Raw genomic sequence first — 227309 nt, 5'->3', positions numbered from 1 at the left:
CGCGCTGACACCGGTCGACCGCGAGCACGAGGAAGAGGGCAAGGACATGGGACGCCACCGACGCTCCGCCGCCGGCCGCGCCGCCACCGGTCACGCCACGGAGGCCGCCACCCCCGGTCAGGCCACGGAGGCCACGGACCCGCACGGCTCCGCCACGGCCGGCGACGGTCCGCACGCCTCGTCCGCGGGCCGAACGGTGCCCATGGGCATCGCGCCCTACTTGAATCCGGAGGCCTACGCCGAGGCCGACGCCAAGGCCCGGGCGTACCTCTTCGCGGAGGGCGACGGCCCGGCCGCTTCCGCCGCCGGCGGGTCCGCGCCGGCCGGCGGCCCGTCCTCCGGTCACCGGCACCGCAGGCGGGTGGGACGACCGGTGCGCGCGGGTCTGCTCGGGGTGTCCGCGGCCGTCGCCCTCGGCACGGTCGCGGTGGCCACGGGCGTGATGCCCGGCCTGGAGCACCACCGGCTCGGCGGCAGCACGAACACCACCGGCGCCGACCGCGTGCAGGCCGCGGGCTCTCCCAGCAACACGGCCAGCGAGCAGGGCGGCACTTCGGGCAGCGCCGACGCCGGCCCCGGCTCGCCCGCCGACGCCCCCGCGCGCTCGCAGTCCCCGAGCCGGCCCGCTTCCAAGTCCCCTTCCGCCTCCACGTCCCCCTCCCCATCGACCTCCGCCTCCGCGTCCGCCTCCGCCTCCGCCTCGAAGCCGGTCTCCCCCGCCCCCGCCTCGAAGCCGGCCTCCGCCGCCCCCACCCCGTCGAGGACCGCGAGCGGGAAGACGGCGCCAGGGGCGACGCCGTCCAGGCCGAAGACCACCCCGCCGCGCAGGACGAGCGAGCCGGCCACACCGACCAAGGCGCCGGCGGCGACCTCGGCGCCGGGGACGGTGACGACCGAGGCGACCGCCGAGGCGGAGGTGCTCCAGCTCGTCAACGCGGAGCGGGCCAAGGTCGGCTGCAGCGCGCTCGCGGCGAACTCCTCCCTGACCGGGCTGGCCGAGGCGTTCAGCGACGACATGGCCGCGCGGGGCTTCTTCGGCCACACCGACCCGGACGGCGCCACGCCCTGGGACCGGGCCGCGAAGGCCTCCATAACCGACCTCGGCGGCGAGAACATAGCCCGCGGCCAGGCCACGGCGGCAGCCGTGATGGAGGCCTGGATGAACAGCCCCGGCCATCGCGCCAACATCCTGAACTGCGACTTCAAGACCCTCGGCGTCGGCGTCCACTTCGGCCCGGGCGGCCCTTGGTGGACACAGGACTTCGGCTACTGAGACAACCACAGGCCGGACGGCCAGGCACTCCCGGGCCGTGTCCGGGCGGTCGACCGTGCGTTCCGCGTCCACGAAGAGGCGATCCACGGCGGCCCGGTTCCGGGCCCCGCGCGACGGCATCAGGTGCGTGTACGTCCGCAGCGCGCAGCCGGGGTCACGGAAACTCCGGCCCGAAGCCCTGACGCCGACCGCGTCGTCGACGAGCCGCGGGGGTAGCCACAACTGGACGACTCGTAGACGTCCGGGGGGCTCGATGGCCGACGATGTCGAAGTGCTGCTTCAGATGTACCGAGAGCAACATGATCAGGCTCGGCAACTCGAAACCCAGCGGGCCACCCTCAGCAACTTGATCATTGTCATCGCCTCTGCCGCCCTGGGGTTCACTGCTCAGCACGGCCTCGAAACGATCATGCTGGTCGTGACGCTGCCCATGGTCGGCCTAGGGGTCTATGGAGTGCTCGCCTGCCTCAAGTACCACGAACGCTCGGTCCTGCATCACAGAGCGGCTCGCCTGTTCAGCTGTCGCATCGAGGAACGCTTGCCGTCACTCCTCATCAGCGACGACTGGGCGGAGCTGCACGCACGACAGCGTCTTCGCTTCCCGAAGATCTTCAAGGTGCGTCTCTACGCTCTGTGGATCGCGCTGCATGCCGGCATCGCGGCAAGTGGAGCCACCCTCTCGGCGGTCGTCTTCGCGCATGGGCTGTGACTTCGGCCCATCCGGGGCCGTGTTGGGGGGCCGCCGAAGGGTGCCCAGCGACGACCGGCGCTACCACCCACGACGGCCGGGGCGCGGGCAGCGGCGCTGGTCGAGGACAGGGCCGCAGGCCACAGACGTGACCCTCTTCGAGGCGTGGTCACCCGGACAGGCGCGGCACCGCACATTCCGCCCCTGACGGTGGCCGGGGGTGGAATCATCGCCGGCATGAATGAAGGAACGGCGGCGCTGGTCGCCGGGCTCGCCGGGACGGCGGGTGCGCTGGGAGGCGCGCTGATCGGTGCGGTGGCCGCTGTTCGCGGGGCGCGGATCGGGGCGGAGAGGGCCGCGCAGGCCACGCGACGACAGGTCCAGGACCAGGCGTCGGCCGAACACGTCCACTGGCTGCGACAGCAGCGGCTGGAAGCCTACGCAACGCTCCTCGCGGCCTACGACGCACATGTGTCGTCGGCGTTCCGGACCCGCCGGAGGCTCAGCCCGTCGCCCACGCGGACTGCGATACCCGACGAGGAACTGGACGAGCTGCTCACGACGGCGAGAGCGATCCGCCGGGAGCGGCAGCGCGTCAAGCTGGTGGGTCCCGAACCGGTTCACTCGAAGGCCGTCGAGCTGGAGGACGCGGTGTGGAGCCACTGGTCCTCTCTCACCGATCTCGCCGACGCGGTGCGGGACTGCTGCGCGGAGGACGATCTGTTTCACGAGGAGAGCGACGGACAGCGCACCATGGCAGCGGCTCACAACGCCTTCGTCCGAGCGGTCGGCTCACTCCTGGAGGCTCCCGTCGTCACCGGTGACGAGCCGGCCGGCCCGTCGCCGGACCGTCGAAGGCGGCTCGGCGACGACCGACGCTGAGCGCCCCGGCGACCGACGCCGAGCGCCCCGACGGCCGGGGCGCAGGCAGCGGCGTCGGCCGGCGGCGCGGCCGCGCAGGTCAGGGGCCCGAGCCGGCGCTTGTCCGGTCGCCGGGGCCCGGCCCGGTCACGCGGCGGTGCGGCCGCGGGCGAAGAGGCGCGCCGTCTCGGTCACCCGGCGGCCCAGGTGCTCGGCGGTGGCCAGGTCGGCCTTGTGCACGTCCTCGGGGCCCTGGTCGTTGTTGCTCTGGGCGGCGGCGCCGGCGAAGAAGCCGAGGCGGTTCAGGTCGTTCTCCGATGCGGTGCTGCTGTTCCAGCCGGGGAGCAGGCCGAGGTTGACCCAGTGCATGCCGTGCTGGGCGGCGAGCGTCTGGAAGAACTGCAGGGTGTGCAGCTTGTCGCCGCTCTTCGAGGCCGAGTTCGTGAAACCGGCGGCCAGCTTGTCCTTCCAGTCCTGGCCGAACCAGCGCTTCGAGGTCGCCTCGGCGAAGACGTGGAAGGCGCCGGAGGCGGTGCCCATGTAGGTGGGCGAGCCGAAGACGATCGCGTCGGAGTGGTCCAGCGTCTCCCACTGCTCGTCGGTGATCTCGTCGACCCTGATCAGGTGCACGTCCGCTCCCGCGTCTGCCGCACCGGCGCGGACGGCGTCGGCGAGGACGGCGGTGTGGCCGTAGCCGGAGTGGAAGGCGATGGATATGACGGGGCGGACGGTGGGGGTCATGACACTCCTTGGAAAGGGCACCTCAAAAGCAGTACCGAAAGGAAAGCACTAACCAGAAGTTAGTGCAACCTGGTGGTGAGCGCTGTGTGTGCGTACCCTTGGGGTATGACCCTCACCAGTCAGGATCACGACGACCTCGCCTACGACGTCTTCGCGAAGGCGTGCCCCTCGCGCGGCACCCTGGAGCACGTCACGGGCCGCTGGGGCGGGCTGACGCTCGGCGCGCTGCACGAGGGCTCGCTGCGCTTCAACGAGCTGCGCCGCCGCGTCGACGGGGTGAGCGAGAAGATGCTGTCCCAGACCCTGCACGCGCTGGAGCGCGACGGACTGGTGCACCGCGAGGCCCAGCCGACGAACCCGCCCCGCGTGGACTACGAACTCACCCCACTGGGCCGGCGGGTCGCCGAGCGGCTGCTGGCCCTCATCCACTGCGTGGAGGGCGCGATGGACGACGTCCTCGCCTCCCGCGCGCGTTACGACGACACGCGCGGAGCCCTCTGACACTTCGGGCAGAAGTAGCTGGAGCGGTTCATCCAGGGGCGGCGCCGCATGGGGGTGCCGCACCGCCTGCAGGGCAGGCCCTCGCGGCCGTACGCGTCCAGGGACCGGTCGAAGTAGCCCGACTCGCCGTTGACGTTGACGTAGAGGCTGTCGAAGCTGGTGCCGCCGACGGCCAGCGCCGCGTTCATCACGTCCCGTACGTGGCCGAGGAGTTCCGTCGTGACCGGGCGGGTGAGGTTCGCCGTCGGGCGCTCGTAGTGGAGGCGGGCGCGCCAAAGGGCCTCGTCCGCATAGATGTTGCCGACTCCGCTGATCAACGACTGGTCCAGCAGGGCCCGTTTGACCGTCGTGCGCTTGCGGCGCAGGGCGTCATGGAAGGCGTCGTCGTCGAACAGCCCGTCGAGGGGGTCCCGGGCGATGTGCGCGATGACGTCGGGCAGGCCGTCGGTGGTGTTGTCGTGCAACGACAGCCCGCCGAAGGTGCGCTGGTCGACGAACCGCAGCTCCGTGCCGAGGGAGTCGGCGAACCGGACCCGGATGCGCAGATGCTTCTCGTCCGGCGTCTCGTGCGGCTGTACCAGCAGCTGACCGCTCATCCCGAGGTGGGCGAGGACGGACTGGTTGGTCTCCTCCAGCGGCAGCCACAGGTACTTGCCGCGCCGGCTGGGGGTGCCGATGTGGTGGCCCTTGAGCCGGTGCGCGAAGTCGTCGGCGCCCGCGATGTGCCGGCGGACGGCACGCGGGTGCAGCACCTCGACGTCGGCGACGGTGCGATGGGCGACCCACCGCTCCAGGCCGCGCCGGACGACCTCGACCTCGGGCAACTCGGGCATCGGAACCCCCACGGTGGGTGGATGAGCGGAGCGCCCGCCCCGTCGTGAACGGTGGGGCGGGCGCTCGGTGCTGCTGTCGTCAGGCGGTGGCGGACGACGGGTCGCCGTCCTTGACGGCGGCCTCCTCGGCCGCCTTGGCGCGCTCGTCCGCGGCGGCCCGGATGGACCGCCAGGCGGATTCCGCGGCCTGCTGCTCCGCCTCCTTCTTGCTGCGGCCGGTGCCGGTGCCGTACGAGACGCCTCCGACGCGGGCGGCAGCAGTGAAGGTCTTCTCGTGGTCGGGGCCGGTCTCCGTGACCAGGTACTCGGGCACGCCGAGCCCCTCGATCGCGGTCAGCTCCTGGAGACTGGTCTTCCAGTCCAGGCCGGCTCCGAGGTTCGAGGACTTCTCGATCAGCGGGTCGAAGAGCCGGTGCACCAGCTCGGACGCCGCGTCGAGGCCCTGATCGAGATAGACCGCACCGATCACCGCTTCAAGGGTGTCGGCGAGGATGGACGCCTTGTCCCGGCCGCCCGTGCCCTCTTCACCACGGCCGAGCCGGATGAAGGAGCCCAGGTCGAGGCCGCGCCCGACCTCCGCCAGCGCACGCGAGTTGACCACCGCGGCCCGCAACTTGGCCAGCTGGCCTTCGGGCAGGTCGGGGTGGGTGCGATACAGCGTGTCCGTGACGACGAGGCCGAGCACGGAGTCCCCGAGGAACTCCAGCCGCTCGTTCGTCGGCAGACCGCCGTTCTCGTATGCGTAGGAACGGTGGGTCAGCGCGCGCACCAGAAGGGCGGACTCGAGCCGGTAGCCGAGCCGCCCTTCCAGAAGCGTGTGGGACGAGGCCTGGTTGTCCAATTTCTTCTTGGCGGGTGCGTCCGCCGTGGCGTCTTCCGCCTTCTTGGGACTGGACACAGTGCCTCTCACCAGCCGCTCAGACTTCGAGGACCTGGCGCTTGTTGTAGGTGCCGCAAGACGGGCACGCGATGTGCTGCTGCTTGGGCTCGTGGCAGCGCTCGCACGCAACCAGGGTGGGGACCGCAGCCTTCCACTGCGACCGGCGGTGGCGCGTGTTGCTGCGCGACATCTTCCGCTTCGGAACAGCCACGGCTACTTCTCCTGCTTCTCGTCGGCGTGCGCTGATGGAAGCGCGCCGCCGCTCATCTCGTCCTTCTCGCCGTCTTCGAGTGAACCGGCGAGTCCCTGCAAAGCCGCCCAACGGATGTCGACGGCGTCGTGATGGTGGTCCGGGTCGTCCGTGAGCCGCGCTCCGCACTCGGAGCACAGGCCCGCACAGTCTTCCCGGCACACCGGCTGCATCGGCAGTGCGAGCACCACCGCATCGCGCAGCAGAGGCTCGAGGTCGAAAAGTCCGTCCTCGAGGTAGAACCTGTCCTCGTCGTCCTCGGCGTCGTCGCCCGGTTCCGCGATCACACGGCCCCGGTCATCGGCGTCAGGGTACGAGAACAGCTCCTGGAAGTCCGCTTCGAGCTGCTGCTCGACCGGCTCCAGACACCTTACGCACTCCCCCTCGACCCGTGCACGGGCGGTGCCCGTGACGAGCACCCCTTCCATGACCGACTCGAGCCGGAGGTCGAGCTCGACCGGGGCGCCGACCGGCACCCCGATGACTCCCTGGATACCGAGGTCCCGAGGGGCGTCGATCGTGCGGGTCAGGCGCTGCAGCGCGCCAGGCCGCCGACCCAGCTCGTGTGTGTCGAACACGAGGGGGTTGCGGTGGTCGAGGCGGGCGTTGGAGGCCATTCCTGCTTTCGATCTACGAGCTAGAGGGGACGCCGCCCGCTGGTGTTCCGGGCAGCGCTGATCGCGGGCATACGCGCGACCGAACAACCAGGATACTGGACCTTCCGCTCAGGGCCCAATCCGGGTCGGCCGCGGTGCGCGGCTACAGGCCCCGGCCCTGCTCGTACGCCCGCAGCTGCTCCGCGCTGATCATGCCGGTGTCGAAGAGACTGGTCTCGTCGAGCGCGTAACCCTGCTGCGCCGGCTGCTGGCCCTGCTGCGCCTGCTGGGCCTGCTGGGCCTGCTGGGCCTGCTGGGCCTGCTGGGCGTCGTAGGCGGTCTGCTGCTGGGCGTCGTAAGCGCCCTGCTGCTGGTCGTAGCCCTGGTAGCCGTAGGGGTCGGCCTGCTGGTAGCCGTACGGGTCCTGCTGCTGGGCGTAGTCGGGCTGCTGCGGGAAGCCGCCGTAGGGGTCGGGCTGCTGGTAGCCGTAGGCGGGCTGCGGCTCGTACGACGGCTGCGGCGGCGGGGACTGCGCGGGGCGCTGCGGCGGCACCGGGCGCTCGGCCGGGGTGTCGGCGAGGCCCGCGAGGTCGGCGAGGTAGTCGGCGTCGCTGGAGTGCTGGTAGGTGGTGGTGTCGTCGGCGAGGGCGCCGAGGTCGTCGGTGGCGATCCGGCCGTGCAGCTTCTGCCGGCCGCGGCCGACCGCCTCCAGCGTCTTGGCGAGGACCGCCTCGAAGGCGCCGAGCTTGACGTCGACGTACGCGTCGGCGTTGTGGCGCAGGGTCTCCGGGTCCTGGCTGCGCTCGGGGGCGTCCTCGTCCTCGTAGCCGTTCTCGTCCAGGCCGGGCCCGGTGCCGAGGAGCTTCTCGCGGCCACGGCCGACCGAGCCGAGGGTCTTGGTGAGGACGACCTCGAAGTTGGCGAGCTTGGAGTCGACGTAGTCGTCGGCCTCGGCGCGGATCTCCTCGGCCTCCTGACGGGCCTCGGCGAGGATGCGGTCGGCCTCGGCCTGGGAGCGGCGGGCGATCTCGGTGTCGGAGATCAGCGAGCCGCGCTGGTTGTGTGCGTCGGTGATGATCCGCTCGGCCTCCAGGCGGGCCTGCTCGACCATCTGCTCACGGTCGCCGATCAATTCCTGCGCCTGCGCGAGGGAGCCGGGCAGCGCCTGGCGCAACTCGTCCAGCAGCGCGAGCAGCTCGGCGCGATTGATCACGCAGGACGCCGACATGGGCATGGCCCGGGCGCCGGCGACCGTGGAGACGATGTCGTCGAGCTTCTTCTGCACGTCCACCTGTGCTCGCCACTCTCTACAGCCGGGTTGGAGACGGACGGGACGACTGTAGTCCCATCAGTCCTTGCGCAGACGCGTGTTCAGGGCCGCCAGGACCGGAGCGGGCACCAGGTGGGAGACGTCCCCGCCCCATGCCGCGACCTCCTTGACCAGGGAGGAGGAGAGGAAGCTGTAGGTGGGGTTGGTGGGCACGAACAGCGTCTCCACGCCGGTGAGGCCGATGTTCATCTGGGCCATCTGGAGTTCGTAGTCGAAGTCGCTGACCGCGCGCAGGCCCCTGACGATGGCGGGGATGTCGCGCTGCTTGCAGAAGTCGACGAGCAGGCCGTGGAAGGCCTCTACGCGGACGTTGGCGTACTCACGGGTGACCTCGCGGATCAGCTCGATCCGCTCGTCGATCTCGAACAGGCCCTTCTTCGACTTGTTGATCATCACCGCGATGTAGACCTCGTCATACAGACGGGAGGCACGGGCGATGATGTCGAGGTGTCCGTTGGTGATCGGGTCGAACGACCCGGGACAGACGGCGCGGCGCACTTGTGATCCCTCGCTCTCCGGTCCGGTCATCGTGCGTCATCGCACGTTGAGGCGGCGCGACCGTACCAAAACGTTCCCTCGCCGTAGCGACGGGACCGGATCGCCTCGAAGCCGTCCGGCCAGTGGAATTCGCCGCCCCTGGTGCTGCGCTCCACGGTGACGAGGGCTTCTCCGGCGAGCCAGCCCTCCGAGCGGAGTGTGAGCAGGATCTCCCGAAGATCGTCGTCGGTGACGGCGTACGGGGGGTCCAGGAAGACCAGGTCGTACGGCTCCGTGGGGGGCGCGGTGCGGATGACTTGTTCGGCTTTGCCCGCTCTCACCTCGGCGCCGGGCAGGCCCAGGTTCCGCACGTTGTCCCGGACGACTCTCGCCGCGCGCGCGTCCGCCTCGACCAGGAGGGTGTGGCCCGCGCCCCGGGAGAGGGCTTCCAGGCCGACGGCGCCGGAGCCGGCGTAGAGGTCCAGGACGCGCTCGCCGTCCAGGGGGCCGCCGAGGAGGGACTGCCAGGTGGAGAAGAGGGCCTCGCGTGCGCGGTCGGAGGTCGGACGGGTTCCGGTGCCGGGCGGTACCGACAGACGCCGGCCACCTGCCGTGCCGGCGATCACGCGGGTCATCTCTGGGTCCTTCTTCGGGAGCGGCGTTACGGGATCAGTCTGGCAGGCGGCCGCCCGGGGCGCTTGACGCCCCGGTCCGGCCCGGCCCGGGGAGGCGGCCCCCCCGGGCAGGACGGGGTCGCCCCCCGCGCTTCCCGGACGGCTCCCAGGACGTGCACTCCCGCCTCGACGGGCTGCCGCCCGACATCCTCGTGGCCCGTCTCCGGATCCACTGCCGGCCTCGGCCTCAGCCCTTGTCCAGGTACTGCTCGCGCTCCTCGTCCAGCAGAGCGTCCAGGGCGGTGCGCAGGCCCGGAAGGTGCTGCAGCTCCGGGTCGGCCGCGACGAGCGCCGCCGCCTCCTGCCTCGCCTCCGCGATGACCTCCTCGTCCTCGATGACCGCGAGGACCCGCAGGCTGGAGCGGGCGCCGGACTGGGCCTGGCCGAGGACGTCGCCCTCGCGGCGCTGTTCGAGGTCGATGCGGGAGAGCTCGAAGCCGTCGAGGGTGGCGGCGACCGCGTTCAGCCGTTGGCGGGCGGCGCTCGCCTCGGGCATCTCGGTGACCAGCAGGCACAGGCCGGGGGCCGAGCCGCGGCCGACACGGCCGCGCAGCTGGTGGAGCTGGGAGACGCCGAAGCGGTCGGCGTCCATGATCACCATGGCCGTGGCGTTCGGGACGTTGACGCCGACCTCGATCACGGTGGTGGCGACCAGGACGTCCGTGTCGCCGGCCGCGAAGCGGCGCATCACGGCGTCCTTGTCGTCCGGGTGCATCCGGCCGTGCAGAACCTCGACGCGCAGGCCCTGCAAAGGGCCCTCGCCCAGGTGGGCGGCCACGTCGAGGACCGCGAGCGGGGGCCGCTTCTCGGCCTCGTCCTCGGGGGACTTCTGCTTGCCGGCCTTCTTCGGGTCGTCCTCCTCGTCACCGATCCTCGGGCAGACCACGTACGCCTGGTGGCCGTTCTCGACCTCCTCGCGGACCCGCTCCCAGGCGCGGGCGAGGAAGTGGGGTTTGTCGGCGGCGGGGACGACGTGGCTGGCGATCGGGGAGCGGCCGGCGGGCAGTTGGTCGAGGACCGAGTTCTCCAGATCGCCGAAGACCGTCATGGCCACCGTGCGCGGGATCGGGGTGGCCGTCATGACGAGCAGATGAGGGGGCTGCCTGCCCTTGCCGCGCAGGGCGTCACGCTGTTCGACGCCGAAGCGGTGCTGTTCGTCGACCACGACGAGGCCCAGGTCGTGGAACTGGACCTTGTCCTCGATCAGGGCGTGCGTGCCGATGACGACGCCGGCCTCGCCGGTGGCCAGGTCCAGCAGGGCGTGCCGCCGGGCGGCAGCGCCCATGGAACCGGTGAGCAGGGTCACCTTGGTGGCGTGCTCGGCGCCGCCCAGCATGCCGCCCTCGGCCAGCTCCCCCATCATCTCGGTGATCGAGCGGTGGTGCTGCTGGGCCAGGACCTCCGTGGGGGCGAGCATCGCGGCCTGACCGCCCGCGTCGACCACGGCGAGCATGGCGCGCAGGGCCACGAGCGTCTTCCCGGAGCCGACCTCGCCCTGCAGCAGGCGGTGCATGGGATGGTCGGTGGCCAGATCGTCGAAGATCTCCTTCGACACCTTTCGCTGGCCCTCGGTGAGGGTGAAGGGGAGACGGTCGTCGAAGGCCGCGAGGATGCCGTCCGGCCGGGGCGTGCGGGGTACGGCGGGGAGTTGGCTGTCGGCGTGGCGGCGGCGGGCCAGGGCGACCTGGAGCACGAAGGCCTCGTCCCACTTCAGCCGGGCGCGGGCGTCGGCGATGTCCGCCTTGGTGTGCGGGCGGTGGATCTTGAGCAGGGCCTCGGGCAGCGGGAGCAGGCCGCGGCCCTCGCGCAGGGATTCCGGAAGGGGGTCCAGGGCCTCACGGGCGCTGGGCAGCACCGTCTGGACCGCCTTGCCGATCTTCCAGGACTCGAGTTTGGCGGTGGCGGGGTAGATCGGGATGAGGGCGCCGGCCCAGGTCTCCACCGTCTCCTCGCCGTCTCCGCGCAGCAACTCATATGCGGGGTGCGCGAGTTGGAGGCGGCGATTGAAGACGGAGACCTTCCCGGCGAACATGGCACGGGTGCCCGGCAGCAGCTCCTTGTGGGGCTTGTGCACGCCGGCCCCGAAGAAGACCAGCTGGAGCCGGCCGCTGCCGTCGGTGATCGTGACCTCGAGACGCTGGCCCTTGCCCCGGGGGGCCTTGGCCGAGGCGAAGGTGTGCAGACGGGCGTCGGCGACCTGGGCGACCACCGTGACGTGCTCGTCCATGGGGAGGTCGGCGAGGTGGGTGAGCTGGCCGCGCTCCTCGTACCTGCGCGGGTAGTGGTGCAGCAGGTCGCCGGCGGTGTGCAGGCCGAGGTGCTCGGCCATCACCTTCGCGGTGGCGGGGCCGAGCACTGACTTCAGCGGCTGTTTCAGTGATTCTTCCAGTGCGGGCACGAGATCCATTGCACACCACCGCACCGACAATGCCGTAGACGCTGCCCCGCGGATCCGCCGCACGCCGCACCGCGTTTTCCCCCGCGGCGCCGGAGAGATCCGTGAAACCCCTGGTCAGGTGCGCAGATCCGGCTCTAGGATGACGCGCTCCGGCCATCCTTTCCGCGGTCACCTCCCCAACCGGTACCGCCCGACCCCGCGCCGCACTCCCTCCCCCCGCCGGCGCAGTGACGATGGACTCCCAGACCCCACAGTCATCCCAGGCATCCCGGTCACCCCACCAACCTCATACGTTTCAGGTCGACCTGCGTGGTCTGGTGGACCTGCTCTCCCATCACCTCTACTCCGGTCCCAAGGTCTATCTGCGGGAGCTGCTGCAGAACGCCGTGGACGCCGTCACCGCCCGGCAGGCCCTGGAGCCGGGCACGCCGGCACTGGTCCGGCTGCACGCCGCGGACGGCGGTCTGCGGGTGGAGGACAGCGGCATCGGACTCACCGAGGCGGACGTGCACGAGCTGCTGGCGACCATCGGCCGCAGCTCCAAGCGGGCCGAGGGGCTGCAGGAGGCCCGGTCCGGCTTCCTCGGCCAGTTCGGCATCGGGCTGCTCGCCTGCTTCGTGGTCGCCGAGCGGATCCGCGTGGTCAGCCGCAGCGCCCGTACGCCCGGTGCCCCGCCGGTGGAGTGGACGGCCCGGGACGACGGCTCGTACACCGTGCGCACGCTGCCCGAGGCCGAGCGGCCCGAGCCGGGCACCACCGTGTACCTGACCGCGCGCGCCGGGGCCGCCGAGTGGCTGGCGCCCGAGCGCGTGCGCACGCTCGCCCGGGACTTCGGCTCGCTGCTGCCGTACGACGTCCGGGTGGGCGGGGAGCGGATCACCGATCTGCCGGCGCCCTGGGACCGCCCGTATCCGGGTCCCGCCGCGAGACGGGAGGCGCTGGCCCGGCACTGCCGGGAGCTGTTCGGGTTCACCCCGCTGGACTCCATCGACCTGGACGTGGCGGTGGCCGGGATCCGCGGGGTGGCGTACGTGCTGCCGTCGGCGGTCAGTCCGGCCCAGCGCGCCACGCACCGCGTGCACCTGAAGGGCATGCTGCTGACCGAGCGGGCCGAACAGCTGCTGCCGGACTGGGCGTTCTTCGTGCGCTGCGTGCTGGACACCGACAGCCTGCGGCCGACCGCCTCGCGCGAGTCGCTGTACGAGGACGAGACCCTCGCCGCCGTGCGGGACGCGCTCGGCGAAAGGATCCGGTCCTGGCTGACCGCCCTCGCGGCCGGGGACCCGGAGCGGCTCACGGCCTTCGTCGCCGTGCACCACCTCGGGGTGAAGTCGCTCGCCCGGCACGACACCGGCATGCTGCGCACGATGCTGCCGTGGCTGCCGTTCGAGACGACCGACGGGCAGCTGTCCCTGGAGGAGTTCGCGCAGCGGCACCCGGTGGTGCACTTCACGCGGACCGTCGAGGAGTACCGGCAGGTCGCCCCGATCGCCTCCGCGCAGGGCGTCGGGGTCGTCAACGGCGGCTACACCTACGACGGCGAGCTGATCGAGGCCCTGCCGCGGGCCCGGCCGGGGACGGTGGTCGCCGAGCTGGACGCGGACACCGTGACCGCGCACCTGGACGGCGTGGACGCGGCCGAGGAACTGGCCCTGTCGGGCTTCCTGGCCGCCGCGCGCGCCAGGCTCGACCCGCTGGGCTGCGACGTCGTGCTGCGCGCCTTCCACCCGCTGTCCGTGCCCGCGCTGCACCTGGACGACCGGGGCGCGCGGCACGAGCAGGCGCGGGCCGCGGCCGAGGAGCGGTCCGACGACCTGTGGGCGGGCATCCTGGGCTCGCTGCGCGGCAGCGCCCCCCGCGCGCGTCTGGTACTCAACCATCTCAACCCGCTGATCCGGCGGATCGGTTCGCTGCGGGACCCGGAGCTGATCGGCACCGCCACCGAGTCGCTGTACGGGCAGGCGCTGCTGATGGCGCAGCGTCCGCTCAGGCCGGCCGACTCGGCGCTGCTCAACCGGGCGTTCATCGGCCTGCTGGAGTGGGCCACGCATGGGGAGAACGGTCGCTGATGGATGAGATCGCCGACTTCGACGGGCTGCGCCGGGCGCTCGCGGAGAACGCCGGGGAGCCGGAGGGCCCGGCCCGCAACGCGCGCGCGGAACGGCTGCTCGCCGAGGCGGAGCGGCTGGACACCCCGCTCGCCGTGATCGAGGCGCTCGGACACCAGCTGAAGGTCTACAACTACAGCTCCGAGAAGGACAGGATGTCCGTCCCGTTCGCGCGGCTGCTGCGCATGTGGGACGAGCGGCCCGAGGACTTCGACGCGTACGAGACGCACTCGCTGCACTGGGTCTTCAAGTGGATGTCGGCGGGCATGCTGGACCAGCCGCACGTCCCGCTCGCCTCGATCGAGAAGTGGCTCGGCGAGATGGAGCACCGCTACCGGCTCGCCGGGTACTCCGAACGTGCCGTGCGCGGCGCCGAGTTCAGCGTGGCCGCGCACATCGGCGACCTGGCGCGGGCCGAGCGGGCCTATGCCGCGTGGCTGGCCGCCGACCGGGACGCGATGGCCGACTGCCACGCCTGCGAGCTGCACGGGCAGGGCACCTGGCAGGTCGAGCGCGGCCGGGACGCGGCGGCGCTGCGGCTGTGGGAGCCGGTACTGGAGGGCGAGTACAGCTGCGCGCACGAGCCGCACACCGTCCTCGCCTCCTCGCTGGTCCCGCTCCTGCGCCTCGGCCGGGTGGAGGAGGCCCGCGCGAACCATCTGCGCGGCTTCCGGCTCGTGCGGGCCATGGAGAGCATGCGCGGCGCCTACGCCGACCACGTGGAGTTCTGCGCGCTGACCGGCAACGAGGCCCGTGCTCTGGAGCTGCTGGCCGAGCGGCCCGCGTACTTCACCGACACCGGGCACCCGCGCAGCCGGCTCGACTTCATGGCCGTCGTGACGCTGCTGATGGACCGGCTGACCGCGCTGGGACTCGGCGGGCAGCGGGTGCCGGGGCCCGCCGGGCGGACGTGGACCGCGCGGGAACTCGCCGCCCACGCGCGCGTGGAGGCGACGGAACTGGCCGAGCGCTTCGACGACCGCAACGGCACCTCCTGCACCGGCGACGGGATACGTGCGCGCATGGCACGGGAGCCGCTGGTGGAGCGGCTGCCGCTGGGCGTGCGCACGGTGCGTCCCGCACCCGTGCCGGCGCCTGCGGCGGCCCCGCCCGCGCCACCGGAGGCGGCGGACGAGCCCGGCCTCACGGCGCTGCTCGCCGAGGCCCGGCGGATGTCGGACACCTTGCGGCCGCACGCGCTGGAGGCCTGGGCGGCGGTGGCACGGGCGGCGCGGGGCGCCGACCTGGAGCCGCGCGACCGGGCGGAGATCGCCGACCACGAGGCGATGGCCCGCGGTCCGGAGGGCGTCGAGCTGTTCGAGCGGGCGGCCGTGCTGTACGCGCAGGCGGGCGACCCGGGCGAGGCGCTGGCGGCCCGCGCGCGTGGGGCGTACGTCCGCGCCCTGGGCGGCGAGGTGGACGCGGCCCTGGCCACGGTCACGGGACTGTACGACGAGGTGCTCGCGCTGTACGCCGACGAGGCCACCGGGGTACGGCAGACGGCGTCGGTGGTGATGAGCCGGGCCCGGATTCTGATGCGGCGGGTCCACCGCGACGTGCCCGAGGACCTGCCCGCGGACCGGCGGGACCTGCACGAGGACCTGCCCGCGGACCGGCGGGACCTGCACGAGGACCTGCCCCCGGACCGACAGGAAGACCTGCACGAAGGCCGGCCCGAAGGCCTGCGCGAGAACCCTCGCGAGGAGGGGACCGGGGGCGCTCGCGAGGAGGGGCCCGGGGGCACCGAGGGCCCGGGCGGCCGGCCTGCGCTCGCGGAGGCCGAGCAGGCGGTCCGCGAGGTGCTGGCGCTGGTCGACGGGCGGTCCGGGGACGAGGTGCGGCTGGCGGCGCGGGCCGCCGAGGCCCGGGCCATGCTCGCCGAGCTGGCCGGGCACGCCGGGGACCCCGGGCGGGCCGCTCGGCTGTTCCGGCGGGCCGCCGCCGACTACGTGGCCGCCGGGCTCCCGTGGTTCGCGGTCGAGTACGAGGTGCAGGTGGCCGCCCTGGCCCATCAGACCGGTGACCTGGCCGGGGCCGAACGGGCCCTGCGCGCCGCCCTGGAACACGGCGGGGCGTACGTGGAGCCGGTCGGGCGGGCGCAGCTGCATCTGCAGCTCGCCGAGGTGACCGGCGGCCGGGGTGAGGCCGTGGAGGCGGCCGAGCACGCTCTGCAGGCCGCGCACTGGGCCGACGAGGCCGGTGAGAGCGGCACCCTGGGCGCCTGGGCGCGACAGCAGCTGGGCGGCTTCCTGCTCCGCCTCGGTCGGTACGCGGAGGGCGCGGAGGTGCTGGAGTCGGCGCTGGCCGACCTGAGCGCCGGGACACACGGCGACGGAGCGGTCGTACAGGCCCACTGGTGGCTCGGGGACTGCCTGGGCGAGCTGGGTGAGCACCGGGCGGCCGCCGAACACCGGCTGCGGGCCGCCGACATCGCCCGGCACTGGCCCGAGCAGCAGGACCATGCCACGCTGGCGCACCTCGCCGCCGAGTCGCTGAGCAACGCCGGGCTGGCGGAGGAGGCCGACCGGGCCTACCTGCGCGCGGGCGCACTGTGGCGCACGATCGGCAACCCGCAGTTCCTGGTCCGCTCGCTGCGCGCCCGGGGCTGGCTGGCGCTGCGCGGGGAGTCCGGCGCCGAGGGCGCGCGGGATCTGATGACGGACGCGGTGCGCGAGTGCGAGCAGGCGCTGCGGGCCGCGGCCGATCCGGTGACCCGGGAGCAGCTGACGGCCGAACTGGGCAACACCCGTCGTCAGTTCGGGGACCTGCTGGCCCGGTCGGCGGCCGAGGAGGCCGAGGACGACGTGATCCAGGCCGCGTTCGAGGCGGCGCTGGTCCAGATGGACCGGGCCTCCGCGCTGTTCGGCACGCTCGGCGCCGACGGGCTGCACGGCCGTACCGGCGCCGAACTCGCCGCGGGCTGGCTGGAGGCCGATCTCGGGCGGCCCGCCGAGGCGGCGGCACGCGCACGTGGCGTACTCGCGGCCTACGGGGGCGCCGAGCACGCCGACGAGACGGTCGAGGCCCGGCGGGCGGAGGCCACGCAGATGCTCCAGGCGGTGCGGGCCGAGGAATGAGCGGGCGCTCGGCCCACTCCCCTCCGACCGGACACTCGGCTCACTCCACGCCGACCGGACACCCGGCCCACTCCACGCCGACCGGACGCCCGGCCCACTCCACGCCGACCGCGCGCTCGGCTCACTCCACGCCGATCAGGAGCAGCGCGCCCTGCCGGCCGCCCCGGTACACCACCGTGTCGACGGCGAGGTAGGTCTCGCGCACCCGGTCCTGGAGGTGCTCGGCGACGGACTGCGGTGCCTCGTCGCCGACGACCAGCGTCACCAGCTCGCCGCCGGCCCGGAGCATGCGGTCCAGGACGGTCTCGGCGGTGGCGGTGACGTCGGGGCCGATCACCGCCACATCGCCGTCGATCAGGCCCAGGAAGTCCCCGGCCTGGCAGATGCCGGCCGTCGTCCAGGACTGGTGTTCGGCGACGACGACCTCGGCGTACCGGGTGGCGCCCGCCGCCGAGGTCATCTGGACGACGTCCTCGTCGAACCGGCGCTCCGGCTCGTGCACCGCCAGTGCGGCGATGCCCTGGACCGCCGAGCGGGTCGGGATCAGGGCCACCCGGATGCCCTCGGTACGGGCCTGCTCCGCCGCCGCCGCGGCGGTGTGGCGCAGCTCGGCGTCGTTGGGCAGCAGGACGACCTCGCGCGCGTGGGCGCGCCGTACGGCCTGTACCAGCTCGCCACTGGCGGGCGGCTCCCCGGGGCGCGCGAGGACGGTGGTCGCGCCGGCCTCGGCGTACAGGCCCGCCAGGCCCTCGCCCGGCACGACGGCGACCACGGCCCGCTGGGCGCGCTCGCGCGGCGGCCGTTCGCCGTGGGTGTGCACGTCGCCCAGGTCGAAGTGCGTGATCCGGATCCGGTACGGCCGCCCGGCCTCCACGCCGGCCTCCACGGCGGCGCCCGCGTCGTCCACGTGCACGTGGACGTTCCACAGCCCGTCGCCGCCGACGACGACCAGGCAGTCCCCCAGGGCGTCGAGCCGGGCGCGCAGCCGGGCCACGGCCGCGTCGCCGGCCTCCAGGAGGTAGATGACCTCGAAGGCGGGTCCGCCCGTGTCGGCGCCCTCGGCGCACCCAGCGGAACCGGCGTCGCCCACGGGTGCCTGCGCGTCGGCGCCGCCGCCCCCGGCCACGTGCGCGGCGGACACGCCGGCCGCCGGCCCGTGCGCGGCGGCCTCGGAGGCGGCACCCGTGTCCCCGTACAGGCCGGAGGCGGCGACCGCCGGACCATCGGCCGTACGCGCGTGCGGACCGTTGACAGGCACCTCGCGCAGGTGCGAGTCGGGAACGGGCACCTCGCGCACGCCCGGGTCGGAGACGGTCACCTCGCGCGCGTGCCGGTCGGAAGCCGGTCCCCCGCGCTCGTACCGGTCGGAAGCCGGCACCCCGCGCTCGTACGGGTCGGAAGCCGGCACGGCCGCCCCGCCGGAGGGCCCCGCGGGAGCCCGGCGGCCCGGCACCGCCGCCGGTGTCTCCCCCGTGAACGCCTCCACCAGGGCGCCCAGCACCGCGACCAGCCCCCGGCCGCCCGCGTCGACCACCCCGGCCCGCGCCAGCACGGACAGCTGGCCCGGAGTCGCCGCCAGGGCCGCCCGCGCCCCGTCGTAGGCCGCCCGCGCGACGGTCCCGCAGTCGCCCTCCGCCCCCTCCGCGGCGTCCGCGGCGGCGGAGGCGACCGTCAGCACGGTGCCCTCGACGGGGTGGGCCACGGCCTGCCGGGCGGAGTCGGCGGCCCGGCGCAGGGCCAGCCGCAGACTCGTACCGTCGCCGTGCGGGGCCGCGGGGCCCCCCTCGTGACCCGGTTCACCGGCGAGCACCTGGGCCATGCCCCGCAGCAGCTGGGCGAGGATGGTCCCGGAGTTGCCCCGGGCCCCGATGAGCGCACCGTGGGCCATGGCCCGTACCGCGTCCGGCAGGGACGGCTCCTCGGAGCCCGTCCCGTACCCGGCGAAGACGGCCTCCACGGCGGTGGCCGCCGACTCCACCGTCAGATAGAGGTTGGTCCCGGTGTCACCGTCCGCCACCGGATAGACGTTGATCGCGTCGATCTCCTCGCGGGCCCGCCCCAGTGCCCGGAGCGCCAGACCGCACCAGGTGCGCACCGCGAGAGCATCGAAGAATGTCTGCGGCACCTGCGCCACCTGCGCCTCCCTGAGCTGGCTGGACGTGGACGCAGCGTAGACCCCGAGCCGCTCTGCGCCGGAAGAGGGCTGGGAGCGGGGCCCTGAGCTGCCATGGTAGTTTCGTTGCACGGGCGCAGTCGTTGTATGCTGCTCCGGTTGCCCGATCTGATCGGGCCATTCCCCCTGGCAACGCCACTCAAGGTCAAAGATCTTAGGATCTCGATCCCGGCATGCCGGGATCAACCGTAAGTGCATCTGAAGTCTTTGGAGTGACCCGTGGCTGCCAACTGCGACGTCTGCGGCAAGGGGCCGGGCTTCGGCAACAACATCTCGTTTTCGCACCGCCGTACGTCCCGCCGCTGGAACCCGAACATCCAGCGTGTGCGTACCGTGGTCGGCGGGACGCCGAAGCGCGTGAACGCTTGCACCTCGTGCATCAAGGCCGGCAAGGTCTCGCGCTGACGCTACAGCTGAGCGCGCGGCCACTGCCTGGTTCGCTGCACGAAGCCGGTCCACCTCAGGGTGGGCCGGCTTTTTGCCGTGCCCGGCGCCGTGCGCCCCTGCGTACCTTGCGCCGAGCGCCTCGCCACTCCCCGTGCCTTCCCTGTCACCGGTCTCGTCGTGCCGCCGCCCCCGGGCAGGGCGCGCGGTGCACCCTGCCCGGGGGACGCGCGGTGGGCCCTGCCCGGGGGAATGTTCAGGGTGACCTGAACCGCCAGCCGTGGTCCACCGGGCCGATTCCCGCCCCGAGCGCGAACCCGGCCGCGATCGCCCCCGTGACGTACTCCTTGGCCTGCGTGACCGCCTCCGGCACGGCCAGCCCCTTGGCCAGCCCCGACGCGATGGCCGAGGCCAGCGTGCAGCCGGTGCCGTGCGTGTGCCGGTTGTCGTGACGCGGGGCGCGCAGCCAGTGCTCCGCCGAACCGTCCGTGAGCAGGTCCACCGCGTCCCCGGACAGGTGGCCGCCCTTGATCAGCACCCAGCGCGGCCCGTACTCCAGCACGGCCTCCGCGGCCCGTCGCAGATCGTCACCCGACTCGACCCGCACCCCCGTGAGTTGGATCACCTCGTCAAGGTTCGGGGTCGCCACGGTCGCCGCCGGCAGCAGCCTGGCGCGGACCGAGTCCAGAGCGGAGGCGGCGAGCAGCGGGTCGCCGTGCTTGGAGACGCCCACCGGGTCGACCACGGCCGGCACGTCCGTGCCGGAGATCAACTCGGCGACCGCCTCGACCAGTTCGGCCGAGGCCAGCATGCCGGTCTTCACGGCCTGTACGCCGATGTCGTCCACGACGCTGCGGTACTGGGCCCGTACCGCCTCCACGGGCAGCTCCCAGGCGCCCTGCACGCCCACGGAATTCTGCGCGGTCACCGCCGTGATCACGCTCATCCCGTGCACGCCGAGCGCCAGCATCGTCTTCAGGTCGGCCTGGATGCCCGCGCCGCCCCCGGAGTCCGAGCCCGCCACCGTGAGCACCCGAGGAGGCGCTCCCTGCACGCTCATGACTCGATGTCCCCGAAGTGGTCCCAGCCGCCCTTGCTGGTCCAGGGCGCCCCGTCGACCGTCACCTGGGGCAGCGCGGAGGGGTTGAGGACCTCGCCGATGACCTTCCAGCGGGCCGGCAGCTTGGCGTCCGGCGGGAAGGTCGCCACGATCGCGTGGTCCTCTCCACCGCTCAGCACCCACTGGAGCGGGTCCACGCCGACGGCCTGACCGATGTCGTTCATCTGCGTGGGGACGTCGATCGCGCCGGAGCGGATGTCGATGCGCACCTTGCTGGCCTCGGCGATGTGCCCGAGGTCGGCGATGAGGCCGTCGCTCACGTCGCACATGGCGGTGGCGCCGAGCGCAGCGGCGGCCGGGCCCGCGTGATAGGGCGGCTCGGGACGCCGGTGGGCCTCGACGAAGGCGCGCGGCGAGCGGAAGCCCCGGGAGAGCACCGCGAAGCCGGCCGCTGACCAGCCGAGCCAGCCTGTGACGGCCACGACGTCGCCGGGCTGGGCACCGCCCCGGGTCACCGGCTCCTGGTTGCGCAGATCGCCGAGCGCGGTGATCGACACCATGATCGTGTCGCCGCGTACGACGTCTCCGCCGACCACCGAGGCGCCCGCCACCTGGCACTCGTCCCGCAGGCCGTCCATCAGCTCGCTGGGCCAGGTGACCGGGAGTTCGGCCGGGACGACCAGGCCGAGCAGCAGCGCGGTCGGTACGGCGCCCATGGCGGCGATGTCCGCGAGGTTCTGTGCCGCCGCCTTGCGTCCGACGTCGTAGGCGGTGGACCAGTCGCGGCGGAAGTGCCGCCCCTCCAGCAGGATGTCGGTGCTCGCCACCACCCGGCGATCGGGCGCGGCGACCACCGCGGCGTCGTCGCCGGGGCCGACGCGGACCGCCGGAGTGGTGGTGAGGCGGGAGGTGAGCTCCCTGATGAGCCCGAACTCCCCGAGCTCACCAACAGTGCCCTTCATTTCCCTTGCTCCCCTTCTCTGCGTTGCCGTTCCCGGTCGCGCCTCATCAGTGTCCCCGATACCGTCGAGGTGACCGCCGTCGCGGTCCGGATGACCGCCGTCGCGATCGAGGTGACCGTCAACTTCCGTCGTGCCTGCACCCTGGCGCGCAAGCCCGGTTCCCGCAGGTCTCGCCCCGGGGAGCGGCAACGCGATACCGTGGCGTTCCTTTTCCCCACATGATCCTCGTGGCCGCCCTGGAGGTTCCGTGGTACAGGCGTACATCCTGATCCAGACGGAGGTCGGCAAGGCGTCGACCGTCGCCGAGACGATCAGCAAGATCCCTGGCGTGATGCAGGCCGAGGACGTGACGGGTCCGTACGACGTCATCGTGCGCGCCCAGGCCGACACCGTCGACGACCTCGGCCGCATGGTGGTCGCGAAGGTCCAGCAAGTGGACGGCATCACCCGCACCCTGACCTGTCCGGTCGTTCATCTGTAGCCCCCGTCTACCCTTGGCCGGTGAACATCTTCCGTCACCGGCCCCTCGGCCTGCTCGCGCCCGCGCTGCTGGTCGCGGTCGCGGGCTGTGCCACGGCAGACGACAGCGCCACGGTGGCGGTTCCCAGCCCCGACGCCAAGACGGCGAAGGTGTGCCGGGAGCTGCACCGGGCGCTGCCGCGGAAGCTGGACGGACGCGACCGAAACGACCCCCGGCCCCGGTCCGCCTACACGGCGGGCTGGGGAAACCCGGCGATCATACTGCGCTGCGGTGTCGTACGGCCGCCGAAGATGGTCGATCCCGGGGTGGCCCAGGGGGACGATCCGGACGCCGTCGCGGGCGGGGTGAACGGCGTCGACTGGCTGATGGAGAAGCAGAGCGACGGCACCTGGCGGTTCACCACGGCGAGCCGCGTGGCGTATGTGCAGGTGAGCCTGGTGAAGGGGATGTCCCCGCAGGACGAGGGCGCCTCGGTGCTCACGGATCTCGCGGCCGCGGTCAAGAAGGCGATCCCCCGGGGGATCGCCTCCATGCGGTGACGCGGTGCGGGGTCAGCGCAGCCCGGTCGGGCGGCGCAGCGCCGCCTGCACCAGCCGGTCGATCAGCTCCGGGTAGCCGACGCCGGTGGCCTGCCACATCTGCGGGTACATCGAGATCGGCGTGAAGCCGGGCATGGTGTTGATCTCGTTGATCACGAACTCGCCGTCCTCGTCGAGGAAGAAGTCGGCGCGCACCAGGCCCTCGCAGGAGGCCGCCTCGAACGCCTCGACCGCGAGCCGGCGCACCTCGGCGGTCTGCTCCTCGGTGAGCGGCGCCGGGACGATGCCGGGCGTGGAATCGATGTACTTGGCCTCGAAGTCGTAGTACGCGTGCGCGTCCGGCGGCGGGATCTCGGCCGGGACGGAGGCCCGCGGGCCGTCCTCGAACTCCAGGACGCCGCACTCGATCTCACGGCCCCGTACCGCCGCCTCGACCAGGATCTTCGGGTCGTGCGACTGGGCCTCGGCGATCGCCTCGTCCAAGCCGGAGAGGTCGTCGACCTTGGTGATGCCGATGGAGGAGCCCGCGCGCGCGGGCTTCACGAACAGCGGCCAGCCGTGCTCGCCGGCGAAGTCGACGATCTTCTTGCGGGCCGCGGACTCGTCCCGCTCCCACTCGCGGGGCCGGATCACCACGTACGGGCCGACCTTGAGCCCGAAGGAGGTGAACACCCGCTTCATGTACTCCTTGTCCTGGCCGACGGCCGAGGCGAGCACACCGGCACCCACGTACGGCACCCCGGACAGCTCCAGCAGACCCTGCAGGGTGCCGTCCTCGCCGTAGGGGCCGTGCAGCACCGGGAAGACCACGTCGACCTCGCCGAGCGCCTTGGGCACCGAGCCGGGCTCGCTGTAGACGACCTCGCGGTTGCCGGGGTCGACGGGGAGCACCACTCCGCCCTCGACCGACTCGGCCAGCTCTGCCACCTCGGGGGTGCGGCGGTCGGTGATGGCCATCCGCTCCGGCTCGTCGGCCGTGAGCACCCAGCGGCCCTCGCGGGTGATGCCGATCGGCAGGACGTCGTACTTCGTCCGGTCGATGGCGCTCAGGACGGCGCCTGCGGTGACCGCGGAGATGCCGTGTTCGGAACTGCGTCCGCCGAACACGACGGCCACGCGCGCCTTGCGCGACGGCTGCTCAGGGCTCTGGGGGAGGTTCTCGGTGCTCATATCGCGTTGAGAGTACCCGGTGGTAGGGCCCCAAGACAGCGTCGGCGCCGGGGGTCGCTCAGCGTCGTTCCGGCTTCGCGCTGCGCGACATCAGCTCCTTCAGGGCGACCACCGGAGGCTTGCCCTCGTGCACGATGTCCACCACCGTCTCCGTGATCGGCATGTCGACGCCGTGCCGGCGTGCCAGATCCGCCACCGACTCGCAGGACTTGACGCCCTCGGCGGTCTGCCTGGTCACCGCGATGGTCTCCGCCAGCGTCATGCCCTTGCCGAGGTTGGTGCCGAAGGTGTGGTTGCGGGACAGCGGCGAGGAGCAGGTGGCCACCAGGTCGCCCAGGCCCGCGAGTCCGGAGAAGGTGAGCGGGTCCGCGCCGAGCGCCATCCCGAGGCGGGTGGTCTCGGCGAGGCCGCGCGTGATGAGCGAGCCCTTGGCGTTGTCGCCGAGGCCCATGCCGTCGGCGATGCCGACCGCGAGGCCGATGACGTTCTTGACCGCGCCGCCGAGTTCGCAGCCGACCACGTCGGTGTTGGTGTACGGCCGGAAGTAGGGCGTGTGGCAGGCGGCCTGGAGGCGCCGGGCGACCGCCTCGTCGGTGCAGGCCACCACGGCGGCGGCGGGCATCCGGGCGGCGATCTCCCGGGCCAGGTTCGGCCCGGTGACGACGGCGATCCGGTCGGCGCCGACCTCGGCGACGTCGTCGATCACCTCGCTCATCCGCATGGTGGAGCCCAGTTCCACGCCCTTCATCAGGGAGACGAGGACGGTGCCCGGGGCGAGCAGCGGCCGCCAGGCGGCGAGATTGGCGCGCAGGGTCTGGGAGGGGACGGCCAGGACCGTGAAGTCGGCGTCCCGCAGGGCCTCGCCGGCGTCCGCGGTGGCGCGCAGGTTCTCCGGGAGTTCGACACCGGGGAGGTAGTCGGGGTTGGTCCGCGTGGAGTTGACCGCCTCGACCGGCTCGGGCCGGCGGGCCCACAGGGTCACCTCGCAGCCCGCGTCGGCGAGGACCATGCCGAAGGCGGTGCCCCATGAGCCGGTGCCCATGACAGCCGCCCGGACAGGCTTGCTCACGTGCCGGTCTCCTGTTCCTTGCCGGTCTGCGCCTGGGTGCGGCGCCGCTGTTCGATCCGCTCCCGGCGCGGGTCGTAGGGCGTCTCGGGGGCCTTCTCACCCCGGACCACCTCGAGCTGGCGGGTGATGGCCGCCATGATGACCTCGGTGGCCTCCTTGAGCAGGTCCGGGGTCATGTCCTTGCCGTAGAACCGCGCGAGGTCCACGGGCGGGCCGGCCAGCACCCGGTGGGTCTTGCGCGGGAGGAGGCTGGGCTTCCTGGCGTACGGCGGCAGCAGTTCGTTGGCGCCCCACTGGGCGACCGGGATGACCGGGCACTTGGTCTCCAGGGCCACTCGCGCGGCGCCGGTCTTGCCCGTCATCGGCCAGCCGTCCGGGTCGCGGGTGAGGGTGCCTTCGGGGTAGAAGGCGACGCACTCGCCGCGTTCCACGGCGTCGATCGCGGCCCGGAAGGCGCTGAGCGCGTCCGTGCTCTCGCGGTAGACGGGAATCTGTCCGGTACCGCGCATGGCGGCCCCGACGAAGCCCTTCTTGAAAAGTCCGCTCTTCGCCAGGAATCGCGGAACCCGTCCGGTGTTGTACTGGTAATGCGCGTAGGCGAAGGGGTCCACGTGGGAATTGTGGTTCACCACCGTGATAAATCCGCCCTCGGCCGGAATGTGCTCCATTCCACGCCAGTCCCGCTTGATCAGAACCACCAATGGCGGTTTGCAGATCACCGCGGCGAAGCGGTACCAGAAGCCGATTCTGCGGCGGGGCACAAGGACACCTTCCTCTAGGACTGCCACCCCGGCGGGGGCCGCACAAGTGTGGCTCCGGGGCGCCGGTCTGTCGAGAACACCGTACGCCCGCCCGCGAGCCGGCCATCGGATGCCCCGGGTGACAATGAGCGCGACGAGAGAGGGACGGTACGCCGGTGCAGTGGACCTTGGTCATCCCCCTGAAGCCCCTGACACGGGCCAAGAGCAGGCTCGCGGACACCGCGGCGAACGGGGTGCGCCCGGGGCTGGCCCTGGCGTTCGCCCAGGACACGGTGGTCGCGGCGCTGGCCTGCACGGCCGTTGCGGATGTGGTGGTCGTCACGGACGACGAACTGGCCTCCCGCGAGCTGGCGGCACTGGGCGCGCGGATCGTCGCGGACACCCCGCAGGGCGGCCTGAACGCGGCTCTGGCCCACGGCGCGGCCGTCGTACGGGAAATGCGCCCGGCCGCGCCGGTCGCGACCCTGAACGCCGATCTGCCGGCCCTGCGGTCACCGGAACTGGCCCGGGTGCTGGAGGCGGCGGCGGAATTCCCGCGGGCTTTTCTCGCGGATGCGGCGGCACTGGGGACGACGCTGCTGGCGGCGGGACCGGAGCGGGAACTGCGGCCGGAGTTCGGTGTCGATTCCCGTACCCGGCACCGGGCCTCCGGGGCCGCCGAACTGGGGCTCGCCGGGGTGGATTCCGTACGGCAGGACGTGGACACCGGCGAGGATCTGCGCGCCGCGCTGGCGCTGGGGGTGGGACCGTACACGGCGGCCGTGTCGGCGGGGTTGCTGATTCCACGGTCCTGAGCGTCCGGCCGCGGCCCGCGCGAAGACGCCCGGAACCCCGAAAGACACTACGCTGGCTGCCATGCAGGCCACCGCGTACACCTACGACGAAGAGACCCGCAGCGGACAGGTGCTGCTCGACGACGGCACCCCGGTGCCCTTCGGCGCCGACGCGTTCGACGCCGGCGGCCTGCGGCTGCTGCGGCCCGGACAGCGGGTGCGGATCGAGACCGAGGGTGCCGGGGACGGCCTGCGCATCACCCTGGTAACCCTTCAAACCCTCTAACTGCCCTTACAAACGCCGCGGGCCGGGCTCCCCAGGGGAGTCCGGCCCGGCGCGTGAGTGCCCAGGTGGCCTTACGACGCCTTGCGGGCGGTGGCCTTCTTCGCGGTGGTCTTGCGGGCCGTCGACTTCTTGGCCGGGGCCTTCTTGGCGGTGACCTTCTTCGCCGGGGCCTTCTTGGCCGTCGCCTTCTTGGCGGTGGTCTTCTTCGCCGCGGTGGACTTGGCGGTCGCCGTGGTCTTCTTGGCGGGCGTGGTCTTCTTCGCCGTGGTCTTCTTGGCGGTGGCCGTGGTCTTCTTCGCCGGCGTGGCCTTCTTGGCGGTGGTCTTCTTCGCGGCGGCCTTGGTGGTCTTCTTGGCCGCGGCCTTCTTGACCGTGGCGGAAGCGGCGCCGGTCAGGCTGCCCTTGGGCGCCTTCTTGACGGAGACCTCGCCGCCGCGAGGCAGCTTCTTCGAGCCGCTCACCAGGTCCTTGAAGCCCTGGCCTGCGCGGAAGCGCGGCACGGAGGTCTTCTTGACCCGAACCCGCTCGCCCGTCTGGGGGTTGCGGGCGTAGCGGGCGGGGCGGTCCACCTTCTCGAAGGACCCGAAGCCGGTGACCGAGACCCGGTCCCCGCCGACAACCGCGCGGACGACCGCGTCCAGGACCGCGTCGACAGCATCGGCGGCCTGCTGGCGGCCGCCCATCTTGTCGGCAATCGCTTCTACGAGCTGCGCCTTGTTCACGTCTTCCCCTTCGGAGACATCGCCAGAACGAAAGTGTTCAAGCTTTTTCGCACGTTAGGCAGATATATACCGCAAATCAAACACGAAACGGGCTTATCACCCTTGTGCCGCAACGGACTCGGTTGTCCCGGGCTGTTCAGCGGTCCTCGTCGGGGATCCGACCCTCGTCGAGGTCCGTGGTGAACCGCTCGAGCCGCCTTGCCGCATCGGCGAGATCGTGCTTGGCCGCGGCCGTAATGACCAGCAGCTTCCGGGTCAGCGCCATCCGTACGCCCTCCGGGACTTGCAGTGCGCGCACTCTTGCGTGCGCTTCCTTGAGCTGGTTCGCGACCGCCGTATAGAGCTGGAGTTGGCCGTCGTGTCCCATGCACAGATTGTGCCATCTGGGGCGAGTTGTCGCCTGCGCAGGGTGCAACTGCCGCCCCGAACGGCCTTCCAGGCACGCGCGAAGACCGCGAACACGGCACTCACCTACCCTTACAACCACCGCCGTAACGTGGGAAGTTGAGCGAGCGGGGGCGCGGCGGCAGGGCCGTTCGGGTGCAGACATGGCCGTACCCCCGATCGTGGCGATCGGGGGTACGGAGAAGGTGTTGGGGTGGCCGAAACCCGACCCGTCCGGGCCGGGTGGGTCAGGCCTGGAGGGTCTGCGGCTTGTAGCCGGGCCGCCCGGCCTCGTAGGTGGCGATGTCGGCCTCGTTCCGGAGCGTGATCGAGATGTCGTCCAGGCCGTTCAGCAGCCGCCAGCGGGAGTTCTCGTCCAGCTCGAAGGCGGCGGTGAGGCCCGCCGCCCGCACCTCGCGAGTCTCGAGGTCCACCGTGACCTCGGCCGTGGGGTCGGCCTCGGTCAGCTCCCACAGCGCGTCCACGATCTTCTGGTCCAGCACCACCGTGAGCAGGCCGTTCTTCAGCGAGTTGCCCCGGAAGATGTCGGCGAAGCGCGAGGAGATCACGGCCTTGAAGCCGTAGTTCTGCAGCGCCCAGACGGCGTGCTCGCGGGAGGAGCCGGTGCCGAAGTCGGGGCCGGCGACCAGGACCGTGGCGCCCTGCCGCTCGGGGCGGTTGAGCACGAACTCCGGGTCCTTGCGCCAGGCCTCGAAGAGGCCGTCCTCGAACCCGTCCCGGGTGACCTTCTTGAGCCAGTGAGCAGGGATGATCTGGTCGGTGTCGACGTTGCTGCGGCGCAGCGGCACGGCCCGGCCGGTGTGAGTGGTGAAGGCTTCCATGGTTATCGGGCTCCAGCGGGCGCGGGGACGTCGGTCAGGTCGGCCGGGGAGGCCAGGTGGCCCAGGACGGCGGTGGCGGCGGCGACCTGCGGTGACACCAGGTGCGTACGGCCGCCCTTGCCCTGCCGGCCCTCGAAGTTGCGGTTCGAGGTGGAGGCGGAGCGCTCGCCCGGGGCCAGCTGGTCGGGATTCATGCCCAGGCACATCGAGCAGCCCGCGTGCCGCCATTCGGCACCGGCCTCCTTGAAGACAACGTCCAGGCCCTCGGAGACGGCCTGCAGACCGACCCGCGCGGAGCCGGGGACGACCAGCATCCGTACGCCGTCGGCGACTTTGCGGCTCCGCAGGATCTCGGCGGCGGCGCGCAGGTCCTCGATGCGGCCGTTGGTGCAGGAACCTACGAAGACGGTGTCCACGTCGATGGAACGCAGCGGCTGGCCGGCCGCCAACCCCATGTATTCCAGGGCCTTTTCGGCGGCGAAGCGCTCCGACGCGTCTTCGTACGAAGCCGGGTCGGGGACGGACGCCGAAAGCGGCGCACCCTGGCCGGGGTTGGTGCCCCAGGTGACGAACGGCGACAGCGCGGTGGCGTCGATGACGACCTCGGCGTCGAAGACCGCGTCCTCGTCCGTCCGGAGCGTCTTCCAGTACGCGACGGCCTCGTCCCAGTCGGCGCCCTCGGGGGCGTGCGGGCGGCCTTCGAGGTACGCGAAGGTGGTCTCGTCGGGGGCGATCATGCCCGCGCGGGCGCCGGCCTCGATCGACATGTTGCAGATGGTCATCCGGGCCTCCATCGAGAGCTTCTCGATGGCCGGGCCGCGGTACTCCAGGACGTAGCCCTGGCCGCCGCCGGTGCCGATCCGGGCGATGATCGCGAGGATCAGGTCCTTCGCGGTGACGCCGTCGGGCAGCTCGCCCTCGACGGTGATGGCCATGGTCTTCGGGCGGGCCATCGGCAGCGTCTGGGTGGCCAGCACGTGCTCGACCTGGGAGGTGCCGATGCCGAACGCCAGCGCGCCGAAGGCACCGTGCGTGGAGGTGTGCGAGTCGCCGCAGACGACGGTGGTGCCGGGCTGGGTCAGGCCCAGCTGCGGGCCCACGACGTGCACGACGCCCTGCTCGACGTCGCCCAGCGGGTGCAGGCGCACCCCGAAGTCGGCGCAGTTCTTGCGCAGCGTCTCCAGCTGGGCGCGGGAGACCGGGTCGGCGATGGGCTTGTCGATGTCGAGGGTCGGGGTGTTGTGGTCCTCGGTCGCGATGGTGAGGTCGAGGCGGCGGACCTGGCGGCCGTTCTTGCGCAGACCGTCGAAGGCCTGGGGGCTGGTCACCTCGTGCAGCAGGTGCAGATCGATGTAGAGGAGGTCGGGCTCGCCCTCGGCGCGCCGGACGACATGGTCGTCCCAGACCTTCTCCGCGAGTGTCCTACCCATCGCTTTCCCTCCGGCCGGCAGACGTGCACCGGCCCAACTAGAGATCTTGAGGAAGCGGCGGCTGCCCGTGAGGGCCCCTGAAAGTCGTGATTCCGGGCGTCCGCCGCCGGGCCCTCGTGGTACTCGGGCCGCTGTTCTGATTCCAGGGTGGCGCGTTCCACGGAAAATTGAACTTGCGTTTCACAGAGTGAGACGTGAGTATCGTTGCATGGACAACAGTAGCGGCGTCGGCGTTCTGGACAAGGCGGCCCTCGTCCTGAGCGCTCTGGAGTCCGGTCCGGCCACCCTCGCGGGTCTGGTCGGGGCCACCGGACTGGCACGACCCACGGCCCACCGCCTGGCCGTGGCCCTGGAACACCACCGCATGGTGGCACGCGACATGCAGGGCCGGTTCATCCTCGGACCGCGCCTCGCCGAGCTGGCCGCGGCGGCCGGTGAGGACCGCCTGCTGGCGACGGCCGGCCCGGTGCTCACCCACCTCCGCGACGTCACCGGCGAGAGTGCACAGCTCTACCGGCGCCAGGGTGACATGCGGATCTGCGTGGCCGCGGCGGAACGCCTGTCCGGCCTGCGGGACACCGTCCCGGTCGGCTCCACGCTGACGATGAAGGCGGGCTCCTCGGCGCAGATCCTGATGGCCTGGGAGGAGCCGGAGCGGCTGCACCGCGGCCTCCAGGGCGCCCGCTTCACGGCCACGGCCCTGTCGGGCGTACGGCGGCGCGGCTGGGCCCAGTCGATCGGCGAGCGCGAGCCGGGCGTCGCCTCGGTCTCGGCGCCCGTGCGCGGCCCCTCCAACCGCGTGGTGGCCGCCGTGTCGGTCTCCGGCCCCATCGAGCGCCTGACGCGCCACCCGGGCCGTATGCACGCCCAGGCGGTCATCGACGCCGCCGGCCGCCTGTCGGAGGCCCTGCGCCGCTCGGGCTGAGCGCCCCCGCGACACACCGAGGAGGGCCTGCCCCGACGCCGCGGCAGGCCCTCTCGCACATCTCCGCACGGGAAGAACCGGCGCGGGACCCGCACCGGTACCGGCCCACGGCCACGGCTCGCCGGACACCCCGGCCGCACCGCCGTACGGGATGCCGGTGACCGCGATCAGCGCGCCGCCCGACTCGGACACCCGTGCACCGCGGCCGATTTGGAGCCCTGCGCCCGCGCCGTGGAGCAGCTCGCCGCCGACGACCTGGACCTGGCCGAGCGCCACGCGCCGGAGGAGCAGGTGGAGGCGGCCGTGGCGCTGACCGTCCTGTACGAGCCGGTACCGACGGCTCTGCGCCGGCTGACCCAGGCCGATGAGTCGCGCCGGCGGCTCGGGGACGGCTGACCCCCGGACACGCGAAAGGCCCCCCACCGAAGTGGAGGGCCTTCCTGTGCGTACCCCCGACCGGATTCGAACCGGCGCTACCGCCTTGAGAGGGCGGCGTGCTAGGCCGCTACACAACGGGGGCCTGGACACTGCGTTTCCGCAGGTCCGAGCTGGTCTACCTGGACTCGAACCAAGACTAACTGAACCAGAATCAGTCGTGCTGCCAATTACACCATAGACCAATGATGGTTTAGACCAGTCAGTACCCCCGACCGGATTCGAACCGGCGCTACCGCCTTGAGAGGGCGGCGTGCTAGGCCGCTACACAACGGGGGCCCTAGCGATCCCGAGAAGATCAGGACCAGTACCCCCGACCGGATTCGAACCGGCGCTACCGCCTTGAGAGGGCGGCGTGCTAGGCCGCTACACAACGGGGGCTTTGCAGATAAGCTCTGCGAGCTGGCCTACCTGGACTCGAACCAAGACTAACTGAACCAGAATCAGTCGTGCTGCCAATTACACCATAGGCCACTGGAACTCAAGCCCCTGCGGGGATCTCGTTCTAGTTTGCGCCTCGGGCTTCCGGCCTTCCGGCCCGCTTCCCTCGGCGCAGGAAGAACATTACCCGAAGGTGGACGGGGCTCCAAAACGGGTATCCGCGCGGACGAGCGCCGGGAGTTCGGCGAGGGTCGAGATCCGGTGCGCGACCACCTCGCCGACGGCTCGCGCGTAGGCCGCGCCCCGGTCGATCCACACGGACAGCAGTCCGGCCTCGGCGGCGCCCCGCCCGTCGATCTCCGGATGGTCGCCGACGTACGCCACCTCGTGCGGGGGCAGGCCCAGCGCCTCGCAGGCGGCGAGGAAGGCGCCGGCCTCGGGCTTGGAGACGCCCAGCTCCGCGGCGCACAGCACGGTCTCGAAGCGGTCGAACAGGCCGAGGGTGCGCAGCTTGCGGTCCTGGACGGTGAGGCTGGAGTTGGACAGCACCGCGTGCCGATGGCTGGCGGCGAGTGCCTCCAGGGCGGGCAGCACGTCCGGGAAGAGGCTCCAGGCGGCCTCGTAGTGACCGACGTACCGCTGGAACCAGGCGTCCGCCTCCGCGTCGGACAGCTCCTCCCCCAGGAACGTCCGCACCCGGTCCCGCCGCTGCCCCTCGAACGAGACCTCCCCCGCCGAGAACCGCGCCCACTGCCGGTGGGTGATCTCACGCCACCGCACGAGGGCCTCCTCGGCGCCGGCGTAGCCGGCGAGCAGCCCCTCGATCGCGAGGTGGGCCCGCATGCCCTCCCGGTCGGCGGTCGTGTAGTCGAAGAGGGTGTCGTCCACGTCCCACACGACGGCTCTGATCGTCATGCGCCCGACAATACCGCCGCACGGCCGGGGATCCGGGGGCTCTCCGCCGACCGGGCGGACGACGAGGGGGCGGCACCCGGACACCCGGATGCCGCCCCCTCGGTGTGGAGCTCGTAGCCCGTTACGCGGCGAGCTTCGCCAGCGCCGCGTCGATCCGCGCCAGCGTCCTCTCCCTGCCCAGGACCTCCAGGGACTCGAAGAGGGGCAGGCCGACCGTGCGGCCGGTGACGGCGACCCGGACCGGGGCCTGGGCCTTGCCGAGCTTGAGGCCGTGGGCCTCGCCGGCCGCCAGGACGGCCTCCTTGAGGGACTCGGCGGAGGTCCAGTCGGCGGCCTCCAGCTTCTCGCGGGCCGTGCGCAGGAGGGCGTCGCTGCCTTCCTTCATCGCCTTCTGCCAGCTCGCCTCGTCGGCCACCGGCTCCGGCAGGAACAGGAAGTCGACGCTGTCGGTGATCTCCGACAGGACCTTCAGGCGGGTCTGGGCGTGCGGGGCGATCGCCTGCCACCTGGCCTCGTCGAAGTCCTCCGGCGCCCAGGGGGCGAAGGGGGGCTTCAGCCAGGGGCGGCAGCGCTCGGTGAAGTCCTTCACCTCCAGCATGCGGATGTGGTCGGCGTTGATGGCCTCGCACTTCTTCAGGTCGAAGCGCGCCGGGTTGGGGTTCACGTCGGAGACGTCGAAGGCCGCGACCATCTCGTCGATCGTGAAGATGTCCTGGTCCGCCGAGAGCGACCAGCCCAGGAGGGAGAGATAGTTCAGCAGGCCCTCGGGCAGGAAGCCGCGCTCGCGGTAGAGGTTCAGGGAGGCCTGGGGGTCGCGCTTGGAGAGCTTCTTGTTGCCCTCGCCCATCACGTACGGCAGGTGGCCGAAGGCGGGGGTCCGCTCGGCGATGCCCAGCTCGGTCAGCGCCTTGTACAGGGCGATCTGGCGCGGGGTGGAGGACAGCAGGTCCTCGCCGCGCAGCACGTGGGTGATGTCCATCAGCGCGTCGTCGACCGGATTGACCAGCGTGTACAGCGGGGCGCCGTTCGCCCGGACGATGCCGTAGTCGGGCACGTTCTCCGGGGTGAAGGTCAGCTCTCCGCGCACCAGGTCGGTGAAGGTGATCGCCTCGTCCGGCATGCGGAAGCGGACGATCGGGGTGCGGCCCTGGGCCTTGTACTCCTCGACCTGTTCGGCGGTCAGCTCGCGGCAGTGGCCGTCGTAGCCGGAGGGCAGGCCGGCGGCGCGGGCGGCCTCGCGGCGGCCGTCCAGCTCCTCCTGGGAGCAGTAGCAGTGGTAGGCGTGGCCGGCGTCCAGGAGCTTGCGGGCGACGTCGGCGTAGACGTCCATGCGCTGCGACTGGCGGTACGGCGCGTGCGGGCCGCCGACCTCGGGGCCCTCGTCCCAGTCGAAGCCGAGCCAGCGCATCGCGTCGAGCAACTGCTGGTACGACTCCTCCGAGTCGCGCGCCGCGTCGGTGTCCTCGATACGGAAGACCAGGGTGCCCTGGTGGTGGCGGGCGAACGCCCAGTTGAACAGGGCGGTGCGGACCAGGCCCACGTGGGGGTTACCGGTGGGCGAGGGGCAGAAACGGACGCGTACGGGGGAGCCGGGTGCGCTAGCCACGCTTGACAACCTTGTTGGTGAGAGTGCCGATGCCTTCGATGGTGACGGCGACCTCGTCGCCGACGTGCAGGGGGCCGACCCCCGCGGGGGTGCCGGTGAGGATGACGTCGCCGGGCAGCAGGGTCATGGCCTCGGAGATGTTGACGACCAGGTCCTCGATGGAGTGGATCATCTCGCTCGTGCGGCCCAGCTGGCGCTGTTCGCCGTTCACGGTGAGCTGGACCGTCAGGTCGTTCGCCCGGTCGAGGTCCAGGTCCGTCTCCACCCAGGGGCCGAGCGGGCAGGACGTGTCGAAGCCCTTGGCCCGGGCCCACTGCTTCTCGCGGCGCTGGACGTCGCGGGCGGTGACGTCGTTGGCGCAGGTGTAGCCGAGGATCACGTCCTTGACGCGCTCGCGCGGCACCTCGCGGCACATGCGGCCGATCACCACGGCCAGCTCGGCCTCGTGGTGCAGTTCCTCGGTGAACGGCGGGTACTGGATGTCGTCGCCGGGGCCGATCACCGAGGTGGAGGGCTTGAAGAAGGCGAACGGCGCGTCGGGCGTCTCGTTGCCCAGCTCGCGCGCGTGCTCGGCGTAGTTCCGGCCGAAGGCCACGACCTTGTTCGGGAGGACCGGCGGGAGCAGTCTGACCTTGCCGAGCGGCACCTTGGTGCCGGACAGCTCGTGGTCCGCGAACGGGATGCCCTTGATGATGTCGAGGACGAGTTCGTCCTGCTTGTCGCCCTCGACCGCGCCGAAGGCTACGTTCCCGTCGATGGAGAACCTGGCGATGCGCACGGGATCCTTGCGCCCCTCCCTGAGAACCGGCGTACTGACGCCCCAGGTTAACCGGTCCCCTCGCCCGGCGCCGGGCCGGTACGGCCGCCGGTCAGGTGTTTCGTGGTGCGCGCCGGCGGCGTACCGCGCGGTCGCTACTCGCCGGCCGCGGCGCCCACCGGCAGGTCCATCAGGACGGTGCGCCTGGGATTGGCCGTCTGGGCGGGGAGGTCGGCGGACTGCTCCGGCAGCTCCGGCGTCTGCAGGGCGCCGGCGTCGTCGAGGTGCGCCAGGGTCGTGCGTCGCGGATTGGCTATGTTGCGGAACATCATCGTCGTCTTCACCGTTGTCGTCCTGTGCCCTCTGGGTCGGGTGGTTGGCAGAGTCGCCGCTCCTGTAAAGCGTCAGGCTAAACATCCGGATCCCCGCCGAAGACGCCAACTGACCCCGGCGTTCATGTGAGTTTGCTCACGACGTCCCCGGCAAACCGGTCAATTCCGGCCCGCACATCGCGCCACCGAAACGGACATTGGGCCCCTGAAGCCATCATTCCGCTCCTGATCATGGCGACTGGGACACGTGCCACCCGGCGCCGACTCGCTGGAAAACGCCCGGTTCGCCCCGGATCGACTTCCACGACAGGTGATGTGACACTCACAGCCCGTCACGGAGGTCACAGCTCGGGCCACGGCCCTTGTTGGAGATCCGGCACTGTGCTGGAATTCCACGGACCGCCGCGGGATCGAGTCCGGCGCACAGGGCGCGACGCAGCGCCGAGTGGCGGCGAGATGGGGGGAACCAGCGCCGGTCACTCAAGACCACCGGGGGGCGTATTCAGGACGCCCTCCAGAACGCCGACACCGTGTCCCTCCGTTCGCGCGGAGGGGTGCCTGGTCCAGAGGTTGCGACGCTAGTGCAGGGACGTTTCAAGAGGGATGGCAGCGCTTCGGCGGAGCCGGAGTCGCACGACGGGACTGGCCCCATGAAGGGCAGCTCCTCGCCCCAGCACGCCCAGAACCCGGGCCCGGCCCCGTCCGGAGACGGCGGTGAGCGCGCCGGCCGCCCCGGCGCGTCGGCCTCGTCGGCCGGCGCCACGAAGGCGGCGAGCGCCGGCACCCCCAAGCCGGCCGCGAAGTCCTCCCCGGGACCGACGGGCCCCGGTTCGCGCCTGGCCCTGCGCAACTGGCGCATCTCCACGCGCCTGGTGTCGCTGCTGGCGCTCCCCGTGGTCGCGGCGACCTCGCTGGGCGCGCTGCGCATCAACTCGTCCATGGACGACATCCAGCAGCTCGACAACATGAAGCTGCTGACGGACATGACCAAGCAGGCCACCGAGCTGGCGGCCGCGCTCCAGGAGGAGCGCGACCAGTCCGCGGGCCCGCTGGCGCACGGCGGCGCGAACGACTACACGGTCAAGGGCTACCAGCAGAAGACCGACCGGGCCCGCGACAACTTCCTCGACGCCTCCGAGCAGATCGACGCGGCCAGCAAGGACGGCAACCTGCAGGGCGTCCGCGACGCGCTCGTCGGTCTCGCCAACCAGCTGGACGACCTGGCCAAGATCCGCCGGTCCGCCTACAAGTCGAAGGACAACTCGACCCAGACGGTCGAGTCCTACCACCGGCTCATCACCCAGCTGATCGGTCTGTCGCAGGACATGGCCGAGGCGTCCAGCAACCCGGAGATGATCTCGCGCACCCGCGCCCTGGCGGCCTTCTCCACCGCCAAGGAGTACGCCTCCGTGCAGCGCGCCATGATCGCCGCCGCACTGCCCGCGACCACCTCCACCAAGGGCCACCTCGCCGAGAACGACCGCCTCTACGGCCAGTCGGCGTACGAGAGCGAGGGTTCCGAACTCGCGATCTTCCGGAAGATCTACGCGGACGAGAACGCCGAGGAACTCCTCAAGCCGATCGACGAGGGCAACCCGACGATCGAGACGGCCGACACCTACGCCAAGCGCTCGTTCGAGTCGCGCAACGGCATCGAGGGGCTGCCGGCGCGTTCGTACCGCGACTGGGTGGACACCAGCTCGACCAAGATCGAGCAGATGAAGAAGATCGAGCACACGCTGCTCGAGGACATGGAGCAGAAGGCCCGCGAGCTGCGCAGCGCCTCCGAGCGCGAGGCGATCATCTCCGGTGCGCTGATCCTGCTCGTGCTCGGCGTGTCGCTGGTCGGCGCGTTCGTCGTGGCCCGCTCCATGATCCGCTCGCTGCGCCGGCTGCAGGAGACGGCCACCAAGGTCGCCCAGGACCGGCTCCCCGAGCTGGTCAAGCAGCTGTCGGAGGCCGACCCGCAGGACGTCGACACGTCCGTGGAGTCGGTCGGTGTGCACTCCCGGGACGAGATCGGCCAGGTGGCCGCGGCCTTCGACGACGTGCACCGCGAGGCGGTCCGGCTCGCCGCCGAGCAGGCCCTGCTGCGGGGCAACGTCAACGCGATGTTCACCAACCTCTCGCGCCGCTCCCAGGGCCTGATCCAGCGCCAGCTGTCTCTGATCTCCGAGCTGGAGTCCCGCGAGGCCGACCCGGACCAGCTGTCCTCGCTGTTCAAGCTGGACCACCTCGCCACCCGTATGCGCCGTAACGGCGAGAACCTCCTCGTCCTCGCGGGTGAGGAGCCCGGCCGCCGCTGGACCCGACCGGTCCCGCTGGTCGACGTGCTCCGCGCCGCCGCGTCCGAGGTGGAGCAGTACGAGCGCATCGAGCTGGCCTCGGTCCCGACCACCGAGGTCGCCGGCCGGGTCGTCAACGACCTCGTGCACCTGCTGGCCGAGCTGCTGGAGAACGCGACCTCCTTCTCCTCCCCGCAGACCAAGGTCAAGGTCACCGGTCACGCGCTGCCCGACGGCCGCGTGCTGATCGAGATCCACGACACCGGTATCGGCCTCTCCCCCGAGGACCTTGCCGCGATCAACGAGCGGCTCGCCTCGCCGCCCACCGTGGACGTCTCCGTCTCCCGCCGCATGGGCCTCTTCGTGGTCGGCCGGCTGTCCCAGCGGCACGGCATCCGCATCCAGCTGCGCCCCTCCGACTCCGGTGGCACGACCGCGCTGGTCATGCTGCCCGTGGACGTCGCCCAGGGCGGCAAGAAGCCCGCTCCGGGCAAGCCGGGCCCCGGCTCCACCGGCGGCCCCGCCGCCGCGCAGGCGGCCGCCGGTGCCGCCGCGGCCCGCCGTGCCAACGGCAACAACGGCCAGAGCGGTGCCCTCGGCGGCGCCCCGGCCGGTGGCGGTCTGCTCGGCTCCGGTCCCGGCCCGCGCGGCCAGGTCGGCTCCGGCCAGGGGCCCCGGGCCGCGCTGCCCGGCACGGGCCACGGCGGCCGGCCCGGTGCGCCGGGCGGAGCACGCGGTCCGCAGGGCGGTCCGGGTGCCCAGCAGGGCGGTCCCGGTGCCCAGCAGGGCCGGCCGGCGCCCGCCGGTGCCGGCGCGGGTGGCTTCGGCGGCCAGGCGCCGGGTGCCCGGCAGGGCCTGCAGGCCGCGAACCCGGGCGGACCGCAGCAGGACGCCTTCGGCGGCCGTGGCCCGCAGCGGCCCGCCGCCCCCGGCGACCGGAGCCGGCAGCCCCAGCTGCCGCCGCGCGGCGGCCCGCGGGCCGAGCTGCCCGGCGGTGACCCGCAGCAGCGCACCCCGGACTGGGCGGACACCCAGGCCCCGCTGTCGCGCGCCTCGCTGGACGCCCCGCGCGGTCACGACGAGCAGGACCCCTCGCAGACCTCGCGCATGCCGCGCGTCGACGACCGGCACGGTCCGGGCGCGACCGCCGAGATACCCCGCATCGACGCACAGGGCCCCGCCGCAACGGGCGAGTTCCCGCGCGCCGAGCTGAGCGGCCCGGGCGGTGCCCAGGGCGCCGGCCGGGGCCGTCGTGCGGAGAACCCCCAGCAGACGGGCCAGTTCGCCCGCCCCGGCACCTCGCAGCAGACGGGCGGCTACGCGCGCCCCGACGCCTCGCAGCAGGACCAGTACGGGCGTCCCGAAGCCCCGCAGCAGGACCGGTTCGCGTCGCAGCCCGGCCACCAGCAGGACTCCGGCCCGTTCGTCCGCTCCGACGTCTTCGGCACCCCGGCACCCGGCCGGCCGGACGACGGCGCCCAGAACACGGCCCAGAACACGGGCCAGTTCGCGGCACCGCAGGCGTACGACGGAGGCTCCACCGGTCAGCACGCCCTGCCCGGCCGCCAGGACCCGGCGCAGAACGGCCAGTTCGAGCGTCCGCAGCCGGGCGGCCGGGACGCCTACGCGCCCCAGGACGGCCGTGCCGACTTCGGCGCCCCGCGCCCGCCGGCCCCCCAGCAGCAGCGTCCGCCGCGCCGCGAGCCCGACAACCGGGGAGCCACGCAGCGACCCGACGAGGGACGCGGGGCGAGCGACGCGTGGGCGCTGCCGCCGGCCAGCGGTCCGGGCGACGGCCGTACCCCGCTGTACGACACGCTGGAGACCAACTGGTTCCACGGCACTCAGCAGCAGGACGGCGCCCCCGCCCCCCAGCAGCAGCCGCAGGCCCCGGCTCAGCCCGAGGCCCCGGCTCCACAGCGTTCCGTCCCGAACACCGGCTCCTGGCGCACCTCGCCGAACGACGAACTCGTACGGCAGGCAGAACGCGTCCGGCAGCCCGCCGCCGGCGGTGTCACCACCTCCGGCCTGCCGCGCCGGGTGCCCCGGGCGAACCTCGTCCCGGGCACGGCACAGCAGCAACAGCACCAAGCCGGTCCGCAGGTCTCGCGTGCGCCTGACGACGTACGCGGACGGCTGACCAATCTTCGTCGGGGTATCGCTCAGGGCCGTCAGGCCGGCAGCGGCCAGACCGGCAGCTTCCCGAGCCCCACTCACCAGCAGGAGCGTTAGTTGAGTCCGATGAGCCAGGCGGCACAGAACCTGAACTGGTTGATCACCAACTTCGTGGACAACACCCCCGGGGTGTCCCACACAGTGGTGGTCTCCGCCGACGGCCTTCTGCTGGCGATGTCCGAAGGTTTCCCGCGGGACCGCGCCGACCAGCTGGCGGCCGTCGCGTCCGGGCTGACCTCCCTCACGGCCGGGGCGTCCCGGATCTTCGAGGGTGGCAGCGTGGCCCAGACGGTCGTCGAGATGGAACGCGGGTTCCTTTTCCTCATGTCCATCTCGGACGGGTCGTCCCTCGCGGTCCTGGCCCATCCCGATGCGGACATCGGCCTCGTCGGCTATGAGATGGCACTGCTCGTCGACCGCGCGGGTGCGGTACTCACCCCGGATCTGCGCGCCGAACTCCAGGGCAGTCTGCTTCACTGACCGCCCCCGGCACCACCCACCTCACGAAAACACCGTCCGGCCGCCACAATCCCCCCACCGGCCCTGTCAGACGGCTTGACTGACCGACTTGCTGTCCCGCCCGGAGGATTCATGACCCCGCCCACCGCCCATCATGATCCGTACGCGGAGCCGTACGGGGACGAGGGCGACCAGCCGCTGGTTCGGCCGTACGCGATGACCGGCGGCCGCACCCGGCCGCGCTACCAGCTCGCGATCGAGGCGCTGATCAGCACCACGGCCGATCCGGCAGCGCTCATGGGACTGCTCCCGGAGCACCAGCGGATCTGCCATCTGTGCCGGGAGGTCAAGTCGGTCGCGGAGGTGTCCGCCCTGCTGGCCATGCCGCTGGGTGTGGCCCGGATCCTGGTGGCCGACCTCGCCGAGGCCGGCCTGGTCGCCATCCACCAGCCGGGTGGCGACGAGAACAACGGCGGCGCTCCGGATGTGACGCTGCTCGAAAGGGTGCTCAGTGGACTTCGCAAGCTCTGACGCGGGCCGGGCCACCACCTCGGCGAAGATCGTGGTGGCGGGCGGCTTCGGCGTGGGCAAGACCACGTTCGTCGGCGCCGTCTCGGAGATCAACCCGCTGCGCACAGAGGCCGTCATGACGTCCGCTTCGGCCGGCATCGACGACCTCACCCACACCGGGGACAAGACCACCACCACGGTGGCCATGGACTTCGGCCGCATCACCCTGGACCAGGACCTGATCCTCTACCTGTTCGGCACCCCCGGACAGGACCGCTTCTGGTTCATGTGGGACGACCTGGTACGCGGCGCCATCGGCGCCATCGTCCTCGTCGACACCCGCCGCCTCGCCGACTGCTTCCCCGCCGTCGACTACTTCGAGAACTCCGGCCTCCCCTTCGTCATCGCCCTCAACGGCTTCGACGGCAGCCAGCCGTACAACCCCGACGAGGTGCGCGAGGCACTGCAGATCGGCCCCGACACCCCCATCATCACCACCGACGCCCGCCACCGCGCGGACGCCAAGAGTGCCCTGATCACCCTCGTGGAACACGCCCTCATGGCCCGCCTGAGGTAGCACTCAAGTGCGACGTGCCGCATGGCAGTTGCCGTAAGCGATCCGGAGCCGACTGTGGCCTTTGACACGGTCGGCTCCGGTGTTCATAACAGTTCGGCAGAGGAATCGCCTGCCGTCACCACGCGACGCGGTCGTGCGGTGCCGCTGTGCGCACGAACGCCCCGCCTTTTGGCGGGGCTCGCTCTGTATGACCGTTTTATCTGGGGTTTACAACAGTGACGTCACAACGTTTCCACTGTTTGGAAGTGCGCTGGTCCACGTGCTGGAATGCCTGAACTGCCCAATGGTCGAAGACGTACCCCACAGTGGACTGTGGCGAACCGGGCTCTGAGAGACTGCGGCACGACGTAGGTGCCGACCGCCGAGAGGTTGTTGGTCGAGTGAGGCGAAGCAAGAACGGTCCCGAGCCGTCGGCACGGGGCAACTTCACCCCGCCGCCGCGCGCTGTGGCGCCCAGTCCCGTGCCCGGTGCGGAACCTGCGGCCACCCCCGCGTCGAGCGGCGGCCGATTCTCCCCGCGCAACTGGCGGGTGCCCACCCGTCTGAACGCGATCCTGCTCATACCCGTGGCGGTCGGTCTCGTCATGGGCGGCTTCCAGGTGAAGAACTCGATCGACACCTGGCAGCAGGCCCGCGACGCCGAGAACACCGCCCGTCTGGTGCGTGCCGCCCTCACCTACGCCGACGCCCTCGAGAACGAGCGTGACGTCACCGCGGCCCCGCTGCTGCGGAACAAGAAGAACGACCCCGGTGTCGTGGCGGCCCGCAAGGCGACGGACCAGGCCGCCGACGGCTTCGACCAGGCCACGAAGAACATGCCGCACAAGTCGGGCCTGGAGCGCCGGCTGAAGCTGTTCCACGAGGCCGAGCCGAAGCTGACGCAGCTGCGTCAGGTCGCCTACACCTCCAAGGTGCACGGCGTGCAGTCCGAAGAGGGCTACGTCGAGATCGCCCACCCGCTGATGGAGTTCGCCAACGAGCTGGGTCTGGGCACCGGCAACATCACCTCCTACGGCCGTACCGTCTACGCCATCTCGCTGACCAAGGCGGCGCTGTCGCTGGAGCGGTCGATCGGCACGCATCTGCTGGTCAACCCCGGCCCGGACGCCGGGAACCTGGCCAACCAGCGGGTCTCCCTGTCCTCGTACGCCTACCTGGAGCGCATCGCTCTGGAGGAGTACCTCGGCGGTGGCACCGAGGCCGACGCGCAGAAGCTGGCGGACGCCCAGGAGAAGATGAAGACGGACGGCGCCGCCCTGGCCGAGAAGGCCAAGGCGGAGAACCCGGACTACGTCCCGCCGCCGGCCGACCCGACCAACATGGTCTCGGCGCTCGCCACCATGAAGGACACCAGCTCCCTCACCCGGCAGGGGCTGGCCGCCAAGGGCATCACCGGCGACAACTGGTTCGCGGTCAACACGCTCAAGTACAAGGCCTACCGCCAGATCGAGTCGGACATGGCCGACAAGGCGGTGAGCGAGGCGTCCGGCATCGCCGACGACGCCAAGACCTCCGCGTTCATCACCGGTGCCGTGGTCGTGATCGCGCTGCTGGCCGCGTTCGTCCTGGCCGGTCTCGTGGCCCGCCAGATGAGCCGCTCGATGCGCCAGCTGCGCAACGCCGCCTTCGGTATCGCCGAGCAGCGGCTGCCGATGCTGGTCGACCAGCTCTCGCGCACCGACCCCGGCCGGGTCGACACCCGGGTCACCCCGATCCCGATCACCACCAAGGACGAGATCGGCGAGGTCGCCCGCGCCTTCGACCAGGTCCACCGCGAGGCGGTGCGGCTCGCCGCCGAGCAGGCCCTGCTGCGGGGCAACATCAACGCGATCTTCACCAACCTCTCGCGCCGCAACCAGTCGCTGATCGAGGGCCAGCTGACCCTGATCACCGACCTGGAGAACAACGAGGCGGACCCGGACCAGCTGGAGAACCTCTTCCGGCTGGACCACCTGGCCACCCGTATGCGGCGCAACGGCGAGAACCTCCTGGTCCTCGCCGGCGAGGAGCCCGGCCGTCGCTGGGACCAGCCGGTCCCGCTGGTCGACGTGCTGCGCGCCGCCTCCTCCGAGGTGGAGCAGTACGAGCGCATCGAGCTGTCCGGCGTGCCGGAGGCCGAGATCCACGGCCGCGCGGTCACCGACCTCGTGCACCTGCTGGCCGAGCTGCTGGAGAACGCGACCACGTTCTCCTCCCCGCAGACCAAGGTCCGCGTGACCGCGACCCGCCTCCCCGACGGCCGCGTCATGATCGAGATCCACGACAAGGGCATCGGCCTGACCGCCGAGGACTTCGCGGACATCAACCACAAGCTGGCCAACCCGCCGACCGTGGACGCCGCGATCTCCCAGCGCATGGGCCTGTTCGTGGTCGGCCGGCTGTCCGACCGGCACGGCATCCGGGTCCAGCTGCGCCCCTCGGGCGAGCAGGCCGGCACGACCTCCCTGGTCATGCTCCCGGACGCGATCACGCACGGTGGCGGCGGCGACGCGCCGCTGGATCGCGAGGAGTTCACCGTCTCGCAGATCATCCCGGAGCAGCAGTTCCAGGCGGAGAGCTTCGCCCCGCAGCAGCCGATGCGCACCGCCGCCGAACTCGGCTTCGACGACAGCCAGTACACGGAGGTCCCCGACGACCTGAGCGGGCTGGACCCCGTCGGCCGCTCGCTGAAGCGCGAGGAGCGCCGGGCGGCGCTGGAGGCCCAGTCCCACGGTCAGCACGAGTCCGCCGAGACCTCCGACGGCTACCGTGACGGCTTCGAGGCGCGGCAGGGCTACGACGGCGGTGCCACGGGCTACACCGAGCAGCCCTACCAGGAGCAGCAGCAGAACGGGTACCAGGAGCAGCAGCCCTCGTACGGGGAGCAGCAGGCCGCGTACCAGGAGTCGTACGAGCAGCCGTACGAGAAGTCGTACGACGAGCAGTACTACGCGCCGAACGGCCCTCAGCCGCAGAACAACGGCTTCCCGGCGGGCGGCGGCTACTCCGAATCGACGTATGCGGAATCGGCCCAGGAGGAGCAGGCGCCCGCGCACGGCCAGGCGGCCGACGGCTTCGGCTCCTACGAGAGCCCGTCCTACCAGGACGACTGGCCCCAGCAGGACAGCTACCAGAACGGCTATCCGGCCCAGTACGCTCCGGAAGCGGAATCCGCACAGGCCGCTGACGCGGGTGAGCGGAACCACGTAGGCTTCGAGCGTCCGGGACCGGCCTCTCCGGCCTCCCACTCGCTGACCGACGCCGGGCTGCCGCGCCGCGGATCCACCGCGACCGGCTCCGACGGCGCCGGCGACTCGGGCGGCCAGGCGCGCGGCCGGCAGGAAGCACAGGCTCCCGCTCCGGGCGACGCACCGGGGGGCAACGGCCCCGACAGCTGGCGTTCGGCGAACGACGAGCGGTGGCAGCAGGCCTCCCAGCTGCGCAAGCCCAAGGCAGGCGGGGTCACCGCCTCCGGCCTGCCGCGGCGGGTGCCCAAGGCCAATCTGGTCGAGGGTGCCGCGGAGACCACCCCCCAGGGAGGCCCCCAGGTCTCCCGCGCCCCGGAGGACGTCCGGGGCAGGCTGAGCAACCTGCGCCGAGGCGTCCAGCGCGGACGCAGCGCAGGCAGTGAAACGAACGGCCAGGCCACCACGAATCAGCACGGTGGGCCTGACAGCACCTACAACCAGGAGCGTTAGTGTGAGCCCGATGAGCCAGGCGGCACAGAACCTGAACTGGTTGATCACCAACTTCGTGGACAACACCCCGGGGGTGTCCCACACGGTGGTGGTCTCCGCCGACGGACTCCTTCTGGCGATGTCCGAAGGCTTCCCCCGCGACCGTGCCGACCAGCTCGCGGCCGTCGCCTCCGGTCTGACCTCGCTGACCGCCGGTGCCTCGCGCATCTTCGAGGGCGGCAGCGTGAACCAGACGGTTGTGGAGATGGAGCGGGGATTCCTGTTCATCATGTCCATTTCCGACGGATCCTCGCTCGCGGTCCTGGCCCACCCGGAGGCGGACATCGGCCTCATCGGGTACGAGATGGCCCTTTTGGTGGACCGCGCGGGCACGGTCCTCACCCCGGATCTCCGTGCGGAGCTCCAGGGCAGCCTTCTCAACTAGTAATCGGACGGTGCGTATTCGCGTCCCGGGGCCGTAAGGTTTCGGGACGCGGCACCACAGGTTTGGGTGCCCGGCGCAGTCGGAGGAGGAGAAAGTGGCAACACCCCCAGGCGGTCCGTCTTCGGGTAATTGGTCGTACGGCCCTGGTCAGGGCCGAGGCGACGGTTCGGCGAACCGGTACAACTTCCCCTCCTCCCCCAGCCACCGGCAGCCTTACGCGCCGCAGGGCCCCGGTCCGTCCCCGTACGACCAGCCCCCGGCCCCGCGGATCCAGCCGGTGCAGCCGCAGCGCCGCCCGGAGCCGGCACCGGCGGCGAACAACCCCCTGGTGCGTCCGTACGCCATGACCGGCGGCCGGACCCGCCCGCGCTACCAGCTCGCCATCGAGGCACTGGTGCACACCACCGCAGCTCCGCACCAGATGCAGGGCCAGCTGCCCGAGCATCAGCGGATCTGCAACCTGTGCCGGGAGATCAAGTCGGTGGCCGAGGTCTCGGCCCTGCTGACGATCCCCCTCGGCGTGGCCAGGATCCTCGTCGCCGACTTGGCGGAGGCGGGCCTGGTCGCCATCCATCAGCCCGGCGGCGACGAGAACGCCGGCGGCCAGCCAGACGTGACACTGCTCGAAAGGGTGCTCAGTGGACTTCGCAAGCTCTAGCGGCGGTCCTTCCCGCTCCACCACCTCCGCGAAGATCGTGGTGGCGGGCGGCTTCGGCGTGGGCAAGACCACGTTCGTCGGCGCCGTCTCGGAGATCAACCCGCTGCGCACAGAGGCCGTCATGACGTCCGCTTCGGCCGGCATCGACGACCTCACCCACACCGGGGACAAGACCACCACCACGGTGGCCATGGACTTCGGCCGCATCACCCTGGACCAGGACCTGATCCTCTACCTGTTCGGCACCCCCGGACAGGACCGCTTCTGGTTCATGTGGGACGACCTGGTACGCGGCGCCATCGGCGCCATCGTCCTCGTCGACACCCGCCGCCTCGCCGACTGCTTCCCCGCCGTCGACTACTTCGAGAACTCCGGCCTCCCCTTCGTCATCGCCCTCAACGGCTTCGACGGCAATCAGCCGTACAACCCCGACGAGGTGCGCGAGGCACTGCAGATCGGCCCCGACACCCCCATCATCACCACCGACGCCCGCCACCGCGCGGACGCCAAGAGTGCCCTGATCACCCTCGTGGAACACGCCCTCATGGCCCGCCTGCGCTGATCGGAACACCGTCGAGGGGGCCCTTTCCTGCCGGGAGGGGCCTCTTTTGTCGTACCCCGCTGCCACACTGGTTCCGGACGTGATCAGGGGGCGGACGATGAGTGCTGAAGCGGCGGCATTACGGCTGGGGACGACCGTGGCGAAGGCCGCGGCCCAGATGTGGCTCGGGGGCAGGCGGCGGGAGCAGGAACGCCGGATGGACATGGCCGAGCTGGTACGGCTGCGGGTGTCCGGCCTTCGCTACCAGCGGGGCGTGCAGCGCCAGTTCGAGGAGATCGCCGACGCGGTCTACGACCGGCTGGCGCCCTTCCTGGACAGGGAGTTCCCCGGGCTGGAGGAGAGCAGCCGGCAGGCCGTGGTCGACGGCGTGTGCGACACGTTCGCGGCGGCGGACCTGTCGGACGAGGCGATTCTGGCGGCGGACGCGAGACCGGCGGAGCTGGTGCGCCGGGTGACCGCGGCCGTCCGGCCCCCGGTGGGTCTCGGCGAGGCGGAGGGCCGGCTGTACGAGGTGCTGTTCACCGAGTGCGTCGAGTACTACGTGCGGATCGTGCGCGGGCTGCCGGTCTACGAGGAACGGGCGCTGACCGAGCTGCTGGGGCGTACGACGTCCCTGGGTGCGGAGATCGCGCGCGTGCTGGAGCGGCTCCCGGACCGGTCGCTGTTCGCGCCGGAGGGCACGGACCGGGACGGTGACTTCCGGCGCCGGTATCTGGAACTGGTCAGCACGAGCCTGGACGAGGTGGAGCTGTTCCGGCGCACGTCGGACCGGGCGGGTGCGCAGGTGCGGCTGTCGGTGGCGTACGTGAGCATGCGGGCCACGGGCGCGGACGGGGGCCGGCGCCGTCCGGATCGCTCCCTGCCGGTGCTGCGGCCCGACATGAGCGACTGGGAGGAGCCGGGCGAGAGCGCCGGGATGCGGGTGGAGGCGGCCCTCGGCGGAGCCACCCGGGTGCTGCTGCGGGGCGAGGCGGGCTCGGGCAAGACGACACTGCTGCGCTGGCTGGCGATCACGGCGGCGCGCGGGGCCTTCACCGGCGAGCTGGCCGGCTGGAACGGACTGACACCGGTGTTCGTGAAGCTGCGCGAGTACAGCGGCGGGGACCTGCCGAGGCCGGAGGCGATGCTGGACTCGGTGGCCGGCAGCATCTCCGGGATCATGCCGAAGGCCTGGGTGGAACGCCAACTGGAGTCCGGCCGCGCCCTGTTGCTGATCGACGGCGTGGACGAACTGCTCGACGACGAGCGGCGCGGCGTACGGGACTGGCTGGGCCGGCTGCTGGCGGCGTACCGCGAGGTGCGGGTCGTCGTCACCTCCCGCCCGGCCGCGGCGGGGGCGGACTGGTTGCGGCGGGAGGGCTTCACGGCCCTGCAACTCGACCGTATGTCGCCCCCGGACCTCGCGGCGTTCGTCCGCCAATGGCATCAGGCGGTCCGGGAACTGGGCGCGGAGCTGCCCTGCGCGGTGGACGAACTCCCCCGGTACGAACAGTCGTTGCTGAACAGCCTCAAGGACCGCCCGCATCTGCAGTCGCTGGCCGGTACACCCCTGCTCGCGGCGATGCTCTGCGCGATGCACCTGAACCGGGGCAGCCAGCTTCCGCGCGACCGGATGGAGTTGTACCGCGACGCCCTGCACACCCTCGTCCACGACCGGGACGCCGACCGGAACGTGCCCAGCGCGGCGGGCAGCCGGCTGGGCCTCGGCGACAAGCTGGTGCTGCTCCGCGATCTGGCCTGGCGGCTCTCCGACAACAACCGGAGCGAGATCTCCCTGGACCGGGCCGGAGAGTACGTCGGGCGGCGGCTGGCGGGGATGCGGCACCTGGAGGAGCAGGACGGCCACCGGGTGATCGAGCGGCTGCGGCACCGCTCGGGACTGCTCCGTTCCCCCGCCGAGGGCCGTCTGGACTTCGTCCACCGCACGTTCCAGGAGTACCTGGCCGCCGAGGAGGCGGCGCAGGAGGACCGGATCGGCAATCTCGTCGGGCGGGCCCACCTGGACCTCTGGCGAGAGACCATCGTCATGGCGGCCGGGCACGCCAACACGCCCCAGCGGGAGGAACTGCTGGACGGCATCCTGGGCCGGGCGCGCGAGGAGCCCCGGCATGCCCGCACCCTGCGGCTGCTCGCGGCGGCCTGTCAGGAGACGGTGCCGTCGGTCTCCGGCGGACTCGCGGGGCGCCTGGAGGAGGCGGTGTCAGCGCTGCTGCCGCCCCGCCGCAGGACGGACCCGCCCGCGCTGGCCGCGGTGGGCCCGAGCCTGTTGCGCAGACTCCCCCGCTCCTTGGGCGAACTGACGTCGAACGCGGCGGTGCAGACGGTGCGGACCGTGGCGCTGATCGGCGGTGAGGAGGCGCTGCGGCTGCTGGAGGGGTACGCGGAGGACCGGCGCCGGGACGTGGTCGCCGCGCTCATCGACGCGTGGGCGTACTTCGACGCGGACGGTTACGCCGACCGGGTGATGGCGGGGCTTCCGCTGGAGCGGCATTCGGTGATGCTGACGCACTCGGGGCAGTTGCGGGCGGCGGCGCGGTTGCGGACGCTGACGTCGGTGTGGATCAAGTTCGCGCTTCGGGACCTGTCCGTCCTCGCGGACCTCCCCTCGCTCCAGGTGCTGTCGTGCACCGTGCAGGGCACGGCCGACCTGTCGCTCCTGAAGGAGCACCCCGCACTGGAAGAGGTACAGGTGATCGGGGACGCGCTGCTCCGGAGTCCGGAGGCGCTGGCCGGCCTGCCCGCCCTGCGCGTCCTGCAGCTGCCCCTCGCGCGCCCGGACGGCATCGAGGAGCTCCCGGTCCTGCCGAAGCTCTTCGCGCTGGCCCTCTCGCACGTGTCGGCCGAGACCCGGTTGGGCCCCCTGGCCTCGTTCAGCGGTCTCGAGGGCCTCTACCTCATGGGTGCAGGGCAGCGGCGCCTCCCCGATCTCGCGCCCCTGAACCTGATGACGGCTCTGCACCATCTGACGCTCTACTACTTCGACGCCCATGATCTGCCCCGGCGGCTGGTGCCGGCCTGCGGCGAACTGACCTCGCTCGGCCTGTACGGCTGCCTCCTGCCGGACAGTCTCGCGGACCTGGGCACGATGCCGCGGCTGAGGCGGCTGACACTGCGGGACTGCGAGACGGACGAAGGCCCCGTCACCACGCCACCGGACCTGCCGGGGGTCACTCTCTTCTGATCACGCCACGGCTCCGAACACGCCACTGGCTTTGAACACACCACGGCCCCGCCCTCCGCAAGGAGTGGCGGGGCCGTGTCACGGGGAGAAGCCCGCTCAGTGCCAGCTGGTCGGCGCCCGGAAGCCGCCCTCGCGCTCCAGACGGCGCCAGCCCGCCTTCGCGCGGCCTCGGTGGGTCTGGGGCGTGGGAGCGGGCTGGGCGGCCGCGCGGGCCATGAGGACGGCCGTGATGGCCGCGACTTCCTCGGGCTCGGCGTGGCCCTTCTCGACGCGGATGTCAGGAGTGCTCATGGGTGTCAGTCTCCGTGAATGAGGGGTCCGCGGGGTTGCCGCGGCGGGTCCGCCCGGTTACTGCGGGGGGTTGCCGTGCTTGCGGGAGGGCAGGTCGGCGTGCTTGGACTGCAGCATCGCCAGGGACTTGACCAGCACCTCGCGGGTCTCGCCGGGGTCGATGACGTCGTCCACGAGGCCGCGCTCGGCCGCGTAGTAGGGGTGCATCAGCTCGGCCTTGTACTCCTTGACCATCTTCTGACGCATGGCCTCGGGGTCCTGGGCGTCGGCGATCTGCCGCCGGAAGATGACGTTCGCTGCACCGTCGGCGCCCATCACGGCGATCTCGTTCGTCGGCCAGGCGTAGGTGAGGTCGGCGCCGATCGACTGGGAGTCCATGACGATGTAGGCACCTCCGTACGCCTTGCGCAGGATCAGCGAGATCCTCGGCACGGTCGCGTTGCAGTAGGCGTACAGCAGCTTCGCGCCGTGACGGATGATTCCGCCGTGCTCCTGGTCGACACCGGGGAGGAACCCCGGCACGTCCAGGAGGGTGACGATCGGGATATTGAAAGCGTCACACATCTGGACAAAGCGCGCAGCTTTTTCACTCGCCTCGATGTCCAGGACCCCGGCCAGGACCTGGGGCTGGTTGGCGATGATGCCGACGACCTGGCCGTCGAGGCGGCCGAGGGCGCAGATGATGTTGCGGGCCCAGCGCTCGTGGACCTCCAGGTAGTCGCCGTCGTCGACGATCTCCTCGATGACCTTGGTCATGTCGTACGGGCGGTTGCCGTCCGCCGGGACCAGGTCGAGGAGGATGTCGGAGCGGCGGTCCACCGGGTCCGAGGCCTCCACCCGCGGCGGGTTCTCGCGGTTGTTCTGCGGGAGCAGCGAGAGGAGGTAGCGCACCTCGGCGATGCACGTCTCCTCGTCGTCGTAGGCGAAGTGGCAGACGCCGGAGGTCTCGGCATGGACGTCGGCGCCGCCCAGGCCGTTCTGGGTGATCTCCTCGCCGGTCACCGCCTTGACCACGTCCGGGCCGGTGATGAACATCTGCGAGGTCTCACGGACCATGAAGACGAAGTCGGTGAGGGCGGGGCTGTAGGCCGCACCGCCCGCGCACGGACCGAGCATGACCGAGATCTGCGGGATGACGCCGCTCGCGCGCGTGTTGCGCTGGAAGATGCCGCCGTAACCGGCGAGCGCCGAGACACCCTCCTGGATACGGGCGCCGGCCCCGTCGTTCAGCGAGACCAGCGGGGCACCGGCCGCGATGGCCATGTCCATGATCTTGTGGATCTTGGTGGCGTGGGCCTCGCCCAGCGCACCGCCGAAGATCCGGAAGTCGTGCGCGTAGACGAAGACCGTGCGGCCCTCCACCGTGCCCCAGCCGGTCACCACACCGTCGGTGTACGGCTTCTTCGCCTCCAGCCCGAAACCGGTCGCCCGATGCCGGCGCAGCTGCTCGACCTCCTGGAAGGAACCCGGGTCCAGGAGCAGCTCGATCCGCTCCCGCGCCGTCAGCTTGCCCTTGGCGTGCTGCGCCTCGGTCGCCTTCTCGCTGGGACCGGCCACGGCCCGGGCACGAATCTCGTGCAGCTCGGCGACCCGTCCGCGCGCGTCCGTCGGCTCGCCGGTCGGCTCACCCGTCGTCTCTTCCAAAACGGTCATGTAGCGACCTTACGAAGGACACCAAGGAAAGCGAGCCGTCGACTCCGTACAGTCTCCGGCCCGTTTTCCTGGTACCAGTGAACAGAACCGGAGCTCTGTGCAGCCGTTCCGACTGCTCAGGGGGCGCCGGTGTTGTAGAGGTGCCACAAAGTCGCCACCTGAGAGTCACCTCACATTCGCGCGCGGAACATGCCATCTCCGGAGTGACGGGACCCCTCGGACGGCGGTGCGCCGACCGTGCTCCGGCAGGGCGCGCGCCGGTTCAGCAGCCGCCGCAACTGTAGTAGAGGGCGTCCCAGTGGCTGCCCTCGTCGGCGTAGACGTTGCCGGAACCGGACCGCCACTGCGGATACCCGTCACCGCGCAGGCCGATGTAGGTGAAGTTGTTCTTGATGTACGCCGTCACGCACGAGTTCTTGCCGTAGTCCAGCTTGTAGCCGTTCCAGTGGGAGTAGGTGCCGGAGGCGTGGCCGGCCTCGGTGCCGCCGGTGATGTTGAGGGCGCAGCCGCTGGCCTGCTTGAGGGTCTGGGCGCCCTGCGCGGTGGCGAGGTTGAGCTGCTCGAAGGACGTGCAGGTGGAGTTGTTCCGGTCGGAGCAGTTGCCGGAGGACGACCAGGTGATGCCGGCCTGGCGGAACATCTGGGTGGCGGTCGCGTGGCTGATCTTGGTGACGGCGAAGGCATCGGTGGCGGTGCCGAGGACCGCGACGCCGGGGGCGACGACGAGGGCGAGCGCGGTCATCAGGGGGCGGAGTTTCCTGACCTTGGCGGCCTTCATGGGGAGTCCTTCCTGCGGTCGGCCGTGCTGTCTGCGGGGCGGCTGTGCAGGTGGTGCACGCAGATGGTGCCCGAGTTCTACGCGCGTTCGCCAGAGGGCGGAAGCGATTACCATGAGTGACACTGGAAACACGCTGCGGATGATGTTGAAAACCGAACGGAATGGGTCTACCGTCGGAATCACGAGTTCGTTGAACGTTAAACAGATCGACTCTGGAGCACACATCATGGGCATCTTCGGCCGCAAGGACAGCACCCCCTCGACCGCCACCGCCACCGCCACCGCGCCGGCCGCCGACCTGACGGCACTGACCGGTGACTACACGATCGACCCCGCGCACAGCACGATCGGTTTCGTCGCCCGGCACGCCATGGTCACCAATGTCAAGGGCGGCTTCACGGCCTTCACCGGCACCCTGCACCTCGACGGCGCCGACCCGGCCGCCTCCACGGCCACGCTCGACATCGAGATGGCGAGCATCGACACGGGCAACGCCGACCGCGACGGCCACCTGAAGTCGGCCGACTTCTTCAAGACCGACGAGTTCCCGACGATGACGTTCCGCTCCACCAAGGCGGAGGCCCTGGGCGGCGACGACTACCGCATCAGCGGTGTCCTGTCCCTGCTCGGCGTCACCAAGCCGATCACGATCGACCTGGAGTTCAACGGCGCCGCGAAGGACCCGTTCGGCAACGAGCGCGTCGGCTTCGAGGGCAGGACCGAGATCCTGCGCTCCGAGTGGGGCCTGACCTGGAACGCGGCGCTGGAGACCGGCGGTGTCCTCATCTCGGACAAGATCAAGCTGAACTTCGACATCTCGGCGATCCGGAACGCCTGATCCGCCGGGTGCCGCGACGCTTGGCGCGGTGCGCGCCGGCGCCGGCGGACCGGCCTGGGGCCGAGGGGGTCGGCCGCGGCGGAGGGGGGCGATCGCGCAGGCGGCGGGCGCGCTGCCGTGCAGACGGCGGGGGCGGGACCGCGCAGGCGGTGGCGGGCGCGCGGCCGTGCAGGCGGTGGCCTCAGAATCCGCCGCCGAAGTCGCCTCCGCCGCCACCTCCCCCGTCGAAGCCGCCGCCGTCCCCGAACCCGCCCCCGAAGTCCCCGGGATCGAAGTCCGTGCCGGACATGTCTCCGCCGTCGTAACCGCCGGCGCCGAAGTCGCCGTACCCGGCGCCGTAGTCCGCCGCGTACGAGGGTGTGGCCATCACGCTGCCGAGCAGGGTGCCGACGAGCAGGCCGGGGAGGATGCCGCCGCCGAAGTAGCCGCCCGCCCAGGGGCCGTAGGCCGGTCCGGCGTCCCAGTAGGGGCGGCGGCCGTGGTCGGTGTCGACCTCGCGGACCACGGGGTCGCGGCCGTCGGCCAGCCGGGTGGCGTCGGCCGCGCAGACCGGGACCCGGCGCGCGGCCCCACCGGGCGGGGTCCAGTCGGCGTCGGTGACCGACGGACCGTGGCGGGGGTCGAAGAAGCAGGGCGGCCGGCGTTCGGGGAGCGGGCGGCCCTCGCGGCGGGCGGCCAGCCGGGCGAGGGAGAAGCGGCCGTCGTCCAGGGCCTCGGTGACCGGCCGGACGTCCTCCGGCCTTCGCGCCTCGGCCATGCACTGCTTCGCCGTCTCGTAGGTGTCGAGGGCGTGCGCGTAGTCGGCGCGCATCGCGTCGTCGGCGCCCGGCTCCGACGGCTGGAAGTCCAGACGGTCCAGTTCCTCGCCGAAGGCGGTGATGTCCTCGTCCACCACCACCCGCAGCCGGTCGAGAGCGGCCCGCTGCTCCTCCTCCCGGCGACGGCGGTTGCGGCGGACCAGCGCGTACGCGCCCGCGCCGCCCGCCACGACCACCACACCCGCAGTGATCAGCGCGGTGCTCGACGCGCCGCCGCCGTCGCCCGCGCCCCAGCTCTTGGGGGCGTGACCGCCCATGTTCGCCAGGGCGCGGTCGGTGAAGTCGGTCAGCTGGGCCTTGGCGCTCTCACCCCGGACGCTGCCCACCAGGTTCTGGCGGGCGGCGGCCGACATGACCGAGGCGTCGGCGCGGGCGTCGAAGCGATCGCCGAGACGGATGCCGTACAGGCCGGTGACGCCGGTCGCCGCGCGCAGGTCGGAGAAGAGGTTCGCGGTGGGGTAGCCGGTCGGCAGGACGGCGATGAACAGCGGTTTGTTCGCGTCCTTGATCTTCTTGGCGAGGGCGTCGGCGTCCGGCCCGGACAGCTGGGCGGAGGCCGCCGGGTCGACGTACACGGGGCTCTGGCGCAGCGCCTGGGCGATCCTGGAGACGCTGGTCCGGGCGCTCGCGCGGGGTGCGTAGGTGGTCGCCAGCACCAGGGCGAGGACGGCCAGCAGCAGTGCGGGGAGGCTTCGGGTCCGCAGGACGGCCTTCATGCTTCGAAACTACCCGAAGCCCCCCAGGACTGGTCATACAAACCGATCGGCGGGGTGGCTATGCCGCCCGGTACGCCGTCACCAGCTTCTCCACCGCCTTCCCGTAGCGGCCGGTCAGCAGCAGGTGGTCGGCGTCGGCGAAGGGCTTCGCCACGGCCTCGGTGATCCGTCCGCCGGCCTTCCGCTGGACGAGCAGCCGTGCCTCGGTGACCAGCTTGCGCCCGGTCCGGTCGGCGCCCGCCCGCTCGGCCGCCGCGGCGGCCACGGCGAGGGCGTGCAGGGTGGCCGTACCGCCCTGCGGGACCTTCGTGAGGGTGGTCAGGCCCCAGCCGTACGGGAACTGCGGATCGTAGGAGGTGTCGCCGACGTTGATCGGGAGCTGCGCCTCGGACCTGGGCCAGGTGACGGGGAGCCGTCCGGTGAAGGGGCGCCTGCCGTACAGGACGTCGGCGACGCCCTCGCCCTCGGTGCCGGGCAGCCAGGAGGCCACCAGGGCGTCGATGCCGTCGAGCCGGTCGCCGATCAGCTGCGGCCGTCCGGAGACGACGAGCACCGCGCACCTCATCGCCGCGCACACCTTGTCCACGGCCGCCTGGTCGGCGGCGGACAGCCGGAGGGAGTGGCCGTTGCCGACGTCTCCGACGCCCTCGGCGTACGGGGTCTCGCCGACGACGACCACACCGGCGTCGTACCCGCCGGTCGGGGCGGAGGCGTCCTTGGACCAGGTGACGTTCCCGCCCGCCTCGCGCATGCCCTGGAGGATCGTCGTGCCCGGGGTGGTGTTCCCGGAGGAGCCCTGCCAGGTGAGGGTCCAGCCGCCGGTCTGGTTGCCGATGTCGTCGGCGTTGGAGCCGGCGACGTACACCTTCTCGCTCTTCCTCAGGGGCAGTACCGCGCCCTGGTTCTTCAGCAGCACCTGGGACTCGGCGGCCGCCCGGCGGGCGACCTCCCGGTGGGCCCTGGAGCCGATGGCGGCGGCGCCGCCGGTGTCGGCGTAGGGGTGCTCGAAGAGGCCCAGCCGGAACTTCTGGGTCAGGATGCGGGAGACGGCGTCGTCGATCCGGTCCTCGCCGATCCGGCCCGCGTTCACCTCGTCGACGAGGGTGCCGGTGAACTCCTTGTAGGTGTACGGCACCATCATCATGTCCAGGCCGGCCTCGACCGACGTGCGGACGTGGGACGCGTAGTCGCCGGGGAGCTGGTCGATGGCGTTCCAGTCGCTGATGACGAAGCCGTCGAAGCCCAGGCGGTCCTTGAGCACGCCGTTGATCATGTCGGCGCGGGCGTGCATCTTCACCGCGCCCTTGCCGTCGCCGAGGATGTCGAGGGAGGAGTACGACGGCATGACCGTGCCGATGCCGCGGTCCACGGCCGTCCGGAACGGGGCCAGGTGGACGGCCTCCAGCTGCTGCCGCGTGACCTTGGTGACGCCCTGGTCGGTCGTGTAGGTGCCGGTGGTCGAGGAGCCGTACTCGGTGCCGCCGTCGCCGAGGAAGTGCTTGGCGGTCGCGAGCACCTTGTCGTCGCGGCTCAGGTCCTTGCCGTTCGCGCGGCCCTGGAGGCCCTGGACGACGGTCTCCATGGACTGCACGAGGGCGGGGTCCTCGCCGAAGGACTCGTAGGAGCGGCCCCAGCGCTCGTCGCGGCTCACGCACAGGCAGGGGGCGAAGTCCCACGGGACTCCGGTCGCGCGGACCTCGGCGGCCGTCACCGAGCCGGTCTGCTCGGCCAGGGCGGGGTCGCGGGTGGCACCGAGGCCGATGTTGTGCGGCATGACGGTGGCACCGGAGAGGTTGTTGTGGCCGTGGACCGCGTCGACACCGTAGATCAGCGGGATCTGGAAGCGGGTCGCCCGGGTGCGGAGCTGGAAGCCGTCGATCATCTTCGCCCAGGCCTCCGGGGTGTTGGGCGTGGGCGTGGAGCCGCCGCCCGACAGCAGCGAGCCAAGGCCGTAGCCGGCGATGTCGCCGGGGGCCGTCATGGCGCCGCGCTCGGCCTGGGTCATCTGGCCGGCCTTCTCCGCCAGGGACATGCGGCCGAGGAGATCCGCGACCCGCTTCTTCACCGGCAGCCTGCTGTCGAGGTACGGCAGTCCGTGGGCGTCGACGACGACCTGCGGGGTCTCGGCGGGGGCCTTCGCTCCGGTGACCGTGAGCGTCAGGGGGACGGTCTCGGCCGGTTCGGCCGCCTTGTCCCTGCGGGTGGGCACCTCTATGGTCCGCGCGGTGCCGGAGGCGGTGCCCGCCGGGAAGGTGAGGGTGCCGGAGACGGGCGTGTAGTCCTTGCCGGGCTCGGCGCTGCCGCCGCCGGTCTCGTAGCGGACGGTCACCGGCTCGTCGACGGGTGCGGAGCCGGTGGTGGCGAGGGTGACCCTCACCCGTGCCGTGCCGCCCTCGCGCACCGGGTAGACGGCCGCACCGGTCGTGACGGAGGCGCGCAGCGACTGGTCGGCCCGGCCGTACAGCTCCACGCCGTCCATGGCGAAGTCGCCCTTGGCGCCGGGCGGGAGGGTGAGGGCGTAGCCCCACATCCGCGTGAGGCCGAGGACGTGGTCGATGCCGCCGACGGGCTGGTAGTCGGTGCGGTACGCGAAGTCGGTGAAGGGGATCTCGATCTGCTTCCAGCCGGTGAAGTCGTCGGTGAAGGAGGTCGTCCAGAGTTCGGAGGCCTCGCCGTTCGCTCCGCCGTCCTTGATCTCGAAGGCGATCTTCCTGCCGTCGTTCCGGCCGTCCCACCAGAAGCGGATGCCCTGGTGGCCGGACCAGTCGTGGGCGGGCTCGCCGGCGGCGAAGTCGTGGGTGAAGCCGCCGTAGCCGCTGATGTCGTAGGTGCCGGCGAGGACCTTGGCGCCCTCGGGGGCGTCGGTGCGGGCGGTCAGCGACAGGTCCGGCGGGTCGTCGGTGTCGCCTCCCCAGGTGAAGATGCCCTCGGCGGGCTGCGAGGCGAAGGGCACCTCGCCCTCGAAGCGGTCGACGGGGGCTGGGGCCGGGTCGTCCGCGGCTCGCGCGGTCGCCCAGGGGAGCAGACCGGCCAGCAGTGCGGCGGAGGCGAGCAGGGCGGTTCTTCGCATGGACCTTCCCTCGACTCTCGTGGTTCACTCAGGACTTAGCTCACGCCATGAGTTAACTGGGGGCTCACAGAGCCGTCAAGACGGCACGTCAGTCGGCTCGGAGCGCAACCTCCCCCCACAACAGGCACGTTGGCTCTCCCCAGAAGGGCAACGCACCATGAGAAGACCGCTTCTGCGCACGGCCCGGCTGCTCCTCGCCGGCCTGCTGACCACCGCAGGGCTCACCACCCTCGGCCTCTCCCCCGCGCACGCGGCCGGTGAGCAGGTCACCGCCTGGCTCACCACCACCGACGACTCCGCCGGACGGCATGTCGTCCGCGGGCTGCAGGCCCAGGCACCGTTCGTCTTCCAGTCCGGCACGGGCGGTGCCGGCGAGAACATCACCGTCGACGAGAACACCCGCTACCAGACCTTCACGGGTGGCGGCGCGTCCTTCACGGACACCGCGGCCTGGCTGATGAACGGCAGCGGGGCGCTGTCCCGGGCGACCCGGGACGCCACCATGCGCAAGCTGTTCTCGCCGGCGGACGGGATCGGGCTGTCGTTCCTGCGCAATCCGATGGGCGCCTCGGACCTGGCACGGTACGGCTACACCTACGACGACGTGCCCGCCGGACAGACGGACCCGAACCTGACGAGGTTCTCCCTGGCGCACGACCTCGCCGACGTCGTCCCGCTGACGAAACAGGCGCTCCAGCTCAACCCCTCCCTCACGGTGACGGCCTCGCCGTGGACGGCACCGGCCTGGATGAAGGACAGCGGGTCGCTCAACGGCGGCTGGCTGAAGGCGGAGGACTACGGCGCCTACGCCTCCTACTTCGTGAAGTACCTCCAGGGGTACAGGGACCAGGGTGTCGACGTCTCCTACGTCACCGCGCAGAACGAGCCGACCTGCTGTTCCGGCTACCCGTCGATGAGCTGGAACGCGAGCGGCCTCGCGTACTTCACCAAGAGCGAGCTGCTGCCCAAGCTGCAGGCGGCGGGCCTCACGACGAAGGTGCTGGCGCACGACTGGAACTGGGACGTCTACGACTCCTACGCCGCCCAGACGGTGGACGACCCGGCGGTGCGCGACCACCCGAACTTCGGCGGGATCGCCTGGCACGGCTACGGCGGCGACATCGCCGAGCAGACGACGGTGCACAACCGGTACCCGACGCTGGACGCCTTCGGCACCGAGCACTCCGGCGGCACCTGGATCGCCAACCAGCAGCGCGAGGACATGTCCAACATCATCGACTACACCCGCAACTGGGCGAAGTCGGTGACCAAGTGGTCGCTGGCCGTCGACCAGAACATGGGCCCGCACAACGGGGGTTGCGGTACCTGCACCGGGCTGATCACCGTGCACGACGGGGACGGTGCGAGCGGGACGGTCGACTACACCGTCGAGTACTACACCATGGGCCATCTGACGAAGTTCGTCCGGCCCGGCGCCCAGCGGATCGCCTCCACGGCGTCCACCGCGGTACCGAACGTGGCATGGCGCAACCCCGACGGCAGTAAGGCGCTGATCGCCTACAACGACTCCTCGTCGGCCCGCACGGTCACTCTCGACTGGGGTGCGCAGCACGCGACTTACTCGCTGCCGGGCAAGACCTCGGCCACCTTCACCTGGTCGGGCGGCCAGTCCGGCGGCGGCAGCCGCACCGGCGCCTTCACCGGTCTTGCCGGCAAGTGCCTCGACGTGGCGGGCGGTTCGAGCGCCAACGGCACGGCGGTGCAGCTCTACGACTGCAACGGCAGCACCGCCCAGCAGTTGACCGTCCAGACCGACGGCTCGATCCGGGCGCTCGGCAAGTGCCTGGACGTGACCTCGGCCTCGACGGCGAACGGGGCCAGGGTGCAGTTGTACGACTGCAACACGACCGCTGCCCAGCAGTGGTCGTACAACGCCGCCACGGGTGACGTGGTGAACCCGGCGGCCGGCAAGTGCCTCGACGTCACGGACAACTCGTCGGCGAACGGGGCCCGGGCCCAGATCTGGTCGTGCACGGGGGCAGCCAACCAGAAGTGGACTCTCCGGTAACCCACGGCGGCGAGCCGCGAGCGGCCGCTCGGCACGCCCCCCTCGGCGGGCGCGCGGCTCGCCGAGGGCTCCTGCTGAGCGGCGGCGGTGGGGTGGCTGGGGGACGATGAGGGGGAGCCGGTGCGGCAGCGCCGGGCCAGCCGCCTCGCCGAGGGAGCGGGACCATGCGCGAGTTCCCGGTCGAGATCACGACCTCGCCGCCCGAGGGCACCACCGGGGCGGAGGTGGCCGAACGCCGGGCCGCCGAGGCCGTGCGCGCCGGGGAGCCGGCCGCCGCCGGCCGGCCGGCGCGGCCGTGGCGCCCGGTCGGCGAGTCGCGCGGCACCGGCATCCGGCGGGCCGAGGACGAGGAGGATCCGCACGGCGACGTCTCCGGCACGCCTTCGCCGCGGCCCTGGACGGACCTCGGCGCCACCCCGCCGGAACCCACCCGAACGACCCGGGCCGTTCCTGAGTCCCGGCCGACCTGGAGCCCCGTATGACCACACCGCAGGATCTGTTCCTCGTCAGCGTCGACGTCCCCGGCGAGCGTCCCGTCGAGCAGGGCGATCTGGCGCTGGCGCTCGCGGGCGCCGAGCTGATCGACCTCCTCGGCATCCGCGCCGTCACGCTGGACGGCGACCGCATCGTGCCCGGGCCGCCGCTGGACACGGGCGACCGGCTGCTGGACGAGGCCTGCGCGGCCCTGGTGCGCGAGGAGCCGTACGAGACGGTGGCGGACTGGCTGTGGCGGCGCGGCGAGGGGCTGGCCGTGACCTACTACGACGCCCTGGACGCCGACGGGCAGCTCACCGGGAAACAGCACCGCTGGCTGCCCCGCCGGAGCGGGACCGGCGAGGCGGCCGACACCCCGGCCAGGCGGCACGCGGTCGACCGGTGGTGGTCCCATGAGCCCGTCCTGTGCGACCTCGCCTCCACCCTGGGCATCGAGGGCGACCGGCCAGCCGAGGCGGCCGAGCCGGGCGACGAGGCGGTCGGCACGGTGCTGGTCGGGATCGGTGACGCGGTGACCGAGCTGGAGGCCGTGCGCGAGCGGCGCCGCATCGAGAGCGTGGCCTTCGACAACATCTGGCGGGCGCCCTGACTAGTGCGTCGGCTGGCCGATGCCCAGCAGGTTGTTCTCGCTGTCCCGGAACCAGGCGCCGCGCTCGCCGCTCGCGCCCTTGCTCGGGTAGTTGCCGTCGATCTCGGCGATGCCGCCCCGGGTGCGGAAGCCGGGCGCGTCGACCTCCTCGAAGGTCACGCCCCGGCGCCGCAGCTCCGCCACGACCGCATCGAGGTCGTCCACCTCGAAGGCCATCTGCGTGAAGGTGCCGGGCGAGGCCCCCGTGGACCGGTACACCACGAAGTCGACGCCCCCGCACCGGTACAGCAGCCCGCCGGGGCGCTCGTCGGCCGGGAGCAGGCCGAGCTTCTCGGCGTAGAAGCGCCTGGCCCGGTCGAGGTCCGCGGCGGGCAGCCGGGTCGCCACGCGAGCCCCGGCCAGGACAGCACCGTCGTGTGTGGTCATGCCTTCACTGTGACTACTCCGCCGGCTCCACGCCCGCCCGCAGCAGCCCATAGGTGTACGCGTCCTCCAGTGCCTGCCAGGAGGCGGCGATCACGTTCTCGGCCACGCCCACCGTCGACCACTCGCCCGAGCCGTCCGAGGTGGAGATCAGCACCCGGGTGGTGGACTGGGTGCCGTGCACGCCCTCCAGGATGCGGACCTTGTAGTCGACCAGTTCCAGCTTGGCCAGCTGCGGATAGATCTTCTCCAGGGCGACGCGCAGGGCGCGGTCGAGGGCGTTGACCGGGCCGTTGCCCTCGGCGGTGGCGACGATCCGCTCGCTCTTGGCCCACAGCTTGACGGTGGCCTCGTTCGCGTGGGTGCCGTCGGGACGGTCCTCGACGATGGCCCGCCAGGACTCGACCTCGAAGTACTTCAGCGGCTTGCCCTCGACCTCGGCGCGCAGCAGCAGTTCGAAGGAGGCGTCGGCCGCCTCGTACGTGTAGCCCTCGAGTTCGCGCTCCTTGACGCGCTCGACGACCCGGCCGATCAGCTCCCGGTCGCCGCCGAGGTCGACGCCGAGTTCCTTGCCCTTCAGCTCGACCGAGGCGCGGCCCGCCATGTCGGAGACCAGCATGCGCATGGTGTTGCCGACCAGCTCGGGGGCGATGTGCTGGTACAGGTCGGGGTCGACCTTGATGGCGGAGGCGTGCAGGCCGGCCTTGTGCGCGAAGGCGGAGACACCGACGTAGGGCTGGTGGGTGGAGGGGGTGAGGTTGACGACCTCGGCGATGGCGTGGGAGATGCGGGTCATCTCGCGCAGGCGGCCGTCGGGGAGCACCTTCTTGCCGTACTTCAGCTCCAGGGCGGCGACGACCGGGAAGAGGTTCGCGTTGCCGACCCGCTCGCCGTAGCCGTTGGCCGTGCACTGCACGTGGGTGGCGCCCGCGTCGACGGCGGCCAGGGTGTTGGCGACCGCGCAGCCGGTGTCGTCCTGGGCATGGATGCCGAGCCGGGCGCCGGTGTCGGCGAGCACGGTGGCGACGACCGCCTGGACCTGGGCGGGGAGCATGCCGCCATTGGTGTCGCAGAGGATGACGACGTCGGCGCCGGCCTCCGCGGCCGTACGGACGACGGCCTTGGCGTACTCGGGGTTCGCACGGTAGCCGTCGAAGAAGTGCTCGCAGTCGACGAAGACCCGGCGGCCCTGTTCCCTCAGGTACGACACCGTGTCGCGGACCATCTCGAGGTTCTCGTCGAGGGTGGTGCGCAGCGCCAGTTCCACGTGCCGGTCGTGCGACTTGGCGACCAGGGTGATCACCGGCGCGCCGGACTCCAGGAGCGCCCTGACCTGGTGGTCGTCCGCGGCCCTTGCGCCCGCGCGGCGGGTGGCGCCGAAGGCGACGAGCTGGGCGTGCCGGAACTCGATCTCGGCCTGGGCGCGGGCGAAGAACTCGGTGTCCCGGGGGTTCGCGCCGGGCCAGCCGCCCTCGATGAAGCCCACGCCGAAGTCGTCCAGGTGCCGTGCGATGGCGAGCTTGTCCGCGACGGTGAGGTTGATGCCCTCGCGCTGCGCGCCGTCGCGCAGCGTGGTGTCGAAGACGTGGAACGAGTCGTCGAGCTCGTTGGTTGCCGTCTCGGTCATGGTCTCAAGGCTCCTGTTGTGAATCTTCGGTCGTACCGGAATGACCGGCTCCACCGTCCCCCCAATACTCCCTCGCGCTTCGTTCCCGGCTGAAGGTGGGCCGGAAAACGAAAAAACCCCTCGCGGGTGCGAGAGGTCTGCGCGCGGGTCGAGGACGACGGTGGCCACCCGCACCTGGTCGTACGAGGTGGTCACTGCGGACCGGCGCGCCTGCTGCCCATAATCATGGCGAACGAGAGCACGGGGGCAGTCTGGCACAGCCGCGCCCCCGGCTCACCGGGCGTCTCAGGATGCGGTCGTCAGACTGGACTCCCCGGACCCCTCCGCCTCCCGCGTCCGGCCCAGGTCCAGGTCCTTCGTCTCGCGCATGGTGGCGTACACCACGAGGGAGACGGCGGCGCAGCCGGCCACGTACCAGTAGAACCCGGACTCGATGCCGGCGTGTCTGAACCACAGGGCGACGTACTCCGCGGTGCCGCCGAAGAGGGCGTTGGCGAGGGCGTAGGGCAGGGCGACGCCGAGCGCGCGCACGCCGGTGGGGAAGAGTTCGGCCTTCACGCAGGCGTTGATCGAGGTGTAGCCGGTGACCACGACCAGCGCGAGCAGGGCGAGGCCGAGGGCGGGCCAGTAGCCGTCCGCGTGCCCGAGCAGGGTCATGATCGGCACCGTGAGGAAGGTGGAGCCGACGGCGAAGGTGATCAGCAGCGGGCGCCGGCCGATGCGGTCGGAGAGCCGGCCGGCGAGTGGCTGGAGGCAGGCGAAGACGATCAGCGCGGTGAAGGAGACGAGCGTCGCGGTCTGCTTGGACAGGCCCGCCGAGTTGGAGAGGTACTTCGTCAGGTAGGTCGTGTAGGTGTAGTAGGCGACCGTGCCGCCCATGGTGAGGGCGACGACCAGGAACGCCTCCCGCCGGTACCGCCACAGCGCGCGCAGGGTGCCGCGTTCCTCGGCGTGCGAGGCGTCCTGCTCGTAGACCTCGGTCTCCAGCATGCTGCGGCGCAGGTAGAAGATGACGGCCGCGCCGAGCGCGCCGACGACGAAGGGGATGCGCCACCCGTAGCTGTGCAGGGCGTGGTCGGACATGGTGCGCTGGAGGACGATCTGCAGGCCGAGGCCGGCGATCTGGCCGGCGGTCATGGAGACGTACTGGAAGCTGGAGGCGAAGCCGCGGCTGCGGGGGTCCGAGGCCTCGGTGAGGTAGGTGGCGCTGGCCGCGTACTCGCCGCCCACCGACAGGCCCTGCAGCAGGCGGGCGACGAGCAGGACGAGCGCGCCGCCGTAGCCGGCTGCCCCGTAGGTCGGGGCGACGGCGATGAGGACGGCCGAGGCCGACATGAGCGTGACGGTGAGGGTCAGGGCCGCCTTACGGCCCTTGCGGTCGCCGACCCTGCCCAGCAGCCAGCCGCCCACGGGCCGCATGAAGAACCCGACGGCGAAGATGCCCGCGGTGTTCATCAGCTGGGCGGTGGGATCGCCGCTCGGGAAGAACGCACCGGCGAAGTACGTGGCGAAGCTCGCGTACACGAACCAGTCGAACCATTCGACCATGTTGCCCGCCGAGCCGACCCAGATCTTCTTCCAGTGTTCTCGTCCCATGGGCCGTACCTGCCCGGCGGCGGAGTGGACGATTCCTCCACCCGGTGAGGGTTCGGGGCGGGACCGGGTCAGACGAGGAGGGCGTCGGTGATGAACTCCCGCACATGTGCCAGAACCTGAGCACGGTCGGTGCCGCGCAGCCCGATGGCGACGTGGATGGAGAACCCGTCGAGCAGCGCGCGCAGCCGCGCCGCGAAGCGGTCGGCGTCCACCGGGCGGAACTCGCCGCGCGAGACGCCCTCGGCGAGCAGCGCGACGAGGTCCCGGTGCCAGGCGCCCTCGATGGCGACCTGCCGTTCGCGGGCGTCGTCCGCCGCGTTCTGCGAGCGGTTCCAGACCTCCAGCCACAGCGTCCAGTGCGGGTCGCGGTGGCCGTCGGGGACGTACAGGTCGACGTAGGCGTCGAGGCGCTCCCGGGCCGTTCCGCGCGCGGCCAGCAGCCGGCCGCGCTCGGCGCCGAGCCGGCCCTCGCTCCACTCCAGGGTGCGCAGCAGCAGTTCGTCCTTGGAGCGGAAGTAGTAGAGGAGATGGCCGCTGCTCATACCGACCTCGCGGCCGAGCGCCGCCATGGTGAGCTTCTCCAGACCGCGCTCGGCGATCATCTCCATGGCGGCGGCGAGGACCTCCTCGCGCGGCGGCGCGTTCTTCCGCGCACCGGCCATCCGTGACTCCCGTGTTCAGACCTTCGGCTGCTGCTGGGTGATGCAGTGGATGCCACCGCCGCCCGCGAAGATCGTACGTGCGTCCACCAGGGTCACCGTGCGCTCGGGGAAGAGGCGGCGGAAGATCCCGGCGGCGATCTCGTCGCGCGGGTCGTCGAAGCCGCACAGCACGACGCCGCCGTTGCAGAGGTAGTGGTTGATGTAGGAGTAGTCGGCCCAGTGGCCGTCGGCCTCCAGGACGGTCGGGGCGGGCACCTCGACGACCTCCAGCGCCCGCCCGCGCGCGTCGGTCGCCGACCTCAGGATGCCGATGACCTCCTTGCCGACCTCGTGGTCGGGGTGGGCCGGGTCCGGCTGGTGGTGCGCGACGACGACACCGGGACGGGCGAAGGCGGCGACGATGTCGACGTGGCCGAGGGTGCCGAAGCCGTAGGGCGGGTAGTCGCCGGTCAGGCCGCGCGGCAGCCAGATCGCCTTGCTGGTGCCGAGGTGGGCGTGGACCTCGGCCTCGACCTCCTCCTTCGACCAGTGCGGGTTGCGCTCGGGGCCGAGCTGCACGGTCTCGGTGAGCAGGACGGTGCCCTCGCCGTCGACGTGGATGGCGCCGCCCTCGTTGACCAGCTTCGAGGCGTACGTCTTCGCGCCGGCGAGGTCGGAGACGTAGGCGGCGATCTTGGAGTCGTGCTCCCAGCGGGCCCAGTCCTGGGCGCCCCAGCCGTTGAACGTCCAGTCCACCGCCCCCAGTTCGCCCTTGCCGTTGGTCAGGAAGGTGGGCCCGATGTCCCGCATCCAGGCGTCGTCCAGCTCGCGCTCGACGGTGTCGACGCCCGGGCCGAGCAGCGCCTGGGCGTCGGCCGACTCGCCGGGTCCGCACACGACCGTCACCGGTTCGAAGCGGAGGATCGCGCGGGCCACCGAGGCCCAGGCGATGCGCGAGAGCGCGAGGTCGTCCGGGTCGTCGAAGGTGGGGTTGGGGCCCGGCCACGCCATCCAGGTGCGCTCGTGCGGGGTCCACTCGGCGGGCATGCGGAAGCCGTCGGCGGCGGGAGTGGTCATCTGTGGAGGTCCTTGCCTGGCGGGTTCAGAGGAAGTAGAGGCGGTTGAGGGAGACGGAGTCGGCGGGCTCCGAGCCGAGCGGATCGCCGTCGAGGGTGACCAGACCGGTGCGCTGGTCGACGTCGACCGCTCCGACGCGGGCGTTGAGCCGCAGGTCGGCGGGGCCGATGCCGCGGGTGCCGCGGACGGCGACCCGGCGCCGGCGGGTGGGCATCCGGTCGTCACCCTGGTCGACGGCCGCCTGGGCGACGAAGGCCACCGAGATGTCCGCGGCCGTGGCGCCGTAGGAGCCGAACTGCGGGCCCAGCACCAGGGGTTCGCAGGTGTCGGTGGCCGCGTTGGGGTCACCGACCACGCCGTACGCCGGGAAGCCGGACTTCAGGACGAGCTGCGGCTTGGCGCCGAAGTACTCCGGGCGCCACAGCACGATGTCGGCGAGCTTGCCCACCTCGATCGAGCCGACCTCGTGGGAGAGGCCGTGCGCGATGGCCGGGTTGATGGTCAGCTTGGCCATGTAGCGCAGCACGCGGGCGTTGTCGTCGCCCTCGCCGTCGCCTTCCATGGGGCCCAGTTCGGCCTTCATCTTGCCGGCCATGGCGAAGGTGCGGCGGACCGTCTCCCCGGCGCGGCCCATGCCCTGGGCGTCGGAGGAGGTGATGCCGATCGCGCCCAGGTCGTGCAGCACGTCCTCGGCGCCCATGGTGCCGGCGCGGATGCGGTCGCGGGCCATGGCCGCGTCGCCGGGCAGGTCGGGCTTGAGGTCGTGGACGGAGACGATCATGCCGTAGTGCTCGGCGACCGCGTCCCGGCCGAAGGGCAGGGTGGGGTTGGTGGAGGAGCCGATGACGTTCGGGACGCCGGCCATCTTCAGCACGTTGGGCACGTGCCCGCCGCCGCAGCCCTCGATGTGGAAGGCGTGGATGGTGCGGCCTTCGAGGACGCGCAGGGTGTCCTCCACGGAGAGGCACTCGTTCAGGCCGTCGCTGTGCAGGGCCACCTGGACGTCGTGCTCCTCGGCGACCCGCAGGGCGGTGTCGAGCGCCCGGGTGTGCGCGCCCATGTCCTCGTGCACCTTGAAGCCGGAGGCGCCTCCCTCGGCGAGCGCCTCGATCAGCGGTGCGTCCGAGGAGGACGAACCCCGGCCGAGGAAGCCGATGTTGACCGGCCAGGCGTCGAAGGCGCTGAAGGCGTGCCGCAGCGCCCAGGGGGAGTTGACGCCCACGCCCCAGACGGGCCCGAACTCCTGCCCGATGATCGTCGTCACGCCGGACGCCAGGGAGGCCTCCATGATCCGCGGCGACAGCAGGTGCACATGGGTGTCGACGGCCCCGGCGGTGGCGATCAGGCCCTCGCCGGAGACGATGGAGGTGCCGGTGCCGACGACGACGTCCACCCCGTCGAGGGTGTCCGGGTTGCCGGCGCGTCCGATGGCGTGGATGCGCCCTTCCCGGATGCCGACGGAGACCTTCCTGATCCCCTGCACCACGTCGATCACGACGACGTTGCTGATCACGACGTCACAGGTCTCGCGGACGGCGGCGGCCTTCAGGTGCAGTCCGTCACGGGCGGTCTTGCCGAAGCCGGCCAGGAACTCGTCGCCGTAGCGCTGGGAGTCGGACTCGACCCGGACGGTGAGGCCCGAGTCGCCGAGGCGGACGCGGTCGCCGGCGCGGGGGCCGTGGGTGGCCGCGTAGGCGTGCGGGTCGACATGGATCGCCCGGCTGACCTCGCGTCCCTTCGAGCGGCTCATCGTTCCTCGCCTCCTTCCGGTGCACCCTGTGGTGCGACTCCGAGATATCCGCAGGCCGCTGCCCTGCGCAGGGCCTCTTCGCGCACGCCGGGCCCGTCCAGCGGCCCGTCGACCAGCCCGGCGAAGCCGATCGCGACGCGCTCGCCGCCGATCGGCACGAGCCCGACCTCCTCGCTCTCCCCCGGGCCGAACCGGACCGAGGAGCCCGCGGGGACGGACAGCCGCATGCCGTAGGCGCCCGGGCGGTCGAAGTCGAGGCGCGGGTTGGCCTCGAAGAAGTGGAAGTGGGAGGTCACGGAGACCGGCACGGCGGCGGTGTTGGTGACGCGCATCCGGACCACCGGCTCGGGGTCCGCGTGCTGGGGGCCGGGCAGCAGCGCGCCCGGGGCGCCGTCACCGAGGCCGCCGCCGATGGGGTCGGAGACCACCGCGAGCCGGGAGCCGTCGTCGAAGACCGCCTCCACCATCACCTCGGTGACGACGTCGGCGACGCCCGGCAGCACGTCCGCGGGGCCGAGTACCGACCGGGCGGCCTCGATGGCCTCCGCCAGCCGCCTGCCGTCCCGGGCGGCCTCGCAGACCGTGTCCGCGATCAGCGCGGTCGCCTCGGGCACGTTGAGCCGAAGACCGCGCGCGCGGCGGGCCCGGGCCAGCTCGGCCGCTCCGAAGAGCAGCAGCCGGTCACGTTCCGTGGGGGTCAGTCTCACGACGCGGCACCTCCTTGCCTTCCACAAGTTAGAACATCACTCTAAACACAGAATTCATGAAACAGAAGCATTGACCGACGACCACTGGTCACGTCACATTGAACGTCGCTCAAACCACTGCTCAGTGAGTGCGGAACCCCAGGCGGCCGTCGAAGGAGACCCAGCCATGCCGATAGAACAGCGCGGAGTCGACACCATCCCGGACGAGGAGCGGACCAGCGGTCCGCGCGACCTCGTCTCGATCCTGCTCGGCTCCAACCTCTGTCTCGGAGTGATCATCTTCGGCTGGCTGCCGCCGTCCTTCGGGCTCGGCTGGTGGGCCTCGGTCAGCGCCGTCGTCGCGGGCACCGTGGTCGGCACGCTGTTCACTGCCCCGCTGGCGCTGGTCTCGCTGCGTACCGCGACCAACCTGTCCACCTCCTCCGGCGCGCAGTTCGGCGTGCGGGGCCGGCTGGTCGGCTCGGTGGTCGGCCTGCTGCTGGCGCTCGGCTACACCGCGCTGACGGTGTGGATCGGCGGGGACGTGATGCTCGGGGTCCTCGGCCGGCTCTTCGGGGTACCGGCGGACGGGCTGTCGTACGCCCTGGTCTACGGGGTGCTCGCCGCGGCGACGGTCGCGGGCGCGGTCTACGGCTACCGGGTGCTGCTGGCCATGTCCCGGGTGCTGGCCGTCGGCATGACGGCCCTGCTGGCCCTCGGCGTCCTCGCCTACGCCCCGCACTTCACCACCGCCGCGCTGCCGGGCGCGGGCGGCTATCTGCTGGGATCCTTCTGGCCGACCTGGTTCCTGGCCGTGGTGGCGGCGGGACTCTCCGGGCCGATCGCCTTCATCACGCTGCTCGGCGACTACACCCGCTACATCTCCCCCGCCCGCCATGCCGGCCGCAGGGTCCTGCACGCGACCTGGCTGGGCCTGATCCTCGGGCTGCTGGTGCCGCAGCTGTTCGGCACCTTCACCGCCTACGCGGCCGGCGCCGCGGCCGACTACGCGGGCCCGCTGGTAACGGCCTCCCCCGCCTGGTACCTGGTGCCGCTGCTGCTGTCGGCCTCCGCCGGATCGGTCGGCAACGCGGGCCTGATGCTGTACTCCATGGGCCTGGACCTGGACGCGATCCTGCCCAGGGCGTCCCGGGCCCGCGCCACCTCGACGGTCGCCGTCGTCGCCACGGCCTGCGTCTTCGCCGGCCACTACGCCTGGAACGCGCAGTCCGCGATGACCTCCTTCGTCCTGCTCCTCACCGCCCTCGGCACCCCCTGGGCGGTGATCACACTCATCGGCTTCGTCCGCTGCCGCGGTGTGTACGACGCCGACGCCCTGCAGGTCTTCAACCGCCGTTCCCGGGGCGGGGTCTACTGGTACCGGGGCGGCTGGAACGTGCCGGCCACCGCATCCTGGGCGGCCGGCGCGCTGGTCGGGCTGCTGGCGGTGTCCCTGCCGTCGTACGAGGGCCCGCTGCTGACGCTGACCGGCGGGGTGGACTGCAGCTTCCTGCTGTCGGGGTTCGTGGGCGGCGCCGTGTACCTGCTGCTGACGCCCCGCCCGGAACGCACCAGGGCCGCCGCGGACCTCGACGAGTCCGGGGCGGCCCTGAGCATGTCGGGCGAGCGTTAGCCGATCTTGTGCATCCAGCCGTGCTTGTCCTCGGTCATGCCGCGCTGGAGCCCGAGCAGGGCCTCGCGCAGCCGGCCGGTGACCGGGCCTGTAGTGCCGTCGCCGTGGCTCCAGCCGTCCGTCCTGGTCTTGACGTGACCGATCGGGGTGACCACGGCGGCGGTGCCGCAGGCGAAGACCTCGGTGAGGGCACCGGAGGCGGCGTCCTTCCGCCACTGCTCCAGGGTGATCGTGCCTTCCTCGGCGGTGTAGCCGAGGTCACGGGCGACCTGGAGGAGGGAGTCGCGGGTGATGCCCTCCAGGATGGAGCCGGTGAGCGACGGGGTGACGATCCGGTCGCCGTAGACGAAGGCGACGTTCATGCTGCCGCTCTCCTCGACCTTGGTCCGGGTGACCGCGTCGAGGTAGACGACCTGGTCGCAGCCGTGCGCCGCGGCCTCGGCCTGCGGGAGGAGGGAGGCCGCGTAGTTGCCGCCCGTCTTCGCGTCGCCGGTGCCGCCCGGGACGGCACGGACGTGGTCCTCCGAGACCCAGATGGTGACCGGCTTCACGCCGCCGGCGAAGTAGGCGCCGGACGGGGAGGCGATCAGCATGAACAGGTACTCGTTCGCCGGGTGCACGCCCAGCGCGGCCTCCGTCGCGAACATGAACGGACGCAGGTAGAGGGACGCCTCGCCGCCGTGCGCCGGGACCCAGTCGGCGTCCTGGGTGAGCAGCGCGTCCAGGGCCGCGATGAACAGCTCCTCGGGCAGCTCGGCCATGGCCATGCGGCGGGCGGAGTTGCGGAAGCGGCGGGCGTTGGCCTCGGGCCGGAAGAGCGCGACCGAGCCGTCGGGCTGCCGGTAGGCCTTCAGGCCCTCGAAGATCTCCTGCCCGTAGTGCAGGACGTGAGTGGAGGGGTCGAGCGAGATCGGGCCGTACGGAACGAGCTGCGCGTCGTGCCAGCCGCGGCCCTCGGTCCACTTGATCGTCACCATGTGGTCGGTGAAGTGGCGGCCGAATCCGGGGTTGGCCAGGATCGCCTCGCGCTCCGCGGCGGCGAGCGGATGGGCGGAGGGCTTGAGCTCGATCGTGGGCGTCGTCATGAGTGGTTGTCCTTCACCGGTCGTAGTGACGGGCCGCGCTCACGCCCATACTGCCAGTCGTCAGTGCTAGGACGTCCGAGCTTTCCCTCATACCGCGGCTCCGCGTTCGATTATCGCGCGGCGCCCGGAGCGGACGGAACGGGGGTGAGTGCGGTCCAGGGGTCGATGGTGGCACCCGGCGGGGACACGAGGAAGCCGCCGGGTGTGGTGACCCGGCGGCTTGTGCTGACGGAGCGCCGGGTCAGCCGGCTACCCGGGCGGCGAGCGCGTCGCCGATCCGCGCGGTGCCGCGCGCCCCGAGCGCGGAACGCTCGGTCAGGTCGGCGGTGACCGCAGCGTCGATGCGCTCGGCCTCCGCTTCGTAACCGAGGTGGCGCAGCAGCAGGGCGACGGACAGGACCGTCGCGGTCGGGTCGGCCTTGCCCTGTCCGGCGATGTCCGGGGCCGAGCCGTGGACCGGCTCGAACATCGACGGGAACACGCGGGTGGGGTCGATGTTGCCGGAGGCGGCCACGCCGATGCCGCCGGAGACGGCCGCGGCGAGGTCGGTGATGATGTCGCCGAAGAGGTTGTCGGTGACGATGACGTCGAACCGGGCCGGGTCGGTGACGAGGTAGATCGTCGCCGCGTCGACGTGGATGTAGTCGGTCGTGACCTCGGGGAACTCCTCGGCCACCCGGTTGAAGACGTTCGTCCACAGGTGCCCGGCGAAGGTCAGCACGTTGTTCTTGTGGACCAGCGTGAGCTTCTTGCGCGGGCGGGCCTGGGCGCGGGCGAAGGCGTCGCGGACCACGCGCTCGACTCCGTAGGCCGTGTTGACGGAGACCTCGGTGGCGACCTCGTGCTCGGTGCCCTTGCGGATGGTGCCGCCGTTGCCCGTGTACGGGCCCTCGGTGCCTTCGCGGACGACGACGAAGTCGATCTCCGGCTGGCCCGCCAGCGGGGTGGCGACGCCCGGGAGCAGCTTCGACGGCCGCAGGTTGACGTGGTGGTCGAAGGCGAAGCGGAGCCGCAGCAGGAAGCCGCGCTCCAGGACGCCGGACGGCACCGACGGGTCGCCGATCGCGCCGAGCAGGATGGCGTCGTGCTGCTTCAGTGCGTCGAGGTCGGCGTCGGTGAGGGTCTCACCGGTGGCGTGGTAGCGCCGGGCGCCGAAGTCGTACTCCGCGGTCTCCAGCTTCACATCCTGCGGCAGGACGGCGGAGAGGACCTTGAGACCCTCGGCCACGACCTCCTGGCCGATGCCGTCACCGGGGATCACTGCGAGATTGATGCTGCGAGACATGCCGGGCACCCTACTCCTCGTCCCAGGGGATGACATGGCCTGTCCGCCATGCGGACATCGTGTCGTGTCCCGGTGCCGGCCGGCCGTCCCGTGTTCACCCGTACGTGGGAGGGGTGGACCGACCGGTTCGAGGTACGGCGGGGTGGATGAGGACCCCGCCGCGTCTCGCGCGGCCCGGCCGGTGAGGGCCGGTCAGGGACAGGGACCGGTCAGTGGCCGGTCTCGCCGCCGTTGTCCCGGCGGTCGAGGGCACGCTGGAGGGCGTCGGCGGCGTTCTTACGGTCGGAATCGCTCGTGTGGGACACGTGGCGGACTCGGCGGCGGACGGTCGTCTCGGCCATGGAAATCGACTCCTTCGGCAAACGTGGAGTACGGCACTGGGGGTTGCGAGACGCCGGAAGTGGCGGGGAGCGGCGGCCGCAGGGGTTGCCTGCACGGGGCCCGGCTCACGATCGCCGTTCGCTGGATCGAGCGAGACGTTCGGCTACTTCAAAGCTAAGTGAGCCGGCCGCGTCTGTCTGCACAATTACTCGGACTTCCTACTATCTGAGACGGCGGGACCGGTCACACGGCGCTGAGCTGCGTCTTCGTGCGTTCGGGGGTGGTCCGGCCGAGGGAGCGCAGGGCGCGGATCGACGTCCCCCTGACGAGACCGCGTCAGGCGGCGTCGCCGGCCCGCCGGTCGAGGACCGGTTCCCGGGCGGTGTCGGGGGCGCCGGCGAGCCCGGAGAACGGCGACGGGCCGGGAAGCCTGCCCCGAGAGGTCAGGCTTCCCGGCCCGTCGGCCGGTGAGGGAGCGATCAGCCCATGTGCGGGTACGCGTAGTCGGTCGGCGGGACCAGGGTCTCCTTGATGGCGCGGGTCAGCGTCCAGCGCAGGAGGTTCTGGGGGGCACCGGCCTTGTCGTTGGTGCCGGAGGCGCGGCCGCCGCCGAAGGGCTGCTGGCCGACGACGGCGCCGGTCGACTTGTCGTTGATGTAGAAGTTGCCCGCGGCGAAGCGGAGCTTCTCCATCGTGTACGCGGCCGCGGCACGGTCGTTGGAGACGACCGAACCGGTGAGGGCGTAGTCCGACACCGATTCCATCTGGGTCAGCATCTCGTCGTACTTGTCGTCCTCGTAGACGTACACGCCGAGGATCGGGCCGAAGTACTCGGTGCGGAAGACCTCGTTCTCCGGGTCGGTGGACTCGATGACGGTCGGGCGGACGAAGTAGCCGACCGAGTCGTCGTAGGAACCGCCGGCCACGATCGTGCAGGTCGGGTCCTCCTTGGCGCGATCGATGGCGGCCTTGTTCTTGGCGAAGGCACGCTCGTCGATCACGGCGCCGACGAAGTTCGACAGGTCGGTGACGTCACCCATGGTCAGGTAGTCGACCTCGGCCGCGAACTCCTCCTTGAACCCGGAGTTCCAGATGGAGGCCGGGATGTAGGCGCGGGAGGTCGCGCTGCACTTCTGGCCCTGGTACTCGAAGGCGCCACGGGTGAGGGCGGTCTTGAGGATGGCGCGGTCGGCGCTCGGGTGGGCGACCAGGAAGTCCTTGCCGCCGGTCTCGCCGACCAGACGCGGGTAGGCGCGGTACTTCTCGATGTTGTTGCCGACCGTCTTCCACAGGTACTGGAAGGTCTTGGTCGAACCGGTGAAGTGGATGCCCGCGAGGTCGCGGTGGGCCAGGGCCACCTCGGAGACCTCGATGCCGTCGCCGGTGACGAGGTTGATGACGCCCTTGGGCAGACCGGCCTCCTCCAGCAGCTGCATGAGCAGCACGGCGGCGTGGGTCTGGGTCGGGGACGGCTTCCACACGACCACGTTGCCCATCAGGGCCGGGGCGGTGGGCAGGTTCGCGGCGATCGCGCTGAAGTTGAACGGCGTGATCGCGTAGACGAAGCCCTCGAGCGGGCGGTGGTCCAGACGGTTCCAGACGCCCGGGGAGTTCGCCGGGGGCTGCTCGGCGAGGATCTGGCGGGCGTAGTGGACGTTGAAGCGCCAGAAGTCGACCAGCTCGCAGGGGCTGTCGATCTCCGCCTGCTGGGCGGTCTTCGACTGGCCGAGCATGGTGGAGGCGGCGATCGTCTCGCGCCACGGGCCGGCCAGCAGCTCGGCGGCGCGCAGGATGATCGCGGCGCGGTCGTCGAAGGCCATCGCGCGCCAGGCCGGCGCGGCGGCGAGGGCCGCGTCGACGGCGTCCTGCGCGTCCTGCCGGGTGGCGTTGCGGAGCGTGCCGATGACGGCCTTGTGATTGTGCGGCTGGACGACCTGGAAGGTCTCGCCGCCGCCCATGCGCTTCTCGCCGCCGATGGTCATCGGCAGGTCGATCGGGTTCTCGGCCAGCTCCTTGAGCTTGACCTCCAGGCGGGCGCGCTCGGGCGAGCCGGGGGCGTAGCCGTGCACCGGCTCGTTGACGGGGGTGGGGACCTGGGTCACAGCGTCCATGAGATCCGTAACTCCTTGTACGTGAGCGGGTGTTCGGGCTCAGCCCTTGCTGATCATGCTGCGGACGAAGAACCGGAGGTTGGCCGGCTTCTCGGCGAGACGGCGCATGAAGTAGCCGTACCAGTCGGTGCCGTAGGCGGTGTAGACGCGCATACGGTGGCCCTCGGCGGCCAGCCGCAGGTGCTCGTCACCGCGGATGCCGTACAGCATCTGGAACTCGTACTCGTCGAGCTTACGGCCGGCCTTGTGGGCCAGCTCCTGGGCGATCGCGATCAGGCGCGGGTCGTGGGACCCGATCATCGGGTAGCCCTCGCCCTCCATCAGCGTCCTGAGGATGCGGACGTACGCCTTGTCGATCTCGTGCTTCTGCTGGTAGGCGACCTCGGCGGGCTCCTTGTAGGCGCCCTTCACCAGCCGCACCCGGCTGCCGGACTCCGCCAGGCGGCGGGCGTCGGCCTCGGTGCGGAAGAGGTAGGCCTGGATGACACAGCCGGTCTGCGGGAAGTCCTTCCGCAGCTCCTCGTGGATGGCGAACATCGAGTCCAGGGTGGTGTGGTCCTCGGCGTCCAGGGTGACCGTCGTACCGATGGCCGCCGCGGCCTCGACGACCGGACGGACGTTCGCGAGCGCCAGTTCGTGGCCGCCGTCGAGGGCCTGCCCGAACATGGAGAGCTTGACGGACATCTCGACCCGCTCGCCCAGACCGAGGTCACGCAGCCGGTCGATCAGCGCCAGATAGGCGTCCCGGGCGGCACCGGCCTGTTCGGGGGTGGTGATGTCCTCGCCGACGACGTCCATCGTCAGCTCCAGGCCCTTGGCCGTCAGCTCCTCGACGATCGGGACGATGTCGGCCACGGTCTCACCGGGTATGAAGCGGTCGACCACCTGTTTGGTCACCGGGGCCGCCGAGATCAGGCGTCGCATCCGGTCGCTGCGCGACGCGGCGAGAATCACGGGACCCAGCACGGGGCACCTCCACATACCAACCCATACGAGGCCGCCACCCGACGATTCGGGTACGGCACGGAGAACCACCGTGAAACCTAGGGATCTCTTCGATCGTGAGCCATCGACAGCTGTCACGCATCCGTGCCCTGGATCTCAGACAGATGTATGAAGGCGGCCGCAAATGCGGGAGAATGCCCGAGTGACGGCCGCTTACAAGGGTGACTACCAGGAGCTCGTGGACGAGATCTCCGAGCTGCTGGGCGCCCCGGCGACCCTGGAGAACCGGGACTTCGAGCTGATCGCCTTCGGCGCGTACGACAGCGAGGGCGACCTCGACCCCTCCGCCCTGGACCCCGTGCGCACCCGCTCGATCCTGTCCCGGCGCTCCACCGCGGCGGTGCGGACGTGGTTCGAGGGCTTCGGCATCACCCGCGCGGCAGGGCCGGTCCGGATCCCCCCGAGCACCGAGGCGGGGGTGTACCGCGGACGGGTCTGCCTGCCGGTGCGCCACCGGGGGGTCGTGCTCGGCTACGTCTGGCTGCTGGACGGGGATCCGGGGCCGACGGACGCGCAGCTGGCCGCCGCCATGCAGGTGACGGGCCGGATCGGCGCGCTGCTCGCCGACGAGGCGCAGGCGGGGGCCGGGCTGAGCCGGGAGCTGCGGGCGGTGCTCACCGCGGAGGGCGGCTGGCAGCGGGACATGGCGGTGGCCGAGCTGCGCACCGCCCTCGGGCCCCGCGCGGACGGCCCGCACACCCTGGTCTGCGTGGCCCCGTGGCCCGCGGCCGACCCCGACGACGCCCCCTCGCCGCGCACGGTTCCGCACGCCGCGGCCCTGTGCACCGTTCCGTGGGGTGCGACGGCCCAGAGCCTGGCGGTGCTGGTGCGGCTGCGCTCGGCGGACGTGGGCGCGCCGGCCCTGGCGGCTGCGGCCCGGCTACTGAAGGAGGCGGAGGCGGCGCCGGGGCCCGGGGCGCGCGGTGCCGGGGCCCGGGCGGCCGCGGCCGCGGCCGTCACCGCGAGGTCCTCTGGCGCCGCGGGATTCCCCGGTGCCGCCGGGTCCGCCCCGCACGCCGCCGGGGTGGGCGAGCCCCGCACCGGTCTCGCCGAGCTGGGCGCGGTCTGGCAGGAGGCCTGCGCGGCGGCGCGGGCCGCGCTGGCCGAGCCGCGGTTCGGGCCGGTCGCCGAGTGGGCGCGCATCGGGCCGTACCGGCTGCTGGCCGCGCTGCCGCCGCAGGCCGCCCACGATCCCGCGGTCGGTCCGCTCCTCTCCCCCGCCCACCGCGAGCTGGCCCGCACCGCCGAGGTCTACCTGGACTGCGCCGGGCAGGCCGGCCGCACCGCCGCCGAGCTGGGCGTCCACCGCCAGACGCTGTACTACCGCCTGTCCCGGGTGGAGCAGCTGACCGGCCTGGACCTGGACGACGGAGAGGACCGGCTGCTGCTGCACATGGCGCTGAAGCGAGCCCGCCTGTGACCTGCTCCGGCCGGCCGGTCGCGGAAAGCGGCCGGACGGTCGGGTCAGCTCTTCGCGGCGCCCTGGATCAGCCTGCGCAGGCCCTCCGTGAGCTGCTCGGCCCCGGGCGCGGTCCCCGGCGCGAAGGACCACTGGGAGATCAGCCCCGACATCATGACGGTGTAGAAGGCGCCGAGGGTGTCCACGGCGTCCTCCGTGACCTCGTCCTCCGACACGTCCGCCATGAGGGCGACGAACGCGCGTGAGCCCTCCCGCTGCGCCTTCGCGAGATGGTCGCGCGCCTCGGGGAGCTGGTCGCCCACGGCCACGATCTCCGCGCTGAGCCGCCAGAACGAACCCGGCTCCCGCATGGTGGCGATGATGTTGGACCACATCTCCTGAAAGCGTTCGAGGGAACCCGGCGCGGCGGTGAGCCCGGCGTTCGCCTCGCCGGTGAACGCCTCCGACATGCCCTCGACCAGGGACACGTAGGCCTGCGCGAGCAACGCGTCCTTGGAGCCGTAGTGATAGCCGATCGAGGCGAGGTTGGTCCCCGACTCCTTGACGACGTCCCGCGCGGTCGTGCGCGCGAAGCCCTTCTCCAGCAGGCACCTCTTGGCGCCCTCGAGCAGATCCTCACGGTGTCCCATGCCCGTCACCCTACTCCCGGGATCAGACGCACGTATTAGACGTACGTCTTAAACGAATGTTCTAGACAAGCGTATAAGACACGCGTACATTCCTCGGCATGACGAACGCGACCAGCACCATCCCGATCTCGCCCCCGCCCTCGCCCACCCGTGCCGGAGCCCGCGAGTGGACCGCTCTCGGCGTGCTGATGCTGCCGCTGCTGCTGGTCTCGATGGACGTCTCCGTCCTGTACTTCGCGACCCCCGCGATCGGCGCTGACCTGCACCCGACCGGCACCCAGCAACTGTGGATCTTCGACATCTACGGCTTCGTCCTGGCCGGTCTGCTGATGACGATGGGCTCCCTCGGCGACCGCATCGGCCGCCGCAGACTCCTTCTCCTGGGAGCCGCGGCCTTCGGCGCCGCCTCGCTCCTCGCGGCCTACGCCGACAGCGCCGAGACCCTGATAGCCGCCCGCGCGGTCCTCGGCGTCGGCGGCGCCACCCTGATGCCGTCCACCATGGCCATGCTGCGCACGATGTTCACCGACCCCACCCAGCGGGCCAAGGCGATCGGGCTGTGGTCCGGCGTGATGACCGGCGGCATCGCCCTCGGTTCGGTGATGAGCGGCATCCTCGTCGAGCACTTCTGGTGGGGGTCGGTCTTCCTGGTCAACCTGCCGGCGATGGCGCTGCTGCTGGTCCTCGGCCCGGTGCTGCTGCCGGAGTCGAAGAACCCCGGGCCCGGCCGCTTCGACTGGCCGAGCGTGCCGTTGTCGATGGCCGCCGTGCTCCCCGTCGTCTACGGCCTGAAGGAGATCCCCTCCGAGGGCTGGCACCCGCAGTACGTCGTCTCGGTCACCGTCGGCCTGCTCTTCGCGGCGCTGTTCGTCCACCGCCAGCGCACCACCGGCTCCCCGCTGATCCCGCCGGCCCTGCTGAAGGGCCGCGGCTTCGCCCCGGCGCTGGTCCTCAACCTCGTCGCCGCCCTCGGCGTGATGGGCTCGGCCGTCTTCACCACGCAGTACCTGCAGTCGGTCCTCGGCAAGAGCCCGCTCTCGGCCGCACTGTGGAGCCTGCTGCCCTCGGTGTTCATCGGCGCCGCCGGTCCGGTCACCACGCAGCTCGTCCAGCGGGGCGTCAACCGCGGGTACGTCGTCGCGGGCGGCTTCGCGGTCATGGCGGCCGGTTACGGGCTCATGGCGGGGGCGGGCACCGACTCCCTGTGCCTGGTCCTGGCCGGGACCGGCGTCCTGGCCTGCGGGGCGGTCGCCATCATGTCGCAGCTGACCGACCTCGCCATGAGCAGCGCCCCGGCGGAGCGCTCGGGCACGGCCTCCTCGCTGCTGGAGACCAGCAGCGAGTTCGGGGGCGCGCTCGGCATGGCGGTCCTCGGCTCCATCGGCACGGCCGTCTACCGCCACGAGATGCCGGCGACCGCCCCGGACCAGGCCCGCGAGACCCTGGGCGGTGCCCTCGCCACGGCCGGCCGGCTGCCCGGCCGCACCGGTGAGACGCTGCTCGACGCGGCCCGGCACTCCTTCACCGGCGGCATGCAGGGGGCGATGATCGCCGGGGCCGTGCTGCTCGCGCTGTCGGCGGTGGGAGCGGCGGTCACGCTGCGGAGGATCGAGCCCGGTGAGGGCGGTAAGTAGGGCGGTGAACAACGACGGACGGGCCGAGGTCTCCCTCGGCCCGTCCGTCGTCTCGGTGCCAGTGGGTCACACCGGCGAGTGGGTCACACCAGGTTCACCGAGCGGGCCGACGTGGCCCCGATCTCCGAAGCCACCTCGGCCAGCACACCGGTGGAGACCGTGTCGTCCACGGTCAGGACCGCCAGCGCCTCACCACCGACCGTCGCGCGGGCGACCTGCATGCCGGCGATGTTGACGCCCGCCTCGCCGAGGATGCGGCCGACGGTGCCCACGACACCCGGACGGTCCTCGTAGCGCAGGACGACCATGTGGTCGGCGAGCGCGAGGTCGACGTCGTAGTCCCCGACCGCCACGATCTTCTGGACGTGCTTGGGACCGGCCAGCGTGCCGGAGACCGACACCTCCTCGCCGGTGCCCAGCGTGCCGCGCACGGTCACCACGTTGCGGTGCTCGGCCGACTCCGAGCTGGTGGTCAGGCGGACCTCCACGCCGCGCTCCTGCGCGAACAGCGGGGCGTTGACGTACGACACGGTCTCGGCGACGACGTCCTCGAAGACACCCTTGAGCGCGGACAACTCCAGCACCTTCACGTCGTGCTGGGTGATCTCGCCGTAGACCTCGACGTCGAGGCGGACCGCGACCTCGCCGGCGAGCGCGGTGAAGATGCGGCCGAGGCGCTCGGCGAGCGGCAGACCGGGCTTGACGTCCTCGGCGATGACACCGCCCTGGACGTTCACCGCGTCCGGTACCAGCTCACCGGCGAGCGCCAGGCGGACGGACTTGGCGACGGCGATGCCCGCCTTCTCCTGGGCCTCGTCGGTGGAGGCGCCGAGGTGCGGGGTGCACACGACCTGGTCCAGCTCGAACAGCGGGGAGTCGGTGCAGGGCTCCTTGGCGTACACGTCGAGGCCGGCGCCGGCGACCCGGCCCTCCTTGAGCGCCGCGTACAGCGCCGCCTCGTCGACGATGCCGCCCCGGGCCGCGTTGACGACGCGCACGCTGGGCTTGACCTTGCGCAGCGCCTCGTCGCCGATGAGGCCGAGGGTCTCGGGGGTCTTGGGGAGGTGGACGGTGATGAAGTCGGAGACCTCGAGCAGCTCGTCCAGGGACAGCACCTTGACGCCCATCTGCGCGGCCCGCGCGGGCTGCACGTAGGGGTCGTACGCGACGACCTTCATGCCGAAGGCGGACATGCGCTGCGCGACGAGGGCGCCGATGCGGCCCAGGCCCACCACGCCGAGCGTCTTCTCGGCCAGCTCGACGCCCGTGTACTTGCTGCGCTTCCACTCGCCGTTCTTCAGCGCGGCGTTGGCCTGCGGGATGTTGCGGGCGGTGGCGAGGATGAGACCGCAGGCCAGCTCGGCGGCGGTCACGATGTTGGAGGTCGGGGCGTTGACGACCATCACGCCGGCCTTGGTGGCGGCGGAGACGTCGACGTTGTCCAGGCCGACGCCGGCGCGCGCGACGACCTTCAGCTTCTTGGCGGCGGCGATGGCCTCCGCGTCGACCTTGGTGGCGGAGCGGATCAGGATCGCGTCGACGTCGGCGATGGCGGGGAGCAGTTCCGCACGATCGGCTCCGTTGGCGTGCCGGATCTCGAAGTCCGGGCCGAGCGCGTCGACGGTCGCGGGCGACAGCTCTTCAGCGATGAGTACGACGGGTTTCGAGCTCACGTGAGTCCTCACAAGTCCAATGCGGACGGCCGTCCCGACGGCCGCAGGCGGTGGAGGGGCTAGCCGCGGAAGACGCACGACGCTGTGGGCCTGACGCGTGTTGTGCAGCAGTCTAGTGGCGTGGCGGTGGCCGTAATACGCCTCCGCGGAAGGATCACCCGTCCGGGGCTGGACGGGGTGGACAACAGGGGCCGGAGCGGTACGCCCCGGCCCCTGTCACGAGGCTTACGCCTCCTCGTTCACCCAGCTCATCAGCTTGCGCAGCTGCTTGCCGGTGGTCTCCAGCAGGTGCTCGGAGTCCTGCTGCTTGTACTCGTTGTACTTCTTCAGACCGCCGTGGTACTCGTCCATCCAGGCCTGGGCGAAGGTGCCGTCCTGGATCTCGGCGAGAACCTTCTTCATCTCGGCCTTGGTGGCGTCGGTGATGATGCGCGGGCCGGTGACGTAGTCGCCCCACTCGGCGGTCTCGGAGATGGACCAGCGCATCTTCTCCAGGCCGCCCTCGTACATGAGGTCCACGATCAGCTTCAGCTCGTGCAGGCACTCGAAGTAGGCGATCTCCGGCTGGTAGCCGGCCTCGGTCAGGGTCTCGAAGCCCGCCTTGACCAGCGCGGCGGTGCCACCGCACAGAACGGCCTGCTCACCGAACAGGTCGGTCTCGGTCTCCTCGGTGAAGGTCGTCTTGATGACACCGGCGCGGGTGCCGCCGATGCCCTTGGCGTACGACAGGGCGAGCGCGAAGGCGTTGCCGGAGGCGTCCTGCTCGACGGCGGCGATGCACGGCACACCGCGGCCCTCCTCGTACTGGCGGCGCACCAGGTGGCCCGGGCCCTTCGGGGCGACCATGCAGACGTCCACACCGGCCGGGGGCTTGATGAAGCCGAACCGGATGTTGAGGCCGTGACCGAAGAAGAGGGCGTCGCCGTCGTTCAGGTGCGGGGCGATGGACTCCTCGTAGACCTGGGCCTGGATCGGGTCCGGGACCAGGATCATGATCACGTCGGCCTCGGTGGCGGCCTCGGCCGGGGTCACCACGCGCAGGCCCTGCTCTTCGGCCTTGGCCTTGGACTTCGAGCCCTCGTGCAGGCCGACCCGCACGTCCACACCGGAGTCACGCAGCGACAGCGCGTGGGCGTGGCCCTGGCTGCCGTAGCCGATGACCGCGACCTTGCGGCCCTGGATGATGGACAGGTCGGCGTCAGCGTCGTAGAACAGCTCGGCCACTTTGGGTTCTCTCCTTGGTGTGCAGATGGTGCGTCCCACCGTATGCCGGTGAGGGGAAGGGAAGTTCGGGGGTCTCGGCATACGGGCGACCGGCGATGCGCCGACCGCCCGTCTCCAGCCTTACGCGGATCGGTCCAGAGCGCGCAGCGAGCGGTCCGTGATCGAGCGGGCGCCGCGGCCGATCGCGATCGTGCCGGACTGCACCAGCTCCTTGATGCCGTACGGCTCCAGCATCTTGAGCATGGCGGACAGCTTCTCGCCGGAACCGGTGGCCTCGATGGTGACGGCCTCCGGGGAGACGTCGACCGTCTTGGCGCGGAACAACTGGACGATCTCCACGATCTGGGAGCGGGTCTCGTTGTCGGCGCGCACCTTCACCAGAACGAGTTCGCGCTGAACCGCCTGGCCGGGCTCCAGCTCCACGATCTTCAGCACGTTGACGAGCTTGTTGAGCTGCTTGGTGACCTGCTCGAGCGGCAGGTCCTCGACGCCCACCACGATGGTGATGCGGGAGATGTCGGGGTGCTCCGTGACACCGACCGCGAGCGAGTCGATGTTGAAGCCTCGGCGGGAGAACAGGGCGGCGATCCGGGCGAGGATGCCCGGCGTGTTCTCCACCAGGACGGAGAGCGTGTGCTTGGACATGATCTCTAGGTCTCTCTCGCTCAGTCGTCTTCGTTGTCGCCGAAGTCGGGGCGGACGTCCCGGGCGGCCAGGATCTCGTCGTTGGAGGTGCCGGCGGCGACCATCGGCCACACCATCGCGTCCTCGTGGACGATGAAGTCCACGACGACGGGCCGGTCGTTGATGGAGTTCGCCTCCGCGATGACCTTGTCCAGGTCCTCCGGGCGCTCGCAGCGCAGGCCCACACAGCCCATCGCCTCGGACAGCTTCACGAAGTCCGGCACCCGCGTGCCCTTGGCCTGCGGGTTGACGTCGTCGGGGCCGCTGTGCAGCACGGTGTTGCTGTAGCGCTGGTTGTAGAAGAGGGTCTGCCACTGGCGGACCATCCCGAGAGCGCCGTTGTTGATGATGGCGACCTTGATCGGGATGTTGTTGAGGGCGCAGGTGGTCAGTTCCTGATTGGTCATCTGGAAGCAGCCGTCGCCGTCGATCGCCCAGACTGCCTGCTCCGGCCGGCCGGCCTTGGCACCCATGGCGGCCGGGACCGCGTAGCCCATCGTCCCGGCGCCGCCGGAGTTCAGCCAGGTGGCGGGCTTGTCGTACTGGATGAAGTGCGCGGACCACATCTGGTGCTGGCCGACGCCCGCCGCGAAGATCGTGCCCTCCGGGGCGAGCTGCCCGATGCGCTCGATGACCGCCTGCGGGGAGAGCGAGCCGTCCTCGGGCTGGTCGTAGCCGAGCGGGTAGGTGTCGCGCCAGCGGCTGAGGTCGCTCCACCAGGCGGTGTAGTCGCCCTTGTGGCCCTCGCTGTGCTCCTTCTGCACGGCCTGGACCAGGTCGGCGATGACCTCGCGGGCGTCACCGACGATCGGCACGTCGGCGGCGCGGTTCTTGCCGATCTCGGCCGGGTCGATGTCGGCGTGGACGATCTTGGCGTAGGGGGCGAAGCTGTCCAGCTTGCCGGTGACGCGGTCGTCGAAGCGGGCTCCGAGGGCGACGATCAGGTCGGCCTTCTGCAGCGCGGTGACGGCGGTGACCGCACCGTGCATGCCCGGCATTCCCACGTGCAGCGGGTGGCTGTCGGGGAACGCGCCGAGCGCCATCAGGGTGGTGGTGACGGGCGCTCCGGTGAGTTCGGCGAGGACCTTCAGCTCGGCGGTGGCCTGTGCCTTGAGGACGCCGCCGCCGACGTAGAGGACGGGCTTGCGGGCGGCGGTGATCAGCTTGGCCGCCTCGCGGATCTGCTTGGCGTGCGGCTTGGTCACCGGGCGGTAGCCGGGCAGGTCCATCACCGGCGGCCACGAGAACGTGGTCCGCGCCTGCAGGGCGTCCTTGGAGATGTCGACCAGGACCGGGCCCGGGCGGCCGGTGGAGGCGATGTGGAACGCCTGCGCGATGACCCGCGGGATGTCCTCGGCCTTGGTGACGAGGAAGTTGTGCTTGGTGATCGGCATGGTGATGCCGACGATGTCCGCCTCCTGGAAGGCGTCCGTGCCGATCGCCTTCGAGGCGACCTGGCCGGTGATCGCGACCAGCGGGACCGAGTCCATGTGCGCGTCGGCGATCGGCGTCACCAGGTTCGTGGCGCCCGGCCCCGAGGTGGCCATGCAGACGCCGACCTTGCCGGTGGCCTGCGCGTATCCCGTGGCCGCGTGCCCCGCGCCCTGCTCGTGACGGACCAGGACGTGCCGCACCCGGGTGGAGTCCATCAGCGGGTCGTACGCCGGGAGGATCGCACCGCCGGGAATGCCGAACACCGTGTCCGCGCCGACCTCCTCGAGGGAGCGGATGAGGGACTGCGCACCCGTCACGTGCTCGACGGTGGCGGAGTGGTGTCCTCCGGAACGGGGCCGCGGCTGCGGATGGTGGGCCCCGGTGGCCTGCTCGGTCATCGGCATTCTCTTCTCGATGCTGAGGGTTTTTGCGAGGTTCGGGCGGAGTTCGAGCGCTGCACGAAAGGCACTCGTGCAACAAAAAACCCCTCGTGCCGCAAGGCAAGCGAGGGGAGCGCGCCGGTGAGGTCGCTGGGGATTCCGGATCGTCCTCCGGTGGGCCCCAGCTCAGCCGACGCGCTGTCCAAGTACGAGAATTCGGGTGCGCATGGCACTGACCCTCCCTCCGGCACACACCACGTGTCAAGTGGGTGGGACGGGAGTCTCAGAATATGAACGAAGGGTGCCGCCGCCCGGACGGCGGCGGCAGCACCCCCTGTGCACGTTCCCGCACCCCTCTCCACGGCTCGTTCACCTACGGGGCGCGCCACTCGGGGTCGAGGCCACCACCGCGCTCAGCCCTTCGGGCCGCCGCGCGGTGACCCCCTCGACACCGACGCGCCCCTGCGGCTCTCTCACACCACCCGCGAAGACCGGCTCGGCCGGTGCGTGGGGCACCGGATAGTGCCCCGAGCCGAGCGCCCGGCGCAGCCGGTACTCGTCCAGCGGGCCCGTGAACGCCATGCCCTGCCCGTGCGTGCAGCCCAGCGCGCGCAGCGCGACCACCTGCTCGGGCAGGTCCACGCCCTCGGCGACGGACTGCAGCCCGAGGTCGCCGGCGATCCGCAGCAGCCCACCGGTGATCTTGTGCAGGCGGGCGGACTCCACGACCCCCTCGACCAGCCCGCGGTCGAGCTTGAGGATGTCCACGGGCAGCCGCCTGAGGGCGGTGATGGCCGCGTAACCACTGCCGAACCCGTCCAGCGCGATCCGCACCCCGAGCCTGCTGAGTGCGGTCAGCCGCCGCTCCAGCTCCTCCAGGCCGAGCCGGGGATCGGTGTCGGACAGCTCGATGACCAGCGCGCCCGGCGGCAGCCCGTGCCGGGTCAGCAGCGCCTCCACCGAGCCGAGCGGCATCGAGCGGTCCAGCAGCCGCCGGGCGCTCATCCGGACCGCCACGGGTACGACGATCCCGGTGGCGGCCCGCTCGGCGGCCTGCTCCACCGCCTCCTGGAAGATCCAGCGGTCCAGTTCCGCGGTCTTGTCTCCGTCCTCGGCCACCCGCAGGAACTCGGCCGGCGTGAACAGCACCCCCTGTGAGGAGCGCCAGCGCGCCTGCGCGCAGACCGCCGTGATCCGGCCGTTCTCCAGGGACACCACCGGCTGGTGCAGCAGCGCGAACTCGCCGTCGTGCAGCGCGGCGCGCAGCCGGGTGGCCAGCTCCGCCTTGCGTACGACGTCCTGCTGCATCTGTGGCCTGTACAGCTCGACGCGGCCCTTTCCCGCCGATTTCGCGCGGTACATCGCGAGGTCGGCGTTCCGCAGCAGCTCCCCCGCGCCGAGACCCGGTTCGGCGAAGGCGACCCCGATGGAGGCGTTGACCCGGACATCGTTGCCGCCGATGGCGTACGGCTGGGAGAGGGTGGCCCTGAGGCGGTCGGCGAGCTCCAGGATGTTGTGCTCCCGGGCGGCACGGTCGCGGGTCCCGTCCCCGGCGATCAGGGCCGCGAACTCGTCGCCGCCGAGCCGCGAAGCGGTGTCCCCGTGCCGGACGGCGTCCTGGAGTCTGCGGGCGGCCTGGACGAGCAGTTCGTCCCCGGCCTGGTGCCCGATCGTGTCGTTGACGGCCTTGAAGCCGTCCAGGTCGATGAAGAGCACCGCCGTACCGCGCAGGGCGGCGCCCCGGTCGGTGGCGCGGCGGCCGGACAGGGCCTGCTGGACGCGCCGCGTGAACAGCGCGCGGTTGGGCAGGTCGGTCAGCGGGTCGTGCTCGGCGTTGTGCTGCAACTGCGCCTGCAGCCGCACTCTTTCGGTCACGTCCCGGCTGTTGAAGATCAGGCCGCCGTGGTGCCGGTTGACGGTGGACTCGACGTTGAGCCAGCCGCCGTCGCCGGAGCGGAACCGGCACTCGATGCGGGTGGTGGGCTCCTCCGGCGGGCTGGCGGCGAGGAAGCGGCGCAGCTCGTGCACCACACAGCCCAGGTCCTCCGGGTGGATGAGCGCGGCCAGCTCCGAGCCCACCAGATCCTCGGCGGGCCGGCCGTAGACACCGGCGGCGGCCGGGGAGACGTACCGCAGGATGCCGTTGGGCGCGGCGATCATGATGACGTCGCTGGAGCCCTGGACCAGGGAGCGGAAGTGGTTCTCCTTCTGCGCCAGTTCCTGGGTGAGGGTGATGTTGTCCAGCAGCATGATGCCCTGCCGGATGACGAGCGCGAGCACGACGCCACCCGCGGTGATCAGCACCACGTGGTCGGGCCTGCGGCCGTTCAGGACGTTGTACAGGATGCCCAGGGTACACACGGCCGCGGCGAGGTACGGGGTGAGGGCGGCGAGGGAGCCGGTGAGCGGGCGTCCGGCCGGGTACCGGCTGTGCTCACTTCTGTGCTCACCCGCCGGCGCGGACGCAGGCACAGGCACAGGCACGGGGGCAGGCGCAGGCACGAGCGCAGGCACAGGCGCAGGCGCAGGCAGGTGGTGGTGGCCGGTGCCGCGCTGCCCGGGCAGGTGCTCGTGGACCACCCGGGTGTGCCCGTCGGGCAGGCGGGCCGCGGCCGCGCTTCGCAGCCTGGGCGCGACCCAGGGGGCGTAGGCGAGCAGCAGCGAACCCGCGAACCAGCCGGCGTCCAGCAGCTGTCCGGAACGGTAACTGCTGTGCAGCAGCGGTGAGGTGAACAGCGCGTCGCACATCACGGTCAGCGCGAGCGCCCCGATGGCCGTGTTCACCGCCGTGCGGTTGCCCGGCGCGCGGCGGAAGTGCAGCGCGAGGACCATGCTGACGAGCGCGATGTCGAGCAGCGGATAGGCCAGCGACAGCGCGGCGTGCGCCACGCTCGGCCCGTCGAAGCGGGCCGCCTGGGCGAGCGCGAGGCTCCAGGAGAGGGTGAGCAGCGAGCCGCCGATCAGCCAGGCGTCCAGCCCCAGGCAGATCCAGCCCGCTCTCGTCACCGGGCGTTTGGCGAGGACCAGCAGGCCCACGATGGCGGGCGGCGCGAAGCACAGGAAGAACAGGTCGGCGCAGCTGGGACTGGGCACGGGACGGCCCAGGACGACCTCGTACCAGCCCCAGACCGCGTTGCCGAGAGCGGCCATCGCCGAGGACAGCGCGAAGAGCATCCAGGCGGGCCGGAAGCGCACGCGCGCGGTGCGGCCGTACAGGAAGCAGGAGACGGCGGCGGTGCCCGCCGCGGCGCTCAGCCCGAAGTCGCCCATGATCAGCGCGACTTGGTCCGATCCCCAGTCGAGCGCGGATCCGGCGGCGTAGCCCGCGCAGACGACGGCGAGGACGAGCTGCTCCGTCAGCGTGCTCATGCGGGCGGCCGGGCGGCGGGGCGGCGGCGCGTCCTGCGGGTGCGGCGCGCGCACCGCTCCGTCGAGGGTGCTCGTCATGGACGGCGGCGCGCTCACCGGGGCCTCCCGGTCCGCGCCGCTCCCGGGTCCCGACGGTCCCGGTGCGCCGGGTGCGCACACCGCCTGCGGCCGGTGTGTTTGCGTTGCTGGTGGCTGCGGTGGCCGGTGTGATGGCCGCGTCTGCGCGCGGTCGTGCGCCAGGGTCGCCGCCGGCGGCTCCGCCGCGTCGGATCGCTCGTCCATAGGCCGTGCATCGCCCGTCGCCCCCCTCACAAATCTGAAATGTCCATCCCCGGCGCCCCAAGGTCGGCGGCGCAGCCCCTGTCGGGACGATACACCAGGATCGTCACTCAGGGACATAGCTTCTCTACGCTCCGTGACGACCAGCGGTGATGCGCGCACGTACCGCGTCCGAAAGGTCGCGGAGGGTGCCGGAAGGCGGGCTACCGCCCGTTTGCTTCCGTCGTGAGGATCACGTTCCGCAGGGGCTCCTGGTTCACGAATCGGGTCAACTGGTCCACGAGCAACCGCTCTGCGCGCGGCAGGAACGCCGAGGACGGGCCGCCCACGTGCGGGCTGATCAGCACGCCGGGTGCCTGCCACAGCGGGTGTCCCGGCGGCAGCGGTTCGGGGTCGGTCACGTCCAGGGCCGCGGTGATCCGGCCCTTCGCCAGCTCGGCGAGCAGCGCCTCGGTGTCGACGACGGGCCCGCGCGAGACGTTCACGAGCAGTGCGCCGTCCTTCATCCGCGCCAGGAACTCGGCGTCCACCAGGCCGTGCGTCTCCTGCGTGAGCGGGGTGGACAGGATCACGACGTCCGCGTCGGGAAGCAGTGAGAGCACATCGGTGATCGGGTGCACCACCCCGCGCGCCGTGGTGCGCGGGGAGCGCGCGATGCGCGTCACCCGCGCCACCTCGAAGGGCGTGAGCCGGTCCTCGATGGCGGCGCCGATGGCGCCGTAGCCGACGACGAGGACGTTCTTGTCCGCGAGAGAGGGATGCAACGCGCTCTGCCAGCGCTCCTGTTGCTGGGCCCGGACGAAGCCGGGGACGCCGCGCAGGGCGGCGAGGGTCAGGGTGAGCGCGAGCTCGGCGGTACTCGTCTCGTGCACTCCGCGGGCGTTGCACAGCTGCACGCCCGGCACGATCGACGACAGCCGCGCGGTGATGTCGTCGACCCCCGCCGTGAGCGTCTGGATGACCCGCACGCCGGTCAGCAGCTCCAGCGGGCGGACCTTGACCGGCCACCGCTTCATGTAGGGCACCACGTACACGACGCACTGCGCGGGGTCGCCGGGGAAGGCCTGCTCACCGTCCTCGCCCCCGTCCCAGAACAGGTACCGGGGTCCTTCGGGCAGCCCCTCGATCTCCTCCGGCGGGATGGGAAGCCATACGTCAGCACTCATGACAGGAGGCTATGTCAGGCGCCGCGGACGCAGAGGTTAGGTTGGGGGCCGGGCAGAGGGAGGTTCACGAGCAGGTGGAGCGCAGGACGATCGGCGCGGGGGCGCTCGCGGTGGGGGCCGTCGGACTCGGGTGCATGCCGATGAGCTGGGCGTATAGCGGATCGCGGCGGCGGGGGGACGAGTCGCTGAGATGCGTGCACCGGGCGCTGGACGCGGGCTCGACCCTGCTGGACACGGCTGACATGTACGGCCCGTTCACCAACGAGCTGCTGCTCGGCCGGGCGCTCCGGCAGCGGCGTCCGGACGCCTTCGTGTCGACGAAGGCCGGACTGCTCGTGGGCGAGCAGCACATCGTGGCCAACGGCCGCCCGGGGTATGTGAAGCGGGCCTGTGACGCCTCGCTGCGGCGCCTGCAGACGGACGTCATCGACCTCTACCAGCTGCACCGCGCCGACCCGGAGGTGCCGGTGGAGGAGACGTGGGGCGCGATGGCCGAGCTGGTGCGGGCGGGGAAGGTACGGGCGCTCGGCCTGTGCGCGGTGGGGGCCCGGGCCGGGCGCCGCTCGGGCGCAGGTCTGCACGACACCACGCTGCGTCAACTGCGGCGCGTGCAGCAGGTGTTCCCGGTGAGCGCGGTGCAGGCGGAGCTCTCGGTGTGGTCGCCGGAGGCGCTCGCGACGCTGCTGCCGTGGTGCGAGGAGCGGGGCGTGGGCTTCCTCGCGGCGATGCCGCTGGGCAACGGCTTCCTGACCGGCACGCTGCGGCCGGGCGAGGGCTTCGAGCCGGACGACGTGCGGGCCCGCCATCCCCGGTTCACGGCCGAGATGATGGCGGCCAACCAGCCGATCGTCGCCGGCCTGCGCCGGATCGCGCGCCGCCACGGCGAGGACGTCACCCCGGCCCAGGTGGCGCTGGCCTGGGTGCTGGCCCAGGGGCGGCACGTGATCGCCCTGCCGGGCACCAAGCAGGTGCGCTGGGCCACGCAGAACGCGGCCGCCGCCGGGCTCCGGCTGACCGGGCAGGACCTGGCCGAGGTGGCCGCGCTGCCGCCGGCTCTGGGATCGTGGGACTGAGGGCTCGCGCCACCGGCCGCCGCGGATCGGGAACCCGGACGGGACGAGCGGTGTATGAGAGGTGGAACCCGCGCTTGATCACTGCCCCGAAAGGACCATGATCGTGCAACGTCGAGCTGTGTCGGCCGTCCTGGCCGCGACCGCCCTGCTGCTGTCCGCCGGCTGCTCCGCCGGCGGGGACGGGCCACCGGACGGCGCCGCGAGCACCGCGCCGGGGAGCAGGGCGAGCGGCGCCCCCTCCGGCGGGGCCACCGAGTCGGCCCCGCCGGCCAAGGGCTCCGTGAAGGTGCTGCGCACGGTCACCGAGGGCCTGAAGTCACCGTGGGGCCTGGCCCCGCTGCCCGACGGCGGCCTGCTGGTCGCCTCCCGCGACGACGGGACGATCACCCGGATCGACGAGAAGACGGGCCGGAAGACCGAGCTGGGCGCGGTCTCCGGGGTCTCCCCGGCGGGCGAGGGCGGTCTGCTGGGCATAGCCCTCTCCCCGGACTACGCCTCGGACCACATGATCTACGCCTACTTCACCTCGGCCTCGGACAACCGCATCGTCCGCATGCTGTACGACGACCGGAAGCCGGCCGGTGAGCAACTGGGCGCTCCGGACACGGTGTTCAAGGGCATCCCCAAGGGCGTCATCCACAACGGCGGCCGGATCGAGTTCGGCCCGGACGGAATGCTGTACGCGGGCACCGGGGAGAGCGGCCGGAAGGGCCTGGCCCAGGACAAGAAGGCCCTGGGCGGCAAGATCCTCCGGCTGACCCCGGAGGGCGAGCCGGCTCCGGGCAACCCGTTCCCCAACTCGCCGGTCTACTCCTACGGTCACCGCAACGTCCAGGGACTGACCTGGGACGACAGACAGCGGTTGTTCGCCTCGGAGTTCGGGCAGGACACCTGGGACGAACTGAACGCGATCAAGCCCGGCGACGACTACGGCTGGCCGGCCGCCGAGGGGAAGTCCGCCGAGGCCGGGTTCCACAACCCGGTAGCCCAGTGGCACACGGACGACGCCTCCCCCAGCGGCATCGCCTACGTCGACGGCGTGATCTGGATGGCGGGCCTGAAGGGGCAGCGCCTGTGGCGCATCCCGCTGAGCGGGACGAAGGCGTCGGCGGCCCCGCAGGCCTTCCTGACCGGAGAGTACGGCCGCCTTCGTACGGTGGTCCCGGCGGGCGCCCACAAGATCTGGCTGGTGACGAGCAACACGGACGGCCGGGGGGCGCCGAAGAAGGGCGACGACCGGGTGCTGGAAGTCGAGGTGAAGTAACCGCCGGCACGGCGGCCCCGGTCACAACCGCCCCCGGGCACAGCGGCTCAGGGACACGGCCGTCCCGTGCACAGCGGCTCAAGGGCTCTGGGGCTCAGGGGCAGAGCGGCTCACGGGCACGGCGGCTCATCGGCACGACTGTCCCGGGCCTGGCGGCTCTCGGGCCCGCAGCTCACGGGCACGGCGGCTCCTGGGCCTGGCGGCTCTCGGGCACGGTGCTCCTGGGCCTGGCGGCTCACGGGCACGCAGCTCTCGGGCACGGCGGCTCTCGGCCGTCCCGCTCACGGGTCTTCCGGCTCGCCGTTCCCTTCCCCCTGCGGCTCCGCCGTGGCCCGCCGCGGTCCGGGCAGCCGTACGACCGCCTTTCCGGACGCCAGGTCGATGGGTCCGCGGCCGGGGTCGTTGTCCCCGGCGTCCTCGCGGGTCAGCTCCAGCCGGTTCTGCTCGTCCCGGGTGTGTTTGCGCCCGGGTGCGAACAGTTCCTCGAAGACGTTGAACACGGCTGCTCCCCTGTGCCGGTTCTCTCCAGCGTAAGCCTCAGACCGCCGTCGTGGCGGGGAGCGTCTCGGCCGTGAAGAGTTCCAGCCGGTGGGCCACCGCCGCCGCCTCGCCCCGGCCCGAGACGCCGAGCTTGCCGAGGATGTTGGAGACGTGGACGCTCACGGTCTTCGGGGAGATGAACAGCTCGTCGGCTATCCGGCGGTTGGTGCGGCCGGCCGCCACCAGGCGCAGGACCTCGCTCTCGCGGCTGGTCAGGCCGAGCGCCGCGGCCGGGTCGGCGGGGGCGGGGGTCCGGCCCGGGGCATGGGACAGGGTCAGGCGTGCGCGCTGGGCGAGCCGGGTGACGGAGTCGGCGAGGGGGCGGGCCTCGAGGTGGGCGGCGACCGCGGCGGCCAGCCGGAGCAGTTCCACCGCGCGGTCGCGTTCGTCGTCGCCGCCCTCGGCGAGCAGTGCCCCGGCGAGGCGGTGGCGGGTGCGGGCGAGGTCGTAGGGGCGGTCCAGGCATTCGAAGGCGGCGACCACCGGCGACCAGGTGCCGGATGTGTCCTGGCCCTGCGTGCGGCACAGTTCGGCACGGGTCCAGTGGTCATAGGCCTGCCACAGCGGGACGCCGGTGGTGAGTCTCCTCGCGGCCCCGGCGAGGCGGTCGAGGATCTCGGCGCGGCCGGGCTCGGCGGCGGGCAGGTCGCGGGCGTCGGCCTCTGCGGTGGCGGCGGCCAGCAGCAGCGGCCAGGCGTAGCGGTGGGTGCCGGGCGGGAAGCCGGCGTCCAGGACCTGGAGCAGTTCGGCCCGGGCGTCGGCGATGCGGCCCTCGGCGGCGGCGACACCGAGGGCTATGCGGGCCAGGGGCAGGGACTGCTGGGGCATGGGGTCGTGGGTGCCGTAGCGGGCGCGGGCGGCGGCGAGTTGCCGGCCGGCCTCGGCGAGATCACCGCGGGCCAGGGCGATGTGGGCGAGCTTCAGGGCGCCCGCGCCCCGGGGCTTGGCGCTGTGGCCGACCTGGGTCGCGTGCGCGGCGGCCTCGGCGGCGTCGGGCCAGTGGCCCAGTGAGTAGAGCGCGTCGGACAGGTTGCCCCAGGCCCAGGCCTCGGAGTCCAGCAGCCCGTGCTTGCGGGCGAAGGCGATGCCCTCGCGCAGCAGCGGGACGGCCTCCCGGTCGCGGCCGACGGTCTGCATCTCCGAGGGCAAATTCACATAGGCGCGCCCCGCGACGTGATGCACGCCCTCGCTCAGGGTGTCCGTCAGGACCTGGCGCATCTGCGCGAGGCCGGTCTCGGGGTCGCCGGCGTCCACCTTGAGGCCGCTCAGAGTGAGGCGGGCGTGGAGTTCGATGTCCCGGGCGCCCACCATGCGCGCGTACTCGACGGCCTGCTCGGCCGAGGCGATGGCCTCGGCACCCGGCCGGTGCAGCATGGACCAGTTGGCGGCGAGCGCCAGCACCTCGGCGTGCACCTCGGAAGGGGGCAGGCCCCGTATGAGGTCCTGGGCGGTGGCCAGTTCCCGCCAGCCGTCACCGCGGGCCTGGGCCTGGACCAGCCGGGAGCGCTGCACCCAGAACCAGGCGGCGCGCAGCGGGTCCGGCTCGTCCTCCAGCAGGCGCAGGGCGCGCTTGGTGATCTTCAGGGCGCGTTCGCGCTCGCCGCCGAAGCGGCCCGCGACGGCCGCCTCGGCCATCAGGTCGAGGTAGCGCAAGGGTGCGGTGGCCGGATCGCAGGCACGGGGGGTGCCTCCACGCCCGTCGGGCGGTGGAGGAGGGTAGACCTCGGTGAAGCCGACCGGGCGAAGTGCGTCGCGCACCTCCCGCGGGACGCTGTCCCACAGCTCCATCGCCCGTTCCAGAAGCCTGAGTTGTTCGGTGTAGGCGTGCCGGCGCCGGGCCACGACGGAGGCGTCCAGAACAGCGGGCAGGGCCCTGGCGGCGTCGTGGGCGTGGTACCAGTAGCTGGCCAGGCGCATCACGCGTGCGTCGGGCGCCACGAGCCCGGGGTCGGTCTCCAGGGCCTCCGCGTAGCGGCGGTTGAGGCGGGAGCGTTCGCCGGGCAGCAGGTCGTCGGCGACGGCCTCACGCACCAGGGAGTGCCGGAAGCGGTAACCGTCGCCGGCCGCGGTGACGGTGAGGATGTTGGCACCGACGGCGGAGCGCAGCGCCTCGATGAGGTCGTCCTCGGAGAGCTGGGCGACGGCCGCGATGAGCGGATACTCGACGGTGGAGCCGCCCTCGGCGACGAGCCGGGCGACCCGTTGGGCGCTGTCGGGCAGCGCCTCGACCCGGACCAGGAGCAGGTCGCGCAGGGAGTCGGTCAGGCCGGGGCAGCCGCCCTGACGGGACGCGACGGCGAGTTCCTCCACGAAGAAGGCGTTCCCGTCGGAGCGTTCGAAGATCTCGTCGACCTGGGCGGGAGCGGGTTCGGCGGCCAGGATGCCGGCGATCTGGCGGCCGACCTCCTCGCGCGTGAACCGGGCCAGCTCGATGCGGCGGACGGTGCGCAGCCGGTCGAGCTCGGCGAGCAGGGGGCGCAGGGGGTGGCGGCGGTGGATGTCGTCGGAGCGGTAGCTGGCGAGGACCAGGAGGCGGCCGGTGCGCAGGGTGCGGAAGAGGTAGGCGAGCAGGTGGCGGGTGGAGGCGTCGGCCCAGTGCAGGTCCTCCAGGACCAGCACGACGGGGTGTGCGGCGGCGACCCGCTCCAGCAGCCGCACGGTCAGCTCGAACAGACGGGCCATGCCCTGCTCGTCGTGGCGGCCGGCGCCCGCGTCGCCCAGTTCGGGCAGCAGCCGGGCCAGTTCCTCCTCCTGACCGGCGGCCGCTGCGGTGAACTCCTCGGGCAGGGCTCCGCGCAGGGCCCGCAGAGCGGTGGAGAAGGGGGCGAACGGCAGCCCGTCGGCGCCTATCTCCACGCAGCCGCCGAGCGCGACGACCGCCTCGCGGCGGCCCGCGGCCATGACGAACTCCTCGACGAGGCGGGTCTTGCCGACGCCCGCCTCGCCGCCGAGCAGCAGCGCCTGCGGCTCTCCCGCCGCGGCCCGGGTGAACGCGTCGTCGAGGGTTTCCAACTCGCCGGTGCGGCCGACGAACACGGGACTGACTGACCTGGTCTCCACGAGCCCGAGCATCGCACGAGGCCCGGACGAGGGGGCACCGGTTTTCCACAGCCCCGGTGCGATCGTCGTACCGGGTAGGGGAAGGGTCGTACGAACGGACGGAAGGGCCGTACGACTCCGCCGGAGAGTCGTACGGCCCTGGAGGGGAAGCGGGCCGACCCCCGTGCGGCCCGCTTCCGCCCTGTCCGTGCCGGTGCCGCCGGGGGCGGGTCCGTCGGGGCCCGCCGGGCCGGCGGTCACGCGGTGCGTGGCTGCCGGTGCCGGCGAGGGCGGCCGATATGCGACTCGGTGGCCTCGGCACCGTCGCGGGACTCGTGGCGGGCGGCGCGGCGGGCCCGGGCCGCATCGCGGGCCAGGCGGTCCTGGGCGGCCTCGCGGATCAGCTGGGCGGAACGCATCCGGTGGTACTCGATCTCGAACACGGTGTGTCCTTCGGGAGAGTCGGGGTGGTGCTTCGCTTTCTGCGATGCCTCCACCTTCGTCTCCCAGGGGGGTCGGCCACATCGGGAGAGTTCCGCATCTTCGGACCGCCGGCGGGCCACACGCGCGCGTAAGGGGCCTTAGAGAGTCCGTAAGGTGCTCACGGATTCTCTAAGGCCCCTGGGACCTGCGGGTTCTCAGCCGGCCGAGGGCAGGCCGAGCAGCGCGTCGGAGTACTTGAGAACGGCCAGGAGCAGGCCGATGACGCCGAGCGAGACGCCCGCCCAGGCGACCGAGCGGGTCCAGGCGGCCTGCGGGCGGCCGGGCACGCCGAACGCGGGGCGCACGAGGACGACCACGCCGGTGATCAGCGCGCCCAGTGCGAACAGGCCGGCCCACAGGGCGGTGGTGTGCCAGGAGTCGCCGTAGACCTCCTTGAGCTGGGTGGCGACGCTCGCCGACGACGAGGTGCGCAGCTGGCCGACGAGCTGCTCGCGGGCACCGGCGACGGTGCCGATCCAGCCACCGCTGAGCGAGACCAGGCCGAGCGCGGCGGACACGACCGCACCGGCGCCCTGCCCGATCCCGGAGGCGGCCCCGGCTTCCGGCTCCCGGGCTTCGGGCGCCTCCTCCTCGGCGGTCTCCATGTCAGCGGGCACCGCGTCGGCGTCCGCGGCGGGCTCCGCACCGGCCTTCCCCGCGTCCGCGATCTCCGCGTCACGGTCGCCCGCGACACGGCCCTCCGCGTCGGTGGTGGCGGGCTCGGGCGTCTCGGCGCCCGTCGTCCCGGATGTCCGCCCCTGGACGGCGGCGTCGGCCTGCGCCGTCGTCTCGTCGGTGCGCGCCTCGGTACCTGCCTCGGCGCCTTCCTCTGTCTTCGTTGCCATGCCCGGCACCGTACGGACGCTGTCTGAGAGCTCTCTTAACGATCGTCGCGTGCGGTACGCGCGCGTGCCGCGCGCCACTCGGGGGCGAGCACCGCCCAGATCTCGGTGCTGGTGCGCACCCCGCGGTACAGGTAGTTCTCGCGCAGCAGACCCTCGCGGCTCATGCCGAGTCGCCGGGCCACGTTGATGCTGGGCTCGTTCGCCGACGACACGTGCCACTCCACGCGGTGCATGCCGCGCTCCTCGAAGGCCCAGTCGAACAGCACCCGCATACCGCGCGTGACGAGCCCGCGCCCGGCCGCCTCCGGTTCCAGCCAGCAGCCTGCCTCGCAGACCCCGCCCGAGGTGTCCCAGACACGGAACAGCAGGCCGCCGACGAGCTTCCCGTCGAGCCAGATCCCGTGCAGGCCGCCGGCGTCGGCGCCCCGCTTGTCGGCGTAGGACCTGAGGTAGGCGCGCGCGGACTCCAGGTCGGTCACCACGTCCGGCAGGCCGATGTGCCGGCCGATGAACTCGCGTCCCCGGTCGATGTCGGCGAGCAGCTCCGCCGCGTGCCAGACCTCCAGGGGCCGCAGTTCGGCACCGTCGTCACCCAGGGATATCGCGTACATCGTGCCGCTCTTCCTTCCGCACTTCGCCGATCGGGACCTGGCCGAGCCTCTCATGCGCGGCCCGGCGACCGGGACGCCCGGTGCCGGCCGGAGAGGGCGGCGTTCGCGCCCCGGGCCGCTCCGGGGGCACGTCAGTCGAACTGGTCGCCCAGTGCCATGATCATCGTGCCCGCGATCAGGAGCCACAGGGCCCTGCGGGTCCGGCCGCGGAACCCGAGGAGCGCGGCCAGGGCGCAGACGGCGGCGCCGAGTGCGTAGGCGGCGGGGACCAGCACCGGGGCGGAGCCGGTGAGCCGGAGCAGCGCGGCCGCCAGCCCGGCCAGGCTCAGCAGGCCCCCGGCACCGGCGGCGGTCCAGCGCGCCCGCCGGGCTTCCCCGTCCTGCGCTTCCTCGCCCTGCGCATCCTCGCCCTGCGCTTCCCCGTCCTGCGCTTCCCCGTCCTGCGCTTCCCCGTCCTGCGCATCCTCGCCCTGCGCTTCCCCGTCCTGCGCCTCGGCTATCTCGGGGTCGGTGCCGGAATTCGTGCGTCCGCTCATGGCGGTCGAGCGTAGTACCCGCGACCGGCTCCCCCTTCCGTACGAGGGAACCGGGGTGCCTGTTCAGCCTGTTCGGCCTGCTTACGGCCCGCGTTCGGCCTGCTCGGCCCGCGTTCGGCCTGCTCGGCCTGCTCGGCCTGCTCGGCCTGCTCGGAACGTTCGGCCGGCCTGCTCGGCCCGTACGCCCCCTGCCGTGGGGCTTCGCGTGGGCCTTGAGGCCGCCGCGGATGACGGTACGGCCCCGGAGGGCATGCCTCCGGGGCCGTACCGAACCGTGCGCGGGATCAGCCCTCGACGCCCAGCTTCTCCAGGATCAGCTCCTTGACGCGGGCCGCGTCGGCCTGGCCGCGGGTGGCCTTCATGACCGCGCCGACCAGGGCGCCGGCCGCGGCCACCTTGCCACCGCGGATCTTGTCCGCGACGCCGGGGTTGCCGGCGATGGCCTCCTCGACGGCGGCGGTCAGCGCGCCCTCGTCGGAGACGACCTTCAGACCGCGCTTGTCCACGACCTCGTCCGGGGTGCCCTCACCGGCGAGGACGCCCTCGATGACCTGCCGGGCCAGCTTGTCGTTCAGGTCACCCTTCGCGACCAGCTCGGTGACCCGGGCCACCTGCTGCGGGGTGATCGCCAGCTCGTCCAGGGTCTTGCCGGACTCGTTGGCGCTGCGCGCCAGTTCACCCATCCACCACTTGCGGGCGGAGGCCGCGTCGGCACCGGCGTCGATCGTGGCCACGATCGGCTCCAGCGCGCCGGCGTTGAGGATCGCCTGCATGTCGGTGGCCGAGACGCCCCACTCGGCCAGCAGCCGGGTGCGGCGGGCCAGCGGCAGCTCGGGCAGGGCCGCGCGGATCTCCTCGACCCACTCGCGCGAGGGCGCCACGGGGACGAGGTCGGGCTCCGGGAAGTACCGGTAGTCCTCGGCCTCCTCCTTCACGCGGCCCGAGGTCGTGGACCCGGTGTCCTCGTGGAAGTGGCGGGTCTCCTGGATGATCGTGCCGCCCGAGGACAGCACGGCCGCGTGCCGCTGGATCTCGAAGCGGGCGGCGCGCTCCACGGAACGCAGCGAGTTGACGTTCTTCGTCTCGGAACGCGTACCGAACTTCTCGGTGCCGTTCGGGCGCAGAGACAGGTTCACGTCGCAGCGCATCTGGCCCATCTCCATGCGGGCGTCGGACACGCCGAGGGCCCGGATGAGCTCACGCAGCTCGCGGACGTACGCCTTCGCCACCTCGGGCGCGCGCTCGCCGGCGCCCTCGATCGGCTTCGTGACGATCTCGATCAGCGGGATGCCGGCGCGGTTGTAGTCCAGCAGGGAGTGGGACGCGCCGTGGATACGGCCGGTGGCGCCGCCGACGTGGGTCGACTTGCCGGTGTCCTCCTCCATGTGGGCGCGCTCGATCTCCACACGGAAGCTCTCGCCGTCCTCCAGCTGCACGTCGAGATAGCCGTTGAAGGCGATCGGCTCGTCGTACTGGGAGGTCTGGAAGTTCTTCGGCATGTCCGGATAGAAGTAGTTCTTCCGGGCGAAGCGGCACCATTCGGCGATCTCGCAGTTGAGCGCGAGACCGATCTTGATGGCGGACTCGACGCCGGTCGCGTTGACGACCGGGAGCGCGCCGGGCAGGCCGAGGCAGGTGGGGCAGGTCTGCGAGTTGGGCTCGGCGCCCAGCTCGGTCGAACAGCCGCAGAACATCTTGGTCCTGGTGCCGAGTTCGACGTGGACCTCGAGGCCCATGACGGGGTCGTACGACGCCAGCGCGTCCTCGTACGACACCAGGTCGGTCGTGGTGGTCACGGTGAAAACTTCCCTCTCAGCCCAGCAGGACGTCGTCGTCGCCCAGCCGCTTCAGCTCGCGGTAGAGGATGGCGAGGCCGGTGACGATCGCGACGGCGGACACGGTGGCGTCGATCAGCCGCAGCGTGTCCTGCTCGGCGCGCGCCTTCTTGATCTGCTTGGCAACGCCGAGCGCGCCGAACGCGGTCCCGGCCATCGACAGGTACGTGCCGGACTTCGACTTCTTGAAGCCCTTGGCCTTGTTCAGTGCGCTCACAGCGACGGAGCCTCCTCGATCAGCGGGTGCCCCCACTTTTCCACGAAGGCGGCCTCGACGGCGGCACCCACCTTGTACAGCCGGTCGTCCTTCATCACCGGGGCGATGATCTGCAGGCCCACCGGGAGGCCGTCCTCCGGGGCGAGACCGCAGGGCAGGGACATGGCCGCGTTGCCCGCCAGGTTGGTCGGGATGGTGCACAGGTCCGCGAGGTACATCGCCATCGGGTCGTCGGCGCGCTCGCCGATCGCGAAGGCGGTGGTCGGGGTCGTCGGCGAGACGATCACGTCGACCTGCTCGAACGCCTTGTCGAAGTCCTGCTTGATCAGCGTGCGGACCTTCTGGGCGCTGCCGTAGTACGCGTCGTAGTAGCCGGAGCTGAGGGCGTACGTGCCGAGCATGATGCGGCGCTTGACCTCGGGACCGAAGCCGGCCTCGCGGGTGAGGGAGGTGACCTCCTCCGCCGAGTGGGTGCCGTCGTCGCCGGTCCGCAGGCCGTAGCGCAGGCCGTCGAAGCGGGCGAGGTTGGACGAGCACTCGGACGGCGCGATCAGGTAGTACGCCGACAGGGCGAGGTCGAAGGACGGGCAGTCCAGCTCGACGATCTCGGCGCCCAGTTCCTTCAGCAGCTCCACGGACTCGTCGAAGCGCTGGATGACGCCCGTCTGGTAGCCCTCGCCGCGGAACTGCTTCACCACGCCGACGCGCATGCCCGCGACACTGCCGTTGCGTGCCGCCTCGACGACCGGCGGGACCGGGGCGTCGATGGAGGTGGAGTCCAGCGGGTCGTGCCCGGCGATGACCTCGTGCAGCAGGGCCGCGTCCAGGACCGTACGGGCGCAGGGGCCGCCCTGGTCGAGGGAGGAGGAGAAGGCGACCATGCCGAAGCGGGAGACCGCGCCGTAGGTCGGCTTGACGCCGACCGTGCCGGTGACGGAGGCCGGCTGACGGATGGAGCCGCCGGTGTCGGTGCCGATGGCGAGCGGGGCCTGGAAGGAGGCGAGCGCGGCGGAGGAGCCGCCGCCGGAGCCGCCGGGGATCTTGGTGAGGTCCCAGGGGTTGCCGGTCGGACCGTAGGCGCTGTTCTCCGTCGACGACCCCATGGCGAACTCGTCCATGTTGGTCTTGCCGAGGATGACGACGTCGGCGTCCTTCAGGCGCTTGGTGAGCGTCGCGTCGTACGGCGGGATCCAGCCCTCGAGGATCTTCGAGCCGACGGTCGTGGGCACGCCCTCGGTGGTGAAGATGTCCTTGAGCGCGAGCGGAACGCCGGCCAGCGGGCCGAGCTTCTCGCCGCGGGCCCGCTTCTCGTCCACGGCACGGGCCTGGGCGAGGGCGCCCTCGCGGTCGACGTGCAGGAAGGCGTGGACCTTCTCGTCGACGGCCTCGATGCGGGCGAGGTGCGCCTCGGTGACCTGGACGGCCGTGAGCTCACCGGAGGCGATCTTCGCGGCGGTGTCGGCCGCCGTGAGCTTGATGATGTTGCTGTCCGTCATGACGGTTTAGTCCTCCCCCAGGATCTGCGGCACCTTGAAACGCTGCTGCTCCTGGGCCGGGGCGCCGGAGAGCGCCTGCGCGGGGGTGAGCGAGGGACGGACCTCGTCCGCCCGCATGACGTTGGTCAGCGGGAGCGGGTGCGAGGTCGGCGGTACGTCTTGGTCGGCGACCTCGCTGACGCGGGCGACCGCGCCGATGATGTCGTCGAGCTGGCCGGCGAAGTGGTCGAGTTCTTCGGGCTTCAGCTCCAGACGCGCCAGCCGGGCGAGGTGGGCGACCTCCTCGCGCGTGATGCCAGGCATGCAGCGTTCCTCTGGGGTGAGTGCGTGTGGTTTGGGGTCAATCCTATGGGGCGGGGCCCCGTGCCCGTGAAACGGTTTGCCGGGGGCCGGCCCTCGGCGGCGCTCCGCGCCCGCGTGACGGTCTGCCCGGGCCCGGTCCTCAGCGGTGTCGCCCGTCCCGGGTGCCGCTCTTCAGGAAGTGGTTGTCGCGGGCGGCGGCGAAGGCGTGCGGCCGGTGCACGTGCGGGCGGGCGCTGCTGTCGGCCGGCAGCTCGATGCCGGCCGGCGCCCGGCCGACCACCTCGGCCTCCGCGTCCCGGGCCGGCACGGTGTCGTCGAACTCCGGTACGAACAGTGACATGGTTGCCCCTGGCTGTGGCCGAACCCGGCGGAGCGGTCCGCAGACCGTTCCGCATGAGGACGGGTACCACGCGGGCCGTGGACCGGACCGGCCGGCGTAGCACCGCCGGCGAAGCGATACGGGAGAGGCGTCGCAGGAGAGGCGACGCCGCACGAGCGGTGCCGCATGGCCGGGGCTGCTCCGCGCGGGTGCTAGTCGCCGGCCGGGAGTGCGGCCCGCGGTCGCTGCCAGCCGCGCGACCCCCGCGCCAGCAGCCACGCCGTCGCCTCCTCCGCCGGCATCGCCGCGGCGACCAGCCAGCCCTGGACGGCGTCGCAGCCCAGGTCCCGCAGCCGCTCCCAGGTCTCGTCGTCCTCCACGCCCTCGGCGACGACCAGGAGGCCCAGCGAATGCGCGAGGTCGACGGTGCAGCGGACGATCTCCGCGTCCTCGTTGTCGACGGCCAGCCGGGCCACGAAGGAGCGGTCGATCTTCAGCTCGCTGACCGGCAGCCGCCGCAGATGGACCAGGGAGGAGTACCCGGTGCCGAAGTCGTCCAGGGACATCTTCACGCCGTGTCCGGCGAGTCCGGCGAGGGTGTCGGCGGCCCGCTGCGGGTCCTCCAGCAGGACGTGTTCCGTTATCTCCAGCTGGAGTGCCCCGGCGGGCACCCCGTGCCGGGCCAGCCGCGCGGCGACGGAGCCCGCGAAACCGGGGGTGTGGACGTCGCGCGGGGAGACGTTGACCGCGACCGGGACCCGCAGGCCCTGGGCCCGCCAGCGGGCGACCTGCGCGAGCGCGGTGTCCAGGACGTACTCGGTCAGATGGGGCATCAGCCCCGAGGACTCGGCGATCGCTATGAACTCGTCCGGCGGAACCTTCCCGCGCTCGGGATGCACCCAGCGGACCAGCGCCTCCAGGCCGGCCACCTGTCCGTCGAAGCGGACCTTGGGCTGGTAGTGCAGCTGCACCTCGTGCGCGTCCAGGGCGCGGCGCAGGTCGCCCAGCAGGCCGAGGCGGTCCGGGGTGTTGGAGTCCCGCTTGGACTCGTACACCTCGACACCCGTACGGTCCCGCTTCGCCTGGTACATCGCCACATCGGCCCGCCGCAGCAGTCCTTCGGCGTCCAGGGCGTGGTCGGGGAAGACGGCGACTCCGGCGCTGGCCTCCAGGACGAGGGTGAGCCCGTCCAGGTCGAGCGGGGAGCTGAGGGCGCCGACGAGGCCACGGGCGATCCGGGTGGCGGAGGTCGTGGAGTCGGCGACGGGAAGTAAGACGGCGAACTCGTCACCGCCGAGCCGGGCCGCCTCCGCTCCGCGCGGCAGGGCGAGCCGCAGCCGGTCGGCGATCTGGAGCAGCAGCCGGTCACCGGCGAGATGACCGAGGGTGTCGTTCACCGACCGGAACCGGTCGAGGTCGATCAGCATGAGGGCGGCGCGGGCGCCGATGCGTTCGGCGTCGTCCAGGGCGGTCCAGATCCGGTCCAGCAGCCACTGGCGGTTGGGCAGCCCGGTCAGCGGGTCGCGCAGCTGCTCCTCGGCGCGGGCCCGGGCCATCCACAGGGTGGAGTCGAGGGCGATGAGCGGGATCGCGAACAGCGGGAGCAGGACCGGCTGGGCGTCGGCGACGACGCACAGCAGGGGCGCGATGCCGAGCAGCGCGACGGCGACCAGGCCCTGCCTCACCAGGGCGGTCCGGGCGATGGTGGGCACGCCGCCGCCGCGCGGGGCGTGCAGGTACCAGAGCAGGCCGCGGCTGACGGCGAGGTAGGCGACCGCGACGAGGACGACCTCGGGGGCGGTGGTGCCGCTCCAGCTGCCGGGCCGCCAGGGCGTCTCGACGCTCGGCACCCGGCCGAACGCGCCGAGCAGCAGGGCGCCGACGCCGATGCCGAGGACGTCCACCGCGCCGTGCAGCACGCCCTGGCGCCAGCGGTGCCGCCGGGCGATGCCGACGAGGACGACGACGGCGAGGCTGACCATGCCGGCCGGCACCCAGCCGTACAGCAGCAGCACGGCGAGGGTGAGGGCGGCGCCGGAACCGGTGCCGCCCGACCACCGGGCGCGGCCCAGCATGACGAGGTGGCCCACGATGACGCCGGTGAGCAGGGCCAGCGACCAGCCGACCGTGGCGCCCGGGAAGAGGGCGTGGCCGCCGGTGAAGGCGTGGTAGAAGCCGGCGCCGAGGACGAGCGCGGCGGCGGCCACGACGGCCGCGGGCAGCGCGGGCCAGGACGGGTGCCGTTCGTGGTCGGCACCGGTCAGGCCGGGAGCGGACTCGATGGCCAGGGGTATGGGGGTGTGCGGTTCGGCGGCGCCCGGCCCGGCCGGGCGCGGCCGGCCGGCCGTCCGCCGGCCACCCCGGCCCGTCCACCGGTTCCCCCGCCACGCGCTCGCGCGGCGGCGCAGACGCAGCCGTGAGTCCGGGGCGACGCTCTCGGTCGGTTCCATTCCCGTCCCTCTCACAGCCGGCGGTGCCCACGCCACGCGGTCCGATGCCCGACAACCATCAGCGGCTCCGCGTCGAAGAAACCTTTCCCGCGCCCTTGCCGGGCAGGGGGATGCCCCGACCGCAGCTGGGCACGGCAGGCGCACATCTCAACAGTAGGCCGCAGAAGGCTTCCACGGGCACCGGTCGTCGGTGGTTGCCCGAATGCGCCCGGGCCACCCGTATGCAACTGATATGCGCCGAACGGGTGGCCTTCAACCGCTACTCCTCGGTCGGAAGCGCGACTTCCGCCGCCGCTTCGGGGCCCTGCTCCAACAGGACGCCGAAACCGTCCTCGTTCAGAACGGGAACCTTCAGCTGCATGGCCTTGTCGTACTTCGATCCGGGGTTGTCACCCACCACGACGAACGACGTCTTCTTGGAGACCGAACCGGTCACCTTGGCGCCTCTGCTCTGCAGGGCCTCCTTGGCGCCGTCCCGGGTGTAGTGCTCCAGGGTGCCGGTCACGACGACGGTGAGCCCCTCCAGCGGGCGCGGGCCCTCGTCGTCGCCGGTGGACTCCTCCTCCAGGGGGACCCCGGCGGCCTTCCACTTGCGGACGATCTCGCGGTGCCAGTCCTCGGCGAACCACTCCTTGAGCGCTGCGGCGATGATCGGGCCGACGCCGTCGGTGGCCGCCAGCTCCTCCTCGGTGGCCTGCTCGATGCGGTCGACGGAACGGAACTCACGGGCCAGCGCCTGGGCCGCCACCGGTCCCACGTGCCGGATGGACAGCCCGTTGAGGAACCGGGCCAGCGGACGCCGCTTGGCCGCCTCGATGTTCTCCAGCAGGGCGAGGGTGTTCTTCTTCGGCTCGCCCTTCTGATTGGCGAAGACGGTGACGACCTTCTCCTCGCCCGTCCTCGGGTCGCGCTTGGGCAGACCGCTGTCGGGGTCGAGGACGTAGGCCTTGATCGGCAGCAGCTTCTCCACCGTCAGGTCGAACAGGTCGCCCTCGTCCACCAGCGGCGGGTCGGCCGGCTCCAGCGGGCGGGTCAGCGCGGCGGCGGCGACCGCCCCGAAGTGCTCGATGTCCAGGCACTCCCGCCCCGCGAGGTAGGAGACGCGCTCGCGCAACTGGGCCGGGCAGGTACGGCCGTTGGGGCAGCGGAGGTCGATGTCGCCCTCCTTCATGGGCCGCAGCGGCGTCCCGCACTCGGGGCACTCGCCCGGCATCACGAACTCCCGCTCGCCGCCGTCCCGCAGGTCCACCACCGGGCCGAGGATCTCCGGGATGACGTCACCGGCCTTGCGGATGACCACGGTGTCCCCGATGAGCACGCCCTTGGCCTTGACGACCTCCTGGTTGTGCAGGGTGGCGAACTCGACCTCGCTGCCCGCCACCGTGACCGGCTCGACCTGCGCGTACGGCGTGACCCGGCCGGTCCGGCCGACGCCCACCTTGATGTCGATGAGCTTGGTGTTGACCTCTTCCGGCGCGTACTTGTAGGCGATCGCCCAGCGCGGCGCGCGCGCGGTGGAGCCGAGGCGGCCCTGGAGACGGATCTCGTCCAGCTTGACGACGACACCGTCGATCTCGTGCTCGACGGAGTGCCGGTTCTCGCCGTAGTGGGCGATGAACTCCCGTGCCCCGTCGAGGCCGTCGACCACGCGGTTGTGCGGCGAGGTGGGCAGGCCCCAGCTCCCCAGCAGCTCGTACGCCTGGGAGAGGCGGGTCATGCCCGTGAAGCCCTCCAGGGCGCCGATGCCGTGGACGACCATGTGCAGCGGCCGGGTGGCGGTGACCCGCGGGTCCTTCTGGCGCAGCGAACCCGCGGCGGCGTTACGGGGGTTGGCGAAAGGCTTGTCTCCCGCCGCGACCAGGCGTTCGTTGAGTTCGAGGAACTTCTCCATCGGGAAGTAGACCTCGCCGCGGATCTCCACCAGGCCGGGGACCTCGTCACCGTGCAGCCGGTCCGGGATCTCCGCGATCGTGCGCACGTTCGGCGTGATGTCCTCGCCGGTGCGGCCGTCACCGCGCGTCGCCGCGCGGGTGAGCCGGCCGTTCTCGTACGTCAGGTTGACCGCGAGACCGTCGACCTTCAGCTCGCACAGGAAGTGGTACTCCTGCTCGCCCAGTTCCCGCGCGATGCGGTCGGCCCAGGCGGCCAGCTCGTCGTCGTTGAAGGTGTTGTCGAGCGACAGCATGCGCTGACGGTGCTCGACCGCCGTGAACTCGGTCGCGTAGGACCCCGCGACCTTCTGGGTCGGCGAGTCCGGGGTGCGCAGCTCCGGATACTCCTCCTCCAGGGCCTCCAGAGTCTTCAGCAGCCCGTCGAACTCCGCGTCGCTGACGACGGGGGCGTCCTTCACGTAGTACCGGAAGCGGTGCTCCTCGATCTGCTCCGCCAGCTGCGCGTGCTTCTCGCGGGCCTCCGCCGGCACCGCCGTGGTCTCCGCTTGCTTGTCGCCGGCCACCGTGTTGTCCTCCCGTTACTCTGGGTTGTCCGCGAGGGATCTCGCCGCCTGGACGCAGTGGGCGAGGGCCTGGCGCGCGTACGCGGGGGAAGCTCCCGCCAGACCGCACGCCGGGGTGAGCGTGACCGCCTCGGCGAGCAGCCCCGGATGCAGGCCCAGCCTGCGCCACAACGTCCTGACACCCATGACGCTACCGGCAGGGTCCGACAATGGGCCGTCCGTGCCGGGGACGACACCGGCGAACAGCCGCGTCCCGCCCTCCACGGCCTCGCCGATCACGTCGTCGTCACGCTCGGTGAGGAGCGTGAAGTCGAAGGAGACGGCCGCCGCGCCGGCCCGCCGCAGCAGGGCGAACGGCACGTCGGGCGCGCAGGAGTGCACGACCACGGGTCCGCCGGGGTGTGCCCCGACGACGTCCCGGAGCGTGCCCTCCACGATCTGCCGGTCCACGGCGCGGTGCGTGCGGTAGCCGCTGGCGGTGCGCACCTGTCCGCGCAGCACGGCGGTGAGGGAGGGTTCGTCGAGCTGCAGCACGATCCGGGCCCCGGGGATCCGGCGCCGCACCTCGCCGAGGTGCAGACGCAGTCCCTCCCCGAGGGAGGCGGCGAGATCGCGGCACGCGCCGGGGTCGGACAGCGCGGACTGGCCGTTCCGCAGCTCCAGGGCGGCGGCCAGCGTCCACGGCCCGACCGCCTGGACCTTCACGTCGCCCTCGTGTCCCTGGGTGAACTCCTCCAGGGCGTCCAGGTCCTGGACCAGCCAGGACCTGGCCCTCTTGGTGTCGCGGCCCGGCCGGTCGCCGATCCGCCAGCCGCTGGGCTCTACGCGCGCGTACAGCTCGACCAGCATCCCGGCGGTACGGCCGATCATGTCGGCACCGGGCCCCCGGGCGGGCAGTTCCGGGAGGAAGGGGAAGTCCTCGAAGGACCCGGTCACGGTCTTGGCCGCCTCGCGGGCGTCCGTGCCGGGCATGGACCCGACTCCGGTGGCACCGCCGAACCCGAACACGCTGTTTTCGCTCACTCGGGAAGCCTACGGAACCTGCGGCCGGGGTCAGCGCCCCGGCCGTACCGTCAGGTCGTTGATCTCCGCGTCCCTGGGCAGGTCCAGGGCCGTCAGGATCGTCGTGGCGACCGACTCGGGGTCGATCCACTTCGAGGCGTCGTACTCCTTGCCCTCCTGCTGGTGGACCTTGGCCTGCATGGGGCTCGCCGTGCGGCCGGGGTAGACCGAGGTGACCCGCACGCCGGCCGCGTGCTCCTCGTGGCGCAGGGAGTCGGCGAGGGCCTTGAGACCGTGCTTGGAGGCGGCGTAGGCGGACCAGTCGGCGTGCGCGCTGAGACCGGCGCCCGAATTGACGAAGATCACATGTCCGCGGGCCGCGCGGAGCTGGGGCAGGAAGTGCCGGGTCAGCTCGGCGGGGGCGATCAGGTTGACGTTCAGCTGATGGCGCCACGACTTCGGCGTGAGGTCGCCGACCGGGCCCAGGTCCACCACGCCGGCGATGTGCAGCAGGGAGTCCACCCGGTCCGGGAGCGTCTGGTGGGAGAACGCCCAGGACAGCTTGTCCGGGTCGGCGAGGTCGCCGACCAGGGTGCGTGCCCCGGGGAACTCCGCGGCCAGTTCCTTCGCGCGGCCCGCGTCGCGCGCGTGCAGCACCAGTTCGTCGCCCCGCGCGTGCAGCCGGCGGGCGACGGCCGCGCCGATGCCGGAACCGGCCCCGGTGATCAAGTGAGTAGCCATGCCCGCCATGCTCGCATCAGTGGACGCCGAGCTGCTCCTCCAGGTGGGCCAGGGCGCCGACCGGCTCCTCGGCGAAGAAGACCAGCTCGGCCAGCGGCCGCGGCAGGAAGCCCTCGGTCTCCATGCGGCGGAACTGCTCCCGCAGGCCGTCGTAGAAGCCGGCGGTGTTGAGCAGGACGACCGGCTTGGTGGTGCGGCCGTGCTTCTTCAGTTCCAGAATCTCGGTGGCCTCGTCCAGCGTGCCGGTGCCGCCCACCATGATCACTACGGCGTCGGCGTTGTCCAGCAGCAGCTTCTTGCGTTCGGCGAGGTCACCGGCGATGAGCATCTCGTCCGCACCGGGGCGCGCCTTGTTCGCGAGGAACTCCACGGAGACGCCCAGCAGCCTGCCGCCCGCCTCGTGCACCCCGTCGGCGACCACCTTCATCAGACCGGTGTCGGAACCGCCCCAGACCAGGGTGTGACCGGCCTTGCCGAGCAGTTCCGCGAACTCGCGCGCGGGGCGCGTGTAACGCTCGTCGAGGTCGGCGGCGGACAGGAAGACGCAGATGTTCATGGTGCCTACCGTAGAGCCCGCGGTGCGCGCGGGAAGAAGAGCGGGCCGCCCGGTGCTTTTCCCCATATGAGCCGAGGACACACGATCACCATCGAGCCCAGCGGAAGGCACGTGCGCGTGGTGCGCGGCGACCAGGTGCTGGCGGAGAGCGACCGCGCCCTGCTGCTGCGCGAGACGGGCTGTCCGGTGCGGTACTACATCCCGGCCGAGGACGTGCGCCTCGACCTGCTGACCCCCTCCGGCACGCACACGGACTGCCCCTTCAAGGGCACGGCGTCCTACTGGTCGCTGCCGGACGCGCCGGATCTCGTCTGGGCGTACCCGGACCCGAAGCCGGAGGTGGCGGAGATCCGGGACCACCTGTGCTTCTACGAACCCGAGGTGTCATGAGGGCCGGCGCCGCCGCCGTGTCGTGACGCGATGAGTCGCGTCCCGTGCGGCAGTCTGCACGGCCATGGACAAGATGACGACTTCCCGAGACGGCACCCCTCTCGCGTACGAAGTGACCGGGCAGGGGCCCACGGTGATCCTTGTGAGCGGCGCGATGTCCACCGGCGGCACCGTGGCGCCCCTGGCCGAGCGCCTCGCGGGCCGCTGCACGGCCGTCGTCTACGACCGCCGGGGCCGCGGCGCGAGCGGTGACACGCCGCCGTACGACGTCGACAGGGAGGTCGAGGACCTGGCCGCGCTGATCGACGCGGTGGGCGCGGAGGCATCGCTGTTCGGCGTCTCCTCGGGCGGGGCGCTGGTCCTGCGGGCCGCGGCGGGCGGACTGCCGGTCGCCCGGGTCGCCGTGTACGAGGCGCCGTTCGTCGACTTCCTCGCGGGCGGCGCCGAGCAGGAGGCCACGTACAAGGAGCAGCTGACCAAGGCGCTCGACGAGGGCCGGCGCGGGGACGCGGTGGAGCTGTTCCTGCGGCTGACGGGCCTGGGCGAGGAGATGATCCGGGGTGCCCGCCAGTCGCCGATGTGGGAAGGCATGGAGGCCGTCGCACCGAGTCTCGCCCACGACGACGCGGTCATGGGCGACGGCCTGCTCCCCCGCGAGCGGCTCGCCGCGATCTCCGTGCCCGTGCTCTGCGTCGCGGGCGGCGCGAGCCCGGACTTCTTGCGAGCGGCCTCCCGCGCGATCGCGGAGACCGTGCCCCACGGCACGCACCGGGAACTGGAGGGGCAGACGCACATGGTGGAGCCGGACGTCCTGGGACCGGTCCTGACGGAGTTCTTCACCGGCTAGCGGGACGACCGGATGGGCCCGCAGCCGGGTGGGCCACGAACGGCCGGGCAGCCGGACGGCCGGGCAGCTTGGTTGCCGCCAGCCTGGTGCGCCGGGCCGCCTGGTGGGCCGGGCAGCCTGGCGCGCCGGGCAGCCGCGGTGGCCGCCCGGAGGCCGGAGCCGCGACGGCGGTGCACCGGCGGCGCCGCCGGTGTGCGGGCGCCGCTACACCGCCGCGGCCGTCGCGCGCGTGGTGGACGCGATCGTCGCCGAGCCGACCACGCGGGTGCCGTCGTACAGCACGATCGCCTGGCCGGGGGCGACGCCGCGGACCGGTTCGGTGAAGGTGACGCGCAGTCCGCCGTCGACCGGTACGGCGGTGACCTCGGTCTCGCCTCCGTGGGCCCGCAGCTGAGCGGTGTACGTGCCGGGGCCGGACGGGGCGCTGCCGCACCAGCGGGGCTTGATCGCGGTGAGGGCGGTGACGTCCAGGGCGGCGGCCGGCCCGACGGTGACCGTGTTGCTGACCGGCGAGATGTCGAGGACGTAGCGCGGTTTGCCGTCGGCCGCCGGAGTGCCGATGCGCAGGCCCTTGCGCTGGCCGATGGTGAAGCCGTAGGCGCCCTCGTGCGTGCCCAGGCGGTTGCCGTCCTCGTCGACGATGTCGCCCTCGGCCTTGCCCAGCCGGCCGGCCAGGAAGCCCTGGGTGTCGCCGTCGGCGATGAAGCAGATGTCGTGCGAGTCGGGCTTCTTGGCCACCGCCAGGCCCCGGCGCTCGGCCTCGGCACGGATCTCGTCCTTGGTGGTGAGCGTGTCGCCGAGCGGGAACATCGCGTGGGCGAGCTGCTCCTGGTCCAGGACGCCGAGGACGTACGACTGGTCCTTCGCCATGTCGGAGGCGCGGTGCAGCTCGCGGGAGCCGTCCTCACCCACGAGCACCTTGGCGTAGTGGCCGGTGCAGACGGCGTCGAAGCCGAGGGCCAGCGCCTTGTCCAGCAGCGCGGCGAACTTGATCTTCTCGTTGCAGCGCAGGCACGGGTTCGGGGTGCGGCCGGCCTCGTACTCGGCGACGAAGTCCTCGACGACGTCCTCGCGGAAGCGGTCGGCGAGGTCCCAGACGTAGAACGGGATGCCGATGACGTCGGCCGCGCGGCGGGCGTCGCGCGAGTCCTCGATGGTGCAACAGCCGCGCGCGCCGGTACGGAAGGACTGCGGGTTCGCGGAGAGCGCGAGGTGGACGCCGGTGACGTCGTGACCGGCTTCCGCGGCGCGCGCGGCGGCGACGGCGGAGTCGACGCCGCCGGACATGGCGGCGAGGACGCGGAGGGGACGGGTGCGCTGCGGGGTGTCAGTCATAGCCCTTCCAGGGTACGGGGGCGCGGGAACCGGGTCCGCCGGATATCCGTTGGAGGTCACATGGGGGCGAGCGAGGGCCGCGCGGAGGCGGCGAAGGACGCGAGGGACGCGAAGGACGCGAAGGACGACACCGGCCGGCGGCTGGGGCGGCGTGCGCTGCTGGCCGGCGGGGCCGCGGCGGCGGTGGGCACGGCGGTGCTGGCCCGGGACGAGCTGTCCCGGCTGTGGTGGCGGCTGCCCGGGGTGGACCGGCCGCGGGTGGCGGGCGCGGTGGACTTCCGGGGCGCGCGCTGGGTGGCGGCCTCGCCGGCGAACTACCGGCGGGCGGACCGGCCGGACGACTACCGGGTGGACCGGGTGGTCGTGCACGTCACGCAGGGTGGTTACGCGTCGGCGGTGAAGGTCTTCCAGGACCCGGCGCACGGGGCGGCCGCGCACTACATCGTGCGCAGGGACGGGCGGGTCACCCAGCTGATCCGGGAACTGGACGTGGCCTTCCACGCGGGCAACCGGCTGTTCAACGAGCGCAGTGTCGGCATCGAGCACGAGGGCTTCGTGGCGGACGCCTCCTCCTTCACGGACGCCATGTACGCGGCTTCGGCGCGGCTGACGGCGGCGGTCTGCGGGCGGTACGGCATACCGGTGGACCGCGAGCACATCATCGGCCACGTGGAGGTGCCGGGCACGGACCACACCGACCCTGGGCCGCACTGGGACTGGCCGCGGTATCTGAAGCTGGTGGCGCGGGCGCGCACGGCCGGGACCTGAGGAAAAAAATCAAGAGCGAAGCCCTTTTTGTCCGGACTCGGGAGTTTTATGCTGTAGCCAAGACCTGCGAGACGAGTGAGGGAGTCCAAGCGGAGTAGCCGACTTCAGCGAGAGGCACACGGTCTCCGCTGGTGCCGACGTCGACGCTCGGACTGAGAGGCCGGAAGGTTGCTGGCACAGAACCGGACGGCGACCCCCAGCACCTGATCCGGACAATGCCGGCGAAGGGAACCCGCCTCGTAGGTCGTTTCCGTGTCTTCAGCTGAGTCCCGCCACCCGGGCCCGCTCCACCGCAGGGCCGATCGCCTTGGCGACCGCCTCGACGTCCGCCTCCGTGGAGGTGTGGCCGAGAGAGAAGCGGAGCGTGCCGCGGGCCAGGTCCGGGTCGGTGCCGGTGGCGAGCAGGACGTGGCTGGGCTGGGCGACGCCCGCGGTGCAGGCCGAGCCGGTGGAGCACTCGATGCCCTGGGCGTCCAGCAGGAGCAGCAGGGAGTCGCCCTCGCACCCCGGGAAGGTGAAGTGCGCGTTGGCCGGCAGGCGCCCTCCGGGCGCCGGGTCGCCGCCGAGGATCGCGTCCGGTACGGCGGCTCGGACGGCGTCGGCCAGCTGGTCCCGCAGGGCGCCGATCTCGCGCGCGAACCGTGCGCGGCGCTCGGCCGCGAGGCGGCCGGCGACGGCGAAGGAGGCGATGACGGGGACGTCGAGGGTGCCGGAGCGGACGTGCCGCTCCTGACCGCCGCCGTGCAGGACGGGGACGGGGGTGTACTCGCGGCCCAGGAGCAGGGCGCCGATGCCGTACGGACCGCCGACCTTGTGTCCGGAGACGGTCATCGCGGCGAGGCCGGAGGCGGCGAAGTCGACCGGTACCTGCCCGAAGGCCTGGACCGCGTCGGAATGCAGCGGTACTCCGAACTCCGCGGCCACATCGGCGAGTTCACGCACCGGCAGTACCGTGCCGATCTCGTTGTTGGCCCACATCACGGTGGCCAGGGCGACGTCGCCCGGGTCGCGCGCGATGGCCTCGCGCAGCGCCTCGGGGTGGACGCGGCCGTAGGAGTCGACGGGCAGGTACTCGACGGTGGCGCCCTCGTGCTCGCCGAGCCAGTGCACGGCGTCGAGGACGGCGTGGTGCTCGACGGGGCTGGCCAGGATGCGGGTACGGGCCGGGTCGGCGGCGCGGCGGGACCAGTACAGGCCCTTCACGGCGAGGTTGTCGGCCTCGGTGCCGCCCGAGGTGAAGACGACCTCGCTGGGGCGGGCTCCCAGCGCTTCCGCGAGGGTTTCGCGGGACTCCTCGACCGTGCGGCGCGCCCGGCGGCCGGAGGCGTGCAGGGAGGACGCGTTGCCGGTGATGCTCAGCTGTGCGGTCAGTGCCTCTGCCGCCTCCGGGAGCATCGGGGTCGTGGCGGCGTGGTCGAGGTAAGCCATGGTGCGCCCGATTCTACGGGTCCCCCGCGGCGGGTTCCGGCCGCGTGGGGGTGCCGTCGGGCCGGGGCCTCCGGTGCCGGCCGCACACCTCGCTCGCCGGTCACGGACTCCACGCGCTCGCCGGTCACAGACTCCACGAAAGGGTGTGGGTCATCTGCATCGCGGCCACCAGGACCGCCAGGTCGGCCACGCCCAGGGCCAGGCCGAGGCAGGCCCGGCCGCGGCGGGCCGTGCCGCGCCACAGGGCCACGGCGGCGAGCGCGATGGCGATCGGGCCCAGGAAGAGGTTGAGGACGAGCAGTCCGAGCAGGCCGAGGATGAAGGACGCGACGGCCATGCCGTCGGCGTCACGCGAACGCGAACGGGTGCCGGTGCCGGTGTCGACGGCGGTGCGGTCGGTTGCCGGTGCGGTGAGTTGCATGATGCTCAGCTCCTGAGGTCCTGTGCGACGGTCAGTTGGCCGGGTTGCGGCGACGGCGGCCGTGGCGCTCGCGGAGCGCGAAGACGCCGAGCCAGACGGCGATGACGGCGGCCATGACGGCACTGACGCCCAGCGGCGCGTGGGCCACGGTGCCCATCACGACTCCGAGCAGCATGAGTGCGGCGACGAGGAACAGCATGGGATCGAATCCCCCCTCCGGGATACCTCGTGTTCGACCGGTGTGAAATTTGAGTGAACAGTTGTAGTAACAGTTGTTCACTGACTTTGAGTCTAGCGTGCCGCACGGCTTTTCAATTCCAGAGAACAGTTGTTAACTGGATGACATGAGTCACACCCTCGGCATCCGGCAGGCCCAGAAGCAGAAGACCCGGCAGGCGTTCCTCGACGCGGCACTCGCCCTGCTGGAGGAGCAGAGCCTGAGCAGTCTGGGTCTGCGCGAGGTCACCCGGGCCGTCGGTGTCGCCCCGACCGCCTTCTACCGGCATTTCCGGTCGACCGCGGACCTCGGGGTAGCGCTGGTCGACGAGGCGCTGGGCAGTCTGCATCCGATGGTGCGGACGACGGTGTCCACGACGGGCGACAGCGAGGAACGCATCGCGCGTGCCGTCGAGTTGATCGCGCACCACGTCGAGGCGTATCCGGCGCACGTCCGGTTCATCGCCCGGGAGCGGCACGGTGGGGTGCAGTCGGTGCGCGAGGCCATCCGTGACCAACTCGCCCGGTTCGCCGAAGAGGTGAAGGCCGAACTGGCCAAGGACCCCGAGGCGGCGGGGTGGGGCGACGGCGACCTGCTGATGCTCGCGCATCTGTACGTCGACCAGATGCTCATCACCGCCTCCCTGTTCCTGGAGGCGCTGGAGGCTCCGGAGGAGGAGCGGGAACGGGTGACACAGCGCGCCACCCGGCAGCTGCGGCTCATCAGCATCGGCCGCAACCACTGGCACGGCTGAGCCCCGCCGGACGACGCACGGCGACCGGGACGGCTCGGGCGCGGCGGGCCGTCGGGCCGGCGCGAGACGGGTTCGCACGAGGCGGGTTCGCACGAGGCGGCCCTGAACGGAGCGGGTCGCACGAAGCGGCTCGCGCAGAGCGCGCCCCGCTCCCATCGGCCGGGTCCAGGCCGGGCGGGGCGCGCCGGGTGGTTCAGCCCAGCCTGACCCGGGCCAGTTGGCGGGACTGGGCGACCAGGCGGTCCTCGCTGTCCCAGACCTCCGCGTCCTCCTCCAGGAAACCGCCGGCCAGGTTGCGGGTGGTGATGGACACCCGCAGGGGGCCGGGGGCCGGGCGGTGGCGGACGTGGACGGTGAGCTCCACCGTCGGGACCCAGCCCTTGATGCCGATCTCGAAGGCGGTGGGCGGCAGGGCGTCCACGGTGAGCAGCAGGGACAGGGGGTCGGCGTCGCGGCCGTCGGCGAGACCGAACCAGGCGCGCATCTCACCCTTCCCCGTGGGGGCGCCGAGGGCCCAGCCGAGGGTGGCGGGGTCCAGCTTGAGCATCAGGCGCTCGGTGATCGCCGAGCTGCCCGGCACCGGGGCGGGAGAGTCGTCGGGGCCCAAGCAGTGGTCCATGGGCGGGATCGCGGGCGGCGTCGCCGTCGTACGGACGTCGTCGGGGAGGGCGGCCAGGTCGCCGTAGGACGCGAGGACACGGATGCGTTCGACCTCGCGCCCCTCGTCGTCGTACTGCAGGAGCGAGGCCTGGCCGGTGGAGAGGGTGCGGCCGGTGCGGACGGTCTGGGTCCGGACGACCGCCGGGCCGGGCTGGGAGGCGGTGAGGTAGTGCGCCGAGACGGTGAACGGGTCCGGGTGCGGCAGGGTGTCCGCCAGGGCCCGGCCGAGCACGGCCAGCAGATAGCCGCCGTTGACGGCGCTGATGATGGTCCAGCCGGCCGAGAGGTCGATGTCGTAGACGCCGGGCTCGCGCCGGGTGACCGCGGTGTCGCGGTCGAACTCGCTGTCACCGATCATGGCCCGCGACGCGGATCCCGTGGCCCGGGCGAGGCCGAGAGCGGGAGAAGGGGCGGAGGCTGCTTCTGGCATGGATGAACGGTACAACAGGAAATTACTAAGCGGTAGCTTTTGTGATTCCGCCGGGCCACGCGCCCGGGCGGCGACGCGACCGGGCGGCCGGGCGGCCGGATGTGGGCGGGTCCGCGGGGTGTGATTCCGGCAATTTCTCGGCAAGTGTCCCGACACGTCCACAACCTGGAGCCGCCGATTCCCCTCTAGGGGTACATGAGCCTCACCGGGACCCCGTTCCTCTACACGACAGTCGTGCTGGCCGTGGTCGCCCTCGCCCTGCCGCTCGTCCTGTGGTCGCGGTTGCGCGGGCCAAGGCCGCTGCGGCTCGCGGGCCGGGCACTGATGCTGCTGTTCGCCCAGGGCACGGCCGTCGCCCTGGTTTTCGTGCTTGTCAACAACCAGAACGATCTGTACGACGACTGGGCCGACCTGCTCGGTACCGGCAATCACGTCCAGCGGGCCGCCGACCTCGGCCCGGACGGCACGGGCGGCATGGCGGTGGAACGGCTGCCCAGGGTCGAGCAGGCCTTCAGGGCGGCCGGCGGACCCGGCATGCGCGCGGCCGGCGGAGTGCGCGTCACCCGGCTCGAGGGCCGGGTCTCGGGGGTGGACGCCGAGGTCTACGTCTGGCTGCCCCCGCAGTACGACGACCCCGCGTACCGGCACAGCAGGTTCCCGGTGGTGGAGCTGCTCCCGGGTTACCCCGGTTCCGCGAAGGCCTGGTTCGGGGCGCTGGCGGCACACGAACAGCTGCTGCCGCTGATGCGGACCGGGCAGGTGGCGCCGTTCGTCCTGGTCGCGCCGCGCACCAACCTGGTGGCCGGCGCCGACACGGGCTGCGCCAACATCCCGGGCCGGGTCAACGCCGACAGCTGGCTCAGCGTCGACGTGCCCAAGATGGTCGCGGACAACTTCCGGGTCCAGCCGGCGCCCCGGGGCTGGGCGGTGGCCGGATACTCGGCGGGCGCCCACTGCGCGGTGAAGCTGGCGGTGGCCCACCCCGACCGCTACCGGGCGGCGGTGAGCATGTCCGGGTACAACGACCCCGCCGGCGAACCCGGCTCGCTCGCCGCCCGGACCCCCGCCCTGCGGGCCGGGAACGATCCCCGTCTGCTGCTGAGGAAGGCGCCCGCACCGCCCCGGATCGCGCTGTACCTCTCCGGCCAGCCCGGCGACGGCTACCAGGCGGGCGTCGCGCTGGAGTCCGTCGCCAAGGCGCCGACCAGCGTGCACGTGGTCTTCCTGCCGCGCAGCGCGGGCGGCCACACCATGGCGCTGTGGCGGCCGCAGGTCCCCGCGGCCTTCGGCTGGCTGACCCGCACGATGGGCCCGGACGGCTCCGGGGGCGGGGACGGCGCCCCCACCGGGGCCGCCGGCTCCATCACCGAGACGTCGGCCGGCCCGGCCCCGTCTACTCCTCGGCCACGGTCGAACGGCGGTTCCATGCGCGCGGCGCCCGCCAGTGGAACCGCATCGCGAGCAGCCGCAGCGCGAAGGCGGTGACGACCGCCAGCCCACTGGTGAACGGGGTCAGCACGTCATAGCGGATGCACAGCACGACCATGGTGGCGCCGACGATCGCCGGGACCGCGTACAGGTCCCGGTCCCAGCGCAGCAGCGAGGGCACCTCGTTGGCGAGCACGTCCCGCAGCACGCCGCCGCCCACGGCGGTGGCGAGGCCCAGCGTCGCCGACGCGGTCAGCCCGAGGCCGAAGCTGTACGCCTTCGTCGTACCGCTCACGCAGAACAGGCCGAGGCCGGCCGCGTCGAAGACCAGCACCGCCGCCTGGATGCGCTCCACGTGCGGGTGCAGGAAGAAGACCACGAGCGTGGCGAACAGCGGGGTGACGAAGTATCCGAGGTCCGTGAAGGCGGCCGGCGGCACGGCCCCGATGACCAGGTCGCGGATCAGCCCCCCGCCCAGCGCGGTGACCTCGGCGAGGACGGCGATGCCGAAGACGTCGAAGTTCTTCCGGACGGCGAGCAGCGCGCCGGAGATCGCGAACACGAAGATGCCGATGACATCGAGCGTGTGCTGGACGGAGGGACTGAAAAGTTGCTGGAGCACCCTGACATTCTCACCCGTCGCCGGGCCTGAACCTTACAAAGCCAGGCTCACAGGGCGGGTTTCCCTGTCGTGAAGAGCCAGGTGTCGAAGAGGTCGTCCAGCTGCCGGCCGCTGACGTGCTCGGCGAGCCGGATGAAGTCGGCGGTGCTCGCGTTGCCGTAGCGGTGGAGCCTCGTCCATGCCGGCAGCAGCTTGAAGAAGGCGGTGTCGCCGATCCGCTCGCGCAGTGCCTGGAGGGTCATCGCGCCGCGCTGGTAGACGGCGGAGGCGAACATCGTGTCCCGCTGCGGGTCGGCCACCTCGGTCTGCCAGAAGGAGGAGTCGGCGGGCCGCGAGGCGTAGCCGGCGAGGAAGGAGTCATGGGCCGAGCGGGTGCCCTGGTGCTCGGCCCACAGCCACTGGGCGTAGGTGGCGAAGCCCTCGTTGAGCCAGATGTCCTTCCACTGCGCCACGCTCACCGAGTCGCCGAACCACTGGTGGGCCAGCTCGTGCACGATGGTCGTCTCGCTGCGCACGGCCGAGTAGGCGGGTTTGCTCTGCACCTCCAGCGAGAAGCCGGCCTCGGGCATGTCGTCGACGATCGCGCCGGTCTCCTCGAACGGGTACGGGCCGAAGACGCGCGACCAGTAGTCGGTGGCGGCGGCGGTGACGGCGTACACGTCGACGCTGTTGGCGTCCTTTAGGACGGGGTCGACGGCGACGTAGATCGGGGTGCCGCCCGGGGTCCGCCCGGTGCGCACGTCGAACTTCCCGATCGTGGCGGTGGCGAGATAGGTGGCCATCGGCCTGCTCTCCCGCCAGTGGGTGTACGTCGAGCCGTGCTTGTCGAACGCCGACACGAGCCGGCCGTTGGAGACGGCGGTCAGGCCCTTGGGCGTCTTGATCCGGATGTCGTAGGTGGCCTTGTCGGAGGGGTGGTCGCTGGACGGGAACCAGGTGGAGGCGGCGTTGGGCTCGCAGGCGACGAAGACGCCGTCGGCCGTCTTCATCCAGCCGTACCGCGAGCCGAACACGATGGGGCCGCCCAGTGCCTCGGGTACTCCGCCGTAGCTGACGGAGACGGTGAAGTCCCGGCCTTTGCGCAGGTCGTCGCGCGGGGTGACGGTGATCTCGTCACCGTCACGCGTGAACCGCGCCCTTCTCCCGTCGACCTCGATCCTGCTGATGTGCAGCTGCTGCAGATCGAGGTCGAAGGAGGAGAGGTGCCGGGTCGCACGCGCACGGAGGGTGGCACGGCCGTCCAGGCGGCCGGTGTCCGGGGCGTAGGCGAGGTCCAGGTCGTAGTGGCGGGCGTCGAAACCGCCGTTGCCGAGCCGCGGGAAGTAGGGGTCGCCGATGCCGGGCGCGCCGTGTGTGGGGGCGGAGGAGGCCGCGATGACGAGGAAGGAGGCCGTCGCGGTGGCGAGGGCCCCCAGACGTGCCGAACGGGAGAGTGCCATGAGTCGTCCCTTTCGAGCATGTGCCGGTCAGTGGACTGACACGGACGACTCTGCGCTCTCCCGCTCAGGCATGTACATGACTTTACTTAGTCGTCATGTGCCGCTTGCGTCGTGCTACTTGTCGGTCGGCTCCTGGGCCCCGGCCGCGTCCTCACCCGCCGGCTCCTCGGCGGAGCCGTCGGCGTCGGCGGCGGCCGGCTCCGCGCTGGCCTTCGCACCGGCAGCGGTCTTCGCCGCGGGCTCCGGCTCGGCGGACCGCTTCTCCGCGGGCTCCGGCTCGGCGGACCGCTTCTCCGCGGGCTCCGGCTCGGCGGACCGCTTCTCCGCGGGGTCCTTCGCCGCCTGCTCCCCGGCGGGCTCCTTCGTCCCGGTCCGCTTCTCCGCCGGCTCCGGCTCCGCGGGGGCGCCGGCGGCGATGACCGCGTCGGGAACCAGCTCGATCGCCTCCTTCGCCGCCGACAGCAGAACCGTGTCCTGCGGGGCCTGGTCGGCGAAGTTCTCCGGGTGGTGGCAGGCCACCCGCTGACCGGGCTTCAGCTCCACCAGCTGCGGCTCGGTCGTCTTGCAGATCTGCGTCGCCTTCCAGCACCGGGTGTGGAAGCGGCAGCCGGACGGCGGGGCGATCGGGGACGGCACGTCACCGCGGAGCAGGATGCGCTCGCTCTTCGCACCACGGCGCTTCGGGTCCGGGATCGGCACCGCCGACATCAGCGCCTTGGTGTACGGGTGCATCGGCGCCTCGTACAGCGAGTTGCGGTCGGCCAGTTCGACGATCTTGCCGAGGTACATCACGGCGATCCGGTCCGAGACGTGCCGGACGACGGACAGGTCGTGCGCGATGATCACGTAGGTCAGGCCCAGCTCCTCCTGGAGGTCGTCCATGAGGTTGACGACCTGGGCCTGGATCGAGACGTCGAGTGCGGAGACCGGCTCGTCGGCGACCACCAGCTTCGGCTTCAGGGCGAGCGCGCGGGCGATGCCGATGCGCTGGCGCTGACCGCCGGAGAACTCGTGCGGGTAGCGGTTGTAGTGCTCGGGGTTGAGACCCACGACCGACAGCAGCCGCTGCACCTCCTTCTTGATGCCGCCCTCGGGCGTGACGCCCTGCAGCCGGAAGGGGGCGCCCACGATGGTGCCGATGGTGTGGCGCGGGTTCAGCGAGGAGTAGGGGTCCTGGAAGATCATCTGCACATCGCGGCGCAGCGGGCGCATGCCGCCGACGCCGAGGTGGGTGATGTCCTTGCCCTCGAACTCGACCGTTCCCGCGGTCGGCTCCAGCAGCCGGGTGATCAGCCGGCCCATCGTGGACTTGCCGCAGCCCGACTCCCCCACGACGCCCAGCGTCTCGCCGGAACGCACCTCGAAGTCGATGCCGTCCACGGCGCGCACCGCACCGCTCTGCCGCTGCAGCAGGCCCTTGCGGATGGGGAAGTGCTTCTGCAGGCCGGTGACCTTCAGCAGGATCTCGCCGGGGGCGGCGCCCTTGGCGAGGGTGGCCGTGCCGGAGGTGCCCGGCTCCGCCACCGCGGACGCCGGCTCCGCGCCGTCGCTCTGGGCAGGGATCTTCACTGCCTTGTCCTTGGCGTTCTCACTCACAGCTTCGGCGCAATCTCTTCGGTCCAGATCCGCTCCCGCTGCTCCTGCGACATGTGGCAGGCGGCCCAGTGCCGGCTGCCGACCTCGGTCAGCTCCGGGCGGACCGTGCGGGTGACGTTGTCCTTCGGGAGGTCCGCGTACGGGCAGCGCGGGTTGAAGGCGCAGCCGGACGGGACGTTGATCAGCGAGGGCGGGGAGCCCTTGACCGGGATCAGGCGCTCCTGCTGCTCGCGGTCCAGGCGGGGCATCGAACCGAGAAGGCCCCAGGTGTACGGGTGCCGGGGCTCGTAGAACACCTTCTCGGCCGGACCGCGCTCCACGCACCGGCCGCCGTACATCACCAGGATGTCGTCGGCCAGCTCGGCGACGACGCCGAGGTCGTGCGTGATGACGATGACCGCGGAGCCGAACTCCTTCTGCAGATCGCGGATCAGGTCGAGGATCTGCGCCTGGACGGTGACGTCCAGGGCGGTCGTCGGCTCGTCCGCGATGAGCAGCTCGGGGTTGTTGACCAGCGACATGGCGATCATGGCGCGCTGGCGCATACCGCCGGAGAACTCGTGCGGGTAGCTGTCCGCCCGCTTGTCCGGCTGCGGGATGCCCACCCGGTCGAGCATCTCGATGGCCCGCCTGCGGGCGGTCTTCTTGTCGACGTCGTGGTGGATCCGGTACGCCTCCACGATCTGGCTGCCGATCGTGTAGTACGGGTGCAGCGCGGAGAGCGGGTCCTGGAAGATCATGGCCATCTCGCGGCCGCGCAGCTTGCGCACCTCGACGGGGTCGGCCGAGAGCAGCTCCGTGCCGTTCAGCCAGATCTCGCCGGAGAGCTGCGGCTTGCGCCTGCCGTACTGGCCCGTGGTGTGCAGGCCCATGATGCCGAGCGAGGTGACCGACTTGCCGGAACCCGACTCGCCCACGATGCCGAGGGTCTTGCCCTTCTCCAGCTGGAAGCTGAGGCCGTCGACGGACTTGACCAGGCCGTCGTCGGTGGGGAAGTGCACCTTGAGGTCGCGCACCTCGAGGAAGGCGGTGGGGGCGGCCGAGGCGGCGACGGGTTCGCCGACGGCCGCTCCGGTCTTGTGCAGTTCGGTCATCCCAGCCTCACTCGCGGGTCGATGACGGCGTACAGAAGGTCGACGGCGAGGTTGGCGAGAGCGATCGCGAGGGCCGCGAGCAGGGTCACCCCGAGGATGACCGGCAGGTCGTGGCTGCTGATCGCCTGCACCGCGGCGAGACCGAGGCCGGGCAGGTTGAAGGTGGACTCCGTCAGCACGGCACCGCCGAGCAGCGCGCCCAGGTCCAGGCCGAAGACCGTGAGGATCGGGGTCATCGCCGAGCGCAGGGCGTGTCTGCTGATGACCGCCCGTTCCTTCAGGCCCTTGGCCCGGGCGGTGCGGATGTAGTCCTCGCCCAGTACGTCCAGCATGGTCGCCCGGGTGAGACGGGCGTACATGGCGGCGTTCAGCAGGGCGAGCACGATCCACGGCAGCAGCAGCGTCTCGAACCAGACGCCGATGGAGTCGTCGGTGTTGAGGCCGTCCTCGATATGGATCCAGCCGAGGTTGTGGACGAAGAGGCCCATCGCCACCATGCCGGTGAAGAAGACCGGCAGCGAGACACCGCCGAGCGCGCCGATCATCGCCGCGCGGTCCCAGAACGAGCCCCGCTTGAGCGCGGAGACGACACCGGCCGCGACACCGGCCGCGAGCCACAGGACACAGGCACCGGCGGCGAGCGCGGCGGTCACCGGCATCGCTTCCTTCAGGGTGTCCCACACCGGCTTCTCGGTGACGAAGGAGTAACCGAAGCAGGGGGCGGGACAGTGCGTGACGTCACTGCCGTTGGCGTAGTCACGCCCCATCGGGATGCCCTTGACGAAGTCCCAGAACTGGACGAACAGCGGCTGGTCGAGGCCCAGCTTGGTGCGGATGCCCTCGATCTGTTCGACTCCGGTGGCCTTGCCGGCGAAGAGGACGGCGATGTCCTGGCCCGCCCACTTGGGCAGCATGTAGAAGACGGTGAAGGTCGCGAGCAGGACGACCAGCACCATGATGAGTACGGCGAACAGGCGCCGGATGAGGTAAGCAAGCACTGTGCGCGGCCCGGCGGCGGCCGGTCCCTCCTTGTGGGAGGTCCCGGTCGCCGCCCGGGCCATCACCTGCCCTTCGGACTGGCGGGTTTCGGCGGCAAGGGTTCGATCACTTCGGTGGTGCGGGCTGCTACTTGACGACGCCCAGGGAGACGTAGTCGTAGCGGCCGTTGTAGGCGGCGGACGAGTAGACGTTCGTCAGCCGGGGACCGCGCCACGAGATGTTCTTCTCGTAGATGAACGGCATCCAGTCGGCGTTGTCGATCAGCTTCTTGTTCATCTGCTCGTACAGCGACTTGGCCTTGGCCTTGTCGGTCGTCGCGATCGCGTCGTCGAAGAGCTTGTCGATCTTCGGGTCCTTGATCTGCGACTCGTTGTAGTTGCCGTTGTCGAAGATGAACCGGCTGTCGAACAGCGGCTGGGCGTAGCCCTGACCGGTCGGGAAGTCCGGGCCCCAGCCGCTCATCGTCATGCCGTAGCCGCGCTCCTTCACGACCTTCGGCGAGCCGGTGATGCTGGAGGACTGGGCACCGTCGATCGAGTCGACCTCGATCTTGATGCCGACCTTGGCGAGCTGCTCCTGCAGGGCCTCGGCGGTGTCGACCTCACCCGGGTTGTTCGTCCGGGCGGTGATCTTCGTGGAGAAGCCGCCGGGCTTGCCGCACTGCTTCAGCTCGTCCTTGGCCTTGGCCAGGTCCGGCTTGCCCTTGCGGGCGAGGACACCGTACGGGTCGTAGTCGCTGTAGCCCGGGATGGACTTGGGGAAGACGGAGTTGGCGATCTCACCACCGGCGATCTCACCACCACGGGTCTGCTGCAGGCCCTTGAAGTCGGTGGCGTAGAAGACGGCCTTGCGGCAGTGCGCGTCGTCCAGCGGCTTCGTGTTGTGGACCATGGCCACGTAACGGACGAAGGACGTCTGGATGTTGTCGATGTCGGCGCGGTGGTCCTGGACGGCGGTGACGCGGCCCGACTGGGTCATGCCCGTGCCGTTGACGTCGACGTCGTAGTCGCCCTCCATCAGCTTCTTGTCGTTCTCCTCCAGGTTGGCGGAGATCGTCACCGTGATCTTCTCCGGCAGCGCCGGGCGGAGCGGGTCCGAAGCCTTCTTCCAGGCGGTGTTGCGGACCAGCGTCAGGCTCTTGCCGGCGTTGTACGACTGGACCTTGTACGGGCCGGAGGACAGCGGGTGCTGGGTGTACTTGGCGCCCGTGTCCTTGGCGGCCTTCACCGGCGCGCCGGTCGGCATGGCGAGGAACTGCTCGAAGTCACCGTTGGGCTTGGGCAGCTTGAAGACGATGGTCTGGTCGTCCGGCGTCTGTATCGCCTTCAGGCCCAGCTTGTCCTTGGACTTGTCCTTGTACGGGCCCTTGTACTCGCCCTTGGGGTCGAGCGTCTGCTTGATGTACGCCGGACCGCCGGTGATCACATCGGTCGCCCAGATGCGCTCGATGCCGTACTTGATGTCCTTGGAGGTCAGCTTGGAGCCGTCCTCCCAGGTCAGTCCGTCGCGCAGCTTGTAGGTGTAGGTCTTGCCGTCGGCGGAGACCTGGGCCGGGCCGGTGGCGAGGTCGCCGACCAGCTTGTTGGACGCCGCGCCCGGCTTGGTGTCGTAGGTGACCAGGGTGCGGGTGAAGAACCGCAGGAAGTCCCAGGTCATGCCGTAGTAGGTGCGCTGCGGGTCCAGCGAGTCGAAGTCCTGCTTGCCGACGAACTTCAGCGTGCCACCGGTCTTGGTGGACGCGTTCACCACCTTGTCCAGCGCCGCGTTGTAGCCGGCGCCCTTGCTCTTGCTGTCGCCGTCATCGTCACCGCCGCCGCACGCAGTGGTGCTCACCAGCGCCGCGACAACGAGGGCCGCGCCAGCAGCGAGCCGCCGCTGCGGGAAACCTGTAAGCATTTTCTCGTAACCTCCGAGATTCGCGGTCCCGGGCCTTAGCCGGAGAACCATGGAGAGAGCCGCCTGACAGTGCGGCAGGGGCAAGTCGTCGTGGGTCAGCGGGTCCCCTTGGGGTCCAGCGCGTCGCGCAGCCCGTCCCCGAAGAGGTTGAAGGCGAGGACGGTGATGAAGATCGTGGCGCCCGGGAAGACCATGAACATCGGGTCGTGCTCGTAGGTCTGCAGTGCGTCGCGCAGCATGCCGCCCCAGGACGCGGTGGGCGGCCGGACACCCGCGCCGAGGAAGCTGAGGGCGGCCTCGGTGAGGATGTTGGTCGGGATCATGAGCGTCGCGTAGACCAGGATCGGGGCGACCAGGTTGGGCAGCAGTTCCTTGAACAGGATGTGCCGGCTGCCGCCGCCGAGGCTGCGCGCGGCCTCGATGTATTCGCGTTCCCTGAGGCTCAGCGTCTGCCCGCGGACGATACGGCCGACGTACGGCCAGCCGAAGAAGCCGATGACGAGGACGAGGACCGCGATGCGCACGCCGGTGCCGCTCAGACCGAGCAGGTCGTCGGGCAGGACCGAGACGAGGGAGATGATGAACAGCAGCTGCGGGAAGGAGAGCAGCACGTCCATCGTGCGGCTGATCAGCGAGTCGACCCAGCCGCCGAAGTAGCCCGCCATGATGCCGAACAGGGTGCCGAACACGACCGCGACCACGGCGGCCAGGAACGCCACGAGCAGCGAGATGCGGGCGCCGTAGACGATACGGCTGAAGACGTCACGTCCCTTGTTCGGTTCGACGCCGAAGAGGAAGTCGCCGCTCACACCGCCCCAGGCACCCTTGGGGAGGTTGGTCAGCTCGTCCAGCTTCTCCTGGTGGAACTCGTTCGGCGGGTGGCCGAGCAGCGAGACGAGCAGCGGGGCGAAGACGGCGACCAGCACGAGGACCAGGACCGTGCAGCCACCGGCGAGGGCCAGTTTGTCCTGCTTCAGCCGGTGCCAGGCGATCTGCTTGAGAGACCGGCCCTCGATCTTCCGGCCGCCGCCCGTCTCCGGCGGCGCGGTCGGGGTCGCTTCCGCAGTCGTGTCATGCAGTGGCGCCGTCATCTGGCAGGGACCCCTCTCAACCGGCGGTGGCCGGCCCGCACTTGCCGCTGGTAGCGGCCTCAATCAGTCCGTCGTACACAGGGGCGAGCCCCTTGGAGAGGGAGTCTTCAATGCCGGTGTGATGAGTTGCCAGACTTGAGGGCGAATGGATGCGCAAACGTGATGCTGGCTGCGGTTTCTCGTTATGCGGACACCACGTAACGCTCCCCGAACGGGGGCAGTCGAGACAAAGCCGACGGTTCGCCGGCCGGGCGGCGCCGCACACCCGGGCCGGATCGCCGAGTGGCCTGGATCACACCACGCCCGCGAGGTGCCCGCTTTCGGCCATCGGGCGGCAACTGTCCACGGAACAAGCCCGGGCAATCCGCATACATGATTCACTCGTCAACGAACGCGAACAAGATCACTTGAGGTTCCCCTGAGCATCACCCCGTTCCGCTTGTGAACTCCCGTAGAGGGCAAGGGAGTTGCTCGCTACTTTTTCCGGCGACACACACGACGCCCAGAGCTTCTTCACATCTTGTGCGGTTGCTCGGGCACACTCGAACGGGGGAACGATGACCACACGCAGAAAGCTCACCGCGAGCACTGCCGCGCTGGCCACGCTGGCCGGATCGCTGACCATCGTCGCGGTGTCGGCCGGTACCGCTTCGGCCGGCTGCCAGCCCGACCGCGACGACCTCAAGCCGCGCTACGTGGCCGGCTCGGCGAAGAAGGCCAGGATCAGGACCGGCCTGGCCAGCTCCGCCGTGCAGGGTCCCGGCCAGGCCCGCTACCACGACGTCAAGTCGGCTGCCAGCTCCGTGGAGGGTTCCGCCGAGGCCAAGGCGGAGATCGGCAAGTGGATCGCCAAGGCCGAGGTCAAGGCCGGTGTGAAGCTCGCGAAGAAGTGGTCGCACAAGGAGGAGTGGGAGTACGTCCTCTACATCGACCGGGGCAAGACGCAGCGCATCCGGATGTGGCACCTCGCCAAGAAGCAGACCATCACCAAGTACATCTGGGACGTGGCCCACTGCTCCAAGACCAAGGTGAAGTGGAAGCACACGATGATCACTCCGATGAAGGGCAACTCCAACAACGTGTGGCTGCGCGAGAACGCCTGACACGTGGCGTGTGAGGAATGAGGACGGGACCCCGAACCGGTGCGGGGTCCCGTTCCCGTCCGGGCCGGCCGGGCGTGCGGTTCAGTAGCCGCCGTGCACCGGCGGATAGCCGTAGCCGGCGGCCGGGGCCTGCGGCGGGAGCTGGGGCTGCGGCGGGGCCGCGTGGGCCTCGCGGTCGTAGAACGGGCGCGCGTTGGCGCGCAGCCACATCACCACCGGGTCGTACTCGTCCGTCATCGCGACCGTCGACACGGGCAGCCCCTCCGGGACCGCCCCGACCGACTGCTGCATCATCGCGCGCACCGAGTCCACCGCGGCGGGCGAGGCGTCGTACACGTCCAGGCCGATGGTGAGGTAGGGCGCCCCGAGCGCCGGCTGCACCCAGGCGCGGCGCAGCGAACGCAGGGCCGGGGTCCGGTGGGCGTTCTGCGTCAGCAGGGCGTAGAACTGCGGGATCTCGATACCGGGTTCGGTGACCCGGAGCGGCCCGGCGGGCTGGCGGTCCAGGCCCGTGGCGATGCGGCGCAGATCCAGCCAGGGGATGCCGACGCCGCCTCCGTGGGCGTGCGGGTTGAGCCAGAGGCCGTAGTGGTCCGGGTAGAGGGTGCGGGCCACGTCGAGTCCGTCGACGACCTCGTAGGAACGGTTCCAGCCACTGGCGGACAGCTCCTGGGCGGAGGTCACGCAGGGGGCGTAGTGGAAGCCGTCGACCTCCATGTCCCCGTACTGGGCGTCCGGGGAGCCGGCCTGGCCGTGCCACAGGAGCATCCAGATCTGGCCGGAGGACGGGGTGGCGAGGGCGCGCAGCAGGGCCTCGTAGGCGTCGTAGCGTCCGGGCGTGACCTGGCGCAGCATGTGCTCGACGCTGCCGCTGTGGCTCGCGCTCACCTGTCGTACCGGCCCTTCTTCGTTTGCCCCTCGTTTCGGAGACAGCTTATGCGCCCGGTGCCCCGGAGCCTCGGGTTCGTCCGCGGGTGCGGGTCGTGCGCGGCCGGCCGTGCGGCTGTCCGCGCACCTTCGGGGCAGGTCAGTGACCGTGCTGGAAGAAGGGGTGGACCTTCGTCCGCAGCCAGTCGGCGACCGGGTCGTCGGTCACGTCGAGGAGGACGAGGTTGACCGGCCACTTGACCGGGACTTTGCCGAGGGCCCGGCCGAGGGCCGCCAGCGGCAGTTCGCGCAGGTCGCCCTCCCAGCTGGAGAGTTCCACGCCGACGAACAGCACCGGGTCGGCCGTCTCGACGGCGGCCAGGCAGCGCCGGGCGGTGCGGACCACGCCGGTCCCGGCGAACTCGGCGGAGGCGGCGGCGAGGAAGTCGACGGGGTCCTCCTGCCAGTCGGGCTCGAAGAGCCGGACCCGGCCGCCCGTGCCGGGACCGTCGAGCGGAGTACGGCCCACGCGGCACAGCTCGGCCACCGCGTCGGGCGGCAGCGGAACGCCCACCACGCCACCGGGGTTCACGGCCAGGCCCGCCTGCGGGGGCAGGCCCTGGGCGAACTCCACGGCGGGCGCGACGGTGTACGACATGTGGGAGCCGGCGACCAGGCGGAGCTGCTCCTCCGAGGTGAACACCGGGACGTACGCCTGGCCGCCGATGTCCATCGTGGGCAGGTCCATCGGGACGCTGTGCGGGTCCCCGCCGTTCGGCAGGGGGACCCACAGCAGGCTCCGGCCGAGGACCTCGATGATCCGGCCGCCCGCGGACGGGATGCCGAGGGAGGCCGAGAGCACCTCCTCCAGCTCGTTGCCGGGCCAACCGCCGTGCGGGTGGGGGTGCGTCTGTGCCGGGAAGTCCGCGGGAATGTCCGCCGGGAAGTCCATCTGCCTACCGCCTGCTGGGAACCACTGCTGTGAGCAAGAAGGCTAGCGGGCGGCGAAAGGTGCCCGTACCCGCGCCCGGTGATCCGCTCGGCCGGGGATGCCGGTGGGCTGATCGCCCGGTGGAGCCGGTGAGCTGTTCGGCCCGGGAGGCGGGCTGGTCGCCCGGTGGAGCCGGTGAGCTGTTCGGCCCGGGAGGCGGGCTGGTCGCCCGGTGAAGCCGGTGAGCTGTTCGGCCCGGGATGCCGGTGGGCCCGGGATGCCGGTGGGCTGTTCAGCCGGTGAAGCCGATGCGGTGCAGGGTGTCCGCCGCGGACCGGTCCAGCACCACCGCCGAGCCGCAGCCCGCGGGCAGCTCGCCGCGCTCGATCGCGCCGAGCAGCCGGGCGGTGGTACGCCGGTGGCGGCCGAAGGCGTACCGGGAGACGCCCCGGCCGCGCTCGCGCTGGCCGTCCCGGGCGGTCTCCGGTGCGACGTCGAGCAGCAGCAGGTGCAGGGTGCCGCCGCGGCGGCGGGCCTCGCGGGCCAGCCAGGCGCGCACCCAGGCCTGGGTGCCGCAGTCGTGCACGGCGACGCCCTCCCCAGCGCGCAGCGCGCGGCGCAGGCCGGTGTAGTGGGCGAGGCGCACCAGGGGGCGGTAGAGCGCGTAGGGCAGGACGCGGGGCAGGCGGTCCGCGAAGCGGTCGCGGGTGTCCTGGGAGTCGATGCGGCGGCCGTGGACCGCGCGCCGCATCAGCGTGGACTTGCCGCCGCCGGGCAGGCCGGTGACCACCACGACGTCCCGGGGGCCGAAGACCAGGGCCCGGGGGCTGTGGCCGTCCCGTTCGCGCAGGTCGCGGACGACCGGTACGGGGCGCCGCGCGCGGCGCTCGCGGGCGGGGGCGGAGGGCTGCTTCGGCACCGCGACACCGGTCGTGGTGGCTGCTGCGGTGACGTACGCCGTGGTCCTGTTCACCGTGATCGTCCTCCCCTGTGGCCTCGGTCATCCTCATGCCCGCTTTACGTAAAGAGAAGGTAATGGGCGAGGGTCGGCGTTTTCGTGCGCGTACTGCCACAGGTCGGTTACGGATGCGGGCCCTGACGGGCGGGGGCGCGGCGTGCAATGATGTGCCCGCCAACTGCATACCGGCCGCTTGAATCCGCGCGGGAGAGTCCCCAGCTTCCTGGGGCGCCGAAGGAGCAAGTCCCTCCCTTGAATCTCTCAGGCCCCGTTACCGCGCGGGCGAGGCACATCTGAAAAGCGAGCCGCTGCCACAGTGGCTCCACCCAAGGTGCAAGCCGTGATCGCCCCCGTGGCGGTCGAGGCGAACCTCTCAGGTTCCGATGACAGATGGGGAGGACGTTCCTCGCCCGTCATGTCTGCCCTGGGAGACGACCGACCGATGAGCAGTACCGAACCCCGTCGTACCGCGCTGGACGCGCTGCATCGCTCGCTCGGCGCGACGATGACCGACTTCGCCGGCTGGGACATGCCCCTGCGCTACGGCTCCGAGCGGGACGAGCACCTCGCGGTGCGGACCAAGGCCGGCCTGTTCGACCTCTCCCACATGGGGGAGATCACCGTCACCGGCGCCGGTGCGGCCGCCCTCCTGAACTTCGCCCTGGTCGGCAACATCGCCTCCGTCGGCGTCGGCCGCGCCCGCTACACCATGATCTGCCAGGCCGACGGCGGCATCCTGGACGACCTGATCGTCTACCGGCTCGCCGAGACCGAGTACATGGTCGTGGCCAACGCCTCCAACGCCCAGGTGGTGCTGGACGCGCTGACCGAGCGCGCCGCCGGCTTCGACGCCGAGGTCCGCGACGACCGCGACGCCTACGCGCTGATCGCCGTCCAGGGTCCCGAGTCCCCGGGCATCCTGAAGTCCCTCACCGACGCGGACCTGGACAATCTGAAGTACTACGCCGGTCTGCCCGGCACCGTCGCCGGGGTCCCGGCGCTGATCGCCCGCACCGGCTACACCGGCGAGGACGGCTTCGAACTGTTCGTGAAGCCGGAGCACGCCGTGCAGCTGTGGCAGGCGCTGACCGGGGCGGGCGAGGGCGTGGGGCTGATCCCGTGCGGCCTGTCCTGCCGGGACACCCTGCGCCTGGAGGCGGGCATGCCGCTGTACGGGCACGAGCTGACCACCGGGCTCACCCCCTTCGACGCCGGGCTCGGCCGAGTGGTCAAGTTCGAGAAGGAGGGCGACTTCGTGGGCCGCGAGGCGCTCACCGAGGCCGCCGCCCGGGCTCAGGAGAACCCCCCGCGGGTACTCGTCGGCCTGGTCGCCGGAGGCCGTCGGGTGCCGCGCGCCGGTTACTCCGTCGTCGCGGGCGGGAAGGTGATCGGCGAGGTCACCTCCGGCGCCCCCTCGCCCACCCTGGGCAAGCCGATCGCCATGGCCTACGTCGACGCGGCGCACTCCGCGCCGGGCAGCGAGGGCGTCGGCGTGGACATCCGGGGCACCCACGAGTCGTACGAGGTCGTGGCACTGCCGTTCTACAAGCGCCAGAAGTAGACACTGGACGCGCGGCGTCCCGACGGCGTGACCCTGCGCACATGTCCCCTGCTCACGAGCAGCTCCATCACTCCCCCCTTTCATCAGCACTCCCGCGCGTACAGGAGAATTCAGGCCATGAGCAATCCCCAGCAGCTGCGCTACAGCAAGGAGCACGAGTGGCTGTCGGCCGCCGAGAACGGCGTCGCGACGGTCGGCATCACCGAGTTCGCGGCCAACGCGCTCGGCGATGTGGTCTACGCCCAGCTCCCCGAGGTCGGCTCCACCGTGGAGGCGGGCGAGACCTGCGGTGAGCTGGAGTCGACGAAGTCGGTCTCCGACCTCTACTCGCCGGTCTCCGGTGAGATCACCGAGACCAACGAGGACGTCGTCAACGACCCGTCGCTGGTGAACTCCGCCCCCTTCGAGGGCGGCTGGCTGTTCAAGGTGCGCATCAGCGGCGAGCCGGACGACCTGCTCTCCGCCGACGAGTACGCCGCCCACACCGCCGGCTGAGGAGTCGTAGCCCCATGACTGTGCTGAACACGCCCCTGCACGAGCTGGACCCGGAGATCGCCGCCGCGGTCGACGCCGAGCTGCACCGCCAGCAGTCCACGCTGGAGATGATCGCCTCCGAGAACTTCGCGCCGCTCGCGGTGATGGAGGCGCAGGGCTCGGTCCTCACCAACAAGTACGCCGAGGGCTACCCCGGCCGCCGCTACTACGGCGGCTGCGAGCACGTCGACGTCGCCGAGCAGATCGCCATCGACCGGATCAAGGAGCTGTTCGGCGCCGAGTACGCCAACGTGCAGCCCCACTCCGGCGCCTCCGCGAACCAGGCGGCCCTGTTCGCGCTGGCCCAGCCCGGGGACACCATCCTCGGCCTGGACCTGGCGCACGGCGGCCACCTGACCCACGGGATGCGGCTGAACTTCTCCGGCAAGCAGTTCGACGTGGTCGCCTACCACGTGGACGCCGGGACCGGCCTGGTCGACATGGCCGAGGTCGAGAAGCTCGCCAAGGAGCACCGCCCCAAGGTGATCATCGCCGGCTGGTCGGCGTACCCGCGCGAGCTGGACTTCGCCGAGTTCCGCCGGATCGCCGACGAGGTCGAGGCGTACCTGTGGGTCGACATGGCGCACTTCGCGGGCCTGGTCGCCGCCGGTCTCCACCCGAACCCGGTGGAGCACGCGCACGTGGTCACCTCGACCACCCACAAGACCCTCGGCGGCCCGCGCGGCGGCGTCATCCTGGCGAAGAAGGAGTTCGCGAAGAAGCTGAACTCCTCCGTCTTCCCGGGCTTCCAGGGCGGCCCCCTGGAGCACGTGATCGCGGCCAAGGCCGTGTCGTTCAAGGTCGCGGCGGGCGAGGAGTTCAAGGAGCGGCAGCGCGTCACGGTGGAGGGTGCCCGCATCCTCGCCGAGCGCCTCACCGCGCCCGACGCCCGCGAGGCCGGGGTGAACGTCCTGTCCGGCGGCACCGACGTGCACCTGATCCTGGTGGACCTGCGCGAGTCCGAGCTGGACGGCCAGCAGGCCGAGGACCGCCTCCACGAGGTCGGCATCACGGTCAACCGCAACGCCGTCCCGAACGACCCGCGCCCGCCGATGGTCACCTCGGGCCTCAGGATCGGTACGCCGGCCCTCGCCACCCGCGGCTTCACGGCCGAGGACTTCGCCGAGGTCGCGGACGTGATCGCCGAGGCGCTGAAGGCGCCCTCCCCCTTCGGGGCGGCCGACGCCGAGGCCCTGAAGGCGCGCGTGCAGGCGCTCGCCGCCAAGCACCCGCTGTACCCGGGTCTGAACAAGTAAGTCACCTTTCGCGGGGCACCGCGCACACTGGAAGAACCGGTGCGCGGTGTCCGCACCCCTGTGTCAGTCCTGCACCACCCCCGCACCACCCCTGCTTCACCCGTATTGAGGAGTCACCCGTGGCCATCTCGGTCTTCGACCTGTTCTCGATCGGCATCGGCCCGTCCAGCTCCCACACGGTCGGCCCGATGCGGGCGGCGCGCATGTTCGCCCGCCGGCTGCGCAACGAGGACCTGCTCGGTTCCGTCGCGTCCCTGCGCTGTGAGCTGTACGGCTCACTCGGCGCGACCGGCCACGGCCACGGCACGCCGAAGGCGGTCCTGCTGGGTCTGGAAGGCGCCTCACCGCGCACGGTGGACGTCGAGACGGCCGACGAGCGCATGGAGACGATCAAGCGGAGCGGACGGCTGAGGGTCCTCGGCGAGCACGAGATCGCCTTCTCCTTCGACGACGACCTGGTCCTGCACCGCCGCAAGGCCCTGCCCTACCACGCCAACGGCATGACGATATGGGCGTACGACGCGGCCGGCACGGAGCTGCTCTCCAAGACGTACTACTCGGTCGGCGGCGGCTTCGTCGTCGACGAGGACGCGGTCGGCGCGGACCGCATCGTGCTGGACGACACGGTGCTGAAGTACCCCTTCCGCACGGGCGACGAGCTGCTGCGCCTGACGAAGGAGACGGGCCTGTCCATCTCCTCCCTGATGCTGGAGAACGAGCGGGCCTGGCGCACCGAGGAGGAGATCCGGGCCGGTCTGCTGGAGATCTGGCGCGTGATGCGCGAGTGCGTGCAGCGCGGCATGTCCCGCGAGGGCATCCTGCCGGGCGGCCTGAAGGTCCGCCGCCGCGCGGCCGTCTCGGCCCGCCAGCTGCGCGCCGAGGGCGACCCGCTGGCGCACGCGATGGAGTGGATCACGCTCTACGCGATGGCGGTGAACGAGGAGAACGCGGCCGGCGGCCGGGTCGTCACCGCCCCCACGAACGGCGCGGCGGGCATCATCCCGGCGGTCCTGCACTACTACATGGACTTCGTGCCGGGCGCCGACGAGGACGGGGTCGTCCGCTTCCTGCTCGCCGCGGGCGCGATCGGCATGCTCTTCAAGGAGAACGCCTCCATCTCCGGCGCCGAGGTCGGCTGCCAGGGCGAGGTCGGCTCGGCCTGCTCGATGGCGGCCGGCGCGCTGGCGGAGGTGCTGGGCGGATCGCCGGAGAAGGTGGAGAACGCGGCCGAGATCGGCATGGAGCACAACCTGGGCCTGACCTGCGACCCGGTCGGCGGCCTGGTCCAGATCCCGTGCATCGAGCGCAACGGCATGGCCGCGGTGAAGGCGGTCACGGCCGCGAAGATGGCGATGCGCGGCGACGGCTCCCACAAGGTGTCCCTGGACAAGGTCATCAAGACCATGAAGGAGACGGGCGCCGACATGTCGGTGAAGTACAAGGAGACCGCGCGCGGCGGGCTCGCGGTGAACATCATCGAGTGCTGAGGGCGGACCGACGGGCCTCTGCCGCGCCGCCGCCCGGGACCGGTGCCGGCCGGGGGTCTTCGTGAAGGAGACCTCGGTGCCGACGGCGGTGGCCGCCGCGTCCCACACGTAGGTGCGTGTCGGGCGGGCTGGACCGTGAGGATGTCGGTGAGCGGGGAGCGGCCGACGGTGCCGGGACCGGCGGCCTGGTGGGCATGCCAGCCGCGGCGACCGAGAGCCACGCGTCGCCGGCTCGGCGCCCGAAGGCCCGGCTGCCGGCGGGGTTGCCCCAGGGCCTGATCTCGCGGACGCGGAGGCCTGGGAGAGGGATGCCACGGCGTTGGTCCTCTCCGCTCCGGTACCGCCGTGACGACACCCGGGCGAGCGGGGTTGTCCGGATGAACTTCGCTCCACGGGAAGCCGTGTCCGGGCGACGGCCCGGCGAACGAGGGGTTGCCGTCAGCCGGGACGCGGACGGAGATCCAGGGCTGCGCCGCCGGGCCGGACGGCCGCGCAACGCCCCGAAACGCCCTGCGTATACGGCGACCTTCCAGATGCGCCGGGCACCCTGGTAACCCGCGGAGGCCGCCTCCGCCACCCCCTTCCCGGGGCACGGATTCCGTCGGTTCCGATGCCGTCCGCCTGCCTCACCCGCCCCCGCGCCGTGCCCAGCACACGACCGCCGCCGACCGTGCGGGCACGGTCCGGGCGGCCACACGGGCACGGGCCGGGAGGCGCCCCGTCACCCGATCGCCCGGCCGCGCGAAGGCTGATGTTGTCCCCGGGGCTACCGCCTGGTAATCGCTCCCCTCTACGCTGCCGCCAACTCAGCGTCGGCAAAGGGGAGTTCATAGATGCACACGATTCGTGCGGCGAGACGGACGGCGGCGCTCGCGGGGGCCGCCGCGCTGCTGGCGGTACTGCCGGGGAACGCCCACGCGGCGTCGCCCAGGTTCTCCGGGACGACGGCCATCGGCACGCACAACGCCTACGACAAGGCCAAGTACACGTACTTCGCCCAGGCGTTGGACTCCGGAGCCTCGCTGCTGGAGCTGGACGTGTACGTCGACAGCATCACCCACCGCTGGCGGGTGAGCCACAGCAACCCGTTCGGTGACAACAACAACTGCGAGGCCGCGAAGACACCCGCCGAGTTGTACAGCAAGAGCCGCGACCAGGACCTGGGCAGCTGCCTGGACAACATCGCGGCCTGGAACCAGTTGCACCCCGACCACCCGCCGATCGTCTTCAAGGTGGAGATGAAGGTGGGCTTCAACGACAGAGCGGGCATGGGGCCGGACGAGTTCGACACCCTGGTCTCGCGGAAGCTCGGCAGCAGCGTGTACAAGCCGGCCGACCTGCTGGGCGGGTCGTACGACTCGCTGGACGCCGCGGCCAGGGCCGACGCCTGGCCGTCCCGCGACTCACTGAAGGGCAGGTTCCTCTTCGAACTGATCCCGGGCACGGTGGAGCAGTCGAACCCGTTCGACCACTACTGGACGGACGAGGAGTACGGCGACCACCTGCGCGACCTGTACGCCGCCGGGAACATCCCGGCGGCCCAGGCCTTCCCGGCCGTGCTCGGCGCCGAGAACGGCGATCCGCGCGCCGGCCGTTACGACGCCTCGATCCGGCCCTGGTTCGTGTTCTTCGACGGCGACGCGGCGAGCTACGTGAACGGCGGCTACGACACCTCGTTCTACTCGGCGAACCGCTACGTCCTGATCATGACGGGCGCCGACGGCGTGTCCCCGGCGATCTCCTCGACCGCCCCGACGGACGCCGAAGTCGCCGCCCGGCTCGCGCTGCTGGCGAAGGACCACGCGAGCTTCATCACCTCCGACTGGTCGGCGAAGCCGGCGGCCGTACTGGGGTCCGTGACGGCACGGGGCTGACAGCGTCCGGGCGCACGGACGGATCGAGCGGGCCGTAGCGGGGCATATAGCTCCCAACTCCTGTCACCCCACAGGCACTCAGGGAGTCTCCCCATGCTCCACGGCATCGATGTCAGCGCGTACCAGTCGTCGTCCTACGGCACCGACGGCCTCTCCTTCGTCTTCGTCAAGGCGACGGAGGGCCGTTCGTACGTCAATCCGAGACTGGCCGCCCAGACCAAGCACGGCCGCGACGCCGGCCTCGTCGTCGGCTTCTACCACTTCCTGTGGCCGGGACACATCGGCGAACAGGCCGAGTACTTCGTCTCGCACGCTCCCGAGAAGGCGGGCGACCTGCTCGCCGTCGACTGGGAGACCACGGGCGACGGGACGCGCGCCGGCAACGCGGAGAAGGACCAGTTCATCCGGAAGGTCAAGCAGCTGCGCCCGCACAACAGGGTCCTGCTCTACACCAACCGGGACTTCTGGCTCAACGTCGACACCACCTCGTACGCCGGGGACGGTCTCTGGATCGCCGACTACGTGAGCGCCGGCAAGCCCCGCATCAAGGCCAAGTGGCGGTTCCACCAGTACACCAGCGAGCCGCACGACAAGGACGTGGCCGATTTCGCCGGCAAGACCGCCCTGCGCGACTGGGCCACGCCCTGACGGCGCCGCCCTAGCCCTGGAAGTCCGCCGGTCGCTGCGGCGACGCTTCGGCCAGGGCCTTCGCCACACCCGCGGTGCCTTCCCGCAGGCCGTACACCGGGGTGCCGGGCTGCTGGCGCCAGGAGTCGTCGATGCCGCCCGCGTCGACGGTGTCGAAGCCCAGCTCGTCGATCAGGTCCCGGACGATCCGCTTGGCCGCCTCGTCGTCGCCGGCGACCGGGAGCGCCATGCGCTCCGGGTCGCCGGCGGGTCGGGGGCGGTCCAGGATGTCCTGGGCGTAGGTGCCGTTGAAGGCCTTGATCACCGGGTGGCCGAGGTGCCGTTCGGTCCAACGGCTCTCGGTGAGACCGTCGTCCTCGATGGCCGCGATCCGGCCGTCCCGCTGCTGCGGGTAGTAGTTGCCGGTGTCGATCACCGCGACGCCCTCCGCGGCGCCGCCCAGCAGGCCGGTGGGGAGGTCCGGGACCGCCTTCAGGGGGACGGTGACGACCACGACCTGCGCGCCCTCGGCCGCCTCCGTGACGCGTACCGGGGTCGCACCGGTCTCCTCGGCCAGCGCCCCGAGCGTCTCGGGGCCGCGCGAGTTGGCCACGGACACGTCGTGGCCGAGGGCGGTGAGCCGCCGGGTGAGGTTGCCGCCGATGTTGCCCGCACCGATGATGCCGATCTTCATGACACGCCCTCCGGGGTCGATGCATGCACATGCATGCGTCTGTACGGAGGCGACAACCGGGCGAGGGCGGAGCGTATTCCGCACCACGGCGATCGGGTGAGCCGCTCCCCGCCCGCGCGGCCCGAGAGGCACGCCGGTGAGCGTCGCCGCACTCGTGGCCCGCGCGACCCGGCGGGGACGGCGAGGGGGCATGACGAAGGGGGCACCCCGCCCGCTCACTGCGGGAAGAGCACCCCCTCACGGGTACGTCACTTGTTCAGGCAGGCCCAGAACTCGTCACTTGTTCAGGTAGGCCCAGAACTCGTCGAACGACAGGACCTTGTCGCCGTTGAGGTCACGCGTCTTGATGACGGCCTCCGCCACCGTCTCGGTGACGTTCCAGTCACCCGCCTGGGCCAGGGCGGACTTGAACTCCGCAGCGGTGATGAATCCGTCACCGTCCGCATCGATCCGCTGGAACTGCTTGCGTGCTTCCTCGATGTCCGCCACCGATCCGCCCCTTTTGTTCGTTTTTCTCATAGCCGTGCTGGCGTACTGACGCTGGTCAGATTAACGGCCCCCACGAACCCGGGGTGCGGCGACCACCCGGCCGGCGTCCGCGGAGAGTGTCCGGAGCCGGCGTCAGCGGAAGATGCCGGTGTGCCCGAGCGAGTAGCGGCCGGGCTGCGGATAGACGGCGAGGCCGTGCGGGCCGCTGCCGACCTTGATGCGGGCCAGTTCGGCACCGGTGCGGGTGTCGATGGCGTACACCTCGGAGTTGTAGCGGCCGGACAGCCACAGGATCTTGCCGTCGGCCGAGACGCCGCCCATGTCGGGGCTGCCGCCGCCGGGCAGGTGCCATTTCCTGGTGAGCCGGCCGGCGGCGAAGTCGAAGATCGAGATGGAGCCCTCGCCCCGGTTGGAGATGTACATCTCGCGGGAGTCCCGGCTGATGTACAGGCCGTGGGCGCCCTTGCCGGTGGCGAGCAGCTCGGGCCTGGTGAACCTGTCCCCGTCGAGGACCCACACCCCGTCGGCCGCCATGTCCGCGATGTAGAACCGCTTGCCGTCCGGCGAGAGCTTGACGTCCTGCGGCATGGCTCCGCGGAGCGGCAGCTTCTCCTGGGCGACGACCTTCATCCGTGCGGTGTCGACCTTGAGGACCTCGCCGCTGAACTCGCAGGAGACGATGAAGTAGCGGCCGTCGACGGAGAAGTCGGCGTGGTTGACGCCGTAGCAGCTGACCGGCACGGACTTGACCACCTTCATGGTGTGCGCGTCGCGGAAGACGAGCTGCCGGTCCATGGAGGCCATGACGACGGCGTACTTGCCGTCGGGGGTGAAGTACAGGTTGTAGGGGTCGTGCACGTCGACCGGCTTTCCGGCCCTGCCGGTCCGCGGGTCGATCGGGGTGAGGCTGTTGCCGAGGTCGTTGTTGACCCAGAGGGTCTTCAGATCCCAGGACGGCACGACGTGCTGGGGCTGGCGGCCGACCGGGATGGTCTCGAGGATCCGGTAGGTCGCGGGGTCGATGACGGTGACGGTGTTCGAGTTGGTGTTGGGCACGTACACCCGCGACGGGAAGTCCTTGACGACCGGGGAGAGCCGGTTCGGGCGGTCGGCGGCGTAGACGTCGGCCGGATCCTCCACGGGCGGCATCCCGGGCAGCACGCTCACCGGGGCCGGCTTCCCCTTCGGCCGGACCGGTGCGGGCGCCTTGCTGGCGAGGGCCTCGTCCTCGTGGTGCCGGCTCCCGCCGCCGCACGCGGACAGGAGCGTCAGGGCGGTGAGGGCGGCGCCTGCGGCCAGCAGGCGGGCGGCTTGGGTGGTTCGCATCAGCTCAGCAGCTCCGTGGTGGTGACCGCGCGCAGTCCACGGCGGTCGAGTTCGTGGAGGACGTCGGGCAGGGCGGTCACCGTGTCCGGGTATCCGAGGTGCAGGCTGACCACCGAACCGTTCGCCACGTCGGCGAGGACCTTGGTGGTGACGGCGGCGGCGCCGGGGCCGGTGTAGTCGAGCGAGTCGACGTCGTACGACAGCACGTGCGGGTAGCCGGCCGCCTGGGCCAGCCGTGCGACGAGCGGGGAGGCGGTGGGCGCCCGGGAGGGGCGGAACCAGGTGCCGATGGATCCGGTGAGCCGCTGGAGCCGGTCGGCGCAGTCGGTGATCTCCCTGCGGGCGTCGGCCTCGGCGAGGGTGTTGACGGCGATGTGCCGCTCGGTGTGGTTGCCGAGGTCGTGGCCGCCGTCGAGGATGCGCCGGGCGACGTCCGGGTGTTCCTCCAGCCAGGTGCCGACGGCGAGCACGGTGAGGCGGGCGCCCCGTTTCTCCGCCTCGTCCAGCAGGGAGTGGGCGAGGGCGGGGTCGCCCTGGCCGTGGAAGGTGAGGGCGACCTGGGGGCGGGTGCGCGGGCCGTGGGTGATCTGCACGGGCTGCCCGGGGTAGGCGCGGGGGGCGGGGGCGGCCTGGAGGGTGGCCGCGGCGTGGCCGGGGACACGGGCGGCGGACGCGGACGCCGGGGGCGGGGCGGGGGGCGGTGCGGCCTGGCCGGCGCCGCAACCGGCGGCGAGCGCGCCGCCGGCGACGAGCCCGGCGCCCGCGCGCAGCACCTCGCGTCGGTTGGTGGTGGTCACCCGCACCATTTAAGGGGTGATTGGTAAGAAAACCGCCGATTGGTCGCTTTGGGGGATGCCTTCGGGTCGTGCGGTCGCCTGAGTCGCTTCGGGGCGTCCGGCCCACGCCGGGCCCCGGAGGCGGGGCCGGCGGTCGCCAGGGGGGATTCGGGGCGGGTCGCGCGGGGGACGGCGCCCGCTCGTGCGACGGAGCCGTGGGCGCGCGGGCCGCCGGGCCGCGGGCTCAGCGGTCGGCGACCCGCATCTCGAACCAGGTCGTCTTGCCGCGCGGGAGCAGGTCCACGCCCCACCGGTCGGAGAGCTTGTCCACGAGGAAGAGCCCGCGGCCGCTGACGTCCATCTCCTGGACCGGCATCAGACAGGGCAGCCCGCGCGAGGGGTCCCGGACCTCCACCCGGATCCAGCCGGGCCGGCGTCGCATCCGCAGGCCGAAGACCCGGGCCCCGGTGTGCCGTACGGCGTTGCCGACGAGCTCCGACACGAGCAGGACGGCGTCCTCGGCGAGCTTGGGAGACAGCCGCCAGGTACGCAGGACGACGACCTGGGCGAGCCGGCGCGCGGTGGCCGCCGACTCGGGGCGGGACGGCAGCGGCACCTCCGCCTCCGTCGGGTTGCCGAACAGTTCGAGCGCCTTGAGCGCCTGTTCGTCCTCGACCGCCGGCGACCAGCGAGCCGCGGTCGCACGGCCGTGTCCCCGCGGCTGCTCGATGCCCTCCAGCCCCGCCATGCCCCCATGATGGCGGCCCGTGGACGTCTTGGGGGCCGTTCCGGAGGAATACGCCCCCCGCACGCCCCCGCTCCAGGCTCGTCTCCCGTCATATGCCGAAGACATACCGAGGCCCGGCACACCTCCGTCGACCTGCGGTGACGGCTCACTTCCGGGCAATCGTCAGGCTCCCTCGACAAGCCAGGCTTAAGGTTGCCTTAAGGCTCCCATAAACCGCCCCATCGAGGGACCCGGACGAGACAACATGTCAATTGCAAGGCCCTGGGGCCGAGTTACGGGGAAGTTCACACCGGCGAGGCTCAGCGGAACTTGGCCTTGCCGGGCCCTTCCTCCACGAAGCTGCGCATGCCTCGCTCTCGGTCCTCGGTGGCGAACAGACCCGCGAACCAGTTCCGTTCGACGGTGAGCCCGGTGTCGATGTCGGTCTCCAGACCGGCGTCGACCGACTCCTTCGCCGCGCGCAGCGCGATCGCCGGGCCCTGGGCGAGCCCCGCGGCCCAGGCGTGCGCCTGCTCGTACACCTCCGCGGCCGGCACGATCCGGTCCACCAGGCCGATGGCCAGGGCCTCGTCGGCCCGGACCTGACGGCCCGTGAAGATCAGGTCCTTGGCCTTGGAGGGGCCGATCAACCGGGGCAGCCGCTGGGTGCCGCCGGCGCCCGGGATCAGGCCGAGCAGGATCTCGGGCTGGCCGAGCTTGGCGTTGTCGGCGGCGATGCGGTAGTCGGCGCACAGCGCCAGTTCGCAGCCACCGCCGAGCGCGTAGCCGGTGATCGCGGCGACGACGGGCTTGGGGATGCGGGCCACGGCGGTGAAGGAGTCCTGCAGGGCGCGGGCGCGGGCGACCATGCCCGCGTGGTCCATGTTCTGCATCTCCTTGATGTCCGCGCCCGCCGCGAACACCCGTTCGCCGCCGTAGATCACCACGGCGCGCACGTCGTCGCGGCGCGTGGCCTCCTCGGCGAGCTCCTTCAGCCGGTCCTGCGTGGCGATGTCCAGCGCGTTCATCGGCGGCCGGTCCAGACGCAGGACTCCCACGCCTTCGGCGACTTCGAGATTGACGGTCATGCAGGCAGGTTAACGGCGACTAACGCCGACGGGCCCGGTGCCGTTCCTCACAGCACCGGGCCCGTACGCCGGGGTCGGCTCACTTCTTCCAGTCGGCCCAGGACATGTTCCAGCCGTTGAGGCCGTTGCCGGGGTCCACCGTGCGGTCGTCGGAGTTCTTGACGACGACCACGTCGCCGATCATCGAGTGGTTGAAGAACCAGGCGGCCGGGACGCTCTTGCTGTAGCCGCCGCGCACGTCCTGCAGGCCGACGCAGCCGTGGCTGGCGTTGTAGTTGCCGAAGGCGCCGCCGCCCCAGTAGTTGCCGTGGATGAAGGTGCCGGAGGTGGTGAGGCGGATGGCGTGCGGCACGTCCTTGATGTCGTACTCGCCGCCGTAGCCGACGGTCTCGCCGTTCATCCGGGTGACGGCCAGCTTCTCGCTCATGACCATCTGGCCGTTCCAGGTCTCGTAGCCGGGCTTGCCGGTGGTGACCGGGATGGTCCTGACGACCTTGCCGTCCTGGGTGATCTTCATCGTGTGCTTCTTGGCGTCCACGACGGAGACCTGATTGCGGCCGATGGTGAACTTCAGGGTCTTGTGCTGCTTGCCGTAGACGCCGTCGCGGCCCTCGACGCCGTCCAGATCGAGGTCGACGGTGACCTTCGTGCCGGCCTTCCAGTACCTCTCGGGCCGGAAGTCCAGGCGGTCGTTGCCGAACCAGTGCCCCTCGACGTCGACGGCCGGTTCGGTCCTGACCGTGATGGCCTTCTCGACGTCCCGGGGCTTGGTTATGCCCCGGGTGAAGTGCACGGAGAACGGCATCCCGACACCGACGGTGGAGCCGTCCTCGGGGGTGAAGTAGCCGACGAAGGTGTTCTTCGGAGTCAGCGTGGTGAAGCTGGAGTCCTCGGCCGCCTCACGGCCCTCGGAGTCCTTGGCGACCGCGTGCACCGTGTACTTGGTGCCGGCGGCCAGGTGCGTGGACGGCGTCCAGGAGGCGCCGCCGGTGATCGCGCCGTCGACCTTCGCGCCCTTGGTGTCCTTGACGGTGACCTCGGTCAACCTGCCCTTGGCGACGTCGACCTTCACGGCGCCGGTGGTGTCGACGCCCGTGGCACCGGACTTGGGGGTGATGGTGACGGCGGCGGCCGACTGCTTGTCCTGGGTGCCGCCCTTGCCCTCGCCCGGGCCGGAACCCGTGCCGCCGCCCCCGCCGCACGCGGTGAGCGCCAGCAGCAACGCGCCGGCCACCAGGGCCACCCCCCTGCGGCCTGTGCCCCGCCCCTCAACCGATGCCCCCGATATCGGCCGCACGTTCAAGTTGTTCTCCCCTCACAGGCCCAGGTCAGGCCATGCCCCGGCGCGTCCCGCGCGCACATTGGGGCATGGTAACCGCAGGGTTTTGAGCGTGGTGTCAGGCGAATGTCACCGTTCCGTCGCAACTTCCGCCGCCCACCGGCACCGCCCACCCCGCCCCTCACCTCGTACTTCCACCCGGCCGCCGGCCGGTCGAGCCGCCCGGCGGCCGGGCAGGGCCGCGCCCCCGCCCGGGTCACTTCACCGCGCTGCCCGCCAGCCAGTCCTTCCAGGGCATGTTCCAGCCGCCGAGGCCGTTGTCGGGGGCGACGGTCTTGTCCTTGCTGTTGACGATCTCGATGACGTCGCCGACGAGGCTGCGGTCGAAGAACCAGCCCGCGGGGGTGTCCGAGCTGCCGCCCTTGACGTCCGTCAGGCCCACACAGCCATGGCTGACGTTCTCCCTGCCGGGGGCGTCCGGATTCCAGTAGTTGCCGTGCAGGAAGGTGCCCGAGTCGGTGAGCTTCATGGCGTGCGGCACGTCGGCGATGTCGTACTCGCCGCCGAAACCGACGGTGCGGCTGTTCATGCGGGTGACCTCGAGCATGTCCATCACCACCATCTTCCCGTTGTAGCTCGGGTGCTTGGGGGCGCCCGCCGTGATGGGGACGGTGGCGAGGAGCTGTCCGTCGCGCCGTACGTCCATGGTGTGCTTGGCGGCGTCGACCAGGGAGACCTGGCTGCGCCCGACGGTGAAGGAGAAGGTCTTGTCCTGCAGGCCGTAGACGCCGTGCGCGCCCTCGACGTCCCGCAGGTCCAGGTCGACGGTGACCTCGGTGCCGGGCTTCCAGTAGCGCTCGGGGCGGAAGTCCAGGCGGCCCTTGCCGAACCAGTGCGGCCGGATCTCGACGGGAGGCCGCGCCCTCACGTGCACGGCGCGTTCGACGGCGGCACGGTCGGCGATCTCCCGGCTGAAGGACAGGGAGACGATCATCCCGGTGCCGACGGTGGCCCGGTTCTCGGGGGTGACGTAGGCGATGAACCGCTCGTCGGGGACATAGGTGGTGAAGGTGGTGTGCCGGGCGGAGCGGCGGCCCTGGGCGTCCAGGGCGACCACATCGACGGTGTACTGGGCGGCGAGCGCCAGCCGGTCGTCGTCCGGCTGCCAGCTCAGCCCGTCGTCGCTGACATGGCCGCGGACCGGAAAGTCCTGCGCGTCCTGCGTCTTGACGACCGTCACCTTCTCCAGGCGCCCGCCCGGCAACCGGACCCGCAGCCGGTCGCCGGGCCGTACGCCCTTGCCGCCGTCCTCGGGGGTGACCCGAATGGCGTCCTCGGACGCCGGGGATCTGCCCAGCGCCCCGCCCATGCCCAGCGGTCCCGGGCCGTCCGGGGAACAGCCGGCCAGCAGCCCTGTCCCCATCACTACCGCCGCCAGCGCGGCCCACGCGCGCCACGCGCGTCCTTGTACGTGCCTCACGCGGGGCTCAACGACGGGGCGGCTCCGGGGAAACGTGAGTGCGACGCACGCACTGGGCAGAACAGAGGGAAGGACGACACGTTGGGGAGCCGCCGCGCCCGCGCCGGAGCCGTCGGGGCGCAGTCGTGCCGGGTGGCCGAGGGTGCCGACGGGCATGCCCGGCCGCCGGGCGCGGCGGACTGCGCCGCCCCCGGGCGAGGCACGGGAAGAGGGGCCGACAGGTGACGAGCGCAGCCGAGCAGCGGGCACCGGCCGGGGAGCCGGCCGGGAGCGGGCAACCGGCGGCGGTGAACGGCTCGCGGCGGGCCGTACCGCCCGCCCCGCCGGTGTGGCCGGGCACGCCGACCCCGCTGGGGGCCCGGTTCCGGGTCGGCCCGGACGGGGTCGCGGGCACCAACTTCGCGCTGTGGGCGGCCGGGGCGGAGGCGGTCCTGGTGTGCCTGTTCGACGAGCGGGGCCGGGAGACACGGGTTCCGCTGACCGAGCTGACGCACGAGATCTGGCACGGTTTCGTGCCGGGCGTGATGCCGGGGCAGCGCTACGGCTACCGGGTGGACGGCCGCTGGGACCCGTGGACCGGCGCCCGCTGGAACCCGGCCAAGCTGCTGCTGGACCCCTACGCCCGGGCGGTGGACGGTGAGTTCCGGCTGCCGCCGGAGGTGTACGGGCACGTCCGGGACTGGCCGGAGCAGCAGGTCGCGGACACCGTGCGGGACGAGCGGGACTCGGCGCCGCACGTGCCGAAGGGGGTCGTCGTGCACGACGACGACGACTGGTCGGACGACCGGCGCCCGAAGACGCCGTGGGCCGACTCGGTGATCTACGAGCTGCACGTGCGCGGTTTCACCAGACTGCACCCCGGCATCCCCGAGGAGCTGCGCGGCACCTACGCCGGGCTGGCGCACCCGGCCGCGATCGAGCACCTGGTGCGCCTCGGCGTCACGGCCGTCGAGCTGCTGCCCGTGCACCAGTTCGCGCACGAGGATCATCTGCTGCGCCGGGGCCTGAGGAACCACTGGGGCTACAACTCGATCGGCTACTTCGCCCCGCACGCGGCGTACGCGGCGTCCGGTACGACGGGGCAGCAGGTCGGCGAGTTCAAGCGGATGGTGCGGGCCCTGCACGCGGCCGGCATCGAGGTCATCCTCGACGTGGTCTACAACCACACCGCCGAGGCCGGCGAGCTGGGGCCGACCCTGTCCCTGAAGGGCATCGACAACCGCGGCTACTACCGGCTCCAGGACGACGCCCGCCGGTATGCCGACTACACCGGCTGCGGCAACACCCTGCACGTCGTCCAGCCCCAGGTGCTGCGGCTGATCACCGACTCGCTGCGGTACTGGGTGACGGAGATGGGCGTCGACGGGTTCCGCTTCGACCTCGCGGCGGCGCTGGCACGCTCGATGCACGACGTCGACATGCTCTCGCCGTTCCTCGCGGTCATCGCCCAGGATCCCGTGCTGCGCCGGGTGAAGCTGATCGCCGAACCGTGGGACATCGGCTCCGGCGGCTACCAGGTCGGCGCGTTCCCGCCCCTGTGGACGGAGTGGAACGACCGCTACCGCGACGCCGTCCGGGACTTCTGGCGGCACGCCCTGCCGGACGTGCGCGAGATGGGCTACCGCCTCTCCGGCTCCAGCGACCTGTACGCCTGGGGCGGCCGGCGCCCCTACGCCTCCGTCAACTTCGTCACCGCGCACGACGGTTTCACCCTGCGCGACCTCGTCTCCTACGAGCGCAAACACAACGAGGCCAACGGCGAGAACAACCGGGACGGCACGGACGACAACCGCTCCTGGAACTGCGGCGCGGAGGGCGAGACCGACGACGAGCGGGTACGGGCGCTGCGGCGACGGCAGCTGCGGAACCTGCTCACCACCCTGCTGCTGTCCACCGGCGTGCCCATGCTGGTCGCCGGCGACGAGCTGGGCCGTACCCAGCGCGGCAACAACAACGCCTACTGCCAGGACAACGAGATCGGCTGGCTGGACTGGTCCCTGCTTCGGGACCCCGGCTGGCGGGCGCTGTTCGAACTGACCTCGCGGCTGATCGCGTTGCGCCACCGGCATCCGGTGCTGCGCCGGCGGGCCTTCTTCTCCGGCCGGTCCCAGACCGCGGACGGACTTCGGGACCTGGCCTGGTTCACCTCGCGGGGCGCGGAGATGACCGAGGTCGACTGGTACGCGCCCGCGGCCACGCTCGGCATGTATCTGTCCGGGCGGGACATCCCGGGCCGGGACGAGCGGGGCGCCGCGGTCCTGGACGACAGTTTCCTCGCGGTGCTGCACGCGGGCGACCGGCCGACGGGCTTCGTCCTGCCCGGTCCCCCGTGGGCGCAGCGGTACGAGGTGGTCGTGGACACCTCGCGGGAGGAGCAGGCCGAGGCGCCGGGAACGGTCCACCGGGCGGGCACGGAGATCACGGTGCCGGCCCGGGCGGTACTGCTGCTGAGGGTCGCCTGAGCCGGCCCCGCCCCGGTGCGGGACACTCCCCCTGAACCCGTGCACCTCCTGTCCGTGACGCAGATCACGGTCGGCGGGTGCAGCGCGGGGCAGGGTCCAGGGCCTTACCTCTGGTGTAGACAGCCGGCGAGAACGAGGACCGTGGGATGGAGCAGAGCAGGGCCGGTGAGTACGACGCGTTCGTGGCGGCCCGCTGGTCGGTGTTGTTCCATCTGGCCCGTCTGCTCACCGGAGGGGATCGGTACCGGGCCGAGGACCTGTTGCAGGACTCCTTGGTCAAGTTGTGGTTCGTCTGGCCGAAGGTCGCCGACGAGGCTCCGGAGGCGTATGTGCGCAAGGTGCTGGCGCGGGCCGCGGCCCGCTCGGCCCGCCGGCGCTGGTGGGGTGAGCGGCCCGTGGAGGAGCTGCCCGAAGTGGCGGCGGACGGCGACATGTCGGCGAGGGTGGCCGAGCGTTCCCGGCTGGAGGCCGCTCTCGGGCAGCTGACGCCGCAGCAGCGGGCCGCCGTGGTCCTGCGTTACTACCAGGACCTGCCCGACCGGCAGGTCGCGGAGATCCTGGGCTGCCCGGCGGGCACCGCCCGGTCCCACGCCGCGCGCGGGGTGGCCCGGCTGCGCCGGCTGCTGGCCGACGTCATCGAGCCGGTGGGGTGAGGGAGGACCCATGGACCGCATGGAGCATCTGGACGACGTGGACCGCGTGGAGCGCCTGGATCTCGGCGACGACCTGGCGCACCGGGACCACTTCGAGCGGCAGCTGGCGCGGCTGATGCACACCCAGGAACAGACGCCCTTCGGCCCGGGGCACCGGGACCGGCTGCGCGCCGGGGTGGTGACGCGCCGTCGGGTGCGGGCGGCGCGCCGCGCCGCCGGCTCCGTGCTGGCGGTGGCGGGGCTCGGCCTCGGGGTGTTCCTGTGGCCGCACGCCCACACCGACGACCGGCCCAGCGCGCCGCATCCCCGTCCCGCGATCAGCCCCACCTCCGGCCCGAGCACATCGCCGTCGCCGTCCCGGTCGGCGAGCGGGCCGCCGCCGTCGTACCCGACGACGCAGCAGCCGCCGGACGCCGACACGACGACCTCCGACCCGCCGGCGGGCCCGGGGAGCACGGCCACCGGCCAGGAGTTGCCGTCGGCCACGGCCACCTCCTCGGACGAGGCCACCGCACCGCCGCCCACCGTCACGCCGTCGGACGTCCCGTCCTCGCAGATCAGCCCGAGCGGCTGACGCCCGTCGCCCTTCACCTCCACCCTTCACCTTCATGCCCTCGGTATGCCCGACGGACCAGAACAAACGGGGATCCACGTGACTTATATCCGACCGAGCCGACCAGCGGTCCCGGCGCCGGCATCCCGGCGCACCCCGCTGCCCACGCACGCCGACGAACCCGTCCTGGACCTGGTCGTACCGGTGTTCAACGAGGAGAAGGACCTCGATCCGAACGTACGGCGGCTGCACGCGCATCTGCGGGAGACCTTCCCCTACCCGTTCCGGATCACCGTCGCCGACAACGCGAGCACCGACCGCACCCCGCGCATCGCCGCCCGGCTCGCCGCCGAGCTGCCCGAGGTGGCCTCGCTCCGGCTGCCCGAGAAGGGCCGCGGACGGGCGTTGCGGGCGGCCTGGTCGGGCTCGCGGGCGCCCGTGCTGGCCTACCTCGACGTGGATCTGTCCACCGGGCTGACCGCGCTGCTGCCGCTGGTCGCCCCGCTGATATCCGGCCATTCCGACCTGGCCATCGGCACCCGGCTCGCCCCCGGCGCGCGGGTGGTGCGCGGGACCAAGCGCGAGGTCATATCCCGCTGCTACAACGTCCTGCTGCGCTGCACCCTCTCCGTCGGCTTCTCCGACGCGCAGTGCGGGTTCAAGGCGGTGCGCCGCGAGGTCGCCGAGCGGCTGCTGCCCCAGGTGCGGGACGGGGAGTGGTTCTTCGACACCGAGCTGCTGGTGCTCGCCGAGCGTGCGGGTCTGCGGATCCACGAGGTCCCGGTGGACTGGGTCGACGACCCGGACAGCAGTGTGGACATCCTCGCCACCGCGCTGGCCGACCTGCGCGGGATCGCCCGGATGCGCCGCGACCGGACCCGGCGCCGGCCGCGTGGCGAAGCGGTGGCCTCATGACCGCGACCCTGCCCGGCATACAGGCGCCGGCTCCCCGGCCCGAGCCCGGCGCCCGGCTGCGCGCGGCCGGGCGCCGGCACGGACCCGTGCTCGCCCTGTTCGGCGCGCTGAAGCTGGCCGGCTTCTGCTCCTTCATGTACCTGCTGTCCTCCGCCGGGGACTACCGCACCAAGCACCCCCGGTTCGGCGGCGGGGCGCACGCCTGGGACGTGCTGGCCACCTGGGACGGCTGGTGGTACCAGCAGATCGCCCTGCACGGCTACGACCCGAAGCTCGTCCCGGTCCCGGGCGCCACCGGCCTGATCACGCTGGAGGGCAACTCGGCGGCGTTCTTCCCGCTGTACCCGGCCCTGATGCGGCTGACCTCCGCCGTCACCGGACTCGGCTCCTACGGTGCGGGGCTGCTGGTCTCGATCGTCGCCTCCTTCGCGGCCGCCCTCGGCGTCTACGCCATCGCCGAACGGCTCGGCGGCAGGCGGGCCGGATTCGCCGCGGCCGGGCTGTGGGCGGTGTGGCCGGGCTCCGGCGTGGAGTGGGCGGTCTACTCCGACTCCCTCTACGTGGCCCTGGCCGCCTGGGCCTGCTACGCCCTCATGACCCGCCACTGGCTCAGCGCCGGGATCCTCACCTTCACGGCCGGCCTCAACCGGCCCACGGCGGCGGCCCTGATCGCCGCCCTCGCCGTCGCCGCGCTGCTCGCCCTGCGCCGCCGCGAGGACGGCGCCCTGCGCCCCCTGCTCGCGCTCGCCCTGGCTCCGCTCGGCCTGTTCGGCTACCTGCTGTGGGTCGGCAACCGCATGGGCGACCTGGGCGGCTACTTCAAGCTGCAGTCGGGCGCCTGGGCGCACAGCTTCGACTACGGCAAGCAGACGTTCGACGTGCTGACGTCCGTGCCCGTGGGCAAGTTCGACTATCTCTTCGCCTACCCCTTCGCCGACGTCATCAGCGTCTGCGTGATCCTGCTGGCCGTGGCGCTGCTGCCGCTGCTGCTGCGGTTGCGCCCGCCGGCCGTGCTGGTCGTGTACACCGTCCTCACGCTGGCGCTGGTGCTCGGCAGCCAGCAGATCGTCGCCAACATCTCCCGCTATCTGCTGCCGTGCTTCCCGCTGTTCCTGCCGCTCGCGCTCGGGATGCGCCGGCTGAGCCTGCCCGTGCAGTGCACGCTCCTCGGCATCGCCGCCCTCGCCTCCGGCTCCTACGCGGGATACGCCCTGTTCGAGCTGGGGGTGCCGTGATCCGGCGGTGAGCGGCCGGCTGCCGTACCCGGTGCCCGGACCGGCCGGCCGGCCGTCCGTCAGGCCAGGCTCTCCCGCCACGCCTTGTGCAGGCCGGCGAATCCGCCCGTGCCGGCCATCAGTTCGTCCGGGTGCCCGTCCTCGACGATCCGGCCGCGCTCCATCACGAGCACCCGGTCCGCGATCTCCACGGTGGACAGCCGGTGGGCGATCACCACCGCCGTACGGCCCCGCAGCACCGTCGACATCGCCCGCTGCACCGCCCGCTCGCCCGGGACGTCCAGCGAGCTGGTCGCCTCGTCCAGGATCAGCACCGCCGGGTCGGCGAGCAACGCGCGGGCGAAGGCCACCAGCTGGCGCTGGCCGGCCGAGATGCGGCCGCCGCGCTTGCGGACGTCGGTGTCGTAGCCGTCGGGCAGGGCGGTGATGAACTCGTGGGCGCCGATCGCCTTCGCGGCCCGCTCGATCTCCTCCCGGCCGGCGTCGGGGCGGCCGACGGCGATGTTGTCGGCGACCGTGCCGGAGAACAGGAACGCCTCCTGGGTCACCATCACGACCCCGCGCCGCAGTTCGGCCACGGGCAGCTCGCGCAGGTCGACCCCGTCCAGCAGCACGCGCCCGTCGGTGGGGTCGTAGAACCGGGCCAGGAGCTTGGCCAGGGTCGACTTGCCCGCACCGGTGGTGCCGACGACGGCGACGGTCTGCCCGGCCGGCAGCGTCAGGTCGAAGCGGGGCAGCACCTCGCCGCCCGTGCGGTAGGCGAAGCCGACGCCGTCGAAGACCACCTCGCGGCCCGGGAGGTCGCCGGCCGTCGGCGGCAGCTCACGGGGCGCCGTCGGCTCGGGCACGGTCGGGGTCTGCGCCAGCAGCCCGGCGATCTTCTCCAGGGAGGCGGCCGCCGACTGGTAGGAGTTCAGGAACATCCCGAGCCGGTCGATGGGGTCGTACAGCCGACGCAGATACAGCACCGCCGCCGCCAGCACGCCCAGCTCCAGCGAACCGGACGCCACCCGGTAGGCGCCCCACAGCACGATCCCCGCGACCGCCGTGTTGGCGACCAGCCGGGATCCGACCACGTAACGGGCCATCTCCAGCAGCGCGTCCCCGTTCGTCCGCTCGTGCCGCTCGTTCAGGACGGCGAACTCGGACTCGTTCGCGGCCTCCCGGCGGAAGGCGCGCACCGGGCGGATGCCGTTCATCGTCTCCACGAACTTCACGATCACCGAGGCGATCGCCGTGGACCGCGCGCGGAACACCCGTCCCGCGCGCCGCTGGTAGGACCGCACCAGCAGGTGGAGCGGCACGAAAGAGGCCACCGCGACGGCGCCGAGGCCCAGATCCAGCCAGAGCAGCATCGCCGAGATGTAGACGAAGGACAGCACGACCGTGACCAGCTCCTGGAGGCCCTCGTCCAGGAGCTCCCGCAGCGACTCGACGTCCGTGGTGGAGCGGGAGATCAGCCGGCCCGAGGTGTACCGCTCGTGGAAGTCGATGCTGAGCGCCTGGGCGTGCCGGAAGATCCGGCCGCGCAGGTCCAGCAGCACGTCCTGGCTGACCCGCGCGGAGTGCTCGATGAACGCGAACTGCAGCGCGCCGGAGGCGAGGGCGCACAGCAGATAGCCGACGGCGACCGCGATCAGCGGACCGTGCCGGTGGTCCCGGAACGCCGGTACGGCCCTGTCGATGGCGTACGCCACCAGCAGCGGGCCCACCTGCACGGCCGCCTGCTGCAGCAGGAGCAGGAGCGTGGTGAAGGCGGCGCGGGCCTTCCTCGGCGCGAGCAGCGAGCGCAGCAGGGCCGAGGTGGCGCCGGGCGGGGTGGGCAGGACGTCCCGGTCGAAGGGGTCGCCGGCGTCCTGCGGGCGGCTGTGCTCGTCGTCCTCGGCGACGGCCGGGGTGGAGGGGGTCGTGGTGGTCAACGGGGGTCCTCCTGGTCGCCGGACATCAGACGGGCGTACTCGGCGTTGTCGCGCAGCAGTTCGTGGTGCGTGCCGACGGCGGCGATCCGGCCGCCGGACAGCAGGGCGACCCGGTCGGCGAGCAGCACGGTGGACGGGCGGTGGGCCACGATCAGGGCGGTGGTGCCGGCGAGGACCCGCCGCAGCGCCGCCTCGACCGCGGCCTCCGTGTGAACGTCCAGGGCGGACAGCGGGTCGTCCAGCACCAGGAACTCCGGCCGGCCGACCACCGCGCGGGCCAGGGCGAGGCGCTGGCGCTGGCCGCCGGAGAGGCTGAGGCCCTGTTCGCCGACGCGGGTGCCGGTGCCCTGCGGCAGCTCGTGCGCGAACTCGGCCTGCGCGATGGCGAGGGCCCGGTCGAGGTCCGCCTTCCCGACGGCGTCCGCGGCTCCCATGAGGACGTTCTCGCCGACGGTCGTGGAGAAGAGCGTGGCTTCCTCGAAGGCCATGGCGACCCTCGCCCGGAGCTCCTCGCGGGGCATCGCCGTGATGTCCACGCCGTGGAGGGTGATGCGGCCGGAGGTGACCTCGTGCAGGCGCGGGACGAGTGCGGTGAGCGTGGTCTTGCCGCTGCCGGTGGCGCCGACCAGGGCCATGGACTCGCCGGGGCGGATGTGCAGGTCGATGCTGCTGAGCAGCGGCGGGGAGCCGGGCGCGGCGTCCGGGTAACGGAACCGGACGTTCTCGAACCGGAGCCCGGTGGCGGCGGCGGTCCCGGGAGTGGTGCCGGTGCCGGCGGCACTTCCGGTGCCGATGCCGATGGCGGGTCCGGTGCCGATGGCACTTCCGGTGCCGGTGCCGATGGCGGGTCCGGTGCCGGTGGCACTTCCGGTGCCGGTGGCGGTGCCGATGGCGGGTCCGGTGCCGGTGCCGGTGCCGGTGCCGATGGCGGGTCCGGTGCCGGTGGCACTTCCGGTGCCGGTGCCGATGGCGGGTCCGGTGCCGGTGGCACTTCCGGTGCCGGTGGCGGTGTCGGCCGCGAGTGGGTTCGCCCGCTCGTGCTCGCGGGGTAGCGCTCCCGCCGGGGCGGGCGTCGTCCCGGTGGCACGGCCCCCCGGGGCCGGGGACTCCGGGTCCTCCGGCTGCTCGTCCATCACCTCGAAGTACCGTTCCGTGGCCGTCGCCGCCTCCTGGCTCATCGCCAGCAGGAAGCCGATCGAGTCCACCGGCCACCGCAGCGCGAGCGCCGTGCTCAGGAAGGCGACCAGCGTGCCCGCCGACAGCTCTCCGTCGGCCACCTGGACCGTCCCCAGCACCAGCGCCGCGCCGATCGCCACCTCGGGCAGCGTGACGATGACACCCCAGATGGTGGCCAGCAGCCGCGCCTTGCGCAGTTCCGTGCCGCGCAGGGTGCTCGCGAGGGCGTGGAACGTCCGCGCCTGGCTGCGGTGGCGGCCGAAGCCCTTGATGATGCGGATGCCGAGCACGCTCTCCTCGACGAGCGTCGTCAGGTCGCCGACCTGGTCCTGCGCCCGCCGCGCCACCTGCGCGTAGCGCCGTTCGAAGACCACACAGGTCCACATCACCGGGATGACGGGCCCGAGGAGGACCAGGCCGAGGACCCAGTCCTGCAGCAGCATGATCACCACACCGACGACGATGGTCACTCCGTTGACCAGCAGGAACGTCAGCGGGAAGGCGAGGAACATCCGCACCAGCATCAGGTCGGTCGTGCCCCTGGAGAGCAGCTGGCCGGACGCCCAGCGGTCGTGGAAGGCCACGGGCAGCCGCTGCAGGCGGCCGTACAGCGCGGTCCGCATCCGCGCCTCGACGTGCGACAGCGGCCGCGCCACGAGCCAGCGCCTTATGCCGAACAGGACGGCCTCGGCGATGCCGAGCAGCAGCAGGTACAGCGCGCCCAGCCAGACGCCCGCCGGGTCCCGGTCGGCGACCGGGCCGTCGACCATCCACTTCAGGACGAGCGGGAACATCAGTCCGGTGCAGGACGCCACGACGGCGACGAACGCGGCGGTGAACAGCCGGGCGCGGACTGGGCGGACGTACGGCCACAGCCGCAGCAGGCTGCGGACGGCGGACCGGTCCTCGGTGGTTGCACGTGTCGTGGGCATCACCGCGAGCGTACGGACCGGCACTGACAACGCCCACCGAGTTTCGGCCGGTCCCACCCCCAGCGTCCCCGCGCCCGGTCGTGCGCGCCGGTCGTACGGGCGCCGCGTGCCGTGGCCGTGCGGGCGCCGCGTGCAGTGGTCGTACGGGCGCCGCGTGCGGTGGTCGTACGGGCATCGCGTGCAGTGGTCGTACGGGCGTCGGACGAGGTGGTCGTACGGGCGCGGGACGAGGTGGTCGTACGGGCGCCGGACGTGACGGATCGTCCCCCGTGCCGCGGAGTCGTCCGACGCGGCGACGCAGATCGTCCCCGCTCGCTCTTCCTTCCCCGGCCCGCGTTAATCACTGGAGCGGCCGCCTCCGCCTTGGATACGTTCGGCGTTTCGCGGCGTGGGACGAGCGGAGCGGGGGACCGATGATCGACGCCTACCAGGACCCGGGCGTGCCCGACACCCGTGGCGGCCGGCACTACCTGTGGTGGCTGGTGCTCCGTCAGCCGTGGCGCTCACTGGCCGGGGCGCTGCTGAGCAGCGTGTGGATGGTGCTGCTGGCCGCGCAGCCCTACATGATGGCGCGGGCGGTCGACGACGGGCTGGTGCCGGGGCGGCTCGGGGTGCTGGCCTGGTGGACAGTGGCGATGTTCGTGACCGGGTCGGGGAACGCCTGGCTGAGCATCATGCGGCACCGCACGATGACCCGGGTGCGGATGGACGCCCACTTCCGGACGGTCAAGGTGGTCGTGGGGCACGTGGTGCGGCTCGGGGCCGCGCTGGGGCGCCGGGCGGGGGCCGGCGAGGTGGTGACGATCGGGGTCGGTGACGTCCAGACCCTGGCCCAGGCGCTGACCGTGGTCGGCCCCGGGGTGGGCTCGGTCGTGGTGTATCTGGTGGTGGCCGGGGTGCTGCTGTCGATCTCGGCGCCGCTGGCCGCGGTGGTGCTGCTGGGGCTGCCGCTGATCGCGCTGATCACCGGGCCGCTGACGCTGCGGCTGCAGGGTGCGGAGAGCGAGTACCGGGATCGGCAGGGTGTCCTCGCCGCTCGCATCGGCGACCTCGCGGGCGGGCTGCGCGTCCTCAACGGCCTGGGCGGCAAGAGGCTGTTCGCCGACGCCTTCCGCGAGGACTCGCGGCGGCTGCGGGCGCAGGGCTACCGGGTGGGCGCGGTGGCCAGCTGGGTGCAGGCCCTGGGGGTGGGGCTGCCCACCCTGTTCCTGGCGGTGGTGACCTGGCTGGCGGCGCGGCTGGCGGCCGGCGGGGAGATCAGCGTCGGCGAGCTGGTGGCGGTGTACGGCTATGTGGCGGTGCTGATCGGGCCGGTGGCGTTCTTCGTCCTGATGGCCTACGACCTCAACCGGGGTGTGGTGGCGGCGCGCCGGGTCGTACGGCTGCTGCGGCTGGAGCCGGAGCCGGACGAGGGCACCCTTCGCGCGCCGGACGGGCCGGCCGAACTGCACGATCCCGCGTCGGGGGTGCGGGTGGTGCCGGGCCGGCTGACCGCGCTGGCCTCGACCCGGCCCGCCGAGGCCGCCGCGGTGGTCGACCGGCTGGGCCGGTACGGCCCGACCGACGCGACCTGGGGCGGGGTACGGCTCGACGCGGTCCCGCTGGACGCCGTACGCGCGCGCGTCCTGGTCGCGGACAACGAGGCCGATCTGTTCGCCGGGCCGCTGCGGGAGGTGGTGGCGGCCGAGCACCCGGCCGACGAGGCCGCCCTGCGCCGGGCGGTGTACGCGGCCGCCGCCGAGGACGTCGTACGCGGTCTGCCGGACGGTCTCGACTCGGCCGTCACCGGGCAGGGCCGCAGCCTGTCCGGCGGGCAGCGGCAGCGGATCCGGCTGGTGCGGGCGCTGCTGGCCGACCCCGAGGTGCTGCTCGCCGTGGAGCCGACCTCGGCGCTGGACGCGCACACGGAGTCGACGGTCGCCGAGCGGCTGCGCGGGGCGCGGGAAGGCCGTACGACGGTCGTGACGAGCACCTCGCCGCTGGTGCTGGACCGGGCGGACACGGTGCTGTTCCTGGTCGACGGCAAGGTGGCGGCGCGCGGCTCGCACCAGGGGCTGCTGGCACGGGAACCCGGGTACCGGGCGCTGGTGGCGCGGGCCGCCGACGAGGCCGGGGCCGAGGAGGCCGTGCGATGACGACGGACGGCCGGCTGCTGCCGGTCGCCGACCGGGCCGGGGTGCGGCGGGCCACCGTGCGGCTGGTGCGGGCCGACGCCCGGGCGTTCGCCGCCGCGCTGACGCTGAACGCTCTGGCCGCCGGGGCGGGACTCGCCGGGCCCTGGCTGGTCGGGCGGATCATCGACGAGGTGCGGGCGGGACACGGGGCCCGGGCGGTGGACGGGCCGGCGCTGTGGATCCTGCTCGCCTCACTCGCGCAGCTGCTGCTGGCACGCTGGGCGCGGTACGTCGGGCACCGGTTCGGGGAGCGGACGCTGGCCCGGGTGCGGGAGGAGTACGTCGACCGGGTGCTGGCGCTGCCCGCGTCCGTGGTGGAGCGGGCCGGCACCGGTGACCTGACCGCGCGGGGCACGGCCGACGTGGCGACGGTGGGCACCACGCTGCGGGACGTCGGCCCGGATCTGCTGGTCAACTCCGTGCAGGCGCTGTTCGTGCTCGGCGCGGTGTGCGCGCTCGACCCGCTGCTCGGTGTCTTCGGGCTGCTCGGGCTGACCCCGGTCTGGCTGGCGCTGCGCTGGTATCTGCGCCGGGCCCGGGACGGCTACCTCGCCGAGGGCGCGGCCACCTCGCAGGTGGCGGAGATCGTGGCGGCGACGGCGGACGGCGCCAGGACGGTCGAGTCGTTCCGGCTGCGACGGCGGCGGATCGCGGCGAGCCGGGACGCGTTGGACACCTCCCGGCGGACCCGGCTGCACACCCTGTTCCTGCGCACGGTGTTCTTCCCGGCGGTCGAGGTGACGTACACCGTTCCCGTCGCGGGGGTGCTGCTGTTCGGCGGGTGGCTGCACGCGCGCGGCTCGGTCGGGGTCGGCGCGGTGGTGGCCGCGGCACTGTACCTGCGGCAGTTCACCGAACCGCTGGACCAGATCCTGATGCGGGTGGAGCAACTGCAGAGCAGCGGTGCGTCGTTCGCGCGCGTGGAGGGGATCGCCGGGGCGCCCCCGGTGGACGCCGGGGGCGGGTCGCCGGTGCCCGCGGACGACCGGATCGACGTGCGCGGAGTCCACTACGCCTACGAGCGCGGCGGTGAGGTGCTGCGCGGTGTGGACCTGACGGTACGGCCCGGGGAACGGCTCGCGGTGGTGGGTCCCTCCGGGGCCGGCAAGACGACCCTGAGCAGGCTGCTCGCGGGCGTCGACCGGCCCGGGGCAGGGACGGTGACGGTGGGCGGGGTGCCGGTCGCCGACCTGGAGCCGGAGCTGCTGCGCCGCCAGGTGGTCCTGGTCACCCAGGAACACCACGTCTTCCTGGGCACGCTCCGCGACAACCTGCTGATCGCCGAGCCGGCCGCCACGGACGCCGGCCTGTGGGCGGCGCTGACGGCGGTGGGCGCCGACGACTGGGTGCGGGCCCTGCCGGACGGCCTCGACACCCGGCTCGGCCCGGCGGGCGCGCGGACGGACGGCTCGCAGGCCCAGCAACTGGCCCTGGCGCGGGTGGTGCTGGCCGACCCGCACACCCTGATCCTCGACGAGGCGACGGCCCTGCTGGATCCCACCACGGCCCGTACCGCCGAACGCGCCCTGGCGGCGGTCCTGCGGGGCCGTACCGTCATCGCCATCGCCCACCGCCTGCACACCGCCCATGACGCGGACCGGGTCGCGGTCATGGAGGACGGCCGCATCACGGAACTGGGCCGCCACGAGGACCTGGTGAGGGCGGGCGGCGCGTACGCGGCCCTGTGGCGGACGTGGCACGGGGACGCCGGGCAGGACTGAGCGCCCGGGTACGGCCGCACCGGGTCTGTGGCGGGCCGTGCGCGCCCCCCTCGTTCGTATATCGAACCCGAACATCCGGTCAACGAAGCCTTTCCGGCCAAGTTTGTGACGCGGTCCTGACAGGTGTGGTGATCCCCTGTCACTCTTCCCTGGCCGACTCACAGCGACCCCACAGCACGGCATGCTCCGCGTGAGCCGGCTTCGCACCCGCACGTGGTTCTGCGCACCGCCCTGTTCTGCCCGGGCGCCTCAACCCACCGCCCGGTCTCCCCTGGCCGCGCGACCCGCGGTCACGCAGAAGGAGTCAGTGTTGAGAAGCATTTCCTCTCGCGGACGCACCTCCCACACACCGCACCGCCGCACCGCCGCCGTCGCCCTCGCCGGCGTCGCCGCCCTGATCGCCGCCGCCGTCCAGTCGGGCGCCGCCAGCGCCGCGCCGGCGAACCCGCAGGCCGGTAAGGTCATCCCGGCCCACGCGGCCGTCAAGCTCAGCCCCTCGCAGCGCGCCGAACTGATGCGCGACGCGGATGCCGCGAAGGCGGACACGGCCCGGTCGATCGGGCTCGGCGGCAAGGAGAAGCTGGTCGTCCGGGACGTCGTCAAGGACGCCGACGGCACGCTCCACACCCGCTACGAGCGCACCTACGCCGGCCTGCCGGTACTCGGCGGCGACCTGGTGGTCGAGTCCAGATCGGGCAAGACCATGGACGTCGTCCGGGCCACCGGCGCCACGCTCGAGGTCGCTTCGCTCACCCCGGCCGCCTCGAAGGCCGCGGCCGAGAAGCTGGCCGTGCAGCGCGCCAGGGCCCTCGGTGGCACCAGGCCGGCGGCGGACTCGGTGCGCAAGGTCATCTGGGCGGCCACCGGCAAGCCCGTCCTCGCCTACGAGACGGTCGTCGGCGGCCTGCAGGACGACGGCACCCCCAACCAGCTGCACGTCGTCACCGACGCCGCCACCGGCAAGAAGCTCTACGAGTACCAGGGCATCAGGAACGGCATCGGCAACACCCAGTACAGCGGGCAGGTCACACTGACCACGACCCAGTCGGGCTCGAACTACACGCTCACCGACGGGGCGCGCGGCGGCCACAAGACGTACAACCTGAACCACGGCTCCTCGGGCACCGGAACCCTGTTCTCGCAGACGAACGACACCTGGGGCAACGGGACCAACTCCAACGCCGCCACCGCGGGTGCGGACGCCCACTACGGCGCCGCGGTCACCTGGGACTTCTACAAGAACACCTTCGGCCGCAGCGGCATCAAGAACAACGGCGTCGGCGCCTACAGCCGCGTCCACTACGGCAACTCGTACGTGAACGCGTTCTGGGACGACGGCTGCTTCTGCATGACCTACGGCGACGGCTCCGGCAACGCCAAGCCGCTGACCGCGATCGACGTCGCGGGCCACGAGATGAGCCACGGCGTCACCTCCAACACCGCGGGCCTCAACTACAGCGGCGAGTCCGGCGGCCTCAACGAGGCGACGTCCGACATCTTCGGCACCGGCGTCGAGTTCTACGCCAACAACACCTCGGACGTCGGCGACTACCTCATCGGCGAGAAGATCGACATCAACGGCAACGGCAGCCCGCTGCGCTACATGGACAAGCCCAGCAAGGACGGCGCGTCCAAGGACAGCTGGTACTCGGGCATCGGCGGCGTCGACGTGCACTACTCGTCGGGCCCCGCGAACCACTTCTTCTACCTGCTCAGCGAGGGCAGCGGCACCAAGGTCATCAACGGCGTCACCTACAACTCGCCCACCGCCGACGGCCTTCCGGTCACCGGCATCGGTCGGGACAAGGCGCTGCAGATCTGGTACCGGGCGCTGACCACCAAGTGGACCTCCACCACCAACTACGCGGGCGCCCGGACCGGCACCCTCGCGGCGGCGGGTGAGCTGTACGGGACCACCAGCGCCGAGTACAAGGCGGTGCAGGACGCCTGGGCGGGCGTCGCGGTCGGCGCGCGCTCCGGTGGCGGCGGAGGCGGCACGTCGTACGAGAGCACCACTCCGGTGTCCATCCCGGACCACGGTGCGGCCGTCACCTCGAACATCTCCGTCACCGGCCGGACCGGCAACGCGCCGAGCAACCTCCAGGTGGCCGTGGACATCACGCACACCTGGCGGGGTGACCTGGTGATCGACCTCGTCGGCCCGTCGGGCACCGCGTACCGCCTGAAGAACTTCAGCTCCTCCGACTCGGCGGACAACGTCAACGAGACCTACACGGTCAACGCCTCCGCCGAACCGTCGAACGGGACCTGGCAGTTGAAGGTGCAGGATCAGGCCACGTACGACACCGGGAACATCAACGGCTGGAAGCTGACGTTCCCGTAAACCGCACCCCACAGCCCTGGGAACACAAGGTCGTCCGAGGGTGCCACACCCTCGGACGACCCGCGTTTTACCTGCCCGAAACGTTTATCGGACAGTCATCTTTCAGCCAACATCACGTCAGGGTCATGACATCTCCACGCCCCGGGTGTCACTCTCTCTCCACCCGCCGCAGCAGCACAGCAACTTCTCAACCACATACAGCCGGCCAGTAACCCCACGCTGACCGGACTCCCCACAAGAAGGAGCCTTGAGTGAGCCCCCTCTACGCGCGTCACAAGCGCACCACTCTGGCCATCGCCACCGCTGTCGCCGCCGGAGCCCTGCTCGCCACCGGTGTGACCACCAGTGCCTCCGCCCAGACCCCGGCCGGGTCCGCGAAGCCGCTCGCGGCCGCGCCGACCACGCTGTCCGCCGCTGCCCGTACCACCCTGATCCAGCGGGCCGAGGCCGGTGCCGCGGCGACCGCGCAGCACATAGGTCTCGGCGCCAAGGAGAAGCTGGTCGTCAAGGACGTCGTCAAGGACGTCGACGGCACCGTCCACACCCGCTACGAGCGCACCTACGCCGGCCTGCCGGTGCTCGGTGGCGACCTGATCGTCCACACGGCCCGGTCCGGCAGGACGGAGGGCGTGACCAGAGCGAACTCGTCGGCCGTCAAGGTGGCGTCGCTCAAGCCGCAGATCACCGCCGCCAAGGCCGAGAAGCAGGCGGTGTCCGCCGCGAAGACCCTCGGCTCGGCGAAGTCCACCGCGGACGGCGCCCGCAAGGTGATCTGGGCCGGCTCCGGCAAGCCCGTCCTCGCCTACGAGACGGTCGTCGGCGGCCTGCAGGACGACGGCACCCCCAACCGGCTGCACGTCGTCACCGACGCCGCCACCGGCAAGAAGCTCTACGAGTACCAGGGCATCGAGACCGGCACCGGCAACACGCACTACAGCGGCAAGGTGGACCTGACGACGACCCAGTCCGGCTCGTCGTACAGCCTCACCGACGGGTCGCGGGGCGGTCACAAGACCTACAACCTGGACCACAAGACCTCAGGCACCGGCACCCTGTTCTCGCAGTCCGAGGACACCTGGGGCGACGGAAACGTGTCGAACGCCGCGACCGCCGCCGCCGACGCCGCCTACGGTGCGCAGGAGACCTGGGACTTCTACAAGAAGACCTTCAACCGCAGCGGCATCAAGAACGACGGCGTCGGCGCCTACTCCCGCGTCCACTACGGCAACTCGTACGTGAACGCGTTCTGGGACGACGGCTGCTTCTGCATGACCTACGGCGACGGCTCCGGGGACTCCGACCCGCTGACCTCGCTGGACGTGGCCGGCCACGAGATGAGCCACGGCGTCACCTCCAACACCGCCGGCCTCGAGTACAGCGGCGAGTCCGGCGGCCTCAACGAGGCGACGTCCGACATCTTCGGCACCGGCGTCGAGTTCTACGCCGACAACACCTCGGACGTCGGCGACTACCTCATCGGCGAGAAGATCGACATCAACGGCGACGGCAGCCCGCTGCGCTACATGGACAAGCCCAGCAAGGACGGCGGCTCCGCCGACTACTGGTCCTCGAGCGTGGGCGGTCTGGACGTGCACTACTCGTCCGGTGTCGCCAACCACTTCTTCTACCTGCTGTCCGAGGGCAGCGGCGCGAAGACGATCAACGGGGTGAGCTACGACTCGCCGACCCAGGACGGTTCCAAGGTCACGGGCATCGGCCGGGACAAGGCGCTGCAGATCTGGTACAAGGCGTTGACCACGTACTTCACCTCGACGACCGACTACGCGGGTGCCCGCACCGGCACTCTCAAGGCGGCAGCCGACCTGTACGGCGCCGACAGCGCCGAGTCCAAGGCGGTCGCGGCGGCCTGGTCGGGGGTCAAGGTCGGCTGATCCGTAGCATCCGCTGATCCGGCACGGACGGAGGGCGGCACCCGGGCTCCTGCCCGGGTGCCGCCCCCGCCACGTTTCCGAGTCCTCGCCGGCGTACCCCCGGGTGTCCGGCCATCATCGCGGCCCGTGGTGCCTCGGTGCCGAACGGTGCTACTGCCGCCGGGCGCGGCAGCGCTCAGCGTTCGGCCGGCGGGAACGCGGCCAGCTGATCCTTGACCCAGGGGTCGAACACGGCCAGCCGCTTCTCGGCCGAGGGGTGGAAAGTCGCCAGCTGGTCCTCGATCCAGCGATCCGTGGGCTGTCGGGCGGTGTGGTGGCGGCCGAGGTGATGACCGGTGTCGGCTGCCGTGACCTGTGCCGGCACGTGCTCGGCGGCGGCCGGAGTGGCCGCCGTCGCCGGGCCACCGCCCAGCAGGACGGCGCCCGCGGCCACCGTGGCGCACACGCCTGCCATCGTCGTACGGGGCGTCAGCCTCATGATCCTCTCCTCTCTACGTGACGGGCCTCTTTCGTGGCCGCGATCGGGTCCTCGCACGTCGCGAGCCCGTAGCGACACCACGGAGGCCTTTGGACGGCGCACCTACCCACTCGCACTCCTCCCACACGGTCCGGCGTTCCCAGGGTGGACCCCTCGTGTGGGCGACCGAGTCGTCCGCCGGCTGCCACCCACTTCTCCCGCAGGCCGTCTGTCACACCGGCGGAGGACTCCCTCGGCCACGGCCACGCCGGGCTGCGCCGGCCTGCCCTCACGTCGCGTCTTCAGGTGGCCAGGATGCCGTCCAGTTCGGCCGCGAACAGCCGCTCGGGGTCGAAGCCCATGCCGGTGAAGTGGCCGGCGATCTCGAGGGACAGAACGCCGTGCAGCCGGGTCCAGAAGGTCAGCGCCCGGTGCAGGGCCGCGGGCGGGGCGGGGTGGCCGTCCGTCCACTGCGGCAGGTCCTCGGGCCGGGCGCCGAAGAGTGCCGGGGGAGTGGCCGGGGATCCCGGCGGCAGCGTCGCACACGCGTCGAGCAGAGTCGTCATGATCTCGGAGGCGATCGCGGTGATGTCGTCGGGCGCGTGGTAGCCGGGGACGGGCGTGCCGTAGACGAGGAAGTACCGGTGCGGGTCCGCCAGGGCCCAGCCGCGCAGGGCGTACGCGAGCGCGGTGAGGTCGGGCCCGGGTTGCGCGGCCGCCCGGAAGGTGTCGGCGAGGCTTCGGTAGGCGTCCCTCACGAGCCCGGTGATCAGCTCGTCGCGGCTGGCGAAGTACCGGTAGAGCGCGGGGCCGCTCATGCCCATCTGCTTGGCGATCGCGTTGAGTGAGAGCGCGGACGCCCCCGCCGCCGCGATCTGCTCCCATGCCCGCTGCTTGATCTCCGCGCGCACCTGGGCCCGGTACCGCTCGCGCGGTGTCCTCGTGTCCGGTTCCTTCACCGACCTGCCACCCTTCCGCACTCTCGCGGCCATGGCCGCACCATCTGGTTAGAACCTATCACGGTAGTTATTGACACTCGCGATAATGCCCTGTTAGAACTTGTAACGAACGACAGAGCAGGTAACGAACACGGGATGCGGTGGAGGTCGCCATGAACGCCGAACGACTCGTCGAGGTCGTACTGCCGGGCACGGTGGAGCCGGAGGGGCTCCAGATCCGGCACGGAGACGTCCCCGCCCCGGGCCGCGGGCAGGTCGTGATCCGGATGGAGGCGACCGGAGTCTCGTTCGCCGAGCAGCAGATGCGCCGGGGCCGCTACTACGACCAGCCCCCGTTCCCCTTCGTGCCCGGCTACGACCTGGTCGGCACGGTCGTGACGACCGGTGAGGGCGTCGCACCGGACCTGACCGGCACCCGGGTGGCCGCCCTGCTCAAGGTCGGCGGCTGGGCGAGCCACGTACTCGTCGACGCGGCCGACCTGGTGCCGGTGCCCGACGGGATCGGCGCCGCGGAGGCGGAGACCCTCGTCGTCAACGGCGTCACCGCCTGGCAGATGCTCCACCGAAAGGCCCATGTCCGAGCGGGACAGACCATCGTGGTGCACGGTGCCAACGGCGGCGTCGGCTCCGTCCTCGTCCAGCTCGCCCGGGCCGCGGGTGCCCGGGTGATCGGCACGGCGTCCGCACGCCACCACGAGGCCCTGCGCGAACGCGGTGTCACTCCCGTCGACTACCGCGGCGACGGCGTCGCCGCGCGGATCCGCGAACTCGCCCCCGACGGGGTGCACGCCGTCTTCGACCATGTCGGCGGCCGCGGCATCGTCGACTCCTGGCACCTGCTCGCAGCCGGCGGCACCCTCGTCTCCTACGGCAGCGCCTCCACTCGCGACGACACCGGCTCCAAGCAGTGGCCGGTACTCAAGCTGCTCGGCCGGGTATGGCTGTGGAACTCCCTGCCCAACCGCCGCCACGCCTGCTTCTTCAACGTCTGGGCCGGACGGGCACTGGCCAAGAGCAGCTTCCAGGCCCGCCTGCGCGCCGACCTCACCCAGGTCTTCGCCGCCCTGCAGCGCGGCGAGGTCACCGCGCAGATCGCCGCCCGGCTGCCGCTCACCCACGCCGCCGACGCCCTGCGGCTGGCCGAGTCCGGCACCGTCGCCGGCAAGGTCGTCCTGACCCCATGACCCCGCACGCACCCGCCGTCCAGGCCGCCGACGCGCCCGTCTCAACGCGACCAGGGCACACTGGCGCCTCATCTGTCACGGCGGACGAGGGCCACCGGAAGACGCTCGTCGGCCGGGCCTCCTCCGGGCGGTGCTCACCACCGGCCGAGGCTCCTCACCCGCGGGCCGAAACTGTCCGGTCGCACGGGTCGAATGTCACCTTGAGCCACGCAGAGGGTGTTCCACGGCAGAATTGCTGGTCCTGACCGGAACGAGCCACTGACCGTCGGAGCGCGGTCGATCCTGTTCCCTTTTCGGCTCTTTCCCGGCTCGCGGCGTTGATGATCGAAAAGCGTGGCAAGGGCCGCCCCGCGTGCTTTTCGGACAAAGTCAATAGGCCTTCTGTGGGGCAGTGGGGGGTCTCCCCTAGGATCAACGGCAAGCGCTGCGGGTTGGGCCTGTGGTGCCCTATTTCCGAGGGAGACGCAATGGGCGAGTCGAACACCGACCAGAAGATCCTCGAGGAGATCGAGGAGTTGGACTCTCTGGAGGTCCTGGAGGCTGAGGACCTGGACGACAGCGTGGCCTTCCACGCGTTCCGGTTCACCAGCTGAGACCGCTCGGACCAGGAATGAAAACAGGTGGGCGGCCCGGTTTTCCGGCCCGCCCATCCGTTGCGGTCGTCCGGCCGGTATTTAAAGGCATGAATCGCCGCTTGTTCTCCGTGGGAAAGGTTTCACGTCCCCTGTGACGATTTACGTACGGCTGTTGCGGCACCGGCGTTTCGCCGGCCTTTGTTTCGGGCAGATGGTCTCCCTCCTCGGCGACGCGTTTTTTCCCATCATTGTCGTGGTGGCGGCCGCGAAGGCGGGCACGCCTGCCGAGACCATCGGCGCCGTCTTCGCCGCCCGTTTCGTCGCGCTGGGCGGCGTGGTGCTGTTCAGCGGGGTTCTGCTGGACCGGTTCGATCCGGTGCGCGCGGCCGTCGTCGCCGACTCCACCCGCGTCGCCGCTCTCGTCGCGCTCGCCCTGGTCTGGGACGGCCGACTGGACGCCGTCGTCATCGTCGTCGCCGTACTGATCGGACTGTGCGAGGCGGTCAGTGAGCCGGCGCTGCTCGTCGTCGCGCCCCGGGTCCTGCCGCACCGCGCGGCCGACGGCCCCGCCGACGAGGAGGACGCCGAGGTCACCGCCGCCTACGGGCTGCTGGAAGGCATGCGCAACAGCGCCGGCATGGTCGGACCGACCCTGGCCGCCGCCGTCGTCGGCGCACTCGGCGCGTCCACGGGCGCCGTGCTCGCCGCGTTCGCCTTCGGTGTCTCCGCCGGCGCCACCCGCTGGGCGGGCACGCGCATCAGGACCCGCTCCGGACCCGGCCCCGCGCAGGCGCGCCAGGAGTCCGACCCGGCCAGCTCCCAGCCGGACGGCCCGCCGAGCGATGCGGGCGGCACGGACGCGGACGGCGCCGAACCGTCCCTGCTGCGCACCGCCCTCCAGGGCCTCGCCGTACTGTGGCGCATCCCGTGGCTGCGTCACGTGCAGCTCCTCGCCGTCGTGCACGTGGTGTTCGCCGTCGGCCCCTGGATGGTCGCCCTGCCCGTGTTCCTGATCGAGCGCGGCCACAGCGCCGCCGTGTACGGGTTCGTCCTGGGCGCCTTCGCGATCGGCAATGCCGTGGGCGCCCTCGCCGGCGGCCGTGTCCGCGGCCGGCACCGCGGTCTGTACGCACTCGCCCTGCTCGCCCTGTACGGCGTGACCGTGCTGGCTCCCGTGGTGACCGGTTCCGTCGTGCTGCTCGCCGCCGCCTTCTTCGCGGGCGGCTTCGGGCAACAGGCTTTCGACGTCGCCAAGATGACCGGACTGCGCCGCGACGTGCCCGAGGAACTGCACGGCCGCGCCTTCTCGGCGGACTTCTTCTTCTCCTTCGCCTCCCTGCCCCTCGGACAGTTGCTCGGCGCCGGACTCCTCCGCTTCGCCGACGCCCGCTCGATCATGCTGTGGGGCGGCGTCCTCGTCCTCGTCTCCACCGCCGCGGTGGCCGTGCGTCCGGACGCCCGCCGGTTCGCCTCCGCGCCGCCCGCGGAATACGTCCCGGACCCCGGAACACCTCTCATGGAACGGTCACAGGATGCCGGCACACGTTGATCTCTTCGAAGAGCACGGCGAGGTCGCGGCACTCTGGTCCGCCCGCCCCTACAGCGGTCGTACGGTCGTGTGCTTCGACCGTCACCTCGACCTCAAACCCCTGGCTCCAGGCGGCTCCGAGGCGCTGCGGGCCGCTGCGGACGAGGGGCGCTCCCCGGCCCCGCTGGTGCGCCGGCTCCCGGTGCGCGGAGTGGACGGAGCGTTCGGCCTCGACGACTTCTGGTCCGCCGCGGCCATCACGGCCGGCCTCACCGACCTGGTATGGGTGCCCAGTTGGCGGTCCTTCGACGGCTGGGTCGAGCACGCGCTGGACGCCGTCTCGCTGATCAACACCGCGGGCGCACCGGCCGAACCGCGGGCGGAGCACTGCTGCCTCGCGGTCACCCTGTGCGGAGTCCGGCTGTCCGTCGTACCCCCCGACCTCCTCGCCGGCCATCTCGACCGGCACGTGCACACGGACGTCGTGACCGACATCGACCTGGACTGGCTGGTCGACGAGCACGGGCGGTGCGAGCACAGCGCACGGGAACTGGCCCAGCTCGTCGGCGCCTGCGGCGGCGAACTGACCGCGATGACCTGGTCCACGCGGTCCGGCTTCCTGCCGTCCGAGTACCGCACCGTGGGGGCGGACGTGGCCACACGGCTCGGACTGAGCGCCCGGCAGTCCTCGTACCTGCCCGCGACGCCGTGGCCGCAGGATCTGATGCTGCGCGTCCACCAGGGCGCCGAGCCGCCCGGGCCGGCGGCGGTCGGCGACGGACCCGAGGCGGGCATCGTCACCGCCCTGCACGGCCTGGCGCATGCGGCGCGGCGGCCCGAAAGCGCGGAGAAGTGCTTCGAGCTGGCCGCCACGCGCGGCTACCGCTCCAGCTGGCTCGCCTACCGGATCGGCGCCACCCACTTCTCCCGCGGTGACCACCGCACCGCGCGCGCGTACCTGCGGGAGGCGGCGGCCATCGACCCCCAGGACACCCTCGGGACCCATGCCCGGATCATGGGCGCGCGGGCCACCCTGCGCCTGGACGGCGCCGGCGCCGCCCTGGACGAGTTCCACACGCTCGCGGCCGAACTGCCGTTGCGCAAGGGGGTCTGGAAGACGCTACGCCTGCTCGCTCGCGCCGAAGGCGACCTGGACACGGCGGAGTCGGCCGCCCGGCAACTGCGGCGGCTGGCCCGCCTGACCGGACCCGGTGCCGCCGCCAGGTCGGAGACGGACCTGCCGTGATCGACGTCCTCCTGGTGATGCCACCGGTCAGCGAGGCAGTGCAATTCCCCTACCTGGCACTGCCCCAGCTCACCGCGGCCTGGACCGCCCACGGGTACCGGGTACGCACCCTCGACCTCAATCTGCGGTACCGCGAGGAGGTGCTCCTGCGCCCCCCACCCGCCGCTGAGGCGACGGCGATCGACAAGCCGTCGAAGGCGGCCGCCATCTACCGCGACGTCAGCGAGGACTACCGGGCCGCCCACGGGGACCTGCTGCTGCGCACCTCCCGGGACCGCTCCGCCGGATTCGCCCAGGAGACGGCCATCACCGCGACCGGACGCTACGTCCTGCAACAGGCCGCCCGGGACGGCTGGATCATCCCCGGGACGCCCCGGCTGGGGCAGATCGACCAACTCGTCGAGGCGTCCCTCGACACGTGGTCCGCCCGCTGGTGCACCGACCGCCTCGACGCGCTACTCGTCGAACTCCGGCCCCGCCTCCTGGCCTTCTCCATACCCTTCTTCAGCCAGATCGTCCCGGTCCTCGCCCTGACCACACTGCTCAAACGACGCAGGCCGGACGTCCGGATCGCCCTCGGCGGACCGACCGTCCAGATGTGGGCGGCTCTGCTGCGCCGCCGCACCGCCGCGGCCGGCGCGGTCGACCACTGGTGCCTGGGCCACGGCGAGGACTTCCTGGACGGCGTACTGGGAACCGGCTCGGGCCGCCCCGGAAAGGCGGTGGAACGGCCCGCGGACGGCCTGCGCGACGGCTTCGTCCTCAACCACCAGCCCGCTCCCGACTTCCGGCAGTTCGACTTCGCCGACTACAGCAACCAGGCCCACCAGTTCCCCTACCGCCTCACCGTGGGCTGCTACTGGGGACGGTGCACGTTCTGCTCGTACGGCAACCGCTACCGCGACGCCCGGGCCTTCCAGCAGATCGACCCCGGCACCGCGGCCCGGCACGTCGTCGCACTAGCCCGCCGGCTCGGCATCACCGATGTGGCCGTGGCCGACGAGAACACCGGCCTGCGCCACCTCTTACGGGTCATGGACGCCGTGCGCCGCGAGGGCACGGACCTGACCTTCCGGGTACGGGCCCGCCTGGAGCCGGAACTGGCGGACCCGGGCTTCTGCCGCCGGCTGCGCGAAGCCGGCTGTGTGCAGATCTCGACCGGCTTCGAGACCGCGCACCAGGACATACTCGACTCCCTGCACAAGGGACAGGACGCGGCCCACGCCGAGCGGGCCGTGCTCAACCTGACAGGTGCGGGCATCGTCACCAACCTGTCCTTCATGGACGGCTACGACCACCCCCGGGCCGCCGAGGGGCATCGCGACACGGCCGCCGTCATCCAGCGCCACCCCGCGGACATGGGCCTGGACACCCTGCAGCTCCTCGTGGCCGAACCCGGCAGCTACCTGTGGGCGGCCCGGCGGCACGAGCACGACGACCCGCTCGTCACCAACGACGGACTCGCCTTCGCCGCGGGACGCGTCGGAGGAGCGGTCCTCGACGACGGAGGGACCGACGAGGCCCGCGACCGGCTGCTGCGGATGACCGTCGAGGTCGTACCCGACGCCGAGCGGGCCGGCCGACCGGACCTGCCGCAGCACACGGACGGCCGGCCGGACGCGGCCGGGCCCCCGGCGGCCCGGCCGCGGTTCGCCGTCGCCCTTCAACGGGTGGGCGGCCGCTGGTTCCTGGCCGACGTGGCCTGGCCCCGGATGGCGGCCGTGCCCGCCGCCCTGGCGCCCACCCCGGACGGCCGGTTCCGGGCCGACGACCGGGACGGCCGGCGCTGGCTGCACCGGATGCTCGACAAACGCCTGCTGGAGCCCGACGGGCCGGACCCGTCCACGGCATCCGGCACCCGCCGGGCACCCGGGGCACCCGAAGCCCTCGAAGGGAGGAGCGTGTGATGGAGAAGCTCGGACTGGGGCTGGGCATGGACATGATCTGGGGGGAGCGGATCGGCTTCGAGAAGACCGGCTCCGGCCGGCCCACCGACCAGGTGGCCGCCTTCCTCAGACACAACGCCCCCGCCTACGACTACATGTTCGTCGCCTTCCAGCCCATCGACTACGGACCACTCGATCCCGAGCGCTACTTCCCGGCGTACGACCGGCTCTTCGAGCTGTTCGGCGCCGAGCGGCCCCGCGCCTTCCACCACACCATGCTCAACACCGGCAGCCCGGAGCGCTACCGGCGCGCGGAGATCGCGGACTTCACCAACAGGCTGATCGAGCGCTACGGATTCCGCTGGGTCATCGAGGACCTCGGCATCTGGTCCCTCGCGGGCCGCAGCCTGCCCTACCCGATGCCGCCGGTCCTCACCGCGGAAGGGCTGGAGCACTGCCTGACCGGTGTGACCGACTGGGTACGGCGCCTGGAGGCCCCCCTCTCCGTGGAGTTCCCGGGCTTCACCGAAGGCGGCAGCTTTCTCGTCGGCGACCTGGACGCCTTCACCTTCTACGACACGGTGATCCGGGAGACCGGCGCCCTGGCGACCATCGACATCGGGCACATCCTCGCCTACCAGTGGCTGACGGGCCGCACCGGGCCGCGCATGTTCGAGGGCCTGGACGCGCTGCCACTCGACCGCTGCCACGAAGTGCACCTGTCGGGCTGCCAGATCGTCGACGGGCGCTTCCGCGACCTGCACCACGGAGTACTGCTCGACGAGCAACTGGCCCTGCTGGAGCACCTGCTGCCGCAGATGCCGAACCTGACCGGAGTCACCTACGAGGACCCCAAGTTCACCGCCGACGGACAGCTCGTGCCGAAGTCGCGGCCCAACGCGGAGCGGCTGTTCGCCCTCGTGCGGTCCTGGAAGGAGGGCGGCGCCCGTGCCGCATGAGACCACCGCTCACGTCCTGACCCCGCCCACGCGGCACGAGCGGATCCTGACGGTCCTCGACCGGCTGCTGTACGACAGCGGCTTCCGCGAGGCGTTCACCGCCGACGGCCCCGCCAGTGACCGGCTGGCGCTCGACCCCGACCTCGTGGACGCCTTCGGCCGGGTGGACGTGCACGAGCTGGCCCTGGTCGGGCGGAACATCCGCTCAGCGGTGGTCTCCGGCGGCAGCGGCACCGGACCCGGCCTCAAGGGGGCGTTCCCCCGCACCCTGGACGAGCTGCGAGACCGGTGCGGGGCGACGGTCAACCAGGTGGCCGAGCGGTTCATCGCCTCGCCGTCCTTCCAGCGGTTCCGCGACGTCCCGTTCTCCCCGCACGGCCGCGGCTCGACCCTGCCCGAGTGCTTCCACCGTTTCATGGCCGGCCGGCCCCCGGCGCTCGACCCGCTCGGCGAGCTGGAGCCGCTCGTCCACCACGAGGCCGCCGCCGCCGTCGTCCGCGCGGTCGCCACCGGCGCCCATGCCACCTTCGACGTCACCGTCGAACACATGGCTGTCCACGGCGGCGTCCTGTGCGGGTTCCGCGCGTACGACGAGGCGTCCGAGGCATGGCGGCTGCAGCCGACGATGTTCCTGGCGGGAGCGGGCCGCTGCGTGATCGGCCCGGCCGGCCGCCCGCTGTACGAGGCCCTGACCACCTTCCTGGACGGCCGCCTCGACTCCCTCACGCCCCGAGTGCGGACGTCACTGGAGGCCCGAGTGCGCGCATGGGGGCTGCGATGAACACGCGGCGAACCGAGCGGCCGGAAACGCACCGGCCCGACGAGACGGACCGGCTCGACCTCGACCGCTTCCACCGTGACCACTGGCGCCACCGGCCCGTCGTCCTGCGCGGTTGCGGCCCGCGGTTCCTGGCACCGGCCCTCACCTGGTCCGACGTCACGGCGCTCGAAGGCCGCCTGGAGGGGGACACCTCCGGCGCGGGAGTGCACCGGCGCCCCGACGGAACGGTGCTGTTCGTCAACCAGGCTCAGCACACGATGCCTCGACTGGCTGCCGCCTGCGAGAAGCTGGCCGGTCTCTTCGGCTGGGACGCGTGCACCGCCGACCTGTCCGTCACCCGCGGCGGCGGCGCCGGAATCGGCTGCCACTTCGACCACAGCGACAACTTCGTCGTACAGCAGCAGGGCTCCAAGAGCTGGCGCGTCGGACTGCCCGAGCACACCAGCCGCGAGCGGCAGCGCAAACGCATGCTGGAGACCCGGGGGTTCGTCCCGTCGGGCAGCCTCCCGCCGCGGCCCTGGGAAGTGGTGCTGCACCCCGGTGACGTGCTCTACCTGCCGCTGTTCGCCCCCCACGAGGGGGTCGAGAACCCGGACGGCGCCGACGAGGGGTCGGTCAGCGTCTCCTTCTCCTACAACGCGCGCAGCGCGCTGGGCACCCACCTCAAGCCGCTGCTGCGCGCACTGGCCGCGCAGGACGCCTGGTGGGAGCCGCTGCCCCTGGACGGGGCCGACCCCGAGCGGCTCGAGGCCGCACTCGTCCGCGCTCTGCGCACCATCACGCGTCCGGCGCCCGAACCAGCGGGACAGGGGGAAGCATGAGGCTCAAGGAACTCGCGGCGGACAGGTCCGCGGCCGGGTTGCCCGATCTGTCGATGATCGTCCTGGCCGAGGACGACGAAGCCGTCGCCGCCGACGAGCAGGTGCGCCGGGTCGTGGCCCGGCAGTACCTCGTACGGCTGCTGCGCGCCGTCAGGAGACTGCGCGAGGAGCGTCCCGACGCCCCCGAGGTCGCCCACGCCCTGGAGCTGCTGGACGCATGGGACGTCGACGAGGCCCTGAGCCGGGCGCTGCGCCCGGACATGACCGGCTGGATCTGGCGCAGCACCACGCCAGGCACCGACCCGGAAACCCTGCTCGCCCAGCTCGGCCGGTGCCTGGCCCCCGAGCAGCCGGGCGCGCCGGCCGGCGTCGACCTCGGCGCCAGGCGGCCCGTGACCCCGGTCGTCACCACCGCCGCCGGAAGCCGCACCGCCCAGTTGTTCTCCTGGGCCTGCGAGGGCGACGAGGACCCGCTCGACCTCACCCCGGAGCGGGCGCACGCGTTCGCCGCCATCGTGCAGCGAGGGGCCGACGCCCTGGCGGCCGTGTGGCCCGAGGGCCGCGAGATGGCGGCGATCGACATCCAGGCGTTCGCGGCACTGGGCGGCCACCGCGGCCTGCGGCCGCTGAACTTCAGCATCCACGGCCTGCGGGGCCTGGTCCTGACCAGCGAGCGGCCCGCCTACATGCTGGCCCAGACCCTGGTCCACGAAGCCACCCACCAGCGCTTCAGCGGCATCCTCGACTGCGTGGCGGTGGTCCGCAATCCCGAGGCACGGCACCACTCGCCGTTCGTCGACGCCGAGCGCCCGCTCGGGCACATCGTGCACGGCGTCCTCTCCTTCATCAACGACGTCCACGTGGCCGGCCGCCACCTGGCGGTAGAGAGCGACCCGGTCGAACGAACCCGGATCCAGCGCTACCTGGCGCTGAAGACCGATCAGCTGCGGATCGCCGAGAAGAACCTGCTCGAAGTGGCCGAACCCACCGAGCACGGCGCCCGGTTGCTCGCGGGATGCCGGAGCGCGATCGACCGGCTCGACCGTGGCTGACCAGGAGCCCCACGGCCCACCGACCGCCACGGCCGCCCCCGCCGAGGACACCGTCGACGCGGCAATGACGCGGGCCCGGGCCCGGCTCGGCCCCCTGGCGCACGTCGAACGCGACGAACACGACGGGCTGTGCCGGGTGCGGCTCCGCCTCGGCCCGGCCCGGCACGGCCACACCCCGCAGTGGGGCGTCGCCGCCCACGACAGCGCCTACGTGGCGGCCGAGCTGGACAGCGGCGTGGCCAGGCTGCTCGACGACCGGGCACTGCTGTCCCGGCGCCGCCCGCTGTCCGGACCGCTCTCGGGTCCGGCGCTGCTCACGCCCCCGATGGCGGGCATGCTGGTGCACGAATGCTTCGGGCACACCAGCGAGGCCGACAACTACCTGGCCCAGCGGCAGGCCCTCGGCCGGTCCCTGGGTGACGAGTGGACACGCACGCCGCTGACGGTACGGGACCGCCCGACCGCCCGCCCGTACGCGGGCAGTTACCTCCGGGACGACGAGGACACCGCCCCCCGGACCGTCACGCTGGTCCGTGACGGCCGCTGGAGCGCGCTGCTCACCTCCCGGGGGACCCGGGCCCTGAGCGCGGGCAGCAGCACCGGGCACGGCCGCGGCGCCCCGGGCGCGGTCGTACCGCGCTGCAGCGTGCTCGAGACGGAGGCGGGCCCGTACGCCCAGGGGGAGCTGCTCGAACGGGTCGGCGACGGCTGGCTCCTGGGAACCGCGATCGGCGGCTTCTCCGCGCGCGAACACCTGGTCCTCGAAGCGCTCTGGGCACGCAGGGTGCGCGACGGGCGGCCGACGGACGAGATCGTGGGGCCCGTTGCGGTCTGTGCGCCGAAGGCGGCGCTGGCCCGGCAGATCGCCGCGGTGGGCAGCGACGTGCAGGTGCACAGCTCGCCGTACACCTGCGTCAAGGACGGTCACGAGGTCGGCTCCACCCTCATCACGCCTTCCCTGCTCCTCACCCGCTGCGTGGTACGGCCGCTGGAGCAGGTGCGTCGGTCCGCCGGCCGCGCGCGGCCCGCCGCCTGACCCGCCGGGGACCACCGGACGCGCCGCACGGGAGCACAGATCGATGGAGCTACAGGCTCCGAGGGATCCCCGGGGAAGGGCGCTCAGTCACTGGTCGAGGCTGTGGAGGAAGTCGGTGACGATCCGGGTGTACTCCTCGGGAGAGTCGAGGTTGGGGAAGTGTGCCGCGTCGTCGATCGTGGCCGCTCGGCCTCGTGGCGCCGTGCGGGCGATGTGTTCGGCTCTGGCCTGCAGCTCGGGTGCGTCCTGGGCGCCGTTGAGGGCGAGCACGGGGACCGTGATCTGGCCGGCACGGGCGCCGAGATCCTCGACCGCCTTGTGGTGATCGGGTTCGCCAAGAGTGTGCTTGCCGATGGTTCGCTGGCGCATCTGGCGAAGGCGGGCGTAGATCGCGGGCCGGACGGCGTCCCGCGGTCGCCCGGGGCCGTGCGCCCAGGCGTCGCTCGCGTGGTGCCAGGCCTCGATGTCGCCGGTAGCCAGAGCCTGGAGCTGCGCTGCCCCGGCTTGTTCGGACCACGGCTCCATGAGCGCGCGTTCCTCCGTGCCGCCACCGGAGAGGACCAGGGCCCGGACCAGTTCGGGGTGTTCCAGAGCGGTTCCGACGGCGATCATCGCGCCCATGGAGATGCCGACGAGGACGGCGGGGGCGGCGCCCAGGTGGCGCAGCAGCGCGGCGAGGTCGTCGGCCTGGCGGAACGGGCGGCTCGCGTTGGCGGACCAGCCGTGACCACGGGCGTCGGGCGCGATGACGCGGAACTCCTGCGCGAAGGCCGGAAGTTGGTCGTCCCACATGGTGTGGTCGAGGAAACTCGCGTGCAGCAGCACGACCGGGAGGCCTGTGCCACCGGTGTCGCGGTAGGCGAGCTTGCCGTCGGTGGACGCGAAGAATCGGAGATCGGAAGGTTCATTCATGACAACCAGGTTGTCATAAGTCGGAGAGGGTGACAATCGGGTTGTCATTTACAATCGACCCGTGAGCGATGAACAGCGCCCGCTGTCCCCCGACGAGGCGGGTCCGCGGCTGATGGAGATCTTCGCCCTGGTGGGACCGCTCTACCGGCGGGTCCACCGGAAGATCGAACAGGACGCCCCGCGGCAGGGGCTGTCGGTGGGGGTGCGCGCGGTGCTCGATCTGCTGCGCCAGCACGGACCGATGACGGTTCCCCAGGTGGGCCGAGCGCAGTCGATCAGCCGTCAGTTCGTCCAGCGGATGGTCAACGACGCAGCAGCCGACGGGCTGGTGGAAGCCCTGCCGAACCCGGCGCACGCTCGATCCTCGCTGATCCGCCTGACCGACACCGGTCGCACGGCGATCGATGCCGTCGTCGCCCGGGAACACGCGCTGTTGCGTGAGGCGGCGGACGATCTCACTACAGCGGACGTGGACGCCTGCGTCCGAGTGCTCAGCCGGATGCTCGCTCTCTTCGAGGACACCGACGCCAACGGCTAGTGCCGTGACCGGATGGTTTGCCGGGTGCTGGGTGAGGGACGGAACGTGACGGAGTGCGGGGGCGGGCCGATGAGTGACAACTACCTGACGGTGATTCCGATCCACCGATGCTGGTGAAGGCGAGGCCGGCCAATTCATCGCCTTCACCAGCATCGCCTGCACCCTTATCCGCTGCCGCACGCTCTGCAGGACATGTTCAAGTGCCCCCGCGGGCCGCTTCGACGGAGGATGGGGGAAGATAGCGGGTCTGCGCGCTGAAGTGCGGACCTGCGATGACTGCGACAGCAGGGAGCCTTTCTTCCGATGACCACACAGCTCACACGCCCTGAGCGCAGCGGCGTCGAGACGGCCTTGGCCACGGCTGTCTCGCCGTTCAAGCCTTCTCTCGTCAGAGCGGTGTTCAGGGACGTGACCCCGATGCACCTCTCTCGGTCGGCCGCGTGGACCGCCGCGTCGGTCACGCGGACAGTGCTGACGGAGATCATCGACGGTGCGAGGAGAGCGGCGGCGGAGGAGGCCCGGAAGAAGCTGGTTCCTGGGGATCTTCTCTCGGCTATCGACCGGAACGTCGAGCTCGAGGTGGGGGGCAAGTGGTACGACCACAGCCCGACGTTTCAAGGCCTGACCGGTGTCCTGTACGACGCCGAGGGTGTCATCGTGCCTTCTCGTAAGCGCAGCGGGTCGCGCAGACCGATTGCTGTGGTCGGCGCGCACAGGTTCGAGGCCGGGGTCAAGAAGCTGCTGCGGAGCCAGGGGGTGACGGCCGTCCCGGCGATGGTCCGCGACCTGGACGGAATCGCGAGCGTGTTCCTGACGGACCTCGCCCGGGACGCGGCCATGGTCGTCCGCGAGGGCGGGGTCAAGCGTTTCGGTACGGTCACCCCAGTGATGTCGGGCGAACCGGCCCTAGTGATGTCGGGCGAACCGGCCCCACTCCCGTTCCACAAGGATTCCCTCCGGGCCCAGTCCGCCCGAAGGGGAGACCGACGGACCATCGGCAGGGATGACGTCCTGGCCGCCACAACGATTCGGTTGTTCGGCGGCAACCTCAGGCAGCGGGCCCTCGCCGAGGCACGCGAGACGACACATAACACTTCTGCCGGCTGAGCGGGGTGCGACCGACAGTGCCACCTGCACGCTCATCCGCTACCGCAGACTCGCCGAATGGGATGGCCCCTTAGATCGTGTCCTACGTGACGAGGCGGACGTTGACCCGGTAAGGGGCGGTTTCCCCGTCAACCATGACGGATCCAACGCCAGTTGAAGAAGCATGCAACGAATGGCCCACCGAGCATGGACAGCATCCAAAGCCCCACGCTGGCCGGCGAATAGACGTAGTACTGCCACCCGGCCGGCAGCAACAGAGGCAAAAGGACGAGTACGACGAGGGCCGCCCAGGTCGCGATCCAGGTGAGCACCAAGCGCGCTGCGATGCACATGCCGCATCTCCCAACGTCGAGGTCGTCCTCCGCACGACAGCGGAACGGGCCAGGCTCGGGATGTAGGCCCCCCACCAGATTTGAACGCGTTCAATATAGCCCACGGGGAATGCCTTCATGATCACCCTCCGGGCGAGCCTGGCCCGCACATGACTTGTGCTTCCGGACGGAGCTCACTGAAGCCCCGGGTGGCCTGTGGCGGGAGCGCAGCGCCAATACCAGGCAAGTCGTGGTAGCGGTGATGGCGAGTGAGGCGGGCAGACGTGCCCATGAGGTGCCCAGGACCGGTGCCTGGGCGGCGAGCAGTACCACTGCGGTTGCGGCGGCGGCCGCCAGTGCGGGTGTCGCCCGCGGACGGCCGGGCGGGGCGGTGACACCGACTGCCCACGCGTCGGTGACAAGCAGGTAGGCAAGCAGCAGGGCGGCGATGCAGACGTCCAGCCACACCGCGGGGTCGGTGACCGCCGCGACCGCGATCGCCGCGGCCGGCAGCACGGTCGTCCGGCGGCGGGCCGCTATGGTCCGCCAGCGCATGGAAGTCAGGACGGGGCGCGCGTCGATCATCGGAGCGGCCACCACGCAGCCGCGGCCGCCCCCAGGACCAGCACCCTGACCAGCAGTGGTGCGTGCAGAGCGGCCGGCGGGTCGCAGGCGGCGACGGCAAGGGCCGTACCGAGCAAGCGGTCGGTGATGCGGGAGGTCAGACGTGCGATGGGCAGGGCGGCTCGGCTGCCGGCCAGGCGTGCGCCTGGCCGGGCCATCCAGGCGGGGACGGTGGTCATCGGTTCCCCCTGTGGACGCGGGTGCGCAGCAGCGGCGCAAGGGCGAGGTCGAGGGTCTCGCCGGGCCGGTGGGCGACGACCGCGATGCCGCGTTCCACCAACGCGAAGCGCATGGCGTCGCGGTCGGCCCGCCACAGTCGAAGCGCCAGTTCACCCTCGGTGTCGCCGGGCTTCAGGACCGGCTCGCCAGTGGGGATCTCAACCACGACCAGCGGGTTGGCCCGTCCGCGCACCTGGTGCAGGATGTTGAGAATCCGCTGGTCGGTCAGCGGTGTGATGACGTACACCAGCGCTCCCTCGGGCAACGCGGGCGGTGGAAGCAGGCTGAGTCCCTCCGTGCGGTACGCGAAGTCCTTGCGGACCTCCAGCACACTCTCGACGATGCGGTAGAAGTACTGCTGGCCGCTGCCCGGCCGGAGCCAGCGGGTCGCGCCGCCGACCGACACGACGCCGATCTCGGCGAGAGCAGCCGCGGCCCGGTCGCGGTGGCCGCCGTCCATCGGGTGCGTGGAGTAACGGGCTCGCGGAACAGGGAGGTCAGCTCGGCCACGGCCGCCCCCGCGGGCAGGCCGCCTGCGACAGCCCGTTACAGCAGGTCCTGCGGGCGGTCCGAGGCGTGCCGGGCCACCCCGGAGACGGCGAGCGACGCTTCCATGGTGGCGTAGCAGGCGATGACGGCTGCGCGGGCGTCGGTTCCGTCCAGCAGGGCACGGCGTCCTGAGTCCACGGCCTGGGTCAGGCGTTCCCGCTCGTCGTCGAGCGCCTCGTACGACACCGGGGCCTCCCGCGCCGGCCGCCGGGTCGTGTACCGCCACAGCCGCGGTCCGGCGATCACGATCTCCTCGACGGGCAGGACGATGCCAAGACCGAGCAGGATGTGCGTCAGCCCCGAGTGCACGCTGTGGCCGGCACGGCCGGAGTGACCGGCATGCGGCGGTGGCGGCCGGCTGGGTAGCGGGTCCTGCCGCGGGCGGGGAAGCGGTGACCCCTCGCGGCTGCTGCCGGACGACCCGAACCGGTGCAGGACCAGGACGAGCAGCGGAACGACCAGCGACGCGGTCAGCAGGACGCGGCTCGCGCCGTCGACCATGCCCGACCCTTGCTTCACCTATCGAATTTCGATAGATTTCGATCGCGATTCGATGGAAGGATGGATCATGGGAAAGCTGACCGTGCGTGCGCTGCGCGCCCTGCTCGTGGTGGTGCTCGCCGGCACCGTGTTGGTGCAGGCATTGATGGTGTGGACATTAGTCAGCGGGAGCGACCCGGAGGACGGGTCGCTCCCGCTGACCGCGCTGCGCGTGCTCACGATCCTGGGCGTGGTGTCGGTCCAGGTCGCCCTGGTCTGCGTATGGCAGCTGGTGACGATGGTCCGGCACGGAACCGTGTTCTCCCACGCCGCCTTCCGGTACGTGGACGGCGTGATCGGCGCGATCGTGGCGGCTGCCCTCGTGTGGTTCACGGTCACGGCCGTCAATGCGCCGGGCCAGCGGGACGACCCGGGCGTCACCGTCATCATGGGCGGGATCGGCGTGGCCATCCTGGGGGTCGCGCTCATCGTGCTCGTGCTGCGGATGCTGCTCGCCCAGGCCGTGGCGCGCGACGTCGAAGCGGCAGAGATGCAGGCCGAGTTGGACGAGGTGATCTGATGCCGATCGCCATCGACATCGACGTGATGCTGGCCAAGCGGAAGATGTCCGTGGGCGAGCTCGCGGACCGCGTAGGGATCACGCCCGCCAACCTGGCGGTACTCAAGAACGGCCGCGCCAGGGCGGTGCGCTTCACGACCCTCGCCGCGCTCTGCGAGGTGCTCGAGTGCCAGCCGGGCGACCTGCTGCGCTGGGAAGCCGAGGATGCCGCAGCTGACTGACGTGCCCTGCCACGATAAGACCGGCACCGTCCATGCGCACCGCAAACGCCAGGACTTGAAGCCGGGAATCTACGACCGGTTGAGCTGAAGGCGGGCGAGGTCGCCATCAGCTCGGTACGGGTGCCGGACGCCTGGACGGTCTGCCTGTACGAGGACCGGGAGTCCACCGGTAGGTCGCAGCAGCTCACCTCATCCACCGGCTACGCAGGGGATGACTTGGACGACGTCACTGCCTCGCTCATCGTCGCCGACCCCACGGCCAGCCGTGCACGAGGTCGCGCGCGCCGCTTTCAGTTGGGTAATGACTACTCATGCTGGGCATGGCACCCCCTTGTACCTTGGCGTCGAGCAGGTATCCCGATATTTCGGGGGCTTGAAAGCAATAAGGGAGTGTCATGACCAGAATGAGAATCAGGGTCCTAATGGCGGCGTTCGCCAGTGCGGCGGCCTTGGTTGCAACGACGGGACCCGCTCACGCGGAGATCACGCAAACGGAGAAATTCACGTGCAACGGTGACTGGAAGGTTGTGGCCAATGCTTTCAACCTCTTCTGGCCCGTGCGATGGGATGTGGACGTAACAACAGCAACTGGTGGCACTCCGGCGGCGAAGTCGTCCACCGTGCAGCTCAAGGAAGGCGCGCCGCCCTTCTTCGCATCTGCCGACTTCACGAGTCATGTGGAGATCACAGCTGCGCCGGCGCCGTACTCGCAAGTGGTTCTCCGCTGCCCTTCCGGCCACAAGGTCGAGCGGACATTTTACGACTATGACTTCAACGACCTTCCCATCAATACCCGTGGATAGTTGACAATCGCTTCTCTGGCCTGGGTGACGGCGTCGCGCTTGACCACCGCCAGGTGAGTTCACGCCGATGTTCGTTCGCGCCACAGTCACGTCAACGGCAAGCGGCCCGGGCTGCGGGAAGAGAACGATCACAGTCAGTCGTCGAGCTGGCGCTGGACACCAGGCTGACTGTGCCTGGACCTCGTGACCTGAGGTCCGCGGCCTGACGGCCGGGTCCGGGGGTCGTGCCCCCAGACCCGGCCGTCGCTTCGTCACGAATGCGTTCGGCGGTAAGGAAGGAGCTGTACCCGATCACGCAGCAGCAGACGCCTATGGACGGAGGATCGCGAGGTGGTGCCGAGCCATCCACGTCTGCCGTCAGCCAGCCCTGGTCTCGCCCAGCGTTACCTGCCGGTCCCGCAACAGAGGCGCGTTGAAGGCCGCCAGGGCACTGGCGATGGCCTTCACCCCGGTGGCGAGGTTGTTACGCCACACCGGTGTGCCGTCGGGGCCGGTCGACATGTCGAGCGGAGCCCAACCGAACTCGGCGTCAATCTCGTCGAATTCGGCGTCACTGAGTTGCCGAAGACCCGAGGAGCGCAGGACTGTCAGGCGCGGATTGTCGTCGTGGGGAGCGAACAGGATGCGGGTCTCGAATGCGCCGGCCGCCATGCCGATTCCATGCTCCAGGAGCGCCCTGCCAGTGATCAGCCACCGGACCGTGGCCATGCACCAGACCTGCGCACCGATGCGATAGGACTCGACGTCGGTGATCGTGCTGAGACACGCGGACAGGGCAGGAGCGATCCAGCCGACGCCGACAGTCTGAAGGGGCTTGTGGGCCGGCCCAGCCGCCGTGCACAGGAACCCCTTGCTCCCTGTGGTGCTGGGCCAGGGGTCGGTGTCGTCATGCGCCAGGCGGACGATCGTGCCGTGCACGGAATCGGTCTTCAGGGCGGCTTCGATGACGCCTTGCTCGGTATCCGCCTTCTCGGCGAACCGGTCGATGACCTCCCCTAGCCCTATCAGGTGAACGAACCGGTCCCCGAGTTCGCGGATGTCGGCAGCCATCAGCTCCGGATAGTCCTTGCCGTCACCGAAGTCCTTGTCCCCACTGACGAAGTAGACCGTCTCGCCAGGGTGCGCCTTGGCGTACTCGACGGCTGACAGCCAGATAGCCGCGTCCCGTGCACCGGCCTTCCTGTCGTCGTCCTTGCACGGAGGCAGCCGGTTCGCCTCGCGGAAGGCTGCCTCGCGCAGTGCGGTCTCGCTCGTCGGAACGACGTCGACCACGCGTGACCACAGCTTCCGCCAGTGCTCACGGACCCGCTCCATGTCCATGGCAGGCAAAGTGATGCCCTGCTCCCACGGAGTCGCGCTGGCCAGCGTCTGGAGCGCCTGGGCAGTCGCCTCGTACCGCAGGCGGTATTTGACGGCTAGCTGCGCTGCGCGTTCCTCCATGACCATCCAGGGGACTGCGACGCTCTCGACGCCGGCGGTGCGTATCGCCCGAAGAACGTCGGTACTGCTGTTCTCCCAGCTCAGTCCACGAAGGACGCACGTATCCAAAATGATCACGCTGCACGCTCCTGTTCTGCCCGTGACTCGATGAGAAGAGTGGCAGAAATCGGGCGCGCCTCGCTGAGGTTTGTCACCGGCGGCGACTTGGCGACATCCCGCAGTCCGGCGCAGCAAGTACCTTCTCGCCCCCGGCGCGAGGCCCGTGGGAAGCGCGATACGCGTGAAGACGCCCCGCGACGAGTGCGAATCGTGTGGGCGGAAGATCGCCGCTGGGATAGTGCCGGCACTTCGGACAAGGGTCTGACGCGCATCTCGTCACTGGCCCTGACGTCCGACCTGGATCGAGCTTCGCGACGAGCGTCCGGGCAGGTGAGGATGGGTCGGCCGATGTGCCCTCGGTCGGTCTCGACCCCTAGCACGATGCCGTGCTGCCCGCTGCCCGCTGCCCGCTGCCCCTGGCACTGCCTGGCCCAGTTCGGGAAGCTCAGCGGTTGTTGAGATGCCGTGCTGCGTCCGACACGTCGGTGTCAGGGGCCGAGACCCAGGCGGGATCGCCGGATCTGGCGGGTGGCGAGGTAGTCGGACCAACTGTCGCCCGTGGGCCGGGCCCAGCATGCACGGCAAGCTGTGCGCGGTGGCCGTCCATTTCGGCTCAGCCGCCCACCTGGTGTGCAAGGGGACTTGGGACGGTGACGGTCGGCGTCGGCCCGGCCAAGGAGCACGTCATGCGGTGATGACTGTTACGTCGGCCACCAGCAGCCTCATCCAGCGGGGGGCGGTCGCCGGGCGGCCGATCATTGCAGTCGAGGACTGCGGAGGTTCTGCCGATGAGTTCCCGGGGGTTGTGTGGTCTACCCCATCGAGGAAGGGAGCGCACCATGCGCGAGGTCATTGTTTGCACGTTCCTGACGTTGGACGGCGTCATGCAGGCGCCGGGCGGTCCGGACGAGGACGCGGAGAGCGGATTCGAGTACGGCGGCTGGCAGAAGCCGGTGGACGACGAGGAGGTCGGCACGGCCATCGCCGGTTGGTACGAGCACTCCGACGCGATGCTTCTCGGCCGGAAGACGTACGAGATCTTCGCGTCGTACTGGCCGACCGCGGATCCCGGCAACCCGTTCACCGATCGGATGAACAGCATGCACAAGTACGTGGCGTCTCGGACCCTGACGTCCGTCGAGTGGCAGAACTCCAGGCTGCTGGAGGGTGACGTCGTCGATGCCGTGCGCAAGCTGAAGGCGTCCGACGGTGGCAGCATCAACGTCGTCGGCAGCGGCGACCTCGCCCAGACCCTCATGCGGCACGGCCTTGTCGACGAGTACCGGCTGACCATCCATCCGGTGATCATCGGAACCGGCAAGCGGCTGTTCGCCGACGGAGCGATCCCCACTGCGCTGAAGCCGGTCAGCGTCTCGACGACAAAGGGCGGCACCGTCGTCGGCGTCTACCGGCCGGACGGTGAGCCCAGCTACGACAGCTACTAGATGTGTCCGACGAATGGCCTCGGGCAGGCTCGTGAAGCCAGATGAGCGAGGCGGCCTTAAGGCAGGTGCTGGAGCGGGAAGCCGGTTCGTCGAGTGCGGGGGTGGGTCGGCTCGAGTCCGTGGCAGCGGCCTTCGGGGGCATCTCGGTGCTGGACGCTGGCCGTGACGACATGGACCGCCTCGAGCAGGCCGAGCGTGTCGGTGACCAGGAACTTCTCGTGGCCCTTGATCCTGTTGCCTGTGTCGAAGCGCCTGGTCGACGTCGGAATGGTGTCGGTCGTGCGGACGGGCTGCGATTCGATCAGCCTTGCGCACGGCTCTGTGTTTCCGTCGTCGGCTTCTCGGTTGCGACCGTGCAGGACGTTGTGGACGAGTTCGACGATGTAGTCGTCGTGCCATCAGGTTGAGCGCCAGTACATGGTGGGCGAGGGCGGGAAGTCCTTCGGCAGCTGCCGCCAGGCGCGCCCGGCCTGCACCACGTGGAGGGTGGCGTCCACGTGGTGCAGGCATGGGTGCCTTTCCCGGTGCCTGCCCCTTACAACCCCTAACGAAATGATCCTTGGGTGGTTGGATCGCTCCGGGACTGTTGAACCGGGGGCGCGGGGTGGCTCGGCCGAAGCCGTGGGCTGTCGATGATGAGTTGTGGGCGGTGCTCGAACCGCGGCTGCCAAAGGTCGAGCGGCGGAGGCGGTATCCGGGCGGAAGCGGCATCCGGACCGGCTGGTGTTTCAGGGCATCCTGTTCGTGCTGCACGCCGGGATCGCCTGGGAACACCTACCGCAGGAGCTCGGCTTCGGTTCGGGCATGATGACGTGCTGGAGGCGTCTGGCCGAGTGGACCGAGGCCGGTGTGCGGCTGCGGTTTCACGAAGTTCTCCTCGCCAAGCTTCGCAGCGTCAACGCCCTGGACTTCTCCCGGGCTGCGGTCGACGGCTCCCACATCCGGGCGCTAGAAGGGGACCAGAAACGCGACGAAGCCCTGTTGACCGGGGCGGAACCGGCAGCAAGCATCACCCGCTCACCGACGCCACCGGCATCCCGCTCGCCGCCACCCTGACGGGCGGCAACCGCAACGGCCTCACCCAGCTCATCCCGCTGCTCGAAGCCGTTCCACCGGTGCGCGGCAAGCGCGGCCGCCCTCGGCGCCGACCGGACGTCGTACTCGGCGACCGCGGCTACGTCCATGACAAGTACCGCCGCCTCGTAGGGGCACTCGGGGTGAAACCGATGATCGCCCGTCGGGGCACCGAGCACGCCTCCGGACTGGGCACCCGACGCTGGGTCGTGGAGCGCGCCTTCGCCCACCTGCACTGGTTCCGCCGCCTTCGGATCTGCTGGGAGATCCGCGACGACATTCACGCAGCCTTCCTGGCCCTCGGCTGCGCACTGATCTGCTGGCGCCGACTGGTTCAGATAGGGCGGAGCTGACCGTGACGGGTCGACGAGACGCCGACTCTCTACGCGGGCGGCAGCTGATGGACGCGCTCCAGGCGCCCACGCTGCTCTTCGACCCAGCCGTCCGGCAGATCCACGGGCACGGCCATGGCCGTACCGGAACCTTGGACGTCCTCTACGGTGATCAGGGGAACCGAGAACTGGGTGTTGAACTCGATGTTGATCTCAGGGTTGCGCAGGTCGGTCATCCAGCAGACGCTCCGGCCGGCGGCAAGGTCGTCCAGGGCTTTCGCCCAGTCGTCAAGGTCCTTGGGCGCTAGGCGGAGGCGGAGCCGACCATTGCAGAAGGTGCTCGTGATGACGACCTCAGCGTCGATCTCGTCTGGGTCACGGCGGCCGAGCACTCTGATCACGACGCTGTTCTCATGATCGGCAAGGTGGATCAGCTCCAACGCCATGCCCTCGGCCACGTGCACTCCTCGGATGGAAAGACCCTCAGGACCATCATGCACGGCGGCAATCCGAAGCTGAGAGCGGCTCTGGAGGAACGCGGCATGGGCTATGTACTCGCCGTGGCCTGCTCGGCCGAAGTGGCCACCAAAGCAGGAAAGTTCCGCGCCGACGCGTTGGCGGTGAAGCTGCCCAAGCGGGCCTGGCAGAAACTGTCGGCCGGACGCGGCGCGAAGGGCCCACCGCTTCTGCGACTGGGCCGTCATCGACCTCGCCGGCCCGGCGCCGGGCTACCGTCAGCTGCTGATCCGGCGCAACCGCACCACTGGTGAACTCGCTCACTACCGTTGCCATTCCACCTTGCCGGTGCCGCTGAGCACCCTGGTCAAGACGGCTGGTTCCAGTGGCGGGTGGAGGAAACCTTCCAGGCCGAGAAGGGCCTGACCGGGCTCGATGAGCACCAGGTCCGCCGCTATCCCTCCTGGAGCCGCTGGTTCAAGCCGAGCTTCCGGCGGTTGCGCGCCTGGTCGGCCTTGTCTGGGATGGTGCAGCGGATCCCGCGTCCCCTAGGCCTGAACCCCGCCCACGCATGTCCTGGCCGGTGTCGCCCGACTACACCGAAGCCTCGGCCCCCGTGCTGGGGGCGAACCCGCTCCCCTGCTCGGCGAACACCTTGATCGCGGCGCCCAGGAACTCCACCATCCCGGGGTGGTAGGAATCGTGGAACGCCCTCATGGCCTCGTCCTCGGCGTAGAAGAGCGACATGCCGATGTAAGCCTCCCAGGAGGGGGTGTAGAACCGGCTAACGATGTCGAAGTGCCTGCGGACGAGCTCCTGGATCTGCTGGTCCCCTGGCAGGGAGCCGCCGTCCAGGAAAGCCGTCATCTCCCGGTACAGGACGTCCCAGTCCTGGTGGACCCGCTCCCTGTCCACATGTTCCCAATTGTTGGTCCCGGCGAGGCTCTTCGCCTGCTCCTCGGCCAACGACCGACGACACTCGTCCTCGTAATTGTTCCCCACGGCACCGGTTCCCATCGTTTCGTCACCTCTCCGGTGGATCCACGAGAGGCCGCCGACATGTCGGCATCGACCGGCCGTCGATGATCAACTGCCGGTCCAGGCCGAACGGTGACACACAGCCATCGGGTCGGCAAACCATTTCTTGGACCCCCCGGCGCTCCGTCCCGGTCAGCCGGCGGCGGGAAAGGCGCAGCTCGAACGGCGAGCCGTCGGAGCGGGGCGTCCAGCCACTCGACGGCGCGGCCCGGATTCCCGCGGCGACCTCGCGCGGCAGGACGAGCTCGGCCGGCACCGGGTCCGGTTCCATGACGGCCGGTCGACCGGTCTCCCCGACGGAACACCGGTTCGGACGCGGAACCGGATGCCGTCGATCAACTGCCGCCGAGGTCAGATGGGTGGCCGCCCGACCCTCGTGCCCCTCGGCAACAACGGCTCCATCCCCGCCCACTGTTCGTCCGTGAGATCTCCCCGACCCATGAACCGAGATCATTCACAACTCAAGATCCACTTTCGATACACGGCCTAGGTTCTGTCGTCAAATGTCAGGCCCAACACCAGGAGTGATGCGAGGGCGACGGCTGCTTCGTAGGACTCGGCGGTCTTGTCGTAGCGGATCTCACCACGCCGTCACAGATCAGGCGCCACCCAAGCCTTCAGGAGTCCCCGCGCCTGCCACGACGGAGCGCCCGCCGGGCCAGCGTCCTGCTGCCATTGAAGAAGTCGTTGAACCGGTCCAGCCCCCAGATGGCTCGGAGGACGAACGGCTGCATCAGCAGCGACATCGACGGCGAGTACTTCGAGGCGTCCGACCAGATGCCGGCGAGGTCGTCCGGCATCTCACCGTCGACGATGTAGTCGGCGAGCTGGTGGGCCACGTACGGCACCTGACAGAGGCCGTGGCCGTTGCAGGCCATCGAGTAGAAGACGTTGTCGCCCACCTGCCCGGCGATCGCCAGCCAGTCCGGGCTGATGCCGATCCAACCGCCCCAGGCCCGCTCGATGGCCACGTCGGACAGCGACGGGAACCGGTTGGCCAGATCCTTCCCCATGTCCTGCACGACCCGAGGGTCCGGGGCCCGGTCCGGGAGCGGGAAGGTCTGGCCTCGCTGCGCTTGGCGGACCCCGCAGACGATGGTGTTGCGCTCGGTGAGACGGTAGTGGGTCATCAACTGGTGCTGGGTGATGATGCCGGACCGACTGGTCCAGTCCAGCTCGGCGAGCCGCTCCGGCGTGATGGGTTCCGACTCGATCTCGATGACGTACAGCGGCGTCGCGAGGTTCTTGGGCGTGATGTCCCACTCGCCGCCGTAGACGCTGGTTGCGAGCACCACCTTGTTGGCCCGCACGGTGCCGTGCGGTGTCGTGATCTCGACGATGCGGCCTGTCCGCCGGACATCACTCACCCGCGTCTGCTCGAAGACCTTGGCCGAGGAGGCGAGCAGCGCGCGACGCACACCACGAGCGAGCTTGCCCGGGTTCAGCATCCCGCCGATGGATTCCCGCATACCGCCCACGAAGCCGGCAGGGAGGCCGAGTTCTTCTCGGCTACCGACAGTCCCGTACCCACCGAAGGCGCGCAGGACCGCCGCCTGAGTGCGCACCCTGAGCATCATGAGGGGTGAGACCGCACCCCACACCAGGCCGTTCGCCACGTAGTCGCAGTCGATGTTGTGCGTCTTCATGAGGTCTTCCACGTAGCGGCCCGCGTGCTCCGCCAGTTTGACCATGACCGGCATCTTCTTCGGGGACTGGAGGCTGAGCATCCGCAGGTCGCCACCCGGCGCCCCGGCGATCTGACCGCCGTTGCGCGAGGCTGAGCCGTAGCCGCAGAACTCGGCCTCCAGTAGGACCACGCCCTGGTCGCGCTCCGCGAGGCGCAGGGCAGCCGCCATGCCACCCATGCCGCCGCCGACGACGGCGATGTCACAGATGAGGTCGCCGTCCAGCGGGGGCTGCACGTCGACCGGCGGGTCGATCCAGCCGGTGAAGTTGCTGTATTCCGTGCCGTCGGTCCTCATGCTGCCCTGATCTCCCTTTAGGGGGGTATGTCCTGTTTCACGCTCCGCGTCAAAGCATGCTCGGCATGAACTTCGCCCGCGGCGGTTACCTCGTACCTCACTGTCGCCAGCCACGGCCGCGGCGAGAACGACACTGAGCACCTGCTTTCCCTGAGGACGGTGCACGGTGCACAGGCCGGTCGTGTCCATGCGCTCATACGCTGCCATGACGGCTGAGGTGTGAGACGCCGTCGAGGAGTTCGCCACTCGGGGATCGGCGCGCCAGCTATTTCAGCCGAGAGCTCCCCGACAAGTCGCTAGGTTCCGTCACTAATGTCAGGCCCACATCAGGAGTGGTGCGAGGGCGACGGCTGCTTCATAGGACTCGGCGGTCTTGTCGTAGCGGGTGGCGATCCCACGCCACTGCTTCAACCGGTTGAAGCACCGTTCCACGACGTTGCGGTGCTTGTACGTCTCGCGGTCGAAGGCCGGCGGGCGGCCCCCTCGGCCACCGCGCCGGGCCCGGTTACGGACCTGGTCGGCCCGCTTGGGAATCGTGTGCGGGATACCGCGACGGCGGAGCCAGCTTCGGATTGCTTTCGAGCTGTAGCCCTTGTCGCCCACGACGTGCTCGGGTCGGACACGGGGCCGCCCCGGCCCGATCCGCGGCACCGGGATCGCTTCCATCACGGCGGTGAACCGGGTGCAGTCGTTGGTGTTGCCGCCGGTGACGACGAAAGCGAGGGGACGGCCCCGGCCATCGCACGCCAGGTGGATCTTGCTGGTCAGCCCGCCTCTGGACCGGCCGAGAGCCGGGTCGCGAAGCCCCCTTTTCGGGCCCCGGCCGCGTGCTGGTGGGCACGCACGACGGTCGAGTCAACCGCGACGAGCCAAATCGACGTCGCCCGCGGCATCGGCTCTCGCCCGGGCGGCCCGAAGCATCCGGTCGAACGTTCCGTTTGTCAGGCGAGATCATTCGAAGACATAGCCTAGGGCGTCGGTCGCATGCAACTCGCCGAGGGAGGCGGTGCAGCTTCTCGAAGACGCCGGCCTCGTGCCACCGGCCCAGTCGGCGCCAGCAGGTCTGTCTCGATCCGAACCCCAACTCCAGCGGCAACAGTTGTCCGCTGGCATCGTTGTGGAGCACGTACAGGATGCCCTGCAGGCACAACCGGTCATCTACCGGCTTCGGCCCGGGGGCCCTCTGCGGCCAGGGCTAGAAGCAACGGCTCGATGAACGCCCAAAGGTCATCGTCCACAATCCACGGTCGAACACTCACACCATCCCAAACGGCCGAATCGTCACACCGGTCACGCCAGTCCCGCTACGGCAGCGGCACTCGCATCTACGACGGCCAGGTCGATTCATCGGTGGCCGGGACGCTTTCCAGAGGAAGGCGATCGCGGTAGTACTCCGACTCCAACCAGTCCTCCTTCACGAAGACCGGTCGCGACATCCGCACGCCACCGACCTCCTGCGAGCGCAGAAGAACCCCCAGATCGGTCAGGGCGAGTGAGTTATCGAGGGTGTACAACAAGCAACTCCCGTGTTCGGCGGCGTAGTCAAGAAGGAACTGGTGCGCCTGCTCGGGATCGCGGCCGGCCAGTGTAAATCCCGCTAGCAAGACTTGCGGACCCGTGACCGCATCCAGAGCAATGCACGCCAGCTTGCCCGCGTCGTAGAAAACCTTCACCCCGCCGGCGAAGTCTTCCTGCCTGTAGGGACCGCCCACCCGTTTCTGCGGCTCTGAGACCCGGAGCGCGTCGGCGACCTCGGCCGGGCCCATCCCGAACCGTAGTGGCCCCGGCCCGGCTCCGGGCACCAACTCCCAGTGCTCCCGACCCTCGCTCGTGCTCACGTGATCCGCCCCTTCAATTGACCATCCTCTTTGGCCCGGCATCTCATGCGAGACCGGGGCCCAAAGTGCCACCTGAACTGACCAGGCGCCAACCGAAGCGTTAGGTCACACCACGTGCCGTCAGCAAGATCGAGTTACGAGTTCTTGGTCCTACCCGCACCGGCAACGGCAACGGCTCCGCCGACACTCAATGTTCACCCGTCAGAACCGACGGATTCCCGCCCCCACCCACCCACTCACGCACGCGGAGGTCAACGACCGCTCCAGCTCACGGGCACAACCAGTCTCAAACGCGGTCTGAGGTTCTGGGTGGTTGTGTGGTGGTGTGTGGGGGGTCTGTTTGGGTGGGTGTTGGGTGTGGTGGTGGTTGGTGGGCGAACTGTTTGGGTTGTGTGTCGTTGGGTGGGTTATGAGGAAGATGATGGTGGTGGTGGTTGTGGTGGTGGGTTCGGTGTTGGTGTCGGTGTGGCCTGTGCAGGCGGCGGTTGGTGGGGATGGGGGTCCGTTGGGGGATCTTTTGCGGACGGGTCCGGTGTCGTTTCCGGATTCGTTGTCTTTTTTGTTGCCGGTTGAGTGATTGGGGGGGCTGGGTGGTGGGGGGCCTGGTGGGTCTTGGGGGTGTGTTGGTGTGTGGTGGGTGTGGTGTTCGTGGGTGGCGGGTGGCGGGTGGCGGGTGGCGGGTGGCGGGTGGCGGGTGGTTTGGGCTGACGTTTTGTCAGTTCGGTGTGGTGGTGGGTTGTTGCCGGTGGCGTCCGAGTGTTCGTCGTCGGGCTTTGGGGCCGGTCTTGGAGTGCTGGTGTCGGTGTGTTCGTGTCGTGGCGTGGTCGGTGGCTTGCCTGGAGGTGGTGCGGGCTGGGTGTCGTGGACGGGGGGCTGTCCGGGAGGGTCGTGGACGGGGGGTTGTCCGGGAGGGCTTCGATGGTTGGTGGCGGGGGTGGGTTCTGGGCTGCCGGGTGTGCCGTGATCCGGCCGGGACTGGGGGCGATCGCGGAATCTGTGGCGGAGGTAGGTCGGCGTTCCTCTTCTTCGGCGGCATTTCGCTGCCTTCGGATAGTTGATGGTGGTGCTGTGTCTGTGTCTCGGCAGGGACGTGGATTTGTGCTTCGTGTGATGTCGAGCTGTTGGTAGCCGCTGGTCGCCTTTTTGGGATGCGGTCTGCGGTGCGGTGCGGTCTGCGGTGGGGTGTTGTGGGGTGTGGGGGTCGGTCGCGGTTTCTGTGGTGTCGGCCCGGGGGAGGGGGCCGGGGGGCTGGTGGGTGGTTATGGTCGGGTGTGCTGCTGGGTGGGTGTGGTGGTGGGGTGCGTGGCCTCGGCGGGGTGTGGGTGTCGGTGGATCACGAGCCGCCCAGCAGTCCAGCGGTCCAGCGGTCCAGCAGTCCAGCGGTCCAGCGGTCCAGGTGGCATAGCGACACAAGCGGTCCAGGCGACACAAGCGGTCCAGCGGTGCAGGCGGCACGGCTACACAAGCGGTCCAGGCGGCATAAGCGGTCCAGCGGTCCAGGTGGCATAGCGACGCAAGCGGCATAGTCGCACGTGCGGTGCGAGCGGTACGCATGGCTGATGCCGACGCATCGGCTCCGCTGCTATTCGAGGTATCGGTGTGGACACCACGCAGCCCCCACTTCACCCGGCCCCACGCGCCACGCTCGATGACAAGGAACCCCTAACCCGCGCCCACTACTCGACCGTCCTCAGTCAGCCTCCGGCCGTCCAGTCCGCGGGCGATGGCACTCAACTTGCCCACACCCGCAACCGCGGTCCAGGCCCCCGCCGGCGATTCCAGCGAATCCAGTGCATCCAGCGCATCCAATGAATGAAATGACAGGTGGGGTTGGTGGGTTGGTGGGTGGGGGTGGTTTTGGTGGTGGGGGGCGTGTTTTGGTGGGGTGGTGTGGGTGGGTGGGTGGTGTGGGTGGGTGGGTGGTGATTCGTTTTGTCGTTCGAGGGGTCGCTCGTGTTGTTGAAAGGTGGGCGACACAGCGGGGTTGGCTCGCGTGGGGCGTGTTGTTGATCAAGCCTGTGTTTCCTGCGAAGGAGACGCCACTGTGCGAATTTCTGATATTCAGCGCTGTGATGTGCGGCCGGGACGGCTGGTGGAGTGGACGTTTAGTCGGGCGACGGTGGAGGCTGCTGCGGTGTTGCCGCGGGATCCGCGGCCGCCGGCGTATGTTCAGGAGTCGCATATCAGGACGGCGCGGTCGGTGCGTGAGGGTGGGTTGTTCGTTCCGACGTGGCTGGGTGCGGCGTTTGATTTGCCGTGTCGGGCGGATCTTGATGTGTTGGAAGGGGCGTTGTGTAGTTGGACGTTGCGGCATGAGACGTTGCGTAGTGGGTTTAGGTGGTCGGGTGACGACGTGTGCCGGTTCACTTTGGGTGAGGGTGATGTGGCTTTGCATCGTGAGGTGGTGGGTGACTTCACGGATGCGGAGGTGTTGGTGCGGTATTTGCAGGACCGTTTCGATGCTGCGGCTGATGCGTTGGGTTGGCCGAATCTGATGTATGCCGCGGTTGTTCGTGAGGATTCCACGAGTGTGTATGTGGCGTTCGATCACACCAATGTTGATGCGTATTCGTTGCAGCGTATCCCGGACGAGATTCATGAGTTGTATGCGGCGGGTTGTGCGGGGCGGTCTGTGGTGGCGGTGCCGGTGGGTAGTTATGTGGACTTTTGTGAGCAGGAGCGGGCTGACGCGGACAGTATCGATGACACGCATGTGATCGTCACGCGTTGGCGGGAGTTCATCGGCCGGTGTGAGGGGAGGCTTCCGCAGTTTCCTCTGGATCTGGGGGTGGAGGCTGGTGGGGTTTTGCCCACGCAGAAGCTGGTGCGTGAGCCGCTCGTCGATGCGGATGCGGCTGCCGCGTTCGAGGCGTACTGCCGGCGCTGGGGTGGCAGTCTGGTGGGTCTTTTGGCTGCGACCAGTTTGATCGTGCATGAGTTGGGTGGGCAGCCGGTCTATCGCACGGTGGTGCCGTTCCATACGCGGGTGCGGTCGGCGTGGTCGGATTCCGTGGGCTGGTATGTGGGGGGCGCGCCGATCGAGGTGCCGGCGGCCGGTGACTTCGAGGAGGCTCTTGCTTTGGTTCGTGCGCAGTTGCGGGCCAACCGGTCGCTGGCGCGTGTTCCGCTGGCGCGGGTGCTGCGGCTGTTGGGGGAGGATTTTCGTCCCACGTCGCCGGACATGTACTCGATCATCTCCTATCTGGATGCCCGTCTTGTTCCTGGTTCGGCTCACTGGGGTGAGCGGAAGGCGTATGGGCTGATCCGTGTGTCGTATGGAGATCAGGTGTGCGTCTGGGTCAACCGGCTGCATGAGGGGCTGTGGCTGGCCTGCCGTTATCCGGACACCGGTATCGCTTACAAGAACGTGTGCTTGTATGTGGAAAGGCTTCGGGAGTTGATCCTTTCGGTGTCTGCCCGCACTCGCGTCTCGTCCGCGGCGTCGTCATCGGCGGGACGTTGAATTCACTCCAACTCACCGGAGTTGACCGGTGGTGGGCGGTGGGGGGTGGTGGGCCGGTGTGCGGGCCGGTGGTGTTCCCGGTACCGCAAAGCATGTTGTGGGCGGCCCAGTTGCCGGTGCGGGGGGAGGTTGTCGACGCGCGTGCCGGGACACTTGCCGTGGTTGTCCAACCCCACCCGCCACTACTGCTAGTGTCTGCATAGTCACTCTAGGCAATTGGCCTTCAGGTAAAAGCGATGGAGAACCGAGGGTTCCATGCGTAAGTTTCAGCAGGTCGTGATCGCAGCAGCGGTGGCAGCCGGCGGCCTGTCCGTCATCGGTACCGGCACTGCCGCCGCCGACACCTACGGCAGTAACGGGCCGGAGGTGTCCGACAGCTACCGCCCCTATCAGGAGTGCAGCCCGCAGACGGTGGCCGAGAACGACGTTCCGCTCGGGGTGCTCGGTCTCGCCCAGACCATGGACACCACGTGCGGGCAGTACAACAGCGCCTTCACCCGCTGAGGCCGGCCGCGCATCACCGTGGCGGCGCTCGGTGCACCTGCTTCGGGTGGGCCCTTTGTCGGGTGGGCCTTGTGTGGAGCAGAGACCGAATCGGTTGCCCGGGTGCCGGATGCGGCGCCGGCGCAATGTTCGTGACAGACGAGGGCTGGGCACCAGCAAAAGGACACGCATCACATGTTCGGCAGAAAGAAGATCGCTGTCATCTCGGGGCTCGTCGGTGGCCTCGCCGTGGCATCCACCGGGCTCACGCAGGCGTACGCCGCAGCGGACCCGGGGACCTGCACGCGGGACCTTCTGGGGGGCGTCACGTGCACCCAGCGCATCACGGGTGAGATCCCGGAGGACGGTGTCATCCCGCATCAGGAGAGCTGCATGCCGGTGCGGCCCGTGACGGTGCCCGCCGCTATGGGCACGGGCGTGACCCGGTTCGGGCCCGAGGTGACGTGTCAATCCACCACGACCGGGGTGCCGGCGGCCACCGACGGCGGCGGGGAAGCGTCCGGCCTGTTCTGAAAACGACGTGCCGGGGCGGGCCGAGGGTCCCCGGGCGGTCGTGGCCCGCAGCGGCGTTCACCGTATGCGGCGTCCACCGTATGCGGCGTTGACGCCGCCTGAGGAGTGTAGATCCCCGGACAACTACGCATCGTGTGTAATGCTCACCCTAGGTAGTCAATCCAGGCGTTCTGTCTGGGTACGAAAGGGTTGCACATGCGTAAGTTTCAGCGTGCCGCGGTCGTAGCCGTGGCGGTTGCGGGTCTCTCCGCCCTCGGTGCCGGCGTCAGCTTCGCCGGCGGCGACGACGGCGGTGTGCCGGTCTCCGCCGTCGCCAACTCCTCGGCCAACGCGGTGGCTGTCGGGGGAGGCTACTACTACGCTCAGCCGCAGGAGCAGGGTCCCTCCCAGCCGGCGGCCGGGCCGGAGGAGGAGAAGAACTCCGGGCCCGAGCAGGGCTACGGCCAGCACGAGGGCGACGAGGGCGAGTAGCGGTCGATGCCGCAATCCCTCGTCTGCGGCGCCGGCGTCTGAGCCCTGCACCGGCTGAACGACGCACGGCGGGCTTGCGGGGATGCCAGCAGCCCGGACACAGCAAAGGCTGTGTCCGGGCTGCGGCCGTCGCGCCCGGCAGCACAGCAGTGACATCTTCGACCCCTCCCGGCCCGTCCGCGCCCGTGCACCGCACCGGCGCGTACGGGCCTTCAGCGCAAAGGAAGCCACCCCTTGTTCTCTGCCAAGAAGACGGCCGCCGTCGGCGCGCTCGTCACAGGCCTCGCCGCGATCATCGTCGGCACCGGACACGCGTACGCCGACGGGAAGTCGGGCGGCTGCGAGAACACCGCCCAAGGCGACGTCGTCTGCGTGAAGAAGAGTGAGACGTACATCGACAAGGACGGCACCCACATCGTCGACCAGCAACAGGACTGCTCGACGATCGACCGGCCCCACGTCGTCTTCAACGACGATCCGGTCCTGGAAGGCGAGTCGACCAGCAGGGGCGGGGTCGTGGAGTGCTCGAACACCGCCAAGCTGCCCGATGGGTTCAAGAAGCCGCACATCGACGTGTGAGCGCTCATGCAAGAGCTGGTCCGGAAAACCGCTTCCGGACCAGCTCTTTTCGCCTGTGCGGGGTCAGGCGCGGAAAGAAAAGGGGAATCCCCGGTGCGCCGGGCGGAGCCGGCGTACCGGGGAAAGAGGGTGCCGCCCGATCAGCCGCCGAACGTGTTGTTGCAGCCCATCGTGGAGCCCATGGACGTCTGCTGGGCCCCCGGGTTGCCCTCGCCGTTCAGCAGGTTGCCGCCCAGGCCGTTGCCGATGCCGACCTCACCGAGGAGGTCGACGTTGCTGTCGTGCGACTGGCACGTGCTGCTCTGCAGGACGCTGAAGCTGGAGCCGTTGCCCTTGCCCGAGCCCTGGTCGGCGTGGGCGGCGCCGGCACTCAGGAAACCGAGGCTTCCGAATGCGGCCAGCAGGACGGCGGCCGTGCGGACCTTGCGCATGTGATCTCCGTCGAAGTCAGGTGAAACGATCTGCACAGATCGACCTTCAGGGGGGTGGAGTCTGCCGGGGCGCCCGGTGCACCGGCGTACATCGTCTGGCGACGCGCCCGGCTGCCGCGCCAACCGGCGGCGTACGTGAGCGGCCCCGGCATGTCACCCGATGCTCGGTGCCGGGACCGCTCACTGCCCGGCGTCTTCACGCCGGGTGGGGACTCAGAAAGCGCTGTTGTTGCAGCCCATCGTGGAGCCGATGCTGGTGGCCTGGGCGCCCGGGTTGCCCTCGCCGTTCAGGGCGTTGCCCAGCAGGCCGTTGAGCAGGCCGACCTCGCCGAGAACGTCCAGGTTCAGGTCGTGCGACTTGCAGTTGGAGCTCTGCTGGACGCTGAACTTGTCGCCGCCGCGGTCCCCGCCCTTGTCGCCCCCACTCTGGCTGGCGTGTGCCGTGCCGCCCATGAGACCGATGGTGCCGATCGCGGCGACCAGGACGGCAACGTTGCGAAGCTTGCGCATGTCATCTCCGGTGAGGTGAGTGAGTGCGATCCGTACCAGATCGCCTTTTTACAATTACTGGAGATTAGTACTAAATGCCCCAAAACGGACAGCGACGCGCCGTTGTTCCGCACACACAACCCCCGGCCGCAGCGAGCAAGTGCCCGCGAACGCACCCCTTGACGGCCCACCATTGAGGGCGAGATCTGACCGGCGACAGCCCTACTGCACGCTGGCGAACGAGTTCGACTGACTGTTGGCCTGGGTGCAGTCAACGCCCCGGGTCTGGGACGCGGCAAGCACAGCCACCGGCACATTCGCGTCGAGAAGACTCTGCGGACTGCACTCCTGATACGGACGGAACAGGTTGGCCTGGCCCGCCGATGCGCCTGGCTGCGCCTGCGGCGTCGCCGGAGAGAGCTGAGGGCTGATCTGCGGGTTCAGCTGCGGATTGATCTGCGGGGAAACCTGCGTCCCGTGCTGCGGCGCCGCCTGGGGAGCCGGCGAGCCATTGGTCTGCGCACTCGCCTGCGCCGAGGCGGCCGAGGCGGCCTGGGCGTCCGGCTGCGAGACCGGCGGCGGCACGGCGCCGTTCTGGTAGGGGGTCACGGCAGAACTGGGGCCGGCCCCCACACCGGACAGGCCGCCGGCTGCTGCGACCACGAGCGCGACCTTGTGAAGCTTGCGCATAAGAACCTCGGCCCTTCAATTGACCTGTGCACCAAAGCGGATGACATGCGATAGGCAGCCCGGCCTTCGCCGTTGCTGCCCTGTACGGCTGTGACGACCGTCGTTTCTCGCCCAGTGGGGAACGAAAAGATCCCAGACCTGACACGGGTGCCGTGTCGCGGTCACCCGTATGCCGCAGACGCTCACGCCGACATGCCCACCCCGGCACACGGCAAACGGGTGAAGATCTTCGATCGCCGTGACCCCCGCGAAGGCGCCCTCGTTCCACTGCGGAGAGGGCAGCGACCGCTGACCACCACCGGGGCGGAGGATTCCACTGCCCGCTCCCATGCGAAGTCCGCGCGCTCACTCGATATGACCGTTGCTGACGGTGCGGTGCAACGTTTCGCACCGACTTCACGCCGACCACACCATGCAATGGATTCCCAGTTCAGGTATTGAAGGGCCGAGGGTTTCATGCGCAAGCTTCACAAGGCCGCGCTCGTCGTCGCAGCGGCCAGCGGTCTGACCGGCATCAGCGCCGGCGGCAGTTATGCCGACTCTCCCGCCGGAGGCCCCAGCGTCACTCCGGTATCAACTCCCGACCAGTCGGCTGCCCCGGCCGCGGCACCTGCCCAGCAACCAGCCCCGGTCGCGGCACCTGCCCAGCAACCAGCCCCGCAGGCCGCCCCCATGGCCCAGCAGCAGACCGGCTACGCCTCCGCCTCGGCCTCGTCGCAGGGAATGGCCCAGGCCTCCACCGCACCGCCCCTGCAACAGGCCGCTCCCGCACAGCCCGTGCAGCCCGCACAGGCCGCCCCTGCACCACCGGCACAGGCCGTGCCCCAGGTCATGCCGCAGGTCATGCCGCAGGTCGCTCCGCAGGTGGCCGTCCCCCAGGCATTCGGCCCCGAGCCACCCATGTTCGTCGCCCCCCAGATCAACCCCCAGATCAACCCCCAGGTCAACCCGATCCTCAACCCGACGCTCACGCCCGCCAGCGCACCCCAGCTGGCCCCCGTCGGCTTGGGGCAGGTCGCGGCACCCCCGCTCGGACAGCTGGGACTTCCCCGTCTGGGCTGAGGGCCCACGCACCACGCCCACAGTCATCACCCGGCATGCCGCCCAACCCACCCATTCCTCCAACGGAGAGCTCATGCGCACGTTCCACAAGGCCATCCTCGTCGGCGCCATCCTCGGCGGTGTCGGTTCCATGGGTGCCCCCACCGCCTTCGCCCACGGCGAACCGGGGCACGACGTCGACATCACCCAAGGCGTCGAGTGCCGCTCGCACGACATGAACATCGAGGTGATCGGCAGCATCGGCGCCCTCACCGGCCTGGCAGGCAACCTGCTCAACGGCGAAGGAAACCCCGGTGCCCAGCAGAGCCACCTCGGTTCCGACATGGGCTGCAACAACCAGGCCCTCTAAAGCGGACGCCACCTCGCTCCACACCACACCGGCCCCCACGGTCCGGGCCCCGGCTCAACCCGCCGGCCCAGCACGGTCCGTCTGCCGAACGCAAAACTCCCGGCCGGTTGCGCGCACACGTCGGCGCTCGTAGCGGGCCGGACGGAGGCGGCGGCAAGGCCCACGGCCTTCGAACCGCCTCCTCTGCCCGTTCGGGCCCGCCACCGACCTGCGGCCGATCCCGTCCTCAAGCGTCCACGGCGGGCCCGAGCCGCAACCCGGCGCCGTGCACCGGTCACCGACCACGAACGCCCGGACACCGCCCCGCGCGCTCGTGTGCCCCCTGCGACCGCAGCGGCATCGCTCCCACCGATCACGGCACCCGCTCCACCGGCAACACACGAACCACCAGCCTGCTGCCCTGCCGCCTGCGCGTGCCGCCTTCAGGCATAGCCCCTCCTCCCGACCTGCCTGCGGCCGACGAACCGCCGCCCCCTGCGGCACACGGCCGCCCCCACCCGTGCGGCTCACGGCCGCCGCCGGCGCCTGTGTTGGGGGAGAGAGAAGCGCCCCGGTTTCGGGGCCCCCGCGGTCGATGCCGGACCCTGAACTGCGGGCACGACAGGCGCGTGAGTGCTGCGCGGGCTGTTCGTGCACATCCCGGTGCGAACGCGTCACGGGCCCCAGGAGGACATGCCATGAGGTCCTGGGGCCCGAACGGAAGGGAACGCACTTTCTTAACGACGCTACGCCCTAAAGGACATGCGCTGCTTCAGCGCACTTGCGCCGTAGGGCGGCCGCCGGACGCACCGCCCGCAGCCACGCGCAACGCCAGGCGTGAGCGATGGCGGCCCGGGCCTGTCCGGCGGACCGAGGCCGCAGCCGCAAGCGGATCACGGCGACGGCGACGCGACGGCGACGCGACGGCAACGGCGACGGTGCTGTGCGAGACGAAGGCGCGTTTGTCGTACCGTCTGGCCACAGCCCGCAAGTCGCGCCTGGCCACAGCCCGCAAGTCGTGGACTGGAGGGCGCGTTCGACTTCGTCGCGGCGGTGGTAGATCGCCTTCTCGAAGCCGACGGGACATCCCGCGCCGCGTCCGCACCCCTGCCCGTCGGGACGTCGGGACGTCGGGACGTCGGGACGTCGGGACGTCGGCGCGTCGAGGCGTCGGCTTCGTGGCTCGGGCATAGGGTGCTCGATCGGACGCCCGCGCAGGCGGCGGCGGTTGCGGCGGGCACTGGCCCGACACTCCCCGGCGCCCGGGGACACCGGTGCACGGACGGCGGAGGACGTCCGTTGGTCACCATGCGGTGACCGCTTTGGCGTCCCGCCTCGTCAACCGCCGCCCAACAGCGGCGACTTTGGCCCCCAGCCCACTCGTGGCGAGCCGGGTCGGCCCCGCCCACCGCCGGTCACGACGTCCCCGTTCCGCCCGCCTGGACCGTGCAGGGCTCTCACGCGGTGGGCGCCGCGCGTACACCTCTATCTCGATCTTCATGCGGGGGTCGGCGAGGCCGCACACGAGCATCGTGGCGGCCGGCCTCACCTCGTGGAAGCAACGCCGCAGGACCGGCCAGCAGGGCTCGAAGTCTGCACGCTCGGGCAGCAGATAGCGCACCCGTACCACGTCGGCGAAGGTGCACTTCGCCTCGGCCAGCGCGGCCTCGATATTGCGCAGGCACTGCTCGGCCTGTTCCACCACGTCGTCGCAGATCGTCATGGTGGTGTAGTCGAAGCCGGTCGTCCCCGACACATGCACCCAGTCGCCGCTCACCACGGCACGGGCATAGCCGATCCGCTCCTCAAAGGCCGAGCCGCTGAGGATCGCACGTCGCTCTGTCATGCGCCGAACGCTAAGTGGCCCGTAGGGATACGTCTAATACAGCCGCAGGCATGACCTGATATCTCTTGGCGTATGGAGCGCCCCGAACTCCCCCTGGCCCAGCTGCACGCCTTCGTCGTCCTCGCCGAGGAACTCCATTTCGGCTACGCCGCCGCCCGCCTGGGCATCGCCCAGCCGCCGCTGAGCCAGCAGATCCGCCGTCTCGAAGACAAGGTCGGCCACCCACTGTTCAGCCGCCGCCCAGGACGCGTCACACTCACGCCGGCAGGCCGCGAACTGCTGCCCGCCGCGCGGCGGGCCCTCACCGGCCTCGAGGCCGGCCTGGCCGCCACCCGGGCCGTCGGCAGCGGGCGGGCCGGCCGCCTGCGGATCGGGTTCGCCGCCTCGCTCGCCCTGACCGTCCTGCCCGGCCTCCTGCGCACCTTCCGGCACCAATTCCCCGGCGTGCACCTGGACATCCACGAGATGACCACAGCGCCGCAGCTCGCCGCCCTGCACGACCACAGCATCGACATCGGCCTGCTACGGGAACCGCCCACCCACGAGACAGAGCTCGCCTTCAAGACGGTACTCACCGAGCCCTTCGTGGCCGTACTGCCGTCCACCCACCCCCTGGCCGCCCAACGAACCGTGCAGCTGGGCCAGTTGGCGGACTCGCCCTTCGTCCTTTTGCCCCGCGCGGTCGGCCCGCAGCTGCACGACCAGATCACCGCCCTGTGTACCGCAGCAGGCTTCACCCCCCAGATTGCCCAGCACGCAGTGGAGTGGCAGACCGTGTGCGCGCTGGTGGGAACCGGCCTGGGCGTGTCCATCGCCCCGGCGAGCATCCGGCGCATCCGTCTCAAAGGCGTCGCCTTCCGCAGGATCGAACCCGCCACCGCCCGCACGCGAGTCGCCGTCGCCTGGCGCGACAGCGACCACAACCCGCTGGTCGCACACCTGCTGGCGATCGTCGGTCACGATCCGCCGGACGGGACGTAGCGGCCGGGCTCGGCGATCATTCCCGGCATCCGGCATCCGGCATCCGGCATCCGACGTCCCGGCATCCGGTGTCCCGGTGTCTCGGTGGGAGGGGAAGGTCTTCGGCCGGCCGCCGGCCGCTGTTGTCCTTCGAGTAAGAGCGGCTCGAGGCTGTCCGCGAGTTGTGCAGCCACGTCTTGGGACTTGGCCCGCTCCGGTGGACGTTCACTCCAGCCGGGCGGGGCCCCTCGCAGTGCTGGGGCCCCGCCCCGCCTGGGTCCTCCTCGCCCGCGCCGGCACCGGCGGTCGCGGCTTGCGACTTCGCCGGGATGCGGGAAGCGGCCGCGCTGGGACAGCGGCGGTTCGGCCCCACCCGGCACACCCGGTGGGGCCGAAGCGTGCACCGGGTCAGAAGGAGCGGCCCGGGCTGCAACGGCGGTACAGGAGCGCCCCCGTCAGCAGGAGCGCGGCGCTGCCGGCGAGGGCAGGGGCAGCGAGGTCCGTTCCCGTGTGAGCCAGGGTGGGCGCCGCCCTGTACGGATGCGGAGCCGGGTGGGACCGCGTCGGGGCCGCAGGCTTCGGGGCACGGGGCTTGGAGACCGGAACGTGCCGGGGCACGGTAGGACGGTCACCGCCGTGGACCGACTGGTTACCGAAGACCGGGTTGCCGACGCCGACCGCATTGACGCTGTTCCCCGACACGTGGACGGGCAGGTCGATCGGAAGCTGCACGTCGTTGCCCGAGAGCACCCCGGGAGAGTCGGTGACCCGGCCGTGCGCCGAAGCGCCGTGCGACGACGCCGATGTGCCGGGGCTTGCAACGCCGCCGGCGTGCGCTGCGCCCTTGGTGGTGCACGAGTTGCCCATGGCCGGATTGAGCAGCCCCACGACGTCCGTGGTGTTGCCGCAGACGTTCACCGGTACGGACACCGGCACCTGCAGGCTGTTGCCGGAGGCCAGCCCGGGCGAGCCGGCCGCCGTGGCATCGGCGTTGCTCCCGTCCGCCGCAAGAGCGGCGGACGCGGGAAGTGCTACTGCCATCGCACCGGAAGCGGCGGCGAGGGCGATCACGCGATTTCGGGTAGCCCGTCTCATAGCGTCGTTGCCTTCCTGACATCACCGCGAGCACTCGCCCGCACCTCTTCAAACGCCCGAGAGACAACAGGGTTATGGCCTTCTGCGCCATTGCGGTGAGCCGCGACGACGCGGAGGGCAGCCCACAAGGCCCCATGGCAACCGATCCACATCCCATACATCGGGACGTGTGAAAATCGATTGTGAAGGAAAGCCCATAAGGGCCTGGATACGGGAAACCGGTTGCGGCAGGACACCCCTCGGCGCCGGGGCGGTCGGGCCTGCAGGGTGGATCGGCCGACTGTGGCGCCAAGCGCTCGGCCCTCCCGCCGCGCCGGGCACGGACTCGGCCCGCGTCTCGCCACCGCCACCACGTGCCCCGCCGACGCCGGGCATCTCTTGCGCGCACCCCACGTGTGTCTACCGGACCAGCCGGCTCTCGCGGCCATCGGGCAGCCGAACCGAGGTCCGTCCCGCTGCCCCCTTCCAGCCCGGGGCCCGGCCGTAGCGAGTTCAGAAGGGACCGGCCCCCCAATGGACCCGGCCGGCCGTCCGCGCGGGCGCTGGGCTCTTCCCGCGGGGTGTGGACCGATCCTCGACCGCGGCCGTTGCACGGGGCGGGAAGCGAAAGACACCGCCCCCTGGGTCGAAGGCCCCGCACCAATCCTGGTGCGGGGCCTTCGACTTCACTTCGAGAGGGTTGCAAAGGGGCCGGGAAGGCGGTGCGATCCAGGCGTCAACGCCCGGTTCAGTGCGTATCGATGCGGCTACCAGCCACCGCATTCGGAACCGATGTCGGTGAACTGCGCACCCGGACTGCCTTCACCGTTCAGCAGGTTTCCACCCAGTCCGTTGAGGACGCCCACCTCACCGAGGATGTCGATGTTCATGTCGTGCGACTTGCATCCGCCACCATGGCCGCCCCCGGCGGCCTGCGCGACGGCCGGGTTCATGCCCATGACACTGACACCACCGACGATGGCGACCGCAACAGCGGCCTTGCGAAGCTTGCGCATGTCTCCTCCTTCAGCCGAATGAGCGCACCATCAAAGATCCACTGTGCGCTCATTTCGGAGGCTAGATCGACGTCGCCCGCAGCGCTCATCGAAGGACCCATCTGGGTCTGTGACCCGACCGCTCTGGAGGTTCGTGACCTCAGGCGTCACTGCTCCAGAGGTTCGTGACTCAGGCGTCCAGCGCGTGGTCATGCCCCAGCACAGACCCCGGCACCGTCGACCGGACCGCGGGCCAGGGGCCGGCCGCCCAGCCGGGCCGGCACCCCTCCCCGCGAGGGGCCACGCACTGCCGACGCTGGAGGGGGTGTGAGCGGGTGCGCGGGATGGCGGCCGGCCTGGTGCGGCGCCGACCGGTGGACAGGCCGGGGGAGCGGGGGGCCCTCAAGGATCCTGTGCACATCGACAGCCGCCGCGGCCGCCGCGGCCGCGACGAGCCGCCCGCCAGCGACCGCGGCCGCCAGCGGCCCCGGGGCGCCGCGCCCGAGGTAGGGCACCCGAGGTAGGGCACCCGGGGCAGGACGCCCCGCGCGCGGGGCACCCCCCCCGGCAAGGAAGCCCGGCGTCGCCCCGGTGGTCAGGCGACCGTCAGGACGATCTTGCCGGTGGTGCGGCCCTGCTCGCCGATCTCGTGCGCCTTCGCGGCCTGCGCCAGCGGCAGGACCGTCTCCACCACCGGCTTCAGCGCGCCCCGTTCTGCCAGGGCGGCGATCTCGCGCAGGCCCAGGTGGTCGGGCTCGACCAGGACCCACACCGCCCGCACGCCGTCCTGGGCGGCGGGAACGTCGTCCGGGCCGGGCAGGGTGATCAGCCGGCCGCCGTCGCGCAGCACCTTCAAGGAGCGCTCGGCCGTCTCCCCGCCGAGCCCGTCCAGCACCACGTCGACATCTCCCACGACGTCCTCGAACCGTACCGAGCGGTAGTCGACCACCTCATCCGCCCCCAGCCGTCGCACCAGGTCGTGCTTGCCGGCGCTGGCCGTGCCGATGACGAACGCGCCGCGGGCCTTGGCGATCTGCACGGCGAAGTGACCGACACCGCCGGCCGCCGCATGCACCAGCACCCGCTCCCCGGGACGCACGTGCGCGGTGTCCACCAGCGCCTGCCAGGCGGTCAGCGCGGCCAGTGGCAGCGCAGCCGCCTCCACGTGCGTCAGTCCGGACGGCTTGCGGGCGAGGTGCCGGGCCGGTGCCACCACGTACTCGGCGTATGCGCCCGCCTGGCGCGGGAAGAGCGGCATCCCGAAGACCTCGTCACCGGGGCGGAACATCCCCACGCCGGGGCCGACGGCCTCGACGGTGCCCGACACGTCCCAGCCCACCGCCGGCACGGTGCCCCACTCGATGAGGCCACCGCCGGCCCGGGTCTTCCAGTCCACCGGGTTCACTCCGGCCGCGTGCACCCGCACCAGGACCTCGTTCAGTCCCGGCTCGGGACGCTCCACCTCCCGCTCGACGAGGTTCTCAGGTCCACCCCACTGCTCCACGACCACCGCGCGCATGCTCTTTCGCCTTGCTCTCTGTCTCGTTCGGTTCGTCGGACCGAGAGGCTCCCCGGCGCGACGCACGTCCACGATCGGACATCCCCGCCCCGCACGGTGTTGGCCGTCTGGCCACTATGTGACAGGATCTGGCCATGATTGGGGTACCGCAGACAACGGGCGAGGGCGAGCGGGACACGACGCAGGCGGCGGTGCGACGGCAGCGGATCGCCGTGCTCGCCCTGCCCGGGGTGCCGCCCTTCGAGCTCGGCATCCCCTCCCGCGTCTTCGGCAGCGCCGAGGACGCGGAGGGCCGCCCGCTCTACGAAGTGACCATCTGCACCGCCGACGGCGCACCCGTGCTCAGCGACGCCGGCTTCACCGTGCAGCCGGCGGCCGGTCCCGAGGCCCTGGCCACCGCCGACACGGTGATCGTCCCGCCCACGCACGCCATGCCCGAACTGGGCCGCGGCGGCCCGCTGCCCCCCGACGTCACCGCCGCCATCGCCCGTATCCGGCCCGGCACCCGGCTGGTATCCATCTGCACCGGCTCCTACGTGCTCGCCGCGGCCGGACTGCTCGACGGCAGGCCGGCCACCACCCACTGGAACCTGGCCCCGGAGTTCCGCCGCGCCTACCCCAGCGTCAAGGTCGACGAGGAAGTCCTCTTCGTCGACGACGGCGACGTGCTGACCTCCGCCGGCGTGGCCGCAGGCGTCGACCTCTGCCTGCACATGATCCGTCGCGACCACGGCGCGGCCACCGCCAACAGGGCCGCCCGCATGTGCGTCGTACCGCCCTGGCGGGACGGCGGGCAGGCCCAGTACATCGACCGCCCGGTGCCCGAGCCCACCGTCGCCAGCACCACCGCCACCCGGGCCTGGGCCCTGGAACACCTCGCCGAGCCCCTGACCCTGGCCCGCCTCGCCGAGCACGCCCGGATGAGCCTGCGCTCCTTCACCCGCCGCTTCCGCGACGAAGTCGGTATGACGCCGGTGCAGTGGCTCACCGCCCAACGCCTGGAACTGGCCAAGCAGTTGCTGGAGAGCACCGATCTGCCGATCGACCTGGTCGCCCACCGGGCCGGCTTCGGCTCCGCGAACTCACTGCGCACACACATGCGCTCGACATTCGGCGTCTCCCCGGCCGCCTATCGCCGTACCTTCAGCCCCGACGACCTCGCGCGCACCCCCTGATCCCGCCGGGAAGAGCGAACACATCCACGGACAGCCGCACACCGCCGCGCGACACACCTACCTACGGCGTGCAGGAGCAGGCCGGAACGCGCCGCGAGCTCGAAACGTGATCACCCGGGTGCGACCCACGACCGGACAAGGCCCCTTGGAGAAGCATCCCGTGCAGGCCAGGGTGGGAAAGAGCTGCGCGCAGCCCCGTCACGAGAAGGGCGGTGCAGGGGGGACGTCGCGGGCACCCGAACAAAACGGCTCCGCCCGCACCGAGCCGGAGGCAAGCGGCCCTCCCCCCTCTCCCTGACGGCCCGCGACAGGGGCCTTTGAGGCCGCCACCATCAGCCGGGTCCGCTCCCGACCGCATCGCGCGGGGTGCGGAACTCCTCCACGCCGCCGGGCGGCCTCGCTACAGAGGCCGCCCCGAACGCCCCTCCCGGCTCCCAAGGAGCGCCAACCTCCCCGCGACGCCGGCGGGACTGCGCCGCTGGTGCGCACGCAGGTCACGGGGCGCTTGCCGGCGGCCGGCCGGGGGAGGCCGACATATTCGCGGCCGTTTTTCTCTGCGTCAAGCCCCGAGATTTCGGAGTGTGACCGCATGTGTGGATTCCGGCTTACTTGAAGCACGGCCTCACCGGAAATACCGGAAAAGGAAATGGGGCCCGATTCATCTGGGAGAAATCATGAACCGCATCGTTTCGGAAAATGTGTCCGTCTCGCGCAAGGGCCGTCGGGCTCGTATCGCGACGCTCGTCAGCTCCGCTGTCGTGATAGCGGGCGGAGTGATTCTGCCGGCCACGGCCGCCAGTGCCGCTCCGATGCCCGACTCGAAGGTGGTGAGCGTTCACACGGACGACTGCCACCACAAGGTGAGGCACATGGGAAACAAGCCCAAGGTCAAGGTCCGACACATGGGGAACAAGCCCGTGGAGAAGACGGGTGAAGTCATCGGGGGCAGCAGCGGTGATGCCACGTCCGACGGAAACGGCAAGGCGGAAACCGGAAAGGGCGGTGACGCCAAGAGCAAGGGCAAGGGCAACGCCACCGGTGGAAACTCCGGTGATGCCAAGGCCAACGGTAATGGTGACGCCACCACCGGCAAGGGCGGTGACGCCACGGCCGAGGGCAAGGACAACGCCACGGGCGGCACCAGCGGTGATGCCACCACCACCGGCAACGGCACCGCGACCACGGGCAACGGCGGTGACGCCACCACCAGCGGCACCGGTGACGCACACGGCGGGAACTCCGGCACCGCCACCAGCAACGGCGACGGGGCTGCCCGTTCCGGTGACGGCGGTAACGCCACGGCCAGCGGCGGCGGCAACGCCAAGGGCGGTGACTCCGGTGACGCCGTGGCCCACGGCAACGGCGACGCGGTCAGCGGGGCGGGGGGTGACGCCAACTGACAGCGCTGCATGAGCGCCAGGGGCCCGGGCGGCGCGGTCATCTCCCCGCCCCCCGGGCCCCCCACCCCGGGCCCCCGGGCCTCCCACCCCCCAGCCCTTGGCTTTCCGCTCCCGGCCCGCGTGGTCCCGGGCAGCGCAAGCAACCTCGATACACCCGCCCCGAAGCCCCGAAGCCCCGAAGCCCCGAAGCCCCGAAGCCCCGAAGCCCCGATCCCGAGAAACGGTTTCCTCATGATCCGCAACGCCCGCAAGAACGGCCTGGCCCTGGCCGCCGCCTCCGTCCTGCTCCCCCTCGGCATGGTGGTGATCCCTGCAGGCGCGGCGGTCGCCCAGGCCGCCCCGGGCTTGGTGACGGCCTCGGCCCACCATGACGACCACGGCGGCAAGAAGGACCACGACGACCACCGCAAGGACGACCACCGCAAGGACGACCACTACACGAAGCACGACAAGCACGGTGACCACGACCGGCATCACGGGGACCACGACTCATGCCGCGCCGGTGACGCCACCGCCGGCAACGGCGGCAACGGCACCGGCGGTGACGCCCCGGTGTGCACCGCTCCGGGTGGCACCGGCACCGGGGGCGCCGGCGGCCGCGGCAGGGGCGCCTGCGGTGGCAAGGGAACGAACGGCAGCAACGGGACGGGCACCAATGGCAAGAACGGCCCGCCGTGCCCCGACGGCAAGACCCTGCCCCCGGACCCCGCAGGCCCCGCCACGCCAGGCGGAGGGGGCAGCATCCCGCCGCCCGAGCAGCCCGCCCCCGAGCCCCCGTACGAACCCGGCACCGGCGACTCCGTGCCCCAGGCTCCCGCCCCCCAGCCCCCGCCCGACGTCGTCGTCAAGTAACCCTCACAGGGCACTCTCGAAGCCCCCGTGAGCCCTCGGATGGCTGCGACCCCTGGACACCTCCTCGGACGTCCGGGGGCGCAGCACGCGCCCCGGCCACGGCGAAACGAGGTGGCGAGAATCCACCCGCGCACGAGCTGCGCGGGTCGGCCGCGCTCCGGCCACGGTGAAACGGGGTGGCGAGAATCCACCCGCGCACGAGCTGCGCGGGTCGGCCGGGCGAGGGGACCTGGTGATGGCGGCGGGTGTGACCCGCGGCGGGACGGCCATGGTCACGGCGGACGATTGGCCGTGCCGCCGCCGCGTGCCGGACGGTCACGGGCGCGCACCTCGACGTTCGGCGAAGAAAGCGGGTTCGCAAGGTCCGAATGCCTTCCGGACCGGCCTTCCCTGCGGCCAGACCGCACGAAGCCTGGTGACGCCCCTGACGCAAGCCCGAGCACAGCTACATCAGCGGCCCGTCGACCCGCAGCGCTCGCCACCAGAGCGCTCCCTTGGTCGGCCACTACTTTTTCGAACCGCTCGACGCGCAGGCCCTCTTCCTCTCCGCGCGCGACGACGACCGCACCCGTCACCCTCGTCGTCCGATGCCGCGGGCTGTCCGGCACGAACCACGCCTACCGAGCCCAGGCACCCAGGCCGCTGGGTAGCACCGTGGCCGGCATCGGCGTATGGCACTCACACAGCTCAACGCACGAGTTGCGCAGGAGCTGGCCGCACCGGTCCGCGCTGCCGCACAGCACGGACGCAGGGCGGTGCAGGACTACGCCGCCGATGTCCTCGCCGCCGACCAAGCCGCCGCCGAGGGGCCTGAGGAACCGCGACGGGCCAGCGCCAGCATGCATGCCGCCGTTGCTGACGAGCGGTGGCTCGCGAGCGGTCAGTCCGAGGCCGGCGCGACCTCCTGCGGAGCGGCCCCGTGAGCGTGCTCCGGACCCGGCTCCGGCCCACCACAACATGTCTTCGGCTTCCAGGACGCGCGACAGCGTCGAACGGGCCGGCAACAAGGCCAAACAGCTCCCGGGCCGTCGCGACCCGCGACCAGCGCGGCTACGTCTTCCTTGGAACGGTCATCGCCGCGGCCCCGGTCATCGGGCTGCGCTCATGAACCGACATGCTGCTCTTCCGTCCCGGACGCAGCCGGCTTGGTGCCGAGCGGCCGGCGACAGCCGGCGTCATGCAGCTTGCTCAACGCCGGGTGATCATTGGACACCAGCACCTGGGCCAACCGGGCTGCCGCAGCGACTACGGCAGGCCGGCCCGGTGAGTGTGAGTAGACCTCGTCGCGGGCGGCGGCGCCGACCGGGTCCTGTACCGCGCTGCAGGCCGCACCAAGACGCGCCGTCGGCTCGGCTTCCTCCCGCTGCGAAGACACTGAGCCTTTTCCAACCTGCTGCAAGTCGCACCGCGGGCCCCGGCCAGGGCGGTGCCCGACGGTTCATGAGCCTTCGGTGTCCAGCCGGTCCGCGGACTGGAGCAGGTACTCGGGCAATTTCGAACTGGCCGCCAACACCTCGATGCCGATGAAGCGGCCCTGCTCGTCGAAGTCGAGGTTGATCATGCCGTCAACGTCCACTGGATCGCAGGGATACATGCGCGCGGACTTCACGCGGGCCAGCGGTTCGGTGAGGTAGACGTAGGCTGCGTCCACAGTCTTGTCGTAGGTGACTCTGACGTCTGCCACGGTCAGCGGGCTCCCTTGCTGTCGTTTGCTGGCGGCGCTGTTTGTGTCCCTCAGTCCGCTCCGACCTCAGGCTGACGTGGCGAGGGGCAAGGCCAGGACCGCCTTGACGATGTCGGACACACGGGTGGTACTGCAACGGAGTTTGCGTAGGAGCCGCCAGCTCTTCGAGGTGGCGTTGGCCTGCTCTCCGACTGCTCGGATCCTGGCGTGGTGGGCCACGAGTACGCATCTCATGATCGGCAGGAAGGGCCGAGCGGCCAGCCTCGCTTGTGGAGGCTGGCCGCTCGGCCCGGTTCAAGGGTTGCGGGGGTTCAGGGGTTCAGTTGACGACGGGGCCGGGGTTGGGGTCGGTCCAGCCGCCGTAGTCGATGTCCTGGCGGGGCCCGGGATCGCTGCTGGCGGCATTGCCGTCACTGGTCTGGCCGGTGGGGGGTTGGGTGTAGCCGCCTCTGGCGTCGTCGGGGCTTCCGTTGCCGGTGGGGGGCTGGGTGTAGCCGCCTCTGGCGTCGTCGGGGCTTCCGTTGCCGCCGGGCGGCTGGGTGTAGCCGCCTCTGGCGTCGTCGGGGCTTCCGTTGCCGCCGCTGGTGGCCTTGTCGGTGATGATGGGGCCGGGGCGCGCGTCGTCGGTTCGGCTCTCGGAGGCGACGTAGGGGGGGACGTCCACCGTGGCGGTGTTGGGATCCGCCCCCTGGACGTTGCCGTCGGATTGATGGGGTGTGTCCTTGATGGGGATCTTGCTGAACTTGTCGAGGAGTTCGGTGTCGCCGTGGTGCGTGCGGATCTCTTCTAGCCTCCGCTGCTTGCTGTAGGTCTTGACGAGGCTGGTCCTGGTCGCCCCGGCTCTCTTGAGTTTCAGGTGCTTGCCGTGGGTCTTGGCGAGGCTGGAGCCGGGGTCGTCGGTGTCGGTGGTGACGCCGGTGGGGGCGGTCGTCGCGGCGAAGGCGGGGGTGGCCAGGGAGATGCCTCCGGAGGCGAGTGTGGTGGCGATCAGGAGGGGGACGAGGCGCCGGGTGCTGGTGATGGCCATGAGGAGGGCTCCTTCAGGGGTGGGTAGCGAGGTTTGGACGAGGCAGTCGGTGGGTGTCCGCGTTCGTGCCCGCGTCCGTGTCTCCATTACGCCCGGGGCAGGGGGCGGGAGTCACGGTCCGGGAATTCGGGACTTGACAATGCCGCCACAGGGGGGCGGGCCCCTGTGACCGGGCTGCTCCCGGACCTTCCCCGCGCTACCGGCACCCGCCGGCCCGCCTGGACCCCTGTAGTCCTGACCTGCCCCCCGGCCCCGGCCCCGCCCCGGCCCCGCCTCGCGGCCACCCGTCCAGGACGCGAGGCCGCTCACCGCATCCCCATCGTTGCGGCGGGTGGGCGACAAATCTGCGCGTTCCGGCTCGATTGCACGGTCGCAGCCCGTATCTCGATACCGTCGCTCCACACGGGCCCCGCCCACCGGAGGCCCGGCAGGTACGGCTGGGTTTGCCGCGGCAGGCGGAGATCGTGACTGCAGTCTGAGAGGAGCCGGGATGTCCTCGCCGACGGGGAGCGATGGTCGGTCCGCAGCCGAACGCAGCCGCGATCAGATCGACTGGTACGTACAGAACAGACGCCGAAAGCAGCTGCAGGAGCTGACGGCGGAGAGCCCGATCGCGGTGCCCAAGCTTGATCCGTGGATCGTCAACACGATTCTCGCCGAACGCGAGGAACGCAAGCTCGCGACCTGGACGGGTGCGCCTTTCCCGGCCGAGGAGCCGGTGCACGAGGTACTGATCAACCTGGTGTCGGGCCAGGCCGCCGCGCGCGGCGCCGCTGTTTCGAGGTCCCAACGGGCCCGGGCGATCGAGGCGCGTCAGGCCGAGGCGGAGGTCTTCCTGCGGGGCATCCGGGCGGACCTCGAACGCAGGGGGATCGAAGTCAAGAAGGAGTTCTGGCTGACCCACAGCGTGCTCGCCGAGCTGACCTCCTCCGAGGTGCTTGCGGTGGCGGCGCGAGACGACGTCAGCAGTGTCACCAGCAACAAGCTGCGCGACGTGGAGACGCTCGACTTCAGTCGGCCACACATCAAGGCGAATCTCCTGCCCGCCGGCATCACGGGCGCGAGCATCTCCGTAGCGGTCGTCGACAGCGGCGTCGACGCCGCCCATCCCGCGCTCACCGGCATCGTCGGCCCGCAACAGGACATGACCGGTACGGTGGTCAAGCGCGACGACACGGGCCACGGCACGCATTGCGCGGGGGTCATCGCGAGCCGGGATGCGACATTTCGCGGCATCGCCCCGGGGGCGACCATCGTCGACATCCGCATTATCAACGGCGAGGGCAGGACGAGGGCGGAATGGGCGGTCGAGGGGCTGATCGCCGTGTCGACCTCCGGCGCCGACGTCGCCAGTAACAGCTGGGGGTTCTCACACCACGACGGCGCGTGGGTCTGCGCCGCCGGAACCTGCGTCGTGTGCACCGGGGCCGACGGTCTGGTGAGCCTCGGTGTGGTGGTCGTGGCCGCCGCCGGAAACGAAGGCCCCGAGTTCTGGTGGGGGAGCCCCTACTCCAGAATCCGCTGCCCCGGTAACGCACACAAGGTCATCACCGTCGGTGCCGCCACCGACGACGACCTCATCGCAACCTTCTCCAGCCACGGCGAGACGCCGGACGGCAGGCCCAAGCCGGACGTCGCAGCCCCGGGGGTCGAGATCGCCTCCGCGCAGGCGGCAGGAACCGGCAAGCCGGCCTACGTCGTCGCACCGGGCTTCATCAACAAATCCGGCACCAGCATGGCGACCCCGCATGTGGCAGGTCTCGCCGCGCTCATCCTGGACAAGAACGACACCCTGACCCCCGGCGAGGTCAGGAAGCTCATCGTGACGACCACGCCGGGCCTGATCGGCCCTTTCTGGTACGGCAGGAGCAACGCACTCGCGGCGGTCAACGCCACACCGCCTCCACTGTGACGCAGCGGCACATCACAGGTCGGAAACCTTCGACGAGGAGAGACGTTCCATGTCCATGTCCGACGACTTCGCGCCCCGAGCCGCTAGCGTCACTCCGAACGACAAGGCACTGGCGGCCCAGGTGAAACGCGCGGTGATGAACTTCCGGACCGACAACCCGGTCGAGTTCCAGGAGATGGTCGGCGAGTTCGACGGCCGCGGGGCCAACCTGGCCGTGCTGGGACTCGGCCGGATCAACGTCCGTGTCGGAGGCGGAGACGTCGTGATCGAGCCGGGGCTGGGACCGGACGAGATGATGCACGGCGCCGTCTATCTGGAGGCCGCGCAGGCGATCGCGAGCGGTGTCCTCACACCGCTTCAGGCCTACTTCCGGGGAGACGTCATCGTGCGGGCCCCGGCGGGCGACCTGCACAACGGCTACGGCTTCTTCGCCAGGTTCGCCGAACTGGCCTTCGCGTCGGCGCGAATGCGCACGCAGCTCGACGAGTTGCGCGATGAATTCCTCTGAGACCTTGCCACCCTCGGCCGGCCACGACCGGGCCTCGCGGCTCGCCCACGCCCTGCACGAGGCGGTCACCGCACAGGACGCCGGCCTGGGACAGATCGCCGGCGAGTTGATCCGGCACGGCGGCAAGAGGCTTCGCCCCCGGTTGCTGTTCCTCTCCGCGAGCCTCGGACAGGCCGACGAAGCGCTGCTCGTGCACGCCGCCGCCGCGATCGAACTCATGCACGTGGGGTCGTTGCTCCACGATGACGTGATGGACGGCGCGGCGACCAGACGCGGAGCGCCGAGCGTGAATTCCCGGTGGGGCAACGCACATGCCGCCACCACGGGAACGCACGTGCTCGCCTGCGCGATGGCCGAGCTGGCGCATCTGCCGCACGATGCCGTGTCCACCGTGACGCAAGCGGCGTTCACACTGTGCAGCGGCCAGCTCCGGGAAACCGAGCACGTCTACGACGTGGATCTCGCCGTCGACGAGCACCTCGAGATCATTCGCATGAAGACGGCCACGCTGTTCGGGCTGCCGTGCCGAGTCGGTGCGCAGCTGGCCGGCTGCGACCCAGGACACGCCGACGCTCTCTTCCGCTACGGCCAGCAGCTGGGCATCGCCTTCCAGCTCACCGACGACCTGCTGGATCTCGTCGGCGACTCGGCCGACCTCGGCAAGCCGACGGGTAGCGATCTGCGCGCCGGAGTGTTCTCCCACTCGGTTCTTCTCGCCCTGCGGCAGGCCCCCGGCGGGCGGCTGGCCGCACTGCTGCGTCACGAGAACCTCAGCGCGCGCGAAGCGACCGAGGCGGCCGCGCTGGTGCGTCGCTGCGGCACCGTGGACGTCACGCGCGAACTCGCACGCACGTATGCCGACGGCGCCGCCGCCGCGCTCGCCGAGCTACCCGAATTCCCCGGCCGGGACGCGCTCGCCGTCACGGCACGACGTATCGCGAGCCGAACGGAATGAACGTGCGCAACCACTACGACGCGCTGGTGGTCGGCGCCGGGCCCGCAGGGGGCTCAGCCGCCTACCACCTCGCGGTCCGGGGCCGCCGGGTCCTGCTGCTCGAGGCGCAGCGCTTCCCGCGGGACAAGGTGTGCGGCGATGCGCTGACGCAGCGCGCGGTGCGGATCCTCGCCGCGATGGGTGTCCTCGACTCGCTTCCCCCTTCGCAACCCGTGCGGGGCCTGCGGGTTCACATGCGCGGCCGTGGGCGGCGCGATTTCGCCTACGGTGCCTATCCGGGCGCCGACAGCCACTGCCTCGTCGTGCCGCGCCGCGTGCTCGACGAAGCGATCTGCGCCCGCGCCGTGGCGGTCGGCTCCGAACTCTGGGAGGGGGCCGCGGTCACGGCCCCGATCCTCGAGCGAGGACGAGTCGTCGGGGTGAGGGTGTGCCGCGATGGCCGGCTCATCGACGTCCGGGCGTCCGCGGTCGTCGCGGCCGACGGTGCACGCTCCGTGCTGGCGCGTGCGGTGGGGCTGCTACCCGAAGGCGGCCTCGGCGTCGGCGTGCGCGGCTATCTCACCCATCTCGACGGCCTGCCGGACCTGCAGGAGGTCTTCCTGCCGCTCGACGACGCAGCGGGGCGAGACCTGTTGCCGTCGTTCGGCTGGATCAATCCGACGTGTGCGTCGCAAGCCAACATCGGCGTCGCCTTGTTCCGTCCCGGATACGAGGGCCGCGCGGAGCACGTGCTGCACAGCTTCCTCGCCCGGCCGGGCACAGGCCGCAAGGCGTTCGAGGGCCGGTTGCGCGGGCAGTGGGCCACAGCGCCGCTTCGCCTCGACTTCGCTCCCGGCCGCTGCGTCGGCGACGGCATCCTGCTCGTCGGCGATGCGGCGGGGCTGGTCAACCCGTTCACGGCGGAGGGCATCAGCTACGCGCTTGAGTCGGGCAGGACCGCAGCCGAGGTGATCGACCGCGGTCTGACCCGCGATCTTGAGCGTCCGGACCTCCTGGACCATGCGCTACTGCTGGAGAACGCGTACTCCGGGCTGCTGACGGCCGGCCGCCGCTCGGCCCACCGGTACCAGTTCGTCTGGCGGGTCCTGCAGGGTACGTTCGACAGCGAGCGCATGCCGTTCGCACTTTGCCGCCGGGCGCTGTTGCTGCCCGAGGGCATGGGCGAGCTTCGGGCGCATCGCGCGATCGACGACGTGGCCGGCCTGATGGCACCCGGGGTCGACGTACGCACCGACCTGCTCGGCGTCGGTGAACTCATGGCGAGCTCCGTCCGCGACGAGTGGCCGTTCCTGGCGCGTCTGGCCATGTCGAGCTGGGGAGATCCCGGCGTCCCGTTCCGGCCGGCGCTGTTGCTGCTGCTGGCAAGCCGTTTCGGTGACATCGGCGCGCGCCCCCGCATCAAGATGGGCGCCGCGATCGAACTCAGCGCCCTGGCCGCGCTCGCGCAACTCGGTGTCGAGGACACGCCGGCACATCACTCCAGCTGGGGAAACAGGTTCGCCATCCTGGTGAGCGATCTGCTGATGTCGAAAGCGCTGCACCTGGCCACCGACGGCGGTCCCCAGGCGCTCGCACTCATCTCCCGCGCCGTCACGAAGATGTGCACCGGCCGGGTGGGCGAGCGGCGGCACGCGTTCGACGCGCGGATGGCCGAGGACGATCACCTGTCGCTGGTGCAGTCGCAGACCGCGGCGACCTTCGAGTTGCCGTGCCGCCTCGGTGCCCTCGCCGCCGGAACCAGCCCAAAACACGCCGGAGCACTCGGGAGCTACGGCCGTGCGCTGGGCGTCGCGTTCCGGCTGACCGAGGACGTCCGCATCCTCACCGGGGCCGAACGCCCGACGGACAACGCCGTGGGCGTCACACTGAGCGAAGGCACGCTGGCCCACCCCGTCCTGGTCGCGCTGCGGCGCAGCCCCGGCAGGTTGACGAGCCTGATTCGTCGTGGGCGCCTGACGGCGGACGAGGTCGAGGAAGCGGTCGCGATCGTCCGTGACAGCGGAGCCCTCGACGTGACCCGCGCGCTGGCACGCGAGCAGGCCCGCCGGGCGGCCGACGCGCTGGAGGGACTGCCGGAAGGTCCTGCGCAGGCGTCATTGTCCGCGCTGGTCGAACATGTGGTCAGGCGACAGGTTCCGGACCGAACTCCTGCGTCCGTAGATCCGGCCTCCGGCCGGTTCGCCAAGTGCTCGACACCCGGCGGCGTTTCAGACCGGCCTACCGGATCTCCCGGCGGCTGACGCTTTCGCGGGGGCTGGCAGGTGAGGCGGGTGCGGCCGGAAACGGATGGCGGGATACGTTCGAGTCGGTGTTCCTCGGCGCGGTACGGCCGGCTCGCGCGGCGGCGGCCGACTGGGCACGGTCCTCGGTGCCGGGTACGGGCGCGGACGTTTGGCGGCGATGGCGCAACTTCGTCCACGCCAGTGCGGCTGCGGCGATGGTGGCCGCAGTCGCGGCGAGGGCCGGACCGCCCCAGGTGAGGGCGTGCTGGAGGGATGCGGTGGCTGCGTATCCGGTGCCGGCTTCGAGGGTGGCCCACAGCGGGGCGGCGGCGAGGCTGCAGGGGGCGATGCGGCGGTAGGGCAGGCGAGTGGCTCCGGCGAGATGGGGGATGAGGGTGCGGATCACCGGCAGGAAGCGAGCCAGGAAGACGGCCTGTCCGCCGCAGCGGGCCATCAGCGCCCCAGCTCGCTGCCAGGCGGCGGCGGGCAGGCGGCGGCCGAGTCGGCCGGTAGGCAGGCGGGTGCCCAGTGCGCGTCCGGTGCGGTGGGCGAGGAAGTCACCTGCGACCACCGTGCATGCGGCGACCGCGATCAGCAGCGGAAGGCTGAGCTGCCCGGCGCGGGCCAGCGCGCCTGCGGTGAGCAGCAGGCTGAGGGTGGGGATGAACGCCCCGATGAGCAGGACCGACTCGGCCAGCACGGCCACGGCCACGATCGCGTACGCGCCTGCCGGCGGCACATGGCCGAGGACGGTGGTCAATGGGTTCACCGGCGTGCTCCGGCTTCGGCGCGGGCCGGGTGGGGGACGGCGGGCTGGGGCGTCGTGAGCTGCCAGACCCTGGCGGGGGGAAGGTTGGCCCAGACGGTCCAGCAGCCGGTGGCGTACCGGCGCTGGTAGGCGGCCAGCACCTCTTCCACGGCCTGGTGGCGGCGCACCTGGGCCCGGGAGGCGAGCAGGGCGCGGGCCCGGCGGGTGCCGAGGTAGGCGAAGTAGGTCAGGGTCCCGCCGGGGTGCAGCAGCTGCAGATACCTGTCCATGATCGTTGTGACCTGGCCGGGAGTGAAGTTCGCGAAGGGCAGGCCGGAGACGACCACGTCGTAGCGCCGGTTGGGGTCCAGGTCCTCCACGCGGCGGGTGTGCAGGTGCACCTGCTGCCCGTGACCGGCCAGGCGCGGGTGCGTGACGGCGAGGCGGTGCAGCCGGTCGGCGAAGCGGGGGTTGGCCTCGGCGATGTCCAGGCGGCTGCCGGGCGACAGCTGCCCGATCAGCGTGCGGGTCACTGCTCCTGTGCCTGCGCCGGCCTCCAGGATGTTCAGCGGCCGTCCCGCCTGGGCGCGCACCGGCTCGGTCAGGGCACGGGCCAGGGCCGTGCTGCTGGGGGCGATGGCGCCGGTGGTGCGGATGTCGCGGGCGGCCTCGATGAGGAACATCCAGCCCTCGGCATGGCGCTGCGCGAGAACACGATCGTGCGAGGTGGTCCAGTGGTCCATGGATTCGACGCTAGAAATCGCACCTCACCAGTAGATCCGCCGTTGTGCGACGGTCTACCCCTACGAAAGTAGGAGGCCAAGAGGGAAGATCGTCGGAAGAGGTCCCCGGGCCGCGCCTTTAGGCTTCCCGCTGTGAGCGGGAAAGAAGGCCCCTGGTGGGCCGTGTACGGGCGCTACGCGCTGGTGCTGCTGCTGACGGCCGCCGCCGTCCAGAACAGTGCCGCGACCATCGGCGGACAGTACCTGAGCGTCCGCACGGCGGCAGCGCTGCTGTGCGGGGCGGCTTTGGTGGTGCGCCGGCTTCCCTGGTTCGTCGCTCCTGTGGCGGCCACCGCCGCGACGGGGCTGTGGGGGTGGCCGGTGCTGCCACTGCTGCTTCTCGCCCTGTTCGACTTGGCCGCCCACCGCCGCACCGCGGTGGCCGTCGGCTGCTGCGGCATCGCGCTGGCCGCCAACACCGTGGCGCCGACGGCGGTCTCACTGTGGCGGCCCCAGCAGTACGGCGCGAGCCTGTTCCTGCTCCTGGCCCTGGTCGGCGGGCTGTGGATGGGCAACCGCCGCCGCCTGGTGAAGGTGCTGAACAACCAGGTCGAGCACCTGCGCATCGAACGGGAACTGCGGGAGCAGACGGCGCGTGCCGCGGAGCGCTCCCGCATCGCCGCCGAGATGCACGACGTGCTCGCCCACCGCCTCAGCCTCATCGCCCTGCACACCGGGGTTCTGGCCACCCGTGCCGGCACACTGCCCGAACCGGTCGCCGAACGCCTCACCCTGCTGCGCACCGCCTCCACCGAAGCCCTATCCGACCTGCGGGACGTCCTCGGAGCCCTCCACGACGCCGGCCCTGCGACCGGTGATGCGGCACCCGCCCCGATCCTGCGGGATGTACGCGAGCTCATCGAACAGGCATGTGAAGCCGGGCAGCAGGTCGACCTCCACATCGATGGCCGCCCCGAACAGGCGCCGGCCGCGCACCGCCTGGCCCTCTACCGCCTCATCCAGGAGGGCCTGACCAACGCCCGCAAGCACGCCGCCCAGGCACCGGTGCGCATCCGCCTGGACTACGGCCCGCCCGCCACCGTTGTGGAGATCCTCAACACCCCCGGCACGCCGGCCACGCACACCGCCCCCTCGGGTTTCGGGCTGGTGGGCCTCACCGAGCGGGTCCACGCCCTGGGCGGGCACCTGAGCGCCGGACCTCACGGCGCCGGCTGCTGGCGCCTGTCCGCCCGCATCCCCCACCCGGCACACCCCGAGCAGAACGGCTCCCGCACATGATCCGCGTCATGATCGCCGATGACGACGCCCTGGTCCGCCTCGGCCTGACGGACCTCCTCGACGGCGACGACGACATCGACGTCGTCGCGCAGGCGTCCGACGGCCTGCACGCCGTCGAACTGGCCACCGCGCACCGCCTCGACGTCGCCCTGGTCGACGTGCGCATGCCCCGCATGGACGGCATCACCGCCACCGCCCGCCTGCGCGCTCTGCCCCACCCGCCGAAGGTCATCACCCTGACCACCTTCGACCTCGACGAATACGTCTACAACGCCCTCGCCGCCGGCGCCGACGGCTTCCTCCTCAAAGACACCGACCCCGCCGAGATCCTGCGCGCCGTCCATCTCGTTGCGGCTGGCTCCGCCATGCTCCACCCCGCCGCCGCCCGCCGCCTCATCGACCGCTACCACCACTCCGGCCGACCCCAGGCCGCCGCCCGCGCCCGTCTGCGGCAACTCACCCCCCGCGAACGCGACGTCCTGACCCTGCTCGCCCAAGGGGGCACCAACGCCGACATCGCCACGGCCCTGGGCATGCGCGAAAGCACAGTCAAAGCTCACGTCAGCCGTATCCTCACCGCTCTGGAGGTCACCAACCGCGTCCAGGCCGCGCTCCTCGCCCGCGACGCCGGCCTCACCTGACTTCCCCGCCATGTCCCAGACTCCCGCCGCCCCTTGTGGACGATCCCATGAGATCGGGCGGCACTCACGTGTCCGTCGTGCTGAACGGCTACGCCTCGCTTCGAAGCCGTCGGGCTTTCGTGCCGACCGCGCCAGAACGATGCCCGCGGTGATCAAATCGTCGCCACACCCTCCACAACCCCTGTGATGCCTTTGCCTGTCCTACTGCCCGGCCGCCGAGGACGAACCTCTGGCCGGTGCGCTCACGCGCTCGGCCCAGGCTGCAGGGAAAGGGACGGGGATCAACGGTGCGGAAGACCATGCGAAGCGTGCTGGTGGCCGGGGGAGCGGCGGTCGTGCTCACCACGATGGCGACGGTGCCGGCCGGGGCGGCGGAGGGCGGAGTCTCTTTCACCCGGGTCGCGGTGAACGCCGGGAAGCCGATCGTGATCGGGGTCGAGGACGAGGTCGAGGTGCCTGCGACCTTCCGAATGACGACCAAGCTCACCTACGACGCCGGGCCGACGGTATTCCCCTACCGGGGCAGGCTCCTCACGGGGGAAACGCTGCACAGCGCTGTCATCGGCAGCGACTGCAAGGTCGTGGACAGGGCGAAGGGAATCTGCGACTTCAAGGAGTGGCTGTACATCGACCCGCGCAGCCTCGACTTCGGGAACGAGGACGCGGGCACCTGGAAGACCGCCGCTCGGGTCTTTCTCGCCGGTGACGCCTACGACATCGACGACGAGGACCTCCCCGTGCAGGTCAAGCGGGCCACACGCGTCACCGTGGACGCCTCGCCCGAGCCGGCCGCAGCAGGGAGGACGATCACCGTGACGGGGCGGGTCACGCGGGCGAACTGGGACACCCACACGTACCAGGGGTACGCCGGCCGCACGGTCAGCCTGCAGTTCAAGGCGGCGGGCGCCTCCTCGTACACCACGGTCAAGAAGGCGACGTCGAACAGCACGGGGGCGCTGAAGACCACGGTGAAGGCCACCAGGCCGGGGACATGGCGGTGGACGTACTACGGGAACTCCGTCTCCGCGGGGAAGTCGTCGAACGGGGACTACGTCGCCGTGCGGTAGTCGACCCCGGACGCCCCCGAGCCTCCTGCGAAGCGCCACGCTGGGTGACCAGGGGTGACGTTCACTCAGGTGAGCTGCAGCACCGGCGCCGGCCGCCACGCCGCATGAGCTGCTGCTGCTGCGGTGCGTGCGGGGCGGGGCTGGGGGAACCATGCATGGCGGCACACATATGCCCCTGGCTTCCTGAAAGAAACACACATCTTATGTGCTTGTAGACGTGATGTAAGGGCATGCGGTGGCCAGGAGGTTGATAACTATGGTTCCCCTGCTTCTGGTTCTTCTGCTGGCTCTGATCCTCTTCGGCGCGGGTTTCGCACTGAAGGCACTGTGGTGGATCGCGGTGATCGTGCTCATCGTGTGGCTGCTGGGCTTCGTCGTCCGTTCCGCGGATAGTGGCGGGCGCAAGGGCCGCTGGTACCGCTGGTAGGCGCAGCACGCCCGATGTGAGCAGTGCGCCGCGCGCGTAAGGCGTTTTTGGGGTCCGGCCGGATACGGCCGGACCCCAAAACGCGTGATCAGCCCCGTGGTGGGGAGGGATCGGGCTTATCGGACGCACCGCAGGGTAGGTGAACCATGCGCGGCCCCGCAGGCCCAGCAGTGGAACCCTGCTCCTCCTGCCTGCGGGGCCGCTGCCTGCCCTTGCATGACGTGGGCGGAACAGGCTGAGCCCGGGTCCGCGGCTGACGCGCGAAACGAGGGGACCGGCGGCCGCGTACGTGCCTTTGTCACACCGGGCCTCCGGCTACGCGCCGTCCAACGCAGGGTCAGGCAGGGCGTCGACGGCCGGGCCGGGTGCGACGGTGCCTCGTTCGTGCAGGAGTGGGTGCTCAACGGCCGACCCGTCGGCGCCAGCATGTTCAACCCGCGCGTGGTCGCAACGATCGCCAAGAACAGCCGCACCATCGATTACCCGTAACCACTCCACCGAACCGTTGGTCAGTTCAAACCGCCGGCTCCCTGCAGGGACGACGAAGCTGCAGGCCAGAACTGCACGAGATAGCGCTCTACCGCCTCGATACTCTCCTCGCTCTCGGCCAAAGCCCTCACCTCAGCCCTGCCCGAGGAACTGATACGCACGCGCCACGACCCGCCCTGGTCCGCCAGCGTGATCAGGGCATCGAGCCGGCCCACATCCATCGACCAGATCGCGACCCGGCCGCTGACCGACTCGAAGTCTGTTTCCGCCTGCTGCTCCCAGCCGGCCGGATCCCGCACCGGCGCAGGCCCGTCCCACACTTCGACCGTGACGGAAGCGGTGTGGGTATGCCCAGCGCTGGTGACGTCCACGCGCCCCGGGTGCGCACTCAGGAACGTGCCGAAGTCGAAGTCGTCCGGGAACAACAGATCGAGGCAGGCGTCGTCGGATTCCTGCAGCCCGAACGCGTAGCCACTCACGAACACGTCAACGTGCTGCTCACGGACAAGCTGTGCCACGAGAGTCCTCCAGAGGGCGCAGACGACTGGCCATCACCTGGGATCGTAGGCTCACACCCGACTGCTCCTGGGCGCTTCCAGGCCTCGCAGGGCCCCGATGCCGGAGCCGCTGGAGGGCGTACGGCGCATCAGGCGACTTGGCTGTGCACGCCGGAGCTCAACGGCCTGCTCAGGCAGCTCCTGCGGGAGATGGAAGGGCGGGATGCCCAGACCTCCGCATGCGTGACCGAGGCGCACGGAATCAGCAGCTGCCTCGTCTGCTGTGTGAACTCCCCCTGGGAGCCGCCGATCAAGGTGGGGGCGCGATCAGCAGATGCTCGTCTGGTGATCCCTGATCACGAGGGCTTGGCCGTCGCGCAGGGGCTGATGAGCGGTGCCCTCGGCGCGGTAGCGTTCCGCGACCAGCCCGAGGATCTCGGATTCCGGGTGGCCGGGCGAGTCGATGTGGGGTACGACGATGTAGTCGAGGAGAGCCAGTCCGTCCCAGCGTGCTTCGTCACCGTATGCCGTGCGCACTGCTTGCGGGTCGTCGCACTGCTCAAGTCCGTGCAGGTCGGGTCCTAGCACGCAGGCGCCTGCGCTGTAGCCGGCGTAGACGATCGCGTCCCGTCGCACCAGATCGGCGAGAGTGGTGTCGGCTCCGCTGCGGGCCAGGGCCTGACGCAGGACGAAGACATTGCCTCCGCGGACCCAGACCAGGGGAAAGCCGGAGAGAACAGCTGCTACCCGGTCTGCGGGCTGATCGAAGAACGCGCGCAAGTCGATCTCAACCGGACGCAGACCGAGTCCTGTCAGCGCAACGAGCTCGCCCTCGACCGCAGCCCGGCGCTCACCGGCCGGCAGAGCGTCCATCGCGTTGACGATCAATGCAACGTCAACAGCGGAGGCCGGGTGGTCGATGAGCTCCAGCAAGCGGCCCGGCTGGTCACCTGTCCTGAACGACGAGAGATACATCCGCATTCAGCGACCGTAGTACGGAAGGGACATCGGTGAGTGCAACAGCCCCACGGATCACCAACGATGGGCAACCTTGGCGCAGCGCGCCCGCGCACGCCCCAGGACGCGCTCAGCCGCTTGCGAGTGGGGCTGCGCAAACCCCCGAGCAGCACCTGGACCGACGCCCCCCATCACAGCAGTGCGACAGGATCACCTCACCCGCGAACGGCAGGTCTGAGACACCTCTTTGCACGGAACATCTCATGTGACCGTCTGGTTCGGGTGCCGCAAGGGGAGCCAGATCCCGGAAGTGCCTTCAGTCGAACTAAGAGGATATCTCGATGTGGTAACCGAGGTCCGCGGACTTCCCTGCCGATCCGTTGTAGTGGAGCGTGCCCCACTTGGCGTACGCATCTCCCGCAATGATCTTGTTTACGAGTGAACGGGTGAGAGGAATCTTCTTTTCCACCCACATCAGGGTGTCGACTGCCGGCCCACTTGTCTGGTGATCGTACATGTGGGCACCAACGGTCACGCTGCCGTTCTTGTTGAGGTCGACGGAGCCTGCATTTATCCTCGTCGTGATCGTCGGGGTGCTCGTCCACTTCGAAACGCCGTCACACCGCGGCCAACTGGTCGACTTGCACCAGTTCAGGCCATTCGCGGTGTCATTTCGCGCGCCATCCCCGGCGAAGTAGTACCACAGTGGCGGCGAGCCGCCCAGTCGCTCTTGCGTAGGGGCGCCTTCGGCGCGGCCGTGTCAGGAGCTTGACCTGTCCTGACACGGCAGTTCACGATCCTGCTTCTGGCCGAGGTTCGCTCGGGCGGGCGGCAACCCTGATGCGGACCACTGCGCGCTGCATGAGCTGCCGCTGTGGTGCGTGAGCGGCGGGGGCTGGGGCATCCGCGCAGAGCGGCCTGCATATGCCCCTGACTACCTGAAAGAAACGTGCATTTTATGTGCTTGTCGGGGTGATGTAAGGGCATGCGGTGGCCAGGAGGTTGATAACTATGGTTCCCCTGCTTCTGGTTCTTCTGCTGGCTCTGATCCTCTTCGGCGCGGGTTT

Annotated in this window: 201 protein-coding genes, 5 tRNA genes, 8 pseudogenes and 2 riboswitches; of the genes and pseudogenes, 92 read left to right on the top strand and 122 right to left on the bottom strand. The window is 71.2% G+C overall.

All coding sequences use genetic code 11. The annotated features are described in order from the left end of the window. Positions 1-46 precede the first annotated feature (46 nt). The 3 genes from ACGFT2_RS15835 (at position 47) to ACGFT2_RS15825 (ending at position 2843) form a co-directional block, all read left to right on the top strand. Complete coding sequence (locus ACGFT2_RS15835; RefSeq protein ID WP_393278416.1) at positions 47-1273, top strand: CAP domain-containing protein; 1227 nt, start codon at positions 47-49, stop codon at positions 1271-1273. Positions 1274-1526: 253 nt separating this feature from the next. Beyond that, a complete protein-coding gene (locus tag ACGFT2_RS15830; RefSeq protein ID WP_393278150.1) occupies positions 1527-1982 on the top strand; it encodes a hypothetical protein in 456 nt (151 codons plus the stop codon). A gap of 216 nt (positions 1983-2198) precedes the next feature. Beyond that, entirely contained in the window at positions 2199-2843 is a 645-nt protein-coding gene (locus ACGFT2_RS15825; RefSeq protein WP_393278148.1) for a hypothetical protein, read from the top strand. Between the two features lie 126 nt (positions 2844-2969). Here ACGFT2_RS15825 and ACGFT2_RS15820 read toward each other — a convergent pair whose 3' ends face one another. Further along, positions 2970-3563, bottom strand: a complete 594-nt coding sequence (locus tag ACGFT2_RS15820; RefSeq protein WP_393278146.1) for a flavodoxin family protein — start codon at positions 3561-3563, stop codon at positions 2970-2972. Positions 3564-3668: 105 nt separating this feature from the next. Here ACGFT2_RS15820 and ACGFT2_RS15815 point away from each other — a divergent pair, with 105 nt between their 5' ends. Beyond that, the gene (locus ACGFT2_RS15815) at positions 3669-4064 is read left to right on the top strand and encodes a winged helix-turn-helix transcriptional regulator (RefSeq protein WP_393278144.1); all 396 of its coding nucleotides are present in this window, start codon (positions 3669-3671) and stop codon (positions 4062-4064) included. Here ACGFT2_RS15815 and mutM read toward each other — a convergent pair. From mutM to recG, 8 genes are all read right to left on the bottom strand, one after another. After that, on the bottom strand, positions 4037-4897 hold the full coding sequence (gene mutM, locus ACGFT2_RS15810) for a bifunctional DNA-formamidopyrimidine glycosylase/DNA-(apurinic or apyrimidinic site) lyase (RefSeq protein ID WP_393278142.1): 861 nt from the start codon (positions 4895-4897) through the stop codon (positions 4037-4039). The two genes, ACGFT2_RS15815 and mutM, sit on opposite strands and share 28 nt — an antisense overlap. Before the next feature lie 79 nt (positions 4898-4976). Further along, positions 4977-5807, bottom strand: a complete 831-nt coding sequence (gene rnc / locus ACGFT2_RS15805; protein ID WP_393278140.1) for a ribonuclease III — start codon at positions 5805-5807, stop codon at positions 4977-4979. A gap of 7 nt (positions 5808-5814) precedes the next feature. Then, positions 5815-5988, bottom strand: a complete 174-nt coding sequence (gene rpmF, locus ACGFT2_RS15800; RefSeq protein WP_003951102.1) for a 50S ribosomal protein L32 — start codon at positions 5986-5988, stop codon at positions 5815-5817. Positions 5989-5990: 2 nt separating this feature from the next. Beyond that, complete coding sequence (locus tag ACGFT2_RS15795) at positions 5991-6644, bottom strand: YceD family protein (protein ID WP_393278137.1); 654 nt, start codon at positions 6642-6644, stop codon at positions 5991-5993. A gap of 142 nt (positions 6645-6786) precedes the next feature. Beyond that, positions 6787-7914 carry an ATP synthase F0 subunit B gene (locus tag ACGFT2_RS15790; protein WP_393278135.1) on the bottom strand — a complete coding sequence of 376 codons (1128 nt, stop codon included), beginning with the start codon at positions 7912-7914 and terminating at the stop codon, positions 6787-6789. 57 nt (positions 7915-7971) lie between these two features. Continuing rightward, a complete protein-coding gene (gene coaD, locus ACGFT2_RS15785; protein WP_393278414.1) occupies positions 7972-8451 on the bottom strand; it encodes a pantetheine-phosphate adenylyltransferase in 480 nt (159 codons plus the stop codon). Between the two features lie 26 nt (positions 8452-8477). Next, complete coding sequence (gene rsmD / locus ACGFT2_RS15780) at positions 8478-9065, bottom strand: 16S rRNA (guanine(966)-N(2))-methyltransferase RsmD (RefSeq protein ID WP_393278133.1); 588 nt, start codon at positions 9063-9065, stop codon at positions 8478-8480. 226 nt (positions 9066-9291) lie between these two features. Beyond that, positions 9292-11511 carry an ATP-dependent DNA helicase RecG gene (gene recG / locus ACGFT2_RS15775; RefSeq protein WP_393278131.1) on the bottom strand — a complete coding sequence of 740 codons (2220 nt, stop codon included), beginning with the start codon at positions 11509-11511 and terminating at the stop codon, positions 9292-9294. A 224-nt stretch (positions 11512-11735) separates the two neighbouring features. On the opposite strand from recG, the gene ACGFT2_RS15770 reads away from it, so the two are divergent. Together ACGFT2_RS15770 and ACGFT2_RS15765 are read left to right on the top strand one after the other, a co-directional pair. Then, on the top strand, positions 11736-13571 hold the full coding sequence (locus ACGFT2_RS15770) for an HSP90 family protein (RefSeq protein ID WP_393278129.1): 1836 nt from the start codon (positions 11736-11738) through the stop codon (positions 13569-13571). Continuing rightward, on the top strand, positions 13571-16687 hold the full coding sequence (locus ACGFT2_RS15765; protein WP_393278127.1) for a tetratricopeptide repeat protein: 3117 nt from the start codon (positions 13571-13573) through the stop codon (positions 16685-16687). Before ACGFT2_RS15770 ends, ACGFT2_RS15765 begins: the two co-directional genes overlap by 1 nt. A gap of 121 nt (positions 16688-16808) precedes the next feature. Here the strand turns inward: ACGFT2_RS15765 and ACGFT2_RS15760 are convergent, their stop codons facing one another. Beyond that, entirely contained in the window at positions 16809-18821 is a 2013-nt protein-coding gene (locus ACGFT2_RS15760; RefSeq protein ID WP_393278125.1) for a DAK2 domain-containing protein, read from the bottom strand. A 258-nt stretch (positions 18822-19079) separates the two neighbouring features. Here ACGFT2_RS15760 and rpmB point away from each other — a divergent pair, with 258 nt between their 5' ends. Next, complete coding sequence (gene rpmB, locus ACGFT2_RS15755; RefSeq protein ID WP_009190838.1) at positions 19080-19265, top strand: 50S ribosomal protein L28; 186 nt, start codon at positions 19080-19082, stop codon at positions 19263-19265. Positions 19266-19500: 235 nt separating this feature from the next. Here the strand turns inward: rpmB and thiD are convergent, their stop codons facing one another. Together thiD and ACGFT2_RS15745 are read right to left on the bottom strand one after the other, a co-directional pair. Next, positions 19501-20304 (bottom strand): bifunctional hydroxymethylpyrimidine kinase/phosphomethylpyrimidine kinase, encoded by an 804-nt coding sequence (gene thiD / locus ACGFT2_RS15750; protein ID WP_393278122.1) that lies wholly within the window; start codon positions 20302-20304, stop codon positions 19501-19503. After that, positions 20301-21266, bottom strand: coding sequence for a thiamine-phosphate kinase (locus tag ACGFT2_RS15745; protein ID WP_393278120.1), 966 nt, complete (start codon positions 21264-21266; stop codon positions 20301-20303). The genes thiD and ACGFT2_RS15745 overlap by 4 nt, the downstream gene beginning before the upstream one ends. Positions 21267-21513: 247 nt before the next feature. Here ACGFT2_RS15745 and ACGFT2_RS15740 point away from each other — a divergent pair, with 247 nt between their 5' ends. Together ACGFT2_RS15740 and ACGFT2_RS15735 are read left to right on the top strand one after the other, a co-directional pair. Further along, positions 21514-21747 (top strand): Lrp/AsnC ligand binding domain-containing protein, encoded by a 234-nt coding sequence (locus ACGFT2_RS15740; protein WP_351717716.1) that lies wholly within the window; start codon positions 21514-21516, stop codon positions 21745-21747. A 20-nt stretch (positions 21748-21767) separates the two neighbouring features. Further along, positions 21768-22286, top strand: coding sequence for a DUF3515 domain-containing protein (locus ACGFT2_RS15735; RefSeq protein WP_393278118.1), 519 nt, complete (start codon positions 21768-21770; stop codon positions 22284-22286). A gap of 12 nt (positions 22287-22298) precedes the next feature. Here ACGFT2_RS15735 and ACGFT2_RS15730 read toward each other — a convergent pair whose 3' ends face one another. The 3 genes from ACGFT2_RS15730 to ACGFT2_RS15720 are packed head-to-tail and all read right to left on the bottom strand — an operon-like array spanning position 22299 to position 25286. Next, on the bottom strand, positions 22299-23456 hold the full coding sequence (locus tag ACGFT2_RS15730; protein ID WP_393278116.1) for a D-alanine--D-alanine ligase family protein: 1158 nt from the start codon (positions 23454-23456) through the stop codon (positions 22299-22301). A 58-nt stretch (positions 23457-23514) separates the two neighbouring features. After that, positions 23515-24525: an NAD(P)H-dependent glycerol-3-phosphate dehydrogenase gene (locus ACGFT2_RS15725; RefSeq protein WP_393278114.1), complete on the bottom strand. Its 1011-nt coding sequence runs from the start codon at positions 24523-24525 to the stop codon at positions 23515-23517. Continuing rightward, entirely contained in the window at positions 24522-25286 is a 765-nt protein-coding gene (locus ACGFT2_RS15720) for a lysophospholipid acyltransferase family protein (protein ID WP_393278112.1), read from the bottom strand. The genes ACGFT2_RS15725 and ACGFT2_RS15720 overlap by 4 nt, the downstream gene beginning before the upstream one ends. A 155-nt stretch (positions 25287-25441) precedes the next feature. On the opposite strand from ACGFT2_RS15720, the gene cofC reads away from it, so the two are divergent. Then, positions 25442-26080, top strand: coding sequence for a 2-phospho-L-lactate guanylyltransferase (gene cofC, locus ACGFT2_RS15715; protein WP_393278110.1), 639 nt, complete (start codon positions 25442-25444; stop codon positions 26078-26080). A 61-nt stretch (positions 26081-26141) separates the two neighbouring features. Then, positions 26142-26345, top strand: coding sequence for a hypothetical protein (locus ACGFT2_RS15710; RefSeq protein WP_393278108.1), 204 nt, complete (start codon positions 26142-26144; stop codon positions 26343-26345). Positions 26346-26416: 71 nt separating this feature from the next. Here the strand turns inward: ACGFT2_RS15710 and ACGFT2_RS15705 are convergent, their stop codons facing one another. From ACGFT2_RS15705 to leuC, 4 genes are all read right to left on the bottom strand, one after another. After that, on the bottom strand, positions 26417-27067 hold the full coding sequence (locus tag ACGFT2_RS15705) for an HU family DNA-binding protein (RefSeq protein WP_393278106.1): 651 nt from the start codon (positions 27065-27067) through the stop codon (positions 26417-26419). 136 nt (positions 27068-27203) lie between these two features. Then, positions 27204-27434: a hypothetical protein gene (locus tag ACGFT2_RS15700; RefSeq protein WP_393278104.1), complete on the bottom strand. Its 231-nt coding sequence runs from the start codon at positions 27432-27434 to the stop codon at positions 27204-27206. 265 nt (positions 27435-27699) lie between these two features. After that, positions 27700-28293 carry a 3-isopropylmalate dehydratase small subunit gene (gene leuD, locus ACGFT2_RS15695; RefSeq protein ID WP_393278102.1) on the bottom strand — a complete coding sequence of 198 codons (594 nt, stop codon included), beginning with the start codon at positions 28291-28293 and terminating at the stop codon, positions 27700-27702. 2 nt (positions 28294-28295) lie between these two features. Beyond that, on the bottom strand, positions 28296-29723 hold the full coding sequence (gene leuC, locus ACGFT2_RS15690; protein WP_393278100.1) for a 3-isopropylmalate dehydratase large subunit: 1428 nt from the start codon (positions 29721-29723) through the stop codon (positions 28296-28298). Positions 29724-29931: 208 nt separating this feature from the next. Here leuC and ndgR point away from each other — a divergent pair, with 208 nt between their 5' ends. Then, positions 29932-30648: an IclR family transcriptional regulator NdgR gene (gene ndgR, locus ACGFT2_RS15685; protein WP_145883474.1), complete on the top strand. Its 717-nt coding sequence runs from the start codon at positions 29932-29934 to the stop codon at positions 30646-30648. Between the two features lie 231 nt (positions 30649-30879). Beyond that, positions 30880-31044 carry a hypothetical protein gene (locus tag ACGFT2_RS15680; RefSeq protein WP_393278098.1) on the top strand — a complete coding sequence of 55 codons (165 nt, stop codon included), beginning with the start codon at positions 30880-30882 and terminating at the stop codon, positions 31042-31044. Between the two features lie 51 nt (positions 31045-31095). Here ACGFT2_RS15680 and ACGFT2_RS15675 read toward each other — a convergent pair. From ACGFT2_RS15675 to ACGFT2_RS15635, 9 genes are all read right to left on the bottom strand, one after another. Next, positions 31096-31168, bottom strand: a tRNA-Glu gene (locus ACGFT2_RS15675). Between the two features lie 28 nt (positions 31169-31196). Then, a tRNA-Gln gene (locus ACGFT2_RS15670) sits at positions 31197-31268 on the bottom strand. 21 nt (positions 31269-31289) lie between these two features. Then, a tRNA-Glu gene (locus ACGFT2_RS15665) sits at positions 31290-31362 on the bottom strand. Positions 31363-31391: 29 nt separating this feature from the next. Further along, a tRNA-Glu gene (locus ACGFT2_RS15660) sits at positions 31392-31464 on the bottom strand. 21 nt (positions 31465-31485) lie between these two features. After that, positions 31486-31557, bottom strand: a tRNA-Gln gene (locus tag ACGFT2_RS15655). Positions 31558-31647: 90 nt separating this feature from the next. Beyond that, a complete protein-coding gene (locus tag ACGFT2_RS15650; RefSeq protein WP_393278096.1) occupies positions 31648-32379 on the bottom strand; it encodes an HAD family hydrolase in 732 nt (243 codons plus the stop codon). A 121-nt stretch (positions 32380-32500) separates the two neighbouring features. Continuing rightward, positions 32501-33985 (bottom strand): glutamate--tRNA ligase, encoded by a 1485-nt coding sequence (gltX, locus tag ACGFT2_RS15645; protein ID WP_393278094.1) that lies wholly within the window; start codon positions 33983-33985, stop codon positions 32501-32503. Beyond that, positions 33978-34763, bottom strand: coding sequence for a fumarylacetoacetate hydrolase family protein (locus ACGFT2_RS15640; protein WP_393278092.1), 786 nt, complete (start codon positions 34761-34763; stop codon positions 33978-33980). Before ACGFT2_RS15640 ends, gltX begins: the two co-directional genes overlap by 8 nt. A gap of 134 nt (positions 34764-34897) precedes the next feature. After that, positions 34898-35086 carry a hypothetical protein gene (locus tag ACGFT2_RS15635; protein ID WP_393278090.1) on the bottom strand — a complete coding sequence of 63 codons (189 nt, stop codon included), beginning with the start codon at positions 35084-35086 and terminating at the stop codon, positions 34898-34900. A 569-nt stretch (positions 35087-35655) separates the two neighbouring features. On the opposite strand from ACGFT2_RS15635, the gene ACGFT2_RS15630 reads away from it, so the two are divergent. The 9 genes from ACGFT2_RS15630 to ACGFT2_RS15590 all read left to right on the top strand — a co-directional run bounded on the left by ACGFT2_RS15630 (position 35656) and on the right by ACGFT2_RS15590 (position 49582). Continuing rightward, positions 35656-39591, top strand: a complete 3936-nt coding sequence (locus tag ACGFT2_RS15630; protein ID WP_393278088.1) for a nitrate- and nitrite sensing domain-containing protein — start codon at positions 35656-35658, stop codon at positions 39589-39591. 9 nt (positions 39592-39600) lie between these two features. Next, a complete protein-coding gene (locus tag ACGFT2_RS15625; protein ID WP_184970701.1) occupies positions 39601-40014 on the top strand; it encodes a roadblock/LC7 domain-containing protein in 414 nt (137 codons plus the stop codon). 111 nt (positions 40015-40125) lie between these two features. After that, a complete protein-coding gene (locus ACGFT2_RS15620; protein WP_009190816.1) occupies positions 40126-40524 on the top strand; it encodes a DUF742 domain-containing protein in 399 nt (132 codons plus the stop codon). Then, complete coding sequence (locus ACGFT2_RS15615; protein WP_393278085.1) at positions 40505-41080, top strand: ATP/GTP-binding protein; 576 nt, start codon at positions 40505-40507, stop codon at positions 41078-41080. Before ACGFT2_RS15620 ends, ACGFT2_RS15615 begins: the two co-directional genes overlap by 20 nt. 380 nt (positions 41081-41460) lie before the next feature. Further along, positions 41461-44757: a nitrate- and nitrite sensing domain-containing protein gene (locus tag ACGFT2_RS15610; protein WP_393278083.1), complete on the top strand. Its 3297-nt coding sequence runs from the start codon at positions 41461-41463 to the stop codon at positions 44755-44757. Positions 44758-44767: 10 nt separating this feature from the next. Beyond that, complete coding sequence (locus ACGFT2_RS15605) at positions 44768-45181, top strand: roadblock/LC7 domain-containing protein (RefSeq protein WP_004983065.1); 414 nt, start codon at positions 44768-44770, stop codon at positions 45179-45181. A 94-nt stretch (positions 45182-45275) separates the two neighbouring features. Beyond that, a complete protein-coding gene (locus tag ACGFT2_RS15600; RefSeq protein ID WP_393278081.1) occupies positions 45276-45839 on the top strand; it encodes a DUF742 domain-containing protein in 564 nt (187 codons plus the stop codon). Beyond that, on the top strand, positions 45820-46401 hold the full coding sequence (locus tag ACGFT2_RS15595) for an ATP/GTP-binding protein (protein WP_026248371.1): 582 nt from the start codon (positions 45820-45822) through the stop codon (positions 46399-46401). The genes ACGFT2_RS15600 and ACGFT2_RS15595 overlap by 20 nt, the downstream gene beginning before the upstream one ends. Positions 46402-46498: 97 nt before the next feature. Then, positions 46499-49582 (top strand): NACHT domain-containing protein, encoded by a 3084-nt coding sequence (locus tag ACGFT2_RS15590; protein WP_393278078.1) that lies wholly within the window; start codon positions 46499-46501, stop codon positions 49580-49582. Positions 49583-49678: 96 nt separating this feature from the next. Here the strand turns inward: ACGFT2_RS15590 and ACGFT2_RS15585 are convergent, their stop codons facing one another. From ACGFT2_RS15585 to ACGFT2_RS15575, 3 genes are all read right to left on the bottom strand, one after another. Continuing rightward, positions 49679-49873: an acyl-CoA carboxylase subunit epsilon gene (locus ACGFT2_RS15585; protein ID WP_393278076.1), complete on the bottom strand. Its 195-nt coding sequence runs from the start codon at positions 49871-49873 to the stop codon at positions 49679-49681. A 57-nt stretch (positions 49874-49930) separates the two neighbouring features. Further along, on the bottom strand, positions 49931-51526 hold the full coding sequence (locus ACGFT2_RS15580) for an acyl-CoA carboxylase subunit beta (RefSeq protein WP_393278074.1): 1596 nt from the start codon (positions 51524-51526) through the stop codon (positions 49931-49933). Between the two features lie 262 nt (positions 51527-51788). Next, complete coding sequence (locus ACGFT2_RS15575) at positions 51789-52304, bottom strand: hypothetical protein (RefSeq protein ID WP_393278072.1); 516 nt, start codon at positions 52302-52304, stop codon at positions 51789-51791. Between the two features lie 226 nt (positions 52305-52530). Here ACGFT2_RS15575 and ACGFT2_RS15570 point away from each other — a divergent pair, with 226 nt between their 5' ends. Continuing rightward, positions 52531-53142: a YceI family protein gene (locus ACGFT2_RS15570; RefSeq protein ID WP_393278069.1), complete on the top strand. Its 612-nt coding sequence runs from the start codon at positions 52531-52533 to the stop codon at positions 53140-53142. 181 nt (positions 53143-53323) lie between these two features. Here the strand turns inward: ACGFT2_RS15570 and ACGFT2_RS15565 are convergent, their stop codons facing one another. Further along, on the bottom strand, positions 53324-54676 hold the full coding sequence (locus ACGFT2_RS15565) for a hypothetical protein (protein WP_393278067.1): 1353 nt from the start codon (positions 54674-54676) through the stop codon (positions 53324-53326). A gap of 58 nt (positions 54677-54734) precedes the next feature. Continuing rightward, on the bottom strand, positions 54735-57746 hold the full coding sequence (locus ACGFT2_RS15560; protein ID WP_393278065.1) for a glycoside hydrolase family 3 N-terminal domain-containing protein: 3012 nt from the start codon (positions 57744-57746) through the stop codon (positions 54735-54737). Between the two features lie 157 nt (positions 57747-57903). Between ACGFT2_RS15560 and ACGFT2_RS15555 the strand changes: the two genes are divergently transcribed. From ACGFT2_RS15555 to ACGFT2_RS15545, 3 genes are all read left to right on the top strand, one after another. After that, complete coding sequence (locus ACGFT2_RS15555; protein WP_393278063.1) at positions 57904-59775, top strand: ricin-type beta-trefoil lectin domain protein; 1872 nt, start codon at positions 57904-57906, stop codon at positions 59773-59775. A 164-nt stretch (positions 59776-59939) separates the two neighbouring features. Further along, positions 59940-60257 carry a muconolactone Delta-isomerase family protein gene (locus ACGFT2_RS15550; RefSeq protein WP_393278061.1) on the top strand — a complete coding sequence of 106 codons (318 nt, stop codon included), beginning with the start codon at positions 59940-59942 and terminating at the stop codon, positions 60255-60257. After that, positions 60254-60859 carry a GPP34 family phosphoprotein gene (locus ACGFT2_RS15545; RefSeq protein ID WP_393278059.1) on the top strand — a complete coding sequence of 202 codons (606 nt, stop codon included), beginning with the start codon at positions 60254-60256 and terminating at the stop codon, positions 60857-60859. Before ACGFT2_RS15550 ends, ACGFT2_RS15545 begins: the two co-directional genes overlap by 4 nt. On the opposite strand, the gene ACGFT2_RS15540 is transcribed toward ACGFT2_RS15545, so the two are convergent. The 7 genes from ACGFT2_RS15540 to ureA form a co-directional block, all read right to left on the bottom strand. Then, positions 60860-61285 (bottom strand): VOC family protein, encoded by a 426-nt coding sequence (locus ACGFT2_RS15540; RefSeq protein ID WP_393278057.1) that lies wholly within the window; start codon positions 61283-61285, stop codon positions 60860-60862. A 13-nt stretch (positions 61286-61298) separates the two neighbouring features. Continuing rightward, complete coding sequence (gene cimA, locus ACGFT2_RS15535) at positions 61299-62909, bottom strand: citramalate synthase (RefSeq protein ID WP_393278054.1); 1611 nt, start codon at positions 62907-62909, stop codon at positions 61299-61301. 285 nt (positions 62910-63194) lie between these two features. Beyond that, the gene (locus ACGFT2_RS15530; RefSeq protein ID WP_393278052.1) at positions 63195-64505 is read right to left on the bottom strand and encodes an MFS transporter; all 1311 of its coding nucleotides are present in this window, start codon (positions 64503-64505) and stop codon (positions 63195-63197) included. A 68-nt stretch (positions 64506-64573) separates the two neighbouring features. Next, entirely contained in the window at positions 64574-65167 is a 594-nt protein-coding gene (locus ACGFT2_RS15525) for a TetR/AcrR family transcriptional regulator (RefSeq protein ID WP_393278050.1), read from the bottom strand. Positions 65168-65182: 15 nt separating this feature from the next. Then, on the bottom strand, positions 65183-66223 hold the full coding sequence (locus tag ACGFT2_RS15520) for an agmatine/peptidylarginine deiminase (RefSeq protein ID WP_393278047.1): 1041 nt from the start codon (positions 66221-66223) through the stop codon (positions 65183-65185). Between the two features lie 25 nt (positions 66224-66248). Beyond that, positions 66249-67973 carry an urease subunit alpha gene (locus tag ACGFT2_RS15515; RefSeq protein WP_393278045.1) on the bottom strand — a complete coding sequence of 575 codons (1725 nt, stop codon included), beginning with the start codon at positions 67971-67973 and terminating at the stop codon, positions 66249-66251. After that, positions 67970-68680 (bottom strand): urease subunit gamma, encoded by a 711-nt coding sequence (gene ureA / locus ACGFT2_RS15510; protein WP_393278043.1) that lies wholly within the window; start codon positions 68678-68680, stop codon positions 67970-67972. The genes ACGFT2_RS15515 and ureA overlap by 4 nt, the downstream gene beginning before the upstream one ends. 166 nt (positions 68681-68846) lie before the next feature. On the opposite strand from ureA, the gene ACGFT2_RS15505 reads away from it, so the two are divergent. Next, a complete protein-coding gene (locus ACGFT2_RS15505; protein WP_393278041.1) occupies positions 68847-70292 on the top strand; it encodes a cytosine permease in 1446 nt (481 codons plus the stop codon). Here the strand turns inward: ACGFT2_RS15505 and ACGFT2_RS15500 are convergent. The 5 genes from ACGFT2_RS15500 to ACGFT2_RS15480 form a co-directional block, all read right to left on the bottom strand. Further along, on the bottom strand, positions 70289-71377 hold the full coding sequence (locus tag ACGFT2_RS15500) for a branched-chain amino acid aminotransferase (protein ID WP_393278039.1): 1089 nt from the start codon (positions 71375-71377) through the stop codon (positions 70289-70291). The two genes, ACGFT2_RS15505 and ACGFT2_RS15500, sit on opposite strands and share 4 nt — an antisense overlap. 241 nt (positions 71378-71618) lie before the next feature. Continuing rightward, positions 71619-72662, bottom strand: a complete 1044-nt coding sequence (locus ACGFT2_RS15495) for a 3-isopropylmalate dehydrogenase (RefSeq protein ID WP_393278037.1) — start codon at positions 72660-72662, stop codon at positions 71619-71621. Positions 72663-72871: 209 nt separating this feature from the next. Beyond that, positions 72872-73003 (bottom strand): hypothetical protein, encoded by a 132-nt coding sequence (locus ACGFT2_RS15490; protein ID WP_393278035.1) that lies wholly within the window; start codon positions 73001-73003, stop codon positions 72872-72874. 459 nt (positions 73004-73462) lie between these two features. Further along, the gene (gene pruA, locus ACGFT2_RS15485; RefSeq protein ID WP_393278033.1) at positions 73463-75094 is read right to left on the bottom strand and encodes an L-glutamate gamma-semialdehyde dehydrogenase; all 1632 of its coding nucleotides are present in this window, start codon (positions 75092-75094) and stop codon (positions 73463-73465) included. Between the two features lie 39 nt (positions 75095-75133). Then, positions 75134-76060: a proline dehydrogenase family protein gene (locus ACGFT2_RS15480; protein ID WP_393278031.1), complete on the bottom strand. Its 927-nt coding sequence runs from the start codon at positions 76058-76060 to the stop codon at positions 75134-75136. Between the two features lie 163 nt (positions 76061-76223). Here ACGFT2_RS15480 and ACGFT2_RS15475 point away from each other — a divergent pair, with 163 nt between their 5' ends. After that, positions 76224-77519, top strand: a complete 1296-nt coding sequence (locus ACGFT2_RS15475) for a PucR family transcriptional regulator (RefSeq protein WP_393278029.1) — start codon at positions 76224-76226, stop codon at positions 77517-77519. A 44-nt stretch (positions 77520-77563) separates the two neighbouring features. Here ACGFT2_RS15475 and ACGFT2_RS15470 read toward each other — a convergent pair whose 3' ends face one another. Then, positions 77564-78148 carry a TetR/AcrR family transcriptional regulator gene (locus ACGFT2_RS15470; RefSeq protein ID WP_393278027.1) on the bottom strand — a complete coding sequence of 195 codons (585 nt, stop codon included), beginning with the start codon at positions 78146-78148 and terminating at the stop codon, positions 77564-77566. A gap of 98 nt (positions 78149-78246) precedes the next feature. Between ACGFT2_RS15470 and ACGFT2_RS15465 the strand changes: the two genes are divergently transcribed. Continuing rightward, on the top strand, positions 78247-79782 hold the full coding sequence (locus ACGFT2_RS15465; protein ID WP_393278025.1) for an MFS transporter: 1536 nt from the start codon (positions 78247-78249) through the stop codon (positions 79780-79782). A gap of 83 nt (positions 79783-79865) precedes the next feature. Here ACGFT2_RS15465 and serA read toward each other — a convergent pair whose 3' ends face one another. From serA to ACGFT2_RS15435, 6 genes are all read right to left on the bottom strand, one after another. After that, a complete protein-coding gene (gene serA / locus ACGFT2_RS15460; RefSeq protein ID WP_393278023.1) occupies positions 79866-81455 on the bottom strand; it encodes a phosphoglycerate dehydrogenase in 1590 nt (529 codons plus the stop codon). Between the two features lie 225 nt (positions 81456-81680). Then, complete coding sequence (gene ilvC, locus ACGFT2_RS15455) at positions 81681-82679, bottom strand: ketol-acid reductoisomerase (protein WP_393278021.1); 999 nt, start codon at positions 82677-82679, stop codon at positions 81681-81683. A 120-nt stretch (positions 82680-82799) separates the two neighbouring features. Next, the gene (gene ilvN, locus ACGFT2_RS15450; protein WP_201843191.1) at positions 82800-83324 is read right to left on the bottom strand and encodes an acetolactate synthase small subunit; all 525 of its coding nucleotides are present in this window, start codon (positions 83322-83324) and stop codon (positions 82800-82802) included. A 20-nt stretch (positions 83325-83344) separates the two neighbouring features. After that, the gene (locus tag ACGFT2_RS15445; RefSeq protein ID WP_393278018.1) at positions 83345-85195 is read right to left on the bottom strand and encodes an acetolactate synthase large subunit; all 1851 of its coding nucleotides are present in this window, start codon (positions 85193-85195) and stop codon (positions 83345-83347) included. Positions 85196-85546: 351 nt separating this feature from the next. Then, a complete protein-coding gene (locus tag ACGFT2_RS15440; RefSeq protein WP_393278016.1) occupies positions 85547-88642 on the bottom strand; it encodes a putative bifunctional diguanylate cyclase/phosphodiesterase in 3096 nt (1031 codons plus the stop codon). A 386-nt stretch (positions 88643-89028) separates the two neighbouring features. Then, a complete protein-coding gene (locus ACGFT2_RS15435) occupies positions 89029-89991 on the bottom strand; it encodes a 2-hydroxyacid dehydrogenase (RefSeq protein ID WP_393278014.1) in 963 nt (320 codons plus the stop codon). A 74-nt stretch (positions 89992-90065) separates the two neighbouring features. On the opposite strand from ACGFT2_RS15435, the gene ACGFT2_RS15430 reads away from it, so the two are divergent. Together ACGFT2_RS15430 and ACGFT2_RS15425 are read left to right on the top strand one after the other, a co-directional pair. Then, on the top strand, positions 90066-91064 hold the full coding sequence (locus tag ACGFT2_RS15430; RefSeq protein ID WP_393278012.1) for an aldo/keto reductase: 999 nt from the start codon (positions 90066-90068) through the stop codon (positions 91062-91064). A gap of 97 nt (positions 91065-91161) precedes the next feature. Continuing rightward, a complete protein-coding gene (locus tag ACGFT2_RS15425; RefSeq protein ID WP_393278010.1) occupies positions 91162-92328 on the top strand; it encodes a PQQ-dependent sugar dehydrogenase in 1167 nt (388 codons plus the stop codon). A gap of 281 nt (positions 92329-92609) precedes the next feature. Here ACGFT2_RS15425 and ACGFT2_RS15420 read toward each other — a convergent pair whose 3' ends face one another. The 16 genes from ACGFT2_RS15420 to ACGFT2_RS15345 form a co-directional block, all read right to left on the bottom strand. Continuing rightward, positions 92610-92828: a DUF6191 domain-containing protein gene (locus ACGFT2_RS15420; RefSeq protein WP_393278008.1), complete on the bottom strand. Its 219-nt coding sequence runs from the start codon at positions 92826-92828 to the stop codon at positions 92610-92612. A 37-nt stretch (positions 92829-92865) separates the two neighbouring features. Beyond that, the gene (locus ACGFT2_RS15415) at positions 92866-95940 is read right to left on the bottom strand and encodes an AAA family ATPase (protein ID WP_393278006.1); all 3075 of its coding nucleotides are present in this window, start codon (positions 95938-95940) and stop codon (positions 92866-92868) included. 224 nt (positions 95941-96164) lie between these two features. Continuing rightward, the gene (locus ACGFT2_RS15410; RefSeq protein ID WP_393278004.1) at positions 96165-96350 is read right to left on the bottom strand and encodes a hypothetical protein; all 186 of its coding nucleotides are present in this window, start codon (positions 96348-96350) and stop codon (positions 96165-96167) included. A 195-nt stretch (positions 96351-96545) separates the two neighbouring features. Beyond that, complete coding sequence (locus tag ACGFT2_RS15405; protein WP_393278002.1) at positions 96546-97235, bottom strand: hypothetical protein; 690 nt, start codon at positions 97233-97235, stop codon at positions 96546-96548. Between the two features lie 35 nt (positions 97236-97270). Next, positions 97271-97846, bottom strand: coding sequence for a GNAT family N-acetyltransferase (locus tag ACGFT2_RS15400; RefSeq protein ID WP_393278000.1), 576 nt, complete (start codon positions 97844-97846; stop codon positions 97271-97273). Between the two features lie 131 nt (positions 97847-97977). Continuing rightward, positions 97978-98382, bottom strand: coding sequence for a hypothetical protein (locus ACGFT2_RS15395; RefSeq protein WP_393277998.1), 405 nt, complete (start codon positions 98380-98382; stop codon positions 97978-97980). 284 nt (positions 98383-98666) lie between these two features. Further along, positions 98667-100178, bottom strand: coding sequence for an Asp-tRNA(Asn)/Glu-tRNA(Gln) amidotransferase subunit GatB (gene gatB / locus ACGFT2_RS15390; protein WP_393277996.1), 1512 nt, complete (start codon positions 100176-100178; stop codon positions 98667-98669). Positions 100179-100194: 16 nt separating this feature from the next. After that, positions 100195-100434 carry a hypothetical protein gene (locus tag ACGFT2_RS15385; protein ID WP_258780702.1) on the bottom strand — a complete coding sequence of 80 codons (240 nt, stop codon included), beginning with the start codon at positions 100432-100434 and terminating at the stop codon, positions 100195-100197. After that, the gene (gene gatA / locus ACGFT2_RS15380) at positions 100431-101930 is read right to left on the bottom strand and encodes an Asp-tRNA(Asn)/Glu-tRNA(Gln) amidotransferase subunit GatA (protein ID WP_393277994.1); all 1500 of its coding nucleotides are present in this window, start codon (positions 101928-101930) and stop codon (positions 100431-100433) included. The genes ACGFT2_RS15385 and gatA overlap by 4 nt, the downstream gene beginning before the upstream one ends. 6 nt (positions 101931-101936) lie before the next feature. Next, a complete protein-coding gene (gatC, locus tag ACGFT2_RS15375) occupies positions 101937-102233 on the bottom strand; it encodes an Asp-tRNA(Asn)/Glu-tRNA(Gln) amidotransferase subunit GatC (protein ID WP_018544665.1) in 297 nt (98 codons plus the stop codon). A gap of 139 nt (positions 102234-102372) precedes the next feature. Then, positions 102373-102573 carry a hypothetical protein gene (locus tag ACGFT2_RS15370; protein WP_393277991.1) on the bottom strand — a complete coding sequence of 67 codons (201 nt, stop codon included), beginning with the start codon at positions 102571-102573 and terminating at the stop codon, positions 102373-102375. A 191-nt stretch (positions 102574-102764) separates the two neighbouring features. Further along, positions 102765-105002 (bottom strand): putative bifunctional diguanylate cyclase/phosphodiesterase, encoded by a 2238-nt coding sequence (locus tag ACGFT2_RS15365; protein ID WP_393277989.1) that lies wholly within the window; start codon positions 105000-105002, stop codon positions 102765-102767. A gap of 259 nt (positions 105003-105261) precedes the next feature. Next, positions 105262-107457: an NAD-dependent DNA ligase LigA gene (gene ligA, locus ACGFT2_RS15360; protein WP_393277987.1), complete on the bottom strand. Its 2196-nt coding sequence runs from the start codon at positions 107455-107457 to the stop codon at positions 105262-105264. Between the two features lie 15 nt (positions 107458-107472). Continuing rightward, positions 107473-108480 carry a methionine synthase gene (locus ACGFT2_RS15355; RefSeq protein WP_393277985.1) on the bottom strand — a complete coding sequence of 336 codons (1008 nt, stop codon included), beginning with the start codon at positions 108478-108480 and terminating at the stop codon, positions 107473-107475. 30 nt (positions 108481-108510) lie between these two features. Beyond that, on the bottom strand, positions 108511-109209 hold the full coding sequence (locus ACGFT2_RS15350) for an SDR family oxidoreductase (protein WP_393277983.1): 699 nt from the start codon (positions 109207-109209) through the stop codon (positions 108511-108513). 7 nt (positions 109210-109216) lie between these two features. Beyond that, positions 109217-109756, bottom strand: coding sequence for a TIGR00730 family Rossman fold protein (locus ACGFT2_RS15345; protein WP_393277980.1), 540 nt, complete (start codon positions 109754-109756; stop codon positions 109217-109219). Between the two features lie 66 nt (positions 109757-109822). Between ACGFT2_RS15345 and ACGFT2_RS15340 the strand changes: the two genes are divergently transcribed. Continuing rightward, positions 109823-110146, top strand: coding sequence for a DUF427 domain-containing protein (locus ACGFT2_RS15340; RefSeq protein ID WP_393277978.1), 324 nt, complete (start codon positions 109823-109825; stop codon positions 110144-110146). A 64-nt stretch (positions 110147-110210) separates the two neighbouring features. Continuing rightward, a complete protein-coding gene (locus ACGFT2_RS15335) occupies positions 110211-110993 on the top strand; it encodes an alpha/beta fold hydrolase (protein WP_393277976.1) in 783 nt (260 codons plus the stop codon). 204 nt (positions 110994-111197) lie between these two features. On the opposite strand, the gene mnmA is transcribed toward ACGFT2_RS15335, so the two are convergent. Next, on the bottom strand, positions 111198-112328 hold the full coding sequence (mnmA, locus tag ACGFT2_RS15330) for a tRNA 2-thiouridine(34) synthase MnmA (protein ID WP_393277974.1): 1131 nt from the start codon (positions 112326-112328) through the stop codon (positions 111198-111200). A gap of 60 nt (positions 112329-112388) precedes the next feature. Here mnmA and ACGFT2_RS15325 point away from each other — a divergent pair, with 60 nt between their 5' ends. Then, complete coding sequence (locus ACGFT2_RS15325) at positions 112389-113096, top strand: N-acetylmuramoyl-L-alanine amidase (RefSeq protein ID WP_393277972.1); 708 nt, start codon at positions 112389-112391, stop codon at positions 113094-113096. Between the two features lie 67 nt (positions 113097-113163). Next, positions 113164-113343, top strand: a riboswitch (TPP riboswitch). An 11-nt stretch (positions 113344-113354) separates the two neighbouring features. Here the strand turns inward: ACGFT2_RS15325 and ACGFT2_RS15320 are convergent. The 3 genes from ACGFT2_RS15320 to ACGFT2_RS15310 all read right to left on the bottom strand — a co-directional run bounded on the left by ACGFT2_RS15320 (position 113355) and on the right by ACGFT2_RS15310 (position 115144). Beyond that, on the bottom strand, positions 113355-114524 hold the full coding sequence (locus ACGFT2_RS15320; protein WP_393277970.1) for a cysteine desulfurase family protein: 1170 nt from the start codon (positions 114522-114524) through the stop codon (positions 113355-113357). Positions 114525-114648: 124 nt separating this feature from the next. Then, positions 114649-114945, bottom strand: a complete 297-nt coding sequence (locus ACGFT2_RS15315; RefSeq protein WP_393277968.1) for a DUF4190 domain-containing protein — start codon at positions 114943-114945, stop codon at positions 114649-114651. Positions 114946-114976: 31 nt separating this feature from the next. After that, positions 114977-115144: a hypothetical protein gene (locus ACGFT2_RS15310; protein WP_393277966.1), complete on the bottom strand. Its 168-nt coding sequence runs from the start codon at positions 115142-115144 to the stop codon at positions 114977-114979. Positions 115145-115289: 145 nt separating this feature from the next. Between ACGFT2_RS15310 and ACGFT2_RS15305 the strand changes: the two genes are divergently transcribed. Continuing rightward, a complete protein-coding gene (locus ACGFT2_RS15305) occupies positions 115290-115916 on the top strand; it encodes a TetR family transcriptional regulator (RefSeq protein WP_393277964.1) in 627 nt (208 codons plus the stop codon). A 193-nt stretch (positions 115917-116109) separates the two neighbouring features. Here the strand turns inward: ACGFT2_RS15305 and ACGFT2_RS15300 are convergent, their stop codons facing one another. After that, positions 116110-117006, bottom strand: coding sequence for a thioesterase family protein (locus ACGFT2_RS15300; RefSeq protein ID WP_393277962.1), 897 nt, complete (start codon positions 117004-117006; stop codon positions 116110-116112). Between the two features lie 195 nt (positions 117007-117201). Here ACGFT2_RS15300 and ACGFT2_RS15295 point away from each other — a divergent pair, with 195 nt between their 5' ends. Next, positions 117202-118491 (top strand): alpha/beta hydrolase, encoded by a 1290-nt coding sequence (locus ACGFT2_RS15295; protein WP_393277960.1) that lies wholly within the window; start codon positions 117202-117204, stop codon positions 118489-118491. On the opposite strand, the gene ACGFT2_RS15290 is transcribed toward ACGFT2_RS15295, so the two are convergent. The 7 genes from ACGFT2_RS15290 to ACGFT2_RS15260 all read right to left on the bottom strand — a co-directional run bounded on the left by ACGFT2_RS15290 (position 118400) and on the right by ACGFT2_RS15260 (position 127171). Beyond that, entirely contained in the window at positions 118400-119056 is a 657-nt protein-coding gene (locus ACGFT2_RS15290) for a trimeric intracellular cation channel family protein (RefSeq protein WP_393277958.1), read from the bottom strand. The two genes, ACGFT2_RS15295 and ACGFT2_RS15290, sit on opposite strands and share 92 nt — an antisense overlap. 47 nt (positions 119057-119103) lie before the next feature. After that, on the bottom strand, positions 119104-120495 hold the full coding sequence (locus ACGFT2_RS15285; RefSeq protein ID WP_393277957.1) for a M1 family metallopeptidase: 1392 nt from the start codon (positions 120493-120495) through the stop codon (positions 119104-119106). 114 nt (positions 120496-120609) lie between these two features. Then, a complete protein-coding gene (locus tag ACGFT2_RS15280) occupies positions 120610-122064 on the bottom strand; it encodes a dipeptide ABC transporter ATP-binding protein (RefSeq protein WP_393277955.1) in 1455 nt (484 codons plus the stop codon). 23 nt (positions 122065-122087) lie between these two features. Next, a complete protein-coding gene (locus tag ACGFT2_RS15275) occupies positions 122088-123185 on the bottom strand; it encodes an ABC transporter ATP-binding protein (protein WP_393277952.1) in 1098 nt (365 codons plus the stop codon). Further along, positions 123182-124183: an ABC transporter permease gene (locus ACGFT2_RS15270; RefSeq protein ID WP_393278412.1), complete on the bottom strand. Its 1002-nt coding sequence runs from the start codon at positions 124181-124183 to the stop codon at positions 123182-123184. The genes ACGFT2_RS15275 and ACGFT2_RS15270 overlap by 4 nt, the downstream gene beginning before the upstream one ends. A gap of 127 nt (positions 124184-124310) precedes the next feature. Next, positions 124311-126080, bottom strand: coding sequence for an ABC transporter substrate-binding protein (locus tag ACGFT2_RS15265; protein WP_393277950.1), 1770 nt, complete (start codon positions 126078-126080; stop codon positions 124311-124313). Positions 126081-126175: 95 nt separating this feature from the next. Beyond that, positions 126176-127171 (bottom strand): ABC transporter permease, encoded by a 996-nt coding sequence (locus tag ACGFT2_RS15260; RefSeq protein ID WP_393277948.1) that lies wholly within the window; start codon positions 127169-127171, stop codon positions 126176-126178. 557 nt (positions 127172-127728) lie between these two features. Here ACGFT2_RS15260 and ACGFT2_RS15255 point away from each other — a divergent pair. Next, complete coding sequence (locus tag ACGFT2_RS15255) at positions 127729-128274, top strand: hypothetical protein (RefSeq protein ID WP_393277946.1); 546 nt, start codon at positions 127729-127731, stop codon at positions 128272-128274. Between the two features lie 81 nt (positions 128275-128355). Here ACGFT2_RS15255 and ACGFT2_RS15250 read toward each other — a convergent pair whose 3' ends face one another. From ACGFT2_RS15250 to ACGFT2_RS15240, 3 genes are all read right to left on the bottom strand, one after another. Further along, complete coding sequence (locus ACGFT2_RS15250) at positions 128356-129129, bottom strand: enhanced serine sensitivity protein SseB C-terminal domain-containing protein (protein ID WP_393278409.1); 774 nt, start codon at positions 129127-129129, stop codon at positions 128356-128358. Between the two features lie 172 nt (positions 129130-129301). Further along, on the bottom strand, positions 129302-130093 hold the full coding sequence (locus ACGFT2_RS15245; RefSeq protein WP_393277944.1) for an enhanced serine sensitivity protein SseB: 792 nt from the start codon (positions 130091-130093) through the stop codon (positions 129302-129304). A 271-nt stretch (positions 130094-130364) separates the two neighbouring features. After that, positions 130365-131045, bottom strand: a complete 681-nt coding sequence (locus ACGFT2_RS15240) for an AAA family ATPase (protein WP_393277942.1) — start codon at positions 131043-131045, stop codon at positions 130365-130367. A gap of 179 nt (positions 131046-131224) precedes the next feature. Further along, positions 131225-131317, top strand: a riboswitch (glycine riboswitch). A gap of 155 nt (positions 131318-131472) precedes the next feature. Between ACGFT2_RS15240 and gcvT the strand changes: the two genes are divergently transcribed. The 6 genes from gcvT (at position 131473) to ACGFT2_RS15210 (ending at position 138390) form a co-directional block, all read left to right on the top strand. Further along, positions 131473-132591 carry a glycine cleavage system aminomethyltransferase GcvT gene (gene gcvT, locus ACGFT2_RS15235; protein WP_393277940.1) on the top strand — a complete coding sequence of 373 codons (1119 nt, stop codon included), beginning with the start codon at positions 131473-131475 and terminating at the stop codon, positions 132589-132591. Between the two features lie 117 nt (positions 132592-132708). Continuing rightward, complete coding sequence (gene gcvH / locus ACGFT2_RS15230) at positions 132709-133086, top strand: glycine cleavage system protein GcvH (RefSeq protein WP_393277938.1); 378 nt, start codon at positions 132709-132711, stop codon at positions 133084-133086. 14 nt (positions 133087-133100) lie between these two features. Then, positions 133101-134381 carry a serine hydroxymethyltransferase gene (gene glyA, locus ACGFT2_RS15225; protein ID WP_393277936.1) on the top strand — a complete coding sequence of 427 codons (1281 nt, stop codon included), beginning with the start codon at positions 133101-133103 and terminating at the stop codon, positions 134379-134381. 119 nt (positions 134382-134500) lie between these two features. Next, positions 134501-135868 (top strand): L-serine ammonia-lyase, encoded by a 1368-nt coding sequence (locus ACGFT2_RS15220; protein WP_393277934.1) that lies wholly within the window; start codon positions 134501-134503, stop codon positions 135866-135868. 833 nt (positions 135869-136701) lie between these two features. Next, positions 136702-137742 (top strand): phosphatidylinositol-specific phospholipase C domain-containing protein, encoded by a 1041-nt coding sequence (locus tag ACGFT2_RS15215; protein WP_393277932.1) that lies wholly within the window; start codon positions 136702-136704, stop codon positions 137740-137742. Positions 137743-137835: 93 nt separating this feature from the next. Then, positions 137836-138390: a glycoside hydrolase family 25 protein gene (locus tag ACGFT2_RS15210; RefSeq protein WP_393277930.1), complete on the top strand. Its 555-nt coding sequence runs from the start codon at positions 137836-137838 to the stop codon at positions 138388-138390. A 10-nt stretch (positions 138391-138400) separates the two neighbouring features. On the opposite strand, the gene ACGFT2_RS15205 is transcribed toward ACGFT2_RS15210, so the two are convergent. From ACGFT2_RS15205 to ACGFT2_RS15170, 8 genes are all read right to left on the bottom strand, one after another. Next, on the bottom strand, positions 138401-139063 hold the full coding sequence (locus ACGFT2_RS15205; RefSeq protein ID WP_393277928.1) for an NADPH-dependent F420 reductase: 663 nt from the start codon (positions 139061-139063) through the stop codon (positions 138401-138403). A 276-nt stretch (positions 139064-139339) separates the two neighbouring features. Next, positions 139340-139552 carry an EF-hand domain-containing protein gene (locus tag ACGFT2_RS15200; protein ID WP_393277926.1) on the bottom strand — a complete coding sequence of 71 codons (213 nt, stop codon included), beginning with the start codon at positions 139550-139552 and terminating at the stop codon, positions 139340-139342. Between the two features lie 132 nt (positions 139553-139684). Then, a complete protein-coding gene (locus ACGFT2_RS15195; RefSeq protein ID WP_393277924.1) occupies positions 139685-140878 on the bottom strand; it encodes a hypothetical protein in 1194 nt (397 codons plus the stop codon). Next, entirely contained in the window at positions 140878-141684 is an 807-nt protein-coding gene (locus ACGFT2_RS15190; RefSeq protein WP_393277922.1) for a polysaccharide deacetylase family protein, read from the bottom strand. The genes ACGFT2_RS15195 and ACGFT2_RS15190 overlap by 1 nt, the downstream gene beginning before the upstream one ends. Positions 141685-141898: 214 nt before the next feature. Next, positions 141899-142402, bottom strand: coding sequence for an ATP-binding protein (locus ACGFT2_RS15185; protein ID WP_393277920.1), 504 nt, complete (start codon positions 142400-142402; stop codon positions 141899-141901). Positions 142403-142701: 299 nt separating this feature from the next. Continuing rightward, positions 142702-143469 carry an enoyl-CoA hydratase/isomerase family protein gene (locus ACGFT2_RS15180; protein WP_393277918.1) on the bottom strand — a complete coding sequence of 256 codons (768 nt, stop codon included), beginning with the start codon at positions 143467-143469 and terminating at the stop codon, positions 142702-142704. Positions 143470-143548: 79 nt separating this feature from the next. After that, on the bottom strand, positions 143549-144772 hold the full coding sequence (locus ACGFT2_RS15175) for an Ig-like domain-containing protein (RefSeq protein WP_393277916.1): 1224 nt from the start codon (positions 144770-144772) through the stop codon (positions 143549-143551). Positions 144773-145004: 232 nt separating this feature from the next. After that, positions 145005-146171, bottom strand: a complete 1167-nt coding sequence (locus ACGFT2_RS15170; RefSeq protein WP_393277914.1) for an Ig-like domain-containing protein — start codon at positions 146169-146171, stop codon at positions 145005-145007. A gap of 278 nt (positions 146172-146449) precedes the next feature. On the opposite strand from ACGFT2_RS15170, the gene glgX reads away from it, so the two are divergent. The 5 genes and pseudogenes from glgX to ACGFT2_RS15145 all read left to right on the top strand — a co-directional run bounded on the left by glgX (position 146450) and on the right by ACGFT2_RS15145 (position 152046). Further along, complete coding sequence (gene glgX / locus ACGFT2_RS15165) at positions 146450-148690, top strand: glycogen debranching protein GlgX (protein WP_393277912.1); 2241 nt, start codon at positions 146450-146452, stop codon at positions 148688-148690. A gap of 146 nt (positions 148691-148836) precedes the next feature. After that, on the top strand, positions 148837-149343 hold the full coding sequence (locus ACGFT2_RS15160; protein WP_393277910.1) for a SigE family RNA polymerase sigma factor: 507 nt from the start codon (positions 148837-148839) through the stop codon (positions 149341-149343). A 10-nt stretch (positions 149344-149353) separates the two neighbouring features. Next, positions 149354-149917 carry a hypothetical protein gene (locus tag ACGFT2_RS15155; protein WP_393277908.1) on the top strand — a complete coding sequence of 188 codons (564 nt, stop codon included), beginning with the start codon at positions 149354-149356 and terminating at the stop codon, positions 149915-149917. A gap of 138 nt (positions 149918-150055) precedes the next feature. Next, positions 150056-150778, top strand: a pseudogene (locus ACGFT2_RS15150) (dolichyl-phosphate beta-glucosyltransferase); the annotation flags it as partial. A gap of 29 nt (positions 150779-150807) precedes the next feature. After that, positions 150808-152046: a hypothetical protein gene (locus ACGFT2_RS15145; RefSeq protein ID WP_393277906.1), complete on the top strand. Its 1239-nt coding sequence runs from the start codon at positions 150808-150810 to the stop codon at positions 152044-152046. Between the two features lie 59 nt (positions 152047-152105). Here the strand turns inward: ACGFT2_RS15145 and ACGFT2_RS15140 are convergent, their stop codons facing one another. Further along, positions 152106-153965, bottom strand: a complete 1860-nt coding sequence (locus ACGFT2_RS15140; protein WP_393277903.1) for an ABC transporter ATP-binding protein — start codon at positions 153963-153965, stop codon at positions 152106-152108. After that, entirely contained in the window at positions 153962-156073 is a 2112-nt protein-coding gene (locus ACGFT2_RS15135) for an ABC transporter ATP-binding protein (RefSeq protein WP_393277901.1), read from the bottom strand. Before ACGFT2_RS15135 ends, ACGFT2_RS15140 begins: the two co-directional genes overlap by 4 nt. A 413-nt stretch (positions 156074-156486) precedes the next feature. Here ACGFT2_RS15135 and ACGFT2_RS15130 point away from each other — a divergent pair, with 413 nt between their 5' ends. The 4 genes from ACGFT2_RS15130 (at position 156487) to ACGFT2_RS15115 (ending at position 164204) form a co-directional block, all read left to right on the top strand. After that, a complete protein-coding gene (locus ACGFT2_RS15130; protein WP_393277899.1) occupies positions 156487-158208 on the top strand; it encodes an ABC transporter transmembrane domain-containing protein in 1722 nt (573 codons plus the stop codon). Next, positions 158205-159968 (top strand): ABC transporter ATP-binding protein, encoded by a 1764-nt coding sequence (locus tag ACGFT2_RS15125; RefSeq protein ID WP_393277897.1) that lies wholly within the window; start codon positions 158205-158207, stop codon positions 159966-159968. Before ACGFT2_RS15130 ends, ACGFT2_RS15125 begins: the two co-directional genes overlap by 4 nt. Before the next feature lie 310 nt (positions 159969-160278). After that, positions 160279-162312: a M4 family metallopeptidase gene (locus ACGFT2_RS15120; protein ID WP_393277895.1), complete on the top strand. Its 2034-nt coding sequence runs from the start codon at positions 160279-160281 to the stop codon at positions 162310-162312. Positions 162313-162563: 251 nt separating this feature from the next. Further along, positions 162564-164204: a M4 family metallopeptidase gene (locus ACGFT2_RS15115; protein WP_393277893.1), complete on the top strand. Its 1641-nt coding sequence runs from the start codon at positions 162564-162566 to the stop codon at positions 164202-164204. A 175-nt stretch (positions 164205-164379) separates the two neighbouring features. Here the strand turns inward: ACGFT2_RS15115 and ACGFT2_RS15110 are convergent, their stop codons facing one another. Together ACGFT2_RS15110 and ACGFT2_RS15105 are read right to left on the bottom strand one after the other, a co-directional pair. Continuing rightward, positions 164380-164682: a hypothetical protein gene (locus ACGFT2_RS15110; RefSeq protein WP_393277891.1), complete on the bottom strand. Its 303-nt coding sequence runs from the start codon at positions 164680-164682 to the stop codon at positions 164380-164382. A gap of 281 nt (positions 164683-164963) precedes the next feature. Then, the gene (locus tag ACGFT2_RS15105; protein WP_393277889.1) at positions 164964-165653 is read right to left on the bottom strand and encodes a TetR/AcrR family transcriptional regulator; all 690 of its coding nucleotides are present in this window, start codon (positions 165651-165653) and stop codon (positions 164964-164966) included. 119 nt (positions 165654-165772) lie between these two features. On the opposite strand from ACGFT2_RS15105, the gene ACGFT2_RS15100 reads away from it, so the two are divergent. The 10 genes from ACGFT2_RS15100 (at position 165773) to ACGFT2_RS15055 (ending at position 176688) form a co-directional block, all read left to right on the top strand. Further along, on the top strand, positions 165773-166804 hold the full coding sequence (locus ACGFT2_RS15100) for a medium chain dehydrogenase/reductase family protein (protein WP_393277887.1): 1032 nt from the start codon (positions 165773-165775) through the stop codon (positions 166802-166804). Positions 166805-167271: 467 nt separating this feature from the next. Continuing rightward, a complete protein-coding gene (locus ACGFT2_RS15095) occupies positions 167272-167397 on the top strand; it encodes a hypothetical protein (protein ID WP_393277885.1) in 126 nt (41 codons plus the stop codon). Between the two features lie 133 nt (positions 167398-167530). After that, complete coding sequence (locus ACGFT2_RS15090) at positions 167531-168928, top strand: MFS transporter (RefSeq protein WP_393277883.1); 1398 nt, start codon at positions 167531-167533, stop codon at positions 168926-168928. Beyond that, positions 168912-170153, top strand: a complete 1242-nt coding sequence (locus ACGFT2_RS15085) for a tetratricopeptide repeat protein (protein ID WP_393277881.1) — start codon at positions 168912-168914, stop codon at positions 170151-170153. Before ACGFT2_RS15090 ends, ACGFT2_RS15085 begins: the two co-directional genes overlap by 17 nt. Beyond that, a complete protein-coding gene (locus tag ACGFT2_RS15080) occupies positions 170150-172060 on the top strand; it encodes a B12-binding domain-containing radical SAM protein (protein WP_393277879.1) in 1911 nt (636 codons plus the stop codon). Before ACGFT2_RS15085 ends, ACGFT2_RS15080 begins: the two co-directional genes overlap by 4 nt. Beyond that, positions 172060-172998: a DUF692 family multinuclear iron-containing protein gene (locus tag ACGFT2_RS15075; protein ID WP_393277877.1), complete on the top strand. Its 939-nt coding sequence runs from the start codon at positions 172060-172062 to the stop codon at positions 172996-172998. The genes ACGFT2_RS15080 and ACGFT2_RS15075 overlap by 1 nt, the downstream gene beginning before the upstream one ends. Next, the gene (locus ACGFT2_RS15070) at positions 172988-173779 is read left to right on the top strand and encodes a hypothetical protein (RefSeq protein WP_393277875.1); all 792 of its coding nucleotides are present in this window, start codon (positions 172988-172990) and stop codon (positions 173777-173779) included. The genes ACGFT2_RS15075 and ACGFT2_RS15070 overlap by 11 nt, the downstream gene beginning before the upstream one ends. Next, positions 173776-174600: a JmjC domain-containing protein gene (locus tag ACGFT2_RS15065; protein WP_393277873.1), complete on the top strand. Its 825-nt coding sequence runs from the start codon at positions 173776-173778 to the stop codon at positions 174598-174600. The genes ACGFT2_RS15070 and ACGFT2_RS15065 overlap by 4 nt, the downstream gene beginning before the upstream one ends. Beyond that, the gene (locus ACGFT2_RS15060; protein WP_393277871.1) at positions 174597-175652 is read left to right on the top strand and encodes an aKG-HExxH-type peptide beta-hydroxylase; all 1056 of its coding nucleotides are present in this window, start codon (positions 174597-174599) and stop codon (positions 175650-175652) included. Before ACGFT2_RS15065 ends, ACGFT2_RS15060 begins: the two co-directional genes overlap by 4 nt. After that, on the top strand, positions 175645-176688 hold the full coding sequence (locus ACGFT2_RS15055; RefSeq protein WP_393277869.1) for a metallopeptidase TldD-related protein: 1044 nt from the start codon (positions 175645-175647) through the stop codon (positions 176686-176688). The genes ACGFT2_RS15060 and ACGFT2_RS15055 overlap by 8 nt, the downstream gene beginning before the upstream one ends. Positions 176689-176775: 87 nt before the next feature. Here the strand turns inward: ACGFT2_RS15055 and ACGFT2_RS15050 are convergent, their stop codons facing one another. Next, positions 176776-177600 carry an alpha/beta fold hydrolase gene (locus tag ACGFT2_RS15050; RefSeq protein WP_393277867.1) on the bottom strand — a complete coding sequence of 275 codons (825 nt, stop codon included), beginning with the start codon at positions 177598-177600 and terminating at the stop codon, positions 176776-176778. Positions 177601-177712: 112 nt separating this feature from the next. Between ACGFT2_RS15050 and ACGFT2_RS15045 the strand changes: the two genes are divergently transcribed. Both ACGFT2_RS15045 and ACGFT2_RS15040 read left to right on the top strand, forming a co-directional pair. Next, positions 177713-178138, top strand: a complete 426-nt coding sequence (locus tag ACGFT2_RS15045; protein WP_393278407.1) for a MarR family winged helix-turn-helix transcriptional regulator — start codon at positions 177713-177715, stop codon at positions 178136-178138. Between the two features lie 303 nt (positions 178139-178441). After that, entirely contained in the window at positions 178442-179245 is an 804-nt protein-coding gene (locus ACGFT2_RS15040) for a hypothetical protein (RefSeq protein ID WP_393277865.1), read from the top strand. 128 nt (positions 179246-179373) lie between these two features. Here ACGFT2_RS15040 and ACGFT2_RS15035 read toward each other — a convergent pair whose 3' ends face one another. The 5 genes from ACGFT2_RS15035 to ACGFT2_RS15015 form a co-directional block, all read right to left on the bottom strand. Then, positions 179374-179577, bottom strand: coding sequence for a hypothetical protein (locus ACGFT2_RS15035; RefSeq protein ID WP_393277863.1), 204 nt, complete (start codon positions 179575-179577; stop codon positions 179374-179376). A 90-nt stretch (positions 179578-179667) separates the two neighbouring features. After that, positions 179668-180141: a hypothetical protein gene (locus ACGFT2_RS15030; RefSeq protein WP_393277861.1), complete on the bottom strand. Its 474-nt coding sequence runs from the start codon at positions 180139-180141 to the stop codon at positions 179668-179670. Continuing rightward, the gene (locus ACGFT2_RS15025; RefSeq protein ID WP_393277859.1) at positions 180138-180359 is read right to left on the bottom strand and encodes a hypothetical protein; all 222 of its coding nucleotides are present in this window, start codon (positions 180357-180359) and stop codon (positions 180138-180140) included. The genes ACGFT2_RS15030 and ACGFT2_RS15025 overlap by 4 nt, the downstream gene beginning before the upstream one ends. Beyond that, a complete protein-coding gene (locus tag ACGFT2_RS15020; protein ID WP_393277857.1) occupies positions 180356-180859 on the bottom strand; it encodes a hypothetical protein in 504 nt (167 codons plus the stop codon). The genes ACGFT2_RS15025 and ACGFT2_RS15020 overlap by 4 nt, the downstream gene beginning before the upstream one ends. Before the next feature lie 86 nt (positions 180860-180945). Then, the gene (locus ACGFT2_RS15015) at positions 180946-181467 is read right to left on the bottom strand and encodes a hypothetical protein (protein ID WP_393277855.1); all 522 of its coding nucleotides are present in this window, start codon (positions 181465-181467) and stop codon (positions 180946-180948) included. A gap of 49 nt (positions 181468-181516) precedes the next feature. Between ACGFT2_RS15015 and ACGFT2_RS15010 the strand changes: the two genes are divergently transcribed. From ACGFT2_RS15010 to ACGFT2_RS15000, 3 genes are all read left to right on the top strand, one after another. Next, entirely contained in the window at positions 181517-182008 is a 492-nt protein-coding gene (locus tag ACGFT2_RS15010; protein ID WP_393277853.1) for a DUF2975 domain-containing protein, read from the top strand. After that, the gene (locus ACGFT2_RS15005) at positions 182008-182229 is read left to right on the top strand and encodes a helix-turn-helix domain-containing protein (RefSeq protein ID WP_393277851.1); all 222 of its coding nucleotides are present in this window, start codon (positions 182008-182010) and stop codon (positions 182227-182229) included. The genes ACGFT2_RS15010 and ACGFT2_RS15005 overlap by 1 nt, the downstream gene beginning before the upstream one ends. A 395-nt stretch (positions 182230-182624) precedes the next feature. Continuing rightward, a complete protein-coding gene (locus ACGFT2_RS15000; protein ID WP_393277849.1) occupies positions 182625-183032 on the top strand; it encodes a hypothetical protein in 408 nt (135 codons plus the stop codon). Positions 183033-183389: 357 nt separating this feature from the next. Here ACGFT2_RS15000 and ACGFT2_RS14995 read toward each other — a convergent pair whose 3' ends face one another. Then, the gene (locus ACGFT2_RS14995; protein ID WP_393277847.1) at positions 183390-184589 is read right to left on the bottom strand and encodes a PIN domain-containing protein; all 1200 of its coding nucleotides are present in this window, start codon (positions 184587-184589) and stop codon (positions 183390-183392) included. Between the two features lie 821 nt (positions 184590-185410). On the opposite strand from ACGFT2_RS14995, the gene ACGFT2_RS14990 reads away from it, so the two are divergent. From ACGFT2_RS14990 to ACGFT2_RS14980, 3 genes and pseudogenes are all read left to right on the top strand, one after another. Then, a complete protein-coding gene (locus ACGFT2_RS14990) occupies positions 185411-186016 on the top strand; it encodes a dihydrofolate reductase family protein (protein WP_393277845.1) in 606 nt (201 codons plus the stop codon). 41 nt (positions 186017-186057) lie between these two features. Beyond that, positions 186058-186423 carry a hypothetical protein gene (locus tag ACGFT2_RS14985; RefSeq protein WP_393277843.1) on the top strand — a complete coding sequence of 122 codons (366 nt, stop codon included), beginning with the start codon at positions 186058-186060 and terminating at the stop codon, positions 186421-186423. A gap of 197 nt (positions 186424-186620) precedes the next feature. Further along, positions 186621-187443, top strand: a pseudogene (locus tag ACGFT2_RS14980) (IS5 family transposase). Positions 187444-187472: 29 nt separating this feature from the next. Here the strand turns inward: ACGFT2_RS14980 and ACGFT2_RS14975 are convergent. Next, on the bottom strand, positions 187473-187880 hold the full coding sequence (locus ACGFT2_RS14975; RefSeq protein WP_393277841.1) for a DUF5959 family protein: 408 nt from the start codon (positions 187878-187880) through the stop codon (positions 187473-187475). Between the two features lie 36 nt (positions 187881-187916). Between ACGFT2_RS14975 and ACGFT2_RS14970 the strand changes: the two are divergent. Beyond that, positions 187917-188354: pseudogene (locus ACGFT2_RS14970) on the top strand (IS701 family transposase); the annotation flags it as partial. 118 nt (positions 188355-188472) lie between these two features. On the opposite strand, the gene ACGFT2_RS14965 reads toward ACGFT2_RS14970, so the two are convergent. From ACGFT2_RS14965 to ACGFT2_RS14945, 5 genes and pseudogenes are all read right to left on the bottom strand, one after another. After that, entirely contained in the window at positions 188473-188895 is a 423-nt protein-coding gene (locus tag ACGFT2_RS14965) for a TipAS antibiotic-recognition domain-containing protein (protein ID WP_393277839.1), read from the bottom strand. A gap of 638 nt (positions 188896-189533) precedes the next feature. Further along, a complete protein-coding gene (locus ACGFT2_RS14960; RefSeq protein WP_393277837.1) occupies positions 189534-190898 on the bottom strand; it encodes an NAD(P)/FAD-dependent oxidoreductase in 1365 nt (454 codons plus the stop codon). 315 nt (positions 190899-191213) lie between these two features. Continuing rightward, positions 191214-191714 (bottom strand): annotated as a pseudogene (locus tag ACGFT2_RS14955) (IS5 family transposase); the annotation flags it as partial. A gap of 202 nt (positions 191715-191916) precedes the next feature. Then, positions 191917-192075 (bottom strand): annotated as a pseudogene (locus ACGFT2_RS14950) (transposase); the annotation flags it as partial. A 148-nt stretch (positions 192076-192223) separates the two neighbouring features. Continuing rightward, positions 192224-192736: a hypothetical protein gene (locus ACGFT2_RS14945; protein WP_393277835.1), complete on the bottom strand. Its 513-nt coding sequence runs from the start codon at positions 192734-192736 to the stop codon at positions 192224-192226. A gap of 2044 nt (positions 192737-194780) precedes the next feature. Between ACGFT2_RS14945 and ACGFT2_RS14940 the strand changes: the two genes are divergently transcribed. The 5 genes from ACGFT2_RS14940 (at position 194781) to ACGFT2_RS14920 (ending at position 198266) form a co-directional block, all read left to right on the top strand. Then, on the top strand, positions 194781-196199 hold the full coding sequence (locus ACGFT2_RS14940) for a condensation domain-containing protein (protein ID WP_393277833.1): 1419 nt from the start codon (positions 194781-194783) through the stop codon (positions 196197-196199). 255 nt (positions 196200-196454) lie between these two features. Next, positions 196455-196703 carry a hypothetical protein gene (locus tag ACGFT2_RS14935; protein ID WP_393277831.1) on the top strand — a complete coding sequence of 83 codons (249 nt, stop codon included), beginning with the start codon at positions 196455-196457 and terminating at the stop codon, positions 196701-196703. A gap of 174 nt (positions 196704-196877) precedes the next feature. After that, a complete protein-coding gene (locus tag ACGFT2_RS14930; RefSeq protein WP_393277829.1) occupies positions 196878-197216 on the top strand; it encodes a hypothetical protein in 339 nt (112 codons plus the stop codon). A 195-nt stretch (positions 197217-197411) separates the two neighbouring features. Further along, positions 197412-197687: a hypothetical protein gene (locus tag ACGFT2_RS14925; RefSeq protein WP_393277827.1), complete on the top strand. Its 276-nt coding sequence runs from the start codon at positions 197412-197414 to the stop codon at positions 197685-197687. A gap of 234 nt (positions 197688-197921) precedes the next feature. Further along, positions 197922-198266 (top strand): hypothetical protein, encoded by a 345-nt coding sequence (locus tag ACGFT2_RS14920; protein WP_393277825.1) that lies wholly within the window; start codon positions 197922-197924, stop codon positions 198264-198266. Between the two features lie 140 nt (positions 198267-198406). Here ACGFT2_RS14920 and ACGFT2_RS14915 read toward each other — a convergent pair whose 3' ends face one another. The 3 genes from ACGFT2_RS14915 to ACGFT2_RS14905 form a co-directional block, all read right to left on the bottom strand. Further along, entirely contained in the window at positions 198407-198697 is a 291-nt protein-coding gene (locus tag ACGFT2_RS14915; protein ID WP_393277823.1) for a hypothetical protein, read from the bottom strand. Between the two features lie 213 nt (positions 198698-198910). Then, entirely contained in the window at positions 198911-199207 is a 297-nt protein-coding gene (locus ACGFT2_RS14910; protein ID WP_393277821.1) for a hypothetical protein, read from the bottom strand. Between the two features lie 201 nt (positions 199208-199408). Beyond that, positions 199409-199876, bottom strand: coding sequence for a hypothetical protein (locus ACGFT2_RS14905; protein ID WP_393277819.1), 468 nt, complete (start codon positions 199874-199876; stop codon positions 199409-199411). A gap of 456 nt (positions 199877-200332) precedes the next feature. Between ACGFT2_RS14905 and ACGFT2_RS14900 the strand changes: the two genes are divergently transcribed. Both ACGFT2_RS14900 and ACGFT2_RS14895 read left to right on the top strand, forming a co-directional pair. Further along, a complete protein-coding gene (locus ACGFT2_RS14900) occupies positions 200333-200938 on the top strand; it encodes a hypothetical protein (RefSeq protein WP_393277817.1) in 606 nt (201 codons plus the stop codon). A gap of 73 nt (positions 200939-201011) precedes the next feature. After that, entirely contained in the window at positions 201012-201287 is a 276-nt protein-coding gene (locus tag ACGFT2_RS14895; RefSeq protein WP_393277815.1) for a hypothetical protein, read from the top strand. Between the two features lie 1447 nt (positions 201288-202734). Here ACGFT2_RS14895 and ACGFT2_RS14890 read toward each other — a convergent pair. Continuing rightward, a pseudogene (locus ACGFT2_RS14890) lies at positions 202735-203112 on the bottom strand (RidA family protein); the annotation flags it as partial. A 72-nt stretch (positions 203113-203184) separates the two neighbouring features. On the opposite strand from ACGFT2_RS14890, the gene ACGFT2_RS14885 reads away from it, so the two are divergent. Then, on the top strand, positions 203185-204093 hold the full coding sequence (locus ACGFT2_RS14885; RefSeq protein WP_393277813.1) for a LysR family transcriptional regulator: 909 nt from the start codon (positions 203185-203187) through the stop codon (positions 204091-204093). A gap of 387 nt (positions 204094-204480) precedes the next feature. Here the strand turns inward: ACGFT2_RS14885 and ACGFT2_RS14880 are convergent, their stop codons facing one another. The 3 genes from ACGFT2_RS14880 to ACGFT2_RS14870 all read right to left on the bottom strand — a co-directional run bounded on the left by ACGFT2_RS14880 (position 204481) and on the right by ACGFT2_RS14870 (position 207660). Next, positions 204481-205113 carry a chaplin gene (locus ACGFT2_RS14880; RefSeq protein ID WP_393277811.1) on the bottom strand — a complete coding sequence of 211 codons (633 nt, stop codon included), beginning with the start codon at positions 205111-205113 and terminating at the stop codon, positions 204481-204483. Positions 205114-205913: 800 nt separating this feature from the next. Continuing rightward, positions 205914-206162, bottom strand: coding sequence for a hypothetical protein (locus ACGFT2_RS14875; protein ID WP_393277809.1), 249 nt, complete (start codon positions 206160-206162; stop codon positions 205914-205916). Between the two features lie 574 nt (positions 206163-206736). Further along, positions 206737-207660, bottom strand: coding sequence for an NADP-dependent oxidoreductase (locus tag ACGFT2_RS14870; RefSeq protein WP_393277807.1), 924 nt, complete (start codon positions 207658-207660; stop codon positions 206737-206739). A 134-nt stretch (positions 207661-207794) separates the two neighbouring features. Between ACGFT2_RS14870 and ACGFT2_RS14865 the strand changes: the two genes are divergently transcribed. The 4 genes from ACGFT2_RS14865 (at position 207795) to ACGFT2_RS14850 (ending at position 212010) form a co-directional block, all read left to right on the top strand. After that, entirely contained in the window at positions 207795-208835 is a 1041-nt protein-coding gene (locus ACGFT2_RS14865; protein ID WP_393277805.1) for a GlxA family transcriptional regulator, read from the top strand. An 869-nt stretch (positions 208836-209704) separates the two neighbouring features. Beyond that, complete coding sequence (locus ACGFT2_RS14860; protein ID WP_393277803.1) at positions 209705-210235, top strand: hypothetical protein; 531 nt, start codon at positions 209705-209707, stop codon at positions 210233-210235. A gap of 231 nt (positions 210236-210466) precedes the next feature. Next, the gene (locus ACGFT2_RS14855; RefSeq protein ID WP_393277801.1) at positions 210467-211087 is read left to right on the top strand and encodes a hypothetical protein; all 621 of its coding nucleotides are present in this window, start codon (positions 210467-210469) and stop codon (positions 211085-211087) included. 671 nt (positions 211088-211758) lie between these two features. Beyond that, positions 211759-212010 carry a hypothetical protein gene (locus ACGFT2_RS14850; RefSeq protein WP_393277799.1) on the top strand — a complete coding sequence of 84 codons (252 nt, stop codon included), beginning with the start codon at positions 211759-211761 and terminating at the stop codon, positions 212008-212010. A 515-nt stretch (positions 212011-212525) separates the two neighbouring features. Here ACGFT2_RS14850 and ACGFT2_RS14845 read toward each other — a convergent pair. From ACGFT2_RS14845 to ACGFT2_RS14835, 3 genes and pseudogenes are all read right to left on the bottom strand, one after another. After that, positions 212526-212771, bottom strand: a complete 246-nt coding sequence (locus tag ACGFT2_RS14845) for a DUF2283 domain-containing protein (RefSeq protein ID WP_393277797.1) — start codon at positions 212769-212771, stop codon at positions 212526-212528. A gap of 66 nt (positions 212772-212837) precedes the next feature. Continuing rightward, a pseudogene (locus ACGFT2_RS14840) lies at positions 212838-212981 on the bottom strand (IS5/IS1182 family transposase); the annotation flags it as partial. 109 nt (positions 212982-213090) lie between these two features. Further along, positions 213091-213798, bottom strand: coding sequence for a hypothetical protein (locus tag ACGFT2_RS14835; RefSeq protein WP_393277795.1), 708 nt, complete (start codon positions 213796-213798; stop codon positions 213091-213093). A 490-nt stretch (positions 213799-214288) separates the two neighbouring features. Here ACGFT2_RS14835 and ACGFT2_RS14830 point away from each other — a divergent pair, with 490 nt between their 5' ends. From ACGFT2_RS14830 to ACGFT2_RS14815, 4 genes are read left to right on the top strand one after another with little or no spacing between them, the layout of a single operon-like run. Beyond that, positions 214289-215710, top strand: a complete 1422-nt coding sequence (locus tag ACGFT2_RS14830) for a S8 family serine peptidase (protein ID WP_393277793.1) — start codon at positions 214289-214291, stop codon at positions 215708-215710. 49 nt (positions 215711-215759) lie between these two features. Next, a complete protein-coding gene (locus ACGFT2_RS14825; protein WP_393277791.1) occupies positions 215760-216218 on the top strand; it encodes a hypothetical protein in 459 nt (152 codons plus the stop codon). After that, entirely contained in the window at positions 216205-217173 is a 969-nt protein-coding gene (locus ACGFT2_RS14820) for a polyprenyl synthetase family protein (protein ID WP_393277789.1), read from the top strand. The genes ACGFT2_RS14825 and ACGFT2_RS14820 overlap by 14 nt, the downstream gene beginning before the upstream one ends. Before the next feature lie 2 nt (positions 217174-217175). Next, the gene (locus ACGFT2_RS14815) at positions 217176-219413 is read left to right on the top strand and encodes a geranylgeranyl reductase family protein (protein ID WP_393277787.1); all 2238 of its coding nucleotides are present in this window, start codon (positions 217176-217178) and stop codon (positions 219411-219413) included. On the opposite strand, the gene ACGFT2_RS14810 is transcribed toward ACGFT2_RS14815, so the two are convergent. Beyond that, on the bottom strand, positions 219391-220164 hold the full coding sequence (locus tag ACGFT2_RS14810) for a DedA family protein (protein ID WP_393277785.1): 774 nt from the start codon (positions 220162-220164) through the stop codon (positions 219391-219393). The two genes, ACGFT2_RS14815 and ACGFT2_RS14810, sit on opposite strands and share 23 nt — an antisense overlap. After that, a complete protein-coding gene (locus tag ACGFT2_RS14805; protein WP_393277783.1) occupies positions 220161-220886 on the bottom strand; it encodes a class I SAM-dependent methyltransferase in 726 nt (241 codons plus the stop codon). The genes ACGFT2_RS14810 and ACGFT2_RS14805 overlap by 4 nt, the downstream gene beginning before the upstream one ends. Before the next feature lie 132 nt (positions 220887-221018). Here ACGFT2_RS14805 and ACGFT2_RS14800 point away from each other — a divergent pair, with 132 nt between their 5' ends. The 4 genes from ACGFT2_RS14800 to ACGFT2_RS14785 all read left to right on the top strand — a co-directional run bounded on the left by ACGFT2_RS14800 (position 221019) and on the right by ACGFT2_RS14785 (position 224299). Further along, positions 221019-222164 (top strand): sensor histidine kinase, encoded by a 1146-nt coding sequence (locus ACGFT2_RS14800; protein ID WP_393277781.1) that lies wholly within the window; start codon positions 221019-221021, stop codon positions 222162-222164. After that, positions 222161-222805: a response regulator gene (locus tag ACGFT2_RS14795; protein WP_393277779.1), complete on the top strand. Its 645-nt coding sequence runs from the start codon at positions 222161-222163 to the stop codon at positions 222803-222805. The genes ACGFT2_RS14800 and ACGFT2_RS14795 overlap by 4 nt, the downstream gene beginning before the upstream one ends. A 299-nt stretch (positions 222806-223104) precedes the next feature. Beyond that, a complete protein-coding gene (locus ACGFT2_RS14790; RefSeq protein ID WP_393277777.1) occupies positions 223105-223872 on the top strand; it encodes a hypothetical protein in 768 nt (255 codons plus the stop codon). 256 nt (positions 223873-224128) lie between these two features. Beyond that, on the top strand, positions 224129-224299 hold the full coding sequence (locus ACGFT2_RS14785) for a hypothetical protein (RefSeq protein WP_037661814.1): 171 nt from the start codon (positions 224129-224131) through the stop codon (positions 224297-224299). A gap of 509 nt (positions 224300-224808) precedes the next feature. On the opposite strand, the gene ACGFT2_RS14780 is transcribed toward ACGFT2_RS14785, so the two are convergent. Together ACGFT2_RS14780 and ACGFT2_RS14775 are read right to left on the bottom strand one after the other, a co-directional pair. Beyond that, on the bottom strand, positions 224809-225306 hold the full coding sequence (locus tag ACGFT2_RS14780; RefSeq protein ID WP_393277774.1) for a hypothetical protein: 498 nt from the start codon (positions 225304-225306) through the stop codon (positions 224809-224811). 306 nt (positions 225307-225612) lie between these two features. Next, positions 225613-226266 carry a Type 1 glutamine amidotransferase-like domain-containing protein gene (locus ACGFT2_RS14775; RefSeq protein ID WP_393277772.1) on the bottom strand — a complete coding sequence of 218 codons (654 nt, stop codon included), beginning with the start codon at positions 226264-226266 and terminating at the stop codon, positions 225613-225615. 978 nt (positions 226267-227244) lie between these two features. On the opposite strand from ACGFT2_RS14775, the pseudogene ACGFT2_RS14770 reads away from it, so the two are divergent. After that, a pseudogene (locus ACGFT2_RS14770) lies at positions 227245-227309 on the top strand (hydrophobic protein); the annotation flags it as partial.

The organism is Streptomyces sp. NPDC048514, from assembly GCF_043199955.1.
Taxonomy (GTDB): Bacteria; Actinomycetota; Actinomycetes; order Streptomycetales; family Streptomycetaceae; genus Streptomyces.
This window is presented reverse-complemented; position numbering and strand designations above follow the sequence as displayed.

Coding starts and splice junctions, on each gene's coding strand:
- ACGFT2_RS15835 (WP_393278416.1), top strand. CDS start 47: ATGGGACGCCACCGACGCTCCGCCGCCGGCCGCGCCGCCACCGGTCAC.
- ACGFT2_RS15830 (WP_393278150.1), top strand. CDS start 1,527: ATGGCCGACGATGTCGAAGTGCTGCTTCAGATGTACCGAGAGCAACAT.
- ACGFT2_RS15825 (WP_393278148.1), top strand. CDS start 2,199: ATGAATGAAGGAACGGCGGCGCTGGTCGCCGGGCTCGCCGGGACGGCG.
- ACGFT2_RS15820 (WP_393278146.1), bottom strand. CDS start 3,563: ATGACCCCCACCGTCCGCCCCGTCATATCCATCGCCTTCCACTCCGGC.
- ACGFT2_RS15815 (WP_393278144.1), top strand. CDS start 3,669: ATGACCCTCACCAGTCAGGATCACGACGACCTCGCCTACGACGTCTTC.
- mutM (WP_393278142.1), bottom strand. CDS start 4,897: ATGCCCGAGTTGCCCGAGGTCGAGGTCGTCCGGCGCGGCCTGGAGCGG.
- ACGFT2_RS15795 (WP_393278137.1), bottom strand. CDS start 6,644: ATGGCCTCCAACGCCCGCCTCGACCACCGCAACCCCCTCGTGTTCGAC.
- rsmD (WP_393278133.1), bottom strand. CDS start 9,065: ATGACCCGCGTGATCGCCGGCACGGCAGGTGGCCGGCGTCTGTCGGTA.
- recG (WP_393278131.1), bottom strand. CDS start 11,511: ATGGATCTCGTGCCCGCACTGGAAGAATCACTGAAACAGCCGCTGAAG.
- ACGFT2_RS15770 (WP_393278129.1), top strand. CDS start 11,736: ATGGACTCCCAGACCCCACAGTCATCCCAGGCATCCCGGTCACCCCAC.
- ACGFT2_RS15765 (WP_393278127.1), top strand. CDS start 13,571: ATGGATGAGATCGCCGACTTCGACGGGCTGCGCCGGGCGCTCGCGGAG.
- thiD (WP_393278122.1), bottom strand. CDS start 20,304: ATGAGCGTGCAGGGAGCGCCTCCTCGGGTGCTCACGGTGGCGGGCTCG.
- ACGFT2_RS15745 (WP_393278120.1), bottom strand. CDS start 21,266: ATGAAGGGCACTGTTGGTGAGCTCGGGGAGTTCGGGCTCATCAGGGAG.
- ACGFT2_RS15730 (WP_393278116.1), bottom strand. CDS start 23,456: ATGAGCACCGAGAACCTCCCCCAGAGCCCTGAGCAGCCGTCGCGCAAG.
- ACGFT2_RS15710 (WP_393278108.1), top strand. CDS start 26,142: ATGCAGGCCACCGCGTACACCTACGACGAAGAGACCCGCAGCGGACAG.
- ACGFT2_RS15700 (WP_393278104.1), bottom strand. CDS start 27,434: ATGGGACACGACGGCCAACTCCAGCTCTATACGGCGGTCGCGAACCAG.
- leuD (WP_393278102.1), bottom strand. CDS start 28,293: ATGGAAGCCTTCACCACTCACACCGGCCGGGCCGTGCCGCTGCGCCGC.
- leuC (WP_393278100.1), bottom strand. CDS start 29,723: ATGGGTAGGACACTCGCGGAGAAGGTCTGGGACGACCATGTCGTCCGG.
- ndgR (WP_145883474.1), top strand. CDS start 29,932: ATGGACAACAGTAGCGGCGTCGGCGTTCTGGACAAGGCGGCCCTCGTC.
- ACGFT2_RS15650 (WP_393278096.1), bottom strand. CDS start 32,379: ATGACGATCAGAGCCGTCGTGTGGGACGTGGACGACACCCTCTTCGAC.
- ACGFT2_RS15625 (WP_184970701.1), top strand. CDS start 39,601: ATGAGCCAGGCGGCACAGAACCTGAACTGGTTGATCACCAACTTCGTG.
- ACGFT2_RS15620 (WP_009190816.1), top strand. CDS start 40,126: ATGACCCCGCCCACCGCCCATCATGATCCGTACGCGGAGCCGTACGGG.
- ACGFT2_RS15605 (WP_004983065.1), top strand. CDS start 44,768: ATGAGCCAGGCGGCACAGAACCTGAACTGGTTGATCACCAACTTCGTG.
- ACGFT2_RS15590 (WP_393278078.1), top strand. CDS start 46,499: ATGAGTGCTGAAGCGGCGGCATTACGGCTGGGGACGACCGTGGCGAAG.
- ACGFT2_RS15585 (WP_393278076.1), bottom strand. CDS start 49,873: ATGAGCACTCCTGACATCCGCGTCGAGAAGGGCCACGCCGAGCCCGAG.
- ACGFT2_RS15580 (WP_393278074.1), bottom strand. CDS start 51,526: ATGACCGTTTTGGAAGAGACGACGGGTGAGCCGACCGGCGAGCCGACG.
- ACGFT2_RS15575 (WP_393278072.1), bottom strand. CDS start 52,304: ATGAAGGCCGCCAAGGTCAGGAAACTCCGCCCCCTGATGACCGCGCTC.
- ACGFT2_RS15570 (WP_393278069.1), top strand. CDS start 52,531: ATGGGCATCTTCGGCCGCAAGGACAGCACCCCCTCGACCGCCACCGCC.
- ACGFT2_RS15565 (WP_393278067.1), bottom strand. CDS start 54,676: ATGAAGGCCGTCCTGCGGACCCGAAGCCTCCCCGCACTGCTGCTGGCC.
- ACGFT2_RS15560 (WP_393278065.1), bottom strand. CDS start 57,746: ATGCGAAGAACCGCCCTGCTCGCCTCCGCCGCACTGCTGGCCGGTCTG.
- ACGFT2_RS15555 (WP_393278063.1), top strand. CDS start 57,904: ATGAGAAGACCGCTTCTGCGCACGGCCCGGCTGCTCCTCGCCGGCCTG.
- ACGFT2_RS15550 (WP_393278061.1), top strand. CDS start 59,940: ATGCGCGAGTTCCCGGTCGAGATCACGACCTCGCCGCCCGAGGGCACC.
- ACGFT2_RS15545 (WP_393278059.1), top strand. CDS start 60,254: ATGACCACACCGCAGGATCTGTTCCTCGTCAGCGTCGACGTCCCCGGC.
- ACGFT2_RS15540 (WP_393278057.1), bottom strand. CDS start 61,285: ATGACCACACACGACGGTGCTGTCCTGGCCGGGGCTCGCGTGGCGACC.
- cimA (WP_393278054.1), bottom strand. CDS start 62,909: ATGACCGAGACGGCAACCAACGAGCTCGACGACTCGTTCCACGTCTTC.
- ACGFT2_RS15530 (WP_393278052.1), bottom strand. CDS start 64,505: ATGGGACGAGAACACTGGAAGAAGATCTGGGTCGGCTCGGCGGGCAAC.
- ACGFT2_RS15525 (WP_393278050.1), bottom strand. CDS start 65,167: ATGGCCGGTGCGCGGAAGAACGCGCCGCCGCGCGAGGAGGTCCTCGCC.
- ACGFT2_RS15520 (WP_393278047.1), bottom strand. CDS start 66,223: ATGACCACTCCCGCCGCCGACGGCTTCCGCATGCCCGCCGAGTGGACC.
- ACGFT2_RS15515 (WP_393278045.1), bottom strand. CDS start 67,973: ATGAGCCGCTCGAAGGGACGCGAGGTCAGCCGGGCGATCCATGTCGAC.
- ACGFT2_RS15505 (WP_393278041.1), top strand. CDS start 68,847: ATGCCGATAGAACAGCGCGGAGTCGACACCATCCCGGACGAGGAGCGG.
- ACGFT2_RS15500 (WP_393278039.1), bottom strand. CDS start 71,377: ATGACGACGCCCACGATCGAGCTCAAGCCCTCCGCCCATCCGCTCGCC.
- ACGFT2_RS15495 (WP_393278037.1), bottom strand. CDS start 72,662: ATGTCTCGCAGCATCAATCTCGCAGTGATCCCCGGTGACGGCATCGGC.
- ACGFT2_RS15490 (WP_393278035.1), bottom strand. CDS start 73,003: ATGGCCGAGACGACCGTCCGCCGCCGAGTCCGCCACGTGTCCCACACG.
- pruA (WP_393278033.1), bottom strand. CDS start 75,094: ATGGACGCTGTGACCCAGGTCCCCACCCCCGTCAACGAGCCGGTGCAC.
- ACGFT2_RS15475 (WP_393278029.1), top strand. CDS start 76,224: ATGCGGGAGAATGCCCGAGTGACGGCCGCTTACAAGGGTGACTACCAG.
- ACGFT2_RS15470 (WP_393278027.1), bottom strand. CDS start 78,148: ATGGGACACCGTGAGGATCTGCTCGAGGGCGCCAAGAGGTGCCTGCTG.
- ACGFT2_RS15465 (WP_393278025.1), top strand. CDS start 78,247: ATGACGAACGCGACCAGCACCATCCCGATCTCGCCCCCGCCCTCGCCC.
- ilvN (WP_201843191.1), bottom strand. CDS start 83,324: ATGTCCAAGCACACGCTCTCCGTCCTGGTGGAGAACACGCCGGGCATC.
- ACGFT2_RS15445 (WP_393278018.1), bottom strand. CDS start 85,195: ATGACCGAGCAGGCCACCGGGGCCCACCATCCGCAGCCGCGGCCCCGT.
- ACGFT2_RS15435 (WP_393278014.1), bottom strand. CDS start 89,991: ATGAGTGCTGACGTATGGCTTCCCATCCCGCCGGAGGAGATCGAGGGG.
- ACGFT2_RS15425 (WP_393278010.1), top strand. CDS start 91,162: ATGATCGTGCAACGTCGAGCTGTGTCGGCCGTCCTGGCCGCGACCGCC.
- ACGFT2_RS15415 (WP_393278006.1), bottom strand. CDS start 95,940: ATGCTCGGGCTCGTGGAGACCAGGTCAGTCAGTCCCGTGTTCGTCGGC.
- ACGFT2_RS15405 (WP_393278002.1), bottom strand. CDS start 97,235: ATGGCAACGAAGACAGAGGAAGGCGCCGAGGCAGGTACCGAGGCGCGC.
- ACGFT2_RS15400 (WP_393278000.1), bottom strand. CDS start 97,846: ATGTACGCGATATCCCTGGGTGACGACGGTGCCGAACTGCGGCCCCTG.
- ACGFT2_RS15395 (WP_393277998.1), bottom strand. CDS start 98,382: ATGAGCGGACGCACGAATTCCGGCACCGACCCCGAGATAGCCGAGGCG.
- gatA (WP_393277994.1), bottom strand. CDS start 101,930: ATGACGGACAGCAACATCATCAAGCTCACGGCGGCCGACACCGCCGCG.
- gatC (WP_018544665.1), bottom strand. CDS start 102,233: ATGCCTGGCATCACGCGCGAGGAGGTCGCCCACCTCGCCCGGCTGGCG.
- ACGFT2_RS15370 (WP_393277991.1), bottom strand. CDS start 102,573: ATGTCACTGTTCGTACCGGAGTTCGACGACACCGTGCCGGCCCGGGAC.
- ACGFT2_RS15365 (WP_393277989.1), bottom strand. CDS start 105,002: ATGGAACCGACCGAGAGCGTCGCCCCGGACTCACGGCTGCGTCTGCGC.
- ACGFT2_RS15350 (WP_393277983.1), bottom strand. CDS start 109,209: ATGGCGGGCATGGCTACTCACTTGATCACCGGGGCCGGTTCCGGCATC.
- ACGFT2_RS15345 (WP_393277980.1), bottom strand. CDS start 109,756: ATGAACATCTGCGTCTTCCTGTCCGCCGCCGACCTCGACGAGCGTTAC.
- ACGFT2_RS15340 (WP_393277978.1), top strand. CDS start 109,823: ATGAGCCGAGGACACACGATCACCATCGAGCCCAGCGGAAGGCACGTG.
- ACGFT2_RS15335 (WP_393277976.1), top strand. CDS start 110,211: ATGGACAAGATGACGACTTCCCGAGACGGCACCCCTCTCGCGTACGAA.
- mnmA (WP_393277974.1), bottom strand. CDS start 112,328: ATGACTGACACCCCGCAGCGCACCCGTCCCCTCCGCGTCCTCGCCGCC.
- ACGFT2_RS15325 (WP_393277972.1), top strand. CDS start 112,389: ATGGGGGCGAGCGAGGGCCGCGCGGAGGCGGCGAAGGACGCGAGGGAC.
- ACGFT2_RS15320 (WP_393277970.1), bottom strand. CDS start 114,524: ATGGCTTACCTCGACCACGCCGCCACGACCCCGATGCTCCCGGAGGCG.
- ACGFT2_RS15315 (WP_393277968.1), bottom strand. CDS start 114,945: ATGCAACTCACCGCACCGGCAACCGACCGCACCGCCGTCGACACCGGC.
- ACGFT2_RS15310 (WP_393277966.1), bottom strand. CDS start 115,144: ATGCTGTTCCTCGTCGCCGCACTCATGCTGCTCGGAGTCGTGATGGGC.
- ACGFT2_RS15305 (WP_393277964.1), top strand. CDS start 115,290: ATGAGTCACACCCTCGGCATCCGGCAGGCCCAGAAGCAGAAGACCCGG.
- ACGFT2_RS15300 (WP_393277962.1), bottom strand. CDS start 117,006: ATGCCAGAAGCAGCCTCCGCCCCTTCTCCCGCTCTCGGCCTCGCCCGG.
- ACGFT2_RS15295 (WP_393277960.1), top strand. CDS start 117,202: ATGAGCCTCACCGGGACCCCGTTCCTCTACACGACAGTCGTGCTGGCC.
- ACGFT2_RS15285 (WP_393277957.1), bottom strand. CDS start 120,495: ATGGCACTCTCCCGTTCGGCACGTCTGGGGGCCCTCGCCACCGCGACG.
- ACGFT2_RS15275 (WP_393277952.1), bottom strand. CDS start 123,185: ATGACCGAACTGCACAAGACCGGAGCGGCCGTCGGCGAACCCGTCGCC.
- ACGFT2_RS15265 (WP_393277950.1), bottom strand. CDS start 126,080: ATGCTTACAGGTTTCCCGCAGCGGCGGCTCGCTGCTGGCGCGGCCCTC.
- ACGFT2_RS15260 (WP_393277948.1), bottom strand. CDS start 127,171: ATGACGGCGCCACTGCATGACACGACTGCGGAAGCGACCCCGACCGCG.
- ACGFT2_RS15255 (WP_393277946.1), top strand. CDS start 127,729: ATGACCACACGCAGAAAGCTCACCGCGAGCACTGCCGCGCTGGCCACG.
- ACGFT2_RS15250 (WP_393278409.1), bottom strand. CDS start 129,129: ATGCTGCGCCAGGTCACGCCCGGACGCTACGACGCCTACGAGGCCCTG.
- ACGFT2_RS15245 (WP_393277944.1), bottom strand. CDS start 130,093: ATGGACTTCCCGGCGGACATTCCCGCGGACTTCCCGGCACAGACGCAC.
- gcvT (WP_393277940.1), top strand. CDS start 131,473: ATGAGCAGTACCGAACCCCGTCGTACCGCGCTGGACGCGCTGCATCGC.
- gcvH (WP_393277938.1), top strand. CDS start 132,709: ATGAGCAATCCCCAGCAGCTGCGCTACAGCAAGGAGCACGAGTGGCTG.
- glyA (WP_393277936.1), top strand. CDS start 133,101: ATGACTGTGCTGAACACGCCCCTGCACGAGCTGGACCCGGAGATCGCC.
- ACGFT2_RS15215 (WP_393277932.1), top strand. CDS start 136,702: ATGCACACGATTCGTGCGGCGAGACGGACGGCGGCGCTCGCGGGGGCC.
- ACGFT2_RS15210 (WP_393277930.1), top strand. CDS start 137,836: ATGCTCCACGGCATCGATGTCAGCGCGTACCAGTCGTCGTCCTACGGC.
- ACGFT2_RS15205 (WP_393277928.1), bottom strand. CDS start 139,063: ATGAAGATCGGCATCATCGGTGCGGGCAACATCGGCGGCAACCTCACC.
- ACGFT2_RS15195 (WP_393277924.1), bottom strand. CDS start 140,878: ATGCGAACCACCCAAGCCGCCCGCCTGCTGGCCGCAGGCGCCGCCCTC.
- ACGFT2_RS15190 (WP_393277922.1), bottom strand. CDS start 141,684: ATGGTGCGGGTGACCACCACCAACCGACGCGAGGTGCTGCGCGCGGGC.
- ACGFT2_RS15185 (WP_393277920.1), bottom strand. CDS start 142,402: ATGGCGGGGCTGGAGGGCATCGAGCAGCCGCGGGGACACGGCCGTGCG.
- ACGFT2_RS15180 (WP_393277918.1), bottom strand. CDS start 143,469: ATGACCGTCAATCTCGAAGTCGCCGAAGGCGTGGGAGTCCTGCGTCTG.
- ACGFT2_RS15170 (WP_393277914.1), bottom strand. CDS start 146,171: ATGGGGACAGGGCTGCTGGCCGGCTGTTCCCCGGACGGCCCGGGACCG.
- ACGFT2_RS15160 (WP_393277910.1), top strand. CDS start 148,837: ATGGAGCAGAGCAGGGCCGGTGAGTACGACGCGTTCGTGGCGGCCCGC.
- ACGFT2_RS15155 (WP_393277908.1), top strand. CDS start 149,354: ATGGACCGCATGGAGCATCTGGACGACGTGGACCGCGTGGAGCGCCTG.
- ACGFT2_RS15145 (WP_393277906.1), top strand. CDS start 150,808: ATGACCGCGACCCTGCCCGGCATACAGGCGCCGGCTCCCCGGCCCGAG.
- ACGFT2_RS15135 (WP_393277901.1), bottom strand. CDS start 156,073: ATGCCCACGACACGTGCAACCACCGAGGACCGGTCCGCCGTCCGCAGC.
- ACGFT2_RS15130 (WP_393277899.1), top strand. CDS start 156,487: ATGATCGACGCCTACCAGGACCCGGGCGTGCCCGACACCCGTGGCGGC.
- ACGFT2_RS15125 (WP_393277897.1), top strand. CDS start 158,205: ATGACGACGGACGGCCGGCTGCTGCCGGTCGCCGACCGGGCCGGGGTG.
- ACGFT2_RS15110 (WP_393277891.1), bottom strand. CDS start 164,682: ATGAGGCTGACGCCCCGTACGACGATGGCAGGCGTGTGCGCCACGGTG.
- ACGFT2_RS15105 (WP_393277889.1), bottom strand. CDS start 165,653: ATGGCCGCGAGAGTGCGGAAGGGTGGCAGGTCGGTGAAGGAACCGGAC.
- ACGFT2_RS15100 (WP_393277887.1), top strand. CDS start 165,773: ATGAACGCCGAACGACTCGTCGAGGTCGTACTGCCGGGCACGGTGGAG.
- ACGFT2_RS15095 (WP_393277885.1), top strand. CDS start 167,272: ATGGGCGAGTCGAACACCGACCAGAAGATCCTCGAGGAGATCGAGGAG.
- ACGFT2_RS15085 (WP_393277881.1), top strand. CDS start 168,912: ATGCCGGCACACGTTGATCTCTTCGAAGAGCACGGCGAGGTCGCGGCA.
- ACGFT2_RS15075 (WP_393277877.1), top strand. CDS start 172,060: ATGGAGAAGCTCGGACTGGGGCTGGGCATGGACATGATCTGGGGGGAG.
- ACGFT2_RS15065 (WP_393277873.1), top strand. CDS start 173,776: ATGAACACGCGGCGAACCGAGCGGCCGGAAACGCACCGGCCCGACGAG.
- ACGFT2_RS15060 (WP_393277871.1), top strand. CDS start 174,597: ATGAGGCTCAAGGAACTCGCGGCGGACAGGTCCGCGGCCGGGTTGCCC.
- ACGFT2_RS15050 (WP_393277867.1), bottom strand. CDS start 177,600: ATGAATGAACCTTCCGATCTCCGATTCTTCGCGTCCACCGACGGCAAG.
- ACGFT2_RS15045 (WP_393278407.1), top strand. CDS start 177,713: ATGGAGATCTTCGCCCTGGTGGGACCGCTCTACCGGCGGGTCCACCGG.
- ACGFT2_RS15040 (WP_393277865.1), top strand. CDS start 178,442: ATGACCACACAGCTCACACGCCCTGAGCGCAGCGGCGTCGAGACGGCC.
- ACGFT2_RS15035 (WP_393277863.1), bottom strand. CDS start 179,577: ATGTGCATCGCAGCGCGCTTGGTGCTCACCTGGATCGCGACCTGGGCG.
- ACGFT2_RS15030 (WP_393277861.1), bottom strand. CDS start 180,141: ATGATCGACGCGCGCCCCGTCCTGACTTCCATGCGCTGGCGGACCATA.
- ACGFT2_RS15025 (WP_393277859.1), bottom strand. CDS start 180,359: ATGACCACCGTCCCCGCCTGGATGGCCCGGCCAGGCGCACGCCTGGCC.
- ACGFT2_RS15020 (WP_393277857.1), bottom strand. CDS start 180,859: ATGGACGGCGGCCACCGCGACCGGGCCGCGGCTGCTCTCGCCGAGATC.
- ACGFT2_RS15010 (WP_393277853.1), top strand. CDS start 181,517: ATGGGAAAGCTGACCGTGCGTGCGCTGCGCGCCCTGCTCGTGGTGGTG.
- ACGFT2_RS15005 (WP_393277851.1), top strand. CDS start 182,008: ATGCCGATCGCCATCGACATCGACGTGATGCTGGCCAAGCGGAAGATG.
- ACGFT2_RS15000 (WP_393277849.1), top strand. CDS start 182,625: ATGACCAGAATGAGAATCAGGGTCCTAATGGCGGCGTTCGCCAGTGCG.
- ACGFT2_RS14990 (WP_393277845.1), top strand. CDS start 185,411: ATGCGCGAGGTCATTGTTTGCACGTTCCTGACGTTGGACGGCGTCATG.
- ACGFT2_RS14985 (WP_393277843.1), top strand. CDS start 186,058: ATGAGCGAGGCGGCCTTAAGGCAGGTGCTGGAGCGGGAAGCCGGTTCG.
- ACGFT2_RS14965 (WP_393277839.1), bottom strand. CDS start 188,895: ATGGGAACCGGTGCCGTGGGGAACAATTACGAGGACGAGTGTCGTCGG.
- ACGFT2_RS14960 (WP_393277837.1), bottom strand. CDS start 190,898: ATGAGGACCGACGGCACGGAATACAGCAACTTCACCGGCTGGATCGAC.
- ACGFT2_RS14935 (WP_393277831.1), top strand. CDS start 196,455: ATGCGTAAGTTTCAGCAGGTCGTGATCGCAGCAGCGGTGGCAGCCGGC.
- ACGFT2_RS14930 (WP_393277829.1), top strand. CDS start 196,878: ATGTTCGGCAGAAAGAAGATCGCTGTCATCTCGGGGCTCGTCGGTGGC.
- ACGFT2_RS14925 (WP_393277827.1), top strand. CDS start 197,412: ATGCGTAAGTTTCAGCGTGCCGCGGTCGTAGCCGTGGCGGTTGCGGGT.
- ACGFT2_RS14915 (WP_393277823.1), bottom strand. CDS start 198,697: ATGCGCAAGGTCCGCACGGCCGCCGTCCTGCTGGCCGCATTCGGAAGC.
- ACGFT2_RS14910 (WP_393277821.1), bottom strand. CDS start 199,207: ATGCGCAAGCTTCGCAACGTTGCCGTCCTGGTCGCCGCGATCGGCACC.
- ACGFT2_RS14905 (WP_393277819.1), bottom strand. CDS start 199,876: ATGCGCAAGCTTCACAAGGTCGCGCTCGTGGTCGCAGCAGCCGGCGGC.
- ACGFT2_RS14900 (WP_393277817.1), top strand. CDS start 200,333: ATGCGCAAGCTTCACAAGGCCGCGCTCGTCGTCGCAGCGGCCAGCGGT.
- ACGFT2_RS14895 (WP_393277815.1), top strand. CDS start 201,012: ATGCGCACGTTCCACAAGGCCATCCTCGTCGGCGCCATCCTCGGCGGT.
- ACGFT2_RS14885 (WP_393277813.1), top strand. CDS start 203,185: ATGGAGCGCCCCGAACTCCCCCTGGCCCAGCTGCACGCCTTCGTCGTC.
- ACGFT2_RS14880 (WP_393277811.1), bottom strand. CDS start 205,113: ATGGCAGTAGCACTTCCCGCGTCCGCCGCTCTTGCGGCGGACGGGAGC.
- ACGFT2_RS14875 (WP_393277809.1), bottom strand. CDS start 206,162: ATGCGCAAGCTTCGCAAGGCCGCTGTTGCGGTCGCCATCGTCGGTGGT.
- ACGFT2_RS14870 (WP_393277807.1), bottom strand. CDS start 207,660: ATGCGCGCGGTGGTCGTGGAGCAGTGGGGTGGACCTGAGAACCTCGTC.
- ACGFT2_RS14865 (WP_393277805.1), top strand. CDS start 207,795: ATGATTGGGGTACCGCAGACAACGGGCGAGGGCGAGCGGGACACGACG.
- ACGFT2_RS14860 (WP_393277803.1), top strand. CDS start 209,705: ATGGGAAACAAGCCCAAGGTCAAGGTCCGACACATGGGGAACAAGCCC.
- ACGFT2_RS14855 (WP_393277801.1), top strand. CDS start 210,467: ATGATCCGCAACGCCCGCAAGAACGGCCTGGCCCTGGCCGCCGCCTCC.
- ACGFT2_RS14850 (WP_393277799.1), top strand. CDS start 211,759: ATGGCACTCACACAGCTCAACGCACGAGTTGCGCAGGAGCTGGCCGCA.
- ACGFT2_RS14835 (WP_393277795.1), bottom strand. CDS start 213,798: ATGGCCATCACCAGCACCCGGCGCCTCGTCCCCCTCCTGATCGCCACC.
- ACGFT2_RS14830 (WP_393277793.1), top strand. CDS start 214,289: ATGTCCTCGCCGACGGGGAGCGATGGTCGGTCCGCAGCCGAACGCAGC.
- ACGFT2_RS14825 (WP_393277791.1), top strand. CDS start 215,760: ATGTCCATGTCCGACGACTTCGCGCCCCGAGCCGCTAGCGTCACTCCG.
- ACGFT2_RS14820 (WP_393277789.1), top strand. CDS start 216,205: ATGAATTCCTCTGAGACCTTGCCACCCTCGGCCGGCCACGACCGGGCC.
- ACGFT2_RS14805 (WP_393277783.1), bottom strand. CDS start 220,886: ATGGACCACTGGACCACCTCGCACGATCGTGTTCTCGCGCAGCGCCAT.
- ACGFT2_RS14795 (WP_393277779.1), top strand. CDS start 222,161: ATGATCCGCGTCATGATCGCCGATGACGACGCCCTGGTCCGCCTCGGC.
- ACGFT2_RS14790 (WP_393277777.1), top strand. CDS start 223,105: ATGCGAAGCGTGCTGGTGGCCGGGGGAGCGGCGGTCGTGCTCACCACG.
- ACGFT2_RS14785 (WP_037661814.1), top strand. CDS start 224,129: ATGGTTCCCCTGCTTCTGGTTCTTCTGCTGGCTCTGATCCTCTTCGGC.
- ACGFT2_RS14775 (WP_393277772.1), bottom strand. CDS start 226,266: ATGCGGATGTATCTCTCGTCGTTCAGGACAGGTGACCAGCCGGGCCGC.